Source organism: Corynebacterium sp. LaCa117, from assembly GCF_046717765.1.
Lineage (GTDB): Bacteria > Actinomycetota > Actinomycetes > Mycobacteriales > Mycobacteriaceae > Corynebacterium > Corynebacterium kefirresidentii.
The window spans coordinates 2,185,001-2,415,686 of the sequence record NZ_CP177102.1; the positions used below are offsets into that span (position 1 = coordinate 2,185,001).

The 230,686-nt window shown below is 60.0% G+C and carries 193 protein-coding genes, 6 tRNA genes and 2 rRNA genes (2 of these 201 cut by a window edge); 88 read left to right on the forward strand and 113 right to left on the reverse strand.

Annotation, left to right across the window (positions count from 1 at the left end):
* The 4 genes from ACLI1L_RS10650 to ramA all read right to left on the reverse strand — a co-directional run.
* A 23S ribosomal RNA gene (locus tag ACLI1L_RS10650) occupies window positions 1-2,534 on the reverse strand (it extends 535 nt beyond the left edge of the window).
* A gap of 465 nt (window positions 2,535-2,999) precedes the next feature.
* Window positions 3,000-4,517 (reverse strand): 16S ribosomal RNA (locus ACLI1L_RS10655).
* The 16S and 23S rRNA genes sit together here, the layout of an rRNA operon.
* A gap of 619 nt (window positions 4,518-5,136) precedes the next feature.
* Window positions 5,137-6,405, reverse strand: a complete 1,269-nt coding sequence (gene murA / locus ACLI1L_RS10660) for a UDP-N-acetylglucosamine 1-carboxyvinyltransferase (protein ID WP_049361290.1) — start codon at window positions 6,403-6,405, stop codon at window positions 5,137-5,139.
* A gap of 21 nt (window positions 6,406-6,426) precedes the next feature.
* Window positions 6,427-7,266 (reverse strand): acetate metabolism transcriptional regulator RamA, encoded by an 840-nt coding sequence (gene ramA / locus ACLI1L_RS10665; protein WP_086589214.1) that lies wholly within the window; start codon window positions 7,264-7,266, stop codon window positions 6,427-6,429.
* Window positions 7,267-7,531: 265 nt separating this feature from the next.
* Here ramA and cysK point away from each other — a divergent pair, with 265 nt between their 5' ends.
* On the forward strand, window positions 7,532-8,467 hold the full coding sequence (gene cysK / locus ACLI1L_RS10670) for a cysteine synthase A (RefSeq protein ID WP_086589215.1): 936 nt from the start codon (window positions 7,532-7,534) through the stop codon (window positions 8,465-8,467).
* 70 nt (window positions 8,468-8,537) lie between these two features.
* Window positions 8,538-9,101: a serine O-acetyltransferase EpsC gene (epsC, locus tag ACLI1L_RS10675; protein WP_086589216.1), complete on the forward strand. Its 564-nt coding sequence runs from the start codon at window positions 8,538-8,540 to the stop codon at window positions 9,099-9,101.
* A gap of 40 nt (window positions 9,102-9,141) precedes the next feature.
* Here the strand turns inward: epsC and ACLI1L_RS10680 are convergent, their stop codons facing one another.
* The 6 genes from ACLI1L_RS10680 to ACLI1L_RS10705 all read right to left on the reverse strand — a co-directional run bounded on the left by ACLI1L_RS10680 (window position 9,142) and on the right by ACLI1L_RS10705 (window position 10,315).
* Window positions 9,142-9,432 (reverse strand): GNAT family N-acetyltransferase, encoded by a 291-nt coding sequence (locus ACLI1L_RS10680; protein ID WP_086589217.1) that lies wholly within the window; start codon window positions 9,430-9,432, stop codon window positions 9,142-9,144.
* A gap of 48 nt (window positions 9,433-9,480) precedes the next feature.
* Window positions 9,481-9,553 (reverse strand) — tRNA-Phe (locus tag ACLI1L_RS10685).
* A gap of 19 nt (window positions 9,554-9,572) precedes the next feature.
* A tRNA-Asp gene (locus ACLI1L_RS10690) sits at window positions 9,573-9,646 on the reverse strand.
* 85 nt (window positions 9,647-9,731) lie between these two features.
* Window positions 9,732-10,046 (reverse strand): DUF4288 domain-containing protein, encoded by a 315-nt coding sequence (locus ACLI1L_RS10695; RefSeq protein ID WP_411707520.1) that lies wholly within the window; start codon window positions 10,044-10,046, stop codon window positions 9,732-9,734.
* Between the two features lie 84 nt (window positions 10,047-10,130).
* A tRNA-Asp gene (locus tag ACLI1L_RS10700) sits at window positions 10,131-10,204 on the reverse strand.
* 35 nt (window positions 10,205-10,239) lie between these two features.
* Window positions 10,240-10,315, reverse strand: a tRNA-Glu gene (locus ACLI1L_RS10705).
* An 82-nt stretch (window positions 10,316-10,397) separates the two neighbouring features.
* On the opposite strand from ACLI1L_RS10705, the gene ACLI1L_RS10710 reads away from it, so the two are divergent.
* Window positions 10,398-10,730 carry a metal-sensitive transcriptional regulator gene (locus ACLI1L_RS10710; protein WP_023019853.1) on the forward strand — a complete coding sequence of 111 codons (333 nt, stop codon included), beginning with the start codon at window positions 10,398-10,400 and terminating at the stop codon, window positions 10,728-10,730.
* A gap of 31 nt (window positions 10,731-10,761) precedes the next feature.
* Here the strand turns inward: ACLI1L_RS10710 and ACLI1L_RS10715 are convergent.
* Together ACLI1L_RS10715 and ACLI1L_RS10720 are read right to left on the reverse strand one after the other, a co-directional pair.
* Window positions 10,762-10,834, reverse strand: a tRNA-Lys gene (locus tag ACLI1L_RS10715).
* A 108-nt stretch (window positions 10,835-10,942) separates the two neighbouring features.
* Window positions 10,943-12,445, reverse strand: a complete 1,503-nt coding sequence (locus ACLI1L_RS10720; RefSeq protein ID WP_086588941.1) for an acetyl-CoA hydrolase/transferase family protein — start codon at window positions 12,443-12,445, stop codon at window positions 10,943-10,945.
* 191 nt (window positions 12,446-12,636) lie between these two features.
* On the opposite strand from ACLI1L_RS10720, the gene dusB reads away from it, so the two are divergent.
* Together dusB and phoU are read left to right on the forward strand one after the other, a co-directional pair.
* Window positions 12,637-13,782 (forward strand): tRNA dihydrouridine synthase DusB, encoded by a 1,146-nt coding sequence (dusB, locus tag ACLI1L_RS10725; protein ID WP_411707521.1) that lies wholly within the window; start codon window positions 12,637-12,639, stop codon window positions 13,780-13,782.
* 101 nt (window positions 13,783-13,883) lie between these two features.
* Entirely contained in the window at window positions 13,884-14,612 is a 729-nt protein-coding gene (gene phoU / locus ACLI1L_RS10730) for a phosphate signaling complex protein PhoU (RefSeq protein ID WP_086588943.1), read from the forward strand.
* Between the two features lie 70 nt (window positions 14,613-14,682).
* Here phoU and pstB read toward each other — a convergent pair whose 3' ends face one another.
* The 5 genes from pstB to mshD form a co-directional block, all read right to left on the reverse strand.
* Entirely contained in the window at window positions 14,683-15,456 is a 774-nt protein-coding gene (gene pstB, locus ACLI1L_RS10735) for a phosphate ABC transporter ATP-binding protein PstB (RefSeq protein WP_023019857.1), read from the reverse strand.
* A gap of 52 nt (window positions 15,457-15,508) precedes the next feature.
* Entirely contained in the window at window positions 15,509-16,423 is a 915-nt protein-coding gene (pstA, locus tag ACLI1L_RS10740; protein WP_086588944.1) for a phosphate ABC transporter permease PstA, read from the reverse strand.
* Between the two features lie 14 nt (window positions 16,424-16,437).
* A complete protein-coding gene (pstC, locus tag ACLI1L_RS10745) occupies window positions 16,438-17,484 on the reverse strand; it encodes a phosphate ABC transporter permease subunit PstC (protein WP_086588945.1) in 1,047 nt (348 codons plus the stop codon).
* A 121-nt stretch (window positions 17,485-17,605) separates the two neighbouring features.
* Window positions 17,606-18,709, reverse strand: a complete 1,104-nt coding sequence (gene pstS, locus ACLI1L_RS10750; protein WP_086588946.1) for a phosphate ABC transporter substrate-binding protein PstS — start codon at window positions 18,707-18,709, stop codon at window positions 17,606-17,608.
* 214 nt (window positions 18,710-18,923) lie between these two features.
* A complete protein-coding gene (mshD, locus tag ACLI1L_RS10755) occupies window positions 18,924-19,841 on the reverse strand; it encodes a mycothiol synthase (protein WP_411707522.1) in 918 nt (305 codons plus the stop codon).
* Between the two features lie 33 nt (window positions 19,842-19,874).
* Here mshD and ACLI1L_RS10760 point away from each other — a divergent pair, with 33 nt between their 5' ends.
* Entirely contained in the window at window positions 19,875-20,702 is an 828-nt protein-coding gene (locus ACLI1L_RS10760; RefSeq protein WP_049360042.1) for a DUF2993 domain-containing protein, read from the forward strand.
* On the opposite strand, the gene ACLI1L_RS10765 is transcribed toward ACLI1L_RS10760, so the two are convergent.
* On the reverse strand, window positions 20,686-21,723 hold the full coding sequence (locus ACLI1L_RS10765) for a diacylglycerol/lipid kinase family protein (RefSeq protein WP_411707523.1): 1,038 nt from the start codon (window positions 21,721-21,723) through the stop codon (window positions 20,686-20,688). The two genes, ACLI1L_RS10760 and ACLI1L_RS10765, sit on opposite strands and share 17 nt — an antisense overlap.
* Window positions 21,724-21,776: 53 nt before the next feature.
* Here ACLI1L_RS10765 and ACLI1L_RS10770 point away from each other — a divergent pair, with 53 nt between their 5' ends.
* Entirely contained in the window at window positions 21,777-22,472 is a 696-nt protein-coding gene (locus tag ACLI1L_RS10770; protein WP_411707524.1) for an FABP family protein, read from the forward strand.
* On the opposite strand, the gene ACLI1L_RS10775 is transcribed toward ACLI1L_RS10770, so the two are convergent.
* Window positions 22,469-23,332 (reverse strand): aminodeoxychorismate lyase, encoded by an 864-nt coding sequence (locus tag ACLI1L_RS10775; protein ID WP_411707525.1) that lies wholly within the window; start codon window positions 23,330-23,332, stop codon window positions 22,469-22,471. The genes ACLI1L_RS10770 and ACLI1L_RS10775 overlap by 4 nt on opposite strands.
* Window positions 23,333-23,362: 30 nt before the next feature.
* Between ACLI1L_RS10775 and ACLI1L_RS10780 the strand changes: the two genes are divergently transcribed.
* Window positions 23,363-24,427: a YgfZ/GcvT domain-containing protein gene (locus ACLI1L_RS10780; RefSeq protein ID WP_411707526.1), complete on the forward strand. Its 1,065-nt coding sequence runs from the start codon at window positions 23,363-23,365 to the stop codon at window positions 24,425-24,427.
* 140 nt (window positions 24,428-24,567) lie between these two features.
* Window positions 24,568-24,762: a DUF3073 domain-containing protein gene (locus tag ACLI1L_RS10785; protein ID WP_023019866.1), complete on the forward strand. Its 195-nt coding sequence runs from the start codon at window positions 24,568-24,570 to the stop codon at window positions 24,760-24,762.
* Between the two features lie 86 nt (window positions 24,763-24,848).
* Here the strand turns inward: ACLI1L_RS10785 and purM are convergent, their stop codons facing one another.
* Genes purM through ACLI1L_RS10800 form a run of 3 tightly spaced genes read right to left on the reverse strand, consistent with a single transcriptional unit; the run spans window position 24,849 to window position 27,831 of the window.
* On the reverse strand, window positions 24,849-25,901 hold the full coding sequence (purM, locus tag ACLI1L_RS10790; protein WP_023019867.1) for a phosphoribosylformylglycinamidine cyclo-ligase: 1,053 nt from the start codon (window positions 25,899-25,901) through the stop codon (window positions 24,849-24,851).
* 18 nt (window positions 25,902-25,919) lie between these two features.
* On the reverse strand, window positions 25,920-27,416 hold the full coding sequence (gene purF, locus ACLI1L_RS10795) for an amidophosphoribosyltransferase (RefSeq protein ID WP_411707527.1): 1,497 nt from the start codon (window positions 27,414-27,416) through the stop codon (window positions 25,920-25,922).
* A 10-nt stretch (window positions 27,417-27,426) separates the two neighbouring features.
* Window positions 27,427-27,831 carry a sterol carrier family protein gene (locus tag ACLI1L_RS10800; protein ID WP_411707528.1) on the reverse strand — a complete coding sequence of 135 codons (405 nt, stop codon included), beginning with the start codon at window positions 27,829-27,831 and terminating at the stop codon, window positions 27,427-27,429.
* Between the two features lie 33 nt (window positions 27,832-27,864).
* On the opposite strand from ACLI1L_RS10800, the gene ACLI1L_RS10805 reads away from it, so the two are divergent.
* Entirely contained in the window at window positions 27,865-28,875 is a 1,011-nt protein-coding gene (locus tag ACLI1L_RS10805) for an acyl-CoA thioesterase (protein ID WP_411707529.1), read from the forward strand.
* Window positions 28,876-29,011: 136 nt separating this feature from the next.
* Window positions 29,012-30,175 carry an asparaginase gene (locus ACLI1L_RS10810; RefSeq protein ID WP_411707530.1) on the forward strand — a complete coding sequence of 388 codons (1,164 nt, stop codon included), beginning with the start codon at window positions 29,012-29,014 and terminating at the stop codon, window positions 30,173-30,175.
* Here the strand turns inward: ACLI1L_RS10810 and trhA are convergent.
* Window positions 30,172-30,834: a PAQR family membrane homeostasis protein TrhA gene (trhA, locus tag ACLI1L_RS10815; RefSeq protein ID WP_411708374.1), complete on the reverse strand. Its 663-nt coding sequence runs from the start codon at window positions 30,832-30,834 to the stop codon at window positions 30,172-30,174. The genes ACLI1L_RS10810 and trhA overlap by 4 nt on opposite strands.
* Window positions 30,835-31,003: 169 nt before the next feature.
* The gene (locus ACLI1L_RS10820) at window positions 31,004-35,923 is read right to left on the reverse strand and encodes a DEAD/DEAH box helicase (RefSeq protein ID WP_411707531.1); all 4,920 of its coding nucleotides are present in this window, start codon (window positions 35,921-35,923) and stop codon (window positions 31,004-31,006) included.
* Between the two features lie 147 nt (window positions 35,924-36,070).
* On the opposite strand from ACLI1L_RS10820, the gene ACLI1L_RS10825 reads away from it, so the two are divergent.
* A complete protein-coding gene (locus ACLI1L_RS10825; RefSeq protein ID WP_411707532.1) occupies window positions 36,071-36,871 on the forward strand; it encodes a TIGR02391 family protein in 801 nt (266 codons plus the stop codon).
* A gap of 200 nt (window positions 36,872-37,071) precedes the next feature.
* Here the strand turns inward: ACLI1L_RS10825 and purL are convergent, their stop codons facing one another.
* Genes purL through purS form a run of 3 tightly spaced genes read right to left on the reverse strand, consistent with a single transcriptional unit; the run spans window position 37,072 to window position 40,321 of the window.
* A complete protein-coding gene (gene purL, locus ACLI1L_RS10830; RefSeq protein WP_411707533.1) occupies window positions 37,072-39,381 on the reverse strand; it encodes a phosphoribosylformylglycinamidine synthase subunit PurL in 2,310 nt (769 codons plus the stop codon).
* A 13-nt stretch (window positions 39,382-39,394) separates the two neighbouring features.
* Window positions 39,395-40,078: a phosphoribosylformylglycinamidine synthase subunit PurQ gene (gene purQ, locus ACLI1L_RS10835; protein ID WP_005325791.1), complete on the reverse strand. Its 684-nt coding sequence runs from the start codon at window positions 40,076-40,078 to the stop codon at window positions 39,395-39,397.
* Window positions 40,079-40,321 (reverse strand): phosphoribosylformylglycinamidine synthase subunit PurS, encoded by a 243-nt coding sequence (purS, locus tag ACLI1L_RS10840; protein ID WP_005330015.1) that lies wholly within the window; start codon window positions 40,319-40,321, stop codon window positions 40,079-40,081. It abuts the gene before it with no gap.
* 232 nt (window positions 40,322-40,553) lie between these two features.
* Between purS and ACLI1L_RS10845 the strand changes: the two genes are divergently transcribed.
* Window positions 40,554-43,328: an ExeM/NucH family extracellular endonuclease gene (locus ACLI1L_RS10845; RefSeq protein ID WP_411707534.1), complete on the forward strand. Its 2,775-nt coding sequence runs from the start codon at window positions 40,554-40,556 to the stop codon at window positions 43,326-43,328.
* A gap of 185 nt (window positions 43,329-43,513) precedes the next feature.
* On the opposite strand, the gene ACLI1L_RS10850 is transcribed toward ACLI1L_RS10845, so the two are convergent.
* From ACLI1L_RS10850 to purD, 5 genes are all read right to left on the reverse strand, one after another.
* On the reverse strand, window positions 43,514-44,197 hold the full coding sequence (locus ACLI1L_RS10850) for a DUF2334 domain-containing protein (protein ID WP_411707535.1): 684 nt from the start codon (window positions 44,195-44,197) through the stop codon (window positions 43,514-43,516).
* A 56-nt stretch (window positions 44,198-44,253) separates the two neighbouring features.
* Complete coding sequence (locus ACLI1L_RS10855) at window positions 44,254-46,377, reverse strand: S9 family peptidase (protein ID WP_411707536.1); 2,124 nt, start codon at window positions 46,375-46,377, stop codon at window positions 44,254-44,256.
* 52 nt (window positions 46,378-46,429) lie between these two features.
* Window positions 46,430-47,323 carry a phosphoribosylaminoimidazolesuccinocarboxamide synthase gene (locus tag ACLI1L_RS10860; protein WP_316328514.1) on the reverse strand — a complete coding sequence of 298 codons (894 nt, stop codon included), beginning with the start codon at window positions 47,321-47,323 and terminating at the stop codon, window positions 46,430-46,432.
* A gap of 133 nt (window positions 47,324-47,456) precedes the next feature.
* Entirely contained in the window at window positions 47,457-48,887 is a 1,431-nt protein-coding gene (gene purB / locus ACLI1L_RS10865) for an adenylosuccinate lyase (RefSeq protein WP_316991640.1), read from the reverse strand.
* 41 nt (window positions 48,888-48,928) lie between these two features.
* The gene (purD, locus tag ACLI1L_RS10870) at window positions 48,929-50,203 is read right to left on the reverse strand and encodes a phosphoribosylamine--glycine ligase (protein ID WP_411707537.1); all 1,275 of its coding nucleotides are present in this window, start codon (window positions 50,201-50,203) and stop codon (window positions 48,929-48,931) included.
* Between the two features lie 35 nt (window positions 50,204-50,238).
* On the opposite strand from purD, the gene ACLI1L_RS10875 reads away from it, so the two are divergent.
* Window positions 50,239-50,670: an HIT family protein gene (locus ACLI1L_RS10875; RefSeq protein ID WP_411707538.1), complete on the forward strand. Its 432-nt coding sequence runs from the start codon at window positions 50,239-50,241 to the stop codon at window positions 50,668-50,670.
* Here the strand turns inward: ACLI1L_RS10875 and ACLI1L_RS10880 are convergent.
* The 3 genes from ACLI1L_RS10880 to ACLI1L_RS10890 form a co-directional block, all read right to left on the reverse strand.
* Window positions 50,667-52,172, reverse strand: coding sequence for a sensor histidine kinase (locus tag ACLI1L_RS10880; RefSeq protein WP_411707539.1), 1,506 nt, complete (start codon window positions 52,170-52,172; stop codon window positions 50,667-50,669). The two genes, ACLI1L_RS10875 and ACLI1L_RS10880, sit on opposite strands and share 4 nt — an antisense overlap.
* A gap of 12 nt (window positions 52,173-52,184) precedes the next feature.
* Window positions 52,185-52,889 carry a response regulator transcription factor gene (locus ACLI1L_RS10885; protein WP_023019887.1) on the reverse strand — a complete coding sequence of 235 codons (705 nt, stop codon included), beginning with the start codon at window positions 52,887-52,889 and terminating at the stop codon, window positions 52,185-52,187.
* Window positions 52,890-53,075: 186 nt separating this feature from the next.
* Complete coding sequence (locus ACLI1L_RS10890; RefSeq protein WP_411707540.1) at window positions 53,076-54,821, reverse strand: pyruvate dehydrogenase; 1,746 nt, start codon at window positions 54,819-54,821, stop codon at window positions 53,076-53,078.
* A 172-nt stretch (window positions 54,822-54,993) separates the two neighbouring features.
* Here ACLI1L_RS10890 and ACLI1L_RS10895 point away from each other — a divergent pair, with 172 nt between their 5' ends.
* Window positions 54,994-56,505, forward strand: a complete 1,512-nt coding sequence (locus ACLI1L_RS10895; protein WP_411707541.1) for an MFS transporter — start codon at window positions 54,994-54,996, stop codon at window positions 56,503-56,505.
* The gene (locus ACLI1L_RS10900) at window positions 56,471-57,025 is read left to right on the forward strand and encodes a TetR/AcrR family transcriptional regulator (RefSeq protein ID WP_086588176.1); all 555 of its coding nucleotides are present in this window, start codon (window positions 56,471-56,473) and stop codon (window positions 57,023-57,025) included. Before ACLI1L_RS10895 ends, ACLI1L_RS10900 begins: the two co-directional genes overlap by 35 nt.
* A 27-nt stretch (window positions 57,026-57,052) precedes the next feature.
* Here ACLI1L_RS10900 and ACLI1L_RS10905 read toward each other — a convergent pair.
* A tRNA-Thr gene (locus ACLI1L_RS10905) sits at window positions 57,053-57,125 on the reverse strand.
* A 150-nt stretch (window positions 57,126-57,275) separates the two neighbouring features.
* Between ACLI1L_RS10905 and thrE the strand changes: the two genes are divergently transcribed.
* The 5 genes from thrE (at window position 57,276) to otsB (ending at window position 62,228) form a co-directional block, all read left to right on the forward strand.
* Window positions 57,276-59,012 carry a threonine/serine exporter ThrE gene (gene thrE, locus ACLI1L_RS10910; RefSeq protein ID WP_411707542.1) on the forward strand — a complete coding sequence of 579 codons (1,737 nt, stop codon included), beginning with the start codon at window positions 57,276-57,278 and terminating at the stop codon, window positions 59,010-59,012.
* Window positions 59,013-59,098: 86 nt separating this feature from the next.
* Complete coding sequence (locus tag ACLI1L_RS10915) at window positions 59,099-59,458, forward strand: hypothetical protein (protein WP_023019892.1); 360 nt, start codon at window positions 59,099-59,101, stop codon at window positions 59,456-59,458.
* Window positions 59,459-59,472: 14 nt separating this feature from the next.
* On the forward strand, window positions 59,473-60,915 hold the full coding sequence (locus ACLI1L_RS10920) for a trehalose-6-phosphate synthase (RefSeq protein ID WP_411707543.1): 1,443 nt from the start codon (window positions 59,473-59,475) through the stop codon (window positions 60,913-60,915).
* Window positions 60,912-61,430, forward strand: a complete 519-nt coding sequence (locus ACLI1L_RS10925) for a hypothetical protein (RefSeq protein WP_411707544.1) — start codon at window positions 60,912-60,914, stop codon at window positions 61,428-61,430. The genes ACLI1L_RS10920 and ACLI1L_RS10925 overlap by 4 nt, the downstream gene beginning before the upstream one ends.
* A gap of 18 nt (window positions 61,431-61,448) precedes the next feature.
* Complete coding sequence (gene otsB / locus ACLI1L_RS10930) at window positions 61,449-62,228, forward strand: trehalose-phosphatase (protein ID WP_394285871.1); 780 nt, start codon at window positions 61,449-61,451, stop codon at window positions 62,226-62,228.
* A gap of 25 nt (window positions 62,229-62,253) precedes the next feature.
* Here otsB and ACLI1L_RS10935 read toward each other — a convergent pair whose 3' ends face one another.
* The gene (locus ACLI1L_RS10935; protein WP_394285872.1) at window positions 62,254-63,369 is read right to left on the reverse strand and encodes a LacI family DNA-binding transcriptional regulator; all 1,116 of its coding nucleotides are present in this window, start codon (window positions 63,367-63,369) and stop codon (window positions 62,254-62,256) included.
* Between the two features lie 80 nt (window positions 63,370-63,449).
* Here ACLI1L_RS10935 and ACLI1L_RS10940 point away from each other — a divergent pair, with 80 nt between their 5' ends.
* The 5 genes from ACLI1L_RS10940 to ACLI1L_RS10960 all read left to right on the forward strand — a co-directional run bounded on the left by ACLI1L_RS10940 (window position 63,450) and on the right by ACLI1L_RS10960 (window position 67,931).
* A complete protein-coding gene (locus ACLI1L_RS10940; protein ID WP_086588183.1) occupies window positions 63,450-64,415 on the forward strand; it encodes a metal ABC transporter solute-binding protein, Zn/Mn family in 966 nt (321 codons plus the stop codon).
* Entirely contained in the window at window positions 64,415-65,116 is a 702-nt protein-coding gene (locus ACLI1L_RS10945; protein WP_086588184.1) for a metal ABC transporter ATP-binding protein, read from the forward strand. Before ACLI1L_RS10940 ends, ACLI1L_RS10945 begins: the two co-directional genes overlap by 1 nt.
* Window positions 65,094-66,008, forward strand: coding sequence for a metal ABC transporter permease (locus tag ACLI1L_RS10950; RefSeq protein ID WP_208612459.1), 915 nt, complete (start codon window positions 65,094-65,096; stop codon window positions 66,006-66,008). Before ACLI1L_RS10945 ends, ACLI1L_RS10950 begins: the two co-directional genes overlap by 23 nt.
* An 11-nt stretch (window positions 66,009-66,019) precedes the next feature.
* Window positions 66,020-66,856, forward strand: coding sequence for an alpha/beta hydrolase family esterase (locus ACLI1L_RS10955; RefSeq protein ID WP_411707545.1), 837 nt, complete (start codon window positions 66,020-66,022; stop codon window positions 66,854-66,856).
* 64 nt (window positions 66,857-66,920) lie between these two features.
* Entirely contained in the window at window positions 66,921-67,931 is a 1,011-nt protein-coding gene (locus ACLI1L_RS10960) for an HNH endonuclease signature motif containing protein (protein ID WP_086588187.1), read from the forward strand.
* 3 nt (window positions 67,932-67,934) lie between these two features.
* Here the strand turns inward: ACLI1L_RS10960 and rlmB are convergent, their stop codons facing one another.
* The 5 genes from rlmB to ACLI1L_RS10985 are packed head-to-tail and all read right to left on the reverse strand — an operon-like array spanning window position 67,935 to window position 72,120.
* Window positions 67,935-68,882 carry a 23S rRNA (guanosine(2251)-2'-O)-methyltransferase RlmB gene (gene rlmB, locus ACLI1L_RS10965; protein WP_411707546.1) on the reverse strand — a complete coding sequence of 316 codons (948 nt, stop codon included), beginning with the start codon at window positions 68,880-68,882 and terminating at the stop codon, window positions 67,935-67,937.
* A gap of 24 nt (window positions 68,883-68,906) precedes the next feature.
* Window positions 68,907-70,295, reverse strand: coding sequence for a cysteine--tRNA ligase (cysS, locus tag ACLI1L_RS10970; protein WP_411707547.1), 1,389 nt, complete (start codon window positions 70,293-70,295; stop codon window positions 68,907-68,909).
* Window positions 70,296-70,339: 44 nt separating this feature from the next.
* A complete protein-coding gene (gene ispF / locus ACLI1L_RS10975) occupies window positions 70,340-70,822 on the reverse strand; it encodes a 2-C-methyl-D-erythritol 2,4-cyclodiphosphate synthase (protein ID WP_005329967.1) in 483 nt (160 codons plus the stop codon).
* Window positions 70,815-71,564 carry a 2-C-methyl-D-erythritol 4-phosphate cytidylyltransferase gene (ispD, locus tag ACLI1L_RS10980; RefSeq protein WP_411707548.1) on the reverse strand — a complete coding sequence of 250 codons (750 nt, stop codon included), beginning with the start codon at window positions 71,562-71,564 and terminating at the stop codon, window positions 70,815-70,817. The genes ispF and ispD overlap by 8 nt, the downstream gene beginning before the upstream one ends.
* Window positions 71,536-72,120 carry a CarD family transcriptional regulator gene (locus ACLI1L_RS10985; RefSeq protein WP_411707549.1) on the reverse strand — a complete coding sequence of 195 codons (585 nt, stop codon included), beginning with the start codon at window positions 72,118-72,120 and terminating at the stop codon, window positions 71,536-71,538. The genes ispD and ACLI1L_RS10985 overlap by 29 nt, the downstream gene beginning before the upstream one ends.
* A gap of 191 nt (window positions 72,121-72,311) precedes the next feature.
* Between ACLI1L_RS10985 and ACLI1L_RS10990 the strand changes: the two genes are divergently transcribed.
* Together ACLI1L_RS10990 and radA are read left to right on the forward strand one after the other, a co-directional pair.
* On the forward strand, window positions 72,312-72,899 hold the full coding sequence (locus tag ACLI1L_RS10990; RefSeq protein WP_394286730.1) for a hypothetical protein: 588 nt from the start codon (window positions 72,312-72,314) through the stop codon (window positions 72,897-72,899).
* Between the two features lie 73 nt (window positions 72,900-72,972).
* The gene (radA, locus tag ACLI1L_RS10995; RefSeq protein WP_411707550.1) at window positions 72,973-74,334 is read left to right on the forward strand and encodes a DNA repair protein RadA; all 1,362 of its coding nucleotides are present in this window, start codon (window positions 72,973-72,975) and stop codon (window positions 74,332-74,334) included.
* 3 nt (window positions 74,335-74,337) lie between these two features.
* Here radA and ACLI1L_RS11000 read toward each other — a convergent pair whose 3' ends face one another.
* Window positions 74,338-75,030 carry a hypothetical protein gene (locus tag ACLI1L_RS11000; RefSeq protein WP_394286728.1) on the reverse strand — a complete coding sequence of 231 codons (693 nt, stop codon included), beginning with the start codon at window positions 75,028-75,030 and terminating at the stop codon, window positions 74,338-74,340.
* Between the two features lie 63 nt (window positions 75,031-75,093).
* Window positions 75,094-75,708, reverse strand: a complete 615-nt coding sequence (locus ACLI1L_RS11005; RefSeq protein ID WP_408918571.1) for a carbonic anhydrase — start codon at window positions 75,706-75,708, stop codon at window positions 75,094-75,096.
* A gap of 35 nt (window positions 75,709-75,743) precedes the next feature.
* Here ACLI1L_RS11005 and ACLI1L_RS11010 point away from each other — a divergent pair, with 35 nt between their 5' ends.
* A complete protein-coding gene (locus ACLI1L_RS11010) occupies window positions 75,744-76,604 on the forward strand; it encodes an A/G-specific adenine glycosylase (protein WP_411707551.1) in 861 nt (286 codons plus the stop codon).
* Window positions 76,605-76,660: 56 nt separating this feature from the next.
* Here ACLI1L_RS11010 and ACLI1L_RS11015 read toward each other — a convergent pair whose 3' ends face one another.
* Complete coding sequence (locus ACLI1L_RS11015; RefSeq protein WP_080970400.1) at window positions 76,661-76,831, reverse strand: DUF4236 domain-containing protein; 171 nt, start codon at window positions 76,829-76,831, stop codon at window positions 76,661-76,663.
* A 58-nt stretch (window positions 76,832-76,889) separates the two neighbouring features.
* Here ACLI1L_RS11015 and ACLI1L_RS11020 point away from each other — a divergent pair, with 58 nt between their 5' ends.
* Complete coding sequence (locus tag ACLI1L_RS11020) at window positions 76,890-78,101, forward strand: lipase family protein (protein ID WP_411707552.1); 1,212 nt, start codon at window positions 76,890-76,892, stop codon at window positions 78,099-78,101.
* An 88-nt stretch (window positions 78,102-78,189) separates the two neighbouring features.
* On the opposite strand, the gene ACLI1L_RS11025 is transcribed toward ACLI1L_RS11020, so the two are convergent.
* The gene (locus tag ACLI1L_RS11025; RefSeq protein WP_411707553.1) at window positions 78,190-80,940 is read right to left on the reverse strand and encodes an ATP-dependent Clp protease ATP-binding subunit; all 2,751 of its coding nucleotides are present in this window, start codon (window positions 80,938-80,940) and stop codon (window positions 78,190-78,192) included.
* A 222-nt stretch (window positions 80,941-81,162) separates the two neighbouring features.
* Between ACLI1L_RS11025 and ACLI1L_RS11030 the strand changes: the two genes are divergently transcribed.
* A complete protein-coding gene (locus ACLI1L_RS11030; RefSeq protein WP_411707554.1) occupies window positions 81,163-82,395 on the forward strand; it encodes a serine/threonine protein kinase in 1,233 nt (410 codons plus the stop codon).
* 74 nt (window positions 82,396-82,469) lie between these two features.
* On the opposite strand, the gene ACLI1L_RS11035 is transcribed toward ACLI1L_RS11030, so the two are convergent.
* Window positions 82,470-83,882 (reverse strand): MDR family MFS transporter, encoded by a 1,413-nt coding sequence (locus tag ACLI1L_RS11035; protein ID WP_411707555.1) that lies wholly within the window; start codon window positions 83,880-83,882, stop codon window positions 82,470-82,472.
* A gap of 111 nt (window positions 83,883-83,993) precedes the next feature.
* Here ACLI1L_RS11035 and ACLI1L_RS11040 point away from each other — a divergent pair, with 111 nt between their 5' ends.
* Genes ACLI1L_RS11040 through crtI form a run of 3 tightly spaced genes read left to right on the forward strand, consistent with a single transcriptional unit; the run spans window position 83,994 to window position 87,871 of the window.
* Window positions 83,994-85,430: a GuaB1 family IMP dehydrogenase-related protein gene (locus ACLI1L_RS11040; protein WP_411707556.1), complete on the forward strand. Its 1,437-nt coding sequence runs from the start codon at window positions 83,994-83,996 to the stop codon at window positions 85,428-85,430.
* 25 nt (window positions 85,431-85,455) lie between these two features.
* Window positions 85,456-86,331: a phytoene/squalene synthase family protein gene (locus ACLI1L_RS11045; RefSeq protein ID WP_411707557.1), complete on the forward strand. Its 876-nt coding sequence runs from the start codon at window positions 85,456-85,458 to the stop codon at window positions 86,329-86,331.
* Between the two features lie 10 nt (window positions 86,332-86,341).
* Window positions 86,342-87,871: a phytoene desaturase family protein gene (gene crtI / locus ACLI1L_RS11050; protein WP_411707558.1), complete on the forward strand. Its 1,530-nt coding sequence runs from the start codon at window positions 86,342-86,344 to the stop codon at window positions 87,869-87,871.
* Between the two features lie 62 nt (window positions 87,872-87,933).
* Here crtI and lysS read toward each other — a convergent pair whose 3' ends face one another.
* On the reverse strand, window positions 87,934-89,511 hold the full coding sequence (lysS, locus tag ACLI1L_RS11055) for a lysine--tRNA ligase (RefSeq protein ID WP_086588204.1): 1,578 nt from the start codon (window positions 89,509-89,511) through the stop codon (window positions 87,934-87,936).
* A gap of 190 nt (window positions 89,512-89,701) precedes the next feature.
* Between lysS and ACLI1L_RS11060 the strand changes: the two genes are divergently transcribed.
* From ACLI1L_RS11060 to ACLI1L_RS11085, 6 genes are all read left to right on the forward strand, one after another.
* Window positions 89,702-91,804 carry a PhoX family protein gene (locus ACLI1L_RS11060; protein WP_086588205.1) on the forward strand — a complete coding sequence of 701 codons (2,103 nt, stop codon included), beginning with the start codon at window positions 89,702-89,704 and terminating at the stop codon, window positions 91,802-91,804.
* A gap of 223 nt (window positions 91,805-92,027) precedes the next feature.
* Window positions 92,028-93,740 (forward strand): carbon starvation protein A, encoded by a 1,713-nt coding sequence (locus tag ACLI1L_RS11065; RefSeq protein ID WP_411707559.1) that lies wholly within the window; start codon window positions 92,028-92,030, stop codon window positions 93,738-93,740.
* Window positions 93,724-93,981: a cory-CC-star protein gene (locus ACLI1L_RS11070; protein ID WP_049360422.1), complete on the forward strand. Its 258-nt coding sequence runs from the start codon at window positions 93,724-93,726 to the stop codon at window positions 93,979-93,981. Before ACLI1L_RS11065 ends, ACLI1L_RS11070 begins: the two co-directional genes overlap by 17 nt.
* On the forward strand, window positions 93,972-94,913 hold the full coding sequence (locus ACLI1L_RS11075; protein WP_411707560.1) for an ArsA family ATPase: 942 nt from the start codon (window positions 93,972-93,974) through the stop codon (window positions 94,911-94,913). Before ACLI1L_RS11070 ends, ACLI1L_RS11075 begins: the two co-directional genes overlap by 10 nt.
* Window positions 94,914-94,964: 51 nt before the next feature.
* Window positions 94,965-96,263 carry an aminopeptidase C gene (locus ACLI1L_RS11080; protein ID WP_411707561.1) on the forward strand — a complete coding sequence of 433 codons (1,299 nt, stop codon included), beginning with the start codon at window positions 94,965-94,967 and terminating at the stop codon, window positions 96,261-96,263.
* A gap of 13 nt (window positions 96,264-96,276) precedes the next feature.
* Window positions 96,277-97,578, forward strand: coding sequence for an aminopeptidase C (locus ACLI1L_RS11085; RefSeq protein WP_411707562.1), 1,302 nt, complete (start codon window positions 96,277-96,279; stop codon window positions 97,576-97,578).
* Here the strand turns inward: ACLI1L_RS11085 and ACLI1L_RS11090 are convergent.
* Genes ACLI1L_RS11090 through dacB form a run of 13 tightly spaced genes read right to left on the reverse strand, consistent with a single transcriptional unit; the run spans window position 97,575 to window position 108,940 of the window.
* Entirely contained in the window at window positions 97,575-98,195 is a 621-nt protein-coding gene (locus ACLI1L_RS11090) for a GNAT family N-acetyltransferase (RefSeq protein ID WP_411707563.1), read from the reverse strand. The two genes, ACLI1L_RS11085 and ACLI1L_RS11090, sit on opposite strands and share 4 nt — an antisense overlap.
* A complete protein-coding gene (locus tag ACLI1L_RS11095) occupies window positions 98,195-99,097 on the reverse strand; it encodes a pantoate--beta-alanine ligase (RefSeq protein WP_411707564.1) in 903 nt (300 codons plus the stop codon). The genes ACLI1L_RS11090 and ACLI1L_RS11095 overlap by 1 nt, the downstream gene beginning before the upstream one ends.
* A complete protein-coding gene (locus ACLI1L_RS11100) occupies window positions 99,094-99,768 on the reverse strand; it encodes a hypothetical protein (protein WP_411707565.1) in 675 nt (224 codons plus the stop codon). The genes ACLI1L_RS11095 and ACLI1L_RS11100 overlap by 4 nt, the downstream gene beginning before the upstream one ends.
* The gene (locus ACLI1L_RS11105) at window positions 99,769-100,803 is read right to left on the reverse strand and encodes a DUF6779 domain-containing protein (protein WP_394286542.1); all 1,035 of its coding nucleotides are present in this window, start codon (window positions 100,801-100,803) and stop codon (window positions 99,769-99,771) included.
* A 5-nt stretch (window positions 100,804-100,808) separates the two neighbouring features.
* On the reverse strand, window positions 100,809-101,282 hold the full coding sequence (locus ACLI1L_RS11110; protein ID WP_408910203.1) for a DUF3180 domain-containing protein: 474 nt from the start codon (window positions 101,280-101,282) through the stop codon (window positions 100,809-100,811).
* Window positions 101,279-101,764 carry a 2-amino-4-hydroxy-6-hydroxymethyldihydropteridine diphosphokinase gene (gene folK / locus ACLI1L_RS11115; RefSeq protein WP_411707566.1) on the reverse strand — a complete coding sequence of 162 codons (486 nt, stop codon included), beginning with the start codon at window positions 101,762-101,764 and terminating at the stop codon, window positions 101,279-101,281. The genes ACLI1L_RS11110 and folK overlap by 4 nt, the downstream gene beginning before the upstream one ends.
* A complete protein-coding gene (folB, locus tag ACLI1L_RS11120; RefSeq protein ID WP_411707567.1) occupies window positions 101,764-102,144 on the reverse strand; it encodes a dihydroneopterin aldolase in 381 nt (126 codons plus the stop codon). Before folB ends, folK begins: the two co-directional genes overlap by 1 nt.
* A 3-nt stretch (window positions 102,145-102,147) precedes the next feature.
* The gene (folP, locus tag ACLI1L_RS11125) at window positions 102,148-103,110 is read right to left on the reverse strand and encodes a dihydropteroate synthase (RefSeq protein WP_411707568.1); all 963 of its coding nucleotides are present in this window, start codon (window positions 103,108-103,110) and stop codon (window positions 102,148-102,150) included.
* Window positions 103,111-103,150: 40 nt separating this feature from the next.
* On the reverse strand, window positions 103,151-103,744 hold the full coding sequence (gene folE / locus ACLI1L_RS11130; RefSeq protein WP_411707569.1) for a GTP cyclohydrolase I FolE: 594 nt from the start codon (window positions 103,742-103,744) through the stop codon (window positions 103,151-103,153).
* The gene (gene ftsH, locus ACLI1L_RS11135) at window positions 103,744-106,101 is read right to left on the reverse strand and encodes an ATP-dependent zinc metalloprotease FtsH (RefSeq protein WP_411707570.1); all 2,358 of its coding nucleotides are present in this window, start codon (window positions 106,099-106,101) and stop codon (window positions 103,744-103,746) included. Before ftsH ends, folE begins: the two co-directional genes overlap by 1 nt.
* A 12-nt stretch (window positions 106,102-106,113) precedes the next feature.
* Window positions 106,114-106,701, reverse strand: coding sequence for a hypoxanthine phosphoribosyltransferase (gene hpt, locus ACLI1L_RS11140; RefSeq protein WP_204610938.1), 588 nt, complete (start codon window positions 106,699-106,701; stop codon window positions 106,114-106,116).
* 12 nt (window positions 106,702-106,713) lie between these two features.
* Complete coding sequence (gene tilS, locus ACLI1L_RS11145; RefSeq protein ID WP_411707571.1) at window positions 106,714-107,664, reverse strand: tRNA lysidine(34) synthetase TilS; 951 nt, start codon at window positions 107,662-107,664, stop codon at window positions 106,714-106,716.
* Window positions 107,654-108,940, reverse strand: a complete 1,287-nt coding sequence (gene dacB, locus ACLI1L_RS11150; RefSeq protein ID WP_411707572.1) for a D-alanyl-D-alanine carboxypeptidase/D-alanyl-D-alanine-endopeptidase — start codon at window positions 108,938-108,940, stop codon at window positions 107,654-107,656. The genes tilS and dacB overlap by 11 nt, the downstream gene beginning before the upstream one ends.
* A 67-nt stretch (window positions 108,941-109,007) precedes the next feature.
* Here dacB and ACLI1L_RS11155 point away from each other — a divergent pair, with 67 nt between their 5' ends.
* Window positions 109,008-109,496: an inorganic diphosphatase gene (locus ACLI1L_RS11155; RefSeq protein WP_218840696.1), complete on the forward strand. Its 489-nt coding sequence runs from the start codon at window positions 109,008-109,010 to the stop codon at window positions 109,494-109,496.
* Between the two features lie 210 nt (window positions 109,497-109,706).
* Here the strand turns inward: ACLI1L_RS11155 and ACLI1L_RS11160 are convergent, their stop codons facing one another.
* The 3 genes from ACLI1L_RS11160 to ACLI1L_RS11170 are packed head-to-tail and all read right to left on the reverse strand — an operon-like array spanning window position 109,707 to window position 112,307.
* Window positions 109,707-110,282 (reverse strand): S41 family peptidase, encoded by a 576-nt coding sequence (locus ACLI1L_RS11160; RefSeq protein WP_239659035.1) that lies wholly within the window; start codon window positions 110,280-110,282, stop codon window positions 109,707-109,709.
* Window positions 110,224-111,624 (reverse strand): FtsX-like permease family protein, encoded by a 1,401-nt coding sequence (locus tag ACLI1L_RS11165; protein ID WP_005325648.1) that lies wholly within the window; start codon window positions 111,622-111,624, stop codon window positions 110,224-110,226. Before ACLI1L_RS11165 ends, ACLI1L_RS11160 begins: the two co-directional genes overlap by 59 nt.
* On the reverse strand, window positions 111,621-112,307 hold the full coding sequence (locus ACLI1L_RS11170; RefSeq protein WP_086588220.1) for an ABC transporter ATP-binding protein: 687 nt from the start codon (window positions 112,305-112,307) through the stop codon (window positions 111,621-111,623). The genes ACLI1L_RS11165 and ACLI1L_RS11170 overlap by 4 nt, the downstream gene beginning before the upstream one ends.
* 110 nt (window positions 112,308-112,417) lie before the next feature.
* Here ACLI1L_RS11170 and ACLI1L_RS11175 point away from each other — a divergent pair, with 110 nt between their 5' ends.
* Together ACLI1L_RS11175 and ACLI1L_RS11180 are read left to right on the forward strand one after the other, a co-directional pair.
* Window positions 112,418-113,110: a sensor histidine kinase gene (locus ACLI1L_RS11175; RefSeq protein ID WP_411707573.1), complete on the forward strand. Its 693-nt coding sequence runs from the start codon at window positions 112,418-112,420 to the stop codon at window positions 113,108-113,110.
* A 3-nt stretch (window positions 113,111-113,113) separates the two neighbouring features.
* Entirely contained in the window at window positions 113,114-113,770 is a 657-nt protein-coding gene (locus ACLI1L_RS11180) for a LuxR C-terminal-related transcriptional regulator (protein WP_200435722.1), read from the forward strand.
* A 286-nt stretch (window positions 113,771-114,056) separates the two neighbouring features.
* On the opposite strand, the gene ACLI1L_RS11185 is transcribed toward ACLI1L_RS11180, so the two are convergent.
* Window positions 114,057-114,884 carry a hypothetical protein gene (locus tag ACLI1L_RS11185; protein WP_411707574.1) on the reverse strand — a complete coding sequence of 276 codons (828 nt, stop codon included), beginning with the start codon at window positions 114,882-114,884 and terminating at the stop codon, window positions 114,057-114,059.
* A 434-nt stretch (window positions 114,885-115,318) separates the two neighbouring features.
* Here ACLI1L_RS11185 and ACLI1L_RS11190 point away from each other — a divergent pair, with 434 nt between their 5' ends.
* Genes ACLI1L_RS11190 through ACLI1L_RS11200 form a run of 3 tightly spaced genes read left to right on the forward strand, consistent with a single transcriptional unit; the run spans window position 115,319 to window position 120,035 of the window.
* Window positions 115,319-115,615: a rhodanese-like domain-containing protein gene (locus tag ACLI1L_RS11190; RefSeq protein WP_411707575.1), complete on the forward strand. Its 297-nt coding sequence runs from the start codon at window positions 115,319-115,321 to the stop codon at window positions 115,613-115,615.
* 37 nt (window positions 115,616-115,652) lie between these two features.
* Window positions 115,653-116,111, forward strand: a complete 459-nt coding sequence (locus ACLI1L_RS11195) for a MarR family winged helix-turn-helix transcriptional regulator (RefSeq protein ID WP_023019947.1) — start codon at window positions 115,653-115,655, stop codon at window positions 116,109-116,111.
* Complete coding sequence (locus ACLI1L_RS11200; RefSeq protein ID WP_411707576.1) at window positions 116,112-120,035, forward strand: Pls/PosA family non-ribosomal peptide synthetase; 3,924 nt, start codon at window positions 116,112-116,114, stop codon at window positions 120,033-120,035. It begins immediately after the preceding gene.
* Between the two features lie 49 nt (window positions 120,036-120,084).
* Here the strand turns inward: ACLI1L_RS11200 and ACLI1L_RS11205 are convergent, their stop codons facing one another.
* From ACLI1L_RS11205 to ACLI1L_RS11235, 7 genes are all read right to left on the reverse strand, one after another.
* A complete protein-coding gene (locus tag ACLI1L_RS11205) occupies window positions 120,085-121,743 on the reverse strand; it encodes a metallophosphoesterase family protein (RefSeq protein WP_411707577.1) in 1,659 nt (552 codons plus the stop codon).
* 105 nt (window positions 121,744-121,848) lie between these two features.
* Window positions 121,849-122,997, reverse strand: a complete 1,149-nt coding sequence (locus ACLI1L_RS11210) for a lysophospholipase (RefSeq protein WP_411707578.1) — start codon at window positions 122,995-122,997, stop codon at window positions 121,849-121,851.
* 277 nt (window positions 122,998-123,274) lie between these two features.
* Window positions 123,275-124,174, reverse strand: coding sequence for a polyphosphate kinase 2 (gene ppk2 / locus ACLI1L_RS11215; protein ID WP_086588228.1), 900 nt, complete (start codon window positions 124,172-124,174; stop codon window positions 123,275-123,277).
* Window positions 124,175-124,326: 152 nt separating this feature from the next.
* The gene (locus ACLI1L_RS11220; RefSeq protein ID WP_411707579.1) at window positions 124,327-124,461 is read right to left on the reverse strand and encodes a hypothetical protein; all 135 of its coding nucleotides are present in this window, start codon (window positions 124,459-124,461) and stop codon (window positions 124,327-124,329) included.
* 35 nt (window positions 124,462-124,496) lie between these two features.
* Window positions 124,497-124,670 carry a hypothetical protein gene (locus ACLI1L_RS11225; protein ID WP_005329879.1) on the reverse strand — a complete coding sequence of 58 codons (174 nt, stop codon included), beginning with the start codon at window positions 124,668-124,670 and terminating at the stop codon, window positions 124,497-124,499.
* A gap of 686 nt (window positions 124,671-125,356) precedes the next feature.
* Window positions 125,357-127,003, reverse strand: coding sequence for a chaperonin GroEL (gene groL, locus ACLI1L_RS11230; RefSeq protein ID WP_086588229.1), 1,647 nt, complete (start codon window positions 127,001-127,003; stop codon window positions 125,357-125,359).
* A 233-nt stretch (window positions 127,004-127,236) separates the two neighbouring features.
* Window positions 127,237-129,207, reverse strand: coding sequence for an OPT family oligopeptide transporter (locus ACLI1L_RS11235; RefSeq protein ID WP_411707580.1), 1,971 nt, complete (start codon window positions 129,205-129,207; stop codon window positions 127,237-127,239).
* A 228-nt stretch (window positions 129,208-129,435) separates the two neighbouring features.
* On the opposite strand from ACLI1L_RS11235, the gene ACLI1L_RS11240 reads away from it, so the two are divergent.
* The 8 genes from ACLI1L_RS11240 to ACLI1L_RS11275 all read left to right on the forward strand — a co-directional run bounded on the left by ACLI1L_RS11240 (window position 129,436) and on the right by ACLI1L_RS11275 (window position 139,092).
* Window positions 129,436-130,803: a M20/M25/M40 family metallo-hydrolase gene (locus ACLI1L_RS11240; protein WP_411707581.1), complete on the forward strand. Its 1,368-nt coding sequence runs from the start codon at window positions 129,436-129,438 to the stop codon at window positions 130,801-130,803.
* Window positions 130,804-131,133: 330 nt separating this feature from the next.
* Window positions 131,134-134,115 carry a Na+/H+ antiporter subunit A gene (locus ACLI1L_RS11245; protein WP_411707582.1) on the forward strand — a complete coding sequence of 994 codons (2,982 nt, stop codon included), beginning with the start codon at window positions 131,134-131,136 and terminating at the stop codon, window positions 134,113-134,115.
* Entirely contained in the window at window positions 134,116-134,616 is a 501-nt protein-coding gene (locus ACLI1L_RS11250) for a Na(+)/H(+) antiporter subunit C (RefSeq protein WP_411707583.1), read from the forward strand.
* Entirely contained in the window at window positions 134,609-136,435 is a 1,827-nt protein-coding gene (locus tag ACLI1L_RS11255; RefSeq protein WP_086588234.1) for a Na+/H+ antiporter subunit D, read from the forward strand. Before ACLI1L_RS11250 ends, ACLI1L_RS11255 begins: the two co-directional genes overlap by 8 nt.
* Complete coding sequence (locus tag ACLI1L_RS11260; RefSeq protein ID WP_411707584.1) at window positions 136,428-136,955, forward strand: Na+/H+ antiporter subunit E; 528 nt, start codon at window positions 136,428-136,430, stop codon at window positions 136,953-136,955. The genes ACLI1L_RS11255 and ACLI1L_RS11260 overlap by 8 nt, the downstream gene beginning before the upstream one ends.
* The gene (locus ACLI1L_RS11265) at window positions 136,955-137,230 is read left to right on the forward strand and encodes a monovalent cation/H+ antiporter complex subunit F (protein WP_086588236.1); all 276 of its coding nucleotides are present in this window, start codon (window positions 136,955-136,957) and stop codon (window positions 137,228-137,230) included. Before ACLI1L_RS11260 ends, ACLI1L_RS11265 begins: the two co-directional genes overlap by 1 nt.
* Entirely contained in the window at window positions 137,227-137,607 is a 381-nt protein-coding gene (locus ACLI1L_RS11270) for a monovalent cation/H(+) antiporter subunit G (protein WP_411707585.1), read from the forward strand. Before ACLI1L_RS11265 ends, ACLI1L_RS11270 begins: the two co-directional genes overlap by 4 nt.
* A gap of 15 nt (window positions 137,608-137,622) precedes the next feature.
* Entirely contained in the window at window positions 137,623-139,092 is a 1,470-nt protein-coding gene (locus tag ACLI1L_RS11275) for a glycosyltransferase 87 family protein (RefSeq protein ID WP_394286188.1), read from the forward strand.
* A 38-nt stretch (window positions 139,093-139,130) separates the two neighbouring features.
* Here ACLI1L_RS11275 and ACLI1L_RS11280 read toward each other — a convergent pair whose 3' ends face one another.
* The 3 genes from ACLI1L_RS11280 to ACLI1L_RS11290 form a co-directional block, all read right to left on the reverse strand.
* The gene (locus ACLI1L_RS11280) at window positions 139,131-140,267 is read right to left on the reverse strand and encodes a glutamate--cysteine ligase (protein WP_411707586.1); all 1,137 of its coding nucleotides are present in this window, start codon (window positions 140,265-140,267) and stop codon (window positions 139,131-139,133) included.
* Between the two features lie 180 nt (window positions 140,268-140,447).
* Window positions 140,448-141,251, reverse strand: coding sequence for a LytR C-terminal domain-containing protein (locus tag ACLI1L_RS11285; protein ID WP_411707587.1), 804 nt, complete (start codon window positions 141,249-141,251; stop codon window positions 140,448-140,450).
* 23 nt (window positions 141,252-141,274) lie between these two features.
* Window positions 141,275-141,550: a DUF3263 domain-containing protein gene (locus tag ACLI1L_RS11290; protein ID WP_198492101.1), complete on the reverse strand. Its 276-nt coding sequence runs from the start codon at window positions 141,548-141,550 to the stop codon at window positions 141,275-141,277.
* Between ACLI1L_RS11290 and ACLI1L_RS11295 the strand changes: the two genes are divergently transcribed.
* The 4 genes from ACLI1L_RS11295 to cls all read left to right on the forward strand — a co-directional run bounded on the left by ACLI1L_RS11295 (window position 141,549) and on the right by cls (window position 145,534).
* On the forward strand, window positions 141,549-142,172 hold the full coding sequence (locus ACLI1L_RS11295; protein WP_200435706.1) for a peptide deformylase: 624 nt from the start codon (window positions 141,549-141,551) through the stop codon (window positions 142,170-142,172). The two genes, ACLI1L_RS11290 and ACLI1L_RS11295, sit on opposite strands and share 2 nt — an antisense overlap.
* Window positions 142,172-143,161: a GNAT family N-acetyltransferase gene (locus tag ACLI1L_RS11300; protein ID WP_200435705.1), complete on the forward strand. Its 990-nt coding sequence runs from the start codon at window positions 142,172-142,174 to the stop codon at window positions 143,159-143,161. The genes ACLI1L_RS11295 and ACLI1L_RS11300 overlap by 1 nt, the downstream gene beginning before the upstream one ends.
* 99 nt (window positions 143,162-143,260) lie before the next feature.
* Complete coding sequence (locus tag ACLI1L_RS11305) at window positions 143,261-144,070, forward strand: exodeoxyribonuclease III (RefSeq protein ID WP_200435704.1); 810 nt, start codon at window positions 143,261-143,263, stop codon at window positions 144,068-144,070.
* On the forward strand, window positions 144,071-145,534 hold the full coding sequence (gene cls, locus ACLI1L_RS11310; RefSeq protein ID WP_411707588.1) for a cardiolipin synthase: 1,464 nt from the start codon (window positions 144,071-144,073) through the stop codon (window positions 145,532-145,534).
* A gap of 155 nt (window positions 145,535-145,689) precedes the next feature.
* Here cls and ACLI1L_RS11315 read toward each other — a convergent pair whose 3' ends face one another.
* A complete protein-coding gene (locus tag ACLI1L_RS11315; protein WP_411707589.1) occupies window positions 145,690-146,592 on the reverse strand; it encodes a DUF2262 domain-containing protein in 903 nt (300 codons plus the stop codon).
* 135 nt (window positions 146,593-146,727) lie between these two features.
* On the opposite strand from ACLI1L_RS11315, the gene ACLI1L_RS11320 reads away from it, so the two are divergent.
* Window positions 146,728-147,462 (forward strand): hypothetical protein, encoded by a 735-nt coding sequence (locus tag ACLI1L_RS11320; protein WP_411707590.1) that lies wholly within the window; start codon window positions 146,728-146,730, stop codon window positions 147,460-147,462.
* Window positions 147,463-148,003: 541 nt separating this feature from the next.
* On the opposite strand, the gene ACLI1L_RS11325 is transcribed toward ACLI1L_RS11320, so the two are convergent.
* The 4 genes from ACLI1L_RS11325 to ACLI1L_RS11340 form a co-directional block, all read right to left on the reverse strand.
* Window positions 148,004-149,503: an integrase core domain-containing protein gene (locus ACLI1L_RS11325; protein WP_411707371.1), complete on the reverse strand. Its 1,500-nt coding sequence runs from the start codon at window positions 149,501-149,503 to the stop codon at window positions 148,004-148,006.
* Window positions 149,504-150,280: 777 nt separating this feature from the next.
* Window positions 150,281-151,060, reverse strand: coding sequence for an ABC transporter permease subunit (locus ACLI1L_RS11330; RefSeq protein ID WP_411707591.1), 780 nt, complete (start codon window positions 151,058-151,060; stop codon window positions 150,281-150,283).
* 6 nt (window positions 151,061-151,066) lie between these two features.
* Window positions 151,067-152,050 carry an ABC transporter ATP-binding protein gene (locus ACLI1L_RS11335; RefSeq protein WP_411707592.1) on the reverse strand — a complete coding sequence of 328 codons (984 nt, stop codon included), beginning with the start codon at window positions 152,048-152,050 and terminating at the stop codon, window positions 151,067-151,069.
* A 29-nt stretch (window positions 152,051-152,079) separates the two neighbouring features.
* Window positions 152,080-152,574, reverse strand: a complete 495-nt coding sequence (locus tag ACLI1L_RS11340; protein ID WP_005329848.1) for an NUDIX domain-containing protein — start codon at window positions 152,572-152,574, stop codon at window positions 152,080-152,082.
* 70 nt (window positions 152,575-152,644) lie between these two features.
* Between ACLI1L_RS11340 and ACLI1L_RS11345 the strand changes: the two genes are divergently transcribed.
* Genes ACLI1L_RS11345 through ACLI1L_RS11355 form a run of 3 tightly spaced genes read left to right on the forward strand, consistent with a single transcriptional unit; the run spans window position 152,645 to window position 157,673 of the window.
* A complete protein-coding gene (locus tag ACLI1L_RS11345) occupies window positions 152,645-154,090 on the forward strand; it encodes a hypothetical protein (RefSeq protein WP_411707593.1) in 1,446 nt (481 codons plus the stop codon).
* The gene (locus tag ACLI1L_RS11350; protein WP_394285958.1) at window positions 154,090-155,103 is read left to right on the forward strand and encodes a glutamate ABC transporter substrate-binding protein; all 1,014 of its coding nucleotides are present in this window, start codon (window positions 154,090-154,092) and stop codon (window positions 155,101-155,103) included. The genes ACLI1L_RS11345 and ACLI1L_RS11350 overlap by 1 nt, the downstream gene beginning before the upstream one ends.
* A complete protein-coding gene (locus ACLI1L_RS11355; RefSeq protein ID WP_394285957.1) occupies window positions 155,100-157,673 on the forward strand; it encodes a serine/threonine protein kinase in 2,574 nt (857 codons plus the stop codon). The genes ACLI1L_RS11350 and ACLI1L_RS11355 overlap by 4 nt, the downstream gene beginning before the upstream one ends.
* A gap of 119 nt (window positions 157,674-157,792) precedes the next feature.
* On the opposite strand, the gene ACLI1L_RS11360 is transcribed toward ACLI1L_RS11355, so the two are convergent.
* From ACLI1L_RS11360 to ACLI1L_RS11375, 4 genes are all read right to left on the reverse strand, one after another.
* Window positions 157,793-159,016, reverse strand: coding sequence for an acetate kinase (locus ACLI1L_RS11360; protein WP_005329836.1), 1,224 nt, complete (start codon window positions 159,014-159,016; stop codon window positions 157,793-157,795).
* Window positions 159,017-160,390, reverse strand: coding sequence for a phosphate acetyltransferase (gene pta / locus ACLI1L_RS11365; RefSeq protein ID WP_411707594.1), 1,374 nt, complete (start codon window positions 160,388-160,390; stop codon window positions 159,017-159,019).
* Window positions 160,391-160,539: 149 nt separating this feature from the next.
* Entirely contained in the window at window positions 160,540-161,526 is a 987-nt protein-coding gene (locus ACLI1L_RS11370; protein WP_086588250.1) for a lactate/malate family dehydrogenase, read from the reverse strand.
* An 89-nt stretch (window positions 161,527-161,615) separates the two neighbouring features.
* Window positions 161,616-162,965 (reverse strand): HAAAP family serine/threonine permease, encoded by a 1,350-nt coding sequence (locus tag ACLI1L_RS11375; RefSeq protein ID WP_086588251.1) that lies wholly within the window; start codon window positions 162,963-162,965, stop codon window positions 161,616-161,618.
* A 437-nt stretch (window positions 162,966-163,402) separates the two neighbouring features.
* Here ACLI1L_RS11375 and ilvA point away from each other — a divergent pair, with 437 nt between their 5' ends.
* The 3 genes from ilvA to ACLI1L_RS11390 all read left to right on the forward strand — a co-directional run bounded on the left by ilvA (window position 163,403) and on the right by ACLI1L_RS11390 (window position 166,661).
* Entirely contained in the window at window positions 163,403-164,680 is a 1,278-nt protein-coding gene (gene ilvA, locus ACLI1L_RS11380; protein ID WP_411707595.1) for a threonine ammonia-lyase IlvA, read from the forward strand.
* Window positions 164,681-164,813: 133 nt separating this feature from the next.
* A complete protein-coding gene (locus ACLI1L_RS11385) occupies window positions 164,814-166,175 on the forward strand; it encodes an FAD-dependent oxidoreductase (protein ID WP_411707596.1) in 1,362 nt (453 codons plus the stop codon).
* A gap of 3 nt (window positions 166,176-166,178) precedes the next feature.
* Complete coding sequence (locus ACLI1L_RS11390; RefSeq protein WP_411707597.1) at window positions 166,179-166,661, forward strand: GNAT family N-acetyltransferase; 483 nt, start codon at window positions 166,179-166,181, stop codon at window positions 166,659-166,661.
* Here the strand turns inward: ACLI1L_RS11390 and purT are convergent.
* The 5 genes from purT to ACLI1L_RS11415 all read right to left on the reverse strand — a co-directional run bounded on the left by purT (window position 166,658) and on the right by ACLI1L_RS11415 (window position 177,143).
* Window positions 166,658-168,010 carry a formate-dependent phosphoribosylglycinamide formyltransferase gene (purT, locus tag ACLI1L_RS11395; RefSeq protein ID WP_411707598.1) on the reverse strand — a complete coding sequence of 451 codons (1,353 nt, stop codon included), beginning with the start codon at window positions 168,008-168,010 and terminating at the stop codon, window positions 166,658-166,660. The genes ACLI1L_RS11390 and purT overlap by 4 nt on opposite strands.
* A 151-nt stretch (window positions 168,011-168,161) precedes the next feature.
* Complete coding sequence (locus ACLI1L_RS11400; protein WP_411707599.1) at window positions 168,162-169,019, reverse strand: class F sortase; 858 nt, start codon at window positions 169,017-169,019, stop codon at window positions 168,162-168,164.
* A 155-nt stretch (window positions 169,020-169,174) separates the two neighbouring features.
* A complete protein-coding gene (locus ACLI1L_RS11405; protein ID WP_411707600.1) occupies window positions 169,175-173,707 on the reverse strand; it encodes a VaFE repeat-containing surface-anchored protein in 4,533 nt (1,510 codons plus the stop codon).
* A 735-nt stretch (window positions 173,708-174,442) separates the two neighbouring features.
* Window positions 174,443-174,766 (reverse strand): malonyl-CoA-ACP transacylase, encoded by a 324-nt coding sequence (locus tag ACLI1L_RS11410; RefSeq protein WP_411707601.1) that lies wholly within the window; start codon window positions 174,764-174,766, stop codon window positions 174,443-174,445.
* Between the two features lie 1,084 nt (window positions 174,767-175,850).
* Window positions 175,851-177,143: an adenylosuccinate synthase gene (locus tag ACLI1L_RS11415; protein ID WP_284791201.1), complete on the reverse strand. Its 1,293-nt coding sequence runs from the start codon at window positions 177,141-177,143 to the stop codon at window positions 175,851-175,853.
* A gap of 87 nt (window positions 177,144-177,230) precedes the next feature.
* On the opposite strand from ACLI1L_RS11415, the gene ACLI1L_RS11420 reads away from it, so the two are divergent.
* A complete protein-coding gene (locus tag ACLI1L_RS11420) occupies window positions 177,231-178,055 on the forward strand; it encodes a hypothetical protein (RefSeq protein ID WP_411707602.1) in 825 nt (274 codons plus the stop codon).
* Window positions 178,056-178,090: 35 nt separating this feature from the next.
* On the opposite strand, the gene ACLI1L_RS11425 is transcribed toward ACLI1L_RS11420, so the two are convergent.
* Window positions 178,091-179,290, reverse strand: coding sequence for an FUSC family protein (locus tag ACLI1L_RS11425; RefSeq protein ID WP_049360361.1), 1,200 nt, complete (start codon window positions 179,288-179,290; stop codon window positions 178,091-178,093).
* Window positions 179,291-179,455: 165 nt separating this feature from the next.
* Here ACLI1L_RS11425 and ACLI1L_RS11430 point away from each other — a divergent pair, with 165 nt between their 5' ends.
* Window positions 179,456-180,511: an HNH endonuclease signature motif containing protein gene (locus ACLI1L_RS11430; RefSeq protein WP_411707603.1), complete on the forward strand. Its 1,056-nt coding sequence runs from the start codon at window positions 179,456-179,458 to the stop codon at window positions 180,509-180,511.
* 163 nt (window positions 180,512-180,674) lie between these two features.
* On the opposite strand, the gene fbaA is transcribed toward ACLI1L_RS11430, so the two are convergent.
* The 9 genes from fbaA to ACLI1L_RS11475 all read right to left on the reverse strand — a co-directional run bounded on the left by fbaA (window position 180,675) and on the right by ACLI1L_RS11475 (window position 192,616).
* On the reverse strand, window positions 180,675-181,709 hold the full coding sequence (gene fbaA / locus ACLI1L_RS11435) for a class II fructose-bisphosphate aldolase (protein WP_049377132.1): 1,035 nt from the start codon (window positions 181,707-181,709) through the stop codon (window positions 180,675-180,677).
* Window positions 181,710-181,852: 143 nt separating this feature from the next.
* Complete coding sequence (locus ACLI1L_RS11440; RefSeq protein WP_086588788.1) at window positions 181,853-183,043, reverse strand: glycoside hydrolase family 76 protein; 1,191 nt, start codon at window positions 183,041-183,043, stop codon at window positions 181,853-181,855.
* A gap of 54 nt (window positions 183,044-183,097) precedes the next feature.
* Complete coding sequence (locus ACLI1L_RS11445; RefSeq protein ID WP_086588821.1) at window positions 183,098-183,763, reverse strand: TrmH family RNA methyltransferase; 666 nt, start codon at window positions 183,761-183,763, stop codon at window positions 183,098-183,100.
* On the reverse strand, window positions 183,756-184,346 hold the full coding sequence (gene pyrE, locus ACLI1L_RS11450; RefSeq protein ID WP_411707604.1) for an orotate phosphoribosyltransferase: 591 nt from the start codon (window positions 184,344-184,346) through the stop codon (window positions 183,756-183,758). The genes ACLI1L_RS11445 and pyrE overlap by 8 nt, the downstream gene beginning before the upstream one ends.
* Window positions 184,347-184,415: 69 nt before the next feature.
* Window positions 184,416-185,879, reverse strand: coding sequence for a hypothetical protein (locus ACLI1L_RS11455; RefSeq protein WP_411707605.1), 1,464 nt, complete (start codon window positions 185,877-185,879; stop codon window positions 184,416-184,418).
* Window positions 185,880-185,967: 88 nt separating this feature from the next.
* The gene (locus ACLI1L_RS11460; RefSeq protein WP_411707606.1) at window positions 185,968-186,825 is read right to left on the reverse strand and encodes a sulfurtransferase; all 858 of its coding nucleotides are present in this window, start codon (window positions 186,823-186,825) and stop codon (window positions 185,968-185,970) included.
* 55 nt (window positions 186,826-186,880) lie between these two features.
* A complete protein-coding gene (clpB, locus tag ACLI1L_RS11465) occupies window positions 186,881-189,436 on the reverse strand; it encodes an ATP-dependent chaperone ClpB (RefSeq protein WP_411707607.1) in 2,556 nt (851 codons plus the stop codon).
* Between the two features lie 132 nt (window positions 189,437-189,568).
* Window positions 189,569-190,981 carry a TetR/AcrR family transcriptional regulator gene (locus ACLI1L_RS11470; RefSeq protein WP_411707608.1) on the reverse strand — a complete coding sequence of 471 codons (1,413 nt, stop codon included), beginning with the start codon at window positions 190,979-190,981 and terminating at the stop codon, window positions 189,569-189,571.
* 261 nt (window positions 190,982-191,242) lie between these two features.
* Window positions 191,243-192,616: a sodium/glutamate symporter gene (locus ACLI1L_RS11475; protein WP_086588793.1), complete on the reverse strand. Its 1,374-nt coding sequence runs from the start codon at window positions 192,614-192,616 to the stop codon at window positions 191,243-191,245.
* Between the two features lie 179 nt (window positions 192,617-192,795).
* Between ACLI1L_RS11475 and ACLI1L_RS11480 the strand changes: the two genes are divergently transcribed.
* Complete coding sequence (locus ACLI1L_RS11480) at window positions 192,796-193,968, forward strand: FAD-binding oxidoreductase (RefSeq protein WP_411707609.1); 1,173 nt, start codon at window positions 192,796-192,798, stop codon at window positions 193,966-193,968.
* Here ACLI1L_RS11480 and ACLI1L_RS11485 read toward each other — a convergent pair.
* A complete protein-coding gene (locus tag ACLI1L_RS11485; RefSeq protein ID WP_411707610.1) occupies window positions 193,965-194,780 on the reverse strand; it encodes a carbon-nitrogen hydrolase family protein in 816 nt (271 codons plus the stop codon). The two genes, ACLI1L_RS11480 and ACLI1L_RS11485, sit on opposite strands and share 4 nt — an antisense overlap.
* 91 nt (window positions 194,781-194,871) lie before the next feature.
* Here ACLI1L_RS11485 and ACLI1L_RS11490 point away from each other — a divergent pair, with 91 nt between their 5' ends.
* Entirely contained in the window at window positions 194,872-195,135 is a 264-nt protein-coding gene (locus tag ACLI1L_RS11490) for a hypothetical protein (protein WP_411707611.1), read from the forward strand.
* Window positions 195,132-196,298 carry an alpha/beta hydrolase gene (locus ACLI1L_RS11495; protein ID WP_411707612.1) on the forward strand — a complete coding sequence of 389 codons (1,167 nt, stop codon included), beginning with the start codon at window positions 195,132-195,134 and terminating at the stop codon, window positions 196,296-196,298. Before ACLI1L_RS11490 ends, ACLI1L_RS11495 begins: the two co-directional genes overlap by 4 nt.
* 51 nt (window positions 196,299-196,349) lie before the next feature.
* On the opposite strand, the gene ACLI1L_RS11500 is transcribed toward ACLI1L_RS11495, so the two are convergent.
* The 5 genes from ACLI1L_RS11500 to dnaK form a co-directional block, all read right to left on the reverse strand.
* Window positions 196,350-197,870, reverse strand: a complete 1,521-nt coding sequence (locus ACLI1L_RS11500; RefSeq protein WP_086588798.1) for an aldehyde dehydrogenase family protein — start codon at window positions 197,868-197,870, stop codon at window positions 196,350-196,352.
* 244 nt (window positions 197,871-198,114) lie between these two features.
* Entirely contained in the window at window positions 198,115-198,564 is a 450-nt protein-coding gene (locus ACLI1L_RS11505) for a heat shock protein transcriptional repressor HspR (protein WP_411707613.1), read from the reverse strand.
* Window positions 198,565-198,584: 20 nt separating this feature from the next.
* Window positions 198,585-199,790: a molecular chaperone DnaJ gene (gene dnaJ / locus ACLI1L_RS11510; protein ID WP_411707614.1), complete on the reverse strand. Its 1,206-nt coding sequence runs from the start codon at window positions 199,788-199,790 to the stop codon at window positions 198,585-198,587.
* A gap of 96 nt (window positions 199,791-199,886) precedes the next feature.
* Window positions 199,887-200,594: a nucleotide exchange factor GrpE gene (gene grpE / locus ACLI1L_RS11515; RefSeq protein ID WP_411707615.1), complete on the reverse strand. Its 708-nt coding sequence runs from the start codon at window positions 200,592-200,594 to the stop codon at window positions 199,887-199,889.
* Window positions 200,594-202,444: a molecular chaperone DnaK gene (gene dnaK, locus ACLI1L_RS11520; protein WP_005325523.1), complete on the reverse strand. Its 1,851-nt coding sequence runs from the start codon at window positions 202,442-202,444 to the stop codon at window positions 200,594-200,596. The genes grpE and dnaK overlap by 1 nt, the downstream gene beginning before the upstream one ends.
* A gap of 451 nt (window positions 202,445-202,895) precedes the next feature.
* Here dnaK and ACLI1L_RS11525 point away from each other — a divergent pair, with 451 nt between their 5' ends.
* The 6 genes from ACLI1L_RS11525 (at window position 202,896) to ACLI1L_RS11550 (ending at window position 210,886) form a co-directional block, all read left to right on the forward strand.
* The gene (locus tag ACLI1L_RS11525; RefSeq protein WP_162837062.1) at window positions 202,896-203,072 is read left to right on the forward strand and encodes a hypothetical protein; all 177 of its coding nucleotides are present in this window, start codon (window positions 202,896-202,898) and stop codon (window positions 203,070-203,072) included.
* A gap of 411 nt (window positions 203,073-203,483) precedes the next feature.
* Complete coding sequence (locus ACLI1L_RS11530) at window positions 203,484-204,446, forward strand: sensor histidine kinase (RefSeq protein ID WP_411707616.1); 963 nt, start codon at window positions 203,484-203,486, stop codon at window positions 204,444-204,446.
* A gap of 90 nt (window positions 204,447-204,536) precedes the next feature.
* Entirely contained in the window at window positions 204,537-204,692 is a 156-nt protein-coding gene (locus tag ACLI1L_RS11535) for a hypothetical protein (protein ID WP_239283168.1), read from the forward strand.
* Complete coding sequence (locus tag ACLI1L_RS11540) at window positions 204,677-205,363, forward strand: response regulator (protein ID WP_411707617.1); 687 nt, start codon at window positions 204,677-204,679, stop codon at window positions 205,361-205,363. Before ACLI1L_RS11535 ends, ACLI1L_RS11540 begins: the two co-directional genes overlap by 16 nt.
* A 598-nt stretch (window positions 205,364-205,961) precedes the next feature.
* The gene (locus ACLI1L_RS11545; RefSeq protein WP_411707618.1) at window positions 205,962-209,405 is read left to right on the forward strand and encodes a bifunctional proline dehydrogenase/L-glutamate gamma-semialdehyde dehydrogenase; all 3,444 of its coding nucleotides are present in this window, start codon (window positions 205,962-205,964) and stop codon (window positions 209,403-209,405) included.
* A 107-nt stretch (window positions 209,406-209,512) separates the two neighbouring features.
* Entirely contained in the window at window positions 209,513-210,886 is a 1,374-nt protein-coding gene (locus ACLI1L_RS11550) for an AI-2E family transporter (RefSeq protein WP_411707619.1), read from the forward strand.
* A 52-nt stretch (window positions 210,887-210,938) separates the two neighbouring features.
* On the opposite strand, the gene ACLI1L_RS11555 is transcribed toward ACLI1L_RS11550, so the two are convergent.
* Both ACLI1L_RS11555 and ACLI1L_RS11560 read right to left on the reverse strand, forming a co-directional pair.
* Complete coding sequence (locus tag ACLI1L_RS11555) at window positions 210,939-211,529, reverse strand: nucleosidase (protein ID WP_086588803.1); 591 nt, start codon at window positions 211,527-211,529, stop codon at window positions 210,939-210,941.
* Window positions 211,530-211,552: 23 nt separating this feature from the next.
* Entirely contained in the window at window positions 211,553-212,581 is a 1,029-nt protein-coding gene (locus ACLI1L_RS11560) for a hypothetical protein (protein WP_411707620.1), read from the reverse strand.
* A 400-nt stretch (window positions 212,582-212,981) separates the two neighbouring features.
* Between ACLI1L_RS11560 and ACLI1L_RS11565 the strand changes: the two genes are divergently transcribed.
* The 6 genes from ACLI1L_RS11565 to ACLI1L_RS11590 all read left to right on the forward strand — a co-directional run bounded on the left by ACLI1L_RS11565 (window position 212,982) and on the right by ACLI1L_RS11590 (window position 216,973).
* Window positions 212,982-213,896: a hypothetical protein gene (locus ACLI1L_RS11565; RefSeq protein ID WP_411707621.1), complete on the forward strand. Its 915-nt coding sequence runs from the start codon at window positions 212,982-212,984 to the stop codon at window positions 213,894-213,896.
* A 267-nt stretch (window positions 213,897-214,163) separates the two neighbouring features.
* A complete protein-coding gene (locus ACLI1L_RS11570) occupies window positions 214,164-214,709 on the forward strand; it encodes an LppP/LprE family lipoprotein (protein WP_411707622.1) in 546 nt (181 codons plus the stop codon).
* An 18-nt stretch (window positions 214,710-214,727) separates the two neighbouring features.
* Window positions 214,728-215,882 carry a TRAFAC clade GTPase domain-containing protein gene (locus tag ACLI1L_RS11575; protein ID WP_411707623.1) on the forward strand — a complete coding sequence of 385 codons (1,155 nt, stop codon included), beginning with the start codon at window positions 214,728-214,730 and terminating at the stop codon, window positions 215,880-215,882.
* Complete coding sequence (locus ACLI1L_RS11580; RefSeq protein WP_086588807.1) at window positions 215,873-216,199, forward strand: hypothetical protein; 327 nt, start codon at window positions 215,873-215,875, stop codon at window positions 216,197-216,199. The genes ACLI1L_RS11575 and ACLI1L_RS11580 overlap by 10 nt, the downstream gene beginning before the upstream one ends.
* A gap of 75 nt (window positions 216,200-216,274) precedes the next feature.
* Entirely contained in the window at window positions 216,275-216,673 is a 399-nt protein-coding gene (locus ACLI1L_RS11585) for a hypothetical protein (RefSeq protein WP_411707624.1), read from the forward strand.
* A gap of 111 nt (window positions 216,674-216,784) precedes the next feature.
* Window positions 216,785-216,973, forward strand: a complete 189-nt coding sequence (locus ACLI1L_RS11590; RefSeq protein WP_411707625.1) for a hypothetical protein — start codon at window positions 216,785-216,787, stop codon at window positions 216,971-216,973.
* Here the strand turns inward: ACLI1L_RS11590 and ACLI1L_RS11595 are convergent.
* The 3 genes from ACLI1L_RS11595 to ACLI1L_RS11605 are packed head-to-tail and all read right to left on the reverse strand — an operon-like array spanning window position 216,970 to window position 219,937.
* On the reverse strand, window positions 216,970-218,253 hold the full coding sequence (locus ACLI1L_RS11595; RefSeq protein WP_411707626.1) for a sulfate adenylyltransferase subunit 1: 1,284 nt from the start codon (window positions 218,251-218,253) through the stop codon (window positions 216,970-216,972). The genes ACLI1L_RS11590 and ACLI1L_RS11595 overlap by 4 nt on opposite strands.
* Window positions 218,253-219,152: a sulfate adenylyltransferase subunit CysD gene (gene cysD, locus ACLI1L_RS11600; protein ID WP_411707627.1), complete on the reverse strand. Its 900-nt coding sequence runs from the start codon at window positions 219,150-219,152 to the stop codon at window positions 218,253-218,255. The genes ACLI1L_RS11595 and cysD overlap by 1 nt, the downstream gene beginning before the upstream one ends.
* Window positions 219,152-219,937: a phosphoadenylyl-sulfate reductase gene (locus tag ACLI1L_RS11605; protein ID WP_394286016.1), complete on the reverse strand. Its 786-nt coding sequence runs from the start codon at window positions 219,935-219,937 to the stop codon at window positions 219,152-219,154. The genes cysD and ACLI1L_RS11605 overlap by 1 nt, the downstream gene beginning before the upstream one ends.
* Window positions 219,938-220,110: 173 nt before the next feature.
* Between ACLI1L_RS11605 and ACLI1L_RS11610 the strand changes: the two genes are divergently transcribed.
* From ACLI1L_RS11610 to ACLI1L_RS11620, 3 genes are all read left to right on the forward strand, one after another.
* Window positions 220,111-220,530, forward strand: coding sequence for a methylenetetrahydrofolate--tRNA-(uracil-5-)-methyltransferase (locus ACLI1L_RS11610; RefSeq protein ID WP_411707628.1), 420 nt, complete (start codon window positions 220,111-220,113; stop codon window positions 220,528-220,530).
* 85 nt (window positions 220,531-220,615) lie between these two features.
* A complete protein-coding gene (locus tag ACLI1L_RS11615) occupies window positions 220,616-222,358 on the forward strand; it encodes an ABC transporter ATP-binding protein (RefSeq protein WP_411707629.1) in 1,743 nt (580 codons plus the stop codon).
* Entirely contained in the window at window positions 222,358-224,295 is a 1,938-nt protein-coding gene (locus ACLI1L_RS11620) for an ABC transporter ATP-binding protein (protein ID WP_411707630.1), read from the forward strand. The genes ACLI1L_RS11615 and ACLI1L_RS11620 overlap by 1 nt, the downstream gene beginning before the upstream one ends.
* A 36-nt stretch (window positions 224,296-224,331) precedes the next feature.
* Here the strand turns inward: ACLI1L_RS11620 and ACLI1L_RS11625 are convergent, their stop codons facing one another.
* The 3 genes from ACLI1L_RS11625 to ACLI1L_RS11635 are packed head-to-tail and all read right to left on the reverse strand — an operon-like array spanning window position 224,332 to window position 225,954.
* Window positions 224,332-224,925, reverse strand: a complete 594-nt coding sequence (locus ACLI1L_RS11625) for a hypothetical protein (protein ID WP_411707631.1) — start codon at window positions 224,923-224,925, stop codon at window positions 224,332-224,334.
* Window positions 224,922-225,386, reverse strand: coding sequence for a DUF6114 domain-containing protein (locus ACLI1L_RS11630; protein ID WP_411707632.1), 465 nt, complete (start codon window positions 225,384-225,386; stop codon window positions 224,922-224,924). The genes ACLI1L_RS11625 and ACLI1L_RS11630 overlap by 4 nt, the downstream gene beginning before the upstream one ends.
* Window positions 225,376-225,954 (reverse strand): DUF6230 family protein, encoded by a 579-nt coding sequence (locus ACLI1L_RS11635; protein WP_394286851.1) that lies wholly within the window; start codon window positions 225,952-225,954, stop codon window positions 225,376-225,378. Before ACLI1L_RS11635 ends, ACLI1L_RS11630 begins: the two co-directional genes overlap by 11 nt.
* A 251-nt stretch (window positions 225,955-226,205) precedes the next feature.
* Between ACLI1L_RS11635 and ACLI1L_RS11640 the strand changes: the two genes are divergently transcribed.
* The 3 genes from ACLI1L_RS11640 to ACLI1L_RS11650 all read left to right on the forward strand — a co-directional run.
* Window positions 226,206-228,956, forward strand: coding sequence for a (Fe-S)-binding protein (locus ACLI1L_RS11640; RefSeq protein ID WP_411707633.1), 2,751 nt, complete (start codon window positions 226,206-226,208; stop codon window positions 228,954-228,956).
* A 34-nt stretch (window positions 228,957-228,990) separates the two neighbouring features.
* Window positions 228,991-230,265 (forward strand): cation:proton antiporter, encoded by a 1,275-nt coding sequence (locus tag ACLI1L_RS11645; protein WP_411707634.1) that lies wholly within the window; start codon window positions 228,991-228,993, stop codon window positions 230,263-230,265.
* 96 nt (window positions 230,266-230,361) lie between these two features.
* Window positions 230,362-230,686, forward strand: the 5' portion of a protein-coding gene (locus ACLI1L_RS11650; RefSeq protein WP_411708375.1) for a DUF1707 domain-containing protein. The gene runs 278 nt beyond the window's last position; only the first 325 of its 603 coding nucleotides appear in the window; it begins with the start codon at window positions 230,362-230,364; the stop codon falls past the right edge of the window.

A 230,686-nucleotide genomic window follows, 5' to 3' on the forward strand; every position in this document is an offset into this window, starting at 1 on the left:
AGTCAAGCTCCCTTGTGCACTTACACTCACCACCTGATTGCCAACCAGGCTGAGGGAACCTTTGGGCGCCTCCGTTACATTTTGGGAGGCAACCGCCCCAGTTAAACTACCCACCAGGCACTGTCCCCAACCCAGATCATGGGCCAAGGTTAGATGCTCAATCCGATCAGAGTGGTATTTCAACAACGACTCCACCACCACTAGCGTGATAGCTTCTAAGTCTCCCACCTATCCTACACAAACCGAACCAAACACCAATACCAAGCTATAGTGAAGGTCCCGGGGTCTTTTCGTCCTGCCGCGCGTAACGAGCATCTTTACTCGTAGTGCAATTTCACCGGGCCTGTGGTTGAGACAGCAGAGAAGTCGTTACGCCATTCGTGCAGGTCGGAACTTACCCGACAAGGAATTTCGCTACCTTAGGATGGTTATAGTTACCACCGCCGTTTACTGGGGCTTAAATTCTCAGCTTCGCAGTCAAAGACTACTAACCGGTCCTCTTAACCTTCCAGCACCGGGCAGGCGTCAGTCCATATACATCAACTTAACGTCTTCGCATGGACCTGTGTTTTTGATAAACAGTCGCTTCCCTCTATTCTCTGCGACCCCACAACGCTTCCAGCCGCACGGACCTTCACATCGTAGGGCCCCCCTTCTCCCGAAGTTACGGGGGCATTTTGCCGAATTCCTTAACCACAGTTCACCCGAACGCCTTAGTATTTTCAACCTGACCACCTGTGTCGGTTTAGGGTACGGGCCATACACACACATCGCTAGAGGCTTTTCTCGACAGTACAGGATCACCACCATCAACCCCATCGGGTCTACGCATCACGCCTCAACCATAATGTGCAGCGGATTTACCTACCACACGGTCTGCACGCTTACACCACCAATCCAATAAGTGGCGTGGCTACCTCACTGCGTCACCCCATCACTTGAACCACACATCAGGCCCCACGACATCAACACCACCAGACTTCAAAGAAGACCAGCAATGCATCCGCGGTGGTTAGTATCAGTGCTTTATCATGGGCGCGCATGTACGGGTACCAGAATATCAACTGGTTATCCATCGACTACGCCTGTCGGCCTCGCCTTAGGTCCCGACTCACCCTGGGAAGACGAACTTGACCCAGGAACCCTTAGTCATCCGGCGGATAGGATTCTCACCTATCAATTCGTTACTCATGCCTGCATTCTCACTCGCACACAGTCCACGCCTCCTTACGGTAACGCTTCAACCCATGCACGACGCTCCCCTACCCAACAAAAAATTGTTGCCGCGGCTTCGGCGGTGTACTTGAGCCCCACTACATTGTCGGCGCAGAACCACTCGACCAGTGAGCTATTACGCACTCTTTCAAGGATGGCTGCTTCTAAGCCAACCTCCTGGCTGTCTTCGCGATCCCACATCCTTTTCCACTTAGTACACCCTTAGGGGCCTTAACCGGCGATCTGGGCTGTTTCCCTCTCGACTATGAAGCTTATCCCCCACAGTCTCACTGCCGTACAACACAATTAATGGCATTCGGAGTTTGGCTGACATTGCTAAGATTGTAGTCCCGCTCAACCAACCAGTAGCTCTACCTCCACCAAGCTATAATACGACGCTGCACCTAAATGCATTTCGGGGAGAACCAGCTATCACGGAGTTTGATTGGCCTTTCACCCCTACCCACAGCTCATCCCCGCAGTTTTCAACCTACGTGGGTTCGCGCCTCCACAACCTCTTACAGCTGCTTCACACTGGCCATGGGTAGATCACCCCGCTTCGGGTCCAGGACATGCCACTAAACACCCCATTAGGATTCGGTTTCCCTACGGCTACCCCACACGGGTTAACCTCGCGACATGCCGCTGACTCGCAGGCTCATTCTTCAAAAGGCACGCCATCACACACACAAAGGTGCTCTGACGGATTGTAAGCACATGGTTTCAGGAACTATTTCACTCCCCTCCCGGGGTACTTTTCACCATTCCCTCACGGTACTCATACACTATCGGTCACACTGAGTATTTAGGCTTACCGGGTGGTCCCGGCAGATTCACAGCAGATTCCACGAGCCCGCTGCTACTCGGGCAACCCAACAACCCACACATCATCATCTTCAGCTACAGGACTCTCACCTACTCCGGCAGGCCATTCCAAACCACTTCACCTAACAACAATGCGCAGACGCGGCAATGGTAGTCACCGCACATCAGGGCCCACAACACCGCACACACAACCCCTACCAGGTATCACATGCACACGGTTTAGCCTCATCCACGTTCGTTCGCCACTACTAGCAGAATCATTATTATTTTCTTCTCCTACGGGTACTGAGATGTTTCACTTCCCCGCGTAAACCCCCACAACAGCTATGAATTCACTGAAGGGTAACCCCACATAACCAGGGCCAGGTTTCCCCATTCGGACATCCTCGGATCAACGCTTAATTGACAACTCCCCGAGGCTTAACGCAGCCTTTCACGTCCTTCATCGGCTCAGCATGCCAAGGCATCCACCATGCGCCCTTAATAACGAACACACAAACCACCACACACAAACAAGCGCGAGTGGCCACACAAGTGAACTTGACAAAATAAACACAAAAAAGAAATCACACAAACACACACAACACACCACACAAAAGCGCAGCCTGCCACATGTGTTTAATGCTCGCGTCCACTATACAGTTCTCACACAACACCCCAACCACAAACCAGCACACACAAACCATGCACACCAGCAAAATGGTCAGGCACCAAAAAAAGGGGATAATGCCCCAGACACCCAACAATGCACCAACATACAAACACTTACTTCCCATGTGCACAACACTGCGTGTCACAAAGCGCCATTCAAACACTCGGTCTTTGTCTTAAAGGTGTATCTTCCACCCGGAAATTTTCAAACAAACAACGTTGGCAGCATGACACTCGCACACTCAACCAACACCCACCACAACCGTGGCAGCACGGCACAACTGTGCCCAATAAATAAAGCTCCTTAGAAAGGAGGTGATCCACCCGCACCTTCCGGTACGGGTACCTTGTTACGACTTCGTCCCAATCGCCGATCCCACCTTCGACGGCTCCCTAACAAGTTTGGGCCACCGGCTTCGGGTGTTACCAACTTTCATGACGTGACGGGCGGTGTGTACAAGGCCCGGGAACGTATTCACCGCAGCGTTGCTGATCTGCGATTACTAGCGACTCCGACTTCATGGGGTCGAGTTGCAGACCCCAATCCGAACTAAGGCCGGCTTTCAGCGATTCGCTCCACCTCACAGTGTCGCTGCGCGTTGTACCGACCATTGTAGCATGTGTGAAGCCCTGGACATAAGGGGCATGATGATTTGACGTCATCCCCACCTTCCTCCGAGTTGACCCCGGCAGTCTCTCATGAGTCCCCAACCAAATGCTGGCAACATAAGACAAGGGTTGCGCTCGTTGCGGGACTTAACCCAACATCTCACGACACGAGCTGACGACAACCATGCACCACCTGTACACCAGCCACAAAGGGAAAGACTATCTCTAGCCCGATCCAGTGTATGTCAAGCCCAGGTAAGGTTCTTCGCGTTGCATCGAATTAATCCACATGCTCCGCCGCTTGTGCGGGCCCCCGTCAATTCCTTTGAGTTTTAGCCTTGCGGCCGTACTCCCCAGGCGGGGCGCTTAATGCGTTAGCTACGGCACGAAAGTCGTGAAAAGACCCTCACACCTAGCGCCCACCGTTTACGGCATGGACTACCAGGGTATCTAATCCTGTTCGCTACCCATGCTTTCGCTCCTCAGCGTCAGTAACTGCCCAGTAACCTGCCTTCGCCATCGGTGTTCCTCCTGATATCTGCGCATTTCACCGCTACACCAGGAATTCCAGTTACCCCTACAGTACTCAAGTTATGCCCGTATCGCCTGCACGCCCGGAGTTAAGCCCCGGAATTTCACAGACGACGCGACAAACCACCTACGAGCCCTTTACGCCCAGTAATTCCGGACAACGCTCGCACCCTACGTATTACCGCGGCTGCTGGCACGTAGTTAGCCGGTGCTTCTTATCTAGGTACCGTCACAAAAAGCTTCGTCCCTAGCGAAAGGAGTTTACAACCCGAAGGCCGTCATCCCCCACGCGGCGTCGCTGCATCAGGCTTGCGCCCATTGTGCAATATTCCCCACTGCTGCCTCCCGTAGGAGTCTGGGCCGTATCTCAGTCCCAATGTGGCCGTCCACCCTCTCAGGCCGGCTACCCGTCGCCGCCTTGGTAGGCCATTACCCCACCAACAAGCTGATAGGCCGCGAGCTCATCCTACACCGAAAAAACTTTCCAACCATCACACTAAAAATGGCTCCTATCCGGTATTAGACCCAGTTTCCCAGGCTTATCCCGAAGTGCAGGGCAGATCACCCACGTGTTACTCACCCGTTCGCCACTCGAGTACCCTGCAAGCAGGGCCTTTCCGTTCGACTTGCATGTGTTAAGCACGCCGCCAGCGTTCGTCCTGAGCCAGGATCAAACTCTCCACAAAAAAATTTCAGAACAAATCCGAAACAGGCCGTGAAAAGCCCGAAACCCAACAAAAGAACAAACCACCACAAACCACAAAGCAAAAACACTTCATAAAGCTCATGCTGGCGTCCAAAAAATTACTACAAAGAAAAAAATTACAGTCCCCTCAACCCGACGGGGTCAAAAAGAGGAAACCAAAAAAGGTAAACACAATCACATGCCAACCAATCCATCTCAATGCAGCCGAAACACCAAACAGCATTCAAAAAGGTACGTGTTCCACATACCCAACCGGCACACACCAACCAACAAACCAACCAAAAGGCTTATTGGCAGACAAACCAATCAACACACAACCATGCACACAAAAAATAAAAAGTACATTGGCACACTATTGAGTTCTCAAACATCATCACCAACCAACAAAAAATTAACTTCCCGTTAACCTCTCATCGGCAGCCCGTACAAACTTACTCAACTCAAAGAACAAAGTCAAATCATCAAACCAAGTCCGTACAAAATGTCACCATCAAGTAACCTCCCGGCTACCTCTCGGCGACTTGGATTAATGTAGTCCACCACAACCAAACAACACAAATCCCCAGCACACAACGGAAAACTGTGTACTGGGGACGTCGTTAAAAGAGCTCTTCTTCCTGAGTTCTTTCGATCGTGGCGCCGAGACGCTGCAGGTTTTCTACAAAATTCGGATAACCGCGGTCGATGTGGAAAACATCGTGAACCGTAGTGGTCTCATCCGCACACAACGCAGAAAGCACCAAGCCCGCACCTGCGCGGATATCGGAGCTCCATACGTGAGTAGAAGACAGCCGCTCTTTGCCGCGGACTACTACATGGTGCCCGTCAACCTGAGCGTCGGCACCCAGGCGCAGCATTTCATCTACAAAGCGGAAGCGGGATTCAAAGACATTCTCTGTAATGACCGTCGTTCCGTCCGCAATGGCGGAGATGCCAATGGCCATAGGCTGCAAATCAGTAGGGAACCCCGGAAATGGCAGGGTCTGGTAGTCCACCGCCTGCGGGCGCTGATCCATGCGTACGCGGAAGCCGTTCTCATAGGTTTCCAGTTCGGCACCGGCAGACTTCAGCTTTTCCAATGGCAGGTGCAGGTGACGCGGCGAGATACCGCCCACAGTGATGTCCCCCTGAGTCATGGCGGCGGCATATGCCCATGTACCTGCCACGATGCGGTCACCGATAACCTCGTGCTGGGTGGGCTGCAGCTTATCGACGCCCCGGATAGTCACCACCGAGCTTCCTTCACCTTCGATATTGGCACCCATGGACTTGAGCATGGTGCACAGATCGACGATTTCGGGCTCACGAGCCGCATTATGCAGAACGGTTTCTCCTTCAGCGAGAACCGCGGCGGTGAGGATGTTTTCAGTCGCGCCCACAGACGGGAAATCAAGGCGAATATTCGCACCGCGCAGGTGGGTGGCTTCTGCCACGACGGCACCGTGCTCAATACGGGTGGTCGCGCCCAGCTTTTCCAAGCCCGTCTGGTGCATATCGAGCGGGCGGGAACCGATCGCGTCACCACCAGGCAACGCTACCTTCGCGTGGCCACAGCGGGAAGTCAAAGGCCCGAGCACGCAGACGGATGCGCGGAATTGGCGGACCGCGTCAAAATCCGCGTTGGATTGCGGCTGTGCAGGGGTAGTAATCCGAACCTCAGAGCCCTCGATGACTACCTCGCAGCCGAGCCCTTCGAGAACCTTCTTCATGAGGGGGACGTCCAGAATTTCTGGGCAGTTCGTCAGCGTCGTAGTGCCCTCCGCCAGCAAGGATGCGGCCATGAGCTTCAAGACGCTATTTTTCGCGCCATCTACTTTAACGGTGCCCTCTAGGCGGGCACCGCCGGAAACAATAAACTGATCTTTCACAACTGCCTACGCTACCGGTTCTTAAGGCAATGCGCCGATACGACGGGCGGCATTAACCGCCTCGTAGCGGGTGTGCGCACCGAGTTTGCGCATTACCGAGCGCAAATAAGACTTCACGGTTTCTGCGCCGATTCCCATTTCCTCAGCTGCTTCTACGTTGGTATGGCCTAGGGCCACACAAGAGAGAACATCGAGTTCGCGGGCGGAGAGCTTGGTGGATTGCTTCACGCGCACCGGCGAGACCATCTGGTCACACAACGTCTCTAGCTCCTTGCGCAGTTCTTCGTCTGCTACGCGGTTGGCCAGCATGCGCAGCTTGGAGTGAGTGGAACGGACCTGCTCCCACTCGGCACCGTTCATGACGTGGCCGCGGGCGGCTCCACCCTTGGACCCATCGGCACGTCGCATGGCGGAATTAACGGCCAAGTCTTGCTCGAGGGTGCGCGCGGTCATCGTCACTTCTTCAATGACCTTGTCGCCCAAACGAACTGGGGAGTGAACGCCGACGTAGAGGACACCGCGAATTTCGCGCTGCACAGTAACGGGCACGGCCACAATGGAGTGCAGACCCTCGTCCTGGATTACGCGGTCGTTCTCGTGCGAGATGGTGGTGGCACGCGTGTAGTCGGATACACCTACCGCGCGGCGAGTGCTCACCACTCGCCCACCCACACCAACGCCTGAGTCAATGATCAGATTCTGCAGCGCTGGGGTACGTAGGCCCACCCACTGCGTAATCTGCAAGCGATTGTCTGGCAGCAGCGTGGCATACATCGTCACCGGAATACCTGTAGCGGTTTTCAGGGACGATAACGCCGCGCGTACGGATTCTTCATCATCTTTGAGGCGATGCGACTCCATGAGACTCTTTCCTCGTCGGGGGTAACCAAGCAGGTGTACCCGTCTTCCCCCCGGGAATTTGGGGGCCAGCGGGCAACTGAGTGGAAGTATAGACAGCATGTGGGGGTAATTCGAAATCGCCCCTGGCTTATCCGGTGTTGTAATCCCACATGGAATGCCCGAATGCCCGGTCTAGAATTTATATACTGACTGGTCTACTTGTGTAGTGTACCCTTGCGTTGTACACGATTTGAATCCAAATCCGATTCCCAAAGGAGTCAATACAATGGCTGTCTACAACAACATTATGGAAACCATCGGCGGCACCCCACTGGTCCGCTTGAACCATCTCACCGAGGGCAAGGGCGCCACTGTGCTTGCCAAGGTTGAGTCTTTTAACCCTGCTAACTCCGTAAAGGACCGCATCGGCAAGGCCATCGTGGAGGCCGCTGAGAAGTCTGGTCAGCTCAAGCCGGGCGGCACCATCGTGGAAGCCACGTCCGGCAATACCGGCATTGCCTTGGCTCTGGCCGGCGCCACTTTGGGCTACAAGGTCATCTTGACCATGCCGGAGACCATGTCCAACGAGCGCAAGGTACTGCTGCGCGCCTACGGCGCAGAGATTGTACTGACCCCAGGCGCGGCGGGCATGCAGGGCGCCGTCGACAAGGCGAATGAAATCGTCGCCGAGAACGACAACGCTATCCTGGCTGCACAGTTCGCCAACGAGGCAAACCCGAAGATGCACGAGGAGACCACCGGCCCGGAGATCTGGGAAGACGCCGAGGGCAAGGTTGATGCCTTCGTTGCTGGTGTAGGCACCGGCGGCACCGTTACCGGTGTGGGTCGCTTCCTCAAGTCCAAGAATCCGGACCTGCACTTGGCCGCCGTCGAGCCGTCCGACTCCCCTGTCCTATCTGAAGGCCACGCTGGCCCGCACAAGATCCAGGGCATTGGCGCTAACTTCGTTCCTGAGGTGCTTGACCGCGAGCTTCTCGACGAAGTCTTTACCGCCACCACCGAGGAGTCCATTAAGGCCTCCCGTGACCTGGCCACCCAGGAAGGCCTGCTGGTAGGCATTTCCGCCGGCGCTAACGTCTCTGCAGCTTTGAAGCTGGCAGAGCGCCCAGAGTTTGAGGGCAAGACCATCGTGGTTGTCCTGCCGGACTTCGGTGAGCGCTACGTCTCCACCATCCTCTTCGAGGACATCCGCGAAGCTTAAGTTACTTCGCTTGAATAAAAGCACCCGCCAACCTTGGCGGGTGCCTTTTTTATGCCAGTACTATGTGGACATGAACATTATGAGCTACATCCGTGAAGACTTAGCGAATGCAAGAGATCACGATCCGGCCGCGCGTGGCGACGTCGAAAATGCAGTAGTGTACTCCGGTCTCCACGCGGTGTGGTCTCACCGCATTTCGCACTGGATGTGGAAGCGCGGCCTGCGCGGGCCCGCACGCATCTTGGCGCAGATTAATCGCTTTTTTACCGGCGTGGAGATCCACCCAGGCGCAACTATCGGCCGCCGCTTCTTTATTGACCATGGCATGGGCATTGTCATTGGTGAAACCGCAGAGATTGGCGATGGTGTCATGCTCTACCACGGTGTCACCCTCGGCGGCCAGGTACTTACCCAGACCAAGCGCCACCCCACCGTCGAAGACAATGTGACCATCGGTGCGGGCGCCAAGGTGCTCGGTCCCATTACGATCGGTGAGGGATCGGCCATTGGCGCCAATGCCGTAGTGACGAAGGACGTGCCCGCCGAACATATCGCGGTGGGCATCCCAGCCAAGAACCGCCCACGCAATCCAAATGAGCGCATTAAACTGGTCGACCCCGACTACTACATCTAAATTCTCTCCCAGCGGCTCACAGGCAACTGTGGGCCGCTTTTTATATGCCTTCTGGGCGCAGCAGGTCGCTGTATTCGGGATTCTTTTCGATAAAGTGCGCCACGGCGGAGCAGGAAGCAATGACTTGCTTGCCGACGCCCCGGGCGTCGTCAAGCGCGGCCTTAATCAGCGGCGCTGACAATCCTTGGCCGCGGAACGCATCCTTGATGACGGTGTGGTTGAACTCGCGGGTCGTGCCGGCATCTACGTAGTAACACGCGCCCGCCTCGACTCCGTCCACGGTAAGGACATAGCGGGACTTATCTGTCTGGTGTGCAATAGCATGTTCCATGTGCCCATACTAAGCAAAAATGGCCCCTCTTACGAGGAGCCATTATTGTGGCCAGAGCCAGGATCGAACTGGCGACCCCACACTTTTCAGGCGTGTGCTCTACCGACTGAGCTATCTGGCCAGAAACCCGAAGGTTTCCGCGACCCTGACGGGACTTGAACCCGCGACCTCCGCCGTGACAGGGCGGCGCGCTAACCAACTGCGCCACAGGGCCATTTTTAATTATGCGTGCGCTCTTGGGCACGGATAGTTACTTTACAGAAGACTCCCAATACTCACCAAATCGGCACGTCATAACACTATTTGGGAGCCTGAAGGGGATCGCTTCCTCCCAATTTCATCTCAAAGCGCTCATAGTCTTCCAGTGCGGCAAAGTGCCGCGAGTAAAGGTCACAATCTCGGTCCACATAGCCATACAGGGCCGGAGCAACATCTACAATGTGGCGCAACTTCAGCCCTTCATACTCTTGCTCGTGAGCTCGGTTAGCAACCTTGCGGTGCACCTCCTCCTCAGAATCTGCGTAGACGAGGAAGAAGTCTTCCCGGTAGAAATTCCTAAGCTCCGAATCCTGCGACACCAGCTCAAAGACGACAATCCCTACGTATGGTTCCACAGTGCTGACTCTCCTAATTCCTTAGTTAGCGCAAGCGTACCAAAACATAAAGCAGCAATCGTAGAAACGATTGCTGCTTTTCTGCGACCTTGACGGGACTTGAACCCGCGACCTCCGCCGTGACAGGGCGGCGCGCTAACCAACTGCGCCACAAGGCCAATCGAATATTAAATTCGTACCAACACTTCCGTGTTGGTACCCCCAACGGGATTCGAACCCGTGCCGCTGCCGTGAAAGGGCAGTGTCCTAGGCCGCTAGACGATGGGGGCCCGTCGCGCTATGGCGACTTCTAGAAATATACTGGAGACCTCACCTAGTTACAAAATCGCTCCCCCAGAAAGATTAGGAACCATGTCTGACCAGCATCAAACGTGCTCCTGTCACGAGCCGCACGTGCACGGATATAACGCAGATTCACAAAGTAAAGATCGCTACCTCGCACGGCTCAAACGTATTGAGGGCCAAACACGCGGCATCCATCGCATGATCGAGGAAGACCAGTATTGCATTGACATTATTACCCAGATTTCGGCCGTGAAGTCAGCGCTAGAAAATGTCTCACTCGCGCTCCTAGAAGACCATATCGAGCACTGCGTGGCCGGTGCTGCCGCCGAGGACGGCGAAGTGGCCACGGAGAAGCTAGAAGAGGCGATGCGCGCCATCAAGAAGATGGTGAAAAACTAAAAGGAGCCACCCTACCGGGTGGCTCCAGTTGTGGGCCCTGTGGGGATCGAACCCACGACCTGCGGATTAAAAGTCCGTAGCTCTACCAACTGAGCTAAAGGCCCAACGTCGTTACATCTTAGCTTGCGACATTTGCAAAGTCCTAATTAGGGGGCGTCGGCAAGCGAAAGGCGCCCAGCTCACCGCTGAGCGCCCGCCAGGACACAGCTAGATTAGCCGCGCATATCGCCCTTTTCCATGAAGTTCACCTGGAAGTCGAAGGCGGTCTTCAAATCGTGCGGGGTGTGCTGGAACTTGTTTTCCTTGGCACGCTTGAAGTAGTCCTCCAGCAGCGGACGGTAGTCCGGGTGAGCGACAGAGATAACCTTCTCCACGCGCTCCTTCGGAGCCAGTCCGCGCAGGTCAGCTACTCCATACTCGGTAATGATGACCATGGTGTCGTGCTCGGTGTGGTCCGTGTGAGACACGAAAGGAACCAGCGCGGAAATGGCGCCATCCTTGGCCACGGACGGCGAGACGAAGGTGGAGATATAGGCGTTGCGGGTGAAGTCACCCGAGCCACCGGTGCCGTTCATAATTCGGGAGCCGGAGACGTTGGTGGAGTTGATATTGCCGTAAATATCGGCCTCAATCATGCCATTGGAAGAAATCAAGCCGACGCGGCGAATGACCTCTGGGTGGTTGGAGACCTGCTGTGGGCGAAGAATGATGTGCTTGCGGTAGCGCTCCGCCTCCGCGTTCATCTTCTCGGCATACTCCGGGGAAAGGGCAAAGGAGGTAGCAGAAGCCATGGTCATCTTGCCGGCATCAATAAGATCAAGCATGCCATCCTGGATAACCTCGGTGTAGGCCTGGATATTTTCAAACTTGGAATCCAGGAGGCCAGCCATCACGGCATTTGGCACGTTGCCCACGCCGGACTGCATGATGAACTTGTCATACTCAAGTCGGCCGGCAGCCACCTCACCCTCAAGGAACTCGATGAAGTTTGCGGCGATCTTTTCCGAGATCTCGTCCGGCTCCTTAAATGGCGCGTTGCGGTCTGGGGCATCGGTCTTGACCACTGCGACAACCTTGTCCTCCGGTACTTCCATGTAGGTGGTACCGATGCGGTCGCCCGGCTTGGTGATAGGGATAGGCTGACGGTTCGGCAGCTTTTCGATGCGGTAGATATCGTGCATGCCCTCGAGGTTGATGGACTGCCACTCATTAATCTCGATGATGATCTTATCCGCAGCCTCAATGTATTCGAGGTTATTACCCACGGCGGAGGACGGGACGACGTGGCCTTCCTCGGTGATGCGCACAGCCTCGATGATGGCTACCTGGAAATCACCGTAGAAGCCCTCCTCTACTTGCTGGCCAGAGTGAGACAGGTGAATGTCCTGGTAGAGCGCGGTGCCGTCATTGAACTGCTTACGCAAGGTGGGATCGGAGTTATAAGGAGAGCGGAAGCGAATCGCCTCAGCTTCCGCGAGGACGCCATCGCAATCCGGAGCAGTGGAGGCGCCGGAGAAGACATCGATCTTAAATTCCTCGCCCTTTTCATGCAGGGCCTTGGCCTTTTCTGCAATGGCGGTAGGCAGGCCCTTAGGGTAGCCAGCGCCGGTAAAGCCGGAAATGCCTACGCGATCACCGTGGTTTACGTGCTGTGCAGCCTCTTCTGCCGAAACTACGAGCTTCTGAAACGGGGCATACGCGATTCTTTCGGACAAGGGTAATCCTCCTTCATCGAGAGACTAGCCAAAATAACGGCCGTCCTAATTAGTTACACAGACCACATTAGCGAATCTTTGCAAGATTTCCACCACATTTGTGTGACCCCCACCCCATAAAACGGAAATAAGGAACGCCACCACTGTGGCACTAGTTGCTATTTTGGCCCGTCTACTAGCACAATTGGGGCGTGAATTTGCGCATTGGACACTACGATCTCTCCTCCCCCGTCATCCTCGCCCCGATGGCGGGGGTAACCAACGTTGCCTTCCGCACGTTGTGTCGCGAGCAGGAATTGGCGCGCACTGGCACGGTTTCTGGCCTCTACGTCTGTGAGATGGTCACCGCCCGCGCGCTAGTAGAGCGCAATGAAAAGACGCTGCACATGACAACCTTTGCTCCGCAGGAGGATCCCCGCTCACTGCAGATTTATACGGTGGATCCGGAATATACTTATAAGGCAGCAAAGATGATCGTGGACGAGAACTTGGCGGACCACATCGATATGAACTTTGGCTGCCCAGTTCCCAAGGTGACCCGTCGCGGCGGTGGTTCCGCTTTGCCATATAAGCGACGCCTCTTTGGCAATATTGTCTCCGCCGCCGTCAAGGCCACTGAGGGCACCAACATCCCTGTTACCGTAAAGATGCGCGTAGGCATTGACGATGAACACCATACGCATCTTGATGCGGGGCGCATCGCCGTCGAATCCGGCGCCGCCGCCGTTACCTTGCATGGCCGTACCGCCGCGCAGCGCTATTCCGGTGAAGCACGGTGGGATGAAATCGCCCGGCTTAAAGAGCACCTAGCGGACACTGGAGTCCCGGTTTTGGGCAACGGCGATATCTTCCGCGCCGAGGATGCGCGCCGCATGATGGAGCAAACCGGCTGCGACGGAGTACAGGTAGGGCGCGGCTGCCTCGGCCGCCCGTGGCTCTTTGCGGAGCTCGACGCTGCCCTTCGCGGCGAGTCCATCCCAGCTGAGCCGACCCTGGGGGAGGTTACCCAGGTTATCCTCCGCCACGCGGAGCTCCTCGCAGAGCACGATGGCGAGGACAATGCTTCCCGCGACATTCGCAAACACATTGGCTGGTACCTGCGCGGCTTCCCAGTCGGCGGCCAAGTCCGCGCGGGCTTGGCCAAGGTGGATTCGCTCGACGCACTGCGAGAGCTACTAGCCCCATGGGCAGATTCCGACGCCCTGGCTGCCGACGCCGACGGTGCCCGAGGCCGCCAAGGTTCGCCTTCCAAGGTGGCATTGCCAGATGGCTGGCTCGACGATCCGGAGGACGAATGCGTTCCCGTCGCCGCAGATATTATGAATTCCGGGGGTTAACCTTATTAGGGCATCAGAGCACCCTGGGGTATATAGGTATCGTGCATTTATCTTCCACTTAAGTTGCGCGGGAATGGAAAGTTTTCGCTATTATTTCTGGCATGCGTGCCGCCTACAGGGAACACTTAAACAACTTCTCCCATGACCTCATCGTCATGTGCGATACCGTGCGCACCATCATGGACAAGGCCTCACAGGCACTAATCCAGGGCGTTTTGGAATCAGCCGAAGAAGCTCTCACCATGACTGAGGAGCTCGATGAAATCCGCACTCGATGCTCGGAGCGCGCCGTAAAACTTTTAGCACTAGAAAACCCCATGGCGCAGGATCTCCGCCAAGTTGTCTCTTCCATCTATATCGTGGAAGACCTCTACCGGATGGGTAGGCTTGCCCAACACATCGCGGATTCCGCACGCCGCCGCCACCCCGATCCCGTGGTGCCTGCGAACTACATGGGCTACTTTGAGGAGCTGTACCGTCTCACTGAAGAGATGGGTTCTGTGCTGCACAATATTCTCGTTACTCCCGACGCGGATCTATCCGTGAACCTTCGCGCCGATGACGACGCCGTGGACGATATCAACTCTCATCTTTTGCGCCTCCTGACCCAGCGCGAGTGGGAAGGATCCGTCCGAGAAGCAGTGGAGACCTCGCAGATTACGCGCTATTACGAGCGCTATGCCGACCACTGCGTTTCGGTTGCCGGCCACATCATCTATTTGATCACTGGGCTGCTGCCCCACGACTATGCCAAGAAGCTAGAAGAGAGCAAGAAGGACGCGGAGTTCGAGGCCCGTATGGCCGAACTAGAGCGTCAGTTCCGCCGCTAAGGAATAGAAACTAAGAAAACGGGCCGGTTCGAATGAACCGGCCTGTTTTCTCGGACAATCTCTCTACTCTTTAGCCAAAGCGGCCAGAGATATAATCCTCGGTCTCCTTCTGGGAAGGATTCTCGAAGATCTTGGTGGTGTCATCGAACTCCACCAGGTGGCCCGGCTTGCCGGTTGCTTCCAGGGAGAAGAAGCCGGTCTTATCAGACACACGGGCTGCCTGCTGCATATTGTGAGTCACGATGACGATGGTGAAGTTCTCCTTCAGCTCGTGGATAAGGTCTTCCACGGCGAGGGTGGAAATCGGGTCCAGGGCGGAACAAGGCTCGTCCATGAGCAGCACCTCTGGCTCCACGGCGATGGCACGGGCGATGCACAGACGCTGCTGCTGACCACCGGAGAGGCCGCCGCCCGGCTTGTCCAGGCGGTCCTTGACCTCGTCCCACAGGTTGGCGCCGCGCAAGGACTTCTCCGCGACTTCCTTGAGCTTCTTCTTGTTCTTCTCACCGGAAAGCTTCAAGCCTGCCACCACGTTGTCCTCAATGGACATCGTGGGGAACGGGTTAGCCTTCTGGAAGACCATGCCGATGGTGTTGCGTACGGATACTGGGTCGACCTTTGGCCCGTAGATATTGGTGCCATCGAGCAGGATTTCACCCTTCACCGAGGCGCCGGGAATGACCTCGTGCATACGGTTGATGGTGCGCAGCACGGTGGACTTACCGCAGCCGGAAGGTCCGATGAATGCGGTCACGGCTTGGGCCGGGATCTGCATATTCACGTTCTGCACGGCGTGGAAGTCGCCGTAGAAAATGTTCACGTCATTGAGCGCGAGCTTAGACATTTGGGAGTTTCTCCTCTAGCAAGTGTATGGCGGAATCGAGTGTTACGGCGTTTTACTTCTTAACCGAGAACTTTGCGGACACGATGCGGGCCGCAATATTGAGGACGGCGATGAGGATAACCAGCGTCAAAGCTGCACCCCAGAGCTTGTCCAGCACAGCTGGCTGAGCGCCAGCCTTGTACATATCCAGCATCATCAACGGGAGCGAGGACTGAGATCCCTTGAAAGCGTCCCAGTTGATGACGGAGGAGGAGCCAACCAAGACCAGAACCGGCGAGGACTCACCCATCACACGGGCAATCGCCAGCATGATGCCGGTGACGATGCCGGACAGGGCGGTAGGCAGAACGATACGGGCGATGGTCTTCCACTTTGGTACACCGAGCGCGTAGGACGCCTCACGCAAGTCCATTGGGACCACGCGCAGCATCTCTTCGGTATTGCGCACCACAATCGGAATCATCAGCAGTACCAGGGACAGCGCCACGGCGAAGCCGGAGCGGCCGAAACCGAAGAGGGTGATCCACATGGCGAAGATGAACAGAGCCGCAACAATGGACGGCACACCAGACAGGATGTCCACCATAAAGGTGGTGACGCGGCCAAGCCATCCACCCTTGGAGTACTCCACCAGGTAAATAGCGGTGAAGATACCGATAGGAATGGAGATGACGGAAGCCAAAATGGTTTGCACGAAAGTACCCACGATTGCGTGGGCAGCACCGCCGCCAGCCGAGCTATTCATGATGCCGCGCTGGGAGGCGGTCCACCACTCAGGGTTGAGGATTACGCCACTACCGCGAGCGATGAGTTCCCACAGAACCCACACCAGCGGGACCATAGCCAAAATCATTGCGCCCCAGACCACTGCAGTGGCGATGTTATTGGCCATCTTGCGGGAACCGGAGATGTCCAGGAATGTCGCGCCGCCTTGGGAGGCAGGCTTGGCATTAGTTGTCGTAGTCATTGATCCTCCCCTCCTTACTTCTTCTTCACGATGGCGCGGGCAATTGCATTGACCACGAAGGTCAGCAAGAACAGCATGAGGCCGGCGGCGATGTAGGCACCAGCGCGCATCTCGTTACCGAACTCGGCGGATGCCAGGGCGATGGCCGTGGCGAAGGTCGTGCCGCCATCGAAAAGCGAGAAGCGGAAGTCAATCAGCGGGGAGACGACCATGTACAGTGCCATGGTCTCACCCAGCGCACGGCCCAAGCCGAGCATGGAGCCTGCGATATAGCCGGACATGCCGAATGGCAGCACGGTCATGCGGATAACTTCCCAACGGGTAGCGCCCAGCGCCAGGGCGGATTCCACCTGGCCTGGAGGGGTCTGCACGAAGACCTCGCGGGCGGTAGCCGCGATGATCGGCAGAATCATCACTGCGAGCACGATGCCACCAGTGAACAAGTTGCGGCCAGTTGCAAAAGACGGCGAGTTATCGAAGACATGGAAGAGGAAGAAGCCACCGGCCCAAGACTCCATCCAGGAGTAGAAGCCGGATAGGGCCGGACCGAGGACCTGCCAGCCCCACAGACCATAGACAATGGAGGGGACCGCAGCGAGCATGTCCACCAAGAAGCCGAGTGGCTTGACCAAGCGGGCAGGCGCGTAGTTGGACAGGAAGATGGCAATGGCCAGGGCCACCGGCATAGCCAGCAGGAGGGCGAAGACGGAGATAAGGACGGTGGTGCCGAACATGGTCGGGATACCGAATTTCATCGCGGAAGTATCGGTGGTCTCCCAGCGGCCACCATAGGTAAAGAAGCCCATGATACCGCCGTCATTGACTCCCAGGGCGGGAACTGCACGCCACAGCAGGAAGGCGGCAATAGCCGCAATCATGACGGTAATAAGTGTTGCCGAAGCAGTGGACAGGAACTCAAAGACACGATCGCCTGGGCGCTTTACGCCGCTATTGGAGCTGGTGGTAGCTACCTCTTCGTGTCCGCTGGTGGAGACTCGCTCGGCAGCGGTGATATTCGCGTCCGCCTGCTCTGGAGCCGTGGTGAGATTATTGTCTGCCATGAGACTGTTAATCCTTTTCAGCGTTGAAAATGGAAAATATCGTTACATACCTGCGCCCCCAAAGCGCGAATCGTGTGCGGCAGTGGGGGCGGGAGGTATTAAGCTTTTACAGCTTTAGCGCTTACTGCAAAGCGTCAACAGCAGCCTTCAGCTTGTCCAGGTGAGCACCCTCAACCGGGATGAAGCCCTGCTCAGCCAGCTGGTCATCCTGGTGATCCAGGACGGTGGTGAAGAAGGACTTGACCAGCTTGGAGGTCTCCTCATCGTAGCCCTTGGAGCAGACGATGTTGTAGGTGGTCAGGATGAGCGGGTATGCACCCTCGTTATCGGAGGAGAACAGTGCCTCAGAGTCAACAACCATGTTGTGCTCGGAGTCGGTCTTCTTGAACTCCAGGTTTTCCAGAGCCTTGTTGACGGACTCGGTGGAGAGCTCAACTGGGCCGTGGCCGAAGTCAATCTTGGCCTTCTTAACGCCCTCGCCTTCCTTCTGGTCTGCGAAGCCAGCCTCGACGTAGGTGATAGCACCGTCGATGCTTGCAACCTGGTCAGCAACGCCGGAGGAACCGTTAGCGCCCTCACCAACAGAATCCGGGAACTGCTTGCCCTCGGAGTTCCAGTCGCCCGTAGCGGCCTTCAGGAACTTCTGGAAGTTTGCGGAGGTACCGGACTCGTCGGAACGGAAGATGACGGTGATGTCCTTGTCCGGCAGGTCGGTGCCCTCGTTGTCAGCGGCGATAGCCTTGTCGTTCCACTTCTTGATTTCACCCTTGAAGATCTTGCCCAGGGTCTTGGTGGAAAGGTTGATCTCGGTGTCACCCAGGTTGTAGGCGATTGCAACCGGGCCGATGGTGGTTGGCAGGTGCCATGCCTCGTTGCCGTCGCAACGCTTAGCGGCAGCCTCAACCTCGCCCTCGTCTTCCTTCAGGGCGGAGTCAGAACCAGCGAAGTCAGCCTGGCCGTTGGTGAAGGCCTCAACGCCGGCGCCGGAACCGGAAGCGTTGTAGGACAGGGAAGCGTCTGGGTGATCCTCAGAGAACGCGGTCTGGAAGTAAGACATTGCGTTCTGCTGGGAGGAGGCGCCGTCGCCGACGAGCTCGCCGGAGACGTCTTCGCCGCCAGCGGAATCGGAGGAGGAGCCAGACTCCTCAGAGCAAGCTACGAGAGCGGTAGAGGTTGCGGCTACGATGCCGAAGATTGCGGCAGTGCGCTTGAAGTTGCGAATCACGGGAAAACCCTTTCCGGTGCAGATCAGAGATTGATTGTCCGAGGAAACCGCATCTCCTAGAGAGATATTTCCTGCATCCCGCTCCGCCTTCTGGGGCGGGATGCAGGTGCACAGGTGCGGTTAACTCACATGGTGTAAAGCTATCCGCAGGATCTGACCAAAAGGGTTCTAGGAGGTGAACTCTGAGTGAACAAACACGGCTCACCCCATGACTTTAATCACACGCGCCCCATACAACGTGTTCTTCATCAACTTTAAAGCCTAGGCGCTCATACGCCTTGAGCGCCGGTTCATTATCCGCTTCCACATAAAGAATTACGCGCTGAGCTCCCTTTTCTACCATTCGGCGCAGACCAATCTGCAGTAGCGGTCCGCCCAATTTCTTGCCGCGATAGTCCGAAGCCAAGCCCACCACGTAGACTTCTCCGAACCCTGGGGTTTCCTCCGCATGCCACTTCGTCCAGTGAAAACCGGCTAGGACCGACTCACCCGTGGTATCCCATAGAAAGAGCACGTCAGCGGGGTCAAACCAGTCCGCTTCCATACCGCGATGCAGGCGATCTATATCCCAGCCACCTTGCTCGGGATGCCAAGAAAAGGCCTCATTATTTGCCTTGAGCCACTGCTCCTCCACAAACTCCTGCCTCCATTTTGCTACCGACTCGGAGTAATTGAGCGCCGTCAAAGGCACGTCCTCGGGACGGGCGACAGCAGCGAGCTCTTCTCCCCCAATACCCATAACCACTAGCTTACGGGTGACCTGCAGACTTCGGGAGTGTGCCAGGGCCTGTGCGGCCGGCAGGTTCCCGTGGGCCCAGGCCTGGAGATTGGGGGTTTCCGCGGCGGCGTCGTAAAGCAAAGCCCCATAGCCCTGTCCGCGGAAATCTGGGGCGATAAATAGCTCGGCGGTGGAACCATCCAGCCCAGCCACGCCGCACGGCTTCTTATCTACCCACGCCACCAAGTGGCGATGCTGCAGGCGGGAATCAGTGAGGCCATTAAGGAACTGCTCTGAAAGGGGCGCCATTCCATCCACACGTTCGGCCTGCTCAGCAAGCTCTTCTAGGCGGCTCGCCAGCTCCGGGGAGTCCGGCAGGTTTTCTTCCGTGATACTAAAGGCATTGCTAGTCATAGACCCCAGAATACGTAGGGTAAGAATGAAGGGGTGAGTGTTCTAAGAATTGACCGGCGCATCGTACACATCCTCCTCGTGGTGTGCGTACTCATTGCGGCCTGGGTGGCGGATGCCTGCGTGGCTATGCACACGGAACACAAGGTGGCACAGGCCGTAAAAGCCAATTCACGGCTGGAAAATACGCCAGATGTCTATATCGGTGGCACCCCCTACGTGTGGGCTGCGGCCTCGAAGGAAATTCCCTATTTGGAGGTCAAGGCGCTCGACGTGGAGGTGCCCAAGCTGGGAATGGTCAATGCTTCGACCGTACTGCGCGATATTACAGTCACCCCAGAACAAGTAATGAACGGCGATATTGAGGGCGCGCCCGTTTCTACCTACTCGCGCGGCATTTCCTTAGACGGGGTGGCGTTGGGCCGCCTGCTGGGAATTACCGATCTATCCATTGCCAACCCAGACGATATCTCCCCTTCCGGTGGCACCTCCGCGGAAGCTGAGCTGACAGGCACTCTGCCTGGCGATACTCACAAGTCCACCGCCAAAGTCACCCTCCGCTTAGTCGGGCCGGAGTTTCGCATGCAGGTCTATGACACCGATGACGAGCGCCTGCAAAAGGCCTTTTCCCTCAACTTTGATACTCGCCAGCTTCCGCTTCCGGCCCAGGCTACCGCGGTGAAAATGCAGGGCGGCACCATCTCCTTCGAAATACAGCGCCGCAATATCAAGGTGCAGCTGGCCCAACTCTCTCCTCTGGAGATTGAAGGCTCGGAGCAAAAGGCCGTGGAAGAGGCAGAAAAGAAAGCCGCCGACACCAAGCACCGGGTGGGACCTGCGCCGCAGGCTAGCGCAGGCGGATAAAGTCCCGGAGCACTTCCTTCATCGTGCGCTTATGGACTTCTCTCCTATCCTGCGGGGCGAATACCTCGATGGCTTCCTTCACGGAGGCTAAGGTAACGGCATCGAAGCGCCCCTCAGATTCCCCGTCGGCCTGGAAGCGCTGCGGTTCGCGGCAGACCAGTTCGACGCGCATGGCATCGTCGAAGGCCACGGTCTTTTCTTTGGTGAGCTTATTGAGCCATCCACGTTTATCGGCACCAAAGAGGTGCAGCAGGCCGACGACGCCGCCAAGTCCGCTAAACTCCTCCAGGCCAAAAAGGGCAAGGCCCTCATCAAAAGAATTGCGCGGATTGGTCACAACCGGCAGAGGGCCTAGGAAGGTCCACGGGTTGGTATTGGAGGTAAACATGAGCGGCACATCGTCTTTGCGCAGCTGCTCGCCGGTGCTGGATTCGGCCTTAACCGCAATATGCGGTGGATTCTTCCGCGCGCGGCTCCACGCCCGAATGGCAACATTGAGATAGCGCAGTGGAGTGGCAGAAAAGCCTTGCTCGCGCGCCCGGTCCACGCGTGCCAAAACATCCGCATCCAAGCCGAAACCAGCATTGACGGCAAACCAGCGATCGTTCCACGTGCCCAGGTAAATGGTGCGACGGAGGTTGCGCTCCAGCATGCGCGCCAATACGTGAGTGGCTTCCACCGGAGTGTTGGGAAAACCTAGAGCGCGCACGAAAACATTGGCAGACCCGGTAGGAATTACGGCCAGCGCGGGGATGGAGTGGGGGTCGGGGCGCTGCCCATCGGCCGGGCCGAGGAGCCCGTTGACTACCTCGTTGACGGTCCCATCTCCGCCTACAGCGATAATGACGTCATAGTCATCCCTGGTCATTCCCTTGACCATCTCTTCGGCGTGGCCGGGGTAATGCGTAAATTGCACTTTGAGGCGCAGGCCTTCTACCGCCTGTAGGCAGGGAACGAGTTGGCGGAAAAGGGCGTTGGTTTGTGAGGTCGAGTTGGGATTCGAGATCATCAATGCATGCACGAGGCCCAAGTCTAGTAGTTAAATAGGCGGGTTCACGACTAGGCTGGACGCCCATGAGCGAAAATAATAATGAAACCACTCCCGAAAACATCGAAACCACCGCGACTTCCCACCCGGAAAATGACCCGGGAAAGCTCAACGGCAATGATGCTGTAAACCAAGCCGCCGAGCAGTGGAAAGACGCCGCTAGCCGCAATATCCCCACTCTCGAGCTGGGCGATACCCCGGTACCGGACGATACTGCCAACCTGCGCCAGGGCCCATCGCTGCACGACGGCCTGCTAGGACTGCTCCCCCTCGTGGGCGTCTGGCAAGGCGAGGGCCAGGCACACGATACGCAGGGCCAGGAATATACCTTTGGCCAGCAGCTGGTCATCGCCCACGATGGCGAGAATTACCTCACGTTTAGCTCCCGTACCTGGAAGATTGATACCGAGGGCAAGCCGGAAGGCCCCTCCGTGCGCGAGACCGGCTTCTGGCGCATTTCTGAAAAGGATGAAATCGAGGTCACTTACACCTCTTCAAACGGCATTGTGGAAATCTTCTACGGCGAGCCGTTCAATGACCGCGCATGGCAGCTGGAGTCCGCCTCCACCATGGTCACCGAAACCGGACCGAAAAACCTGGGGCCAGGCAAGCGCATGTACGGCCTGATGCCCAATAACAACCTGGGCTGGGTAGACGAGCGCATGGTGGATGGTGAGATGCGTCCCTACATGTCCGCGGAGCTCACCCGTATCGCTGGCTAGTCCCCCAGCGCTTTATCAATAAGGTCTCGAATGACGTCCACGTTATCCGGGGCCTTTAATTTTTTGCCATTAAGCCGGGTGACCCGGGCGGCAACGCGCACCGAGGACACCAACCATACCGAGTCTGCTTTTTCCAAATACTCCACGGTCAGCGGCTTGGCTTTGCAGCGATAGCCCTCCTTAGTGGCGTGGGCGAAAAGGGCCGCCTGCGTGGTTCCGGGAAGGATGCCGCGGCCGGCGGCGGTGCGCAGTTTCTCTCCCTTGACGGCCACCACGGTCGAGGTTGCGCCCTCGAGGATTTCTCCAGTGTCCGGATCGGTGAGGATGAGATCCTCAAAGCCCTTATCTCGCGCCATGCGCAGCATCGCCATCGTGGCCGCATAGTTGAGCGTCTTGGCGGGTAATTCCTCAGCTACGTGCCACAGGCGCGGGCTGGTCATGACGGCTACGCCGTGCGCGCGCTGTTCTAGGACCCTTTCCTCGATGGGTTGAACCACGACCCAGGCGCTCGGCCTTCCCGTAGAGGCGCGCCCGCGGGTATAGGTCCAGGTGCATTTAGCATCCCCTGTCTCTTCCCCGCAGAAATCCGCAATTGCAAGGCGCGTGGCTTCTTCCCACTTCTCTATAGGTGGTTCCGGCAGATTCATGGTGCGCGCCGAATCGCAGAAGCGTTGCGCGTGCCGCTGCAGGTTAGCGGCTTTTCCTCCACGTACGAGCAAGGACTCAAAGATGCCATCGCCGCGGGTGACCGCGGCATCATCCGCATAGACGAGAGGCAGCGTGGGCATGTGCCTGCGTACCGACCCTCCAAAGGGCTCCACAACGTAGATGACCGGCTCTTTTCGCGGCGAGAACTTCATACCTTTGATTATGCCCTACCATCGGTAGTTGTGAGTTATTCTTCGCCTCTTCTGCAACGCACCGGTGCCGCGGAGCACCAGGACGCAACCGTACTCGATGCCCAAGGCGTGGCCTGGCACTATGGCAATCCACTGGGTGAGCAACGGGCTGCCGATGGCGGCACCATAGTCATCGACCGCTCCCAACGCCGCGTCATCCGTGTCAGCGGCAAGGACGCCGCCGAGTTTCTTAATAATTTGCTTTCGCAAAAGCTGGATACCGCCCCCGTGGGCTTTAGCGCCGGTGCCCTTGACCTAGACATCCAAGGACATATCCTCCACCACATGGATATCGTCCGCACCGAAGACGCCTTTCTTATCGACGTCCCTGCGGCCCAATTCGACTCCCTTTTCAAGTTCCTCACCATGATGGTCTTTTGGTCCGAGGTCACCGTAGAGGAAGCCGATATCGCCATCCTCACTCTCCTGGGTGAGACCGATATTGCGCCCCCACCCATGGTGGAGTTTTCCCGCCAGGTTCAGTGGACCGGAATCAATCGCGTTGACCTGGGAGTTCCGCGCGAATCCTTGGTTGAGGCAACGAAGTTCTTGGAGGAATCCGGCGCGCGACTGGCCGGGCTTATGGCGTTTACCGCCGAGCGTGTGCGGGCCCGTGAGCCGGAGCTGGCAGCGGATCTAGATAATAAATCCATCCCCCACGAGGTACCGCAGTGGATTAGCCGTAGCGCAGATAATCCGGCCCACGTCCACCTCAATAAGGGCTGTTACCGCGGTCAGGAAACGGTAGCGCGCGTGGAAAACCTCGGCCGCTCTCCTCGCCTATTGGTGCAGCTACACCTCGACGGCTCAGCCCCGCAACGGCCGAATGTGGGCGATGACATTACTTTCAATGGACGTAAGGTAGGCCGCATCGGCACGATCGTGGATGACTGCGATTTTGGCCCCATTGCTCTAGGCCTCGTGAAGCGCTCTGCGCTGGACGCCGGCACCCTAGAGGTGGGCGATACGGCGGCTTCAATTGATCCTTCTTCCATCCCCGAAGATGAGGGCCCCAAGGCCGGACGTGAGGCGGTAAACCGGCTGCGCGGACGTTAGATCTCCCACTAGCTAGGGGGCGGTGCGGAATTTTTTCGTCACACAGGCTATTGTGTCTTACAGGAAGATACTCAATAGACAAGTCGATGGGGCGCCCAAGAATCCCTGGCGCGCCCTACTAACCCAAGGGGGTCATGCACATGGGACGCGGACGCGCAAAGGCAAAGCAGACCAAAGTTGCACGCCAGCTCAAGTACAACTCACCCGAGATGGATATCGAGTCCCTACAACGGGAACTCGCCGCACAGCAAGAGGGTGACTCCCGCGATTATGAAGAGGATGACCCATACGCCGACTACGTCGATGAATGGGATGACGACCGCGACGAACGCTAATCTTCCGCTCGCCGCTGGATAGTTCAAGGGCCCTAGGATTTCCTAGGGCCCTTCCTCATGCCCTCCCCTGGCGGGGCAAGGCACTTTTAGAAATTTGGGTGCTCGCCGTGCATGAGCACGCGCGGCTCTTCGCCAGACGCGGAGCGAACGGTGCCCAACTCCCAGGCATCGATGTGGCGCGCGGTAAGCATTGCTAGGGCGCGGTCGCGGTCTTCAGGGTTGACCACGGCAATCATGCCCACGCCCATATTGAAGGTCTTCTCCATCTCAGCCAGCTCCACCTTGCCCACTGAGGAAATGAGCTTGAAAATCTGACCCGGGGTCCACGAAGCGCGGTTAATATCGGCGGCTAGGCCTTCCGGGATGACGCGCTCAAGGTTGCCGGCCAGCCCACCGCCGGTGACGTGGCAGAAGGTGGATACAGAGCACTCACTGGCCAAAGCCAGGCAGTCCTTGGCGTAGATGCGGGTAGGCTCCAGCAGTTCCTCTCCGAGGGGACGGCCGAGTTCCTCCACGTGGCCGTCGAGAGGCATGCCAGCCTGCTCCAAAAGGACGTGGCGGGCCAAAGAGTAGCCATTGGAGTGCAAGCCGGAAGACCCCATGGCGATGAGCACGTCGCCATCACGGACCTTATCGGGGCCGAGCACGCCATCAGCCTCCACGACGCCTACCGCGGTGGCGGAAACATCGTATTCATTTTCTTCCATCATGCCGGGGTGTTCGGCGGTCTCGCCGCCCAATAGCGCGGCACCGGCCTGCACACACCCCTCGGCGATGCCCTTGACTACCTCGGCCACCTTTTCCGGCACGACCTTGCCCACGGCAATATAGTCCTGCAAGAAAAGCGGCTCCGCGCCGCAGACGACGAGATCATCGACGCACATGGCGACCAAGTCGATGCCGATGGTGTCGTGCTTGTCCATGGCCTGGGCCACGGCCAGCTTGGTGCCAACGCCATCGGAACCCGCGGCCAAGATGGGCTCCTTATAATCGCCGAGCTTAAACAGGCCGGCAAAGCCGCCCAAGCCGCCTAGGACCTCCGGGCGGGTGGCCCGCTTGGCGTGCGGGGCGAAAAGCTCAACGGCGCGGTCGCCCTCTTCGATGCTGACGCCGGCTGCGGCGTAGGTATTGTCACTCATGGTTTCAAAAGTCCTTTGTTATTCGGTGCCGAGCAGGGTGCGCACGGCGTCTGCATTGGGGTTTCCGGCGGGCAGGCCGAGCGGGTACTCGCCCGTGAAGCAGGCGGTGCACAGCTCGGACCGGGGCTGCTCGGTGGCGGCCACCATCTCCTCAACGGAGACAAAGCCCAGGGAATCGGCGCCGATGGTGTCACAGATGGTGGCGCAGACGGTTTCCGGATCGTCGGAAGGGCTGGCATTAGCAATCAGCTCACCTGGGGAAGCGAAGTCGATGCCGTAGAAGCACGGCCACTTCACCGGTGGGGAGGCGATGCGCACGTGCACCTCGGCGGCACCGGCCTCGCGCAGCATGCGGATGAGAGCGCGCTGGGTATTTCCGCGCACGATGGAATCATCCACCACGACCAGCTTCTTGCCGTTAATGACCTCGCGCAGCGGGTTGAGCTTCAAGCGGATGCCCAGCTGGCGCAGGGTCTGAGTCGGCTGGATGAAGGTGCGGCCCACGTAGGCGTTTTTAACCAAACCGTGGGCGAAGGTGATTCCCGATTCGCGGGCATAGCCCACGGCGGCTGGATTACCGGATTCGGGAACCGGGATGACGAGGTCCGCGCCCTCGGCCGGGTACTCGCGGGCCAGGCGGCGCCCGATGTCCACACGGGAGGCATTCACGGAGCGCCCCTTGATATCGCTATCCGGACGAGCCAGGTAGACGTATTCGAAGACACAGCCATGCCGCTTGGCCGGCGCGAAGTTTACGGAGCGGATGCCAGCCTCATCGATGGCGACGAGTTCACCAGGCTCAATCTCGCGGATGAACTGGGCGCCGCAGATATCGAGCGCACAGGTTTCGGAGGCCACGACCCAGCCCTTAGCCAAGCGACCAAGGACAAGCGGGCGCACACCGTGCGGGTCGCGGGCGGCATACATAGTGTGGCCATCGGTAAAGGTCAGGCAGAAAGCGCCCTTAACGCGCGGGAGCAGATCGCGGGCGGAGTCAAAGACGGAGGTGTCTTCATCCACGCCATCGGCAAGCAGCATGGACAAGCACATGGAGTCAGAAACGGACTCCTCGTGCGGCTTAATGAGGTCGCGTTGCACGGCCTCCTCGCGCAGCTCCAGGTAGTTGACCAGATTGCCGTTGTGCCCAAGGGCAATGTCTACCCCGGTGGAAGAGGTAGAAAACATGGGCTGCACGTTGGACCATTCCTTGCCGCCGGCGGTGGAATAGCGCGTGTGGCCCACCGCTACGTTTCCTTGGAGGGCAGACAAGGTGGATTCATCAAAGATATTGGCCACCAAGCCCATGTCTTTGAAGACGACGATACGGTCATCATCGCCCACTGCAATGCCAGCGGCCTCCTGGCCGCGGTGTTGCAGGGCGAAGAGCCCAAAGTAGGTTAGCTTGGAGACTTCCTCCCCAGGAGCCCAAACGCCATAGACGCCGCATTCTTCGCGGGGCTCCTGCTCATTGTGATCGTCAAGATTGGTGATACTAGGAGTATGTACTTCTACCACGGCGTTTATATTAGCCTGTCGCGCCGCCGGAAACTAACGGAATGAGCGGCAACCACTGCGCAATTTCGCTCGCGCGAGAGCCGGAAGCATCGACGCGACCAGTACTTACGGCCTCTTCCCAGTCCGCCAATCCGGTGACAAGACGCAGCCAGGTCTCCGGGTCGGTCTCCACCACATTGGGTGGGGTGCCGCGGGTATGGCGGGGCCCTTCAATGCATTGCACCGCAACAAATGGGGGTACGCGCAACTCCACGGAGTGGCCCGGCGCGTCGGCTTCGAGGGTGCGGGCGGTGCGGCGGACGGCGTCGGCAAGCAGGGCTCTACCAGGCTTATCGTGCTCCGCCGGGGCGGCAATCCAGTCTTTGATGGCCATGACGGCCGCGCGGGTGGCAGCGGGATCGACGGGCTTTTTCATAGCTACATCATAGCTACTGTTATGTTGTTGTTTATGTCACCTACGCCTTCCGTTGCGGAAAATCAGAAATCGCCGGCGCTGACGCTGCGCTTTATGGCATCGCCAACCGACGTCACCATGGCCGGCGCCCCCGGCATCAGCGGCGGACGCGTCCTGGAATGGATTGATAAGGCCGCCTATGCCTGCGCCGTCCAGTGGTCCGGCCAGTACTGCGTGACCGCATACGTGGGCCATATTCACTTCACCCGCCCCATCCCTTCCGGGCACATCGTGGAGGTGCGCTCGCGCATCGCCATGACCGGCCGGTCTTCCATGCACATCGTCAATGAGGTGCTCTCTGCCGACCCGCGCGAAGGCATCTTCACCCGCGCCTGCGATTGCCTGGTCATCTTCGTAGCCAAGGACCCTGCCACTGGCAAGTCCACCCCGGTGCCGCCTTTCATCCCGGAGACCGATGAGCATTGCCGCGTAGAAGAAGCAGCCAAGTCCCGCATTGAGCTGCGCAAGGCCATCGAGGCGGAGATGGAAAAGCAAACCTACGACGGGCCTTCCGATGCGCCGCGCATGGTCAACCGCTTCCTGGCCAAGCCCACCGACGTCAACTGGGGCGGCAAGGTCCACGGCGGCACCGCCATGCAGTGGATCGATGAGGCCGGTGCTGCCTGCACCATGGAGTGGTCCGCGGAGCGCACCGTTGCGGTGTACGCCGGCGGCATCCGCTTCTACCGCCCAATTTCCATCGGTGACCTCATTGAGGTCGATGCCCGCATGATGCGCACCGATACCCGCTCGATGCAGATGTCTATCCACGTCCGCTCCGGCAACCCCCGCGGCGGCCGCGAACACTTGCAAACCGCCATTCACGCCACCGTGGCCTATATCGCCCTAGACCACGACGGTCAGCCACAGGTGGCCCGCCCCTTCCACCCGCACACCGAGGAAGACAAGCGCCTGGCCGAGCACGCGACCCTCCTGCGCGAGCTGCGCGCCAAGTACTCGCCAAAGCCACTGGTGGTGGCGCCGTCGAACCAGCACATCGATTAACTGCTCTCCCCTCGTTTCGGTGTTAGCAAGTCCATAGTGGCAGCGGGCTCCCCGCCTTTCTGCTTTAGATGGACGTATATGCGGCCGACGATTCTCGCCGCCCGCTTTCGCCTCCCACACACAGAAACGAGGGAATATGCACACCTCAACAATGCGTCGCTCGGCCCGCGCCGGCCTTGCCTTAGTAACTTCCGCATTCCTCTTGGCGTCCTGCCAAAATCCGGATAGCCGCCCGGAAGAGGAGACTTCGGCCACCGCACCCGAGTCTTCCGCGCCGCAGAGCGCCACCAGTTCCACGTCTGCAACCACGGAAGAAACTACCGAAACCTCTGCAGCGGAACACGAGGGTCCACGCGCCGCCGCCGAGGGCCACGTGGTGGTCCTTTCTACCGGCGGCACCATTGCCAGCACACACGATAAGACAGGCGCGGTGGTGCCCACCGTTACCGGCTCCAAGTTGGTGGAGCCACTTTCCGGCACCTTTGACAAGGACAAGCTCACGTTAGAGGTCAAAGACATTGCCAAGCTGGATTCTTCCGCGATGACCTTGGACGATACCGATACCATCATCGAGGCCGTAAATAAGGAACTACAGCGCGATGATGTCGATGGCGTAGTGGTCACCCACGGCACCGATTCCATGGAAGAGACCGCCATCGCCGTCGATACCTTCCAGGACAGCGATAAGCCGGTAGCCCTTACCGGAGCGATGCGTCCCTTTGATGACCCGGATCCGGATGGTCCGGACAACTTGGCGCTCGCGGTCAAGACCGTCACCGATCCCGCCAATAGGGGCCGCGGTACCTTCATTGCCTTTGCGGATCACGTTATCCCGGCCCGCGGCGCTTTTAAGTCCGATACGGCCAAGGCCGATGGCTTTGCCAATAACAATGGTAAGAAGCAGCCTCAGCGCCCAAAGGCTCTGAAGTTTAAGCCGCTGGGCAATACCCGCGTCGATATCATTGCCGCCTACCCCGGCGCGCCGGCCGACCTTATCCAGCGCTCCTTGGACAGCGGCGCCGAAGGCATCGTGATTGAGGGAATGGGCGCCGGCAACATCGGCGACGAGCTAGCCCAAGCCGCTAAGGCCGCGGCCAAGAAGGTTCCGGTTGTGCTCACCACCCGCGTGGATCACGGCCCAGTGGAGGGCATCTACGGCGGCGCCGGTGGCGGTGCCACGCTTGCCGACGCCGGCGTTATCTCCTCTGGCACCCTGCGCGCTCCCCAAGCACGCATGCTGCTAGCTGCTGCGATCAGCACCGACACCGATCCCGCGAAGCTCTTCCCCGACGCCGACTAAGCAGCCCCCTGAACCACAACCATCCACACCGCCACGAGGTGCACCACCGCCGCCGCAATCGTCGCGGTGTGGAAGTGCTCGTGGTAGCCGTAGTAGCGCGCGTTGCGCCCCGGCCACTTAAAGCCATAGACCAGCGCGCCGAGCGAGTACACCACGCCGCCGGCAAAAAGCAGCCAGACCACAGCGGCCCCCGCCTGCGTCCACAGCGTGGGCAAGAGCGGCAGCACCAACCAGCCCAGCGCTAGGTAGACCACCACGTCCAGCCAGCGCGGGTGGTTGATCCACACCAAGTTGAGCACCACGCCCAAAATGGCCCCACCCCAAGCGACGGCCAGCATCCACGCCGCTTGCACTGGCGACAGCACGATGAGGCACAGCGGCGTATACGTCGCCGCAATAAACACCGAGATGGTCGCGTGGTCCGCTCGCCGCCACCATTGCACGGCACGAGCACTCGCCCACGGGTAGCGGTGATAGAGCGCGGAGACTCCAAAAAGCCCTACCAGCCCTACGCCGTAGACAGTCACACCAAGCCCCTGCCACCAGTGCAGCGTCATCCACGCATAGGTAATGAGCACGGTGGAGGCAATCACCGACAGCAATGCTGCAATCGCATGTCCCCAGCCACGACTGAGCGGCCTAGGGCCACGATCTGCCATCCAGTAAGTGCGCTGGACAAGGCCCGGCCCCGGCGCGCTATTCGCATGGATCTGTGCCACGAGGTACTTCCCTTCTGCTAGCCGCAACGAACCCCAACAAGAAACCTACGATACCGTAAGTCTACGGGTGTAGCCGGAGGGCTTCAAGGAAAATCGCCTCGAAATGCTGCTAACTTTCCACAGCAGAACCTTCCTCTACCAGCCCATCAACAATGCGCACCGTCTCCATCGCCACGCGCGAGACCTTGCCAATTAGGTCCACGATGTAGCGCGGATTGCCCACCTCATCGGCCCAATCATTCGGGTCATTGACAATGCCGGAGGTCTTGTCTTTCCTGACCTGGTAACGGTCAATCAGCCAGGCTAGAGCTGAGCGCGAGCCAAGCATATACTTATCCGCCTCCGCAGGAATACCACCGATGGTCACCTGCTTGTTGTAGATCAGGTTGGTCACGTTATTGACGTTTTCGCCCGTTTCCGGATCCTTACGCTTGGCCCGTTTCATCTTCTTAACGCGCCACGTCTCACGGTCAGACTCATCACCCTTGACCTGAATATCCAGCGGCCACGGTTCCACGGACTCATAGTTCACGTGCAGGTCCATCAATTCTTTACCGGCTGTAACAAACTTATCGAACTCCCCTCGAGAAGACGGCGCCTCAATATGCGGCAGCGTCTTCTTCAAATCCGCGGCGTACTTCGTGCGGTAAACAGGATCATGCAGCTTGCCATAAACAAAGTGGAAAATATCATCCCCGGTCACATCATCACCCAACGTATCGCGATACAACTGCTTAATTTCATCGGTGATGTTATCCACACGCACGTAGCCATCGACGACCTCACCTACTTCACCGTAGATGCTGGTTTCAGCATGCTTTACGACGCCGCCCTCAACGAACAATCCACCGTCTCCACTGTCACTAGGCTTCCAGACAAAGCGTGACAGAAACTGCCCCGAATTCTGAAAATGCAGATTCGGAATGGAATCTGTTGCCAAAACCGAAAACGCAGAATTGGACGATTTACCACTAACGTAGATTCCAATATTAGGGACCACCTGCCCCGGGAAGGTTTCCCTGACGATTTTGGCTCTCTCTAGGTACCCCTCACCTACATACAAATTCTGTTTATAAAATGGCCGATAAAGACTATCCCGGACCGCCCCATTAAGGAATTCAAGCTTTTTCCCTGCGGTCTTTAGCCGAGCAAATCCGTCAGACCATTTAATTTGAGACTTATCAATTTCAGCTTCACCCCCTTCATACGAGTTAAAATAAGAAATCGAATTCTTTATATTTCGCAACAACTTTCCTCGAGATGATGCATAAGCCCAAGCGTCCCTGTTAGTACTAACGCCGGGCTGAGAGGCTGCAAAATAGCCCTTTGATTTTTCACCAGAAAGTGGAATTCCCTCAGAAAAGTCTCCCGTTCGCTGACTAATCCAGTCCCCATACTCATTGGGGTGCAGCTCGATCCAATCAATAGAACCGATTGAAGAGCGAGCAACAATTTCAAGCTTTTCCTCGGCAGATAAAAAATCACCGATATCTTTATATTTGAGAGTAAAATCAGACTTGTTCGGATTCTTGACAGCAATTGTAATGGCAACAGACGCTCGAGAACCCGACCCAAAGACTTTCCCACCTTCTTTAGCTGATTCTTCCCCAGCCGTTCGCTGATTTCCCCTCAAGTTGAATACAAAAACATCAGAGAATTCTTCTTCCATGGAACGCCTCATTCCATCGGTACCTAACGAATCAAGCCAGCCACCGTTGGTTACAAACGCCACGATTCCCTTTTTCCCAACCCGGTCAGAAGCGAGTCGAAATGCCCGAATATAGGAGTCAATCTTTACCTTCTTGGCCTCCGTACCTTTTCGATAGGTTTCACGCACCCTCTTATCCAGACTGTCATAAGCCACCTGACTCCTCTTTTTCGAATCAGACCACGGCGGATTGCCAATCACAACATCAATTGCCTGTCTTTTTTGACGTTCGATAGATTCATTGTTTTCAACAAAAACTCTTAAGTCTGGACGATCGCTTTCTTCGTACACTTGAAACGAGTCAGCCAAAGCCATGTTGGCAAACGGATAATATTTCCTAACCTTCGAGCCGCTGGGAGTATCAGCCGATTCAATTAATGTATTATAAGTTGTTTCAATGTTAGCTATTGATATATAGTAAGCGAGGAGTAGTATTTCAGAAGCAAACAACTCACTTGCATATTTGCGTGCAAGATCATTGGGTTCAATTAACCCTGATTGAAGAAGGCGTACCAGAAACGTCGATGTCCCTGCGAACGGATCTAGAATACAAACACCTTGGTCTGTCAGTCCCTTGGCAAAGTGCATTCTGGAAACTTCATCTGCAGCACGAAGAATAAAATCGACAATTTCTACAGGTGTGTAAACAATTCCCATTTCCTTTGCTTGCTCTTTAAAAGCCTTGCGGAAAAAACGTTCGTAAAGTTCCTTGACGATCTGTTGTTTTCCTGAGGCTGAATTCACTTCAGAGGCACGGACACGGACCGACTCGTAAAACTTCTCCAATGATTCCGTTTCCGTATCTAGATTGGCCTCCAGCAAGGCGTTGACCATTTTTTCCATTACTTGTGCAACAGGGTTATGAGTAATAAAGTCATGGTTTTCGAATAGCGCGTTAAAAACCGGTGCAGTAATCAGGTGTTGCGAAAGCATCGAGATAGCATCATCCTCACTGATACCATCGTTGAGATTATTACGGAGCCCTTCAACAAACTCCTCGAATTCCTTGTGAAGATTTTTGTCAGCGCCATCGAGGAGAGCATTAATGCGAATGATTTGGTTCTCCGCAATGGTGGCTACATCATCAGCCCAATCCTCCCAATAGGTACGGGTTCCCACCTTGTCCACCAATTTGGTATAGATAGCTTCCTGCCACTGTTCAAGGGAAAACAGTGCAATTTGTTGAGTGATGGAAGTAAGATCTTCGAAAGCTTCCGGAGAATTTGCCCGGTCTGCATCGTTTAATTGGTCAGATTTGGGCTTGTTTCTGCCATCCCCTTTGTCGCCCGGGACATAGGCTACTTCTATTGGAAGTTCGTCCTTGTCACCACCACGGTTGAGACCAATCGAGTTCACCTTGGCATTGAATCGATCATCGTGTGCACGCAGAGCGTTTAGAATTTGCCAGACAACCTTGAATCGTTGATTGTCATCCAATACCTGTGAAGGCGATACGTTTGGCGGGACTGCTACTGGCAAAATGATGTAGCCATAGTCCTTTCCCTTAGATTTGCGCATTACACGCCCCACGGATTGAACTACATCCACCATGGAATTTCGCGGATTGAAGAACACAACCGCATCCAAAGCTGGCACGTCCACGCCTTCGGACAGGCACCGTGCATTGGTGAGCATACGGCTTTCGTTCTCATCCGCAGGAGACTCAATCCAAGAAAGCTTGGTTCCACGCTCCATCGCGTTCATTCCGCCGTCAACGTGCTGAGCAGAAACGCGTAAGTCTACGTTGGTCAGGGACACATCACTGAGAACGGCATTGTCTCTGAGCAGCTTTTGATGCGTGCCAATGAGGGACGGATAGCTTTCAGAGATGAGCTTGGACGTTTTAATGTCTTTGGCAAAAGCTACTGCACGCTGCATAGGTTTGGCGTTTTCTTCGAATCCACCTTTCTTACCCTGCAGCTCACCGGAGCGCTTAGCCAGACCATTCCATGCACCAATCATCGCCGTGGCCAACGAGAGGTTAATCTGATTGTCCTCAGTGCGCGCCATAGCTTCTGCCGCCACTGACTCGTCGACGGTCATGACGAGGACCTTGTAGTCCGTGAGCAAGCCCTTGTCTACTGCCTCACCGAAACCTAGCCGGTAGAACTCCGGTCCATAGATTGCTTCATCATCCATAGAGGTCAATACAGCGGAGTGCTCAGCCGCCTTGCCTTTCACAGTATCGTCGTAAAGACGCGGAGTCGCAGTCATGTAGAGGCGCTTGTCCGCTTTGACGTAATCCGCATCGTGGATGCGGACAAAGTTGCTGGCATCTTCACCTGCCAAGGTGATGCCGGTGGTGCGGTGGGCCTCATCGCAGATGACCAAATCAAAATCATCTAGGCCCTGCTGCTGTGCTTCATGGACCGCCGGCAAGGACTGGTACGTAGAAAAGACGATATTGAGGCCCTTAGCACGCTTGCCAGAAGCAAAGCGCTGCGTAATTTCCTCACCGTCCGTAGATACGGGAACTTCGAGGTCATAGACCGCGATGTCTTCCGCCTTCTTTGAGACCTTGGAATCCGAGCACACCGCGAAGGCACGCATGTCTAGGCGGCCTTGAGCGGTCCACTCCTTGAGTGTCTGCGACAACAAGGAAATGGAAGGAACGAGGAACAGAATGCGAGCTTTGCCACCATTCTCTTCGGCGACGCGCTCCGCCAGGCGCAGCGCGGTGAAAGTTTTACCGGTACCGCAAGCCATGATGAGCTTGCCGCGATCATGGGTCTTAAATCCTTCAATGGCTTTATCAATGGCCGTTTGCTGGTGCGGGCGCGGTTCGAAAGTTTCGCGCTGTGAAAGGTTGATTTGAATATTTTTGTCCCGAACCTCAGAGCCCGGGAACGCCACATCCCAGTTGATCGGGGACTCGGCAATGGTAGAAATTCCGATGCGGCTGGTGGGAATCATCTGGTTGGCCAACGCCGCTTCCGCATGTGAAGACCAATGATCCGTGGTGGAGATAATCATGCGGCTGCCAAAGTATTCGCTGCCGTTTTCGGTCTCGAAAGAATGCCCTGAGGCCTCAAAGAAGGAATCGAGATGAGATTTCTGGATACGCGCATTGGAAGCGTAGAACTTGCACTGGATGGCCATCCACGTGCCGTCATCTACGCGGTGGGCGACCAGGTCGATGCCAGTATCAGCGGTGCCACCGTTGTAACGCCAATCAGTCCATCGGTAGACCTCATCGAACTGTGCTTTCAGCGTGGGATCGGTTTTGAAATAGTTGACCATTAGCTTTTCAAAAGCTATGCCATACTTCGCCTTTGGTTGGTTTTCGCGCAGTTGATCCAGTACTTCAGAGAACTTTGACATACCAGTATTGTGCCTGATGCTACCCGTCGCTTTGTCCCAAACACCCTTTTCACCTTCCAAGCACCCTAATTGTTTTCTACTGGAACGCACTGCGCTCCTTAAACTGCTTAGACGCACTTTCCTCAATTCTTCGAGTATCCTGGCACGATGAACTATCAACCATTTTCACGCGAATCAATTACCGCAATCGCGAGAGCCATAGGAGATACTCAACATGGCCTAACTGGCTCAGAGATCGGAGACCTATTAGCAGAACTTGACCTTTATGATCCCGGGCCTATAACCAAATGGAGACGAATAGACGAAGCATTCTCGGACTGGCAGAAGCGCTATGGGACAAGCGACCGGGTAATTACCTTTCTCACTCGCGCTATGCATCTGGCACGCTACACTGATAACCAGGAGCTGTTTGAAAAGCGTCGAAGCCTTTTGAATCCACCGCTCTCAATTGAGGGAATGAGGATTAACGAGAACGGTAGGGTGGCTCGGGCGAAACAAGCAGAATCGCTTACTGAGATTCAGAAGCTTACAAATTCTGTCAAAGCAGAGCTAAAACGACGTAAAACTCACGAACAAGTTCTTATCTACTGTGAGGAAGAGGTCCTACGCCATGGATATTTCCATGCCATCCTTGAAGCATCTAAATCAGTTTTCGACCGACTGAGAGAAGCCACGAGCACTGATCTTGACGGCGCAGCTCTCGTAGATAATGCTCTCTCGGTGAAACATGGTGTACTAGCCATCAATTCTTTGGCTACTAGCACCGAACGGAACGAACAAACGGGCCTTTGCAATCTCGTGAAGTCTATTTCAGGAATGTATCGAAATCCTGTCGCGCATGATCCGCGGCTAAAGCGGGACGTGGCAGAGGAGGAACTTCTTGAAGCCCTAACACTCATCTCGTATGTCCACCGCAGACTAGATGACGCTCACACAAGAAGTTCCTGAGCATTCTCCATCTATTGCGTGTCTCAAACTCGACATATTTCATAGCTAATCTCAGAACGCAGGCCTTAAGGGCACAGGCCTCTGAACCTCAACCCAATCTCCCACCCGGTAAGTTAATTTCAGAGAAAAGAAGGCCCAACCAATAGTGGTTGGGCCTTCCTCCCTTTGAGTAGCTCACGCAGCGCAGCCGCTGCTTAGTATTATTCCACTACAGAGTTAGCACCCACAGCATGGTCAAAGAGGTCCGGCAGGGTGGCGGACCAGGCGGAGACCAGCTGGGAGATGGCGACGGACTCGCCGCCGAGGGTCAGTGCACCGGTTTCGGTGGTCTCACCCACGATGGTAGCTGGGATGCCCAGCTCGCCGGCGCGGGAAAGCACTTGATCGGCGCGGTCGGCGGTGGTGGCCACGAGCACGCGGGAGGCGGACTCGGAGAAGGCGGCGACGAACTCGTCCTCGTGGACCGCGGTGAGGTCCAGGTTGAGGCCGAGGCCGGCGCCGTCGGCAGTAGCACCGGCGCGCTTTGCCATCTCAAAGGCGGTGACGGCAAGGCCGCCCTCGGAGATATCGTGTGCCGCGGTGAGCAGATCATTGCCGTGGAAGAACTCGGCCAGGCGCTTCTCGTTGGCCATGTCTACCTGCGGGGGCAGACCATTGAGGGAGGAAGCGTCGGAGGTATCGGCGCTGACCTGCTGCCAGATGGAGCCACCGAACTCGTCCTTGGTCTCACCTAAGGCGATAAGTACTTCCTTCTCCCCCACGGTGCCCAGCTCGTTGCCGATGACCTTGTGGACGTCATCAATAACGCCCAGCACGCCCACCACCGGCGTAGGCAGGATGGGCTCCTCGCCGGTCTGGTTGTAGAAGGAGACGTTGCCGCCGGAGACAGGGATGGAAAGCTCCACGGCGGCGTCGGCAAGCCCATGCACAGACTCGCGGAACTGCCACATCACGTCGGGGTTCTCCGGGGAGCCATAGTTCAAGCAGTTGGTAATCGCGACGGGCTTGGCGCCGGTGACGGCCACATTGCGGTAGGCCTCCGCCAGCGCGAGGCGGGCGCCCATGTTCGGATCCAGCTTGGTATAGCGGCCGGAAGCATCGGCAGACACGGCCACGCCGCGGCCGGTCTCCTCATCGATGCGCAGCACACCGGCATCCGCATGGTGGGACTGGACGGTGTTGCCGCGTACGTAGCGGTCATACTGGTTCATGATGAAATCGCGCGAGCACAGCGCCGGGGAGGACACGAGCTTCTGCAGGGACTCAACCAGGCCGCGCTTGTCGGTGCCCTGGTACTTCTGCAGCTCATCCTGCCACTCCGGGCGGGCATACGGGCGGTCATACTCTGGAGCCTCATCCGCAATGGTGCCGGCCGGGGCATCCACGACGACCTCGCCCTGGTGGCGGATGACCAGGTGGTTGCCCTCGGTGACCTCGCCAATCTCGGCGCAGGTGACGTCCCAGTGCTCGCAGATTTCGCGGAACTTCGCCACGTTCTCCGGAGCCACAACGGCGCACATGCGCTCCTGGGACTCGGAGGCGAGGATCTCGGCCGCGGTCATATTCTGCGCGCGCAGCGGCACGTTATCCAGGTTGACCTCCATGCCGCCATCGCCGGAGGCAGCCAGCTCGGAGGTGGCGCAGGCCAGGCCCGCGCCGCCCAAGTCCTGGATGCCTACGACCACGCCGGCGTGGTAGAGGTCCAGGCAGCACTCGATGAGGACCTTCTCTGCGAAGGGGTCGCCTACCTGTACGGCCGGCAGCTTGCGCTCGGCGCCGTCCTCGAAGGTATCGGAGGCCAGCACGGATACGCCGCCGATGCCGTCCAAGCCGGTGCGGGAACCGAAGAGCATAACTTTGTTGCCCTTGCCGGACGCAAAGGCAAGCTTCAGATCCTCCACTTTGAGGGTGCCCACGCACAGGGCGTTGACCAGCGGATTACCGGCATAGGTCTCATCAAAGACGGTCTCGCCGCCAATATTGGGCAGACCCAGGGAGTTGCCGTAGCCGCCGATGCCGGAGACCACGCCGGGAAGGACGCGCTTGGTGTCGGGGGCGTCGGCAGGCCCAAAGCGCAGCTGGTCCATCACGGCAATCGGGCGAGCGCCCATGGCCATGATGTCGCGGACGATGCCGCCCACGCCGGTGGCCGCACCCTGGTAAGGCTCCACGTAGGAGGGGTGGTTGTGGGACTCCACGCGGAAGGTCACCGCGTTGCCGTCTCCGATATCCACCACGCCGGCGTTCTCACCGATGCCAGCGAGGATCTTCTCCCCCATCTCCTCGGTCATGGTCTCACCAAAGTAACGCAGGTGCGTCTTGGAAGACTTATAGGAGCAGTGCTCGGACCACATGACGGAGTACATGGTCAGCTCCGCATCGGTGGGGCGACGGCCCAGGATATCGTGGATGCGCTGGTACTCGTCGTCCTTCAGGCCGAGCTCCGCGTAGGGCTGCTGCTCGTCCGGGGTGGACTGCGCCTTTTCTACGGTGTCATTATGAACGGTCATGAAAATGGCCTCCTTAAACCGCCGGCGCCTGCGCGACGGCCTTGATGGCGGATACGAAAAGTCCCAGTCCGTCGGTGGATGGGCCGGTTAGCGTGTCAATGGCGTGCTCGGGGTGCGGCATAAGGCCGACGATGCGGCCGGACTCATCGCTCACACCGGCAATGCCGTTGACGGAACCGTTGTAATTATCGGTATAGCGGAAGACCACGCGGCCCTCGCCCTCGATGCGGGCGATGTCATCATCGCCGGCCTGGAAGCGGCCCTCGCCGTGCTTGGCCGGCACCAGGATCTTCTGACCCTGCTCAAACTCGCTGGTCCATGCGGTGGTGGAATTGGCCACCTCGAGATAGGTATCGGTGCAGTGGAAGTGCAGGCCCTTATTGCGGGTCAGCGCGCCTGGCAGCAGGCCCGCCTCGGTAAGGATCTGGAAGCCATTGCAGATGCCGAGCACCGGCATGCCCTGCTTCGCACGATCGATAACGGACTGCATCACCGGCGCGAGCGCGGAAATCGCGCCCGAGCGCAGGTAGTCACCATAAGAAAAACCGCCCGGCACTACTACCGCATCCACGCCGTGCAGATCGGTATCTGCGTGCCAGAGGCTTTTGACCTCTGCGCCGGCGGTGCGGGCAGCGCGAGCGGCATCCACATCATCCAGGGTTCCGGGGAAAGTGATTACTCCGATTGTGGCGGTCACTTACTTGACCTCCAGCCCAACAACCTCGTAGTCCTCGATGACGGTATTGGCCAGCAGCGTGGCGGCTACCTTCTCCATGTCCTCTGCGGTAACGGAGTCATCGACCTCGAGCTCGAAGCGCTTTCCCTGGCGCACATCGCTGACACCGGATACCCCGATGCGACCCAGCGCGCGGACGACGGCTTGGCCCTGCGGATCCAGAATCTCCGCCTTGGGCATGACATTGACAACTACACGAGCCATGAAATATTTGCCTTACTGTATGGGGCTTTGGTCTGCGCGGCTTAGTTTAGTTGGCACCCCCGCCTTTTACCTAGACTCACCCCCGCAGTGTGGGTTTCACCCCGGTTGGGCAAACTCTACGTGAACCCCAAACGACGCTCTGGCAAACTTCGGCGCGCGCTCCAGCCTGGCCCGGCGCGGCCCTCTACTAATAAATAACGCACACTGTCGCTCTCTTTTTAAGGTTGAATCTATGTCTTCTCGCCGCCTGGGCGCGCTGGCACTTGCCACCGCCTTGTCTTCTGCCGCCCTTGCCGTTCCTACCGCCACGGCCGCCACCGATGGCTCCGCCGCAGTCATCTCCGAGGTCTACGGGGGAGGCGGCAATAAGGGCGCTGCCTTCACCCATGACTTCATCGAGCTCTATAACCCCACCGATGCCCCGATTGACCTGACCGGCTACACCGTGGAGTACTTCTCCGCCTCCGGCAATACCGGTGGCAAGGTGAAGCTTTCCGGCACGATCGCGCCGCACGGCTACTTCCTGGTGCAGGGCGCGGCCGGCAATGGCGCGGGCGAGGCCCTGCCTGCCCCAGACGCCGAGGGCAACCTCAACATGTCCGGTTCCAAGGGCTCCGTGCAGCTTGCCGACGCCACCGGTACCCCCATCGATGCCATCGGCTACGGCGCCGCTTCCCTGAAGGAAGGCACCGCCGCCGCTGGCCTGTCCAACGCCAAGTCCGCCTCCCGCGACGCCGAGGGCACCGATACCGATGACAACGCCGCCGACTTCACCACCGGCGCCCCTACCCCGACCAACTCCGGCAACGAGGCCCCCGCCCCGCAGCCAGAGGAGCCGGCAGAGCCCGAGCAGCCTACTCCCGAGGGCGTCACCGCCATCGCGGATATCCAGGGCACCGGCGCCGAATCCCCGCTCAAGGACCAGACCGTGGCCACCGAGGGCGTCGTCACCGGCGTGTGGTCCGAAGGCGGGCTCAATGGCTTCACTATTCAGACCGGTGGTACTGGCGCCGAGGCCACCGACGCCTCCCAGGCCATCTTTGTCTACATGGGCGATAAGCCGGCCGATCAGTACCCTGCCCTGGAAGATTCCGTCGAGGTAACCGGCAAGGTCTCCGAGTTCTATGGCTCCACCCAGCTCACCGCCTCCACGGTCTCGCAGCTCGATACCCCGCTGGAGAAGGTCACCCCACTCAAGGTGGACCAGCTTCCCGATGGCTCCGAGGCCCGCGAGCCCTTCGAGCACATGCTCATCCAGCCTGGCGAGCACACCGTGACCAATAACTACGCCCTCAACCAGTACGGCGAGGTTGGACTCGCGCCTGGCAAGGAAGCCCTGCGCCAGCCTTCCGATATCTTCTCCCCCTCCACGGATCCCAACTCCGATATTCAGAAGCTAACCAAGGACAACGCCGATAAGCTGGTCACCCTGGACGATGGCCGCACCCGCGACTATCTCAAGACCGACCAGAATACCCCGCTGCCGTACATCGCCCAGGATGATGCCCAGACCATCAAGTCCCTGCGCACCACCGATACCGTGACTTTCCAGCACCCCGTCATCGTGGGCTTCTCTCATGAGCAGTGGCGCTTCCAGCCCACCACCCCGGTCACCGGCAACACCAAGAGCGCAGACCTGCCCATCTCTTGGGAGGACTCCCGCGAGGCCGAGCTCCACGCCATCGATGACGTCAAGGGCGAGTACACCATCGGCGCCTTCAACGTGCTGAACTACTTCACCTCCCTGGGCGAGGAATTCGGCGGCAGCGCCTACACCGACCGCGAGGGCAATAAGGTCACCGTCAATCGCGGTAAGACCCGCGGCGCCTATACCCAATCCGCGCTGGAAGACCAGGAGCGCAAGATTGTCGCCGCCATCAACGGCCTCGATGCCGATGTCATCGGCCTTTCCGAAATCGAAGATGGCTACGCCGTTACCGGTGACTTCACCCAGCGCGATAAGGCCCTCAAGCACCTGACGGAAAAGCTCAACGAGGCCGCCGGCTCCGAAAAGTGGGCCTTCGTCCCCTCCCCTTCCCAGGACGCCGTACCGAGCTCCCCGGACGTCATCCGCACCGCGTTCATCTACCACAAGGATGTGGTCAAGCCCGTCGGCGAATCCCGCATCTTCCAGGATGATCGCTTCACCGGCACCGCCCGCGAGCCGCTCGCCCAGGAATTCCAGCCGCTAAAGGAGGGCGAGGAGTCCTTCGTTGCCGTGGCCAACCATTTCAAGTCCAAGGGCTCGGTGGCCAAGGGCGATGCCGATTCCGGCGATGGCCAGGGCAATAATCCGAACGTGCGCAACGCGCAGGCACAGGCCGTCCTCGATGCTCTGCACAAGCAGGAGGACTGGAAGGATAAGCCGCTTTTCGCCCTCGGTGATTTCAATACCTATACCCACGAGACCGCGCTCGATGTCTTCCGCAACGATGGCTTTACCGTGCCCGCCGAAAAGTATGAGGCCGATCCCTCCTACCAGTTCTCCGGTCTGCTTGGCACCCTCGACCACGTGCTGGCCAATAAGGTTGCCACCGGCACGCTTGACGACGCCCAAGTGTGGAACATCAATGCCGACGAACCCGTCGCCTTCGAGTATTCCCGCCGCAACTACAACATCGTCGACTTCTACGATGACTCCCCGTTCCGCGCCTCCGACCACGACCCGGTCAAGGTCGGTTTCACCCTCGGCGCGGACGACTCCGCCGGCCAGCCAGACGATCCTGCGGATGACCCTTCAGACAAGCCTTCCGATGAGCCAGGTAAACCAGAGGACAAGCCCTCCGATAAGCCTTCTGAAAAGCCGAGTAAACCTGCCACCGGCTCTAGCTCCAGCACCAGCTCCGTCGGCGCAGGCATCGCCGCCGCCATCGCGGCCATCGCCGGCCTTGTCGCCATCCCTGGTTTCCTCGCCGTGACCGGAAACCTCCACAAGGCCATCCCGGCCCCGATCTGGGGCATGCTGCCGCAAGAAGTAAAGAACTTCATCACCAGCCTGCAGCGCTAATCACCCATTAGCCCTAGCCCCGCAACTTCGGAGGAAGACTCCCTAGCGGCGGGGCCTTTGGTCATTTCACGACTTTCGTCCATATAAACCACCACAACCGTCGACGGAAATGGGCGTTTATATGGACGAAAATCGCGAAGCTGGGCTTATTGCTCCGCGGAGCCTCTGACGAGGGAATGCGCGGGCTATTTTGGAAGATAAGCGCCGTAATCGGCAGGGGTCGCGCCGGCGTTGATGGCCCGGTCGGCGGCTTTGACGAAGTCATTGATTACTTTGCGGTCATCCAGGTTGCGGCCGGAAACCGACAGGCGGACCGTATTGCCACGCTGGGCAGAGCGCTCAGCAGCGCGAATAATGTTCTTGCGCCACCACTTGGCGGAACCGAAGCCTTCACCGAAGGACAGGTTGCGGGCTTGGTGGAACTTACCGGAATTAATCTGGAGGATGCCGCGGGTAGAGGCGGCTACCTCGAACTTAAACTGTGGCAGGACCTGCAAGGTGCCGGGAGACATGCGCCAGCGCGGTGGCGCGAAAATTGTGGGCTCGAAGCCGATCTTGGCCATCTGGCGGGTCGCACCCGCGAGTCGCAGCTTTGCCTCGTGGGAGTCGAGATTCGCGAACTCCGCTCGACGGCCCTGTACCGAGCGATCGAAACCGTTCAGGATGAGAATGCGGCCGGCATCGGCTTGGTCTTGAAGCCACTTCTTGGTGTCTTTGTCTTTGGCGAGGTGCCAGTTGCCGTCGATATGCGGGGCAATTAGCAGGGAAACAGGAATCTCCTCCCGATCAAGGATCGAGAGGAGCCGGCTAGCCTGCTTCCGTGTGTCATCAAAGATGCTGGAGATAGATACCAGAAGGTGGCCATTCATAAGGAAAATTATCGCACAGGAATTTAGGATTCGCGCGCTGGCCCCCTATCCGGGTTTTACTTCTCCAGACCGGTGGCCTTGTTGATGGTCCACGCGTACTCGAAGGCATTCTGGCGCCACTTTTCATAGCGACCGGACACGCCGCCATGGCCTGCGGCCATTTCGGTTTTGAGCAAGAACTCGCCGCCGGTGGCCGTCGTTCGCAGCTGGGCGATCCACTTGGCCGGCTCAACATAGAGCACGCGGGTGTCATTGAGCGAGGTAATAGCCAGGATATCCGGATAGTCCTTGGCCTCGATATTCTCGTACGGCGAGTAGGACTTCATATAGTCATAGACCTCAGGATCATGGTACGGGTCGCCCCATTCCTCCCACTCAGGCACGGTAAGCGGCAGTTCCGGCATAAGGATAGAGGTCAGCGGATCCACGAACGGAACAACGGCTTGGATGGCGGTAAAGCGGTCAGGGGCCATATTGGCGATAGCACCCATAAGCATGCCTCCGGCCGAACCGCCCTCGGCCACCATTTGGTCTGCGGTGGTCACGCCTCGGGCGATGAGGTCATCGGCGACGTCGATGAAGTCGGTAAAGGTGTTTTTCTTCTTAAGCATTTTGCCGTCGTCGTACCACGTGCGCCCCATCTCGCCGCCGCCGCGCACATGGGCAACCGCAAAAATCATGCCGCGGTCCATCAGGGACAGTCGGGTCACGGAGAAGGCCGGATCCACGCTGACCTCGTAGGAGCCATAGCCGTAGAGCAGAGTCGGATTCGGCTGGGTGCGGTCAAGATCGGCGCGATGGACAATGGAGACGGGGATGTCAGTGCCGTCGGCAGCCGTGGTCCACAAGCGGTAGGCCACATAATCATCTGGGTTATAGCCACCGGGAACCTCTTGCTCCTTGAGCAGGGTGTATTCGCCAGTGTCAACGCGGTAATCGAAAAGCTGCGCGGGCTGGGTAAAGGACACATAGCTTACGCGAAGCACGGGCGCGTCCCACTCCGGGTTGCCAGATACGGACACGGTGAAGAGTTCTTCGTTGAAGTTGAGCTCCTCGAATTCGCTAAAGCCGTCGTTCACACGCATGATGGCGGCGCGGCCGATGCCGCCGCGGCGGTAGCCCACCACAATCTGATCGCGGTAGGTGTCCACGCCCTCGATGCGGGTGGTCTCCTCGTGAGGCAAGAGCGTCGGCAGGTCACGTAGGGTGGGCAGCTCATCCTTGGCCTTGGTATATCCGACCTCGAAGTTGGGGCCGGTGGCGTTGTGGGTGACGATCCAGTAGTCCTCGCCCTTGACGACGGCGTGATCGACGTCGTAGTCCACGCCAGATTCGCGCTCCCACAGCAGGCGGAAGTCGCCCTCGGGATTGTCCTCTTCGAGCGCCCATACCTCAGAGGTCACCTTGGAGCTTATGCCAAGGAAGAGGTACTTATCAGAGCGGGCGCTGCCGATACCGACGTTAAAGTGCTCATCCTCTTCCTTAAACACCTGCACGTCCTCGGACTGCGCGGTGCCTACCTTGTGGCGCCAAATGGTATCGGGACGCCATGCATCGTCGACGGTCGTGTAAAAGATATAGCCGTCGCCGGCCCAGGTAGCGCCGTAGAAAATGCCTTCTAGGTGGTCGTCGAGAAGCTCGCCGGTCTCCAGGTCCTTGATGTAGAGTTCAAAGCGCTCATCGCCGGCAAAATCCACCGAATAGGCCAGGTAGCGGCCAGAATCAGAGATGGAGGCGGCACCGAGCGCGAAGAAGTCCTTCCCCTCGGCCAACGCGTTGGCGTCGAGGATAATCTCTTCTCCGTCCGGGGTGCCTTCCTCCGGGATAATCGGGGCGGTCCAGGGATCAGACCCCTCCTCAACTGGAAGGCGGCAGGAATAGCCGTAGCTCTTACCCTCCTCTGTGCGGCCGTAGTACCAGTAATCGCCGCGGCGGGAGGGCACGGACATATCAGTCTGTTTGATGCGGGACTTAATCTCCTGGAAGATATTCTCCGTCATCTCCTCCAAGTGCGCGGTCTTCGCCTTGGTGTAATCATTTTCGGCGTTGAGGTAATCCAGGGTTTCCTGGGATTCCTTATCACGCAGCCACTCGTAATTATCCACGAACTCCCGGCCGTGGAAGGAACGGGTTACGGGGTGGACGGCGGCTACGGGGGCGGATAGATTCTCGTTGCTCATGCCGTCCCACTGTACGCGTGGCACCCCGTGCTGCGGGAGCTCCGGCGGGGAGTTAGTCCTCGGGCGAGAGGAAATCAGCGAAATGCTTGCCGGACAGCCGCTCGTAGGCCTCGATGTAGCGCAGGCGGGTGGCGGAAACGACGTCGGCAGGCAGCTGAGGCGGGGTGCCGTCGGCGGCTTGGTCCCACCCGGAGGCGTCGGAAGTCAGCCAATTGCGCACATACTGCTTGTCGAAGGAAGGCTGAACCTCGCCCTCGACATAAGAATCAGCCGGCCAGTAGCGGGAGGAATCTGGGGTGAGGACTTCATCTGCCAACACGAGCGTACCGTCCTGGTCGAGGCCGAACTCGAACTTGGTATCGGCGAGGATGATGCCCTTTTCCTCCGCAAGCGCGGCGGCCGTGGAATAGATGCGCAGGGTGGCCGCGCGTAGCTCCTCGGCGCGCTCGGCGCCTAGCTTGTCCACCACGTAGTCGAAGGACACGTTCTCATCGTGCTCGCCCTGCTCCGCCTTGGTCGCCGGGGTGAAGATGGGCTCGGGCAGGCGGGAAGCCTCAACCAGGCCATCTGGCAGCTCGATACCGCACACGGTGCCGTTGGCCTTGTACTCCTTCAAACCGGAGCCGGTGAGAAAACCGCGGGCCACGCACTCGAAGGGCAGCATGTCCAGCTTCTTAACTACCATCGCACGGCCGAGGCACTCGGCAGGGATGCGCTCATCATCGAGCGGGCCGGCCAGGTGGTTGGGGAAATCGATGGAGTCGAAAAAGAACTTCGAGGTCGCGGTCAGCACGCGGCCCTTGTCCGGGATGGCCGGCTCTAAGGCGTGGTCGTAAGCGGAGATGCGGTCCGAGACCACCATCAGCAGGGTGTTCTCGTCTACATCGTAGATATCGCGGACCTTGCCGGAGGCAAGATGGGTATATGAAGAAAGCTCAGGACGCATGACTTTCATTCTAGCGCCCAGGGGTGGCGAGCACGTTTCGATCAAATAAGCCCCGGAATCCGCGCGGGATCCGGGGACTATTTGATCGAATTGCGAAGGGGGCTGGAATTACGAAGGGAACCGGAAAAGCGAGCTAGAGGATCTCACCCGGGGTATAGGCGGCGGCCTTGGGGTGCTCGCCTACCAAGGCGTTAATGCGGTTGAGCACCTGGTTGACCTGGGACTCGGCAGCGCCGATGAAGGCGTGCTTATCGGCCAGGGCGGCCTCGAGGTCGGACTCATCCATGGGCAGGCGGTCATCGGCAGCAAGGCGCTGGACCAAGTCCTGCTCGCCGCCGTTTTCGCGCATATTAAGCGCAACGGCTACGGCGTTTTCCTTGATGACCTCGTGGGCAGTCTCGCGGCCCACGCCGGCACGCACGGCCGCCATGAGGATGCGGGTGGTAGCCAGGAAGGGCAGGTAGCGCTCCAATTCGCGGTCAATCATGGCGGGGAAGGCGCCGAACTCGTCGAGGACGGTGAGGAAGGTTTCGAATTGGCCGTCGAGGGCAAAGAAGGCGTCGGGAAGCGCGACGCGGCGGACGACGGAGCAGAAGACATCGCCCTCGTTCCACTGCTGTCCAGCGAGGTCCGCGGCCATGGTGAGGTAGCCGCGGAGGATGACCTGCAGGCCGCCGACGCGCTCGCAGGAACGGGCATTCATCTTGTGCGGCATGGCAGAGGAGCCAACCTGGCCTTCCTTAAAGCCTTCGGTGACGGTCTCGTTGCCGGCCATCAAGCGGATGGTGGTGGCCAGCGAAGACGGGGCAGCGCCGAGCTCCACCAGGGCGGAGATGGCATCGAAGTCGAGGGAGCGCGGGTAGACCTGGCCCACGGAATTGAAGATACGGTGGAAGCCCAGGTAATCCGCGATCGCGGTCTCTAGGGAGGCGAGCTTGTCCTCGGAGCCGCCCATGAGATCGAGCATGTCTTGGGAGGTGCCCATCGGGCCCTTGATGCCGCGCAGCGGGTAGCGGCCGAGGAGGTCTTCGACGCGCTCAATGGCCAGCAACATCTCGTCGCCGGCCGTTGCGAAGCGCTTGCCCAGGGTGGTGGCCTGCGCGGCCACGTTGTGGGAGCGGCCCGCCATGACTAGGGACTGGTACTCGGCGGCGTGGCGGCCGATGCGGGAGACCACTGCGATGGCCTTATCGCGGATGATCTCCAGCGAGGTGTGGATCTGCAGCTGCTCCACGTTCTCGGTGAGATCGCGGCTGGTCATGCCCTTGTGAATGTGCTCGTAGCCGGCCAGCGCATTGAATTCTTCGATGCGGGCCTTCACATCGTGGCGGGTGACGCGCTCGCGCTCCGCGATGGACTCGAGGTTCACGTCCTCTACCACGGCCTCGTAGGCATCAATCGCCTTGGCGGGGATGTCTACGCCCAAATCCTTTTGGGCGCGCATAACCGCAATCCAGAGCTTGCGTTCCAGAATGATTTTATGCTCCGGGCTCCAGATATTGGACAGCTCTGCGGAGGCATAGCGGGAGGACAGGACGTTGGAAATCTTCTTCTTTTCAGCCACGTGGCTATTATTCCATGCCTGCCCCACCGCGGGGTGAAGGGTTAGAGAGAAATCTCACCGTCTTCTGCTCGCTTGCCGATGTCCCGGCGGACAAAACCACCCGCAAACTCGATGTCGTCGACGGTGGCGTAGGCGTCTGCTCGCGCTTCAGCCAGCGTGGAACCCTTGCCCAGCACGCTAAGCACGCGGCCGCCCGCGGTGCGGTAGGCCCCGTCGGTGTGAACGGTGCCGGCGTGCAGGACGCGTTGCGGATCATCCAGCGCAGCTCCGGAGATGGCATCGCCCTTGCGCGGGGAGGCCGGGTAGCCTTCGGCCGCCATGACTACGATAACGGCGAAGCCATCCTCCCATTCCAGCGGCGCGAGCTCGGCCAGGGTGCCAGTCGCAGTGGCGTGGAGGGCCTCGGCCAATGGGGACTTGAGAAGGGAAAGCACGGCCTGGGTCTCTGGATCGCCGAAGCGGCAGTTGAACTCGACTACGGCCGGGCCCTCTTCGCCCCACGCCAAGCCGGCATAAAGCAGGCCGGAATATGGGGTGCCGCGGCGCACCATCTCCTTGGTCACTGGGACGCAAACCTCGTCCACGATGCGCTGCACGCCCTCCTCCGGCAGCCACGGCAACGGGGTGTACGCACCCATGCCGCCGGTATTGGGGCCTTCGTCGTTGTCATAGGCGCGCTTGTGGTCTTGAGCTGGCAGCAGCGGGACGACGGTCTCGCCGTCAACCAGGCAGAAAAGCGAAATTTCAGGTCCATCGAGGAAAGACTCCAGCAACACCGGGTTACCAGCGGCAAGGACGGTATCGACGTGGGCGCGAGCGGCGGCGCGGTCCGCGGTGACCACCACGCCCTTGCCACCGGCAAGGCCATCGTCTTTGACCACAAACTGTGGGCCGAAGCGGTCGAGCGCGGCCTCAATGTCTTCCTCGGCCGCACCTGGGCGTAGCTGTTCCGCGCGAGCGGTCTTGACTCCTGCCGCCTCCATAACGTCTTTGGCAAAGGCCTTGGATCCCTCGATCTGGGCTGCTTCCTTGTTAGGTCCGAAGACCGCGATGCCGGCGGCGCGCAGGGCATCTGCCACGCCAGCAACGAGCGGTACCTCGGGGCCGATGACGACAAGATCGGCGGCGATATCCCGGGCCAGTTCTACCATGCGGTCGGCATCATCTACCTGGGAGTATTCCGGGTGGACTGTGGCGAGAGTGGACATGGCCGCGCTGCCCGGCGCGGCATGGATTTCGGTGCTCTGGGGGTCGGCGGACAGGCCCTTAACAAGGGCGTGTTCACGGCCGCCCGAACCAATTACGAGAATGCGCATGCCCACCATCATAACCAGCGGGTAGCCTGGCACACATGGCTTCTGTATTTAGCAAGATCATTAACGGTGAACTACCCGCTCGCTTTGTCTATCGCGATGAGACCTGCGTGGCTTTCCTCTCCATCGAGCCGCTGCGCTACGGCCACACCCTGGTCGTGCCCATCGAGGAAATAGATAAGTGGACCGACCTGGATCCACAGACTTGGGCCCACCTCAACGAGGTCGCCCTGGAGATCGGCGGTGCCATCAAGACCGCGTTCAATACCCCGCGCACTGGCTACATCATCGCCGGATTCGACGTCCCACATACTCACATCCACCTCTTCCCCACCGAGAAGATGGAAGAGTATGACTTTGCCAAGGCCTTCGACGCCGAGAACACCGACGATGCCGCGATGGATGAGGCGGCCGCCCGCATCCGTCAGCACCTCGGCTGCAACGAGGAAGGCTTTCGCGAGGAGGACTAGGACTCAGAGGGGGCGTCGGCAAGCGCGGGCAGGCGCACAGTAAAGGTGGTGCCGCGGCCGAGCTCGGAGTCGACGCTAATGCTGCCATCGTGCTGCTCCACCAGGGAGTGGACGATGGCCAGGCCCAGGCCGGAGCCGCCGGTATCGCGGGTGCGCGAGGTATCCGCACGGTAGAAGCGCTCGAAGATATGCGCCGCATCTTCTTTGGACATGCCTTTGCCATCATCGATGACATCGATCAGCACGTCATTGGCTTCACGGCGCAGGCGCAGCGTCACCGTGGCACCCTCGCCGCCGTGGCGGATGCCATTGGTCACTAGATTAAGCAGCACCTGGTGCAGGCGGCTGGCATCACCATTGACCACGGGAATGGACTTGGCCTCATTGGCCACCGAAATCTCGCGGCCGGGGAAGGCCGCACGCGCGGACGAGCCTACGGACAGGGCCAGCTCCAATAGATCCACCGGACGCAGGTCGAGGCGTGTGCCCTCGGCGCGGGTAAGCGCCAGCAAATCCTCCACCAGCAGGGACATGCGCTTCGATTCATCATCGATCTTAGAAAAGACCATGTCCACGTCCTTGGTGGCACCGGAGCGATAAAGCTCGGTATAGCCGCGCAGGCTAGTAAGCGGCGTGCGCAGCTCGTGTGAAGCATCACCTACGAAGCGGCGCATTTGTTCCTCTTTGTCCTGCGCACGCACGACGGAGCGTTGCAGCTGCCCCAGCATAATATTGAGCGCGGCGGCCAGCTGGCCCACCTCGGTATGCAGCGGCCACTTGGGAACGCGCTTGTCCAGGTCGCCCGCCGCGATTTCCGACGCCGTCTTTTCCACCACCCGCAGCGGCCGCAACGCCCTGCGAATAAACCAGAAACCCACGGCCGCAATGGCAGCCAAGGCGATGGCGGCGATGGTCACCTGCACCATCGCCAGGCCGTGCAGGATTTCCTTTTCATGGGTCATATCCTTGGCGATGACCGTGATGACGCCATTAGAATCCGCAAAAGCCAGCGCGCGCCACTTAGTATTGTTCTCGATGGACCCAACGGTGGTGGGATAACCGCCAAGCGGGATATTCTCTGCATTCGGTGTGGTCGAAGACGGCCCCGAATAGCGGATGGTGCCATTGGGCAGGTAGTTCAGCACCACGTATTCGGTAGGCGGGCGCTTGGTGTGATCACCGATAAAGAAGTCATTGCTGATATCGCGTGCCCACGTAGTCGATGCGGAGCGCAGCTCATCATCGACGTTATTAAAGAGCACATTGCGCATAATGGAGTTCACCGCAAAGGACGAGCCTGTAATACCCAGCCCAGAGACTACGACAAGGAGGATGACCAACCACGTTCGCAGCGGCATCGCCTGCGGAATCTGGGAAAACATCCGCCGCTTGGAGGACTTGTCCTCCCCCTCGTCTTGCCCTAGGCCTTCATGCCACATGGATTGCGGGCGCGCTGCCGCCGGCGCAGGCGCCTGGCCCTGAGTCTCCTGTGAATCTTCCATTACTACAGCACTTTAGGAGCGCGGGGTGCGCAGTACATAACCCACGCCGCGCACGGTGTGGATCAACTGGGTATCGCCCGTATCAATCTTGCGGCGCAGGTAGGAGATATAGGACTCGACCACGTTGCCATCGCCGCCGAAATCGTAGTGCCACACGTTATCCAAAATCTTGGACTTAGACAGCACCACTTCCTTGTTCTGCATGAGGTAGCGCAACAGATTGAACTCGGTGGGGGAAAGCTCGATGAGCTCACCGGCCTTGGTGACCTCATGGGTGTCATCATTAAGCGTCAAATCTGCGTAGCTCATGGTGGCGTCGTTGGTGGATTCTTCCGCCGCACCACCGCGGCGCATGATGACGCGCAGGCGGGTGATGACCTCTTCCAAGCTAAATGGCTTGGTCACATAATCATCCGCACCGATGGTCAGGCCGTGGATGCGCTGGTCCACCCCATCCTTTGCCGTGAGGTACAGCACCGGGCCGTCCAGCCCCTCCTGACGCAGCTTTCCTAGCAGCTCGAAGCCGTCCATGCCCGGCATCATCACGTCCAGGATGTAGGCATCAGGGTTTACCTCACGGGCTACGCGCAGTGCCTCGTGGCCGGAATTAGCGCTGAAGACCTCGAAGTTCTGGAACTTCAACGATACGGTGAGCAGCTCCACAATATTGGGCTCGTCATCGACCACAAGAACCTTGGCGAGTTTTTTGTCTTCCATGTTCTCCTCAGACTCCCTTAAAGGTTGCGATTTTCTATCACGCAATCATGACACGCTTGCTTCCCAGCCTACTGAAGAGTTTCTGCCTGAATCCTGTGAACATAGATGCTCGCCCTGGTCACTGCAAAAGAAAACCACGCCCCTCCTCTGTTAAGGAAGAGCGTGGTAACTAACGCGGCGCGCTACTTAGAAGTCCTGCGGGCGTGGGATGTTGCGCAGGTTGGACTTTGCCATGGTGATCATCTGGCCCACACCACCGTCCAGAACGGTGCGGGTTGCAGCCTTGGAGAAGCCCATGAGCTGCTCGATGGTCAGCGTTGGTGGCAGGGACAGGGCGTTGGGGTCAGTAACGACGTCGATAAGAGCCGGGCCGTTGTAGGCCAACGCCTTCTTGATCTGCTCCGGAGCTTCCTTCGGATCCTCGATGCGGAAGTGCTTGATACCGGAAGCCTCTGCAATCTTGGCAAAGTTGACAGACTCGTGGTCGGTCTCGTGCTCTGGCAGGCCCTGCACCAGCATCTCCAGCTTGACCATGCCCAGGGAAGAGTTATTGAACACGAACATCTTGATAGGCAGGTTGTGGAGCTTTACGGTCAGCAGCTCACCCATCAGCATGGATAGTCCGCCGTCACCAGAGAAGGTGATGACCTGGCGGCCAGGGTTAGCGGCCTGTGCACCCAGCGCCTGTGGCAGGGCGTTGGCCATGGTGCCGTGGCGGAAGGAGCCAATCTGCTCGCGCTTGCCGTTGGCAGTGATGTAGCGAGCGCCCCACACGTTGCACATGCCGGTATCGACGGTGAAGATGGCATCTTCATCCGCGTTCCTATCAATGAGGTCTGCAACGTACTCCGGGTGGATCGGGGTGTGCTTATCCACGTTGGAGGTGTAGGCCTCTACAACGTGCTCCAGCTTGCCGTAGTGCTTCTTGAGCATCTTGTCCAAGAAGGAGCGGTCCTTCTTCTCATCCACGTGCGGCAGGATGTTCTCGATGGTAGCGGCTACATCGCCGGTAACCGGATAAGAAATCTTGGTGCGGCGGCCGATGTGGGAGCCGTTGATGTCCACCTGTGCCACATTGGCATCCGGCAGGAAGTCGTTGTACGGGAAGTCGGTGCCCAACAGGATGAGCAGGTCAGCCTCGTGGGTGGCCTCGTGTGCTGCGCCGTAGCCCAGCAGGCCATTCATACCCACATCGAATGGATTCTCGTACTGGATGTACATCTTGCCACCCAAGGCGTGGCCGATAGGAGCCTTAATCTTCTCCGCCAGCTTCAGCACCTGTTCGCGGGCATCCTTGACACCAGCACCAACGAAGAGGGTGACAGTCTTAGCCTCGTTGATGGCCTGGGTCAGGGCCGCAGCCTCGGCTGGGTCTGGGAAGACAACCGGGCGACCGGTAGAGATCTTAGACTCCACAAAGGAGTCATCGTCGGCGTCCTGCATGGAGACGTCGCCCGGGATGACCAGCACGGAAACACCGTTGCCCGCCATGGTGGACTGAATGGCGTGGTGCAGGACAACACCGCCCTGCTCTGCGGAATTGACCATCTCGCAATAACCAGAGCACTCCTGGAAGATTGCCTCTGGGTGGGTCTCCTGGAAGAACTTGGAGCCGATCTGGCGGGATGGAATGTGGGAAGCCAGCGCCAGAACCTTGGCGCCGTTGCGGTGGGCGTCATACAGGCCCTGGATGAGGTGAGTGTTGCCCGGACCGCAGGATGCAGCACATACTGCCAGCTTGCCGGTGGTCAGGGAATCTGCCTCAGCGGCGAAGGCTGCAGCCTCCTCATTGCGGACGTGAATCCACTCGATGGAGGAGCGACGAACTGCATCCACAATCGGATTCAGAGAGTCACCGACCAGGCCATAAATGCGCTCGACACGCTGCTTTTCTAGGGTGTCAACTAGCTGTTCTGCATAGTTACGTGCCATTAATTATCATCCTTAACTCTTAATTGGTGCTAATACCACTGTGCTACTTACACCGCAGGAAAGTCCACTATTCTCCTATACACTCACACACTGCGTCCAGCTGTGAGGAAGGTAATACTAACCTATCTTTGACTGTAAACTATAACGACCGTTCGGTACTGTTTACTCTGCTATGAGTATCCACCCGCCCCGCGCACGAAGCCTTACCGCTCCGGCCTCCACGGCCGCACAACGGTGGTCTTTCTGCGCCGTCATCTCTCTGGGGTTACTCATGGTTGGGCTGGATAATTCCATCCTCTACACCGCATTGCCGCAGCTATCGCAGCAATTGCATACCACCGATACCCAGCAACTATGGATTATCAACGCCTACGCGTTGGTACTCTCCGGTCTCCTTCTCGGTACCGGCACGCTAGGTGATCGCACCGGCCACCGGCGAATGTTCCTCATCGGTCTGGCCATTTTCGGCGGCGCCTCCCTACTCGCCGCCTATTCCCCCAGCGCCTGGGCGCTGGTCCTAAGCCGGGCCTTCCTTGGCTGCGGCGCCGCCATCATGATGCCATCGAGCCTTGCCCTTATCCGCCTTACCTTTCCCGATGAGGTGGAGCGCAACACGGCCATTGGCATCTGGGGTTCTGTCGCCGTCATCGGCGCGGCGGCCGGCCCCACCGTGGGCGGCTTCTTTTTGGAGCACTTCTGGTGGGGCTCAGTATTCCTACTCAATGTCCCGGTCGTGGCCCTTGCCCTCGCGTTGACCTTGCTCCTAGCTCCGCCAAACGCCCCAAATCCCCTTAAACACTGGGACTTTCCTTCGTCCCTGTATTCCCTTATCACTCTTACCAGCCTGGTATTGGCCATAAAATCCCTGCCACACGCGTGGCCGGTGAGCGTCGCTGCGGCTGCCGTCTTCGTCTGCGGCGCGCTCGCCTTTGCCCACCGCCAGACCCGCTTGTCAGATCCCCTTCTGACCTTCGACATCTTTGACTCCCGCGTCTTCAGCGGCGGGGCCTTAGCGGCCGGCGGTGCCATGTTCGGTATGTCCGGCCTGGAGCTGCTCAGCACCCAAAAGCTGCAGCTTGTCGACGCCCTCTCACCCCTCCACGCCGGCCTTATCATCTCTGCCATGGCGCTATCTGCCATCCCTACCTCCATCCTGGGCGGCGCCACATTGCATCGCCTGGGATTCCTCCCGCTCATAAGCGGCGGATTCCTCCTTATGGCCACCGGCATGACCCTGCTGCTCGCAACCCGAGGCGAGACGCTTGCCCTACTCGTTGTCGCCCTCGTCCTCACCGGCCTAGGCGCGGGCCTTGCCATGTCCGTATCCTCAACCGCCATCATCAATGCCGCGCCCCTCCACCGCACCGGCATGGCCGCTGGCGTAGAGGCGGTCTCTTATGAATTTGGCACCCTGATTTCCATTGCCCTGACCGGAACCCTCGTGCCTTTACTCATGGCCCGCGAACTCCCACCTCACCTCGCAGAACTAGGAACCGACGCGCTGCATCACCCCGCTTCCCACGCGACCGCCGCCAGCGCCTACAATGCCGGGTATCTTTCCACCATCGGCGGCCTGGCTTGCTTCGCCTTACTCCTAGCCGCGATAACCGCCAGGTGCTTCCGCGATAACCCCAAATCAGGAGATCCCCATGCCGCGAATCAACAAAAAGACCGCAGCCCTTGAAGCTGCGCTCGACATCATCGCCGCCGAGGATGTCTCCGGCCTTACCTATGACTCCCTGGCGCAGGCGACCGGCATGTCCAAGTCCGGTCTCATCTACCACTTTCCTACCCGCCACAACCTGCTGGTAGATTGTCACCGTTTTTGCGCTGAGCGCTGGGAAGAAGAGCTCGAGCAACTAGCCGGCGGCCACCCTGCCAGCGAGCTCAGCTTGGCCGAGCGCTCCCGCGCCTTGGTGCTCTCCATGGGCAAAAAGGATCCGCTCGTCAAGCTGCTGATGTGTGTGCACTCCCAGACTCACCCAGATTTTTCTGCCCAATGGGCAGATGTGGATGCACGGTGGATGGTGGATCCCTCCGCCGCCGAGACGGACGAGGATGACTTGCTCATCATGTTGCTTAGTACGGGGCTATGGGTGCACGATCACCTCAACCAGCGCAAGCTCTCCCCCGCTAACCGCCAACGCATGGTTGACCGGCTTTTTGGGCTTATTGATGCCCCCACAAAACACCACGAAGGCTAGGCCCCTCTAGGACCCAGCCTCCTTTTGAGCTGGAGACGAGACTTGAACTCGCAACCTACGCATTACAAGTGCGTTGCGCTACCAATTGCGCCACTCCAGCACCGCGGGAGATATCCCGCTCGTTGCATAGTACCCGAGCACCAACACTAAAGGGAAAGCCGGTCCCCCATCTATGCATTGACAGGGTACAGGGGCTAAAGTTCAGGCAGAATCTATCCCACTTTCTCAGCGCTTTTCGAGGGTTATTTCCGTGTCATTTTTGTCCGCTATGCGGGAGCGCCTGCGCGCTTCCTCGGGCCAAGTAGCCATCATCGACGCGGCTAAAGCCGCACCGCCGCCATCGCCACTCGCCCCGGTCGATCTCCATGATGCCGCTCAAGTCACCGGCGTCATGGAGATCGCCGCCCGCATTGGTGAAATCCTCATCGGCGCCGGTACGGCTAACTCGGATGCCCGCGCCCAGGTACACCTGGCGGCATCCTCCTATGGCTTGCACTACTGCCACGTGGATATCTTGATGAATACCATCACCATCCACACCACCATCGGCACCGGCGAGCAGCGCCAAAACCTGCACGTCTTCCGTGTGGTGCCGAGCATTGGCGTGGATTTTTCCAAGCTCTCGGCCGTCGATAAGCTCATTCGCTCTATCCACTCCGGCCAGATGCCACCGGCCATGGCGGAGCAGCGCCTCGACGAGATTGACCGCATGCCCGCGCCTTATAAGCCGGCCACGGTCATGCTCGGCTGGGGCGCGATGGGTGGCCTGATTTCCATGATGCTCGGCGGAGACCTGCTCGTCGGCGTGGTGGCCTTTGTGGTTTCCGCCTTCATCATGGGATTGAACGCTTGGTTGGCCAACTATCGCTTGCCGCCCTTCTATCAGAATGTGGTCGGCGGCTTCTTCGCTGTCTTCCCGGCCGCCATCTTGTACAACGTGGCGGCCTCGTTCGGCATTAATTTCTCGCCGGCACAGATCATCGCCTCCGGCATCATCGTGCTGGTAGCGGGTCTAACCTTGGTGCAATCGCTGGTCGACGGCATCACGCGCGCCCCCGTAACCTCCTCCGCCCGCTTCTTTGAGGCGCTGCTATCTACCGGCGCCATCATCGCTGGCGTGGGCGTGGGCATCCAGCTGGCTGATTCGCTGGGCTTTAACCTGCCGCCGCTGGCCACGCTGGCCCCGCCGGTCTACCACGAGATTCCGCTGCTGGTGGTGCTCGGTGGCACCGGCTCCGCCGCCTTTGCGCTAGCCTGCGGGGCTGCCTGGATCGAGATCACCATGTCGGGGCTTACCGCCGCGGCCGGCATGATCTTCTATTACTTCGTGGTGGTGCCGTTTGGCATCGGCCCGGTGATTGCCTCGGGCCTGTCCGCTGTGGTCGTCGGCCTGGCCGGCGGCTTGATGTCGCGCCGTTGGGGCATCCCGCCGCTTATCACCATGATCGTGGGCTATACGCCGATGCTCCCCGGCCTCATGCTCTACCGCGGCATGTACGCCTCGCTCAATGAGCAGATGATTACCGGCTTTACCAACATAGCAATGGCGCTAGCCATTTCCGGCGCGCTGGCCGCCGGAGTGGTGTTAGGCGAGCGCGTGGCCCGCCGCCTGCGCCGCCCGCAGTACTTCCGCCCCTACTCCGCTTTCAAGCGCATCGGCCGCTTCTCCTTCCACAAGGCCACGCACTTGGCCCGCAAGGCCCCGCGAATCCCGCGTGTGCCGATGTCCCCATTTGCCCCGCGCGTCAATCGCCCGGAGTTACCACCCAAGCTCGGGCCGAAGCCGCCGCAGCAGCACCCGCGCCACGAGGCCCAAAACCACGGGCCGCATACCCGCTCCGCCGCGGACCTGTGGCCGGAGGATTCTCAGTGGCCGGCGCAGCCGCAGCAGCACGAGAAGACCACCTATACCGTGCCGGGCACCGAAACGTTTCGTGCCCAGAAACCGGAGCAGCCGGGCACCGAATCCGGACCCGAGCGGCCCTAAACGCCGCCGGTAGCGTACAATATTTGCTCTGATAGCTTTTCTTGCAAGCGCTTAAGTAGTTTCCACAACGTTCAGGAGGACACGTCGTGCCACCCAAGGTCCAAGACACCCACCCACAGGCTGACCAGAATCACGCCCTTGAGGAGGAGACCTCCCGCGCAGCCCGCCGCATCGTGGCCACCTACGCCCAGGACTTCCTCGACGGCGTGACCCTGATGTCCATGCTGGGCGTGGAGCCCAAGGGCTTGGTACACAAGAAGGTTCTGGCGGAGCAGGCCGATGCCGCCCCGAAGAAGTCGACCAAGAAATCCAGCAAGAAGTCCACGAAGAAGTCGACCAAAAAGTCCACCAAGAAATCGACAAAGAAGTCGACCAAGAAGGCCACGAAGAAAGCGACGAAGAAGGCCTCTAAGAAGGCAACAAAGAAGTCTGCTAAGAAGTCTTAAGTTATTCTTGCACCATGAGTGAGCATGGCAATGACTTCGTGGTGGTGGCCAACCGCCTGCCGGTTGATCTAGAAACCCGGCCCGATGGCAGCCATACGTGGACACCCTCGCCAGGCGGACTGGTCACCGCCTTGTCCCCGGTCCTGGAGTCCCATCAGGGCTGCTGGGTAGGGTGGCCCGGCGTGACTGACACCGCACCTGAGCCCTTCCGCACCGATGCCGGCGTGCTGCTGCATCCGGTCAAGCTCACCGAGTCCGATTTCGAGGGTTTTTATGAGGGCTTTTCCAATGCCACCCTGTGGCCGCTCTACCACGATCTCATCGTCACCCCTACCTACGACCGCGATTGGTGGCACGCCTATCGCGAGGTCAACCTGCGCTTTGCAGATGAGGTAGCCGAGGTCGCCGCCGAAGGCGCCACCGTGTGGGTCCAGGACTACCAGCTGCAGCTTTTGCCCGGCATCCTGCGCCAAAAGCGCCCCGATCTCACCATCGGGTTCTTCTTACATATCCCCTTCCCCTCTGCCGATCTCTTCCGTCAACTGCCGTGGCGCGAGGAGCTCGTGCGCGGGCTGCTCGGCGCGGATCTCATCGGCTTCCACTTAGAAGCTAATGCCCGCAACTTCCTCGAGCTCGCCCGCCGCCACGGCCTCGACGTAGCAGGCGAGGCCAGTACCCGCGAGGTCACCGCACATATTCACCTACCGCAGGGACGCACCATCGGCGTGGGGGCTTTTCCCATCTCTATCGCAGCGAAGGACTTTGCCAGGTTCACTGCGGAGGATGAGCGGGACGTCGCCAAGCTGCGCGAAGAGCTGGGCTCGCCCCAGCGCATTATCCTGGGAGTGGATCGCCTCGATTACACCAAAGGCATCCTGCAGCGGCTGACTGCTTTTGAGGAGCTGCTGGAGTCCGGAGCGCTCGACCCGGAAGAAGTAGCAATGGTGCAGCTGGCCACGCCGTCGCGCGAGCGACTTGATCATTACAAGGCCACCCGCTCCAAAGTCGAAGAAGCCGTAGGCCGCATCAACGGGCGCTTTGCCCGCGTGGGCCACCCAGTGGTGCACTATCAGCACCGGGGCGTAGCCAAAAGCTTGCTGCGCAGCTACTACCGCATGGCCGATGTCATGCTGGTCACCCCCTTCAAGGACGGCATGAATCTGGTGGCCAAGGAATACGTGGCCTGCCACGACGATGGTTCGGGCGCGCTAGTGCTCTCTGAGTTTGCCGGCGCTGCCGATGAGCTCAGCCAGGCCTACCTGTGCAACCCCTTCGATATCGAGTCCGTCAAGGCCGCCTTGCTCAATGCGCTCAGCGCGCTTGACGATGCCCCCTCTGCCATGTCCCAGCGCATGCTTGCCATGCACCAGCAGGTCACTGAGCACGACGTACAGCTATGGTCCCAGTCCTTCCTGAGCTGCCTGCGCCATGCCGACGCCGAGGAGGCTGGCGCATGATGCCTCGCTGTGCCCGCCTCATTACTCCGCTCGCCGCTGCGTGCGCCGCCACGCTGCTCGTTGCCTGCGGCTCCGGCGAAGAAGAGCCCCAGGCCCCTGGTGATGGGCAGATCCTGGATAAGCAGTGGCAGGTAGTCTCCATCAACACCACCCCGGATGCTGCCTCCACCATCCCGGAATCCATCCCGCAGGCACCCACGTTGAGCTTTGGTGAATCTACGCTGGTAGGCACCACCGGCTGCACCCAAATGGTGGGAAAGGTGACCTATTCCGCCGATGAGGAGCGCCAAAATATCCAGGATGGCAACCGCCTGCACTTTGATGAGGTGGATTATGACGAGACCGCCCAGGATTGCCATGGCGCGTCCGTGTGGGCCGATAACCTGCTGCGCAACTTGATTTCCACTGGCCGCGATTTCCACTACACCGTCAATAGCAATAACCAGCTGGTCTTAGAGCTGGTTACAGATGAGGTGGACTCGCCGTCTATCAAGTTGGTTTCCCTCGGCAATTAAATACGTAGGCTGGAAGCCATGACGCTTTCCACCACCATCAAGGCCCTTGCCGCCGCTGAGCACCTCGCGGTGGTCTCGGATTTTGACGGCACGCTCTCCCCCTTTGCCACGGCCATCTATGACGTCGAGATGAACCAAGACTCCCTGCGCGCCTTGGATAAGCTAGCCCACCTGCCGCATACCACCGCGGCCGTGCTGTCCGGCCGGCACCTCGCTGGCCTGCAGCGGGTGTGCCCGCTGCGCGAGCCCGTGCTTTTAGGCGGCTCCCACGGTGCCGAATCCTCCTGGCAGGATACGGAACTCACCCCCGCCATGCGCGAGCACCTGGCCACGAAGGAGGCCGAGATCCGCGCAATTATGGAGCGCTTCCCAGGCGCGGATATCGAGGTCAAGCCCTTCCAGCGCGTACTGCACCTGCGGGCGCTCGAGGATACCGACCCAGAAGCTGCCGCCCAGGCTTATGAAGCCGGTCTCGCACTCGACCCGGGCGGCTTCCCACGCACGGCCGGTAAGTCCGTCGTGGAGTTTTCTGCCACTCAGGCCACCAAGGGCACGTGGTTAGACGAGCTACGCGAGCGTACCGGCGCCACCGCCATGGTCTTTTTGGGCGATGATGTCACCGACGAGGACGGTTTCCGCGCCCTCCATCAGCCGCCGGACGTCGGTGTCAAGGTAGGCGAGGGCGATACGGCGGCCGTAGTGCAGCTTGCCGACGTCGACGCCGTCGCCCACTTCCTCACTGAGCTTGCCACCGCCCGCGCGGCCCATATAGGTCACTCCGGCGGCGACGACGCCTAGCCGGTAAACCCCGGCCTGCCCCGACTTAACGCGGTGGTGCCACGGTCCGCCCCGCCGCGAAATTCGTTCGCAGCACCCGCCGAGACACCGCCGGCACGGCCGCGGCCGCCGTTTCGCCCGCCGCCGCATTATCCGCGGCGGCGATGAGGTTAGAGAGCATGTGGCCAGCGGCGGCGCCTTTGGCCTTATTGGGCTGGATGATCGTCGTCAAGCCAAGGCGCTGCGCCGCATCGATGCCATCGAAGCCGGTGACGGAAAGCTCGCCGGGGATATCGATGCCCCGTTCGCGCGCATAGGTCATCACGCCCAGCGCCATGGAGTCGGTGGTACACAGGACTGCGGTGAGGTCAGGGTGGGCGTCGAGAAGCAACTGCGCGGCCGCCCGCGTGGTTTGCGCATCATTGATGTGCTGGGTGACCACGGGCACGGTTTCCGGCGCAATCCCCGCCTGCGCAAAGACATCCATGGCGCCCATGACGCGGGCGTGCTGCACGTGCATATCGGCCTCTTGCAACTCCTCCCAGGAAATGGGGCCATCGTGGCGCTCGCGTTTAAGGCGAATGGCCAGCACGCCAATCTTGCGGTGGCCGGCCTCCACCAGCGCGCGGGCGGCCGGAGCAATCGCGGCTCGGTCATCGATCCCCACAAAAGGCAGGCCCGAATCCGTCGGTTGATCGCAGACCACCACCGGCAGCCCGCGCCCGCGCGCCGCCTCCAGGTAGGCATCCCCGGCCGCCACGGAATAAACCACAAAACCATCCACGGCGGCCGAGCCGACCAAGCTGGTCGCTTCCGCTTCCCCCTCCGGGCCGGCCGGGATGAGGGTAAGCATGGTTTGCGCACCGGCCGAGGCCTCCGCCATGCCGGCCAAGAAATCCACCGAGGCCATGTCTTCGAAGGCATAGGACAAGTGCTCAGTCAGCAGCACGCCCACCGCGCCCGCACGGCGGGTGCGCAGGCTACGAGCCGTGGGGTCCGGCCCGGGGTATCCTCGCGCTTTCGCCGCTGCCAGAATGCGCTCGCGCGTCGCGGCCGAGAGCTGGTCCGGCCGGCTATAGGCATTGGACACCGTCGTGCGCGAAACACCCAGTTCTGCGGCCAGCGAGGCCAGCGTCTTGCGGGTGGGGCTGCGTTTCACCATGGCCGTAAGCTTACCCCGCGGCCGCGTTTTCAATACATATTCAATTGACAACAATTACCATCAAACGCACACTGGAGACTATGCATACCTCACTTCGCGCATCCGCAACCCTTCTCGCGGCCGGTGGCCTCCTGCTGACCGCCACCGCCTGCTCCTCCGACACCGAGGACTCGGCCGCCGAGCCGGGCGCCCAGAAGAAGATCTCCATCGTCGCTTCCACTTCTATCTGGGCCGATGTTGCCCAAGCCGTGGCCGATACCGCCTCCGGCGTGGACATCGAGGTCAAGCCCATCGTGGAGGGCAATGGCGTCGACCCCCACCACTTCGAGCCTTCCGCGGCCGATATCGCCAAGGCCGAAGACGCGGACCTGCTCGTAGTCAACGGCGGCGGCTACGATTCTTGGATTTACCAGGCTGTCTCCGAGCAAGACAACATCATCTCCGCCCTGCCGCTGACCGACCACGGCAAGCTGGCCGATGACCCCAATGTCATGACCATCGACGCCGCCAAGGCCACCGCCAAGAAGGACCCAAAGAAGGTCACCAATATCGAAGGCAACGAGCACATCTGGTACGACCCAGCTGCGCTCGACGAGGTCGCCGGTAATATCGCGGACCAGATCAATGAGCTCAATACCGATGCGCACGCCAGCACCGAGCGCGTGGACTCCCACGTCAACCGCCTGCGCGACAAGCTCAAGGAGCTACCGGGCGATCTCTCCTACGCCCAGACCGAGCCGATTGCGGACTACATCATGAAGTACACCTCCGGCAAGGACGTCACCCCAGAGGGCTACCGCAAGGCCACCATTTCTGAGGGCGAGCCCACCGCGGCCGACCTTGCCGCCTTCACCAAGGCCATCAAGGACCACAAGGTGGACCTTCTCATCTTTAACCCGCAGACCGAAACCGATACCGCCGGCCGTATCAAGTCCGCCGCGGAGGATGCGGATGTCAATATCGTCGAAATCGGCGAGACCCCGCCGGATGGCAAGGAGTTCTGGACCTACTATGACGAGGTCACCGACTCCCTGGGGAAGCTCTAGTGCTCATCCAATTTCATGACGCAGCGGTTGCCCCGCTGTGGTCCAGCCTTAACCTCGCCGTAGACCGCGGCGAGTTTATCGCCGTTTTGGGCCCCAATGGCGTGGGCAAATCCACCCTGCTCGGCACCATCTTGGGCACCCGCAAACTCACGGCCGGCAGCGTCGACGTAGACTGCCGCGTCGGATTCATCCCGCAGCAGCGCATGTTCCCGGCCGACCTGCCCCTGCGCGCCCGCGACTTAGTATCGCTCTCCCTTGCGCACGGCGCTTTCCGACGCCGCCGCCCTCCCCGCCACCGCGTCGACGAGCTCCTCGCCGAGGTAGGTGCCACCGGCCTGCGCGACCGCCGCGTAGGACAGCTATCCGGCGGCCAGCAGCAACTTATCCGCCAGGCCCAAGCGCTGGCCAATGACCCGGAGCTCATCCTTGCCGATGAGCCGCTGCTCTCGCTCGACCCGGCGCGCCAGCAAGACACCGTGGACAAGTTGGATGCGCTACGCCGCGAGCGCGGCACCTCCATTATCTTTGTCACCCATGGCATCAACCCGGTACTCGGAGTGACCGATAAGGTGCTCTACCTTGCCCCCGGCGGCCATACCTTCGGCGCGGTGGATGAGGTTATGCGCTCCGATGTCCTTTCCGAGCTCTACGGTTCCAAGGTCAACGTCTTAAACGTCGATGGGAGGCTTATCGTTGTCTAGCTTCATAGAAGACACCCAGTACCTGCTGAGCGTTGATTTTGTACAGTCCTCGCTCATCGCCTCCGCGCTGCTGGGCATCCTGTCCGGCGTGATGACCTCGCTCATCGTGCTGCGCCAGATGTCTTTTTCCGTGCACGCCACCTCCGAGCTCGCGCTCATGGGTGCCTCGGCCGCACTGCTCTTCGGCCTCAACCTAGGTTTTGGCGCGGTGGCCGGTGCCATCGTCGCCGCCATCATCCTCGCCGTGCTGGGCTTCAAAGGCCAACAAGACAGCGCCATCGGCGTGGTCATGAGCTTTGGCTTGGGCCTCTCGGTGCTGTTTTTGCACCTCTATCCTGGCAACGCGAATACCGCGATGACGCTTTTGACCGGCCAGATCGTCGGCGTATCTTCCGCCTCGGTCTGGCTTTTGGCCGCAACCACCGTAGTGATCCTCGCCGCCGTCGCCATCCTATGGCGGCCCATGCTCTTCGCCTCGGCCGACCCGGTCATGGCCCAGGCGGCCGGCGTGCCGACCCGCTTCATTTCGGTCGCCTTCGCCGTACTCGTGGGCTTGGCAGCCGCGCAGTCGGTACAAATCGTTGGTTCACTGCTCGTCATGGCGCTACTTATCACCCCCGGCGCAGCGGCCGTGCAGATTACTTCCTCACCCCTGCGCGCGGTCATGTGGGCCACCATTTTCGCCGAGGTGTCGGCCGTGGGCGGCTTCATCTTATCGCTCGCGCCCGGTCTTCCGGTTTCGGTATTTGTCACCACCATTTCCTTTGTCATCTATCTGGTATGCCGGCTCATTGGCTGGCGGCGCAATAAAAGCGCAGTGCGCGACGAGGTCGCCGCTAGGCGCTTCCACGCCGACTGCCACACCACGGCCGAGGAGCACCACGCCGACTAGACTGGACGGCTATGCACGTACACCGCCGCACCGCGGATGTGGATGGCCGCACCCGCCGTTTCCTCGTCATCACGCCGGATAATCCCGGCCCGCACCCGGATCTCCTGCTCTTCTTCCACGGCTCGCTGCAATCCGGCAACGTGATGCGCCGCTTTACCAATGGCACCTTCGACGAGCTTGCCGATGCCACCAACACCATCCTCGTCTATCCCGATGGCGTGGATCGCCATTTCAATGATTGCCGCAGCATCCTACCGGTCACCGCCCGCGCGGAGAACGTTGATGACGTCGCCTTCGCCACGTATCTCGTTGAAACGCTCCAGCGCGAGTTCGGCACTGCGCGCACCTTTGCTTGCGGCTATTCCAACGGCGGCCAGATGGTGCTCCGCCTGCTTTTCGACGCCCCCTTTACCCTCACCCGCGCCTGCATCTTCGCCTCCACCTTGGGCGAGGGCGATAACCACGCGCCCAGCAACCCGGATGGCTACCGGCCCACGCCGCTGCTGTTTTTCCACGGCACCGCGGACCCATATGCGCCTTATGGAGGCGGTGTGGCCGGGCTGGACGCCGAGCGCACCCGCGGCCGCGTGCTTTCCGCGCCGGCTACCGCGGAGTACTTCGCGTTGGCCAATGGCTGCCAGCCACCGCGCGACTACCACCCCACCCCGGATGTGACCGCCACCGAATACGCCGGCGATTTTCCCGTCGAACTATGGACCATGGAGGGCCTTGGCCACGTGATTCCCTCTAGCATGGCAACCGACCCGCGCATAGGCCCCACTACAGATTCCTTCCGCGCTGTGGATAAGGTCCGCGACTTTTTCGGTCTCGGCACCGCGCAGTCCTAGTTATCCACAGCGGCGCGCCTTATCCCTCGCCCCAGCTCGCGTCCCGCACCTAATGTGTGGAGCCATGAACGCGCTACAAACATTCTTGGCAGGCCTGGCCGCCGGCATGGACATCATCGCCGACTGCCACGGCCTAACTCAGCGCGCGCTTATCGAGGCCGGCTGTCCCGATACCACCGCCACCCGCCTGCTCGCCCTCGCCGATACCTACTTCGGCCCAACCGCGTTTAGCCGCCTCCAACGCGAATCCATCGCCGCAGCCCGCGCCAACGGGCATAGTCTCACCGCGCTGCTGGCCATCGAGCGCTACGCCACCCGGCTGAAAAATAAGCGTCAGGCCTGGGCGCTGCGGCGGGAACTGTGCGGGATGAAGGGGGATGCCTCGGACGTCGAAAAGCGGGGGCGTAAACGCGTGCGCGAGATTAAAGGCCCGCCGCAGCGCACACCCGGTGTCAAGCTCTACCGCCGCGCCGATGGCCCCTGGACCATGACGATTACCGGCAAATCCGCCGATATCGCGGATATGCATGCCGCGCTAGATAAAGATGCCCCGCTCGATTCGGTGCGCAAGATTTTCCAGGGCAAGGCCGCCGCCTCCGGTGCGTCCGTGACCACCAATGTGGTGCTGCGCTTGGACGAGCTCGACCGCATTGTCGACACCGCAGGCGATGACATCACCTTGCAACTAACCAACGGCGCCCGGATGACCGGCGCAGACCTCGTGCGCCGCGCATTTACCGAGCATGGCTATGTCACCCTCATCCATCCCGTTAAAGGCCCGGTAAACCTATATCGCACCGAGCGGCTCGCCTCGCCGAAGCAGCGCACGATGGCCGCCGCGGAAAACCCCACCTGCCCGTGGCCGCAGTGCAACTACCCCGCCGATGAGTGCCAAGTCCACCACCTCACCGCGTGGCGCCACGGCGGCGAAACGAACCCTGAAAATCTCACCATCGCCTGCCCGTATCACAACGGCGTCAACGACGATGACCCCAACGCCCCGCCGCTACGCGGCCGCCTAGCCCGGGTAAATGGCACCATTAAGTGGCTGCCGCCCTGGGCGGAAAACGGCTAGAGACTACTGGGCCGCGCGGCGCTGGCGTGCGAATTCGGAAAGCACAGAACCGGCCGCGACAGAAGCATTGAGGGACTCGACCCACTCCGTCATCGGGATGGACATGATAACGTCGCAGTTCTCGCGTACCAGGCGGGAGATACCCTTGCCTTCGGAACCGATGACGATGACCACGGGATCCGTTGCACCGTTATAGGTGTCCAGCGTGTGCTCGCCGCCGGCGTCTAGGCCGACGACCTGGTAGCCGCTCTTTTGGAATTGCTGCACGGTGCGGGTGATATTCGTCGCGCGGGCAACCGGCAGGCGCGCCGCCGTGCCGGCCGAGGTACGCCACGCCACGGCAGTCACGGATGCGGAGCGGCGCTCCGGGATGATGACGCCGTCGCCACCAAAAGCTGCCACAGAGCGAATCACCGCGCCGAGGTTGCGCGGGTCGGTGATGTTATCCAAGATTACGAACATACCCGGACGCGCACTTTCGGCCGCACGGGAAATGAGCTCGTCGACATCGGCGTATTTATACGGCGGGATCTGCAGCCCGATGCCCTGGTGCATGCCGTTGCCGGTCATGCGGTCCATCTCGTGGCGCTGCACCTCGATGATGGGGATATTGCGGGTATTGCACATGGCCACGGCCTCAGACAGGCGCTTATCGTTGCGGGTACCGGCCACGATATAGAGCGTGGTGGCCGGAACCTTGGCATGCAAGCACTCGATGACCGGGTTGCGGCCCACGACCATCTCGGCGGTCTCCTTTTGGTGACGGCCGGAGTTGCGGCGATCGCGCTCCAGCTTGGCCTTGTGCTTGGCGTGGTAAATGCGGTCCTCTGCCTTGGGCGTCGGGCCCTTGCCGGCCAATCCCTTGCGGCGCTGGCCGCCGGAGCCCTTGGTTGCGCCCTTCTTAGTGGTCTTACGGATTCCCGCGCCACCGCGGCCGTGGGTACGTGCCATAAGTTTATTGTCCTTTCGGAGTGCTTAACGCTGCGCCAGCGACCAGGTCGGGCCGTCTGGGGTATCGGTGATGGTGATGCCGGCGGCCGCGAGGCGGTCACGGACGGCGTCGGCAGTAGCGAAGTCCTTGTCCGCACGCGCCTGGGTGCGCCGCTCCAGTTCAGCCTGCACCAGCGCATCCAACGCGGCATCCGCCCCGCTAGCTTGCGCTCCATCTTCCCACTCCAGCGGGTCAAAGCCAAGTACGTGCGCCATCGCGCGTACCTGGCCGGCCAGCGTGCGCGCCCCGGCCTCATCGCCGGCGGCAAGGGCCTTATTGCCAGCGCGGACGGTGGTGTGGATTTCCGCCAAAGCCTTAGGCACCGCGATGTCATCATTCATCGCGTCTTCAAAGCCCTGCGTCCACTCGCCCAGCTCTAGGTCATCGAAGTGAGCGAGGAAGTCCTCGATGCGGCGGTAGCCTGCGGCGGCCTCGGTCAGCGCGGCTTCGGAATACTCCAGCACGGAGCGGTAGTGCGCCGAGCCCAGGTAGTAGCGCAGCTCCACCGGACGCACCAGCTCGAGCATATTCGGAATAGAGAGCACGTTGCCCAGCGATTTCGACATCTTCTCGCCCGACATCGTCACCCAGTGGTTGTGCATCCAGTAGTTGGCAAACTTATCGCCGGCCGCGTGCGACTGGGCAATCTCGTTCTCGTGGTGCGGGAACTGCAGGTCCAGCCCGCCGCAGTGGATATCGAAGTTAGAACCCAGGTAATAGGTAGACATGGCCGAGCACTCCAGGTGCCAGCCCGGTCGGCCGTCGCCCCAGGGGGTGGGCCAGCTGGGCTCGCCCGGTTTCGCGGCCTTCCACAGGGCAAAGTCTTGGGCGCCGCGCTTGGCGGAATCTTCGCCCTCGCCCTGTTCCATTTCTTCTACCTTGTTGCCGGACAGCGAACCATAATCCGAGCCTTCGGCCCTGGTCCATGCGGCAACGTCAAAGTAGACGGAGCCTTCGGCGGGGTAGGCAAAGCCGGCGTCGATAAGCCGCTGCATATAGTCGACCATCTGGGTGACAAAGCCGGTCGCGCGCGGCTCTACCGAAGGCGGAAGCACGCCCAGGGTGTTATAGGCCTTGGTGAACTCGCGCTCATACGTGGATACCCACTCCCACCAGGGGCGATTATTCTCGGCCGCCTTGGTGAGGATCTTGTCATCGATATCGGTGACGTTGCGCACCAAGGCTACGTCATAGCCCTGGGCGAGCAGCCAGCGGCGCAGGATGTCGAAAGCGACGCCGGAGCGCAGGTGCCCGATGTGCGGCTGGGCCTGCGGGGTGGCGCCGCACAGGTAAATCGAGGCATGGCCGGGGCGGATCGGCTCGAAATCGCGTTGGCTGCGGGTGGCTGTGTCATAAATGCGCAAAGTACTCACGCCACCCAGTCTAATTGACGCGTGCGCGGGGTTAGTGTGGTGGGCTAGGCGCGCCAGACGACGGCCGTGGCAACCGCCGCGCGGCCCTCCTTACGGCCGGTAAAGCCCATATGGTCCGTCGTGGTGGCGGAGACGGACACGGGGGCACCAAGGATTTCGCTCAGTACCGCTTCGGCCTCTTCGCGGCGCGGGCCCATCTTGGGGGTCTGGCCGATGAGCTGCGCTGCGGCGTTGCCGATGATAAAGCCTTCGGATTCGAGGAGTTCGCGGCATTCGCGCAGCAGTTTCGCTCCGGATACGCCGTCGTATTCGGGCCTGCCGACACCCACGAAGGAGCCGAGGTCGCCGAGGTGGGAGGCGGATAAGAGGGCGTCGACAAGCGCGTGCGCTACCACGTCGCCATCGGAGTGGCCCTCGCAGCCAGCATCGCCCTCGAAGAGCAGGCCGGCGATCCAGCAGTCCTTGCCGGCCTCGATCTGGTGGGCGTCGGTGGCGATGCCAACACGCGGGATAATCGGGTTAGTCATGGGTCTCCTCAGTCAGGGCGTGGGCCAGGGTGAGATCGATGGGCGTGGTGATTTTGAACGCCAGGGTATCGCCCGGCACGGTTGCCACGCGCTCACCGTGCCATTCCATGAGGCTGGCGTCATCCGTAGCGGTGAATTCGGGCTGCTCGGCCCAATAATCGAGGTTGGCTTGGCGCAGCGCAGGCAGGCGGAAGGCCTGCGGGGTTTGCACGGCGCGCAGGCGGGAGCGGTCGGGAGTGCTCACCACGGCGTCGGCCGCGACTTCCTTGATGGTATCGGCCACGGGAACCACGGGCACGGCCGCGGGGGCGCCTTCCAGCACCCGCTTGGCGACGCCCCGCACCATCGCCGGCGGGGTCAGCGCACGGGCCGCATCGTGGATGAGCACCACGGCGTCCTCGTCCGGGATTGCTTGCAGGCCGGCCCACACGGAATCGGCGCGCTCGCTGCCACCGTGCACGAGGCGAATGGGGGCGGCGCTTGCAGCGCCAGTAGCGCCAACGGCGTCGATGCGGCCGATAATGCGCGCGGCCTCAGCCTCCATGTCCGGGCTGACCAGGACGATGACTTCATCGACTACCCCGGAGGCCAGCAATGCTCGCAGGGAGCGTTCTAGGAGGGTGCGGCCGCGCAGCTCGACATAAGCTTTGGGCACCTCGGCGCCGAGGCGGGTTCCCTGGCCTGCGGCCGCGATGAGCGCGATGACGCGCTGTTTAGTCTTCGTCGTCGAAGGAGAGGTCATCGAGATCGATGTCGTTGTCGATATCGGTGGTGATGGACTTATCATCTACCAATCCGGCGGCGCGGTGGCGCTCGATGGTGGCATCGATTTCTTCCATCATGGTGTCGGCCTTCTTCTCATCGACCGGCTTGGCCAGTGCGAGCTCACCTACCAGGATGGTGCGGGCCTTGCCGAGCATGCGCTTCTCGCCGGCCGAAAGGCCGCGATCCTGGTCGCGGCGCCACAAGTCACGCACAACCTCGGCGACCTTATTGATATCGCCGGAAGCCAGGCGCTCCTGGTTAGCCTTATAACGGCGGGACCAGTTGCCGGCCTCTTCGACGTCCTCGTCACGCAGCACGGAAAAGACCTTTTCTAGGCCTTCCCTGCCCACGACGTCGCGTACGCCGACGTTATCGGCGTTCTTGATGGGCACGCGGACGACCAGGTCGGACTGGTTGATGTGCAGCACCAGGTATTCGAGCGTCTCGCCGCCCATTTCGCGGGTCTCGATATCCTCGATGACGGCCGCACCGTGGTGCGGGTAGACGACGACCTCGCCGACCTTATACTCCATTGCCACTCCTTATGTTCCCGATTTATCCCGGTTGACTAAGGCCGCTATTTTATCACGCACGGCCGCCCCGACTGCGGATACCCCCGTATACCCCCACGGTCTACCCGCCCGATTTGGGACAACTGTGTACTTTATTGCGAAAGGGACTAGGCTAAAGCGTTGACAAGCCCTGTGATCGCAATTGATGGAGGATGCTCAACGTGCAGTCCCTGAAGTCCGCCGCCCGCCGCGGTGCCATTATTTCCGTTACCGCCGTCTCCGCTCTGGCGTTGGCTTCTTGCTCGGCGGGTCATGTCACCCAGACCGCTCAAAAAGTGGCTGCGGTCGATGGCGCTTCTGCAAGCACGGAAGATAATAAGGCTGCAGTTCGCGATGTCACCATCCTGGTAGAGCCGGACGGCACTGCTGCGCTGAAGTTCAGCGCCATTAACCAGGGCTACGACACCGATGTCATCTCCTTGGAGTCCGTGAAGGTCGATGGCCAGCGCGTTGAGATGAAGCAGCCACAGCCGCTGCACCGCGATGAATCCATCATCGCTGATTCTCAGAAGAACCTGGAGGCTACCCCTCAGCAGGATTCCGAAACCGTCCAGTACATCGCCACCAAGTTGAAGAATGATGACTACGGCTACGCCGGTGACCGCCCGGTTACCTTCGAGTTCTCCAATGGCTCCATCGACGTAAACGCCACCATCGCTGCCACCCAGATGCAGTCCGGCGAGTTCGACCGCGACGTCGAGTCCTCCGAGGGCTACACCTCCGAGGCCCCGAAGAACTAAGCCACACTACTTTCCAGCCCCGCTCCCAGCCCGTTTCGGGCTGGGAGCGTCTGTGTGTTTTAGGCTAGAAGCCATGGCCAAGAAAACCCGCCCCATCCATACCTGTTCCGAATGCGGCTACGTCTCGCCCAAATGGCTCGGGCGATGCCCGGACTGCGGTGCGTGGGGCACGCTGGAGGAAAAGGCACCGGTGGTGGCGGTGCCTGGGGCGCCGGCAAGCAAGGGCGTAGCCCCGTCGAGTCCCGCACAGCCGATTACCAAGATTGGGGCGCAGGCAACAAAGACGGTGCGCACCGGCATCGGCGAGTTGGATCGCGTGCTGGGAAGCGGCATCGTGCCGGGTTCAGTGGTGCTTATGGCCGGCGAGCCCGGCGTGGGCAAATCCACACTACTGCTGGAAGTAGCCTCGCGGTGGGCACAGCTCGGCCGCACCGTGCTCTACGCGACGGCCGAGGAATCCGCCGGCCAGGTCCGCTCCCGCGCCGAGCGCACCGGCGCCCTGCAGGAAACTTTGTATTTGGCGGCCGAGTCCAACTTGGATGGGGTCTTCGGGCACGTCGATAAGCTGCAGCCTAGCCTCATCATCGTCGATTCGGTACAGACCATGCATGCCGTAGGTGTGGAGGGCGTATCCGGTGGCGTGGCACAATCGCGCGCGGTGACGGCCGCGCTGACGTCATTGGCGAAATCCACGGGCATTCCGGTGCTGCTGGTCGGCCACGTCACGAAGGACGGCAACGTGGCCGGGCCGCGCGTGCTGGAGCACCTTGTCGACGTCGTCTTAAACTTCGAGGGCGACCGCCAATCCAGCCTCCGCATGCTGCGCGGCATTAAAAATCGCTTTGGTGCCACCGACGAGGTGGGCTGCTTCGAGCAGACCTCCGGCGGTATTCGGGAGGTAGCGGATCCCTCCGGGCTCTTCCTCTCGCACCGCGGTTCTACGCCGGATGGCTCGGCCGTGACGGTCGCGATGGACGGTGTGCGGCCGATCTTGGCGGAGGTACAGGCGCTGACGGTGGACCCGGTGGCGAAAAACCCGCGGCGGGTGGTTACCGGGCTAGATTCCAACCGCGTGCCGATGGTGCTCGCGGTGCTCCAGGCCCGCGCCGGCCAGCGCACCAATGATAAAGATGCCTACGTCGCCACGGTCGGCGGCATGCGCATTACGGAAACCGCGACGGATTTGGCGGTGGCGCTGGCGACGTGGTCCTCGTTGCACGAGCAACCGCTGCCGGCCAAGACGGTTGTCATTGGCGAGGTGGGCCTGGCCGGCGAGTTGCGTCCAGTGCCCAATGTGGAGCGGCGCTTAATGGAGGCCGCGCGGCTGGGTTATAAGAACGCGATTGTCCCGCGCGGGGAAATCGAGCCGGTAGAGGGCATTCGCGTCCACCAAGCTGGGACGCTAGGGCAGGCCATCGTTGCGGTGGCGCGGTAGCGCCTAGCGCAGCGTGAAGTCCTGCGGCGGGGAGGAGTTATCGCCAATGATGGTGTGGGCGAAGTAGGCTCCTGGTTCAGCCGCGGGACGATTGGTGCATTCACCCGGCTTGGAGGCTTGGCGAGACCATTCGGCCTCGAATTTTACGTCCTTGCCGGCCGGGAAGGTCTGCGAGCCGGTCTGCACGGAAGCATAGCAATCCGTATCGGACCACACGCGCTCGTTATCGGCCATCTTGTAGACCTCGAAGCGCAACAGGTTCTTGTCTAGGTCGATCTTGCAGTCTGCGGCCGTGGGGTTGGTAACCGTCATGAAGAACTTCGGCAGTTCGCCCTCCGGCACGGAGTAGTTCAACATGGAGGTGCGCACCTGGAGGTCTGCCAGGTCGCAGGTCTTCTTTGCTGCCTCGGAGCTCGCGGCCGCGGAGCTGGAGGGCTCGCTTTCGGCAGACTCGCTTTCCGACGCCCCCTCGGCCGACGCCTCCGCGGAGGTCGCGGAGGTTTCTGGGGCGGCAGAAGATGAGGTCTGCTCCGGCGTAGGCGCGGGTGCGGCGGTATCGGCCGGCTCATCGCTGCTGCCCCCGAAGGCAGCCACAGCCGCCCAGATCAGCACCACGACCAGCACGAGTACGATGATGAGCGCCGCTACTCGTCGGCGCTTGTAAATCTCTTCTGGTAGGGGCTTTTTCTGCGTCACGCTGTCAATTTTAAGCGGTGGGCACGGGCCGGTGCGCTAAGCCCGCGCCGCGTGTCAGGCGGGCTAGTCCACCCCGAAGGTCTGCAGGGTTTCCACGCTGGAATCTTCCAGCAGGTAGCGCGCGCCGATAACGCCCAGGGCACCCTCGTCGAGCAGACGGCAGACGTTGGGCACGCTGGCAACCAGCTGGGCGACGGTCTGGCGGGTGTGCTCCCGCTCGACGTCGTCAGTCGTGGCATGTGGACCCGCCACCAGTGCGGAGGCGGCAACCTTCTCGATAATGGGGCGCTGCAGGCCAGTGGGCAGCTCGCCGCCGGATACGAAACCGGTAGCCGCGCCCACCGCACCGCAGGATTGATGGCCGAGGACTACCAAAAGGTTGGGTTTGAGGGCGGCGAGGGCGTAGTCGAGGGAGGCTAGGACGGCGTCGTCAAGAATGTGGCCCGCGGTGCGGATGACAAAGGCATCGCCGAAGCCGATATTGAAGACGTGCTCGATAGGGGCGCGGGAATCGGAACAGGAAATGACCACCACGCGGGGATCCTGGCCGTGAGTTAGGCCCTCGCGGTTATAAATCTCGCGCACGTCGACGGTCTCGCCGTCCAGTACGCGCTGATTTCCCGCCTTAAGGGCCTCCCATACGGCCTGCGGTTCGTGGGCAACATTACGTAAAGGCATAGGCCACATTCTAATGCCCTAGACTATCTCCCACGATGGATTCGCAAGCTCTTCTTTCCTGGTTCGATGCCAATGAACGAGACCTGCCCTGGCGCCGGCCTGGCACGAGCGCGTGGGGCGTGCTGCTCAGCGAGGTCATGAGCCAGCAGACCCCGGTCGCGCGCGTGGCTCCGGTGTGGGAGGAATGGATGCGGCGCTGGCCCACCCCTGCAGACTTTGCCCAGGCCACCCGGGCGGAGGTCCTGCGCGCCTGGGGCAAGCTGGGCTACCCGCGGCGCGCGCTGCGCCTGTGGGAGTGCGCGGCGGCCATTGGCGAAGGCGAGGTACCGGCGGACGTCGATGAATTGCTGCGCCTGCCGGGCATAGGTGACTACACCGCGCGCGCCGTGGCCTGTTTTCATTTCGGGGTCAACGTGCCGGTGGTCGATACCAATGTGCGGCGGGTTTATACCCGCGCAGAAGAGGGCCGATTCCTTGCGCCGCAGCCATCGAAGCGGGAGTTGGCGGCCGTAGCAGAGCTTTTGCCGGCCGAAAATGGGCCGCGCTTTTCAGCCGCGCTTATGGAGCTAGGCGCGCTGGTGTGCACGGCGAAGAATCCCGCCTGCGAGCAGTGCCCGCTGCGCGCGAGCTGTGCGTGGCAGCTCGCTGGCCGGCCGCAGCCCAGTGCGGAGGAGCAGGCGCGGGCGAAAAAGCGGGTGCAGAAGTTTGTAGGCACAGACCGGCAGGTGCGCGGCAAGATTTTGGATGTGTTACGCGCAGCGGACGGGCCGGTTCCCCAGTCCGAAATTGATGTGGTCTGGCCCGATGCGGCGCAGCGCTCCCGCGCGTTGGCTTCGCTGCTTGCCGACGGCCTCGCCGAACAAAACGACGCCGGCCTATTCCACCTACCCATTTAGGCTCCTAATAATGACCGGCTATATCCGCAGGTCGCGATCCTGTGGGTGTGATCTGCTTAACGCCAGCGGCCGCGGAAATTGAAACCTCCGGGCAGATTCACCCACATGCCACCGCGAGAATTGAATGTGACCGGTCCTACCTTGGTAGACATCGACGCGCCGGAGCCGGAAACGTTGATCCAGCTATTCTTGCCGGTCTTTTTCCTTGAACGATACTGAAGTCCCATAGGCATATATTTTAGCAATTTCGCCTCCACCCTTCCTACGGCGCAGTAGGTTTTGGATATGGAAAAGATTTGCATCAGACTTCTAACCGTTTGTTCGCTCATTCTCGGTTCCCTGCTAGTTCCACCCGCAGCGCAGGCTGCGGTAACCTCAGCGCGGCCATCGCCGCACGCACTCGACGGGGTCGGCCGCGGACAGGTATTCACCTATGACACCACCACGGATGGCGGTCAGCCGATTCAGGCCTCGGCAACCTTGTATGAGCCAAATGCGCCGTGGCGCGGTAAAGGCGAACGCCCCACCATCATCTTTGCGCCCGGCACCCGCGGCGCCGGCGACCAATGCGCACCATCGCGCGCCGGCATGGGCCTAGGCTCGGTGGGGCTCAGCAAGGTCGGCTCCCCTACCATCAATGCCAACTACGAGTACGGCTTCTACATGGGCGCGCTCCACCATGGCGCCCGGGTGATCGTCGCGGATCTCATCGGCTTGGGCATGCCAGGCCACCACACCTATGTCAATCACATTGAGGAAGCGCACGCCATGCTCGATGCCGCCCGCTCCGGATTGGAGCTAGCCCACGCTCCAGAGGACGCCCCTATCGGCTTTGCGGGCTACTCGCAAGGCGGCGGCGCCTCGCTAGCCGCAGCGGAGTTCGCCGATTCTTATGCACCTGAGCTCAACGTGGTCGGCACCTACTCCGGTGCCCCGCCGGCTGACCTGCCCAAGGTAATGAAAGCTATCGACGGTTCTTCCATCGTCCACGTGCTGGGCTACGCCATCAATGGCTTTGCCGAGCGCAACCCCCAGTTCCGCGACGCAGTACTAGAAGAGCTCAATCCTCGCGGCATCGACTTCTTGCGCTCGGCGGCCACCAGTTGTACGGGTGACTCCATCCTCATGTGGGGTTTTAGCAGCACGCGCCAACTCACCCGCACCGGGGAATCGCTTTCTGAGCTAGTAGAGCGCAAGCCCATCATCAAAGAAACCTTGCTGCGGCAGAACCAGGGCAAGCACCCGCTGAAGGGCCCGGCGATGATCGCTAGCTCGCCGCACGATGACCTCATTCCACACCAGCAGGTCCGCGCAGTCGCCGGGGCATATTGCCAGATGGGTGGAACCGTGGACTTCATAGCCGCGCCCGGCACCGCCACGATTCCAGGCGCAGGCGCCGACCACGCTTTACCGCTCTACATCAACGTCCCGGTGGGCTTGAAGTACCTCTTTGACCGCTTCGACGGGAAACCGGCGCCGTCCAATTGTGCTGGCTAGAGATCCCGAGCATAAGAAAACTGCACGCAACGAAAAACCACCCAGCCTCGCAGAAAAGCGAGAAGCTGGGTGGTCTTATTTTTCCGGCTTACATCGGCTGGCCGGCGCCTGCTGGCGGCGGGTTATGGCCGTCGTCATCGGAGTCAGAACCAGACTCTAGGTCGGTACCAGCGGCGGTGGAACCGCCGTCACCTGGGACATCTGGGGTGATGGTGTCAGGCTCGCTAGAGTCGGTGGACTCGGCGTCGTTGTCGCGCACCTCGGCGTCGTCAAGCTGAGGCTCCTCGGAGTCGTCCGGCAGAGGCTTCGGGCGCGGGCTGAAGGTGAACTTCGCGCCCGTATTGTCCTTAGATTCGCCGTCCCAGCCCTCGACGTCGACGGTGATGATTTCACCGGCACCGATTTCGCCGAAGAGGATCTTTTCCGAGAGCTGATCCTCAATCTCGCGCTGAATGGTGCGACGCAGCGGGCGAGCGCCCAAGACCGGGTCGAAGCCACGCTTGGCCAGGAGGTTCTTGGCCTTGTCCGTAAGCTCGATGCCCATATCGCGCTCCTCCAGCTGCTTGGCCACGCGGCCGATGAGCAGCTCGACCATCTCCACAATCTGCTCCTGGGTGAGCTGGTGGAAGACAACGATGTCATCGATACGGTTCAAGAACTCCGGGCGGAAGTGCTTCTTCAGCTCGTCGTTGACCTTCTGCTTCATCCGATCGTACTGGGCATCCGCATCATTTTCGGAAGATCCAGTAAAGCCCAAGCCCACCGGCTTCGAGATGTCCTGGGTACCCAAGTTCGACGTGAAGATGAGAACGGTGTTCTTGAAGTCAACAACGCGACCCTGGCCGTCGGTAAGCCGGCCATCTTCCAGCACCTGCAGGAGGGTGTTGTAGATCTCCTTGTGGGCCTTCTCAATCTCATCAAAAAGCACAACGGAGAACGGCTTGCGGCGAACCTTCTCGGTCAGCTGGCCACCCTCTTCGTAGCCGACGTATCCCGGAGGGGCACCGAAGAGACGAGAAGCGGTGAAGCGGTCGTGGAATTCACCCATATCGATCTGGATGAGGTCATCATCCGAACCGAAGAGGAAGTTAGCCAGGGACTTCGATAGCTCGGTCTTACCCACACCGGACGGGCCGGCGAAGATGAAGGAGCCGGATGGACGGCGCGGATCCTTGAGGCCTGCACGGGTGCGGCGGATGGCGCGGGAGACGGACTTGACCGCCTCGTCCTGGCCAATGATGCGCTTGTGCAGCTCTTCTTCCATGTTGAGCAGACGGTTGGATTCCTTCTCCGTTAGCTTCAGCACAGGGATACCGGTCCAGTGCGCCAGCACCTCTGCGATCTGGTCTTCGCCAACCTCGGCGATTTCCTCGAGGTCACCGGAACGCCACTGCTTTTCCTTCTCAGCGCGCTCCTCACCCAGCTTGCGCTCCTTATCGCGCAGGCCAGCTGCCTTTTCGAAGTCTTGGGCATCGATGGCCGCTTCCTTTTCCTTGCGGACCTCAGCGATGCGGTCATCGACCTCGCGCAGGCCCTTTGGTGCGGTCATGCGCTTGATGCGCATGCGCGCGCCAGCCTCATCGAGAAGGTCAACGGCCTTATCCGGCAAGAAGCGGTCATTGATGTAGCGATCCGACAGGGAAGCTGCAGCGTGCAGCGCCTCATCGGTATAAGACACGCGGTGGTGAGCCTCGTACTTATCGCGCAGGCCCTTCAAAATCAAGAAGGTGTCATCCAGGGACGGCTCGTCTACCTTAACCGGCTGGAAACGACGCTCGAGGGCGGCATCCTTTTCGATGTGTTTGCGATACTCATCCAAAGTGGTAGCACCGATGGTCTGCAGCTCGCCACGGGCCAACTTTGGTTTGAGCAAGGAAGCTGCATCGATAGCACCTTCAGCAGCACCAGCACCGACCAAGGTGTGGATCTCATCGATGAACAAGATGATATCGCCGCGCTGGTTAATCTCCTTGAGCACCTTCTTCAGGCGTTCCTCGAAGTCACCGCGGTAACGAGAGCCGGCCACCAGGGAGCCTAGGTCAAGCGAGTAGAGCTGCTTGTCCTTGAGGGTTTCTGGGACCTTGCCGTTGACGATGTCGAGCGCCAAGCCCTCAACCACGGCGGTCTTACCAACGCCCGGCTCACCGATGAGGACCGGATTATTCTTCGTGCGGCGAGAGAGCACTTGCATGATGCGCTCTACCTCGGACTCGCGGCCAACGACAGGATCCAGCTTGCCGTCCTTGGCAGCCTGGGTGAGGTTGCGGCCGAATTGATCAAGCACCAGGGAATTGGAACGCTCACCGGAACCACCGGAGCCGCCACGAGCGCCGGCGCCAGCACCTGCACCGACTGGACCGGAGCCTTGGCCAGTGGAGGAGCCACCCTCCTGCTGTCCACCTTCGTAGCCGGACAGCAATTGGATAACCTGCTGGCGCACGCGTGGCAGGTCGGCGCCGAGCTTGGTCAGCACCTGCGCGGCGACGCCATCGCCCTCACGAATGAGCCCCAGCAGCAAGAACTCAGTACCGATGTACTTGTGTCCCATCTGCAGGCCCTCACGCAGGGAGAGCTCAAGAACCTTTTTGGCACGTGGAGTAAAGGGGATGTGGCCGGTGTGTGGCTGGCTACCCTGGCCGATGATTTCCTCAACCTCACGGCGGACATCCTCCAGGGAAATACCCATGGATTCCAGTGCCTTGGCAGCGACGCCTTCGCCTTCATGGATAAGGCCGAGCAAGATGTGCTCGGTGCCGATGTAATTATGGTTAAGCATGCGTGCTTCTTCCTGCGCCAAAACGATGACGCGGCGAGCACGATCGGTAAACCTCTCGAACATGATTCCCCTATACTTTCGCTTCTAATGTGTCACCCACTCTAACGCGGCAATCCGCCGATCATTTCCGGTTTTGCTCCCAGATGCCCGCAATACCGCGAGAATTCCCCATCTTCGCAGCTCACACGGGTGTACGCCGGTAGCGAACAGGGGCACGGGCATGTAATCTGGAATCGTTTTATTGTTCCCTGCTCCTCTTTCGCACTGTTTAAGGAAATCTCCACCGTGCCGCAACTTCCTGAGTTCTTCGCCACCCAACACAACCTGCACGAATTGGCAGTAGTGGATGAAGCTCCTTCCTCCACGCTCTTCGCCGTGGAAGACGGGGCCACGCATCAGCCGTTGAGCGTGGAGATTTTCGCCCCAGGAATCACCGGCATGGTGGAAAAGTCCACCGCGCTACATGGATTACACCACCCGGCTATCGCACCGCTGGTAGGCACGGGCACGACCGCAGACGGGCAAGAGTTCATTGTCCGCGAGGGATTTGTCGGCACCCAGCTTTCGCAAGTTCCCAATAATCTCAGCCGTGCGGACGCAGCGGAGATCTTTGGCCCCCTGGCCGGTGCGGTGGACTTTTTGATCTCTCGCAAACAGGCAGGCTTTGCGGTCCATGGGCTGAGGGAGGCCCGGGTGGGCGTCGACAAGCAGCGGCAGATTTCGGTTCTGGCCGCGGTCGGCCCGTCGGGTGAGGAGCACGGCGACGCGGTAGAAGCATTCGAGCAACTCGTCGCGCGCAAGTGCCCGGACTATAAGGCCACCGGCACGGCGGATAGCGCCAAGGATGTGGTGGCGCATCTGCGACCGCAGCGCGAGTTCGATACCGCGCAGATCCCGCGCGTGCAAGCCCCCGAACCGCGCCCCCAGCAGCAATTCGCCCCGCCGCAGCCACAGCCGCAGCAGCAGGCGATGGCCCAGCCCATGGGGCAACAGCCCATGGGGCAGCAACCCATGGGGCAACAGCCCATGGCGCCAGCGCCGCAGAAGAAGGGCAAGGGCGGTCTCATTGCGTTGATTAGCGTGCTGGCGGTGGCCGCGATTGCCGCCGCGGCGGCGCTGTGGTTCTTTTTGTCCTACCCCAGCTGGAATGACAAAGAACAAAACCTGGCGGATGCGTACCCGAACCTGGTGAGCTCCCGTAGTGGCCAGGAGGGCTTCGATGGGGCAAAGTGTTCCTCGCGTGAGCCGGAGTCTGGCCAGGAGGCCAAGATTTCCTGCGTGGGCGATGGGTTTAGCTATATCGTGACCTACTACCCCAGCATAGAAGAGCGCGATGCCATGCTTCCCGACGCCGAGCCGGTGGAGCTTTCCAATGACCAGTGCACCATCCAAAGCTATGAGACCACCGCGGATGTTCCTACTTACGTCATGGCCGTTGAAGGCACCCAATCCGCGTTCCTCGTGTGGGGCGATAAGGCTGAAAACGAGCGGCTGAACCTGCCGCTGTGCGCCTCTTAAATCGCACCTCAGAGTTTCCGGCCCGCCGCGCATAGCGTGTGCGGGCCTTATGCCTGTCCTAGTAGCTACTCCGTCTACGGCACGCGCTTGAGGAAGGGGGCCAGCACAATAACCACCAACGAGAGCACGGCTGCAAAAAGGAATGCCCAGTGTGCACCGTGAGCGGTGGCAGCAGCATCATTCATGCCTTGTGCCAGGCCAGACTTGGTGCCACGGCTAAGGAACGTCATCAAAAAGGCGGTGCCGGCCGCGCCCGCCAGCTGCTGCAAAGTATTAAGGATGGCGGAGCCGTGCGAGTAGAGCTCATCCGGCAGGGAGGCCAGGGACGTTGTCATCAATGGCGTCATCATGAGCGCAATGCCAAGGGCGAATAGGACGTGCATAGCAATGACCATCCACACAGCGCTGTCCTCAGTGAGCAGGGTCATCAGCCACGTGCCCGCGGCAAGGAGAAGGGCACCGGGAATCATCAGCGGACGGGGCCCGTGGATATCATAGAGACGGCCTACCATCGGGGAGATGCCGCCTTGCAGCAAGCCGCCGGGCATGACCACGAGCCCGGTGACCAGGGAGCTTACCGCCAAAGAGGTCTGCAGGTAGATGGGCAGGACATTGACAACGCCAAGCAATAGACCGAACATCAAAAGCATTCCGAGTACCGCCACGGTGAAGTTCGGAACCTTAAATGGTCGCATATCCAGCAGGGCGCGATTGTCTTTAGCGAGGCGCACTTGCCGGAGGGTAAAAAGCGCCAAGGCCACAAGTCCTATGGCGAGGACGAGGATGTCTATGAGGCCTTCGCCCTCCAGAATATTTTCTAGGGACGATACGGCATATACCAACCCGCCAAAGGCAAGGACGGACAAAATAACTGAGGGGAAATCCAGCGGGGTATCGCGTTTATCGCCCACGTTGACTAGGCGGAGGTAGCCGGCGACGCCGATGAGGCCGAGCAGCGGAACCATAGTCCAGAAGATGACGTGCCAGGTGAACATGCTAAGAACCAGACCACCCACCGTAGGTCCGAGCGCTGGGGCCACGGAAATGACCACGGAGATAATGCCCATGACGCTGCCGCGACGTTGCGGCGGGACGAGGGTCATCGCCACCGTCATCAAGGTGGGGATCATCAACGCAGTACCCGCCGCTTGGAAAACGCGCCCCACCAGCAAGATGCCGAAGGCTGGGGCGAGTGCCGCAAAGACTGTACCGGCAAGGAATACACCCGCAGAGGCGAGAAAGATCTGGCGGGTGGTGAATTTATCCATGAGAAAGCCGGTGGTCGGGATGACCACGCCCATGGTGAGCAGGAAACCGGTAAGCAACCACTGGGCGGAGGTAGCCAGGATGTCAAAGTCCGCCATGATGGCAGGCAATGCCACCGAAAGGGCGGTCTCGTTCAAGATCATCACCATCGCACCAAGGACGAGGATGGTGAGGTTGATTTTTACCTCTGCGGAAATGTGCGGATCTGGTTTCTGAGACACTCAGATAGGATACTGAGGCCGCCGATATGGGGAAAGTCGGGGAGTATAATTTTAGTGTCTTCCTCCGCGCGGTCAGACCGCGCCACCCGAATATATAGAGAGGCCATCCCAGTGCGTTTTCTCCAGGATTCCCGCCCGCCGTACGAATTGACCTACTCCGATGTGTTCATGGTGCCCAGCCACTCCGAGGTGGGCTCGCGCCAGTCGGTGGATCTCACCACTGAGGACGGCACTGGCAATACCATCCCGCTCATCGTGGCCAATATGACCGCCGTGGCCGGTCGCCGCATGGCCGAGACCATCGCGCGCCGCGGCGGGCTCACTATCCTGCCACAGGACCTATCCCTGGATGCGGCCGCAGAGACCATTGCTTCCGTGAAAGCGGCTGACTTGGTCTATGACACCCCGATTACCGTGAAGCCGCACCACACCGTGGGCTATACCAGCAACCTTTTGCACAAGCGCGCTCATGGCGCCGCCATCGTGGTCGAAGGGGACATGCCCATCGGCATTATCACGCCGAAGGATCTGCGCGGGCAGGATAATTTCACCGCCGTCGGCCAATTGATGACCACGGATCTGGTGACGCTGCCGGTGGGCATTAACCCACAGGAGGCTTTCACCAAGTTGCGCAAGACTTCCCGCAAGCTGGCGCCGGTGGTCAACCCGGATGGCACCCTGGCCGGAATCCTCACCAGGAAGGGGGCGGTGAGGGCGAAGATGTATAAGCCGGGCGTCGACAAGCAGGGCCGGTTACACATTGGTGCGGCCGTGGGCATCAACGGCGATGTGGAAGGCCGCGCCCGTGCCCTAGCGCAGGCGGGAGCCGACGTCCTAGTCATTGATACCGCACACGGGCACCAAGACAGCATGCTCACCGCTTTGCGCAAGGTAAAAGCGCTGGACTTGGGGCTTCCCATTGCTGCCGGCAATATCGTCACAGCGGAGGGCGTGCGCGAACTGGCGGCCGCCGGCGCAGACATCATCAAGGTCGGCGTGGGCCCGGGCGCGATGTGCACCACCCGCATGCAAACGGGTGTGGGCCGCCCGCAATTCTCGGCCGTCCTGGAGTGCGCTGCGGCAGCCCGCGAGGTTGGCGCCCATGTCTGGGCCGATGGCGGCGTGCGCGACCCGCGCGATGTCGCTCTTGCCCTGGCCGCCGGTGCCTCCAATGTCATGATCGGATCCTGGTTCGCCGGAACCTTTGAATCCCCAGGTGACCTGCACAAGGACGCCGATGGCGCCTTCTACAAGGAATCCTTTGGCATGGCTTCGCGCCGGGCAGTGCGCGGCCGCAACTCCGATACGGAGGCCTTCGAGCGCGCCCGCCGCGAGATGTTTGAAGAGGGGATTTCTACCTCTCGTATCTACCTCGACCCCGAGCACGGCGGCGTGGAGCATCTAGTGGACCGAATCATTTCTGGCGTCCGTTCCTCGTGCACTTACGCCGGCGCCAATTCCTTGGCTAGCTTCCGCGAACGCGCCACTGTGGGCGTGCAGTCCGCCGCCGGGTTCGCGGAGGGGCAGCCGCGCGCCACGAACCGTTAATGGGCTGCATGCTACGTTGACAGATATGCTTTCTCGCTATGACCAAGCGGCCTCCCGCGCGGCCGCACAGGTTATGGGGCGCTACTCCACCAGCTTCTCGCTGGCCACGCGGCTCTTGCGCGGGCGGGTGCGCGCCGATATCCGCCACTTATACGCGGTGGTGCGCATTGCCGATGAGCTTGTCGACGGCGCCGCTGCCCAAGCCCACACCGACCCCGCCGCCGCACTGGATGCCTACGAGAAAACCATCCTGGCCGCACCGCAGCAGCGACTGCACACGGATCTCGTGGTCCACGCTTATGCCTTAACCGCGCGTCGCTGTGGTTTCCCCCGCGAGTACCTTGTTGCCTTCTTTCACTCCATGCGTGCGGATCTCACCCAGCGAGAGTATTCCCCATCGGAACTGCAGGACTATATCTACGGCTCAGCGGAAGTCATTGGGTTATTGTGCCTGCAAATTTTCTTGGCCGAAGAGGACGTCTCCCCCGCTGACCGGGCCGCCATGGAGCGCGGCGCGCGCGCTCTAGGGTCAGCCTTTCAGAAGATTAATTTCCTGCGTGACCTGGGTGAGGATAGCTCCACTTTGGGCCGAACCTATTTTCAGCAGGCCCCATCGGGACGGATTGATGAGGCAACCAAGTCCGCGCTCATCGCAGAGATCCGCCAGGAGCTCGCGACCGCCGCGCTCACCATCGACGTGCTCCCGGCTTCCGCGCGGGTCGGTGTGAGCGCGGCGGCGGATATCTTTGCCGAGCTCACCAATCGCCTCGCCGCCACTCCGGCTACTGCACTTCCCACCACGCGCGTATCCGTGCCGAACCACACCAAGGCTTGGCTTGCGGCCCGCGCGGTGCGCCGTCGCGGCCACAGCAACCAGACCCCGCCCCTAGCCGGAGATTAAGGAGAACAACATGCACGCCGTCGTCATCGGAGCCGGCATCGCCGGCCTCGCCACCGCCGCTTTGCTCGGCCGCGAGGGCTACGAGGTCACCGTCGTGGACTCGCTGGATGAGGTAGGCGGGCGCGCCGGCAGCTTTGCGGAGGCCGGCTTTCGCTGGGATACCGGCCCCTCGTGGTACCTCATGCCCGAGGCTTTCGATCACTTCTTTGCGCTGTGTGGCACCTCCACCGAGGCGGAGCTGGACATGGTGGACCTCTCCCCCGCCTACCGCGTCTTTCATGGCGATGCGCCGATGGACGTGCACTCCGGGATCGAGGAAGTCACCGCGCTTTTCGAGTCACTGGAGCCCGGCGCGGGGGAGAAAGTACGCACGTACTTAGCGCAGGCCAGCGATACCTATGAGATGGCGCTTAAGCACTTCCTTTACACCACCTTCTCCGCGCCGCTGAACCTGGTGCACCGCGATATTCGCACCCGGATTTCGCGCCTCATGGCTCTGCTGACGGTAAACCTAAAGCAGTACGTGGGCCGAACGTTTTCTGATGTCCGCCTGCGCCAAATCTTAAGCTACCCGGCGGTCTTTTTGTCCTCCGAGCCGGCCGCCGCACCGGCACTGTATTCCCTGATGAGCCACACCGACCTGGTGGAGGGCGTGCGCTACCCGCAGGGTGGATTCGCCGCCGTGGTCCAGGCCATCTACCGGCAGGCACGGAAGTTTGGCGCCACCTTCCGCTTGGGCGAGGAGGTGACCTCCATTAAGGTTGCCAACCGGCAGGTCACGGGCGTGCGCACGAATAAGGGCGCCATCCACGCCGATATCGTGGTCTCCGCGGGGGACTTGCACCACACCGAGACTCAGCTTTTGCCGCCGCAGCTGCGGACGTACCCGGAGCGCTACTGGGGCCGGCGCAATCCGGGCCTGGGTACTGTGCTCATCTTGGCCGGGGTGAAGGGCGAGCTGCCCGAGCTGGCACACCATACCTTGCTCTTTAGTAAGGACTGGGATCCGGATTTCCGCGCCGTCTATTCCGGTCCGGAGCCTTCCCGGCCGTTGGGTGCCTCAGAGTCCATCTACGTGTCCAAGACCTCAGCCACCGACCCGCACGTAGCGCCCGCGGGCCACGAAAACCTCTTCATTCTGGTGCCGGTGCCGGCCGCGGAGGCGCCCGGGTTCGGCAATGCCTACCACGCAGAAGAATCCGAGCGCGTTGCCGCGATTGCCGACGCCGCCCTTAACCACATCGCAGCCACGGCCGGGGTGCCGGATTTGGTAGAGAGGGTCGTCGTCAAGCGCACGCTCGGCCCTGCCGATTTTGCCGAGCGCTACCATGCCTGGTCGGCCGGTTCTATTGGGCCCGCGCACACGCTGCGGCAATCGGCGTTTTTGCGCGGACGCAATGCCTCGCGCAAGGTAGACGGCCTCTACTATGCAGGGGCTACCACCGTACCGGGCGTCGGTGTGCCAATGTGCCTGATTTCGGCCGAGAACATTATTAAGCGCCTGCGGGGCGATACCTCCGCCAGGCCGCTTTCGCACTAGCCCAGGCATGGCAAAAGCCGCCAGCCACGCGGACTGACGGCTAGCGATTGGCCGCTGGGCGGCTACTTCTGCTCTGGCTTAACCAGTGGGAAGAGCACGGTTTCGCGGATGCCCAGACCAGTCAAGGCCATCAGCAGGCGGTCCATGCCCATGCCCGTACCGGCTGTAGGCGGCATGCCCTGCTCCATAGCGGCGAGGAAGTCCTCATCCAGCACCATGGCCTCATCATCGCCACCGGCGGCCAGGCGGGCCTGATCCTCGAAGCGCTCGCGCTGGATAACCGGGTCCACGAGCTCGGAGTAGCCGGTTGCCAGCTCGAAACCGCGCACGTAGAGGTCCCACTTTTCGGTCACGCCCGGCTCGGAACGGTGCTGGCGGGTCAATGGGGAGGTCTCAACCGGGAAATTCTTGACAAAGATAGGGCCTTCGAGCTGGTCCTCGCACAGGACCTCCCAGATCTCCTCGACCAGCTTGCCGTGGCCCCAGCCGCCGTCCTTAGGGACGTCGAGACCAATGACGTCTGCAATGCCCTTGAGCGTCTCGACGTCAGTATCGATGGTGACCTCCGGCTGGCCCGGGAACTTGCGCTGCAGGGCCTCGTTCAGGGACGGGTACATCTCGATTTCCGGCCATTCTTCGCCACCGAAATCGAACTCGGTGCCATCGGCAAGGGTGACGGTGGTCGAGCCGAAGACATCGCGGGCAACAGCTTGGATGGACTCGCGCGTCATGCGGGCACAATCGTTGTAATCGCCCCACGCAGCGTAGGTCTCCAGCATGGCGAACTCTGGCGAGTGGGAGCGGTCAACGCCCTCATTGCGGAAGTTGCGGTTGATTTCGAAGACGCGGTCAATGCCGCCGACGACGGCACGCTTCAAGTACAGCTCTGGAGCGATGCGCAGGTAGAGGTCAATATCCAGCGCATTGGAGTGGGTGATAAACGGGCGAGCGGCTGCGCCACCGTGCAGGGTCTGCAGCATCGGGGTCTCGATTTCTACAAAGTCCTGGCTTTCCAGGTAGTTGCGCAGCGCGCGCATGACCTTGACGCGAATCATGGCGTTCTTGCGGGCATCTTCGCGGATAATGAGGTCGTTATAGCGCTGGCGCACGCGGGTATCTTCAGCCATATCGGCGAAGGACACCGGCAACGGACGCAAGGACTTAGCGGCCATGGTCCATTCGGAGACCATGATGGACAGCTCGCCACGGCGCGAAGAAATCACGCGGCCGCGCACGGAGATGAAATCGCCCAAGTCGACGTCGGACTTCCAGGCGTCGAGGCGCTCCTTGCCTACCTCAGCCAAAGAAAGCATGGCCTGCACCTGGGTGCCATCGCCATCCTGCAAGGTGGCGAAGCACAGCTTGCCGGTATTGCGCATAAAAATAAGGCGACCGGCAATGGCATGGGTAACCTCGGTTTCCTCACCAGGGGCCAGGTAGGTTACGCCCTCTTCGTTGCCAGGCTCTTCGCCTTCAGCCACGACGCGGAAATCATGGCGCAAATCCTTTAAAGAGATGGTGCGCTCAACGGTTACCGGGTAGGCCTCTACGCCGGATTCCAGCAGGCGATCGCGCTTTTCGCGGCGGATGCGCAGCTGCTCAGGGACATCGTTTACTTCATTATTCTTCTGCTCGCTCACGTTAGCCAAGGGTAGTCGATCCCCACCGCAGCACGCGATTTAGCCCACGCCACCCTCTCCCGGGAAAGGATTTACGCATAATTCACTTCACTGTCACCTCGGGGTCAACACACAGTTACGAAGATGACCTTTTATATATGGCTGTCCCCATATGTAATCAATATTTTTCGACATTTTTGGAGCAATACCCATGGCGCTTAAGGGCCGCAATCTTCTCTCTAGTCTCTTTGCATCCTCTCGTTCCAGCCTGACCTGCACTTACAAGTGTGGCAATGCGTGCTTCGGAGAGTGCGAGAACAAGTCCGATAACCCGTACTTCGGCGACCAGTTCTCCCGTCGTACCGCCCTGCGCGCGGGCAGCCTGTCCGTTGTAACCGTCGGCGGCGGCGCCGCGCTGGCTGCCTGCTCCAACCCGGATGATGCCTCCAACGAGGCGTCTTCTTCCGAGGGCAAGGGCGGCAAAACCTCTGAGGCGAACGTCGAGCTCACCTCCGCCGAGGGCATGAAGTTCGACCCAGTACAGCCGAATGAAAAGGACGAAGTAGTCATCCCGAATGGCTACGAGCAGTCCGTCCTCATTGCCTGGGGCGATCCGCTGTTTAAGGACGCACCGGAATTCGATGACAAGAATCAGACCGCCGAGGCAGCTGAGAAGCAGTTCGGCTTCAACAATGACTTTGCCGGTCTTATCGAGCACCCAGACGATGACAACCGCCTTATCTACGTCTGCTCCCACGAGTACACCACCGAGCCGCAGATGTTCCCCAACTACGATGCGGATAACCCGACCGAGGAGCAGGCCAAGATTGGCTGGGCTGGTCACGGTCACTCCATCGTGGAAGTATCCAAGGTTGGCAACACCGGTGAGCTCAAGCGCGAGTTTGGCCCACTCAACCGCCGCATTACCGCCACCACCGAATTCACCTTGGTCGGCCCAGCTGCCGGTTCCGAGTTTGTAAAGACCTCTGCCGATAAGACGGGCAAGAAGGTCAAGGGCACTTTGAATAACTGTTCCGGTGGCATCACCCCGTGGAACACCATGCTCTCCGGCGAAGAGAACTTTGACCAGTACTTTGCACACGCCAAGCTGGATGACAAGAAGGCGCAGGAGTCGCTGGAGCGCTTCGGCATGGAAGATGGCGAGTCCCAGCGCAAGTGGGAGCGCTTTGATAAGCGCTTCGACGTCTCCAAAGAGCCGAACGAGCCGAACCGCTTCGGCTGGATCGTAGAGATTAACCCACTAGATCCTAAGTCCACGCCGGTCAAGCACACCGCTCTGGGCCGATTCAAGCACGAGGCCGGCAACATCCACATCGCCTCCGATGGCACCGTGGTGTGCTACGCCGGCGATGACTCCCGCTTCGAGTACATCTACAAGTTCATCTCCACCAAGAAGTACAAAGAGGGCGATATCGAGCACAACCTCACCATCTTGGACCACGGCACCTTGTACGTAGCCAAGGTAGAGGGCAACTCCCCAGCCGACGAGATTGACGGCTCCGGCGTGCTGCCCGAAGACGGTGCCTTCGACGGCGAGGGCAAGTGGATTAAGCTGCTGACCTCCGATACGGAAAACAATAAGTTCGAGTCCCACGTTGACGGCATGTCCGCCGAAGAGGTTGCGGTTTATACCCGCGAGGCAGCCGATAAGGTGGGCGCCACCAAGATGGATCGCCCTGAGGATATGCAGGTCCACCCAGACTCGGAGAAGGTCTACGTGGCCCTGACCAACAATAAGTACCGCGGTGCTACCGGCGAGGACGCCAAGAAGAACAAGGAAGAGCCGATGGAATGGGCTCCCGTCAAGGAGAACAAGAACGGCCTGGTCATGGAGATTGAAGATGACCACGCTGGTGAGAAGTTCACCTGGAACCTCTTCCTGGTCTGTGGTGATCCGAAGGAGGCTAATACCTACTTCGGTGGCTTTGACAAGGAGAAGGTGTCCCCGATTTCCTGCCCGGATAACCTGGCCTTTGATAGCCACGGCAATCTGTGGATCTCCACCGACGGTAACGCGCTGGAGTCCAACGATGGCCTCTACGCGGTGACCACCGAGGGCGATACCCGCGGTGAGCTGAAGTGCTTCCTTACCGTTCCGGCAGGTGCCGAGACCTGCGGGCCCATCGTCACCGATGAGCGCGTGATGGTCAACGTCCAGCACCCAGGTGAAACCGATGACGCCACCTTTGAAAAGCAGACCTCTCACTGGCCTGACGGTGGCAAGTCCACCCCACGCCCGGCAGTGGTTGTGGTGTGGAAGAAGGACGGCAACATCGGCGTCGATAAGAAGTAACCACTACCTGGTTTAAGTACCCACCGCGCGGCCCTTGTTCCTGCTCGAGCAAGGGCCGCGCTTTTTGTCTATCCACGGCGACTGAACCAAAAGTCTCCGGGCGCACTTCAAATATAAATCCACCCATCGGTCCCCCCCCACAGGCAAATGCATATGTGAGTTATGGCATACTACTCGCACGTGTGATGCACGCCACCTGCCCGTCTATGAGGAGACACACACTATGAACTCTCTTGTCCTCGCCATCATCGGTATCGCGATGATGGTCGCCGGCTATCTGCTCTACTCCAAATTCCTAGGGCAAAGAATTTTCCGGCTATCCCCGAATTACTCCACCCCGGCCCACACCATGGAAGACGGCGTGGATTATGTCCCGACCAATAAATACGTCCTGTGGGGACACCACTTCACTTCCGTAGCGGGTGCAGCACCGATCATCGGTCCTGCCGTAGCGGTCATTTGGGGCTGGGTACCGGCATTTCTCTGGGTCACCATCGGCACCATCTTCTTCGCAGGTTTGCACGATCTCGGCGCTCTGTGGGCCTCCCAACGCCACAAGGGCCAATCCATTGGTACCTTGTCTGGGCGCTATATTGGCAAGCGCGGGCGCAACCTCTTCCTCATCGTCATTTTCCTGTTGCTTTTGATGGTGAATACTGCCTTCGCAGTGGTCATCTCCAACCTGTTGGTATCCACTCCCACGGCCGTCATTCCCACGTGGGGCGCCATCGCCGTCGCGCTGCTTATCGGCCAGGCCATCTACCGCCTGAAGTGGAACCTACCGCTGGTATCTATCGTGGGTGTGGTCGCGCTCTACGCGCTGATGATTATCGGCGACCGCGTGCCCGTGGTCTTGCCAGATACCGTCCTGGGGATTCCCGCCAATGGCGTGTGGATCATCTTGTTATTCATCTACGCCTTCATCGCTTCGATGCTGCCAGTATGGGTGTTGCTGCAGCCACGTGATTACATCAACGGCCTGCAGCTTTTCGTAGGTTTGGCCATCTTGTACGGGTCTTTCCTTATCACTCGGCCCTCGATTATGGCGCCAGCGTTGCGCGATAACGTACCAGACGGCACCCCGAGCATCTTCCCGCTACTCTTTGTCACCATCGCCTGCGGCGCCGTCTCCGGATTCCACGGCGTGGTGGCCTCCGGTACCTCTTCCAAGCAGGTGGATAAAGAAACCGACGTGCGCTTTGTGGGCTATTTCGGCGCCGTGGGCGAGGGCCTGCTCGCACTGGGTACCATCATCGCTACCACCGCCGGCTTCAAGACCGCCACGCAGTGGGAAGAAATCTACTCCGAGTGGAACGCCGGCGGCGTGGACGCCTTTGTGCAAGGCGGCGGCGCGCTCATGAATGAGGGCTTGGGTATTCCTACCTCCCTTTCCGGCACCATCTTGGCCACCATGGCCGTGCTTTTTGCGGCCACCACTATGGACTCGGGCGTGCGCCTGCAGCGTTTGGTGGTCCAAGAAATCGGCGACATCATAGGCGTACGCATCAAGGCTTTGGCCGCCACCGTCATTGCGGTGGGCTTGGCCTTTGGGCTGACCTTCTCCGCCGGCGTAGACGGCTCGGGCGGCATGACCATCTGGCCGCTATTCGGCACCACCAACCAGCTCATGGCAGGACTCTCCTTGGCCATCGTGGTAGTCATCCTCACCCACCTACGTCGGCCGACGTGGCCAGTGGTCATCCCGCTCATCTTCGTTACCGCCATGTCCCTGTGGGCCGCGCTCCTGCAGCTAAAGTCGCTATTTACTAGCCAGAACTGGCTGCTGTTCTGCATGGACGCCATCATCGTGGTGGCCACCATCTGGGTCATTGTGGAGGCCGTCGGTGCCATCTCTCGTGCCCGCAAGGAGGCCCCACTGGAGTGGTCCGATGCTGATCTTAACGCCCCACTGCCCGAGCATGCTCGACAAGCTTAGAGCGTTCGGGGCTGGTCTCAATGAGTTCTACCAGGCCCCGTACCGCGCCAGCTTTGCCAAAGCCCAGCAGCAGGAAGACGATCTCTTCATGATGCTGGTGGCCTCGGAGGCCTTGGGCATTCCCAACCCGGCCAGTTACTACACCCTGGAGCTTTTGCCGTTGGTCTACGAGGATTTCCACGCCTGGCATACGCGCATGGGAATGGAAAGATCCCCGCTGGAGAATATTCAATGTTGTTAGAGACCGCCCCCATCATGTTCTTTGGCGGCAAGGGCGGGGTGGGCAAGACCACCTTGGCCACCGCCACCGCGCTGCGCCTGTCCCGCGATCACCGCGTCTGCTTGGTCTCTACGGACCCAGCGCACAACCTGGGACACATCTTTGGCACCGCGCTTGGCGATGCCCCCGTGGCCCTCACCCCTTCCCTCTCCGCCATCGAGATCGACCCGGCGCGCGCCACAGAACAACATCTTGCGCAGGTGGGTTCTGCGATGCGCCGTTTCATGCCCGAGCATCTGCACGGCGAGGTCACAAAGCACCTGGACTTGGCCCAGCAATCGCCCGGCACGCAGGAGGCAGCACTATTGGAGCGTATCGCGGCGCTCGTCGGCCAAGAGTCCGACGTCGATTACCTCATCTTCGATACCGCTCCATCCGGGCATACCTCGCGGCTGATGGCCTTGCCAGAAATCATGGCCGCCTATACCGATGGCTTACTTTCCCGGCGCGAAAAATCCGATAAATTCGGCTCGCTAGTACGCGGAATGTCGCCCGGAAACAGCGCGGATAATGACCCCGTGGACCGGCGCAATCAGGAAATTCGCGCCACTCTTTTCCAGCGGCGCGAGCGCTTTTCCCAGTTACGCGCGGCGCTGACTTCACCGCGCACGGTCTTCCATATTGTCCTTAACGCCGAGCGCCTGCCCGTACTCGAGTCAGCCGAGTTCCACGCGGACCTCACCGGAAATGGTGTGCACGTGGGGTCCATGCTGGTTAACCGCCGTACCCCTGCCAATCAGGGAGAATTCCTCGCCGCCCGCCGCGCGGCCGAAGATGAGGCACTCGCACTTCTGCGCGCCGAGCTCCCACAGACCCCAGTGCGCGAGGTTCCGTGGCTGCCAGAGGAAGTGGGGACTCCGGGGGCCGTCGAAAAGCTGGCGGAATTTCTCTAGCTCTTCCCCCAACCAGCCCCATCAGGATTTCTAGTCTGCTAAAACCGAAATATGACTTTGCTCACCAACGAATACCTATCCCACTTGCGCGAGGAGGCCGCGGCCGATTCTGGGCTGCGCATCGCCCGCAACGCCATCACCAATGTCGGGGCGGCGAAAGCGGCCCTAGACCGCGACCTTATTACGGCCCTCTACCCCACCACCGAGGTCAAGCTGGATAGCTTGGAGGTAACGGATCAAAAGCGCTCCGGCCGCTGCTGGATGTTCGCCGCGTTAAACGTCTTCCGCCACCGCGCTGCTCAGGAACTCAACGTAGATAATTTCGAGTTTTCCTTCACCTACCTGCAGTATTTTGACAAGCTGGAGCGGGCCAACCTGGTTCTCAACCAGCTGCTGGATAAAAAGGACGCTGGTTGGGATGAGCGCACCGTGGCCGCAGTGCTCGACCACGCCGGGGCCGATGGCGGCTGGTGGTGCTTCTTTAGCAACCTGGTGGCCAAGTACGGCGTGGTACCTGCCGAGGTCATGCCGGAGGTCCGCTCGTCTGGACATACCGCGGAAATGAACCGCGATCTCGCCACGGTGGTGCGCCGCGCCGCCGCACAAGACGGTCCGCGCGAAGAGGTCCTCGCCCAAGCGCACAAGGATATCCACCGCATCCTGGCCATCCACCTGGGCACCCCGCCCGAGGAATTTACCTGGGCGTATCGCACGAAGGACGAGCAATTCGTGCGCCTGCACTCCACCCCGCGCGAGTTTGCCAAGAAATACCTGCCCCACCTCAACGAGTTCGTGGTGCTGGCCGATGACCCCCGTTCCACAAACCCCAGGCATCGCGTATTTAGCAGCGCCGATGAAAGCAATGTGCTGGGTGGTGCACCGCAAGAGTACTTAAACGTCACCGTGGAAGAGCTCAAGGAGACCGCCAAGCGCAGCCTAGCCGCCGGCGAGCCGGTGTGGTTTAGCTGCGATGTCAACCGCCAATTCTCTTTCCTCAACGGCGTGTGGGACGAAGGGCTAGTGGATACCGATGGCCTCTACGGCATCGATTCCACCATGACTAAGGAGGAGCGTTTTACCTCCGGCGAGACCGCACCTACCCACGCGATGGCGCTCACCGGTGTGGATGGAGACCGAGCTTGGCGCGTGGAGAACTCTTGGGGCTCCAAGCCACCACGCAAGGAAGACGGCGAGGAGGTGCCGGGCAAGGGTTTTGCCACCATGTCCGATGCCTGGTTTGACCACAACGTCTTCCACATCGCCGTGCGCAAGGAGCACCTGAGCGATGAGCTTTCTCAGGCGCTAGATACCGAACCGATTGAGCTTCCCCTCTGGGACCGGATGAACTAAGGAGAATCGAGAAATGACCGAGATTAACCCGAACGAGGTTCATGCCGCCAATGCTGAGCTCGCCAGCGATGCCGCGCTGCGCTTGGTACGCAATGGGGTGGCTCAGGAAGGCGTCGATAAGCTCAGCCTCGACCGCGAGGTACTGCGCACCCTTAACCGGGTGACCAGCCATAAGCTAGATTCCTGGGGCGTGGCCGACCAGAAGGCTTCGGGCCGCTGCTGGATTTTCGCCGGCCTGAATTCCCTTCGCGGTGGGCTGATGGAAAAGGCCAAACTCAAAGATTTTGAGCTTTCCCAGACCTATATTTACTTCTTTGACAAGCTCGAGAAGGCCAACTGGTTCCTCACTGCGATGGCTGAGCTGAAGGACCGCGATCTTACGGACCGCACCGTAACCAAGCTCATGGATGATCCGATCGATGACGGCGGCCAGTGGTCCATGTTTGTCGCACTGGTGGAAAAATACGGTGTAGTGCCGCAGTACGCCATGCCGGAAACAGCGTCCTCCGAGGCCACGGCGATGCTCAACCGTAACCTACAGACCGTGCTGCGCCGCGCCGCGCACCGGATCCGCAGCGGCGAAGAGGGCGCGCACAAGCAGGCGCTTGCCGACGTCTACCGTATCCTCACCGCCAACCTAGGCCTGCCTCCCGAGGACTTTGTCTGGCAGTATCGCGATAAGGACGATGAATTCCACCGCGCAGGGACCTTTACCCCGCAGGAGTTTGCCAAGGAATACCTGCCCGCAGACCTCAGCGAATACGTGTGTGTGGTCAATGATCCCCGCAATTCCTACGGCAAGCTCTACACCGTGGACTACCTGGGAAACGTGGTGGGCAAGCGCGTGACCTACCTCAACGCCCCAATCGAGGTGCTGCGCGATGCCGCACGAGCCTCCATCGAAAATGGTCAGCCGGTATGGTTCGGCTGCGATACCGACCAGCAATCCGATGATGAGCACGGCGTGTGGGCCAAGCACCTGCACGATTATGCGGCTTTCTACGGCGTCGAGATGGGCCTGGATAAGGCACAGCGCCTGCGCCTACACGAATCCCTGATGACTCACGCGATGGTCTTTACCGGCGCCGATATCGCCGAAGGCGGCGCTGTACAAAGCTGGCGCGTGGAGAATTCCTGGGGCCCAAAGAAGGCCGATAAGGGCTTTTGGACCATGGCGGATGACTGGTTCGATGAGTTTGTCTTCGAAATTGCCGTGCACCCCTCCCGCCTGCCGGAGCAATACCAAGCGGCGCTACAGTCTGAGTCCGTGACCACCCTGCCGGCCTGGGACCCGATGGGAGCGCTGGCGCGCTAGGCCTGCGGTGCGCCCAAGCGGCGCACATAGAGCATGCATACCAAGTCGCGGTCCTCGTTGACCGCGATGGTGCGCTCACCTACCTGGCTAAAGCCGCGGGCGTCATAGAACTGATAAGTGCAGCCGTCATCGGTAAACAGGTAGACATTCTTTCCCTCGTGGCGGGATTCGAAGGCCTCAAGCAGTGCCGTTCCCACGCCGCTCACGCCGGAGTTAGGGTCGGCGACGAGGAAACCGATCTCGCCATCAATGGGATGCTCGCCTAGGTACTTGAGCAGCATGTCCTTATTGGCGGCATCATAGTCATCGCGGTGCCCGCCGGGGCGTAGGTTATTGAATATCTCCACCGCGTGGACATAAGCCTTGCGCCACCATGGATACGGCAACGCAGGCTTGCCCTTCATGGAGGCCAAAAGCACACCCAGGAAGCGGTCACCATCATAAGCGGCCAGGATATCGGTGGCCTTGGCGCGCTCTAAATCCCAAAAATAGCGACCGTAGGCGCGCTCGAAGCGGGGATTTTTCACAAACCAGTGCAGATGCATGCCTTCAATGGCAAAGGAAATGGCCTGGGGTTCATCGCGCGGGTCTAAGTCGCGGATCTGGATATCGGTCATTAGTCCTCCGATAGCTGTTGGGAAGCGGCATCTTGTACGCGCTGGTGCTCACGTTGCTGCTCGCGCTCAAGCTCGGCCTTGGCTTCGTGTTCTTCGATGTTATTAAAGCCTATGCCCAGCGGCAGGCCCACATTATCGATGAGCCGGACACCGCCGATTGTCGCGGCAACGAGCAAGCGGGCATCACCCTCCTCGGGAGGGGTTCCTAAATCTCGGCCGCGGACTTCGAGATACTCGGGCTCAACACCCGCTGCGTGCAGCACCTCCGCGGCGACCTCACGGACCTTCTGCGCACCGGCCTCGGCGGCGTGCGCGCCAGCGGTGAGCGCGGCGGATAGTGCCGCAGCCTGCTCACGGGATTCGGCCGGCACGTGGGTATTGCGCAGGCTCATCACCACGCCGTCGGGCATGCGCACAGCGGGTACGCCTTGCACACGGACTCCTAGGTGGAAGTCTTGGACCGCGTGGTGGATGGCAAGAAGAAGCTCGTAGTCCTTCTCGCCTAAAAGGACGGCGGTTGGCGCAAGCGCCAAAATGAGCGCAAGGTATAGCGAGAGCTCCTCGCTAAGGTCCGGCTCGAGAGCAGTCGCGGCGTCGGCCGGTGCTACGGCAATGCGGCGCCCGTGTGGCCACAAGGACTCGGGCGAGTACTCCCACACGATGTCCACTCCTTCGGCCCGCAGAAGCTCAAGGTCCTCCTTCTGCGGGGACTGCAGGGCCACGACGGTAACGGCGCCCCGGATGCGCTTCGCCGCGCGCACCAGCGCGATATGACCGGCGTGCACACCGGTAGTCAGCGGCACGAAGGCGACCGGCCGGCCAGTCTTGTGAAAAGCACTACCGACCATGCGGATGCGCTCAATATCGTTGATGACGGTAGCGTTTCCCAGCTCCAGGCTCATCGGCTCTCCTCTTGTAGGGCCCACATTTCTAGCTCTTCGCGGCCGTCCACCTCGCCTAAGCGGCGGGCAACTTCCACGTAGCTGCGTCGCAGTCCGGGGTCGGTGGCGCCGCGGTAGGCGGCAATAATTTCTTCGGTGTCCATGTCCTCACCCACCAGGGGTGGCTCTTCTGAGGGCGAGAGGAAATGGGCATCAACCGCCGCAGAGATATGCAAGCGCCGCAGCATTTCGGCGTAGTAGGCGCGGGCAGCGAAGGGGGCACGCTCGGCGTCGGAAAGCGCTACGGTCTCTGCGTAAAACTCGGCGATATTAAGTTCCACCACGGTCTCGCCCAACTCATCCAGGGTGGTCACCGCCCAGCGCTTCAGCGTAAATGGGGCGAGCGCCGCGACAACGCAGCCGCGAGTTTCCAGCGGATCCAATACCTGCACCCCACGTGAAAGGCAGGTGTGGAAGACAATTAGTCCGCGATGGACGTGTGGCTCTAGCAACTCCACGGTAGCTTCCAGACGGGCATCGCCTACAGCGATAATCAGTGCCTCAAAAGAGGAAAGCTCGGCTGGATCCGAGAGCATCTGCACCTCATGGCCGGCGCGTTCCATAGCATTGGCCAAGGTAAAACCGGCCAAGCTACGGCCAAAGAGGGCTACCCGCATGCGTGGCGGGCGCATTTATTTGTCCTTCTTTTTCGCTTGGGCTAAAAGCTCGGCCACAGACACTGCGCCTTCGCGCTTATCGTCGCTGCGGCGGCGGCCACGCGAATCCGGCTCCTCAGCAGCCGCGCGATGATGCGAGCGGGCCGCCTTCTGGCGTACTGGCTCGGACTTTTCTGGGGCCACGTGCTGGCCGGAGCCCGGGTACTCCGCGCGCTCATCGCGCTGCGATGCCGGCTGCTGCGGGATGTCCTGGGTCTCGTCATTGGCCGTGGTCGCAACCTCCGGCTTACGGTGGCTGCCGTGGTGCTCGCTGGAGGCGGAAGCGTGGGTGGTCTTCAGGGAGTCATCGCCACCGGTATCCCAGCGCACGGCCTGGAAACCGCCGGTATTAAAGGTAGAGGCGCCAGAAGACTTGCCGGAGGTACGCTGCGCGCGGGTCTTTTCGCTAATGATGTCATTGAGTGGGTTGGACTCGGCATGCGCCGCGGAAGGCTGGTTCCCCAGGCGGCCGGCGATAGCATCGGCGGACGGGGCGCCGGAAGAAGACTGGGTGAAGTCCACGTTGCCTTCCTCCGCATCCGGGCGCGCGGCGGCTGCGGTCTGGGCCTCCAGCTGCATGATGCGGCGGGCTTCTGCGTGCAGGGCGGCCGGCTCATAGGTGAAGTCGTGGCCAGAGAGATCCTCAATCTGCTTGCGGATAGAGGCTAGCTCGGTGCGGATCTCATCGAGCAGCTCCTGGTCCGGTAGGGGCTGGCCATCGGTGGCGCGCGCTTGCTTGAGCTCAGCGCGGTGGGCGCGCTCCTGCAGTTCTAGCTTGGTCACGGATTCTTCGGCCTGGCGGCGGTAGCGCATCACCAGGAAGAAGCCGAGCACAGCGGCCCACAAGGCGGCGATGAGCGCAATCTTCAGCGCCGCGGCAGAGCCGGAAATCAGCATGACGATGCTAGCTAGGACGGCCAGCACCACGAGGACGATGAGTCCGATCTGGCCCAGATCCGGCTTGGACGTCTTGGTGGAAGTACTGTGAGAAGAAGAGCGCGGCTCAGTCATGCTCACTAATGTACCGTTTGTACCCCATCTGGTGGGGGCGGGGTCTCACAGTGTCGCTCCAGCCGCAGGCCAGCAGCGGACATGGCAAGGCCACCGAGCGCCGAAGCAATGACCCCCACCAGGTCATCGGAGGCGGCCGCAAGCGTGCCGGCGTTGGGGATAACGTAGACGGCCACGCCTGCATAGATTCCCCCCACGATGGCTCCGGTCCACGCCGAGGCCTTTCCCACCAGCATGAACTGCGTGATGGTCATGGGGTTGAGCTGCGAATTATCTAGGCCGATGCCATGCTCGTCCTCGGTTGCTTGATCGACCTTCCAGGTCAGCGCCACGCAGATGACCGCCATGAGCCACAGCGTGGCCGAAACCGTCACTGGGATGTGCAGCATGGAGCCATAAAAGCGCGTAGTGAGGATGGCCGCGGCGGCGGCAAAGAAGACCCCGGTGCCAATGAGGGCACCCAACGAGGTCCGTTTCATAGCTCCTCCATCATGCCCAGCCGGCGAATATCGGCGCGCTCCTGCGGGTCCAGTGCTGCTACCCGCTTGGCGACGCCCTCCCCACTCAACCTAGCACCACCATCGGCCGCCAACCACGGAATCAGTACAAAGGCGCGCTCGTGGGCATAAGGATGCGGGACGGTGAGCTCCGGGTCATCGGAGGTGTATCCCTCGATGTCCACGATGTCTACGTCTAACGTGCGCGGGCCCCAGTGGCGCACCCGCACCCGCTCCGCGGCCTCTTCGAGCCTCTGCCCGCGGCGCAGCAGTTCCTTGGGTGACTCGTCCACATCCACAATGAGCACGGCATTAAGGAATTCATCCTGGTCCTTTACTCCCCACGGCGGGGTGGCATAGACCGGCGAGGCGGCGACAATGTCGCCGGCGAATTCGTCGAATACCGTGCGCAATAGCTCCACGCGGTCATCCATATTGGATCCGATGGACAGCACCGCGCGCATTAGAGCGTCCTCGCGTGCTTGCGGGAGCGGCGGGCGACTACCGCAACGTCAGCAAAAGTGCGCGGAATCGGGGCCTTCGGCTTATGGAGCGTGACCTCGACGGCGTGCAGGCCCTCGAAGGTAGCCATGATGGTATCGGCCACCTCGCTAGCGACGGTCTCGATGAGGTCGCGGGCGGGGCCTTCGATGATATTTGCGGCGACGTCGGCAAGCTCGGCGTAATTGATGGTCTTGGTCAGATCATCGGTGGCGGCGGCCTCGGCGAACTCGGACCAGCAGGTGATATCCACGATGAAAGGCTGGCCCGTACGCTTTTCTTCTTCGAAGACGCCGTGGTAGCCAAAGCATTCTAGGCCGGTGAGCTCGATGCGGTCTGCCATGTTTTACTCCTCAGGGTTGCGCGGTAGGGCGGTGGATTTCATGGTTCCATTGCCATCAGCGCCATTGCTATAGCTGCCGCTGGCATTGGCCCCGCCCTTGTAGCCATCGCCGGCGTTCCAAGCCGCGGCCACATCGACGGCGTCGCGGGAGACGGCGACCTCGTGCACGCGCACGCCCCACGCGCCCATCTGGGCGGAAATGGCGGTCACGGCCGCAGTCGCGGGATCGGCCAGCAGCGGGCTGGATTCCACGCCACGGTCCTCACGGATGGCGGCGAGGAAGCGCTTGCGCGAGGCTCCCACCAGCATGGGGAATTCGGCGTCGAGGAACTCCGGCAGGGCCTTGAGCAGCGCCCAGTTATCCTGCGGGGTCTTAGCAAAGCCCAGGCCCGGATCGAGCACGATATTATCGCGGTGCACGCCGGCCGCCAGCGCGTTATTCGCCAGGCGCTCGAGGGTCTCATGCACATCGCGCACCACATCGCCGCCGTGGTCGGCGCTACCGGCCGCGGAGCCAAAAGCGCCTTCCTGCAGCGTGCGCCAGTGCATCAGGCACACGGGTACGCCGGCCTCTGCCATCGCGCGATACATCTCCGGATCAGCCAGGCCACCGGAGACGTCATTAATCATGTCCACCCCGGCCGCTGCCGCGGCGCGGGCCACCGAAGCGCGCATGGTATCCACGGAGGTGCGGATGCCCAGCTCGCTCAGCGCCTTGATGACGGGAACCACGCGGCGCTTTTCGACGTCCGCCTCTACCCGCACCGCACCCGGCCGGGTGGACTCACCACCGACGTCAATCATGTCAGCGCCCTGCGCCACGAGTTCGCGGGCGTGATTGATGGCAGCATCGACGTCCAACCACTTACCGCCATCGGAGAAGGAATCCTCCGTGACGTTGACGATGCCCATCACCAGCGTGCGGTTGGCGATGCTCAGATCTGAGACCGAGGTTGCCTGCTGCATGGCGTGCTCCTTCTCGCTTTCGTGGTGAACCGGGGTGTACTTAGCTGCGAATCAGGCTGAGCACCTCGGCGCGGGAGGCGGCATTGTTCTTGAAGCCGCCGCGCACCGCGGAGGTGGTCGTCGTCGCACCCGGCTTGCGGATGCCGCGCATGGCCATGCACAAGTGCTCGCACTCAATGACCACAATGACGGACTGCGCACCGAGGACCTCCACCAAGGCGTCCGCTACCTGCTGGGTGAGGCGCTCTTGGACCTGGGGACGCTTGGCGTACATATCCGCCAGGCGAGCAAGCTTGCTCAAACCGGTAACGTGGCCGTCCTTGCCCGGGATGTAGCCAATATGCGCCACGCCGTAGAACGGCACTAGGTGGTGCTCGCAGGTGGAATAAATGGGGATATCGCGCACCAGAACCAGTTCTTGGTGGTCCTCAGCGAAGGTCTTGTGCAGGACCTCGGTCGGGTCCTCGTGCAGTCCGGCGAAGACCTCGCGGTAGGCGCGGGCCACGCGGGCCGGGGTTTCGCGCAAGCCCTCGCGCTCAGGGTCCTCCCCTACCGCAAGGAGCAGCTCACGCACCGCTGCCTCCGCCCGGTCTTGGTCAAAGGCGGCGCGAGCGGGAATGTGATTATCAGGCATTAGTTATCTTCTTGCTTGTCGTCCTCGCGCGCATAGGGATTCTTGCGGCGATCCTTTTCGTCCCAGCCGGGGGTAAACCACTGGCTGGTCTCGGCATCGGCATCCGCGCCGGCATCCGGCTTGTGGTGCTTTCCGCCACCGGCAGCGGGGCGTGCGGCCGGACGGGCGGTTGGCTCGGAAGCCGGGGCAGACTGGGCGTCGCGGGACTGCCGGGTCGGCTGGGCCGACTGGGCCGACGAGGAGTTCGCGGATTTCTTCGCGGGACCGCTGCCCAGCTCGCGGGCGGTGTCCGAGTCGACGTAGTCGCCGGCGTGCTGGCCAAAGTTGAAGCCCACCTCACCCTTCGGCTCTTCGCCGGCGAGGCGGCGCTCGCGGGCGGCACGGGAGGCGTCGAGAAGCGTCATGCGCTTTGGCAGCTCCTCGCCGCGCTCCTTCGCCAGCTCGACCGGGGTCTTCACTGGGGCGTAGCCAATCTGACGCGGGAAGCGATCGTCCTCGCCTGGGAAGACGTCGAAGGCCTCGCGCGGCTCGATACCGTCGAAGATGCGCTCCAGGTCGGGGCGACGCAGGGTTTCCTTCTCCAGCAGGGCCTCGGCCAGCTTGTCCAGGTAGTAACGGTTATTGCGCAAGATGTCATAGGCCTGCTCGTGCGCGCGCTCGAGCAGGTAGCGCATCTGCTCATCAATCTTGGAAGCAACCTCATCGGAGTAATCGATGGAGCCGCCGCCACCCATCTGGCTGAAGGGATCGCCCTGCTCCTTGCCGTACTTTACGGTGCCGAGATCTGGGGAGAATCCGTACTCGGTGAGCATAGAACGAGCGATCTTGGTGGCGTTTTCAATATCGGAAGACGCACCGGTGGTCGGTGCACCGAAGACCAGTTCCTCGGCCGCGCGGCCGCCCATGGCAAAGACCAAGCGGGAGAAGAGCTCGTCGCGGGTGTACATGCCCTTGTCGTCTTCCTGGGAGGTCATGGCGTGGCCGCCGGTGCGGCCGCGGGCCAGGATGGTGACCTTGTACACGCGCTCAATATCCTTGAGTGCCCACGCGGAAAGCGTGTGTCCACCCTCGTGGTAAGCGGTGACCTTCTTCTCGTGCTCGGAGATGATCTTGCCCTGGCGGCGCGGGCCGCCCACGACGCGGTCGGTCGCCTCTTCCAAAGCGTCATAGGTAATGACGTTGCCGCCGATACGGGCGGTCAGCAATGCGGCCTCGTTGAGCACATTGGCCAGGTCCGCACCGGACATGCCGGCGGTGCGCTTGGCCAGCTGCGCTACGTCAACCTCTTCTGCCAGCGGCTTATTCTTCGCGTGCACGCGCAGGATCTGCTCGCGTCCGGCCAAGTCCGGGTTGGTGACCGGAATCTGGCGGTCGAAGCGGCCCGGGCGCAGCAGCGCCGGATCCAGGATGTCCGGGCGGTTGGTGGCGGCGATGAGGATTACGCCCTCGCGGTCACCAAAGCCGTCCATTTCTACCAGGAGCTGGTTGAGGGTCTGCTCGCGCTCATCGTGGCCGCCGCCGGTACCGGAACCGCGCTGGCGGCCCACGGCGTCAATCTCGTCCACGAAGATGATGCAGGGGCTATTTTCCTTCGCCTGCTTGAACAGGTCGCGCACGCGGGAGGCACCCACGCCGACGAACATCTCCACAAAGTCAGAACCGGAGATGGAATAGAACGGCACGCCGGCCTCGCCGGCCACGGCGCGGGCAAGCAAGGTCTTACCGGTACCCGGAGGGCCATAAAGCAGCACGCCGCGCGGGATCTTGGCGCCTAGGTCGTGGTAGCGGGTGGGGTCATCCAGGAAGTCCTTGATCTCTTGCAGCTCGTCCACGGCCTCGTCCGCGCCGGCCACGTCCTCGAAGGTATTGGTCGGCATATCCTTGGTCAGTTCCTTGGCCTTGGAACCACCGATGCCAAACATGCCACCAGCGCCCTGCTGCATGCGGGACATGAGCCAGAAGAGCACGCCGAAGAGGATGAGCATCGGCAGCAGCATGCTGAGCATGGAGCCCAAGAAGGATTCCTGCGTGACGTTGGTCTGGTACTTTTCGGCGCCGGAATCCTTGACTGCGTTAAAGACCTGCTCGGAGGCGCGGGCCGGGTACTTGGCCACGATCTCCTGCACGCCGTCGCGCTCGTCTACCGTGATTTCGTCCTTGAGCTTGATGCGCAGGCGCTGCTCGCGGTCATCGATTTCCACCTCATCGACGTTTTTGTCTTTGAGCTGGGTCAGCGCAACGGAGGTATCCGCTTGCACGTAGCCGCGGGCGTCGTTGCTAAAGAAGGTAAAAGCGTACAGCGCGATAAGGATGAGGGCCGCAATCCCGCCGTAGCGAAGAATCTTGTTGTTTTTCATTACTGCGCGATTTTAGTTGGTGGTATAGACATCAGGGTGGAGGGTGCCCACGTAAGGCAGATCGCGGTAGCGTTCCGCAAAGTCCAGCCCGTAGCCGATGACGAACTCATTCGGGATATCAAATCCCACATCCAGCAGGTCAATATCGGCCTTGACTACCTCCGGCTTGCGCAGCAGGGTGACCACGTTCAGCGAGGCAGGGTTGCGGCCTTCCAGGTTGCGGATAAGCCACGACAGGGTGAGGCCGGAATCGATGATGTCTTCCACGATGAGCACGTTGCGCCCGGCAATGTCGCGGTCCAAATCCTTCAAAATGCGCACCACGCCGGACGAGGAAGTGGAGGCACCGTAGGAGGATACGGCCATAAACTCCAGCTCGGAGGGGATGGATAGCTTGCGCGCAAAGTCCGTGAGGAAGAATGCGGCGCCCTTGAGCACACAGACCAACAGGAGGTCTTGCTCAGAGTCGGCATACTTTTCCGAGACCATATCCGCGAGTTCTTGGACGCGGCTTTGCAGTTCCTCTTCTCCAATGAGGATTGCTTCTACATCGTCACCGTAGCGGTTTGCGGGAACGGCGAAGTCTTTCTTGTCGTGCACGTGTGCGCTCCTTTAATGACCGGACAATAGTGCCAGTTTGCCACCTATACGGGCTACTTCCAACCTCTGCCCCACCTGCCGCGCCGATCGCACGGCCACCGGGCCTTGCCCGTGCCAGTGGGTGCACAGCTTGCCGACGTCCCCCACTCCCCTCCTTGTTACCTCTACCCCCTCGCTGACCAGCCACGCAGCGATCGCCCGCCGGCGCTGCGGTTCCGCCATCGCCGCCAGCTCGGCGCAGTCGGTTGTGGGTGGGGTGCGCAGGGCGGCGTCGTCAAGCGCGGCGTCGCCTGCGGCTTGTGCCAGCGCTGGCACCGCGTCCCCGCCGATGATGCGGCTCAACTGCGGAATGACCTCGCGGCGCAGCGCCACGCGGCGGAAATTCGTGTCCGCGTTCTGCGGATCCTGCCACGCCGAGAGGCCCAGCTCCGCGCAGGCGCCCTCGGTATCGGCGCGGCGCACGTTCAGCAGCGGCCGCACCACTCGGGCGCCTTCGACCTCGCTGCGCTCGCTCATGCCGGTCACCCGCCCGCGCAGCGCGCCGAGCAGCAGTGTTTCCGCCTGGTCATCGGCCGTATGCGCCACGGCAACCTCTAAGCCTTCGTTTGCGCTCGCGGTGGCCAGTGCCCGATACCGCGCCGCCCGCGCGGCCGCCTCCATCGACTCCGCCCCCGCTGCAGCGCTCGCCTCAACGCTAAGCACCTGCGCCCGCGCCCCCAGCGTTCGCGCCTGTTCGGCCGCGCGCTCGGCCTGCGCCCGCGATCCGTCCTGCAACCCGTGGTCCACGCACAGCGCGAGCACGTCGTGCCCCTCCGCCACCAGCGCCGCCATCAGAGCCAGCGAATCCGCGCCCCCGGAGAGCCCCACCGCCACTGCGTGGTCAAGGTCAGCGGCGCGCACGCCGCGCCGACACGCTAGAAAGTGCGGCGAAACCCGCGGCCAGAAGGGCTTATTAGAACTCATGCAGTGCGGAAGCCAACGCGTCTTGAGCCTTGCGGGCGGCCAAGATATCGCCGTCATTTACAAGGAAGGCAAAGGCATATACGCGCCCGGAATTGCCCTGCACGGTGCCGGCTAGGGCCGAGACCCCAGTCAGCGTGCCCGTCTTGGCGCGCACATAGCCCTTGGCCGCGGAATCGCCGTAGCGCTCGTACAGCGTGCCATCGCCGCCGGCCACCGGCAGGTAGGACACCAGCGGGCGCAGGCGCTCATCCTTAACCGCGCCATTAATGAGCTGCGTCAACAGCCCGGCGGTGAGCCGATTGTCCACCGAGAGCCCGGAATTGTCCTTAATATCCACGCCCTCGACGTCGAATCCTTGCTCCCGCAGCACCTCGAGCGTGGCCTGCGTATCGCCCTCAAAGCTGGCTTCCTTGCCTCGGGACATCGCCAGCTCACGCGCAATGGCCTCGGCCATGACATTATCGGAATGGCGCACCATTTCTCGGGCGCGGTCCGCTAGCGGCGGCGAATCCACGCTCGCCACCTCCTGCGCATTCTCTGCCACAGAGCCCATGCCTACCTTGCCCGCGCCGAGGCGATCGCCTAGCTGCTTAGCCACATCCAAAGCCGGCTCATGACTCCTCGGCACATCCCCCGTCGTCGCGCCCAGGCGACCACCGTAGAGCATGGCCGGTTCCATTGGCGCGACGAAGCCGCCGTCCACGTTTTCCGGATCCCAGCCCGGGGCCTGCGCCTCGCCGGACCATACGGAGGTATCGATGTAGACGCCATCGACCTGCTCGACGTTTTCCGAAATCTGCTCGGCCAAATCATCGAGCTGCTCATGCGTCATCCACACATCGCCCGCGGCCTTAATAACCACGTTCTTTTCGTTCGACCCACGGTAGACCTTGGTGGTGATTTTCTCATTCTCATCCAGCGCCAACGTCGCCGCCGCTGTGGTGAGGACCTTCGTGGACGAGGCCGGGGTAAGCCGCTTATCTGCGTCGCGCTGCCACACCACGTCACCGGTTTCGGTATCGATCACCTCGCCGCCGAAAGTGGCAAGGTCTTTATTCTTAGCGAGCTCATCCAGCTTCGCGCTCAGCGCATCCAGGTCTGCCTCGCCCGGCTGTGCTGCGCTCAACGGCTCCTCAGGAGCCTCGACCGCTTGCGCCTCCCCGTGCGAGAGATCGCCGTATTCGCGCTGGAGGGTAACGCCCAGCGCAGCCGTACCTCCGACCGCTGCTGCTACCACGAGCGCGGTCGCTGACCACCAAACATGCTTTGCTTTCATTGCCTTTAACCCTAGCGCGAATCCGCAACGCGCTAGACTATGGGCAGTAATTGATACCCAATCCCCCATGGAGGACATCGCTGTGAGCGTTGAAGTAACCATTGAAATCCCGAAGGGCTCCCGCAACAAGTACGAGGTTGACCACGAGTCCGGCAAGGTCTACCTCGACCGTTACCTGTTCACCCCGATGGCTTATCCGGCTGACTACGGCTTCATCGACCACACCCTGGGCGAGGACGGCGACCCGCTCGACGCCCTGGTCATCCTGCCGGAGCCGGTCTTCCCGGGCGTTGTAGTTGAGGCCCGCATCGTCGGCGTCTTCAAGATGACCGACGAGGCCGGCGGCGACGATAAGCTGCTCGCCGTCATCGATGACCCGCGCTGGGAGCGCTACCAGGACATCAACGATGTGGAGCAGCACATCAAGGACGAAATCGAGCACTTCTTCGTCCACTACAAGGACCTGGAGCCGAACAAGGAAGTCACCGGCTCCGGCTGGGGCGACAAGGCCGAGGCAGAGAAGATCCTCGACGAGGCAAAGGCTCGCTTCAAGTAAGCGCTTCTGCCGCACGCTAACGGCGGCACTGTGAAGGTACGTTTCCGCAGACGGTGGAGACCGAAGAGGTTTCCCACCGCGCGCCGAAGCGTACCTTTCGCGTTTTCCGACTAATCACTGTCGTTCACGGTAAATAGTGGCGAAAAATTGCGTGTTTCGGGGCGTTATTTGCCGTGAACGCCAAAGGCACCCGTGGACGAAAACCGCGCCTTAGGAGCCACAATGGGAGGCAAGCGAGCCGTCGAGCTCAGATTCCGGGGTATCAGGAGCGATGGGGTCCTCGGCGAACTCCTCGCCCGTGCACGCCTTGTCCTTGGCAGTAGTGAGCATGAGCGAGCGGCTGTCCGGGTAATCCAGCACCACGTTGGCGGAGGCGTAGCCGGCGGTCGGCTCGCCGAAGGTGCGCACGTTGTCCAGGCCGCGGAAGGTCAGGAGGGTGACTTCGGCGGAGGAGGCGGCGTCGATGGCGGCAACGAGGAGCTCCGCGTTGGTCGGGTCCTCTTTGAAGGCCTCGCGGGCGCGCTGAAATTCTTCGCTCTCGCCATAGATTCCGGTATACGCTGCGGTATCCACCATCGCGGTGTTTATACGTTTTTCGCTGGTGTTGAAAGGAATATAGGGCTTGCCCAGCAGCGCCCCGCCATAGGAGGGGCCGAGGAAGTACACGGCGGCGAGCACCGCGATAAAGGCAACGCCGAAGAGTCCGCCAAAATTTTCAGCACAGTTTTCATTCTTTTCGACCTCCTGTGCGCAGCACGTAGCCGCGCAACGGTTCAACAAGGACAATGGCAAGAAGCGTGACCACCCAGCCCACCGCCAGGAAGCCGAAGGCCATAAGCAGGCGAGCGCTCACGTCGACGTCGCTTGAATCGAGGCCGGAGAAGAACATCAGCGAGGCGATGCCACCGCCGAAGAGGAAGCCGAAGGAGCTCAAGGCCACGACCGGCCCCATGACGGTCAGCGCCCCGGAGCGGAACTGGAAGCCGCGCGGCACGCCCATGAGATCCAGGGAGCGGATGAGCTCCTTGTCTTCGAAGATGCCGGAGACCTGGCCCAGGATGATGGACATGGTGGTCAGCGTGAAGCCGAAGATGAGGGTTAACAAGACACCGGTGGAGATGTCCTTGAACACCACGTTCGTCCCCGGGTCTTCCTTCAGAGATAGGGCCAAAGCGTCTGCGCCCAGGGGCGCGGCAACGAGGAATCCCGCCAAGTAACCGAAGAAACCGATGGCAGCACTCCGCCGCCAGGCGGGGCGCGCATTGCCCGCCACGCGCTGGCAGGCCACGAAGTGCGCGGTGCCTGGGAAGAGGGACAAGATGTGCGCGCCGAGCTGCAGGATGAAGGGAGCGATGAGGTTGATGCTCATCAGCATGCCGAACATGACCACGATGACCATGGCGGTCGGCGGGCCCGCCTTGCCGAAGAGGAAAACCCCACCGGCCGCCACGATGATGAGGAAGACGATGGCGCGCCACCAGCGGTAAGCCGCGGGCATCTGACGCTTGGCCACGCCCAGCGGGCTCACGCGCACGCGCTGCATGCCGACGAATGCGGCGCCGATGGCCAGCAGGAAAAGCACACCCGCCACGGCGAGGTAGCCCCACCACGGGAGGAGAAGCTCGGACAGAGCGATGGGGCGCATCTGGAAATCCAGCTGGGTGAAGACCGGCGCGACGAGCAGGCTGATCAGCCCACCGAGCACGATGCCGATCACCGCCTGGAGGCCGGTCTCCACAATGGCCATGCGCTCCACCTGCCGGGAGCTCAGCCCCAACAGGCGCAGGGTGGCCAGGCGCTGCTCCCTGCCGGACGCACCGAGGACGGCTGCTTGGGCTGTGAGGTTAAACAGCGCCGGAAGAATGAACGCGCAGGCAAAAAGGGCTAGGGCGAACCAGATATAAAAACAGGCCGTAATATCGTTGCCGAAGGCCTCCTTGAGTGCCGGGGCGGCATCCTCGACGTGCTGGGCGCGCTGCCAGAACATCCAGGTACCACCCGCAACGAGGAAGGCGATGGCGGAGCCAATGGTCAAGCTCACAATCGCCAGCATCGAGACGATTCCCGTGCCTGAGCGCGCGCGAATAGATTCGCGCTGCAGGTCCATAACTAGGGTCGCGGTGTTCATCGAATCACCCCAAGGCGGCGGTCGTCGTGAATGATGCCATCGCGAATCTCCACGCGGCGCTGCATCCAATCGGCCACCTTCGGGTCGTGCGTGACCATGACCAGGCTCGCCCCGGCCTGGCGCACGATGGTGGTGAGCATCTGCATGACCTCGTGGCCGGTGGACTGATCCAGCGCACCGGTCGGCTCGTCGGCGAAGACAACGCCTGGGTTCGCCACCAGCGCACGCGCAATGGTCACGCGCTGGGCCTGGCCACCGGAGACCTGCGCCGGGCGGCGGTCCGCCAGGCCACCCAGGCCCAGCTGATCGAGAAGCTCCATCGCGCGCCTGCGGGCCGCACCCCGCCCCATACCGTTAAGCATGGCCGGCAGCGCCACGTTATCCACGTTGCTGAGCTCCGGCAGCAGCTGACCATCCTGGAAGACGAAGCCGAAGTTGCGCAGGCGGGTGCGGGAGCGGGGGGCGTCGGAAAGCGCGGAGAGCTCCTCGTCCCCGTAACGCACGCTACCGTGCGTGGGGGTGAGCACGCCGGACATGCAGTGCAGCAGCGTGGACTTGCCGGAGCCAGACGGCCCCATGACGGCCACGAGCTCGCCCGGTTCAATGTCGAGGGAAATTCCGGCGAGCACCGGGCCGCCGCCGAAGTCCTTGGTGATGTCTGTCAGGGAAAGTGTCTGTGCCATGTCTCTCATTCCACCGTGCTGGGCCCGCGGAAAGAACAGCCCTAGCGTTGCTCTTTAAGGTAGTGCCAGCACTACCCCTGTAGTTCGGGGCGCCCGATATGCTGTGAACCGTGTTCCGAAAAAAGCCCCAACCTACCACGCACGAGCAGCAGCAGGCGCAGCAGATTGCGCAGCTCACGGCCTCGCGCCGCGCCATCGCGGACGCTTACGAGGTCGAGCGCGCCCGCATCGAGCGCGACCTGCACGACGGCGCGCAGCAATACCTCGTGGCCGCGAGCATGAAGTTGGGCGAGGCTCTTCTCGACGCCCCCGCTAGCCTCACCGAGCTTCTCACCGCTGCAAAGCAGGACGTGGACCGCGGCCTGAATTCCCTGCGCGCCACGGTGCACGGCATTCACCCACAGGTGCTGCAGGATCACGGCCTGGTCGCCGCGCTTGCCGACGCCGCCTCCTCCCACGGCCCCCACGTCAGCGTCTTCGCCCCGCATCCTCTGCCTGAGCTCTCCGCCTCCGTGCTGGCCTGCGGCTATTTCTTCGGCACGGAAGCTTTGACGAATGCGGCCAAGCATGCGCCGGGCGCACCGGTTTCGGTGCTGGTGACCTCGGACCATTCGCTGCGCATCACCGTGGTGGATGAGGGCCCCGGCGGCGCACAGGTCGTCCCCGGGCACGGCCTGGCGGGGATGGCCGAGCGTCTTGCTGCCTTCGGCGGAGAAATGTCTTTGTCCTCACCGCCTGGCGGCCCGACCCGGGTGGCCGGGTCCATTCCCCTTCTTCTCGATCGCGGACAGCCAGGAGTGTAAGAGATGAGCTTAAGGATTGTGGTAGCGGATGACTCCGCCATTCTGCGCGAGGGCCTGGCCGGCCTGTTGGAGCGCCGCGGGCACTCTGTAGTGGGCCAGGCTTCCTCTGCTCCTTCGCTCGAGGCTGTGGTGGATAAACTGCGCGACGACCTGCCGGACATCGTCATCACGGACGTGCGCATGCCGCCGGGCATGGGCGACGATGGTTTGAAAGCCTCCGTGAATTTGAGAAACGCCTACCCGGGCCTGCCCGTCATGGTGCTCTCCCAGTACGTAGCCCCTGCATATGCGGTGGAGCTCTTCGACTCCCCCGAGGCCGGCACCGGCTACCTTTTGAAGGACCGTGTCTCCGAGGTGCGCGACTTCCTGGCCAGCCTGGACGTGGTGGCCCAGGGCGGCACCGTCATCGACCCCACCGTGGCTCAAGCTCTCATGAGCTCCGGACGCAGCGGCTTGGGCGAGCTCAGCCCGCGCGAGCGCGAGGTTCTCGAATTAATGTCCCGCGGCAAGTCCAACAAGGACATCGCCGCCGAGCTCGTTTTATCCGCCGCCGCGGTGGCCAAGCATGTCTCCAACATCTTCACCAAGCTTCGCTTAGACCCCAGCGAGGACAACCGCCGCGTCAAGGCGATTCTGGAGTACCTCTCCGCGCACCGTTAAAACGCGCACGCAGGCCTGCGCGGGGCCAGCGCCGTGTACGTCACTTTGACCCCATGCGCCACCAAGTATCGTCGCGGACCGCCCGCACGACGCTCACGGTAAATAGCGCGCGACCCCCATTTTCCGGCGCTATTTACCATGAACAACATCGACTCCTCACACGAACCGACGATTTAAGTGCCACAGCCAGATCCGCGGCTTGCACCTGCGTGCTCTCCGCCAAAATTCGTTCTTCAACACGACGAATCACACGGTCCCTCGCATCCAAATTCTGAGCAGTCGTGGCCTAACTTTCTGGCCGGTTTGTGCTCTGATTCAGCAAGGTGCGAGTTTTAACCTTCACAAGGTTGAGATTCCAAAGTCGGGCCTCATCGACCATAGCGAATTGGGTGGTGTCCTCATCCGAGATGTCGACTTCGATGGTTACGGCATTGTCTGCGGAAGAAATGATGGTGTAGTTAAGCCCTTCAAGCCTGTCAATTAAGGTAGTGACCGCTTCACTTCTTGGGGAGATCGTGCCCGAAAGCGAGGTAGCAATATCAACGAGCTCCTTTTCCTCGGGTACCTCATCGCCGCTGTCGATGAAGCAATATTGCTGAATCGGCGATCCATCCCCTGCAGGGGCAATGAAATGATTTTCCGCTGAACCCACTTTCGTAACCGTAAGCACCCCCGTGACGTCCTCAAAAGCTAGCTGCTCCCGTGGACTGCGGTTGTTGCAGGCAAAGTGAATGGTGTCGCCGTCCCTCTTGGTGATAACAATCCCTGAATCACCAGTCATGTATTCGTAGGTGGGTTCGACATCTTTCTTGTAACTATGCAGGTACTCGTTGAAAACGAGTAGCGTGCCATTTTCCTGTCCGGTGCGAAGGCGGAAGCTTGAGCTATTGCTAACGCCATCGGTAAGTCGAATGCTGTTTTCTGTCTCATTATCAAAGAGTACGAACTCAGCGCTAAAGGTCCTAAGCCTCATTGCAGTGGGAGCCGTATCTTGGCGAACTTCAAATTCGAGGTTGACAATATATTCGGTGTGAGGCTCCAAGCTCACCTCGACACCGCATTCAATGGTCATGCCTTCGATTTCAAGCGTGCCTTGTCGAAGCTCTGTCCGCATGCATGTAAGACTTTTCATCAAAAAATTTCCCTTTCAATTCAGATGAATGCTGAAAACGTGGTGGAAAAGACCCACTCTCGCCATAAACAGAAAGCCGTACCTTGGGCTGTACGCAACTCTAATCACGCCCAAGACAGGTTCGCCTGAATTCAGCTCAGTTGCCGCTGGAAATTGATGCCCCGCGCACATCCGCCGCGGATGCCAAGGACTTGGACCAAGGCATACTTTAAGCCTCGAATACAAGGGGTTTAATGCCGAAGCAGATAACCATTTGGGCTACAAGTCTGGCGAGACAAGAGCTAAAGCTGCTGGAACAGGCAGTTGCCGCAACGGGCCGAGCTCACAGTTTTTCGCCCCGCCTGGTTCCTCACGGCTCTTCTCGGACGCGGCACGCGGAGCAGCATAAGGACCTCTGCGTGACTAGGGTATGAGGCATGGAAAACGTTCAACCAACTGAAGTACCAGAAGGCGCTCAGCTCATTGATGTCCGCGAGAATGACGAGTGGGCAGTGGAGCGCGCAAAGGGCGCGACCCACATCCCGATGAGTGAGATTACGGGTCGCATCCAGGAAATCGACCCGGACAAGGATATTTACGTCATCTGCCACGCGGGCGGCCGCAGCATGCAGGTCTGCCAGTATCTGGAGCATGCGCTGGGCTGGGACACCATTAACGTCGATGGCGGTACGGATAAGTGGAAGGCTTCTGGGCTTCCCATCGAAACGGATTAATTGGCCTTAACCAATCTTTTGGGATTATGATGATGGTATGGCTTCCACGAATAATTCTGTAATCCCAACGACCCTACTCGAGTCCCCGTCGTTCCAATTGGAGCGCCTCCGCCGCCGCACCCGCGATGGCGTAGAGGCTGCTTTGCAGACCAAGCAGACAACGCTGCGCGAGTACTGGGTCCTTACCTGTCTGGTCGACGCGGATGCCGCGTCGCAGTCTTATCTGTCCGAAACCCTGGCCATTGACGCCTCTGACATGGTGCGTCTTATCGACGCCCTCGAAGACCGCGGCTGGGCAAAGCGCGAACGCGACCCAAAGGATCGCCGCCGCCAAATCGTCGCTTCCACCAAAAAGGGCACAAAGGCCCACAAGGACCTGGCGGTGCTGGTCGCTACCGCCGAGGACGAGGCATTGGATGAGTCCACCAATAAGCAGCTCAAGCATCTGCGAAAGTTGGCCAAGTCCATCATTGCCGCGGACGAAGAAGAGGCATAAATGGCGGGTCCCGAATCGCTCGTCCCACAGCAGTATCTTCTAGGAAGCGCGGCACCGCGGCCGCGCACGCTGTGGGACATCATTACCACCACCGCGGAAATGAACCCCGATGCCGCCGCGCTTGACGACGGCGAGATCATCACCTACTCCGAGCTCATCCACGAGGTCGAGGCATGGGCTGCCGAGCTGCACGCCAATGGCGTGCGCCGCGGCGATCGCATCGGCATTAGGATGACCTCCGGCAAGCGGGAGCTCTACCTCGCCATTTTGGCGACCTTAGCGGCAGGCGCGGCCTATGTGCCTGTCGACGCCGATGACCCCGATGAACGCGCCGAGATGGTTTTCGGCGAAGCCGATATCGATGGCGTTTTCACGGACGAGGGCTTCCGCTTCCTGCGGGACTCCGCGCGCCCGGACGCCCCCGACAGGTCCGCCGAAGAGCCGGCCGAGAAACGCAATGCCCCGCGCCCAGAAGACACCGCGTGGATCATCTTCACCTCCGGTTCTACCGGCAAGCCGAAGGGCGTGGCCGTGAGCCACCGTTCCGCGGCTGCCTTCGTGGATGCGGAAGCGAGCCTCTTTTTGGTCAACCACCCGCACGGGCCCTTAGGTCCTGAGGATCGCGTGCTCGCCGGCTTGTCCGTCGCCTTCGATGCCTCCTGCGAGGAGATGTGGCTGGCCTGGGGCCACGGCGGCTGCCTGGTCCCAGCACCGCGGTCTCTGGTGCGTTCCGGCATGGATTTGGGCCCGTGGCTCATTCGCCGCGACATCACCGTCGTGTCGACCGTGCCCACCCTGGCGGGCCTCTGGCCGGCCGAGGCACTGGATAATATCCGCCTACTCATCGTCGGCGGCGAGGCCTGCTCGCAAGAATTGGTGGACCGTTTGGCCACCGAGGACCGCGAGATGTGGAATACCTACGGCCCCACCGAGGCCACCGTCGTCGCCTGTGCGCAGCAGATGCTGCCGGGCCGGCCGGTGTCCATTGGATTGCCGCTAAACGGTTGGGATCTGGTGGTCGTCGATAAGCAGGGCATGCCTGTGGAAATGGGCGGCGTCGGCGAGCTGGTAATCGGCGGCGTGGGACTGGCGTCCTATCTGGATCCGGTCAAGGACGCGGAAAAATACGCACCGCTGGAGTCCATGGGCTGGCAGCGCGCCTATCGCACCGGTGACCACGTCCGCTTGGAAGAAGACGGACTGTATTTTGTCGGCCGCGTGGATGACCAAGTAAAGATTGGCGGGCGCCGCATCGAGCTCGGCGAGGTCGAAGCTAATGTTGCGGCGCTAGATAACGTCTATAACTCGGCCGTGGCCGTGCAAAAGACTCCCGGCGGCGAGTCCGTCCTGGTGGGCTATGTTTCCCTCGAGGATGAGTCCAAGGGCTTCGATCATGAGGCCGCGCATGCGCGCCTGGCCGATACCATGCCGGCCGCACTCGTCCCGCGCATCTGCGTGATGGAGGAGCTACCGGTGCGCACCTCCGGCAAGGTGGATAAGAAGGCCCTGCCGTGGCCACTGCCTGGAGTGGGCGTGGAATCGACCACCCTTACCGAGACCGAGAAATGGCTCGCGGAGCTATGGGTGGAAACACTCGGTGTATCTGTGGAGGACGAGAACGCCGACTTCTTCTCGCTCGGCGGTACCTCCCTGGCGGCCGCGACCCTGGTGGGACATATCAGGGAGCGCTACCCCACCGTGGCCGTGCGCGACCTCTACGATCACCCGCGCTTGGGCTCGCTGGCGGAGCTCATCGGCGGCGCCGAGCCGCGCCCTGCGGCTGCCGACGTCCCCATGCGCGAGGTCTCCAAGGTCGGCTTTGGCACCCGTCTCGCCCAGACCGTGATTCAGATTCCGGTCATGACCCTGACCGCATCCAGCTGGCTGGCTTGGCTTATGTTGGGCTCCACCGTGGCGGCATCACTGGGCTTCGAGTGGGCCACTGCTTTCCCGTGGTGGCTGGTCATCGCCATGCTCATTGTCTTTGTCACCCCGGTGGGGCGCATCCCCCTCGGCGGCTACGGTGCGCGGCTCATTACGGCGGGCATTAAACCCGGAGACTACCCGCGCGGCGGTTCTACGCACCTACGCATCTGGGCGGCTGAACGCTGGGCTAATGCCTCCGGCGCAAGCTCCCTGGCCGGTGCCACGCGAGTGAATAACTACGCCCGTGCGCTCGGCGTCAAGGTCAAGCGCGGCGTGGACCTGCACTCCCTGCCGCCGGTTACCGGCCTACTCACCCTGGGCAAGCACGCCGCCATCGAGCCCGAGGTGGATCTTTCCGGCTACTGGCTAGACGGCGATATCTTGCACGTAGGCGCCATCGATGTGAAGGAAGGCGCCCGCGTGGGCGCGCGCTCCACGCTGCTGCCTGGCACCGTGGTGGGCAAGTACGCCCACGTGGAGGCCGGTTCCACCGTCACTGGCCGAAAGAAGATCAAGGACGGCCAGCGCTGGTCCGGCTCGCCTGCCCAAAAGGTGGGCCGCTCCAAGCACCGCTTCCCGTCCCATACGCCAAAGCGTCGGCCGTGGTGGGTGGCCATCTATGACGCCACTTCCGTCCTGCTGGCCATCCAGCCTGTCGTGGCGCTAGCGGTAGGCGCGGCCGTCGTCCTGGCCCTCGTACATTCCACCGGCGGCGATAGCTTCGTCGGTGCGATCTTCTTCGCGCCCGTCGGTGCGCTGGCAGCCTTTGCCACCTATATGCTGCAGACTTGGTTGGGCGTGCGCATTCTCTCCCTCGGCATTAGCCCGGGCGTAACGCCTGTGCGTTCGGTCAAGGGCTGGCGCCTGTGGGCCATCGAACGCCTCATGGACGAGGCGCGCACCAAGCTCTTCCCGCTCTATGCCTCGCAGCTCACCCCGACGTGGCTGCGCGCGCTCGGCGCGCAGATCGGCACCAACGTGGAAATTTCCACCGCGGTGATGATCCCCAAGCTCACCGAGGTCAAAGAGGGCGCCTTCCTGGCCGATGACACCATGATTGGCGGCTACGAACTCGGCGGCGGCTGGATGCGCACCGGCGAAACCAAGGTAGGCAAGCGCTCCTTCGTGGGTAACTCCGGCATCACCGCGCCCGGCCGCAAGCTATCGAAGAACTCGCTCGTTGCCGTGCTTTCTTCTACTCCGAAGAAAACCAAGGCCGGCGCCAACTGGTGGGGTGCTCCTCCAGAGCGCATGCGCCGCGTGACGGTGGAGGTAGACTCCCCTGCCAACTCGGGTGAGGCGCTGACCTATAACCCGGGCTTTGCGGTGAAGGCCGCCCGCGGCGTGGTGGAAACCATGCGCCTTCTGGCGCCCATGTTTTCTGCCATGCTGCTTGCCGCGACGCTTGGCGTGTACTACTCGCTTCTCGACGCCCTCGGTTTCCCCCTCACCTGGCTCCTCTCCGGCCTCGTGCTCATGGGCATGGGTGCCGTGGCCATGGCCGTCACCGTCGCCGTCAAGTGGATCTGCGTGGGCAAGCACCGCGCGGCCGACCACCCACTGTGGTCCGCTTTTGTCTGGCTCAATGAGCTACAGGATACCTTCGTGGAGGTCGTCGCCGCGCCGTGGTTCTTCCAGCACACCTATGGCTCCGGCGAGATCAACTTGGGCCTGCGCGCCCTCGGCGTGGAGATCGGACGCGGCGCATGGATCGATTCCTATTGGTTCCCGGAAACGGACCTCATCCGCATAGGTGAGGCCGCTACCGTGGGCCCCGGCACTGTGGTGCAAACCCACCTTTTCCAGGACCGCGTGATGAGCTTGGATACCGTTACCATCCAGGACGGCTCCACGCTGGCCGCCCACTCGGTGGCTTTGCCGGCCTCGCTCATCGGCACCGCCTCCACCGTGGGGCCCGGATCGCTGGTTATGCGCGGTGACCGCGTGCCCACCAACGCCGTGTGGCAGGGCAACCCCATCGAGCCATGGCGGCGGTAGGGCTACAGGAGCCACATTCTCCTATGTCACGGTAGGCCGCAGCTGCTGCCTACCGCGCAAAATCTTGATATTTAATCATGTCGCCGGACTTGAAGTCCCAGGCCTCCACTCGGACGCGATCAGCATAAACCTTGACCCGCAGACCAGTGGAGGCCTCTTCCTTTTCCTTAACAATTTTTTCGTCGTTATCGCCATCCGGCAGGTACTCATTGAGAATGGCGCCGGTATTGACCACAGGGAAGCCGGTGCGCCCAGCTTCGCCGGTACCGTCGTAGCGGCGGGTTCCCCACCAATTATTTTGGCGCAGCGAAGAGTGGCTGTGGCTACTAAACCACACAATATTGTTGTACTTATTGACCACATTGGATAGCGCCTCGAGGTCCTCAAAGTCATTCTGGTACCACGCCGAATGGGACATCGATACCGTCTGCGGCAATAGAGGATGGCTAAAGACCAGCGCCGGCGTCCCCTTGGCATCCCAGTACGCTAGGCGCTCATCTAGCCAATCGAGCTGTTCCTTACTGATGCGCTGGAATGGCTCTTTTCCGTGGCGCAGGATATCGGAATAGAACTCGGTATTGACAGAAATCAGCGGCACCCCGTTTACCACTTCTTCCTTCCACGGCTTTTCTTGTCCGGAGTACTTGAGGAAGCGGCCCAGGTAAGTCTCGGAGCCCTCTTCGCCATACATTTCGTGGTTGCCGATGGTCCACAATTCCTTGCCAGAATCGTGCGGCACCTCGCTATGCGCAGCGAGGAAATCATCCCATTGCTGCTGCGATCCGTCATCTACTAGATCGCCATTGAGTACAAGCGCCCCTGCCTTATCTTCCATGGCGTTGAGCTGGCGCACCGCGTCTTTGTAGTCTTCGGGGTCGCCCTGGACGTCGGAAAGCACGTCTACTGTGGCTTGCGGTGAGCCTTTAAGCTCGCCCAGCGGCTTGACGACGCCCACATTATCCACCGCCCACCACCAGTCATCATTGCCGTTGTTGTAGCGGAAGTTGACCTGCATCTTCCTTGCGCCAGCCGGCACATCGATGCCGATGGACTCGTGCTTGGAAAAGACATCCTTATCAAAAGCGGCGATCTCCTGTGCCTTGCCGCCATCGAAAGAAACCTCGACGGTAGCGGTTTGTCCCGCTTTTCCTTGGCGGTAATGGTGATCGAATTCCACATTTACCCGGTCCTGCCCCGCCACCGGGATAGCCGGGCTGGTCAGCTCGGCGGTCATGGAATCGCCCTCAGCCAGGCGCTGTTGTTTATTGTCAATGATGGCGAAGGTGTCATGGGCCTGGGTGAAGTAGTGGCGCATATCGGTTCCGGCAGCCCAAGTCCAGTGGCGCATATCGCCAAAGGTCCAGCCCTTCCAGCGGGCCTCGCCCGAATCTACGCCTTGTACGCTCGAGCTCCACCCTTCCGGTGCTTGGTGCGTGAACCACGCTGGGGTGTCTACCTCATCGAAGCTTTCCTGCCACAGCACCCGAGAGTCGGTGGTTTTCTCCGGCTGCGCATCGTCTCCTGTGGAGGAGCCGTGGGAGGAGCCATGGGAGGAATCCGGTGAAGAACTCAGCGAAGAGCCGAATGACGACCCCAATGAAGAACCAAAGGACGAACCCGGAAGCGAGGACTGGGCCGCAGCTCCGGGCGCGCCTACTATTGCGGTAAGCGCCAGGGCAGAAGAGAAAGCACAGAGTTTATTTTTCATAACTCAATTTCTATCTGAGCTGGGCAACGCGGCGGTTACATATACGTAAACTCTTGGCAAGCACTCCATGCCTGCCAAGAGTCCTAGTCTTATGTCCTTTGCCTTCTAGGCGTGACGGTCCAGCCAATCCACGACGGTATCGAGGGCTTGGTCGGCTGCCGGCTCATTAAAGACCTCATGCTTTTGGCCCTCCCAGGTCACGTATTCCACATCCTCGGAGGAAATGGAGTTGTACCAATCCTGGGAGAAGTACGGCGGAACGATGCCGTCCTTGGTGCCATGCATGATAAGAGTAGGTGCGGTGAAGAGATCCGCATTAACAGCGTCATAATTCGCGATTGCCGCCAGCTGCAGGGCGGTACCGGCACTGGTCTTCTGCGCGATAAGCGGACTCGAGGCATATTCGTCCTTCACCGCCTGGTTAGTGGAAGTACCATCTGTAAACGGATTAGACATCGTGATGCCCTTGCTCCACTCCGGCGAGTCCACACCAATTTCGGTGCGGTGCGGGATTAGGTTCTGCGCGTAGTGGGCATTGAAACTGGTGAGCTGGGCCAGCGGTAGGCGCTCAAAAATGGTGGGGTCCAGTTTCTTTTGGGTCTCAGAAATATCATCCGGCGTGATGTTCTTTCCCGCAACATTCTTGCCCGAAAGGTTCAGCGGCGCGCCACCACCATTGGTGATGATGCCATCTACCTTGCCCGGGTTGCGGATGCCATAGGCCTCTACGGTCAGCGAGCCCATCGAGTGGCCAAGCAGAAAAGTCTTAGCGCCCTGATTTTCTTTCTTCGCCATGTCCACCACATGGTCGAAATCATCCAAGATGTACTGGAAATTATCGATGTGCCCCAGTGGCACGCTGCCGCCAGCGGACTTGCCGTGCCCGCGGTGGTCTACGCGGTAGACGTTGTAGCCCGCATCCAGCAGCCGCTTAGCGACGTAATCGTAACGCCCCGAATGCTCGGACACACCATGTGCCAGAACCACCGCTCCCCGCGGGTTGGCCACCTTTTGTGTGCGGTAGTAAATCTTGACGCCGTGGCCGTGCGCGCTGTCGAAATAGCCATCCTCATCAGATACCTGCTTCTCCGAGACGGTCGGGCGTCCCAACACATCTGGCTTTTGGTCCGCCGCTGGCGCAGGCGCTGGGACCTCCTGGGCGATTGCCCCTGCCGCAAGCGTGCCAGATACCGTCACTGGTGCCGCCACTACTGCCGCTGCCGTTAGGCAAGCGGTGAGGTGCTTCTTCATCATCACTGTCTCCTTGAGGTGTCGTAGCTCATATCGGTTCGCCAGATGAGATTGAGATAACAGTGATGCTAAATATTCCGAGACGGAGACCACAAATAGTTTTCGACAATGTTACCTACGGTTCCGTAACATAACCGCACGGAAATAGCCCTTTAAAATGCCCAGATTTCCGCGAAACTATTCCTCCCTATTTACCCCCCTTTTGGTACCTCTAAAACAAAAAGCGGGAAACCCGGACTTACCGAGTTTCCCGCCTAATGTGCGGCTAATTTAGCTCAACCTAGTCACCAATCTGGTCGCGACCACGCTTAACGATGTTCTCGTCGACCTCGCCCACCAGCTCATGATCCTTATTGGTGTACTCAAACTTGGACAGCACGTAGCGCATGGCGTTGATACGGGCACGCTTCTTGTCATTGGACTTAATGGTGATCCACGGCGATTCTTCCGTATCCGTGTAGCGGAACTGCTCCTCTTTCGCACGGGTATAGTCATCCCACTTATCCAGCGAAGCCAAGTCCATGGGCGAAAGCTTCCACTGGCGCACCGGGTCAATCTGGCGAATGGCGAAGCGGGTGCGCTGCTCCTTACGCGTAACCGAGAACCACAGCTTAGTCAGGGAGATACCCGAGCCGAGGATCATATTCTCCAGCATCGGAACCTCACGAAGGAACTCCGCATGCTGGCTTTCGGTACAAAAGCCCATAACGCGCTCCACACCAGAGCGGTTGTACCAAGAGCGGTCAAAGAAGACAATCTCGCCACCAGCCGGGAAATGCTCAATATAGCGCTGGAAATACCACGAGGTAGATTCACGCGGCGACGGCTTTTCCAAGGCCACAGTACGGGCACCACGCGGGTTCAGGTGCTCATTAAAGCGCTTGATAGTACCGCCCTTGCCGGCCGCGTCGCGACCTTCAAAGATGATGATGTGGCGCTGGCCAGTCTCTTTAGTCCAGTTCTGCCACTTCAGCAGTTCAATCTGTAGCGCACGCTTCACAGACTCGTACTCATCGCGAGTCATGCGCTCATCGTAGGGGTAATTTTCCCGCCAAGTCTGAACCGGGGAACCGTCCGGCATGATCAGCGAAGGATCATCCTCGTCGGTTCCATCGACGACGTAGCCGTCAGTTTTTGCCAGGTCGATCTCGGGAAGGTCGTCGTCTTTAATATCAGTCATGCATTCAGTGTAACCCGAATATAGACAGCAGGCGCGCCAAATGTTCGCAGTTACCCCTTCCCCAAGCAGCCAACAAAACTAGAAGAAGGCCTACCGAAACGGTAGGCCTTCTTGCTTCAGTGAGCTTTAAAGCTCAGAGCTGAAGTATGTTCTTATGCGAACATACCGATCAGCTGGGAAACACCCTTAGCAACCTCGGTCAGCGGCTCAATGAGGGTGTAAGCAGCGTTGAACAGGCCACCGAAGATGTCGAAAGCAAAGTTCAGGGTAGAGGAAAGGTTCTCCATTTTAGTGTCTCCTTAGAAAATTAGAGCTGGTTGAATTAGTTGGAGCTGAGAGCCGGAAGAGCTGCGTCAGCTACCTCGAGGGAGGTCTTGAAAGAGTCGAAAGCATTAGCAATGCCAACCCAGTTGGACAGACCCTCGACAACCTTGTGCCAGCCTTCCCAGGTGTTAACGAAGTTGTCCAGGTGCATCTGGATGGTGGAGAGATCCATATTTGAACTCCTAAAATAGATCCGAAGCTATTTGCCGCGGAGGGGTTTGCAGTTTGCAGACACCCTCAGTGGGCGTCACAAGAAATATTTTGGCACAAGTTCAATCTAAAGCAAGTCAAGTTTGCATAGGTGTCTTCATATCTTGGCAATTTGATAAGAAAAGAGCTATATCTTATAGGGGGTATTGGAATATTTTTACCTCACGACACAATCGCTCTGAACTGCGATTTTCTTTTGCCATATAGTTGATTGCGTTAAATAAAATTTAACACTGTAACGCTTCGAGGTGTAACGAACGATAGCTATGCCCGTAAACTAGCCCTCCCAAGCGAGAAAATTTTTCTAATCCAGTCCGTTAAAATTACCCCTATACGGGGTCAGTGGGGTGCATGGTTCGCGTGTTAAGTCCCGTGGCGCTGAATTGTAAGCCTGCTTGGCCAATGAATGGGGCATTGTGAGTTGAACATGCGCACCGATTAGAAAGCTACAGTGACAAGCAGATTCAGCGATTGGCCCGAAAAATCGCGGTGCGCTTATATCGTATCTGCGCAGCAAACTGGTGCAGACACGCCGAAGCGCCCCGTCTCATGCGCTCTAAAGCACAGAAGCGGGGCGCTCAAAAGGTGCTAGGAGGGCCGCTAAGGGCCTTGTCTAAGCCCGTCTCCTAGACCTATCTGGGATTGGACTTAGAAGCCCATGCCGCCCATAGCGTCAGCGTCCGGCATGCCGTTATTGGCGCCGGCCGGCTCAGGCTTGTCGGCGACGACAGCCTCGGTGGTCAGGAACAGAGCTGCAATGGATGCAGCATTCTGCAGCGCAGAGCGGGTGACCTTAACCGGGTCATTGATGCCAGCCTCCATGAGGTTGACGTACTCGCCGGTAGCCGCGTTCAGGCCTTCGCCTGCTGGCAGGGAGGCAACCTTGTCAGCCACAACGCCCGGCTCCAGGCCAGCATTGTGTGCAATCTGCTTCAGCGGTGCGGACAGAGCCTCGCGGACGATCTTGACGCCGGTAGCTTCGTCACCCTTGAGGTCATCCAGGGAATCCAGAACGGAAGCAGCCTGCAGCAGTGCTACGCCGCCGCCGGCAACGATGCCCTCTTCCACGGCAGCCTTTGCGTTGCGAACTGCGTCCTCGATGCGGTGCTTGCGCTCCTTGAGCTCAACCTCGGTAGCGGCACCGACCTTAAGGACGGCAACGCCGCCGGAGAGCTTAGCCAGGCGCTCCTGCAGCTTCTCGCGGTCATAGTCGGAATCGGAGCTTTCGATCTCGGCACGGATCTGCTTGATGCGGCCGTCGATCTGCTCCTGGGAGCCAGCGCCCTGAACGATGGTGGTTTCGTCCTTGGTGACAACAACCTTGCGTGCCTGGCCCAGGTACTCCAGCTCGGCGGTCTCGAGGGAGAGTCCGACCTCCTCGGAAATAACCTGGCCGCCGGTAAGGATGGCCATATCCTGCAGGGTGGCCTTGCGGCGGTCACCGAAGCCCGGCGCCTTCACAGCAACGGACTTGAAGGTGCCGCGGATCTTGTTCACCACGAGGGTGGACAGGGCCTCACCCTCAACGTCCTCGGCGATGATAAGCAGCGGCTTGCCGGACTGCATGACCTTCTCCAGCAGCGGGACAAGATCCTTGATATTGGAGATCTTGGAAGAAACGAGAAGGATATAAGGATCCTCGAGGACTGCCTCCTGGCGCTCCATATCGGTAGCGAAGTAGCCGGAGATGTAGCCCTTATCAAAGCGCATGCCCTCGGTTACTTCGAGGTCAACGCCGAAGGTATTGGACTCTTCCACGGTGATAACGGAGTCCTTGTTTACGGAGCCGTTGCCCACGGTGTACATAGCCTCAGCGATCTTCTCGCCGATAGCCGGGTCAGCAGCGGAGATGCCTGCGGTGGTAGCGATCTGCTCCTGGGTTTCTACTTCCTTAGCGGAAGACAGCAGGGAGTCTACAACCTTCTTGGTTGCGGTCTCGATGCCACGCTTGATGCCCATAGGGTTGGAACCTGCGGCTACGTTGCGCAGACCCTCGCGTACCAGAGCCTGTGCCAGCACGGTTGCGGTGGTGGTGCCGTCGCCAGCGACGTCATCGGTCTTCTTAGCTACTTCCTTGACCAGCTCGGCGCCAATCTTCTCATAAGCATCCTCGAGCTCGATTTCGCGAGCGATAGAAACACCGTCGTTGGTAATGGTCGGGGCGCCCCAGGACTTTTCCAGGACGACGTTGCGGCCCTTAGGGCCGAGGGTGACCTTGACGGCGTCGGCCAGCGTGTTCAGGCCGCGCTCAAGGCCGCGGCGGGCCTCTTCATCAAAAGCGATAATCTTTGCCATTGTGTTTGTGCTCCTTGGTTTATTGAGGACGACACTCACGTCTTTCTCGCTGCGGACGCCCGCGACGGCATGGCTGGTGAGTGTGAACCAACCTCAACCACAACGATGTAGATTTATCTAGCACTCATACTGTGCGAGTGCTAACGACCATTCTGGCACTCTCCCATCGCGACTGCAAGAAAAAATGGCGCCCCCATGCAGGGACGCCATTATATTAAGGAATGGATCAGAAACTAGGAGCTCTTCACCGTGCGCTTGGTCCAGCGGTAGATGAACGTCAGCGCAAGAATAAAGAGGATCACGCCAACCACGGTGGCGGAGGTACCGCCTGCAAAGATCTCCAGCGGGCTATCACCGCCAGCAGCGGCGATAATGCCGGCATTGACCACGCCAAAGAGGGACTCACCTACGATCAAGCCGGTAGCCAGGAGGGTTCCCATGCGCTTGGCAAACTCGGGGCGGGATTGCTTCGCGGCCCACTTATCGTAGAAAGTGCCCAGGATCGCGCCGATGGGGATGACGATGGTCAGCGCGGCCGGCAGGTACATACCCATGCCAGCTGCCAGCGGGGACAATGAGTACTTATCGGTGAACTTGCGCAGGAGTTCGTCGATAATAATGAGGACGGAGCCGATGGCCATGCCGATAAAGATGAGGTCCCAATCCAGCGAGCTATCGAAGATGCCGGAGGCAACCGAAGACATCAAGGCGGCCTGTGGGGCGGCCAAGGCGTCTTCGCCCGCACCCTCCATGCCTTGGAACCCGAAACCGTTGAGCATGACCTGCAAAATCGGCGGGATGACTAGGGAGCCGAAGACCACGCCGATAATGAGCGCTACCTGCTGCTTCCACGGGGTAGCGCCAACGAGTGCGCCGGTCTTCAGGTCCTGCAGGTTGTCATTGGAAATGGTGGCGATACCGAAGACAATGGCCGCGGTAAAGAGCGTGTAGGCCACCAAGGACAAAGGATCAGCGCTAGTACCGCGGGTAACGGCGGCGATGAGCAGGGAGGCAGCAAGCACGGCGATGATGCCGATGGAGGAAATCGGCGAGTTAGACGCACCAATCAGGCCCGCCATGTAGCCGCACACGGAGGCGATAATGAGGCCTACCAACAACGTAAAGAGCACGGAGACGGTAATGAGCACGGCCATATGGTCGTGGATATCGGTACCCCGTACGAAGTCCCACAGCAGCAGCGCGATGGGCACCATCAACGCCACGATGGTGGTGGCAACATAAGGGAAGGGAATATCTCGCTCGGTCACATCCACGGCGGAACCGGACTTACGGGCGCGCGAGGAGGCTAGCGACTGGCGGATACCCAGCGCAATGGGCCCGGCAATCTTCAGCAGGGTCCAGATAGCGGCAATGGCCATGGTGCCCACGCCGATGAAGCGGATGTCATCGGAGAAGGTGGTATCGACGACGTCGGCAAGCGCGGTGGCGCCCGAAATATCGCCGGTGGTGAAAATGGGCAGCAAGATGAAATAGGAAATCACTACGCCAACCAGCATGGCGATGCCCACCGGCAGGCCCACCAAGTGGCCCACGCCGATAAGGGCGGTAGAAAGGCTTGTGCCCAGGGTGGTCGCGCCGGCGCCGAGTTTGAAATAGGCGGTGACCTCAGAGGCGGCCGCCTTCATTGCGGTCAGCAGCGTCATGACGGCCGAGGTAATACCGCCGGCGACGATGATGCGCAGGCCCTTGGCATTTTCTTCCTGGCTGGCGCCGGAAGCATTTTCATCGCCTACCTTGAGGACCTCGGCCGCGGCCACGCCCTCCGGGTAGGGCAGATCGGAGCCCGTTACCAAAGCGCGGCGCAACGGAATGGAATACATCACGCCCAGCACGCCGCCGATGATGCACACGCCGGCCGTCTGCAGGAAGCCGAAGCCCTGCCAGTACCCCACCATCACTAGGCCCGGGAGGACGAAGATGATGGCGGACAAGGTGCCCGCAGCAGAGGCGATGGTCTGGACAATATTATTTTCTTTAATGTTATGACCTTTGAAATGGCGCAAGACTGCCATGGAAATCACGGCAGCGGGGATGGAGGTAGCAAAGGTCAAGCCCACCTTCAGGCCTAGGTACACGTTGGCAGCGGTGAAGATGAGGGTAATCAGGCCGCCGATGATAATGCCGCGCAGAGTCAGCTCGGGCAGGGTGGCCTTGGAACCTGCGGCGGATGATGCGTTCGCCATGCCAGGTCCTTTCTATTCTCGGCTATGAAAGTTTCTCGTTTCACCCCGCGTAACAAACCGCAGCCTGCCACGTCCGTTCCTGTCTGTTTGTCCCCGATTCCTCGCCGGAATGAGGTCCGAACGGACAAAATCCGCACAGGGTGGAATGAATAAATTTTAGTTCACCACCCCAGCGTTTTCCTATTCCGGTTGCTCTATAGCTTGGGCAGGGCGGGTACGGTAGTACACATGACTGCACTTAATGAAAGCATCCGCAACGACCGCGAGACCATTTTCCGCCAGCTCAGCGAGCTCGTAGCCTTCAACTCCGTCCACAATGAGGAGGGCTTGGAGGACCAGACCAAGGGCGCGAGCCAGTGGGTTAAGTCCGCACTCGAAGAAGCCGGAGTGAGCGTGGAAACCATCACCACGGCCGATGGCTCCACCGCCATTTTGGGCGAGCGCAAGGGCGACGAGGGGGCCAAAACCGTCCTGCTTTACTCCCACTATGACGTAGTACCGGCGGGCAACCGCGAAGCGTGGGATTCTGATCCTTTTACCCTGACTGAGCGCCAGGCCGCCGATGGCTCTACTCGCTGGTACGGCCGCGGCGCCGCCGATTGCAAGGGCAATGTGGCCATGCACCTTGCGGCCCTGCGCGCGGTGGACAATAACGGCGGCACCAAGGTCAACCTGAAGTACCTCATCGAGGGTTCTGAGGAACGCGGTGGCGAGGGCCTGTCCCAGCTCATCAAGGACTGCCCGGAGCTTTTTGCGGCCGATGCCATCCTCATCGCCGATGCCGGCAACTCCGCCGTAGGCCAGCCCACCTTGACCACTTCCCTACGCGGCGGCGCGCAGATTGGTGTGCAGGTCAATACGCTGGCCGCCGGCGTTCACTCCGGCCAATTTGGTGGCGCGGCCCCGGACGCCGCCAAAGCCCTGATGCGCGCCATCGACTCCCTTTCCGATGAGTACGGCCGCACCGTTATCGATGGCGTAGATACCACCGCCGAGTGGTCCGGCCAGGAGTACCCAGCCGAGGCCTTCCGTGCCGATGCACAGCTGCTGGAGGGCACCAAGATCATGGGCGAAGATGACCCGGCCGGCGCCACGCCAGTGGCCTCTATGGTCTGGTCCCGCCCAGCCATTACCGTCACTGGCTTTACCTCCACCCCAGTATCCGAGGCTGTAAACGCCGTGCCCGCTACCGCTTCCGCCCAGCTCAACCTGCGCGTTCCGGCTGGCGCCGATGCCGCCGCGATTGCCGACGCCGTCTGTGCGCACCTCCGCAGCCACACCCCTTGGGGCGCCCACGTCAAGGCCGAGGTGCTCGAGTCCAATGCCGGCTTTGCCACCGATCCGGAAAAGCCAGCCGCTGCCCTCCTAGGCGAATGCCTTTCCGAGGCCTATAACGCAGAAACCGCCGCACAGGGCATGGGCGGTTCCATTCCGCTGACCACCGAGCTGCAAGAGGCGCACCCGAACGCGGAGATCGCCTTCTACGGTGTGGAGGAGCCCAAGTGCACCATTCACTCCGCCAATGAGTCGGTGGATCCCACCGAGATCGAAAATATTGCCGCAGCCGAGGCACTCTTCCTGCAGCGCTACTCCTAAGGTTTGCGGCCCTAGTCCAGCCTGGGTCCTGGCTATTGCCGCGGCACTGCGGCGTACCCCGCTCCCCACGGAGCGGGGTTTCTTTATGCCGCAAAATAGCAGCATATAATACAGAGCCAAAAATAGTTCTTTCAAAGCCATAGAAAAGCCGGTAAAGTGGCAAAAAGTTGGCCCCGCGCTCGGCCATGTTGCTTGCACTATGCCACCGCAGCGTACTCAGCGGCGTGCGGCTCGTGAATGTTCTCGTCTCTCAGTAGTTGTGATGCTCGTGGTATTCGCGGCAGCGGGGCAAGAACACGCGATACAACCAAAAGGAGCGCAGTAACCAACGTGCTAATACTCCTGGGTACTCTCATCGCCGCCACCGTGGTGGCACCGCTGCTCATCATGCGAATGGGTCGCCCGGCATTTGGAATTTTGGCCTTAGTCCCCGGCGCAGGCTTTGTGTGGACGCTCATGCACTTTCTGCGCGGCACCTTCGCAGACGGTGGCGCGGTTGAGCACACCGTGGAATGGATGCCCTCCGCGAACCTAAGTTTTGACCTCCGCTTAGACGGACTAGGCGCGCTGTTTAGCCTCATCATCTTGGGCATGGGCGCGCTGGTATTGATCTACTGCTGGGGCTATTTCGACGGCACGCGACGCCGTTTGGCCATGTTCGCGGCGCAAATGGTGGGCTTCGCCACCGCCATGTTTGGTCTAGTGGCCGCGGATAATTTCCTGCTGATGTACGTGTTCTGGGAAATTACCTCCCTGCTGTCTTATCTCTTGGTTAGCTACTATGCGGAACGAGCCTCCTCCCGCCGCGCGGCCCAGCAGGCGCTGATGGTCACCGCGCTGGGCGGGCTAACCATGCTCATGGGCATTATCTTGCTCGGGCGGCAAACTGGGGCGTGGACCTTTAGTGATATCTCCGCCTATGAGAACTTTGCGCAAACACCCTATGTCACGGTGGCCATCGTGCTCATCTTGGCGGGCGCGCTGACAAAGTCCGCAATCGTACCGGCGCACTTTTGGCTCCCCGGCGCGATGGCCGCGCCGACTCCGGTCTCCGCTTATCTCCACTCCGCCGCGATGGTTAAGGCCGGCATCTACCTCGTCGGGCGCTTGGCACCCTCGATGTATGAGGTGGCCACCTGGCACGTGGTGGTTATCTCCCTCGGCGTATTTACCATGCTGCTCGGCGGCTGGATGGCGCTCAAACAGCGCGACCTGAAGCTGATTTTGGCTTATGGCACCGTCTCCCAGTTGGGTTTTATCACCTCCATCATGGCCGTAGGCTCGCGGGAAGCCATGCAGGCCGGCCTCGCGCTGACCTTTGCGCACTCGCTATTTAAGGCGGCGCTTTTTATGGTCGTCGGAGCTATCGATCACTGCTCGGGCACGAGGGATATCACCAAGCTATCCGGCTTGGGGCGCAAGGAGCCCTTCCTTTTCGGTATTGCGATCATTTCCGGGTTCTCCATGGCCGGCGTCCCACCACTGTTTGGCTCCGTGGCTAAAGAGGCCGTGCTGGAAGCCACCATGCACGAAGAGCTCTTGGTCGGCATGCCGCGCAATATGATGCTTGTGGCCTATGTCCTCGGTTCTATCCTCACGATGGCCTATACGCTGCGCTTTTTGTGGGGTGCCTTTGCCACCAAGAAGGAGGTCAATGGAACGGAGCTGGCAGAGGCCGTCGCCAAGATGCATCCGGTCAACCTAGGGCTATGGCTCTCCCCTGTCTTACTTACCGTCCTGACAGTGGTACTTGGCGTATTCCCCAAGCCGCTTTCGGCGGCCTTTGACCAACACCTCAATTCCACCTTCGGCCCGAAGGAGCATAGCGAGCTAGCCCTGTGGCATGGCTTGACGGTGGCGCTGGGCCTCTCCGCACTCATTATTGTGGCCGGTATTATTATGCACTGGCAACGCCAGGTCCTGGTCAAGTGGCAATTCTCCTACCCCGCGCTGGGCAATGCGGATGACGCCTATGATTCAGTCATCGCTCTTTTGCGGCAGCTCTCGCTGCGCACGACGGCAACCACGCAGCGCGGCTCCCTGCAGCTGAACTTGACGGTTATCTTTGCCACGTTGATGCTGCTGCCACTGGCTATGATCATCAAAGGCGATCTCACCGATATCCGCATGATCGTGGCAGAGAATCCATGGCAGATCGTCGCCGCCTTCATCATCATGGTGGCCGCCGTGGCCGCGACGGTCACGGATAATCGTTTATCAGCCGTCATCATCGTCGGGGTAACTGGCTATACTCTCGCCTTCATCTTCGCTCTGCACGGTGCGCCGGACTTGGCACTGACGCAGCTGCTGACTGAGACCATCGTGATGGTTCTTTTCATGCTGGTTCTGCGCCGCATGCCGGCCTCTACTGAATGGAAGCAGGGCCCCAAGATGGGCCGCCTGCGCGCCTGGCTTTCCGTGGGAACGGGTCTTACCGTCACCGTGGTAGCGATGTTTGCTATTAACGCGCGTCAGTCCAAGCCCATCTCCGAGTTCATGCCGGATCTGGCCAAAGAGATTGGACACGGTGCCAATACTGTCAATGTCTTGCTGGTGGACCTGCGCGCCTGGGATACCTTTGGCGAAATCACGGTGATTATCATTGCCGCACTGGGCGTGGTCTCGCTGATTTATCGCACCCAATCTTTCGGCCGTGAAAGCCGCCGCCCCACCCTGCGGGTTACCGGCCGGCGGTGGCTGGCCGCCGGGGTGGAATCTGAGCAAGCACTCAACCGCTCGCTGATGATCGATGTCTCCACACGCGTGCTCTTCCCGTCCATGGTCGCACTGTCCTTCTACTTCTTCTTCTCCGGCCACAATGCCCCTGGCGGCGGCTTTGCCGGCGGCCTCGTCGCAGCGCTAGCGCTCATCCTGCGTTACCTGGCTGGTGGGCGCGCGGAGCTGGAAGAAACCCTGCCTATTGATGCCGGCCGCACCATGGGCACCGGTCTCTTGCTGTCCGCACTGGCCACGGTGACCCCGATGTTCTTTGGACACCCGCCGCTTACCAGCGGATACACCTCGCCGGAGATTCCGCTCATCGGCAAGGTTTCGCTGCCTTCAGCGTTGGTCTTTGACGCAGGTGTCTACCTCATCGTCGTGGGACTCACGCTCTACATCCTAAATTCCTTGGGCGCCAAGCTGGATGAAGAAGAAGATATGCGTAAGCAACGTGCCCGCGATCGCGCCCGCTCGCTGGCCCGGCAGCAGCGCCAACGCACCGCCAAGCAAAAAGCGCAACGGGCCCAACGCAAGGAAAAGAAACAAGCCGCTACAGCAAACACAGCCGCCACCACAGGGAAGGAGAAATAAATGGAAGCCAACCTCTTCCTCCTTTTGGCCGCCGGTGTGCTCGTAGCCGCGGGCGTCTACCTGCTCCTGGACCGCGCCATGACCAAAATGCTGCTTGGACTGCTGCTTTTGGGCAATGGCGCAAACCTCTTCCTGCTGCAGTCCGGCGGTTCGGCCGGTTCCCCGCCTATCGATGGCCGCGACTCAGAACCATTCGGCGCCGAGATTGCAGATCCGCTGGCACAAGCAATGATTCTGACTGCCATCGTCATTTCCATGGCGCTGACGGCCTTCATCCTTACCCTGGCCTACCGGCAGTACCGCTACCGCACGGATGACGTCATTGAAGATGACGCGGAAGATACCGCTATTGCCGCCAAGGCTGCGCGCCCCGGCAATGCGGCCGCCAGCCCGGACCACGATGCGTCCAATGATCCGGCTACCGGCCGCGCCACCAAGCAAGGCGATAACTTCGGCCCTGCATCCTTCGAGGAACCAGTAAAGGGGGCCCGCGATGAGTGAGACCGTCCAGCCGCTTGTCGACGCCCTCTTCCCCTACATCGGCTACCTCATTCCGCTGCCCATTATCATCCCGGCAGTGGCCGCGGCCCTCGCCTTGATTTTTTGCCGCATTCCCAATGCGCAGCGCCAGATCGTATTTTTCTCACTGCTTATTACCGCCGTGGTCAATGCCGTACTCATCCTCATCGCGGATTTTGAAGGCATCCAAACCCTGCAGGTAGGAGGCTGGGACGCCCCGGTGGGCATCACGCTCGTGGCGGATCGCCTCTCTGCGGTCATGCTCTTTACGTCCTCCGTGGTGCTGTTTTCTGTCATTTGGTACGCCATTTCCCAGGGCGTGCGCGATGGCACCAAGGACGAGCCGGTGGCCGTCTTCTTGCCCACCTACATGCTGCTGACCATGGGCGTTAATATCTCCTTTTTGGCCGGCGATCTCTTCAACCTTTACGTGGGCTTCGAGGTCTTCCTCGTGGCGTCCTATGTGCTGTTGACCTTAGGTGCCTCGGCTGGTCGAGTTCGCGCCGGCGTGGGCTACGTGATGGTGTCGATGGCCTCATCCATGATCTTCTTGCTCGCGTTGGGGTATGTGTATTCCTCCGTGGGCACGATGAACATGGCACAGATTGGCCAGCGCATGCAGGACATTCCGGAAGGAACTCGCACCGCTATCTTTGCCACGCTGCTCGTCGCCTTTGGTATTAAGGCCGCCGTGGTCCCGCTGGATGCCTGGCTGCCGGACTCCTATCCCACGGCACCTTCGCTAGTCACGGCCGTCTTTGCCGGCCTGCTGACCAAGGTGGGTGTCTACGCCATCATCCGCGCCCGCACTTCCATTTTCACTGCCGGTGGGCTCGATACCGTGCTCATGTGGGTAGCCCTCGCCACGATGCTGGTGGGTATTTTGGGTGCCATCGCGCAATCCGATATTAAGCGCCTTTTGTCTTTTACCCTGGTCAGCCACATTGGTTATATGATCTTCGGCGTCTCTTTGGGTACCGCGCAGGGGCTTTCTGGCGCCATCTTCTACGCCGTACACCACATTCTGGTCCAGACTGCGCTCTTCCTAGTGGTCGGACTGGTTGAGCGCCAGGCCGGAACATCTTCGCTGCGCCGTTTGGGCTCGCTGATGTATTCCGCCCCGCTCATCGGAATCTTGTATTTCATCCCCGCCATTAATCTGGGCGGCATCCCGCCGTTCTCCGGTTTCCTCGGCAAGGTCATTTTGCTGCAAGCCGGTGCGAATGAAGGATCCTGGATGGCCTGGGTACTTATCGTTGGAGCCGTGGCTACCTCCCTGCTTACCCTCTACGTGATGATGCTGGTGTGGGCCAAGGGCTTTCAACGCGACCGTGCCGATGCCCCCGAAGGCAACGTGGCGCTCGCCCGCCCGGCCCCGCTGTCCGATATCACCGATGAGGTGGAATTTTCCTCTCGCCAGGATGTGGGCAGGGTGCCCTTCGGCATGATCGCCTCTACGACCCTGCTGGTGGCCGCGTCTACGTCCATTACTTTCCTGGCCGGACCGATTTCCGGTGTAACCTCGCGCGCGGCCGAATCCGCGCAGGATACGTCCATCTACCAGTACGCGGTACTGGGCGACCGCGCGGATGACCCCACCCGCCACCTCAACCAGAAGGAGCGCTACACCGGCGGCGCTGATTCCTATGAAAATAGGCGCAGCCCCTCTCCTGAGGCGGAGCCTCCGGCCTCAGCGGGCTTGGATGCCCGCACCGACCCGGAAGCCGGTGGACGCGATGCGCATTCCACCGACGTAAAGTCCCCGGATGCCGCCAAGAGGAAGGATATTAGCGATGACTAATACGCGCTTTTCCGGTATACGCCACCGCTTCCGCCCGTGGTTTATCGTCTGGCTAGTTGTCATGTGGTGCATGCTGATGGGCGAGGTTACCGTGGGAAACTTGGTGGCGGGACTTATCATCGGCGTCGTTATTGTCTTTGCCCTACCGCTGCCGGCCATGCCGATTACCGGCATCGACGTCTCCTGGGGCAAGCTCATTGCTTTTATGCTCCGCTGGTTCTGGGAGTTGTTTTACGCCTCGCTCAAGGTGGGATGGCTGGCCGTGCGCCCGCAGCCGGTGCCCAAGACCGCCATCTTAGAGCTGCCCATGCGCTTGGATAATGAGTTTGCCATCTCTTTGGCGGTGACGCTGTACAACCTGCAACCGGGTGGCACGGTAACCGATATTGATATTGCTAACCGCATGCTCACCGTCCACATCTTGGATGCCCACGATGAGGAGCAAATCCAGCGCGAGATCAATGCCGTGGCCCGTATGGAGTCCTCATTCATCGAAATCTTTGAAAGGAGCCACCCCTAATGGATCCTCAGATCTACAATGCGATTTTGCTGGTGGCCGCCGCGCTGCTGGTCGTCTCCTTCCTCATTACCGTCTGGCGCATTATCACCGGGCCGAATTCGCTGGACCGTTTGGTGGGTATGGATGGCTTTACCGCCATGTTCCAGTGCGCGCTCGCTACCTACATGTGCTGGTCGCTCAACACCACGGTGGTTTCGGCCATGCTGGTCATTGCACTCTTGGGCTTTATCTCTACCGTGTCGGTTACAAGGTTTAGGAAGAGGGATAACCAATGAGCTGGTCCTTTATCGCTGATGTGCTCTCGCTCATCCTCATTATTAGCGGCAGCTTCCTCACCTTGGCCGCGGCCATCGGCATCGCTCGATTCAAGGACACAATGTCGCGCGTACACGCGGTGAGCAAGCCGCAGACCACCGGTCTTATCCTCACCATCCTGGGCGCGATCATCCGCCTCACGGGCGCGGAATCCTTCAGCGTGGCCGAGCGGGGGGATTTAGGAATGCTCATTTTGCTGGTACTGTTTGCCATGTTCACTAGCCCGGTAACCGCGCAGCGCACCTCACGTATTGCACGCCGTGAGGGACTGTACGGCACCGAGGAAACCATGTCCCGCAACGACCGCCCCGCCGCGAAGTCGCTGCGCCGCAAGTAGGAGACGCTTTTCACCGTGAAAAAGCTTTATGGGCTTCCCACTGTGGTGACTTTGCTCGCCGCCCTCATCGGCGTCATTGTCTATCGCTTCAGCATCTACGATGGCAATAGCGCCTTTGTGTGGCGCGTTCCGCTAGATCTGAAGATTTATTGGCTCGCCGGTGGTGAGGTAGCGCAGGGCGCGAACTTGTACGATAACGCCTATATTGGTGACCTGCCTTTTACCTATCCGCCCTTTTCCGGCACTCTTTTCACGTGGCTTTCCTCGCTTGCCGACGACCCTTTGATCCTCCTTTGGCAAGGCGGCACCGCCCTTGCCCTGTTTACGGTCATCATGCTGGTTCTGCGCGAGCGCGGGCTCAAGCTCTCCCCGGCAATGTGGTTATTGGGCATCTTGCTTTTGTGCTGCACCCCGGCAAATGAACCGGTACACGGCACCCTATTCTTTGGCCAGATCAACATCTTCTTAATGTTGCTGGTTGCCTTGGACCTCCTCCCGCGCAAGCGGGCCCTGCCGGGCATCGGCATCGGTTTGGCTGCGGGTATGAAACTTACCCCCGCTTATATGGGACTGGTTCTGCTCTTCCAGAAGCGCTGGTGGCAAGCGATTATCGCCATCTTGACGTTCGCGGTAACCGTTGCCATTGGCTTTGTAACCATCCCGGATGCCGCCGAATTCTGGACCGACGCAATCTTTAAATCCTCCCGCGTGGGCGAGCACACTAATCCAGGTGCCCAGTCCATTCGCTCCGTGATGGTCCGCGCGTGGGGCATCGACGGCGGCTGGGTCTGGCTCGCCGCCGTGGTCGTGGTCTTCATTCTGACCTGCCTGGCGCTGCGTACCGCGATGAAGCACCGTAATAACTCGGCGGCGCTCGCGCTCGCCGGTATCAGTTCCTGCTTGGTCTCTCCCTTCTCCTGGTATCACCACTGGGTATGGACGGTGCCTTTGGCCGTCGTCGTACTAGTTTCCGTTAACCAGGCGCTGGGCAGGCGCTTGCACGGCTTCCTCGGCGCACAGTTCGCTGGTTTCGTATCGGTGCTGGCCATGTGTGCGGTAACCATGCCGTTCATTTCCGCCCCCGTGTGGCTATCTGCTGCGAGCCGCTCCCTCAACCACTGGGATCTGCAGCCCTGGGGCATGTTGGCCTTTACCGGCGCCGGCGTCATCTATATCGCCTTCTACGCGGTGTGGGGATTTATCCCTGGCACCCAACCGGCCAAGGAAACGACCACCCCTGGTAGCCCCCAGCAGCCAGCTGCCGCGCAATCTGCTGCCACCACGACCACGGGCCGTCCGGCGCATTCAGTGAACACCGAGTCTACGACCCGTGGTGGTCATTCACGAGCAGCGCGCACTATCAGCGATGAAACGGCAGAAATGCCCGCGGTGGGTCCCGAAACGCGCGCTTTCCCCGCGTCCCAGGACATCACCGATATCCCCGATACCCCGGCCTATGGGCGCCACTCGCGCTCCGAGGACTAAGCCCGAGGCGGCTACCGGCCACCCCCTGCCCTCCCGCTTTAGAGCGGGCGGAAGGTGCGCAGCTCGCGGCAGGTCTCCTCAACCACCTCGCGCCAGCTGCCAGTTTCTTTGAACAGGCGGCGCTGCCGCTCATAGCCGGCGCCGCCATCAATGATTTCGTGGATAAGCTGCAGCTCATTGAAGCATCCCAGCTCGCGGGCGATGGGGGCGAGCTCTTCTACCATCTGTGCTAGCTCGTCTTTGACCCAGGCCTCATCGGTCTCGCGGGAGGTAATCACCAGCGCATCCATGCCGTAGCGGGCGCCGCGCCACTTATTTTCTGCCACGTGCCAGGGCTGCAGGGTGGGAAGGGGTTCCGCGGCGTCGATAAGCCGGTCATAGTAGACCACCAAGCAGTGGGTGAGCGCAACGATGACGGAAAGCTCGCGCAGGTTCGACGTCGCATCGCTCACGCGCACCTCCACCGTGCCCCACTTGGCGGCCGGCCGAATATCAAAGTGCATGGAGCCGGTGTGGTTGATAACGCCGGAAATCGCTTGGTCGCGCATATAGGACTGCCACTCGGCCCAATCGCGGAATTGATATGGCATGCCTGCGGTGGGCAGCTGCTGGTAGAGCATGGTGCGGTTGGAAGCATAGCCGGTATCCAGGCCCTCCCACCCCGGCGAGCACGCAGATAAGGCCAGCAAGTGGGGGTACTTGGTCATTAGCGCATTGATGATGGGCCACACGCGGTCCTCGTGGCTAATGCCCACGTGTACGTGCGTGCCCCATAGCAACATCTGCTTGCCCCAGTACTGGGTGCGCGCGATGATTTCTTGGTAGCTGGGCTTATCCGAAAGCGGATTCTCGCGGAAATCCGTAAATGGGTGCCCACCGGATGCCCAGACATCTACGCCCAGCTTATCGGCGGCTTCTTCCACCGCGTTCAGGGACTTTTGCAGGTCAGCGATTGCTTCCGGCACGGTGTGACAAATGCCTGTAACTAGCTCCACCGTATTTTGGAGAAATTCCTTTTCCAGATGGATATCGGGATAGGTCGCATTGGCCAGATCGATAAGTTCCGCACCGCGCGGGACGAGGTCGCGCGTTTCGCGGTCCACGAGCGCTACCTCCCATTCCACGCCTAGCGTTGGTTCGGGAGAGCGGGCGAATTGTTCTGCCGGGATCTTCACCCATTCAGCTTAACGGCTGACAGGTATTAAGACGTGAATTTTATTTAACCCATTCTCAGCGGCGGCCGTGCGGATAGGCAATAGCTCAGATCATAAAAGTCCAAGGGCATCCGGCCACAGAACAATGGAGGTTCTGTCGGGCCGGATGGCCTTGGACTTTCGGTCAGGTACGCAGTTAGCTTAGGCCTGCGGCACCGCTAGGGCGACGACGACGGCGCCGTCATCGGTTGCTTCCTTAGGCAGGTCGCGATTCATGGGCGCGATATCGGCCTGGTAGCGAGCGGCTACCTCTTTGGCCAGTGCTTCAGCGGAGGTATCGCCTTCCGGGTAGAAGACGGTGGTCTTCGGGACGGTAAGGACATCGCCAGGCAGGTTTCCCACGTAGCCCACCTTGAAGCCGCCGCCCTTGAGGGAATCGGCTTCCTTCTTGGCCTTGTCTACCTCACCGGAGTTATTGAGGACGCTGACCTTAATATCATTGCGGTCGCGCGCGGCGGAGTGGGCGTTTTCCTCTCCTGCAGCGCCATTGCCCTGAGGCGCAGCAGCCTCGTCGGCAGCACCGGAAGAAGCTGGGTCACGCGGGGCATCGCCCTCACCTGGCGCCGGTGCAGGGGAAGGAGCGCTTGCGCCCTCGGAAGCGCCTGGGGCACCGGGGGCACGGGAACCTGCGGCAGCGGAACCAGCGGAGCCTTCGGGTGCGGCACCAATGGTGGAACCGGTGGAGTTTTCTTGCTTGCTTTCGGAGGCCACGGTGGAATCATCGTCGCCCGAGGTTATGGAGTACAAAGCCCAGAGGCCGAGCATGACGGCCACCGCGATGAGGACCATCGCTAGGCCGCGCAGCGGGAGTCCGCCCTTTTTAGCGTGCGCGCCGCCACCAGCGGGGCGCTTAGCGGCACGGGAAGCGGACGCACCGGCAGCAGAGCCGGCGCGGGTTTCGTCGGATACCTTGTCGGTCGAATTTTCCGGATTCACATTAGTCACATACGCAACACTAGTACTCAGAATTAACTATCTGGGGTATTTCCCTGCGCGGCGCGCCGCGTGTCTTCTCGCTCTTCGCGCAGGCGACGCAGCCGTGCAACCAGGAGGGGATGGGATTGGGCGGCCGCGGGGGCATCGAGAAGCAGGTTAAGGCGCTGGTGGTAGCGCACCGGGGAGATATCCAGCTGCGCACGAATAGCCTCTTCCTTGCGGCCAATGCTGCGCGGCGCGGTTTCCTCGAAGTCCAAAATGGCGGCGTCTAGGTCAGACAAGGGGTTCATGCCTAAACTGTAAGGCATGACTATTCGCCCCATCGTTATCCACGGCGAGACCGTGCTTCACGAACCCACCCAACCGGTGGAAGAATCCGAGATTTCCACCCCGGAAATGCAGCAGCTCATCGCGGACATGTATGAAACCATGGACGCCGCCAATGGCGTGGGCCTGGCCGCTAACCAGGTAGGAATTGGCAAGCGCCTCTTTGTCTACCACTGCCCCGATACGGATGGCCCCAATGGCACCGAGCTGCCATCCGAGGAGGCAGGCATGCGCAAGGGCTGCGTCATCAACCCCGTGCTGGAAACCTCCGAGATTCCAGAGACCATGCCTGCCGACGACGGCTCCGATGACGAGGGCTGCCTCTCCGTGCCGGGCGAGGGCTTTCCCACCGGCCGCGCCGACTGGGCGCGCGTGACCGGCAAGGACGAAAACGGCAATGACATTTCCGTCGAGGGTTATGGCTTTTTCGCCCGCTGCCTGCAGCACGAGACCGGCCACCTCGATGGCTTCCTCTACACCGATACCCTCATCGGCCGCTATAAGCGCCAGGCCAAGAAGGCCATTAAGCGCCACGGCTGGACCGAGCCGGGTTACTCCTGGTTACCGGGCGAGGACGCCGATCCCTTCGGCCACGACGACTAATGTCACGCATTTTCCGCTCCGATGCCGTCCAGGTAGGCGAGCGCGTGGTGGCCCGGCGCGATTTCGGCGGCGTCCATAGCGATGTCATCGGTCACGTACTCAGCCTCGACCCGCTGGTCATTCGCCCACAAGAGGTCGGCGGCTACCCTTCCGACCTGGAGGCGGTGGAGATCCCGCCGGAGCAGCTAAAGATCATCAAGCGCCTCTCTCCACGCATGGTCCGCAATTCCGATATCCGCGCCGTGGAGGTTGCCGCGGCCGCGGCTTTCCCTGGCACGGACCACGCCTGGACCAGCGACGGTTCCTGGCTGTTGCGCGCGAGCGACGGGGTTTCCGGCCGCTCCAACTCTGCCGTGCCGGTGGGCCCTTCGGCCGGCTTTACCCCGGTGCCACTGGAGGAGATTAAGGCCTTCTATGCTCGCCACAACCTCCCGGTGCGCCTAGTGGTTCCGGAGCGCATTGGCAAGCCGGCCGAGCGCCTGCTCGCCGACCCCGCCTGGGAGACCGAGCCAGAGATCCTCGCCATGGTCCTGAGGGATCTGCCCGCGCTTGCCGACGCCCCCTCTTCCTCCCCCACCTTCCACCTCACCGCCCAGCCCGATGACGAGTGGCTGGCGATGTATCAATCCCGCACCGATGCCCTTTCTGCCGAGGCGTTGCAGAGCCTTGGCGCTCACGTCGAGGGAACGCTCGGCTTTGGCCGCCTAGTCCTCGATGGCGAGACCATAGCCATCGCCCGCGGCACCCTGAGCGAATCCGGCGATGGCACCACGTGGCTGGGCCTTTCTTCCATCGAGGTGGCCAAGGACTTCCGCCGCCGCGGATACGGCACGCTGATGCTCCAACACCTGCTGCACTGGGGTCGCAATAACGGCGCCGAGCACGCCTACCTCACCGTGCCGGCTTCCAATACCGCAGGAGTGCGGCTGGCGGAGAAGCTCGGCTTCATCGAGCAGCACCGACGCATCTACGCCCGCCTGCGCGACTAAGCTCCGCGCTGCGAACTTCCGGTCTGGGCGGTGAACGTTATGGGACTCCTTGTGGGCTGGGTAGTGAGCTTGACTCACTACCCAGGTAACCTATGTGGCATGCGCATCGCCACGTGGAATATTAACTCCGTCCGTACCCGCACACAGCGGGCGCTGAACCTTATCTCCAAGCACGACATCGACGTTTTGTGCCTGCAAGAAACTAAGGTGAAAGACGATAAGTTTCCACGCGAGGTCTTCGAGGATGCGGGCCTCCATGTCACCTGCCACGGGCTCAACCAGTGGAACGGCGTGGCCATTGTGTCCAAGGAAGAGCCCGAGGAGGTCTTGGTCGGCTTTCCGGCCCAGCCGGGCTTTGCCAAGGATCCGGAAAAGCCGCAGGACCGTGAGGCCCGAGCACTAGGGGCTCGCCTCCGTGGCGTAGAAATCTGGTCTCTCTACGTGCCCAACGGCCGCGAGATCACGGATCGCCATTATGACTACAAGCTGGACTTTCTCTATCACTTGGCGCGCTATGCGGAAAATCATGCGCAGTCCAAATTGCTTATGAGCGGTGATTTCAATATTGCCCCGCGCGATGAAGACGTGTGGGATATAGAGGCCTTCCGTGGCAAGACGCATGTCACCGAACCAGAGCGCGCCGCATTCCAGATGCTGGAAGAAGCAGGCCTCGAGGAGGTTACTCGCCGGTTCACGGAGGACCAGCGCTATACCTACTTCGATTACAAGGGCATGCGCTTCCAAAAGAACGAGGGCATGCGCATCGACTTCCAGTTGGCTTCAGCCCCGCTTGCCCAGCACGTGACCGGCGCGCAAGTAGACATGGTCGAGCGCGCCGGCGATAAAACCTCCGATCACTGTCCGCTTCTCGCAGATTACAATCTGCCCGATTTCAATTCCGTGCGTTAAATGTCTTGGTCTCTTGATCTCAGCTTCTGGCAGCTCGTATTCCTGATCCTTGATTACGGCATCAAGATCATTGCCGTTGGCTTCGTGCCCGAAGGCCGCCGACCTTCCAGTTCGACCGCGTGGCTGCTGGCAATTCTGGTGCTGCCGTTTATCGGCCTGCCGCTGTTTTTGCTCATGGGCTCGCCGTATATCAACCGGCGTCGCCACCGCATCCAGCAAGAAGCCAATGAGAAGATTGAAAACGTCACAGCCCGCACCCCGGATCATCCGCAGGGCCTCCTTTCGGCGGAAGTAGAGTCGGTTATTCGGCTTAACCGCGAGCTGACTGGGTTCCCAGCATTGGTGGGCCACAACCTGGGCCTGCACGCGGATTATGACGAGTCCATTCGCGCCATTGCCGCCGCTATTGACCGCGCCGAGAAGTACGTATCCATCGAGATCTACATCCAGTCCTGGGATGAGACCACAGACGTCTTCTTTGAGTCGCTGCGCAGGGCTACCGCCCGAGGTGTAAAGGTGCGCTTGCTCTTGGATCAGATCGGCAGCTTCAAGTACAAGGGCTACTTAAAGCTGGGCAAGCGGCTAACGGAGATAGGCGTCGACTGGCATCTCATGCTACCCATCCAGCTGCACAAGGGCCGCTTCCGCCGCCCTGACCTGCGCAATCACCGCAAGCTGGTCATCATCGATGGCAAGGTGGGCTTTATTGGCTCGCTGAATATGATTAAGCGCCAGTACAAGACCAAGGACCGCTACTGGATTGACTACATGGTGGAGCTTTCCGGCCCGATTGTGACCTCCATGTCCGCAATCTTCGCCGTGGATTGGTACCTCGAGGCAGAAGAGAACCTGCCACTGGATGAGCTGCCATATGACGACGCCCAGACTGCCGACGCCAACCACCTCCAGATAATCCCCTCCGGGCCGGGTTACACCACTGAGCCCAACCTGCGCATGTTCAACTCCCTGGTACACCACGCCAAGGACCGGCTGGTACTGTGCTCGCCCTACTTCGTCCCGGATGAATCCCTACTGGAGGCCGTGACCACCGCCTGCTACCGCGGCGTGGACGTGGAGCTTTATGTATCGGCAAAGGCGGACCAGTTTATGGTCAACCATGCTCAATCCTCCTACTACCAGGCGCTGCTGGAGGCGGGCGTGCACATCTACCAATTCCCCTACCCCTTTGTGCTGCACTCCAAGTTCATCATCACCGACCCGGATGACCCCGGCCGCGATCCACTGTGCATGTTTGGCTCCTCCAATATGGACCCCCGCTCGTTCGGCCTGAACTATGAATCCACCATGTTGGTGGCCAAGGGTGACCTCATTGACCAATTCAACCAGCTCGTGGCCAATTACCGCGCCGTATGCCACGAACTGACCCTTGAGGAATGGAATGAGCGCGGCTTCATCCGCCGCTACGTGGATAATGTCATGCGCCTTACCTCCGCGCTGCAGTAAAGCGGGTACTGGCTGCAACGGCTTCAGCGAAGACTGCGCATATTTACCCATCCGAAGGCACTTCAACCTGCGGGTTTATCGATTTTCCCAGGTGGCTTATAACTATATCCCTGTAGATCTATATCCCGAGCCGATCAACCAACAAAACCGTCATCTTAGACGTCCATCTCGATCGAGGTGGGAGTTCCGTCCCTCTTCGTCTTCACCGTCACAGGGTGCCCACCGAACATGTACCCGTCGTCGAACTCGACACCAACGTTTCCCCTGTGGGGAATGCTCACCTCAGTCGGAGTCAGCTTGGCGTAGACGTCCTCCACCCCGAGTTTCGGGGCGGGTGTCGGCCTCCCTTCCGCCTCGGCCACATCGTGGCGCCACCGGTTCGCGGCCGGAAGCGCTTTTTCGGCCCCCAGCATGCGCGCGTTATCGAGGTACTCCTGGGAGAGGACGTTGTTGATGAAGTTCAGCGCCGACTTGAACTTCTTTGCCATGTTCCCCTGGCCCGCGAGGAGCAGTTCCGGCCCCTCGTACCACACACTGACCTTGACGCCGAGGTCGTCCGCTTTACCCTCGAAAGTCGAGAACTTCCGGTCAAGGACCAGTTGTCCGATATTGGCCTCCAGGATCACCGGTTCGGCGGTCTTGGCCGAGAGTTCTTCCATCTCTGGGTCGGGCAGCGGGTCAAGCATTTCCCAAATGGTGACGTAGGGTTCCTTCCTGATATCGGAAAAGAAGTAGCTACCCCGCGCGCGATACACCTTGAACGGCTCCAGATCGGCGATTTCCCGCGGATCCCAGAGCGTCTTTCCCTGCCGGGTGTGAAACAGGTGCGGGTAACACACATTGATCTCCCCGGTGATTACTTCCCCGTCGGGAAGTAGCCGGAGAGCTACACCAGGCATAAGCATAAGTTGGAGTTTGAGATTATCTTTGGCGTAGTCGTCACCCACGACCTCCTTTTCCGGCACCGAGGAGACGATGAAGTGGAACTCGACTTCCTCTTCCTTAGCGCTCCTTTGCGTAACAGGGTCGTCGGGAAATTCCTCGTAAAGCGACAGCATGCGGCAATGGTAACTCACCCCACGTGTCCCCGCACCGGAATTCATGGCGGCGGGACCCGACACATGTTCGCCCCGCACACCTCCGATCCCCAGCCAGCCAGGGGGCATGACCGGGGTGTTTGTTACTGTGTGTGCATGAACCGACGCATAGTGCCCGCCCTCGCCCTCGCCGCCGCCTGCACCACCGTCGGCGCCTGCTCCACCAACCAGGACACCGGGGACAACCCCGCCACCGGGGTCTCTGCCTCCCCGACAGTCGACAAGGGCCCCGTCGACCCCCACACCACCGTCGTCGACGACACCGCCGCCCCGCAGGGCTACACCATGGACAGCATCAACCAGATGATCCAGGACCAGGAAGCCGAAAGCCCCGGCATCAACCAGGACATGGTCTCTATGGCCCAGGAAGTCACCGCCGACCCGGCCGAATGCGCCGCCTTAATCCCCACCGGCGTGACCTACATCTCCAAAATCGTTCAGAACCCCGACGCTATCGCGGCCCGCGACTTCACCAACGAGTCCACTGACGCGACACTCAGCGTCGCCGTCTCATCCGACCCGCAGCTGTTGAACCACCCCCGTGACGTGTCGGTATGCGAGTCGATCACTAGGGCCCTCGCCGGCGGATCCACGTCCTATACTGCGGCACCCATGGAGCTTCGCGTCGACGGCGCCGACTCCGTCACCGCCGCTGAGGTGACCCTGACGCAGTCCTCCTCCCCCCTTTCCGGTGACAACGGCTCCGTCAGCCGCATCGCCTACGTCGAGATCGACGGGGCCACCTACACCGTCTCCGGCTCCCCCGAAGTCGCATCTGAAGATTTCACCGGCATGGTCCAGGCGCAGGCCGAGAAAATCCGCCAGCGATAACACACCGCGGGTCATGCCCGCCCCACTCCCCGGGCACCGGTGGCCGGCAGGAGACGTCGCCTACCGCCAGGCAAGGCTGACAGGGTCCCACACCCCAGCCGCGGTGGCAGGATCCCCGCCCAGGATGGGGTCCAAAAGGAGACCGGCGATACGCAACGCCTCACCGACATCCCTCAGGTTGTGGCGCACCCCGGTAAATGCCCGCGCCTTCAACGGGTACTCGCTTTCCCCTGCTGGCAGAGTTTAAACCAATATGGCAAAAGTCACACGACAAGGAAGCCGCTCTCTTCTCAACACAAAGAAAATGAGTCGCGTGCCGCTAGCAGTCTCCGGTTCTCGGCTAAAGCCACTAGACACTCTCCACTAATCTAAGAGCTATTGCCGCACTAGAAAAAGAATGTTATGTCCATGGACTTTTTGGACACGGAGTCCAGTAACTTTTTGGGCTAGGAGTCCAATGACTTTTTGGACGTGGAGTCTCCCTGCTTTTTGGGCAGGGAGTCTTTGGTGTTTTTGGACAGTCTCTAGCTCGTCTTACCGGTTATGGTTTCTTTCGTCTCGACGGGCGCGGACGCGACAGGATTGGTTTGATCTCTGGTGGTCGGCGGTGCCACATTCCTTCGACATGCCCGATGTTGATCTGTCCGCCGGCTGGACGCTCAAGTAGCTTGATGGGCAGTGGGAATGAAAACAGTGCTTCACCATCATGATCAGTGAAGAACTCAGCGGTGTCATCGGTAACGTGGCTGTATATGAGCCGGTTTTTAAACCGGAGTCCTACATAGAATCCATAGCCCAGGATGCGCACCACTCCGCTTTTGTTGATCCACAGTGTGTCGGGGATACCCCAGGCGTTGCTTGACTGGGCGGATAGACCGTCTACGGTGGGACTGACGGTAGGAGATGATTCTTGCTGGATTGGTTCGTTATCGTCATCGATGGTTGTGGGAGAAGCTGCAACTTCTCCCACAACCGGCGCCATCGCCTCTTTAACCCCATTCTCGATACGATGCTCGTGGTGTATCGCGCTTTCTGAGTGTGTATCCCGGTATGACTTCACAATCTTGGCCCACAGCATATCCGGGTCAATGGGTTGTGTTGGGGATTGAGCGTGGGCGAAGTGCTCACGGGCTTGGGCTGGAGTGATGTGCATTTTGCCGACTAACAGGCCTTGATGGCGGCGCCTGGTGTTGTAAAACTCGCGGTAGTCGTCCAACAGCTGTTGGACGTGCTGAAGTGTCGTAGGTTGGCGTGCATCGAGAAACTTGGTCATGGTTTGATGCGAGCGTTCATCTTTGCCTTGGGTTTGCGGGCCAAAACCTGCAATGGACCAGATACCTTGGGCGGCGAGCCAGCGCTCGGTATCGGACAATCGGCCCCGGTGATAGGTGGCAAAAGCTTCACCGTTATCGGTCAAAAGTTCCTGCGGGCGACCATACGTTTCTATTGCTGCGGCCAAGGTAGTGCGAGCATCGAATCCGTTTTCTTTGGCGGCGAAGGCTTGTGAGCCCAGATCAAACCGGCTGGCATCATCAACCAGCTGGTAGATAGTGATCTGGGTATGTGGAGTGTCAAAGAGTCGGTAGACAAACCCGTCGAGTTGCCACAGCTCATCGACCTTATCGCGTGCCCAGAGTTTATAGCTTTTACGAGGACGTTTACGGGCATTGGCCTCAGCAACACCAGCTTCGTGGAGCCAAAGCGCAATCGTAGACCGTGCCGGTGGGTGCTCTAAACCAAGGTCATCAATGAGGTAGTAATAGATTGACCACGGGCCATAGTCACGTCCCTGGGCCTTGAGCACTGATCGAGCTGTGATGACTTTCTGACGAAGGTGATCATCGTAGATTCTGGCTGGGGAATGCGGGGCGGTGGAGTCAGGCAGGATGCCTGCACGGCCGCGTTGTTCAACGCGGCGTTTGATGTTGGCATAGGTTTGGCGAGATACGCCAATATCCTTGCAGAATTGGGTGACGGTTCGTCCGTCTCTTACTGGGTCGAAGTCCGCTATTTTCTTGCGGAGATGGGTTGAAATAGCCATCTTGGTATTCCAACCCACCGACTGTCCAAAAAGTCTTGAGACATCACGACAAGGAAGTCTTTGGACTCCGTGACCAAAAACTATCTGGACTCCCCGTCCAAAAATCCATTAGACTCCGTGTCCAAAAACTCCATAGACATCACAGCACTAGAAAAAGAATCCCTAGCCGGTCACCACCGCACCTAGGGACTCTTACGCTGCTTACGGAGTATATCTTGTGCTTTGTGTAGTGCAGTCTCGTCCGATTTCGTTGACTTGGAGGAAGACTTCAGTGCGCCAAAGAACTCTCTTGATTCAGCCCATCGTGCCAATTCTTCATACGAAAATTCGGATGCTTCGTCTTTTCTATTTATAGTCACTTCACCTGTAATTTCGTCGACACATGCACAATGTGTTCAAACATGCTTCTTGGGTTAAGGGATAAAAGAACCCTCCTATCCATACTCTAACGAGCGGCATAGGAGGGTGGGGTATCCCCACTGATGCGGGGCGCGCCCAAAATCGGTCAGGATTCGCTGTCATCGACAGGTACCCTATTCATCAACGCCCATGGGGAAGATGGAGACTACGAGTACGCGCTAGACGCCGCCACGCTCGCCCGCCTCGTGCGCGCAGCACAGAGGGCACTTTCTTAACAGCGTCCCGCAGATAACCCAGACGAACTTCTAGGCTTAGCCACCAGCCTCAAAAGAAAACCGTTTTGGAGACAAGCAACCGCCCCGGTAGGCAGCGAATGAACTGCCGGCCGGAGCGGTGAGGCGTTATATGGGTGGGTGTTTAGGCGTCGCGCTTTTGTAGCAAGATGACACCGAGGCCCCACAGGATAACGGCCCAGGCAATAAATACCAGGCAGAATCCCCAGTTTTCCTTCCACGGAGCATCAACCGGTTCCATTTCCAGCAGCCACGACTGGAAAGACTTAAACGGCATGTAGTTCACCAGCTTGCTGCCGACTTTGGGGATGGTGGCTACGAGATTGTCCACGCCAAGGAAGAGGATGAGGCCGATAGCCACGGCACCAGCCGTCGAGCGCAGCAGCAGTCCTAGGCCTTGTGCGAAGAGGACAAGGAGCGCGGCGGCTAGGGGATACTTCCACAGCTGCTTTTTGCCCATCTCATCGTCCCAAGGGTGGAATTGCGCGGCTACCTCATCGTGGGCAAAAAGCTCGGTGAGCAGGTAGGCGCCCGCCACAGCGATAAAGGTCAGCGCGGCTGCGATAACCGCGTACATGAGCAGCTTGACCAAAGCCACCGACCAACGGCGCGGGGTAGCCATAAACGTGATGGTTTGCGTGCCATAGCGGTACTCGGTGGTCACGATCATGATGGCCTGGATCATGAGCACGGGCAGGCCGAGGAACAACAGGAAGGACACCGCGCCATCCGAGGTGATAACCCCCATGCCCATCGCTGCCTCTTCAGGGGTTTCTGCCGGCTTAGTCAAACGAGCATTGAGGATGGCCCAACCCCAGGCAAAGAAGAGGAAGATGAAGGTGGTCCACCAGAAGGAGCGGGTGGTGTGCAGCTTGGTCCATTCGGACTTCAAGGTATTCAGCATGGCGAATTAAACCTCCTGCTGGGTGGGTCGAGCGAACGGAGTGGCGGCGCCAGCGGTTCCGGGGTTGGGGGCGCCGGTGGAGCCGTGGTACTGGACGGCGTCGCCAGTAAGCTCCATAAAAGCGTCCTCCAAGGAGGCGCGCTTGAGGCTGAGCTCATTAAGCGGCACCCCGGTGGAGTAGGCCAGCTGGCCCACGAAGTCCGTGGTCTGGTTGGAAATCACCAGGCGGGGGCGGCCTTCCTCGTCGGTGGACTCGGTAAAGGCGATGCCCTCAGAGCGCAGCGCGGAGCTAAAGGCATCGAGATGGTCGGAGCGCACCAGCACAGAGGACTGCGAGTGGTCCTTCACAAAGTCATAGGTGGGCTGGTCAGCCACCAAGCGGCCCTTACCAATGACCACCAGGTGATCGGCGGTCTGAGACATCTCCGAGAGCAGGTGGGAGGAAATCAAAATGGTGCGGCCCTCATCGGCCAGGGCGCGCACGAGCTGGCGGACCCAGCGAATGCCCTCTGGGTCGAGGCCGTTGACCGGCTCATCCAGGATGAGGATGCCGGGGTCACCGAGCAGCGCGCCGGCTAGGCCCAAGCGCTGACCCATGCCGAGGGAGAAGCCGCCGACCTTCTTACCGGCGACGTCGGAAAGCCCTACCAGCCCCAAGACCTCATCAACGCGAGAAGTAGAAATGCCGTTGGACTGCGCAATCCATTTCAGATGGTTGGCGGCGCTGCGGTTGCGGTGCACCGCTTTGGCATCGAGCAAGGCGCCTACCTCACGCAGGGGTTCCTTCAGCTCGTGGTAGCGCTTGCCGTTGATGCGCGTCCTGCCGGCCGTCGGCGTGTCCAAGCCCAGGATCATGCGCATGGTGGTGGATTTGCCCGCGCCATTGGGACCCAGGAACCCGGTGACCATGCCGGGTTTTACCTGAAAGGTGAGATCATCAACGGCGCGGACAGACTTATATTGTTTAGTCAGTCCTTCTACTTCGATCATGGCACTAGCGTGCCATAAATCCGGCAACTTTACCTGTTTAATGCCTCCACGCTCTCCCGCAGGGTGGGAAAGGCGTGGCGGAAGGCGGCCAGAAGGGGGAGACTTTCTACCTCTTCAAAAGGCACCCAGCGCAGCTCATAGGACTCTTCATTAGCTGTAGTAGGAAGCGGGGCGCCGGTGCGCGTGCGTGCTAGGACGGTGGTGTAGGTCCACTCCCCCGGCAGATCCCCCGCCGCGGGATAAGGCCCGGCCGTTACTCGCGCATCGAGCACCTCTACGTCCTGGGGTGCAATCGCACATTCTTCATGGGTTTCACGCAGCGCGGCCTGGGTGGGCGTCTCCGTAAAATCGCGAGCGCCACCCGGAATCCCCCAGGTATCGCCGTGATTGGTCCACGCGGCGCGGTGCTGGAGGAGCACCTTGCGCCCGGCGACGAGGAACAGGCCGGCGGCACCAAATTTTCCCCAGACGCGAATGCCGCCGGGGCCTGCCGCCCAGCCGTCTCCACTGTGAGGGTTATGCATGCTGCCTATCCTAGCCACACACGCGGGAATATGGTGGCGCCCAGCACACTGCGGGCGCTATTCTAAGTGAATGACCGAGCAGGCAGTCCGGGCAGAAAGCGTGCACGACGAGCACGCTCACCCGAGCGATCACTGGCTCGATGAGGTCACCGCGCCCACCGGCCCGGCCTTCAGCGGGCTCAGCACCCGCGCCATGGAATGGTTCGCGGGCCCGGCGCGCCTGCTGCGCCGCTTCTACTACTTCGCCTCCACCACCCCGGGCAAGCTTTTTACGGTCACGCTCATTCTCACCGTTGCCCTAGGCGCCGCCGGCTTATCGATGTCCCAGTCTTCCGCCGCCCGCCACTCCGACCTAGACGAGCTGCTGACCACCACCGAGCCGATGTCGAACGCGGCACACCACCTTTATAGTTCGCTCTCAGTGGCCGATACCGTGGCCACCACCGGCTTTGTGCAGGCCGGCGTGGAATCGGAGCGCAACCGCGATAGCTATAACGAGGCCATCGATGCCGCCTCAGTGGCGGCTACCGAATCCGTGCTGGGCACCACCAAAGAGGATGGCCGGGTGCGCGAGCTGGTGACCTTTATCCAACGCGAGCTGCCCGTTTATACCGCGATGGTGGAAAAGGCCCGCGCCAATCACCGGGCGGGCAATGCGGTGGCCAATTCCTATATGTCCAATGCCTCGGCGCTCATGCGCGAGCGTATTCTGCCGGCTGCCTCCGAGCTATTCCAGCTGACCACCGCCAAGGTGAATCAGCAACAACAAAAGCTCACCTCGCCGCAATGGGTGCCGCTCTCCGGCCTCTTTGCCGCGCTCTTTTTCCTCGTTGTGGCCCAGTGGTGGCTGTGGCGCCAGACCCGCCGGCGTTTTAATCGTGGCTTTTTGACGGCCAGCGTGCTGCTCTTCCTGGCCATTTCTTGGGTAGCACTATCCAACCTCGCTACCTGGTCCACCGGCCACCAGGGCTTTGAGACAGCCTCGCGCCCATGGGATTCGCTGACGGCCTCGCGTATTGAGGCGCAGCAGGCGCGCACCTCTGAAACCCTGGCGCTGGTCCTGCGCTCCTCCGAGGAGGATACGATGGTGCGCTTTTCCAGCTCGATTAACTCCATCGAAATGGCCTTGCAGGATTATGAGGATGCCCTCAATGATGAGGACGTGGAGGTCACCGACCCCGAACTCATCCACAGCGCCCGGGCGGCCGCCGAGCAGTGGCGTGGCACCCACGATAAGCTCATGGGCGCGCTGAAAGACGGCGACTATGATGAAGCCATCTACCAGGCCACGGCCACCGAGCCCAAGGACGGTGAGATGACCACGGCGCGTTCCTATGACGAGCTCGACGCGGAGCTCTCCGATCTCATCAGTCAGGCGCGCGTCGCTATGCGCAGCTACCTGGAACGCGGCCTGACCGCCATGACCGCGGTGTCCTCGGCCGTATTCTTGCTGACCTTATGCGCCATTATCGCCGTGTGGCTGGGTATCCGTCCCCGATTGCAGGAGTACCTCTAATGCGCCGCCCACGCCTCGTCCTCGCTTCGCTTGCCTGCGTCTGCGCCGCGCTGCCTCTGGCTTCCTGCGATGTCCGCTCTACCCCGCCACTAGAGGCGCCGGCCGAGCAGGCCCTTGAGGCAAAGCCGGGCCCGCCGCTGCCAGATGGGGCAAAGATTGAAAAGGCAGGAACCACCCCCGCGCACCGCGCCTCTGGTGAAGACATTAAAGGCAGCTACCGCCCAGATGACAAGAAAGCGAAAGAACGGGTGCCGGACATCGTCAAGCGCGGCCGGCTCATCGTGGGTGTGGACCGTTCCAATAACTTGATGAGTTACCGCGATGCCGCCTCGGGTGAAGTACGCGGCTTCGAGGTAGATATCGCCCGCGAGGTTGCCCGCGATATTTTTGGTGATCCCAATAAGGTGGACTTCCGCTTCGTGGAATCCTCCAACCGCGTCGATGCCCTCAATTCCGGCGCGGTGGACATGATTGTGCGCACCATGACCATTAGCCCGGAACGAGAGCGTGAAGTAGCCTTTTCCATCCCCTATATGCGTACCCAAACCCGCATGCTGGTGCTCAGCAAATCTGGCATCAAGTCCATCAAGGACACCGCTGGGAAGACGCTGTGCGGTGTGGGCGAATCCACCGCGCTCGATACCATCCGCGAGCACGCCCCTAAAGCCGATATCTTGGTCACCCGTTCCTGGGGCGATTGCCTCATGGCACTGCAGCTCAACCAAGCCGATGGCATCGTCGTCGATGATGCCCTGCTCTCCGGCATGGCCGCCCAGGATTCCTATACCTCCATCGTGGGCGAACCGCTGGAAACCGAAAACTACGGCGTGGCCGTGCGCCTTCCCAGCAAGCAGAATGACACCCGCCCACTGCTGCGCCAGATAAATTCCACGCTAGAGCGCATACGCCGCGATGGCACGTGGTCTTCCCTTTTTGAAGAGTGGCTCGGTGCCTACTTGGAAGAGCCCTCGCTGCCGGCCGGAAAGTATATCGAGGAGGAGGCTAAACCATGAGCCATAACCCGAACTTTAGCGATGATGAGCTCGAATACATCGAGCCGGAAAACCTTGATACCCAGCGTGCCTTCCGCCAGCCCACCAATGCCACCAATTCCGCGCAGGAGCCGGATGCGCTAGGCGATGCCCCCTCTGACGACGGCCCTGCCACCGCAGCCGTAGCTTTTGACCCATTTGCGGACGAAGACGAGGAAGCAACCGCGGCGGTGGCCTTTGATCCCTTCGCTGACGAGGATGAAGCAGACGGTGAGACCGGCACCTCCGCGGTAGCCTTCGATCCCTTCGCAGACGATGACGAGGATGGCGATGGTTCCATCGACCCAGACCATATTTCCAGCCTCTTGGCGGACCTGGACAATATCCGGGCTAAGCGCGAACAGCAGCGCGCCCAGCAGGCCCAAGAGGACTCCTCGCAGCGCTCGCGCCGCCGCGCACTCGATACCTTCCGCGAGCGCCGCGGTACCCACCGCACCGAGCGCCGCGTGGCCGATGGCATGGTGCGGCTGCCGTTTATCACCCCCTCCGAGCCGACCGACGCCCTGATCGACCCACACGAGGAATCCTCCGGTAAAAAGATCCCGCCACCACAGTTGCAGCCCGGTGACATGGTGGCCGGCCAATATGAAATCTTGGGCGTCATCGCCCATGGCGGCATGGGCTGGATTTACCTGGCCAATGACCACTTTGTTTCTGGAAGAGTGGTGGTTCTCAAAGGTATGCAGGCCCAAAAATCGGCCGATGAAACCGCCGCTGCGGTGGCAGAACGCGAGTTCCTCGCGGATATTACCCACCCGGGCATCGTCAAGATTTTCAACTTCATCGATGACCCCCGGGTACCCGGCGGCTTTATCGTCATGGAGTACGTCGGCGGGCCGTCGCTTAAAAACAGGCGGAAAAAGCAGGCGGACAAGCTACTGCCGGTCGATATCGCCATCGCCTATATCCTGGAAGTCCTGCCCGCGCTGGAGTACCTGCATTCGCGCGGGGTGGTCTATAACGACTTAAAGCCCGATAACATCATCGTCACCGAGGACCAGGTCAAGCTCATTGACTTGGGCGCGGTCTCCGGCATCGGCGCCTTTGGCTATATCTACGGCACCAAGGGCTATCAGGCCCCGGAAGTCGCCACCGAGGGGCCTTCCATCGCCAGCGATATCTACACCATCGGCCGTACCTTAGCCTCGCTGTGCCTCAAGCTGCCTACTGAAGACGGGGTTTACCTGCCAGGCATCCCCACCCCCACCGAGGAGCCGGAACTGCGCCGTTTCTTGTCCTTATACCGCCTGCTACAGCGCGCCACGGACCCGGATCCGGAGCGCCGTTTTACCTCCATCAAGGAGCTGCGCACCCAGCTCTACGGCGTGCTGCGCGAGGTCATTGCCATCCGCGACGGCCTGCAATATCCTTCCCAGCATTCGCTCTTTTCGCCGCAACGTACCACCTTTGGCACCAAACACCTGGTCTTTCGCACCGACCAGCTCATTGACGGCATCGATCGCACCGTCCAGATCACCGCCCCCGAGGTTGTCTCCGCCCTGCCCACCCCGCTGCTGGACCGCGACGATGTGGGCGCCGGCCTGCTGCAGGGTGCTTCCTACGCAGAGCCACAAGAAGCCCTCGAAACCCTCCGCCAGGCCATGCAGACCCCCGAGTACGAGCACTCGGCCGAAATCCCACTCGGCGTGGTGCGCTCCATGATCGACCTGGGCTATACCGGCCAGGCGCGGCAGTGGCTCAGCTCCATCGAGGACCGCCTCGGCCGGGACTGGCGCTTCCAGTGGTATGCCGGCATCACGGAACTGCTCCTCGATGACTACCGCGACGCGCAGAAATACTTCTCCGCCGTCCTCGATCTCCTTCCGGGCGAGGCGGCACCCAAGCTCGCCATCGCCGCCATCAACGAGCTCATCCTGCAGCAACTGGACTACAGCGAAATCTCGCTCATTGATCCCAGGGTGGCCCGGGCCTGTTCCAATATGCATTCCACCTTGGCCGATCTCCCTAATTCCGCCTTTGAGGGCCAGCCGGAAATCTGGAACCACGTCACGCAAGACCCAGCTGCCCTGCGCTTTAACTCCATGCGCCTCTACGGCATCGTGTGGTCCACCAACCCCACGACCGTGTCCTCCTCCTTTGGCCTCGCCCGCCAGCTGCGCTCCGAGGGAGAGGTGGAGGTCGCCGTCACCGTGCTAGACAAGGTTCCTAATGCCTCGCGGCATTACCGCATGGCCCGCTTGACGACGATCCTTCAGCTCATCGTCCACGATCTCTCCGAGTCCCGCATCCGCCGCGCTGCCCGACGCCTCGAAGAGGTCCCCACCAACGAGCCGCGCTTCCTCCAGATTAAGATCGCCGTCATCTCCGCCGGCCTTAACTTCCTGCGCAACGCCGATCTTTCCCACGCTGCCTCCCCCAACGATCTTTTCGAATACGCCTTCACCCAACGCGGCCTGCGCACCGGCCTGTCCGAGACCCTCCGCGCCCTCGCCCGCCAGGCACCGTTTAGCCGCCACCGCTACGCCCTCGTGGACCTTGCCAACCAGGTCCGCCCCGTGACCACCTTTTAGTCTGCCTTCCTGCTACCAGCCAACAGGGTGCAGAAAACTAGAGAAGGGGCGCGCGGTCTTTTAAACCACACGCCCCTGTGTTCAAAGTCCGGTCACTGCCTCCGGACGGAGAAACTGTTTTACTTGTAGAGGCCAGCCTCACGCGCCATTGCGGCGATTTCGGCGGACTTCTGGGCGATAGCCAGCTCCTCATTGGTCGGAACGACAAAAACCTTGACCGGGGAATCCTCGGTGGAGATCATGCGCGGCTGGTCCGAACGGACCAGGTTGCGCTCCTTATCAAAGTGGATGCCATACATATCCAGGTTGTACAGGGAGTCCTGACGAACCTCGGTATCGTTCTCGCCCACACCGGCGGTAAAGGTGATGGCGTCCACGCGGCCTAGGGCAATCATGTAGGAACCGATGAAGCGGCGCAGCTGGTGGATGTAGATGTTATAAGCCAGCCAAGCGTCCTGGTCTTCGTTGTCGATGCGCTCGCGCAGCGTACGGAAGTCGTTAACGCCAGAAATGCCCTTCACACCGGACTGCTTGTTGAGCAGGTTGTCAATCTCATCCACGCTCATGCCCGCCTGGCGAACGAGGTGGAAGATGATGCCCGGGTCAATGTCACCGGAACGGGTACCCATAGCCAGACCGGCCAACGGGGTCAGGCCCATCGAGGTATCGATGGCGCGGCCATTGCGGATGGCCGCAGCAGAAGCACCGTTGCCCAGGTGAAGAGTGATCTGGTGGGTGTGCATTGGGTCGCGGCCCAAAAGGGCCGGTACCTGCTGGGAGACGAACTCGTGAGAGGTGCCGTGGAAGCCGTAGCGACGGATATCGTACTTGGATGCCACCTCATTGTTGATGGCATATAGCGCAGCTGCCGGCGGCAGGGTGTTGAAGAACGCGGTATCGAAGACGGCAACGTGCGGGATATCCGGCAGCATCTTGCGGGCCACGCGGATGCCGTCCAGGTTGGCCGGGTTGTGCAGCGGAGCCAGCGGGATGAGGTCTTCAATCATGGACTCAATCTGGTCCACGATGAGCTGTGGCTCGGAGAAGAGGCGGCCGCCGTGAACAACACGGTGACCAACGGCGATAACATCCACGTCGGTCGGACCAACGTTGTGCTCGCTCATGATGGCAAAAGCGCGCTCAAGGCCGAAGGAGTGAGTAGGGATTTCCAGCTCTTCCTTGTACTTCTCGCCACCGGTCTTAACGGTGACGGCGCCGAGGGGCTCGCCAACCTGCTCGACCAAACCAGAGACCAGCGGGGTATCCGTGGCGCTGGACTCGGGATCGACCAGCTGGAATTTAACGGAGGAAGAACCTGAGTTAAGGACCAGAACGTATGACATTTATTTCTCTCCAGCCTGAATAGCGGTGATTGCAACGGTGTTGATGATGTCCGGAACAGTCGCGCCACGGGACAGATCGTTGACCGGCTTGTTCAACCCCTGCAGGATCGGGCCCACGGCCAGGGCGCCGCCAGTGCGCTGCGCGGTCTTGTAGCCGATGTTGCCGGCTTCCAGGTCTGGGAAGATGAAGACGTTGGCCTGGCCGGCGACCTCGGAGTCGGGCATCTTCTTCTTGGCCACGCCCGGGTCGCAGGCGGCGTCGAACTGCAGCGGGCCGTCGACCTTGAGGTCGCCGTTGATCTGGCGGGCGGCCTCCACGGCGGCCACGGCGCGGTCCACGTCCGGGCCGGAGCCGGAGGTGCCGGTGGAGTAGGACAGCACGGCCACGCGCGGGTCTATGCCGAACTGGGCCGCGGTCTTCGCGGAGACGGCGGCGATCTCACCGAGCTGCTCGGCGGTCGGGTTCGGGTTGACCGCGCAGTCGCCGAAGGCCCACAGGCGGCCGCGCATGACCATCAAGAAGATGGAGGAGACCACAGAAGCGTTCGGCTTGGTCTTGATGATCTGGAAGGAAGGCTTAATGGTGTGGGCGGTGGTGTGGGCAGCGCCGGAGACCATGCCATCGGCCAAGCCCTTGTGCACCATCATGGTGGCGAAGTAGGAGATGTCCTTCATCGTTTCGCGAGCCTGCTCGAGGGTGACACCCTTCTTCTTGCGCAGCTCGGCGAAGTCGGCAGCGAATTCCTCGGCCAGCGGGGACTCGAGGTGGTTGATGATCTCGGCACCAGCCAAGTCGAGCTTGAGCTCTTCGGCGCGGGCCTTGATATCGGCCTCGTTGCCCAGGATGGTCAGCTTGGCAACCTTATCGCGCAGCACCACGTGTGCGGCCTCGAGGATACGGTCATCGTCCCCCTCAGGCAGAACGATGTGAGAACCGGCGGCGCGGGCCTGGTCAATGAGCTGCTTCTGGAAGAGGTCTGCGGACATGACCGGCTCGACGTTGAGGTTAATCTGGCGGGCCAGCGCCTCGCCGTCCTGGAGATGGTCTGGGGTGACAACGCCGGCGACGGTCGCCTGCACGTCCTTGGCGTGGCGGACCGCGAGTTCGGCCGCGCCCTTTTCTTGCTCGGCTACGAACAGCAGCGGCACGCCGACGGCGGCGGCAACTACGGAGTCGAAGTGGGTGTCGCCGGTGCCCTGAATAACTACGGGGCCATCGGCGGTAAGTTCCGCAGCGACGACGTCGGCGAGCTTCGGGTTGAGCTCATCCAGAGCGCGCAGCTGCGCGTCTAGCTGGTGGGCAGTTTCCGCAAGGTTGAGGTCGGCAAAATCACGACCTACGACACTGACAAGGACAGAACGAGCATTAGACATGCGACGAACCTTTCATTCGCTGTCACGGGGCAATATTCACAGCAAAAGTGCTGTATATCGCTCAGTAATTTGTTTAGTGACCTCCTCTACCCTACTTCAGAATGCCCATTTTTTCCGATTCGCGTAGATGTAAAACAGGTCACTCATGACTATAAGTTTTGGGCAGAATCCTCGATCGCGCGCTTAACCGCAGCTACGGACTTTTCCAGGGCCTTGGTTTCCCAGTCGTCCAGGTCCACCGGGACGCGCCGGAGGACCCCCGAACGCCCGATCAAACATGGCAGGGAGACCGCGACGTCACCGTCGTAACCGTATTCGCCGTGCAGGGTGGTCGAGACCGGGAAGATGGCGCGCTCATCGAGCAGGACCGCCCGCGCCAGGCGCATGGCCGAGGCGGCGACGCCGGCGTTGGTCCAGCCCTTGGAGTGGAAGACCTGATAGGCGGCTTCGACGACGCGCTCGGCCAGGTCCTCCGAGTCGAGCTGGGCGCCGGGGAAGTAGTCGCCGAGCCGGGCAGCGGGAATCCCCGCCACGGACAAGTGGGACAGGACTGGGAAGGCGGCCATGCCGTGCTCGCCCATCATGTAGCCGTCGACGGAGTCGGGGCTAATCCCCAGATCGTCGGCGACCAGGCGGCGCAGGCGGGACGAGTCCAGCATGGTGCCGGTGGCGAAGATCTTGTGCTCCGGGTAGTCGAATTCGTTCTGGGCAATCCAGACGATGGTATCGGCCGGGTTGGTGATGAAGATGAGCACGGGGCCGGCCTCTTTGTCGGCCACGTTCGCGCACACCTCGCGCATGATCCCGCGGGTGATATCGCCGTTGACGGGAGCGAGCGCCGCCCGGTCCGGGTTGGCATCGGGGTTGTCGGGGTCCACGATCATCGACGGGCCGGCGGCCGAAATGACGACGTCGGCGTCCGTGCACTCGGAGTAGTCGCCGCGGCGCACGCGCGGGACGAAGCTACCGGGCACACCGGTCAGGTGGTGTTGGTCGAGGGCCTCGCCGTAGGCAATGTCGGGGTCGCTATCGATGACCACAATGTCGGCAAACAAGCCGGAATGTACCGCCTCTGCCAGCACGTAGGAACCTACGTGGCCCGCTCCGGTGATAACAAGCTTGGCTGGTCGGTTCATGATTTTCCTTTCGACGAGTAGTGAAACAAGAAGGTCTCTCGGCAAGCGAAAAACCGCCGACCTCGAGTGTAGGCCGGCGGCAGCAGCGCTTACAGGGAGTGGAAGATGGAGAAGAAGATGGTTGCCACGGCCACCAGACCAATGAAGGTGGTGAACCAGTTGGACGGCTTGCCGCGGAAGCGCTTAAGCGCGTCCACCTTGTGGATGGCCCACATCGGAATCAGGAAGAGCAGGACGGCAATGGCCGGGCCACACAGGGTCTCAATCATGCCCAGGATGGACGGGTCGGCCCAGGCGACCAGGATGCAGGTCACCAGGATGAAGATAAGCGAGCCGGTCTCCAGCGCGCGGCTGTGGGTGAACTTGGTGTTGCCAGCGACGTGGTTGCCGGTCACCACCAAGCCCTCGACGGAATCCGCCGCGCCCAGGTAGTGGCCCAGGAAGGACTTGCAGATGGCCACCAACGCCACGATGGGGGCTACCCATTGCAGGAAGGGGGCATCGAAGTGGTTGGCCAGGTAGGACAGGATGGTGATGTTTTGCTCCTTGGCCTCGGCCAGGTTTTCCGGCGACAGGGACAGGGCGCAGGAGAAGACGAAGAACATCACGACGATGACCATGAGGCCTTCGGCCGCCGCCAGGACCTGGCCGGTCTTCTTATCCGCCCACTTGTCGCCGTACTCCTGGCGCTTCTCGGAGGCGAAGGAGGAGATGATCGGCGAGTGATTGAAGGAGAAGACCATCACCGGCACCAGCAGCATCAGCGTGGTGGCCAGGCCGTTGCCGGAGGCCTCCCGCGCGACGTCCAAGTCGAAGGTCGAGAATAACGTGGTGTTCCAGCGTGGGATGAGGTAGAGCGTCAGGAAAATCAACACGGCGATGAAGGGGAAGGCCAGCGCGGACATCACCTTGACCACGATTTCCTGGCCCATCTTCACCACGAAGATGAGGCCGCCGACCAGCAGGGTGGCCAGTACCCAGCGCGGCCAGGGATCGACGTGCAGCTGGTGGATAAGGAAGGACTCCAGGGTGTTGGTCAGCGTGACCGCGTAGACCAACACCAGAGGGTAGACCGCCACGAAGTAGAGGACGGACATCACGACGCCGGCGTTGGCTCCGAAGTGCTCCTCCATGACGTCGGTCAGGTGGGACTTCGGATCGGAGCCGGACAGGACCAGTCGGGTCATCGCGCGGTGGGCCCAGAATGTCATCGGGAAGGCGATGATGGTCATGATGATCAGCGGGATAATTCCGCCGATGCCCGCGTTGATGGGCAGGAACATGACGCCGGCGCCGATGGCGGTGCCAAACAGGCTCAGCGTCCAGATGGTATCGGTTTTGCCCCAGCCGGGGGCCTTGTCAGCGCTGTCGGCGCTACCCAGCGCCGTGGTGGTTGGTGCCCGCCGGGAGTCGGCGACCTCAGGAGGGATGACGGACATGGTGTGTTCGACCCTTTCGACGTGTTCCCCGCAGCCCTACGCGAAAGAACGGGCCGATAGAGAACTATTTATCACTTCAGAGTCCATCCTCCGGAAAATGCCGCGGTATTGCTATGCGCAAACTCACATTTGATGATTAATTATTATCACATCCCTGAAATGAGAACTTTTCCGCAGGGATCCGTTACAGTAATTAGCCACACTCGGTTCTGACATAGTTTTTACCTAATAGCCAACAGGAACCACGCGAAAGCCCACCCAGGCTGCACCGACCCCAATCGCCCCCTAAAAATCCCCTGGGAAACGGTGTTTCGCTCTAAGGCCGCACCTCCCCCGCCGGCTGCCCCCGACTATTGGGCATGTCACGGAAAAACCGGGCACTATGACCAAAATCAAAGCCCTTTTACCCAGGTCAGATACCTTATACCATCGGAGGTATGAGCACTACAGTCCAGACCCCGCTCGTCACCGCCGCCGAAATCGAGGCCGCCCACGAGCGAATCCAAGATGAAATCAACCGCACCCCGCTGCGCTACAGCGAACGACTGTCCCAACTGACCAACTGCAACGTCTACCTCAAGTGCGAGGAACTGCAGGACGTGCGCTCCTACAAGATCCGCGGCGCACTCAACAGCATCAAGAACCTGAGCGACGAGGAGCTGGCCGCCGGCATCGTCACCGCCTCGGCCGGCAACCACGCCCAGGGCGTGGCCTATGCCTGCAAGACCATGGGTGTTCAGGGCAAGATCTTCGTGCCGGTGCCCACCCCGGCCCAGAAACGCGACCGCATCCTGGCCCACGGCGGCCGCTTCGTGGACTTGGTCGTGACCGGCGAGTCCTTCGACGAGGCCTCCGCCGCCGCCCACGAGGACGCCGCCGAGCGCGGGGCCACCTTCATCGAGCCCTTCGATGCCCACGACACCGTCGTCGGCCAGGGCACCATGGCCAAGGAGATCCTCGAGCAGCTGGCCGAGGAGGGCAAGGAGCTGCACGCGCTCATCGCCCCCGTCGGCGGCGGTGGCCTGCTGTCCGGCCTGACCAGCTACGTCGCGGAGAAGGCCCCGGAGGCCCAGATTTACGGCGTGGAACCGGCCGGCGCGGCATCGCTAGCCGCGGCCTTCCGCAACAACGGTCCGATGACGCTGCCGACCGTGGACCCGTTCGTGGACGGCGCGGCTGTCAAGCGCATCGGCGCGCTGCCCTACGAGATCCTCTCGGCTAACAAGGACCGGCTGGAGCACTTCGCGGTCAGCGAAGACGACGTCTGCATCGAGATGCTCAACCTCTACCAGAACGAGGGCATCGTCTCCGAGCCGGCCGGCGCGCTATCCGTGACCGGCCTGACCAAGCTGGACCTAGCGCCGGGCTCGACCGTGGTCTGCGTCATCTCCGGCGGCAACAACGACGTCATCCGCTACACGGAGATCATGGAGCGCTCCCTGGTGCACCGCGGCCTGAAGCACTATTTCCTCATCAGCTTCCCGCAGGTCCCTGGCCAACTGCGCATCTTCCTCGACGAAATCCTCAACCCGGGCGACGACATCACCCGGTTCAAGTACCAGAAGCGCAACAACTGCGTGCTGGGCACCGCGCTGGTGGGCCTGGTGCTGGAGAAACCCGAGGAAATCAACCAGATCATCGAACGTTTGGACAACTCCAAGTTCGAGTACGAGTACCTCAAGCCGGGTACTCCTGAATATAAGGTAGTCGGGTAAGCCCTTCCGAGGCTGATTTGGGGAGCAGGCTTGTTACCCTATCTAGTGCGTTGCTCGAACCCGAACGTATGATGAGCTCAGATTAGACAAGTAACAGCCACTCCCCAAGAATCAGTGAGGACTCCGACACATTATGACTTCCCCTCTGCGCGTTGCAGTCGTTGGTTCCGGCCCAGCCGGCATTTACGCATCCGATCTTCTGGTTAAGTCCGAGGTCGACGTCAAGGTCGATCTTTTTGAGAAAATGCCCGCCCCCTTCGGCCTGATCCGCTACGGCGTGGCCCCGGACCACCCGCGCATTAAGGGCATTGTGCAGTCCCTGCACAACGTTATGGAAAAAGAAGAGATCCGCTTCCTGGGCAATATCGAGGTGGGCAAGGACATCACCGTCGAGGAGATGCGCGAGTATTACGACGCCATCATCTTCGCCACCGGCGCCACCGCCGATAAGCGCATGGGCATCCCCGGTGAGGATCTTAAGGGTAATCACGGCGCGGGCGAGTTCGTAGGTTTTTATGACGGCAACCCCAACTTCGAGCGCGATTGGGATCTCTCTGCAGAATCCGTCGCCGTCGTGGGCGTGGGCAATGTCTCCCTCGACGTCTCTCGTATCTTGGCCAAGACCGCCGACGAGCTGCTCGTTACCGAGATCCCGGATAATGTCTACGCAGCGCTGAAGAAAAACCGCGCCAAGGAGGTCCACGTCTTCGGCCGCCGCGGCCCAGCACAGGCCAAGTACACGCCGAAGGAGCTCAAGGAGCTAGACGAGTCCCCGACCATTGAGGTCATTGTCAACCCCGAGGACATCGAGTATGACGCCGCCTCCGAGGAGGCACGCCGCGCCGCCAAGTCCACCGACCTGGTGTGCCAGACCTTGGAGTCCTACGCTATGCGCGAGCCGGGCGATGCCCCGCACAAGCTCTACATCCACTTCTTCGAATCCCCGGTAGAGGTACTGGGTGAAGACGGCCATGTCACCGCCATCAAGACCGAGCGCACTGAGCTCAACGGCGATGGCACCGTAACCGGTACCGGCAAGTACACCGAGTGGCCGGTCCAGGCCGTCTACCGCGCGGTGGGCTACCACCCACAGTCCGTCGACGGCGTGCCCTTCGATGAGACCATGGCCACCATGCCAAACGACGGCGGCCATGTGCTGGCCAATGTCGACGGCGAAAAGCTGCCTGGCCTCTACACCACCGGCTGGATTAAGCGCGGCCCAGTGGGCCTGATTGGCAATACCAAGTCCGATGCCAAGGACACCACCACCATGCTCATCGCCGATTACAAGGCCGGTGACTTGGAACCTGCCACCAAGCGCGATCCGCAGGACATTCTGGACTTCCTGGCTTCCCGCGATATCGCCGTGACCACCTGGGAAGGCTGGCACCGCCTGGATGCCGCCGAGCGCGCCGCCGGCGAGCCGCACGGCCGCGAGCGCATCAAGATCGTCGAGTGGGACGAAATGGTCAAGCACGCCGGCCCGCAGGCCTAATCCATGCCGCATATCATTACCGCCGCGCCCCTGGGGCAGCTGGCAGCCTTGGACGTCCACCAGCTCTACAAGCTGCGGGTGGCCGTCTTTGTGCACGAGCAGCGCTGCCCGTACGCCGAGATTGACGCCACCGACGCCGACCCCCAGACCGTGCACGTGCTGGCCTGGGACGCGGACTCCCACGAGCTGCTTGGCACGGCCCGCGTCTTTCCGGCCGCGCCTACTGACGCCGCGCTTGCCGACGCCACCGGCGCCCAAATCGGCCGCTTCGCGCTCGCACCCACCGCGCGCGGAACGGGCCTCGGCCGCGAACTTCTCCAAGCGGCCATAGACCTAGGCGAACGTATGCACCCAGGCAAGCCGCTCTACCTGGAGGCGCAGGCCGGCCTCGTGGACTATTACGCCGGCTTTGGCTTTACTCCGGTAGGCGAGCTATTCGACGACGAAGGAGTTCCCCACCAGCCGATGCTGCGCCCCGCTTCTTAGTCGGCGTCGTCCACGCCAGAGGCGAGCTTCGGGTCCAGTTCCACGCCGCCCTCGTACTCCACGACCTCGATATCGGGGACGTTATCGGCGTGCGGATCGATCTCGCGGGTACCGCCTTGGGCCAGCAAACCCGGCGTCGAGGTGACCTCGATTTTATGTGCCGCCAACGCCGCTCGGTCGCGCGCTTCTTCCACATTTTCTGCAGTAGAAGAGACCAAACCCATGCGGCGGCCCTTGTAGGCCCCCGGCTTGCCAAAGAGCTTCACGTCCGTCTCCGCATAGCTGAGGGCTGCGGCGATACCGGTATAGGCAACCTCCCCCAGCTCCTCGTCCGCGTGAATTACGACGCTAGCGCCCGGGGTGACCAAGGTAGCATCGATGGGGTAGCCCAAAATCGCCCGCGCATGCAGGTCAAAGGCGGAGAAGCGCTGCGTATAAGAGGTAAGCATCGCCGTATCCGAGGGTCGCGGGGATACGGAGGAAAAGTACACGTCATCCCCGGCGACAAAAAGCTCCACGCAGTACACGCCGCGCCCACCCAGCTCATTGGAGATGCGCGCGGCCACAGAGCGTGCGTTTTCCAGCGCGATCTCGCTCATACCGGTAGGTTGCCACTCCTCTACGAGGTCGCCGCGCTCATGGCGGTGACCGATGGGCTCGCTAAACCACGTGGCCAGTTTGCCCGTGGCAGGGTCGATGGAGCGGATGGCAAGCAGGGTGACCTCGAGGTCAAAGTCCACGAAGCGCTCGGCCACCACGCGCTGCGAATCCGAGGACACGCGCCGCACGGTCTCCCAGGCCTCACGCACATCGTCCTCATCTCGGGCAATCATGTGGCCCTTGCCGGAGGTGGAGACATCCGGCTTAATGATGCACGGAAAGCCCAGCTCCCCGACTGCTTCTTCCAGCTCCTCCACGGAGCTTGCAAAGCGGTAGGCGGAGACCGGCAAGCCGATATTCTCTGCCGCCTCGCGCACACACTGGCGATCCTGCGTCATGGCGCAGGCGCGAGCCGAGGGGACCACGATGGCGTCACTTTGCGCTTCCATCTCTTCCAGCGCTTCTACCGCTACGGTCTCTACCTCTGGGACCACAAAGTGCGGTTGAATCTCTTGTGCTAGCTGCAGGATGCGCCCGGCGTCCTTGATATCGGCGACGTAGCTATACTGCGCCACTTGGTGTGCCGGCGCGCCCGCATACGAGTCCACCGCGTGGACCTCAAGGCCCAAGTTCTGGAAGGACATGGCCAGCTGCTTGCCCAGCTCGCCCGAGCCCAGCAGCAATACCTTGGTGGCATTGCTGGTAAGCGGCGTGCCAATATGACCGGCGATCTCGCCTGGATTATCCATGAAAATGCTCCTTCTAAGCCGCAGGCAGCGGCGGTTACTGCCTTAAATTATTTCATATTTAGGCACCAACCCCACTACCCACATGCCAGGTGCCACGGATAAGAAAAGGCGCCCTGTGGGCAATTCCACAGGGCGCCTGAAAGGCTTCCGCCTAGGCGGCAGGGACCTCAGCCGGGGCCTCGGCTGGGGCTTCAGCCGGGGCCTCCCCCGCCGGTTGCTCGGCGGGCTGCTCTGGCTCACCTACCGGCTCCGCCACGGTAATGATGTTGTCCTCATAACCCAGCGCGCCGCCAACGAACTGGCCGCCGCAGGTAATAAGAACCAGGCGGTTCTTGCCTTCCTTATCGTTGACCACGTCCGGGAAGCCGGAACCCTTAGGCAGGCGGTACGGTGCTTCGGTCACGCGGAACGTGCGCTCCTGGCCGTCGATGACCACGGTAAATTCCTGGTCCTTCTTCAGCTTGGTGAACTTCTCCGCATAGCCGGTGCCCTGGCCCTGGTAGTTAATGTGGCCGGTAATCACACTCGAGCCCACATTGCCCGGCTCACCAGGCACTGCGGAGGCGGAGTACCAGCCCACGCGGGTGACGTCGTGTGGCGGCAGCAGCACACCCTGGTCCGTGACCTGTACGGGGTCCACGGCCGCGTACTCGCCATCGATGCCCACGGACATGCCTTCAAAGCCCTTGAATTCACCAGGCGCGGCCTCATACTCGTGCTCCTGCTGGCCCGAATCATCCACGAAGGCATCGGACTTCGGCCCAGATTCTTCCGACGCACTCTCGCTGGCCACCGTCTCTGGTGCCGAGCCGGCCTCATCCTCATCATCGCTCGCCAAATACAGCACTACCTGCAACAAGACCAGCGCGACGACGACTATGGCCGCGATAATGGCGATCAGCTTGCCACGACCCATGCCCTGCTTGCCGACGCCCCCTTCTTCCCCACTCGCCGGATAGTGAGAAACTCCATTTTCCTCCGGCTGCTCAGGTTCCCTGTGCTTTCCCATAGCTAGCTTCCTCTACTTCCTCAATTTGTCTACCCTGTGCAGGGTATATGCAAATCCCCTCCAGCGTGTGTAATCACACCCTGGAGGGGATTTTTGGTGTTTAAGTCTCAGCCTCGGTGGAGGGGCCGGGAGGCCACCTCACCGAAGCTTAGGGATTACTTGATGTAATCCTGCATACCCGGCTCAAGCTCGGTTGCGCCGGACGGTACGGACTTAATCTCAACGCGGTCAGCGTTGGATGGCAGTGCGTTACCAGTCTCTTCAGGTTGCTGACCCTGGACCTCGACACCGCGGCCGTTTCCATTGTCAGAGTTGCCGCCCTTAGGAGCGTCCTGACCCTTGTCCTCGTGACCATTGCCACCATTGTGGTTGCCGGTGTTGTCACCGTGGCCGCCATTGTGGCTGCTGGTGTTGTCACCGTGGCCACCGTTGTGGTTGCCATGATCCTTGTGGTCGAAGTGATCCTTGATGATCTTGCCCAGGCCGATGCCCGGAATCAGGATGAGCCACCACTTATTGTCCTTGGAGGAACCGTTGGAGGAACCATCCGAGGAACCGTTGGAAGAACCATTAGAGGAACCATCCGAGGAGCCGCCTGGCTTGTCCTGATCGTGGACCTCGTGGGAGGTCACGGTCTGGTCCTCATCATTGATGTCCTTGTGCTCAGCAATGTGGTTCGGCTTCTCCGGAGTAGTACCCGGAGTCTCCTCGCCCTTGTCATTGACCTCGGTGGAGGTGAGCTCCTCGAAGGCAACCGCAGCCTGGACAGGCTCCTTCACATCATCGTTCACGGTAATGGTGACAGCCTCAGTGCCATTAGCACTCTTCGGGGTGAAGGTATGACCCTTAGTCTCACCCAGAACGGTCTTGCCGTCCTTCTTGGAAATCAGCTGGGCATCCAGGGTGTATTCCTTACCCGGAACCAGACCCTCATAGGTCACATCATCAACAATCTTGGCACCAGCAATAACCTCGTGGGAACCCTTCTCGAAGTCAGCGTTAGTGGTGATCTTCGGGGTCTTCTCAGAGCCCTCGGAGGTTACGGTCTGGTCCTCGTCATCGATGTCCTTGTGCTCACCGATTTCGTTCGGCTTGTCATTGTCAGGGGTGTCCTCACCCTTGTCATTGACAACCTTGGAAGTCAGAGTCTCGAAGGCAACCGCAGCCTCAACCGGCTCAGTCACATCATCGTTCACGGTAATGGTGACAGCCTCAGTGCCATTAGCACTCTTCGGGGTGAAGGTATGACCCTTAGTCTCACCCAGAACGGTCTTGCCGTCCTTCTTGGAAATCAGCTGGGCATCCAGGGAGTATTCCTTACCCGGAACCAGACCCTCATAGGAAACCTGGTCCACAATCTTGGCACCAGCAACAACTTCCTTCGAACCATTCTCAAAGTCCGCGTTCGTAGAAACAATCGCATTCTTCTTCTTGGTCACCGTCTGGTCATCATCATTGATGTCCTTGTGCTCACCGATTTCGTTCGGCTTGTCATTGTCAGGGGTGTCCTCACCCTTGTCATTGACAACCTTGGAAGTCAGAGTCTCGAAGGCAACCGCAGCCTCAACCGGCTCAGTCACATCATCGTTCACGGTAATGGTGACAGCCTCAGTGCCATTAGCACTCTTCGGGGTGAAGGTATGACCCTTAGTCTCACCCAGAACGGTCTTGCCGTCCTTCTTGGAAATCAGCTGGGCATCCAGGGAGTATTCCTTACCCGGAACCAGACCCTCATAGGAAACCTGGTCCACAATCTTGGCACCAGCAACAACTTCCTTCGAACCATTCTCAAAGTCCGCGTTCGTAGAAACAATCGCATTCTTCTTCTTGGTCACCGTCTGGTCATCATCATTGATGTCCTTGTGCTCACCGATTTCGTTCGGCTTGTCATTGTCAGGGGTGTCCTCACCCTTGTCATTGACAACCTTGGAAGTCAGAGTCTCGAAGGCAACCGCAGCCTCAACCGGCTCAGTCACATCATCGTTCACGGTAATGGTGACAGCCTCAGTGCCATTAGCACTCTTCGGGGTGAAGGTATGACCCTTAGTCTCACCCAGAACGGTCTTGCCGTCCTTCTTGGAAATCAGCTGGGCATCCAGGGAGTATTCCTTACCCGGAACCAGACCCTCATAGGAAACCTGGTCCACAATCTTGGCACCAGCAACAACTTCCTTCGAACCATTCTCAAAGTCCGCGTTCGTAGAAACAATCGCATTCTTCTTCTTGGTCACCGTCTGGTCATCATCATTGATGTCCTTGTGCTCACCGATTTCGTTCGGCTTGTCATTGTCAGGGGTGTCCTCACCCTTGTCATTGACAACCTTGGAAGTCAGAGTCTCGAAGGCAACCGCAGCCTCAACCGGCTCAGTCACATCATCGTTCACGGTAATGGTGACAGCCTCAGTGCCATTAGCACTCTTCGGGGTGAAGGTATGACCCTTAGTCTCACCCAGAACGGTCTTGCCGTCCTTCTTGGAAATCAGCTGGGCATCCAGGGAGTATTCCTTACCCGGAACCAGACCCTCATAGGAAACCTGGTCCACAATCTTGGCACCAGCAACAACTTCCTTCGAACCATTCTCAAAGTCCGCGTTCGTAGAAACAATCGCATTCTTGTGAGAAGTTACGGTCTGCGCCTGATCATTGATGTCACGGTGTTCGGTAATCTTCTTCTCTTCATCAGAGTTCGGAGTTTCCTTACCGTTCTCATCGACCTGCTTGGAGTAGAGATCCTCGAATGCGACGGCTGCCTTGATGACGCCCTCAACATCGTCGTTGACCTTGATGTCAACAACCTGCTCACCGGCAGACTTCTCCGGGGTAAAGGTTACATCGCCCTTGCCGACGACCTCATGATCACCCTTGGCATTTACTGCCTTGTTACGCAGCTCAGCCTTCAGGGTGTATTCCTTACCTGGCACCAGGTCGGTGTAGGTAACGGTGTCCTTGACGGTGACGCCAGCCTTTACCTGCTTAGCGTTGGCAAAGTCAGCGTTGGTCTTAATGGACGGGGTCCACTTGGTGTTAACGGTCTGCTTCTCATCGTTAATGTTTTCGTGAGTAGCAATCACGTTTTCATCGGTGGAGCCAGAGGTCTCGTTGCCATCCTTGTCTACCTCGGTAGATACAAGCTTCTCGAAGGCAACCGCAGCGTCAACAGCAGGATCTGCCTTGTCATTGACGGTGATCTCAACGTCCTGTTCACCGGCGGACTCTTCCGGAACCAGTACCGCAGAGCCTTCACCCAGTACGGTCTCACCATCTTTCTTGGAGATCAGCTTTGCCTTCAGGGTGTACTTCTTACCCGGAACAAGGTCCTTATACGTCACAGTGTCAATAACCGTGGCGCCCTTCTCTACACGGTCACCATCCTTGATCTTGGCCTCCGTCTTAATCTCCGGATTAAGGTCCTTCTCCTGCTCCTCCGTAGTCGGTGTCGGATCAGGGTTGGGCACTACATCAGTAGTCTTACCCGGAGTCGGCTCGCCAGTATCCTCCGTAGTGGTTTCCTCAGGAGAGGTCGGTTCAGTAGTGGAATCCTTAGGAGTGGTCTCCTCAGTATTGGACGGCTCAGACTCGGTAGTCGTCTCGCTAGAAGAAGTCTCCTCCCCCGGATTCTCAGAGGTAGTCTCTTCCGTCGTGTTCTCCTCGGTATCTGGGTTCTCTGGAGAAGTAGTCGGCTCGCCAGTATCCTCCGTAGTGGTTTCCTCAGGAGAGGTCGGTTCAGTAGTGGAATCCTTAGGAGTGGTCTCCTCAGTATTGGACGGCTCAGACTCGGTAGTCGTCTCGCTAGAAGAAGTCTCCTCCCCCGGATTCCCAGAGGTAGTCTCTTCCGTCGTGTTCTCCTCGGTATCTGGGTTCTCTGGAGAAGTAGTCGGCTCCTCAGTCTTTCCCTGACCATCGTTCGGTAGACCGGGCTGATCTACAGGCATCACGGTTTGCGGGAAACCAGAAACGTCACCGCGAGTCCAATTGGTTGGCTTCACAACAGTAATGAACGCATTAGGATCTTGGGCTTCGACCTCGATGCTTGGATCCCTTTCGATTTTACCGTCAAGGAAATTCACAATCTTGTAGCCGGTCAACTGCCTGAATTCTTCAGTGCTTCCGGCAAAATTCGGATAAAGGGCAACGTTATTTGCATCACCGTAGTCACTGTTTCCAGCGATAGTGTTAGTCGCCATAATCCGGTTCGGAGTGTCACTAATGAGGGCAATCAGGTAAACCATGTACTTTTGAGCGGCAAGTTTGTCGCCCTTTTCCGTAGCTTCTCGCGCCTTTAGAGCAAGCCCAATCGCAGCGTCATGATATTCCGCCGGAAAATCTGCCTTTTCAGCATTCCCCTTGTCATACAACGGCTTTTTAACGTCCGCCGGATTGACGTAGACAGGATCAATGCACCAAACCCAGCCAACATTGTTATTTGGGTTACCCCTATAATCCTTGGGCTTGACACCTTCGGGCACGCCACCACCCCAGACTAGGCCACCCCAAGAATCATCAGCGCCACCGGGGGTAGCCTTTGCCTCCTCGGAGCCCATATTTCCTTCCGGAACAAAGTCGGTAGGCTCAGCAGCCTCCGCCTTACCCCCCGGAACGGTGACCATGGCCGCGATTACCGCAATTGCAGCGAGCACTGCGGTAAAGACCATCCACCCCTCTCGGGATATGTTTCTTAATTTACTCATTCTTTCCTCTTCGAGCGGTACAAATACTTACATTCGTTTTCCTGTACAGCGAGTGTTTTCGCTGAGCAGAACCTGAAATTGAGACTTGAACACACTGCAGTTAATCAAGGTTTTTAACCCGAATCTGGATTAACTCTTATTGTGCTCTCAGGATAATATCACGGGAAAATTTAAGGCGCCAACCAGAAAACATTAGGAAACTGCACGTTATGCAGGATTTCTAATCTCATACCCACAGGTAGATGCTTTTATTTATACGGACAACCTAGTATTAAATACATATGTTCGACGCCCGCTAGGCACTTTATAAGGTTAAAGACTCGAACCAATAGCTTAACCAATACTGAGATTGGATTTAACCAGACCCATGTAAACACTTCCATACACTGCGTGTTATCTAACTTCGCGCAAGTTCAAGGGGTGATTTGCATACAATTTTCATCGCATTACTCCGGAATTATCCATAGAAAGTTGGCGTTACAGGTGTGACTGGAGTTCATTCGATAGGGGTGCACGCACGTTCGATATACTCGACATGCAGTAGCCTTAACCTTATTGCCATTCATCTTCAAGAAGGAATATGTGAGCAAAAACTCTGCCTAGGGTCGTCACAATCACACTTAGGGGTCCCACACAAGGGTGAGGGAGAATTGGGCAAAGAAAATCCGCACGGGCCTCGGCGAGCAAATGCTTTACCTAGACCGCAGTGCGGATCCTGAAGGAATATACCAGGTCTTAAAGAACGGCAGTGACCTGGTAACCCTTCTCCCGTAGGAGCTGGGAGACTGCCTTGAAAGTAACGTCGTCCTTGTCCGGGTTGTAGGTCTCCGGATTCAGGACAATATTGGCGGTGTCGCCTTCATAGCGGACACTGATGAAGTCGTAGCCGGCTTCGGCATGCGCGGCGTCGATAAGAGCCTGCACGTCGTCGGTGTTGCCCTGCTCAGCAACAGCAACCTGCTTCTGCTCAGGTGCCGGCGCAGCCTCCTGCGCTGGGGTGCCCAGGCCAAAGAAGCTCATAATCGTGGCGAGTAGGCCACTCAAAAGCTTGATAATCATTGAAGTAACTCCCTGTGTATTAGTGCGCGGAAATAGGGTCCGCGAAAGCTGAAAATTCTCTGCACTTAAAGCCTGCTTAATTTTAACTTAGTGTTTAGGTATGTACAACAGAGAAAGACTTAATTCAGTGCGTTATGGCCGTGAGGGCAGCTAAAAAGCACCAATATATCCCAGCACCTGTGCTTCGCCCCCAAGGGTGAGGCTTGCCACCGCTAGGGAAACGGGGAAATACCCAGGCAATAGGAAGACCTTGGGTTGTCTATCTGAGGGCTGGCGAGATCCGCACTTTATGGACAAATGTTAGCTACTGGGGCCAAAGCCTAAACAGCGGAATGCCACGCGATTCATAAAGGAGCGCTTCAGCATCACATCAAACTGGTTAGGCTAGTGAGCCGGCGACCCGCTGTAGATATCCAGCCGGTTCGTCAACGGGAAAATCTGGGCAGCAAACTGGCAGACGATGCCACTAGTCAGTGCAGGTACCTGCGCTACTCGTGGGGAAGCCCGAGATATTCACGGTCAATCTATAAAGCTGAACGTAGCCAGGAACAGCAGTAAGGCCCCCGCCGATTGCGTCCGAAATACAGTGGCATCGCTCGATGTCCGAAAATCCAATGGATAGGCTTAGCAGAAGGAAGCACCCAGCGTAGTCGATGCAGCTTGGACAACAACCGTTGCGACACCTTCATTCCTGCCCTAGCTCCTCAACAAAGAGGACCCGGCGCGGCCCAGTAGTTCACTGCAAGCAAAGGTAGATCAGTTACCACCCCTACAATGGCGGCGGTCTTAGAAGTGATAGATACCTTCACCTTTATTAGTCACTGTGTCGAATATGCCGATGCTTAGTGGGACCGAAGGTATCGTGGTTTCCTTGGTATTTTCAATAAACTTTTTAAAGTGAATTGATGGTGTTATCTACTACTGTCGCTTGGGAAAGAAGTCTTACCGAGCGCGTTAGGAGAGGTGCCACTCCTCCCCTCCTGTAGCTACGCAAGCAGCTTCCGAAGAAATACCGAGAGCCCCGCCACGCAGTGGAAACACTACGCGGCAGGGCTCATTCGACGATTGAAAGCGGAATTGAGCCTTACTGGTCCTCCATCACATCGTGGCGAATAATAGTCTGGTCGCGGCCAGGGCCGACGCCAATGTAGGAAATGCGGCAGCCGGATAGCTCCTCTAGGCGCAGGACGTAGTCTTGGGCCTTTTGCGGCAGCTCCTCAAAGGTGGAGCACTCCGTGATGTCCTCGTCCCAGGCGGGCATGGTCTCAAAAATGGGCTCGGCGTGGTGGAACTCGGACTGGGTAAGCGGCAGCTCATCGTAGCGCTTGCCGTCGACGTCGTAGGCCACGCAGATAGGGATCTCGCCAATACCGGTGAGAACGTCCAGCTTGGTCAGGAAGTAATCCGTAAAGCCGTTCACGCGGGTGGCGTAGCGCGCAATGACGGAGTCGTACCAGCCACAACGGCGCTTGCGGCCGGTGTTGACGCCAATCTCGCCGCCGGTAGTCTGCAGGTACTCGCCCCACTTATCAAAGAGCTCGGTCGGGAACGGGCCAGCACCCACGCGGGTGGTGTAGGCCTTGATGATGCCCAGGGAGGTCTTGATGCGGGTCGGACCGATACCGGAGCCCACGGAAGCACCACCGGCGGTCGGGTTAGACGAGGTCACGAACGGGTAGGTGCCATGGTCCACATCCAGCATGGTGGCCTGGCCGCCCTCCATGAGCACGTGCTTACCGGACTCGAGGGCCTTGTTGAGCTCGAGCTCAGCATCGATAACCATCGGGCGTAGGCGATCGCGGTAGCTCAAGAAGTACTCCACAATCTGGTCTGCCTCGATGGCCTTGCGGTTGTACATCTTCACCAGCATCTGGTTTTTAATGTCCAGCGCAGATTCCACCTTCTGGCGCAGGATGGACTCATCAAAGATGTCCTGCACACGGATACCGATGCGCGCGACCTTATCGGCATAGGTCGGACCGATGCCGCGGCCGGTGGTACCAATCGCGCGCTTGCCCAGGAAACGCTCCTGCACGCGGTCGAGCGTCTGATGGTAAGGGGCTACTAGGTGCGCATTGGCGGAAATCTTCAGGCGCGAGGCATTCGCACCGCGGGCTTCGAGGCCATCAATCTCATCAAAAAGCGCCTCGAGGTTAATTACCACGCCATTGCCCAGCACCGGGGTAGCGTTCTCAGACAAGATGCCGGCTGGCAGGAGCTTCAGTTCATATTTATCGCCGCCTACCACGACGGTGTGGCCGGCGTTATTGCCGCCGTTCGGCTTGACCACGTAGTCAACCTTGCCGCCGAGGATGTCGGTCGCTTTGCCCTTGCCTTCGTCGCCCCATTGGGCGCCGACAATGACGATCGCTGCCATTGTTTAGTCACTTCCTCATTATTGAAGCCAAAATACTCTCCAACTTTACACTTTCCCGGCCCAAAAAGCGCGCGTAGCATGGTGCGCATGCGTTTTTTGTTCCTCCGCTGCGGCGCCCCGGACATCCCCATGCCCGCTGAGGCCCACGATCTCTCGGCCGTTCCTACCCGCAAAGAGCTCGCGCTTATCGACGCCTTCTTATCCCCCCTCCTTCCCACCGACCCCACCCCCTCCCTCGACGACATCGCCGCCCAACCCGACGTCCGCCACCTCGGCGCGCCGGAGCCAGCCCCTCAGGCGCCCCACCTCACAGAGCCCGCCCGCATCGTCGTCGCCGGCTCCGATGCCGCCCTCTCGGCCGTGCTCACCCGCCTCATGCGCTCCGATCGCCTCTGGGCCGAAGTCGCCTTCATTCCCATGCCCTCGGCCGCTCCTTCCGCCGCCGCACAGAACTGGGGGCTTGCCACCGACCCCGCCGAAGCCCTCGACTTCGCCCGCACCGCGCCGGTTCGCCCAGCCCCTCTCATCCGCAACGATTCCGGCCTCGCAGTCGCCGGCTCTGCCACCATCTCGGATGCCGCAAACGGCGCTTTCACCGGTGAAATCATCATCGATGACCACACGCTCGCCGCCTCCTCCCCCAAGACCTTCGGCGCACGCCTAGTCCCCATGACCGACGCCCCCGGCATCCTCGCCGCCCGCGCTACCTCCCCCGTCGAGCCCCAGGGCCGCCTGCGCTCGCTCCTGCGCAAGCCCGGCCAGCTCGACCCCAAATCCGTGCGCACCGGCCGCGCCGTCCAGGCCGGCGGCCCACAGCTGCGCGTCATCGTCGATTCGGTCCCCCACAAGCGGCCGGTGACCCGCGTGACCTTCTACCGCCACCTGCGCGATCTCCAGATCGTCCGCCCTTAGCCCCCGCGCGACGTCCTTGCCTCCGCGCGAGGACGCTAGTCCTCGCGCCCCCACACCTCGGGCGGATAGGCTGGATGCTGCGACGTCGGCACCAGGTGCGCTACGGCCGACTCACGCGAGAGCCCGCACACCATGAGCATATCGACCACAATGGAACGCGTCTGGCCCAAAATCATATAGGCCGATAACGTGCCGTCCTTATCAATGATGTCTAGCCCGGCGCGCCCGCCCACGATGCGCAGACGCTGCACGAGGTCCGGAATCTCAATCGCTTCGTCGTGCCCGTGCTGTTTGCCTTGGCCGTAGAGCTCGCTGATGGCGAGCATGATTTCAGAAAGCTCATCGAGCAATTCCACCTGCTCGTCCGAAACCTTATCGCGGTCCTCCGTCAGGCCCAATGCCTGGCGGGAGAGCACGCGCACACCGCGCACCGCGTTATCTACCGGCATGAGGATGCGCTCCAGCGAGCGAATGCTGCGCCGCGATGCCCACAACAGGGGCGAGACCTCCGAGGCCTCCCTACCTGACTGTGCCGCGCTCAGCAGGGTATTCACGCTGTCTTGCGTACCGCGGACCGCCTCGCGCGCATCGCGGATGACGGCGGGGTCTTGCTGGCGGATGCCATACGTGACGTCGGCAAGAATGCTTGAGGCAATTTTAAGCACCTTCGATACCTCGCGCCGCGCCTCCACCAACGGCGAATTGGGAATCAACGCGATGGTTATCAGGCCAATGCCCGAGCCAATCATCGCGTCGATCGCGCGGTGCAGGCCACCCGGGCCCTCCGTGGGTGGAAAAATCGTCGCAATCAAAATCGCGCCAAAGACAATCTGGTTAGTAATCAGCGGCGACTTGGTCAAAAACGAGCCCACCACCAGGCCCGCGCCCACAATGAAGAAAATCTGGAACGGCCCCTGCCCCACAATCTGAAAGAGCAGGTCGCCCACGGCCACGCCGATGATGCCGCCAATCGACATCTCCAGCGCCTTCTTCATCCTGTCCCCACCAGACATTCCCAGAATGATGACCGCGGAAATCGGCGCAAAGAACGGCTGCGGGTGCCCCACCACATCGCCGGCCACCCAGTACGCGAGCGCCGCACCAATGGTCGCCTGCACAATATAAACAAACCGCGAACGGATGCGGTTTACCCGCGAGAGTACCGAGCGGTCAATCACCCGCAGCTTTTGCCGCGTTGAGACTCTTTCCTTCGCTTCCGACATGACTTCCAGCATAGAAGACCGCCCCTACCATCGCCGCCGCCCCCGCGCATCTCGGCCGCCGGCTAGCTTGTGGACAGCTCTTGCCGACGCCCCCTTTTCCCCCACCCATCCACAATTTCTCCTTCCCCGGCCGCGCACCGCTTGTTCGCCCTTCGCGTACCTCTTAGCTTCGGTCGCGTGAACACCGAATTTCTCTTGCTATGCCGCCGCGGCGTCGACCTCGTCGCCGAATTTCAGGGCTGCTCCGAAAACTCGCTTCTCGAAGCCGGAGCCAGTCCCCTTCTGGCTGCCCAGCTCGCCCGCCTGCAGCACGTCTACTTCGGCCGCACGTCGAATACCCGCAAGCAGCGCCACGCCCGCGAGGCCGCCCGCAGCCGCGGCCATGACCTCACCACGCTCGATAGCATCGAGTCTTATACCCGCCGCGTGCGCGATACCAACCGCGCCTGGGATGTGCGCCTAAAACTCTGCCGCACCGAGGCCCGCCTGATTCCCTCCGTGGCCAAGAAGCTGCTCAAGCAGATCAATCCGCCCCGCCGCCCGGAGCCCGGCGTGCGCTATACCCGCCGCCCCGACGGCCCACACACCATCTCCATTACGGCCGATCCCACCGATATCGCCGATATCAAGGGCGTGCTCTCCTCCGTGAATAAAGACGATCCCCTCGCCGCCGCCAAGAAGGTCCTCCTCGAGGGCAATCCCGGCGCGCTGCCGGCCGTGCATACCAATGTCATCCTCACCCTAGACCAGCTCGACCGCATCGTCGCCGCGCCTTCCGACGCCTCCGATATCACCCTCCAGCTCACCAACGGCGCCCGCATGACCGGCGCACAGCTGGTTGCCCGCGCTCTCGCCCAGCGCGGCTACGTCAGCCTCGTTCACCCCGAGCACGGCCCGGTAAACCTGTATCGCACCGAACGCATGGCCACATGGAAACAACGCATGCTCGCCGCGGCCGAGCACCCCGTGTGCGCGTGGCCGGGCTGCACTACGCCTGCCGACGACGCCCAAGTCCACCACCTCACCGCCTGGTCCACCGGCGGACCCACAAACCAAGAAAATCTGGTCACCTTGTGCGCGCACCACAACGCCGTCAACCAAGATGACCCCTCCCGGCCCACAGAACGCGGCCGCATGGTGCGTGTAAATGGCCTCATCGCCTGGGTGCCGCCGTGGAGCAATACCCCACGCTTCGTCCCCAGCCCCGCCCGTCCACCGAATCCCCACACATAGCCACCCAGCCCTCAGCCCTCGGTCCCACCACCAGCCAGCATCTCCCCGCCAGCGCCGCCCGCGATATCCCGACCCTGGCCGAAGACATGAAAAGGCCGCCTCCCACGCGGGGAAGCGGCCAGTTCGGCGTGCCTACTTAAGAGGCTGTCGCAGCTTGGAGACGCTACTTGGAGAGGGACTTGCCCACAGAGTGCAGGTCCTGGCAAGACTCAATGACACGCTCGGACATGCCCTGCTCTGCCTTCTTCAGGTAGGAGCGTGGGTCATAAACCTTCTTGTTGCCAACCTCGCCGTCAATCTTGAAGACGCCGTCGTAGTTCTCCATCATGTGGCGGGCAATCGGGTTGGTAAAGGCATACTGGGTATCGGTGTCCACGTTCATCTTGATGACGCCGTAGCGAAGTGCCTCTTCAATCTTTTCCTTCTCGGAGCCGGAGCCACCGTGGAAGACAAAGTCGAAGGCGTACTCGTCCTCACCCAGGCCGAGCTTCTTCTGTGCAACCTTCTGACCCTCAAGCAGGACCTCTGGGCGCAGCTTCACGTTCCCTGGCTTGTAGACGCCGTGAACGTTGCCGAAGGTAGCGGCCAGCATGTAGCGGCCCTTCTCGCCAGTGCCCAGGGCATCGATGGTCTTCTCAAAGTCCTCTGGGGAGGTGTACAGGTTAGCGCCTGCCTTAGCCTGAACGCCGTCCTCTTCGCCGCCGACGACGCCGATCTCAGCCTCGAGGATGACGTGCGCGTTCTTAGCCTTTTCCAGCAGCTCCTGGGCGATGACCAGGTTCTCGTCGATTGGAATAGCGGAGCCGTCCCACATGTGGGACTGGAATAGCGGGTTCTCGCCGCGGTCGACGCGCTCCTGGGAGATAGCCAGCAACGGGCGGACGTACTCATCGAGTACCTCCTTCTGGCAGTGGTCGGTGTGCAGCGCGATATTGACGCCGTAGTGCTTCGCGGCCTCATGAGCGAATGCGGCCAATGCCTGAGCACCCTTGACCTTGTCCTTCAGTGCCAGGCCGGAACCGAAGGCTGCGCCGCCGGTAGAGAACTGGATGATGCCGTCGGACTCGGCCTCCGCAAAGCCCTTCAGAGCTGCGTTAATGGTCTCAGAAGAGGTGCAGTTGATAGCTGGGAACGCGAAGCCATTCTTCTTCGCGGTATCCAGCATCTCGTTATAGACCTCAGGGGTTGCAATTGGCATGAATTTCCATCCTTAAAAGTGGGTTTGTGGTCAAACACGTTCCAGCACCCAAGTATGCCCGTTTCACGGAATTTCTGCCGCAAAAACTCTGTGACATTTTCAACCCGTCTATGCGCGCCGCACAACTGGCCCGCGGCTGCGGACTATTTAGATAGATGTCGCGTCACGCGAGCGCAGGCCTCCATCAGCATCCACCCGGAAAGTTGCACGGACAAATCGCGCTCATCCACGCGGATGATGCCTACCTTCTCACTCATGGTGCGCCGGCCGAAGCCGTAGTTATGCGGCAGGCGCGCATCGGACAACCAGTCAGAGCCGAAGATCGGCAGACCATCAACCTCTAAGCGGTGCTCCCACACCGACTCGGCCGAGGCCATCACCATGCGCGCGGCCAGCTTCTTCGTCGCACGGTTGGCGGGAGAATCGCCGGGCAGGCGCACGGCGACGTCGGCAAGGTAGCGCATCAAAATGCCCTTAAACAGGCCACCGTCACCATCGCCGGTCTCCCAGTCCACCACGCCCGAGGGGGTGGCCATACCCGAAGCCACGGTCTGCACCAGGCCGCGGATGCGAATAATGTAGTCCATCATCTCGGAAGCCAGCTCGGCCTCGTGCACGCTGTCGATTTGCTCCAAATCACCGATACCAGCCTTTTCCCGCAGCGCCAGCACAATTTCCAAGCACGCACCTAGAACCACGCCTTGGCAGTAGGGGTGGATGTTTTTTACCACCTCAGGGCCGTCCATGCGCATGCGGACGCCGTCCATGATGTAGCCGTCGTCGTCAAGCAGGTGATCGTAGATCCAGTCGATGATGTGGCGCGCTTCCTCAATGCGCCCCATCCGCGCCAACATGATGGCGCCTGGGCCATTGGAGGGCACGTTCATGAAATTCTCGCCGAGGCGCCACGGCAGCACGCCGAGCGATTCATCGAGTCCTTCGTGGATATTGCGCTGCAGCTCCGCCAAACGCTTCGGCGTCTTCGCCTTCTTTAGCTCCTCCACGCGGCCGAAGGCCAAAGCGAGCCACGCCTTGTCATCGTAGTATTTATTCTTCGTCAGCTGCGTCAGGTTGCGGATACGAATACCCCGCATGGTGTCGAAGATGCGCTGCCGGCGCACCTTGGTGTTATTGCGCAGCGCCGCATCAACGAGGCAATCCAAATAATGGGCCTGCCACCAGTAGTGCCAATGGATGAAGAGTTTTTCTTTCGTGGTAGGCGGCCAGCTCACCACCGCAAGATTGGTGCGCGGCAGGCCCCACACAGGGTGCGCGTGGCGCTCATTGATGGCCGCTTCTGCAAGTTCGGCGCGGTGGGCCCATTTTTCTTCCACGATTCCTCTATCACTCCAGTTACGCGGGTAGATATAGCTAGTGTAACGATCTTCCTACCAAGAATCGGCTAGATTAGCGTGCTGGCGAATCCAGGCGTGCATGGCGATTCCGGCCGCGACGCCTGCATTGATGGAACGAGTAGAGCCGAACTGGGCGATGGAGCAGGTCATCACAGCGGCGTCCTGGGCTGCTTGTGACACGCCGGGGCCTTCCTGGCCGAAAAGTAGAAGGCTGCGCTCGGGTAGCTCGGCCGTTTCCAGGGGCACGCAACCGGGGGTGTTATCGATGGCGACGACGGTTAGCCCCTCCTCGGCCGCCCACGCAATAAGCTTCTCGACGCTCTCATGGTGCATCAAGTGCTGGTACCTATCCGTCACCATTGCCCCACGCCGATTCCACCGCCGGCGGCCGACGATGTGCACGGTATCGACGGCGAAGGCGTTGGCGGTACGCACGACGGTGCCAATATTGGCATCGTTTTCAAAGTTCTCGATAGCGATGTGCAGGCTATGCCGGCGCTTATCGATGTCCTTTTTGATCGCTTCCCTGCTCCAGTAGCGGTAGGCATCGACGACGTTGCGACGGTCGCCTTCAGCCAGCAGCTCTGGGTCGTATTTCTCGGCCTCTGGCCCTTGCGGCAGCGGACCTTCCCACGGGCCTACGCCATGGCGTCCCTCGTTCCACTCGGTCGGGCCCTTGGCCTCGTCTGCGTTAGGCAAGGTCAAGGTCGCCCAGGCCCAACAGGGAGCGGTATTCGAGGCCTTCTGCAGCGATGACGTCGCCGGCGCCAGTCTCGCGGTCCACGACGGTCGCCACGCCAACAACCTCGGCGCCGGCCTCGCGCAGCGCAGCCACGGCGGTCAACGGGGAGGTACCGGTGGTCGTGGTGTCTTCTACGACAAGGACCTTCTTTCCTTCCACGTCCGTGCCCTCGATGCGGCGCTGCATACCGTGCTTCTTGGCTTCTTTGCGCACGACGAAAGCGTCGATATCGCGGCCGTCGGCATGCATGATGGAGGTAGCAACTGGGTCGGCGCCGAGCGTTAGGCCACCGACGGCCGCGAAATCCCAATCGGCGGTCAACTCGCGAAGCAGCGCCCCGATGAGGCGGGAGGCCTCGTGGTGCAAGGTAGCGCGGCGCAGATCCACGTAGTAGTCAGCTTCCTTGCCCGAGGACAGAGTCACCTTGCCGTGGACGACGGCCAGTTCCTTGACTAGCTCGGCAAGGCGGGCCTTCTTCTCGGCATCCAGGTTCTGGGCGTTCGCGGTGTGCGCATTGGTGTTGTGAGAATCCACAGTCATCTGCTCCTTGTCGTGGTTCGTGCGCGGCGGCTCGTGCACGGCGGCAGGCCGCCAGTATTGGTCTCTAGGCTACTCTTCCCGGTGCGGGTCCGATTCCTCGGCCGCACGGGAATCGGCCCTGCGGGCATCGGCCGCGCCGGGGGCGGGCCCACTAGTGGAATCTTCGGAGGGACCGTCGAAGATGGAGGCAGCGCGGAACTGCTGGCGCGGCAGGCGGGCGGTATGAGAATCGGGGGTGGGGCGTTCGCGGCCGTCGGCAATAGCGTCTACTTCGTCGCCGCCTAGCGCGCTGTGTTCGACCGGGCCGCGGGTTTCGGAGTACGCCCGGGACGGCATGTGCAAAGGCTCTTCCGGCCGCTGGATGACGGGACGCTCAAACACGGGCGCACCGGCAGCCGGCGCACCGCCGACAGCTTCCGCGATGGGCTGGGCGGGAATCTCGCGGGCTGGATCCAATTCCTCTAGTCGCACCACATGAGTGGCGGAGGAGCGCGGTGGCAAGACACGGGCGGCGTCTGCTAATAGCGCGAGCGGCGGTAGCATCGCTTCCCATTCCGCGGAGCGCGCTTGCTTCGTAGTCTGTGCTAACACCCACTCAGTTTCCATCCACAGTGCGGTGACGGCTTCGGGCATTTGCTGCAGGGCGACGTGAACACGCTCGTCTACCATGCGCTCGGTAACAGCGCTATCCGAGGAATACACATCAAACCCCTCAAGAGTCATGGCTAAAAGCAGGTCCTCGGAGGCCTTCGTGTCTTCGCGGTCGAAGCGACGGAAATCCACCACCATGTCTGAGGCCGCTCCGGTGCGCATCACCATGACGTTGACGCCATCGATATCCATCAACAGCATCTCGTGGCCGTACACGTTTCCCGCGACAATGTCTTTTGGCGCCGCACCGGTAGAGGCCACTCCCCTCGTCCATTCGTCTACGAGGTAAGGATCGGACTTCATAAATTCAAAGCCTTTTGCTTCTGCCCAATTGCGGCGCTCGCGACGCAATGTTCCCGGCAGAATCGGCCGATGGCGGGTGTGCGGCTTGGAGGGCGCGCGGTTCTCGCTCGCGGTCTCCTGGCTCGGATCATGGCTTCGCTCGTGATTCGGCTCGTTGCTCGGCTCCTGGTCTGGTTCGTGCTCAGGGGTTGGCTCAGCATCTTGCTCGGCTGCGGGTTCCGGTGCGGACTCTGATGCGGCTTCGGCATGGGACTCGGGAGCTGGGGCAGCTGGCGTAGAAGCCAGGTTGGCCGAGTCGACAGCGGGGGCATCGCTAGAGGTCGAGTCAACGGGAGCGGCATCGGAGGAAGCAGACTCGGCGGACTCGGTGGTCTCGGTGCCGGGCGCGGGTTCGGGGGAAGCGGCGTCGACAGGTGCAGCGTCAGCAGAGACGGTGTCTGCAGGCGTGGCGTCAGCGGGCGTCGGGTCCGTGTCGGCGGAGAGTGTAGGGGTGGAGGTGCGCTGCTTGCCGTCGTAAAGCAGCAGGGCACCGCCGACAATGCCGAGAAGTAGCGCCAAAGCAAGAATTAGAAAAGCCATCACCCCACGATAGTAGTAGGAACAATCAAGCCCTCAGCGCTCGGCGCGCGGAGGCGGGAGGCTGAGGGCGAGGGGTGAGCGTGGGCGATTAGCCGTTGACGGTGAGGCGGTCGCCGCGTTCGACGGGGTTCTTGGGGTTGGCGGACCACTGGGACCAGCCGCCGACATAGTGGCGCAGGCCGGTGAAGCCGGCGTCGTGCATGGCGGCGAGGGCGAGGGCGGAGTGGTTGCCGGAGCCGGAGTAGATGATGGCGCCTTGGACGTTGTCGGGGGTGAGGCCGGCGTCGAAAAGCACTTCGCGGATTTCGCCCGCAGACTTCCAGGTGCGCAGGCCGTCGTTGTGGAAGAGGCGCTCTGGCACGTTGACGGCGCCGGGGATATGACCGGCCTTAAGGTCGAGGTTTTCGCGGCGGCCGGCAAAGCGGTTGCGGGTGCGGGTATCGATGAGCAGACCATCGTGATTGCGCACATCATCAATGGTGGCCACCGGCATCTGGCCGGGGTTTACCGTGGCGCTGGCGCCCACGGCGAAGTTGCCAGGGCCGGTCAGCGTGGTATAGCCCAGGTGACGCCAATTGGCCAAGCCGCCGTCGAGGATGCGGACGTTGTCCAAGCCGGCCCAGCGCAAGGTCCACCACGCGCGGCCGGCGAATAGGCCGCGTCCCTCGTCATAGACCACGACGGGGCGGTCCTCACGGATTCCCCACTGGCGGAAGTGCTCCTGCAGCTTATCCGGATCCGGCAGCGGGTTACGGCCTACCTGTGAACCGGGGAGGCCGGCGAAGGAATTAGCGGTATCGCTAAACAGTGCCGTAGGAATATGCAGGGAAGTGAACTGGTTATAGCTCTGACGCAGCTGCGGCTGCCAGTGGGTGGCCAAGAGGGTAAAACGTTCGCCGTGATAAATGGATTCGCGGAGTTCTTGTGGGGAGACCAAAATGCTCATGCCCCGAGTCTAGGGGCATGAGCAGGATTTGGCGCGGCGGGCGGTACGCGGCCGACTAGCGGGCGGCGATGTCTAGCTCGGCACCGCCATCTGCGACGTCCACGTGGACAGTGTCGCCATCGACGATATCGCCGGCCAATAGCTTCTTGGCGAGCTTGTCACCAATGGCCTGCTGGATGGTACGGCGCAGCGGGCGGGCACCATAGGCCGGGTCATAGCCGCGCTCGGCCAGCCAGGACTTGGCAGAATCCGAGACTTGCAAGGTCAGGCGGCGGGCGTCAAGGCGCTCGGCCAAGCCACGCAGCTGGATATCGACAATGCCGCGTAGGAGCTCCTCAGAAAGGGGCTCAAACATGACCACGTCATCGAGGCGGTTGATGAATTCAGGCTTGAAGGCTTTCTTCACCGCATCCATGGTTTCCTCCCGGGTGCCGCCGGCGCCCAAGTTGGAGGTCAAGATGATGACGGTATTGCGGAAGTCGACGGTGCGTCCCTGGCCGTCGGTAAGCCGTCCCTCATCTAAGACCTGCAGAAGAACGTCGAAGACATCGGGGTGGGCCTTTTCTACCTCGTCGAAAAGCACGAGCGTGTAGGGGCGACGGCGCACGGCCTCGGTGAGCTGTCCGCCGGCCTCATGGCCGACGTATCCCGGAGGAGCACCAACGAGGCGGGAAACGGAGTGCTTCTCCCCGTACTCGGACATATCGATGCGAACCATCGCGGATTCATCGTCGAAGAGGAAGTCCGCCAGGGCCTTCGCAAGCTCGGTCTTGCCCACGCCAGTGGGGCCTAAGAAGAGGAAAGAACCGGTCGGGCGGTTCGGATCGGCCACGCCCGCGCGGGAGCGGCGCACAGCATCCGATACCGCGGTAACGGCTTCCTTCTGTCCCACCACGCGCTTGCCCAGCACGGATTCCATATTGAGCAGCTTTTCGGTCTCACCCTGCAGCATCTTGCCGGCCGGAATGCCGGTCCAGGCGGAGACGACCTCAGCGATGGTGTCTGGGCTTACCTCCTCATCGAGCATCGTATTGCGCTGCTTGGTGGCCTTAACTTCGGCGGCCGCAAGATCCTTTTCTAGCGGCGGAATCTTGCCGTAGTTAATCTCAGAGGCGAGTGCAAGGTCGCCATCACGCTCGGCGATTTCGGCCTGGCGGCGCAGGTCATCGAGTTCTTCCTTGATGTTTTGTACATCATCGATGGCCTTCTTCTCATTAGCCCAGCGGGCCTTAAGCTCGCCCAGCTTCTCGCGCTGGTCCGCAAGCTCACCTTGCAGGGTGGCCAAGCGGTCCTGAGAAGCGGCGTCAGATTCCTTCTTCAGCGCCAGCTCTTCAATCTCCATACGGCGGACGATGCGCTCGAGCTCATCGATTTCCTGCGGGGAGGAATCAATCTCCATGCGCAAACGGGAACCGGCCTCATCGACCAAGTCAATGGCCTTATCCGGCAGGAAGCGGTTGGTGATGTAGCGATTGGACAGCTCGGCGGCCGACACCAACGCGGAGTCCATAATGCGCACGCCGTGATGCACCTCGTAGCGCTCCTTCAGGCCACGCAGGATACCGATGGTGTCCTCCACGGAGGGCTCGGCAGCGTAGACCTGCTGGAAGCGGCGCTCCAGGGCGGCGTCCTTTTCGATGTACTTGCGGTACTCGTCCAAGGTAGTGGCGCCTACGAGGCGCAGCTCGCCACGGGCCAGCATGGGTTTGATCATATTGCCGGCGTCCATAGAGCCGTCACCGGTAGCACCGGCGCCGACGATGGTGTGCAGCTCGTCGATGAAGGTGATGATCTCGCCCTCGGAGGACTTAATCTCATCGAGCACGGCCTTTAGGCGCTCCTCGAATTCACCGCGGTACTTAGCGCCGGCGACCATGGAGCCCAAATCCAGGCTGATGAGGGTTTTGCCCTTGAGGGACTCGGGGACATCGCCAGCCACGATGCGGCGGGCCAAGCCTTCCACGATGGCAGTCTTGCCCACGCCGGGCTCGCCAATGAGTACCGGGTTATTCTTCGTGCGCCGGCTGAGCACCTGGACCACGCGGCGAATTTCCTGGTCGCGGCCGATGACCGGGTCGATCTTGCCTTCGCGGGCGCGCGCGGTGAGGTCCGTGGCGTACTTTTCCAAGGCCTGGAATTGGTCCTCCGGATTCTCGGAGGTTACCTTGGCAGCACCGCGCACGGAAGGGAAAGCGCCCTTGATGGCGTCATAAGTAGCACCGCGGCCGGTAAGCAGCTCGGCGGCATCGGTCTTGGAGCCGGCGATGGCGGCTAGCAGGACTTCGGTGGAAACGAATTCATCACCAAGCTCGCCGGCCAGTTCCTGCGACTTCGTTAGGACGTTGAGGCCGTCGCGGTTAAATTGCGGGTTGGCCATATTGGCGCCCTCCGCCTTGGGATAAGAATCAACAAGCTCGCGGGCTTCCTTGAGCACAGTATCCGGATCTACGCCGGTGGCCTTAAGAACCGGAGCGGCGATTCCGCCGTCCTGGCTGAGGATTGCCGCCAGCAGGTGAGCCGGGCGGATATCCGGGTTTCCATTAGAAGAGGCGGTTTGCAGGGCGTCCTGCAGGGCCTCTTGTGTCTTAGTGGTGGGGTTAAATGAGTTCATGTGTGCGTTGCTCCTTCTAAGATTTATTCACCCACTGTAGGGCTTCACTTAGCACAACGCACCCAAAGTTGAGCCTATTCCACTCAACCTAAATATTTTTGAGCGTAGGTCGCTCAACTTTGCACAGGGTGATTAAACCTGCTTGAACTCCTCGTTTTCATGGCTAAGAATCTGCAAGCCATGGGCGATGGCAAAGAAGGACACGGTTACCGCCTGGATAAAAAGCGCCCACTTGAGATCTTCATTAAAGCTCTTGAAATCGCCGATGCTGCACAGATGGGCAATGCCATTGGCCCCTGCCCACACGGCCAAAGTGCTGATATAAACCAGCTGGTCGGTGGGAGTAATTCCCATCTCGATGACAAACTTGCGGAACAGATCCATCATGATGGCGAAGTTCTTGGTCATGCCCTCATGCGAGCTACCATCACCATTGTGCGGAACGATGGAACCGCTGGCCAGCGCAATAATGGAGCTGAAACGCTCTGGGTACATCATCGCGTAGTTAAAGTAGGCGGCCGCAACAATCTGCAGGCGGTCTACCGTGGGGGTGTCATCCGGAAGCTCGGCGAGGCAGGCCTCAAAGATCTTCGCCATCTCTGTGGTGGTGAGAGTTTCTGCCACCTCACGCAGCGCGAAATCATTGTCCACGATGGTGGTCAGGAAGTCTTTGGAGGTACCAAGCTTGTCGGCCACGTGGTTAAAGAAGCGGCGGTCGACACCACGGCGACCCGCAACGCGCAGCGAGGCCTCAATAATGACTTTCTTGGCTTCCTCCGGGTCCATTTGCTCGAGGTTATCCGGGACCACGAAGGGCTTTTCACGTTCGCTGCCCATGACTTTTTCTACAATGCCGCGGGCATCGTTCATAATGGGGCGGCGCTGGGGGATCTGCTTATTTTTAAACCAATATTGCAGGGCATCAACCACGAGGCGATCCACCTGCTTCAGGTTAGCGGCGCGAATAACGGCATGCTGCAGGCGCAAGATGCCCACCACGCTCAGGTGGCCCATGCCATGGATGAGCGACCAGAGGGCCAAAGTAATGCGACCGATTTCCAGGGGCGAGATATCCCCGTCTGCCGCTACGACGGCACCCTGCTCTTCGGCAAAGCGCTTGACGACGTTCAGTGCCATGTCCGCACCCGGCGTGCCCGACTTTTCCCCCTTAGCAAATTGGCAGACCTGCTCCTCGTCCATGGCATCGTGCCGCTCGAAGAGGTAGTGGTAGATGGCTGGCTCGTCTTGCGCGTAGGCGAAATAAGCTTCCGCCAACTGCATGAGGACATCGCCGCCAGAGTTACCCTCTGGCAGGTGGCGCGCCGCCTCCACCATGTACTCAGACATGCGGCAATCCAAAAAATCTGGAATTTCCGCAAGCATGTCAGCACCGCTGGCGAATTCCTCAGAAACCGCTTGCGACGAGAGTCCAGCCTGGTCTGCCACAGATTCCACCGTAACGGCCTGCTCGCCTTCGCAACCCGCTACATAAACAGCAGCTTCCAGGATAATCACCCGCCTGGAAGCCCCATCCAACTGGTACATCTATTTCCTCATCACGCCAGAGATTGATACCAGCTGATTCTAACAAATTTTAAGGTTTAGGGATAGTCCCAATCGATTGCACTTTTCAAGTATTTTTACCCTCACCGATGTTGACGGTGGTAGCGGGGCCGATAGGCCATGGTCACGACCGCAGCCGCGTCCACCCGACTCGCACTGGGAACCATTTTCTAAGTTTTGGTGCGCCCAATCTCATAGTTTTTTAAGGTAGCGATGTGGGAGGGGGGACGTCGGCAAGCGCGGCTATTCCTGCCTTTGCCCTACATGGCCAATACCCTCTTGGAAGATGGTGCCGCGCGGTGGCATAAGACGCATGGATTTAAAGGCAATATAGACACCGATGGAAATCGCCAAGGAAATGGCACCGAAAATGCCGGTAAATCCGTACATGACGGCCATTGGCGCGATGATGGTCCACGAGATTTCAAAGGGTCCGAAGCCGATATAGGCCATGCCATATTCAGACAGAGTGCCGGACTTGAGCTTGGGATCCACGATCTTCAGGATGGCAATGCCGGTCGCCACGGTGGCGGTGGCCCAGCCCCAGCCAAAGATGCCGCGCTCAATCCAGCGCTCACCAAAGAACTCGGCTGGGAACCACAGCAAGAAGAACACACAGAAGATGGTGCCGAGGATAAAGAGGAGAAGAAGCGCCTGCCAGTAGGAAGCAATGGCGGCCGGAACGATGGCGGCCACGCCGAAGGCAATGAGGTAGTCCGTGGCTGCTCCGGAGATGGAGGAAATGGAGTCCTTATCCAGGTAGTCCTCGGCGCCAACGAAGTTCATAAGCGCGCGGAAGATTAGGCCCACCACCATGGACATGGCAAAGAGCGGCACGGAGACATTCTCCCAGATGCTGCTCAAACCCTGGTTGATGCCGTAGGCAGTCATTACTGTCAGGATGATGAAGCCGAAATGCAGTGCGAGAGGTTCGATGGACGAGGGATTGGTGGTAGCGCGGCCAAGCGACGGACGATCATCAATGTTTTTGATGTAGCCGCGGCGCAGCTCTTCCGGCAGTTCCTTGGGCACGTGGGAAACCTTGCCCTTGCGGATACCCCAGTTGCCGGCGATAACGCCGCCAATGATTGCGGCCAGCGTGCCGACGGTCGCCGAGGTAAAGCCCAGCGAGGATGCCGCATCAGCGCCTACACCTTCGAGCGCGCCACCCACGGCCGCGGCGGTACCGAAGCCGCCGGTAAAGCCAACGGGCAGCATCATGCCGAACCAATTTGGGGTATCAAATAGCGGCGCAAAGAGGAAAAGACCCAGCACGATGAACAAACCCCACTGGCCGGTAAACATCATGGTGGAGTAACCCCACATATTGCGCGCGCCCTTGCCCATATTTCCGCCCACTTCCATGGAGTAGGCCATAGATGCAAAGACCACCGCGATGAGGATGGAGGTGTAGTCGCCCAAGTTATCGGAAAAGTTAATCCACCCCAGCACGTTTGGACCAACCAGCAGGCCGATGAGGCCGGCGGTGATCGGGGCAGGTAGCAACAGGTCCTGGAAGATGAACTTCACTTGGTGACGCAGGACGTTACCGATGACCATGAGCAAAGAAATCCAGCCCACATCTAGCATGAGCGTATAAGCGGAAAAATCTTCCATGGAGACCCTTTCTAGCTGTGCAATTATGGCGGCTTGCCCCCGTTAGAGGGCAGACGGATAGGGAATACAATACCTTCCGCTAAGTGATCCACAACATAGGCTCCCGTTTTCACCCCCACTACAGCTTTCAGTATGTAGCTCAACCTCCGGTGCGGCACCGACTATTAGGATGATGAGACATGTGGGAATTGGGCGAACATTTTCGAAATTACGCGAACGAGTACCGCGATGCGGTGCACGAGCATTTCTTTAACGCGGTGCCCGAATCCCGGCAGATATTCGCCCTGTCTATGCGCGATACCCATACCTCTATGGTCCCCGCGCTGGCGTGGGTGATTGAACATACGGAGCCGGGACAGCCCCTGCTTTCCGAAGTCTCTACAAAACTCACCCAACTCGCCCGCGATCACCGCCGGCATGGGTTTCCGGCCGAGATTTATTCTCGTTTTGAAGAAGCCCTAGTAGCGGGCCTGCGAGTCCTGGCACTGACGCAGTATCAGTACGATTTCGCCCGCGATGTCATCCACCGCATATGCACGACGATGGCCGAGGGTGCCGGGGAATCTGATGCCGCCGGCGAAGCACCGGCGCACTCTGCGCAAGTGGTGGCGGTAGACCACCCCACCCGTGATACTTCTATTATTCGCGTGGAAGCCGGCTTAGCCGTGCCCTATCAACCGGGACAGCACTTTCCCGTGACCACGCAGTACTTGCCCGGTCAATGGCGCATGCTTACTCCCGCGCAGCCTAGCGACGGAACCGGCCAGTTAGTCTTCCATGTCTCCACCGCGGGTGAGGCCTCTCGGTCCCTCGCGCACGCGCAGCCCGGTGATTGGTGGACCCTTGGCCAGCCCGCTGGTGGAATAAGCCTCCACAACGCGGGCGCAGAAGAGCTAATCATCATTGCCTACGGCACCGGATGGGCCACGGCCCGCTGCGCGGCGCTCGCCGCGCTGGACGACGGCGACCACAATCACGTACCGCGCATCTTTGCCGTAGCGGGCAGCCCCGGTGCCCACTATGACACCTACTTCCAGCAAAATCTGGCAGCGCTGGGAGTCCGAGTGCGCCGCATCGTGCGGGAAGAAAGGGACCCGTGGTTGCTCAACGCCCGCGATTTGGCCCCCGGTGCCGATTATATGGTCTCCGGAGAGCCGACCGATGTAGTAGTCAACGAGGTGGAGTTATCCACAGGCACTCCCCCGCGCTTTCTGCTCGTCGGCCCCGCCGAAGAGGTTGCGGAAGGTAAACAAGAGTTGGTTAAGAAGGGCTTGGACAAGCAGCAGATCGATGTCCTTAGCTGGGGCCGCGACGGGCGCTGGCAGCCGGAGGATTACGCAGCACTCACCTAGTCCGCAGGGGTCACGACCGGCAAGGTGCGGCGGGTTTTCGCTACCTCATTCGGATCGATCTCGGCATAGAGGATGTCATCTTCGTAGCCAGCCTCGGCCACGCGCACCCCGTTCGGATCGACGATGGTGGAATGACCAATGCCCGTCGGGCCGGAGGGATTGCCCGCCTCTGCGTCACCGCCCGGGCGCGATTGGCCGGCCGCCACAATGTAGCTGGTGGAATCCAAGGCACGCGCGGCCGTAAGCAGGCGCCACTGCTCCAGCTTGCCGGGGCCGTCTGCCCAGCTGGTAGGCACCACGATAAGCTGCGCGCCCTGGCTAGCTAGCTCCTTGAACTGCTCCGGGAAGCGAATGTCATAGCAGGTAGCCACACCCACTACAAGGTCATCAACATCAAAAGCAACCAGCGATTCCCCGGCCAAGACAGTATCCGATTCGCGGTAATCGAAGGCGTCATAGGTATGAATCTTGTCGTACCCGCCTAGCACGCCAGGCCCTGCAATAAGCGCTGTATTGCTAACTCGATTGATGGTCTTGCCATCGCGCTCAACGGTATCGGCTGGGCAAAACATGCCGGCTACGACGGTAACCTCGAGTTCTTCTGCCAGAGCTTGGATCGCCGTGGCAAACGCACCTTCGAGTGATTGTGCCTGCTCATCTAGGCGCCCGGAGCGGAAATTTTGCGATGCGGCCTCTGGCAACACGATAAGTCGCGCCCCATTTCCAGCGGCTTCACGGATCTTAGTTAGGGCTATCTCTTGGTTTTCGATGATATTTCCGGTGGATGTTAACTGCACTGCTGCTACCTTCATGCCTCCCAAAGTAATGAAGCGGAACCGAGTTATCCACAGGCTGCCTCTGTGCCCATAGCGCTGAACTGCGACGTCCATCAGGCTAAAGGGCATGAACTATGTAGAAATTCCCACGCACTTACCCGATTATGTCCGTTCCCTGCTCTCACGGCCTCCGCTGCCACCGCCGACGGCCGCGCTCGATACCGCCTGCCGAACCGCGGACGCGCTGGAGCGAGCCCGGTCAGCTTGGACCAGCACCGTGGCCGCAACTGAGGATGCCACGGCCGATCAATTGCGCTCCGTCGCGGACTTCCTCAGCACCGCCGCCGGGGTGGATTCCCGGCTAGGCCAAACCCTAGGAGCTGCTCGATGACCCTTTCTGCGGCTTTAAGAAATGGAGCCAGCCAACTGCGCACAGAGCGCTCTGAACTGCACGTTCGTTTTATAGATTCGCACCATGATTGGCGTGGTCTATCGCTGGGAGGGCCTGCTGGCGACGCCGCTCGGACCAGCTTGGCAGGCTATACCGACTGGCTGGCACCGTCGTTGCACCAGATGGAGCATGTTGCCGCCACCCTTGACCGCCACGCCAACCTGCAGGCCCGCCGTGAGGAACTGGAAGACCGCATCATCGCATTCCTAGGTGAGATAGACGAGCACAATGTCGCGGCGGCCCGCGCCGCTGGGCTCCTATTAAATCAGGTACGAGCATTGGGCGATTCCCTCGATTGGCTCTGCTCCCAAGAAATTGATGCCCTGTGTACGCCTGCTGGTGTTTCTCCTCCCGTGCGGTTTGAAGAATTTTCCGATCTACCTGTGGACACCGTTCACGAGATTAACCTAGCCCAAGCCAACGAGCACGTAGCTCAGCTGGCCGCGAAAAACCCAGATATGAAGGTATTAGAAGCAGGCGACGGACGGCTGGTTGCCATGGTGGATCCAGGCGAATTCCGGACCACGCCGGCATCGCTCACCACATTTGTCGAAGGAGTTCACTCCTCCGATCCAGAAACCTGGCAGCGCGCGGTGGACCGGGGCCGCAACTTAGCTAAAGCCAGCGGTGGGCCGGCCGTGGTGTGGTTAGGCTACCAGGCGCCATCTTCCCTGCCTCGGGCGATTCATGCTGATCCCGCGCGCACCGCCGGCTCGGAGCTCGTCCGGTTTCAGCGCGCGCTTGGTGCACGTTATCCGCTGGCCAAGCGGACCGTCGTAGGATATTCCTATGGTTCAGTAGTCACCGGGCACGCCGCTAAGGAGGACAAGATTGCTGATGACGTGGTGCTCGTCGGCAGCCCCGGAGCCGGCGCCAGCCACTCCTCAGAACTCCATGGCCGCATCTGGGCAGCTACCAACGCGCACGACCCCATCGCCATTGCGACGGGGCCTCACGGTGGCATCCATGGCCCCGATCCCACCACGGATGCCTTTGGTGCCACTCCCCTTCCCGGCGCAGATGGTCTTCCTGGTGACCACGGCACCTATTGGGAGGACCCACGGTTCCTGCGCGGCCTAGGCCAAGTGGCACGGGCGCACTAGGCCGCACGACATTGTGGAACCGCCTGCACAGATTTACCCGCGGGAGGTGTTTTAGAACAGGCCGGCCGGCTGATCCGAGTAGGAGACCAACATATTCTTCGTCTCCTGATAGTGGCCCAGCATCATCAAGTGGTTCTCACGGCCAAGACCGGATTCCTTGTAGCCGCCAAAGGCGCTGTGCGCCGGGTAGTCATGGTAGTGGTTTACCCATACGCGGCCTGCCTGAATATCGCGGCCGGCGCGGTAGCAAATGTTTTGGCTACGCGACCATACGCCTGCACCGAGGCCAAAGTTAGTAGCGTTAGCGATGGCAATCGCCTCGTCATAATCTTTGAACGTGGCTACAGAGAGTACTGGGCCGAAGATCTCCTCCTGGAAGATGCGCATGTCATTATTACCCTTAAACACGGTGGGCTCAATGTAGTAGCCCTTTTCCAAGCCTTCTACCTTGTTCACGTGGCCACCGATGAGGGTCGCCGCGCCTTCCTGCGGGCCAATCTCCAGGTATTGCTTAATCTTGTCCATCTGCTCCTCAGAAGCCTGCGCGCCCATCATGGTTTCCGTATCAAGTGGGTGACCGATCTTGATCTTCTTCACGCGCTCAATGGCCAGCTCCAAGAATTTATCTGCGATGTCCTCGTGTACCAGGGCGCGGGATGGACAGGTGCAGACCTCGCCTTGGTTGAGGGCGAACATAACGAAGCCTTCAACGCACTTTTCCAGGTAGGAATCATCTTCATCCATGATGTCTTTAAAGAAGATAGATGGGGATTTACCGCCTAGTTCCAGGGTGACGGGGATGACCTTGTCTGCGGCGGCTTTGTTGATGATCTTGCCCACTGGAGTAGAGCCGGTGAAGGCAATCTTGGCAATGCGGTCCGAGCCGGAGAGTGCCGCGCCTGCCTCCTCACCTAGTCCGTTGACGATATTGAGCACGCCAGCAGGGAGGAGGTCACCGATAATATCCATGAGAAGAAGGATTGAGGCAGGGGTTTGCTCCGCTGGCTTCATAACAATGCAGTTACCTGCAGCTAGTGCGGGCGCGATCTTCCAAGCGGCCATGAGCAGCGGGAAGTTCCACGGGATTATCTGGCCCACTACTCCGAGCGGCTCATGGTAGTGGTAGGCCACGGTGTCCTGGTTGAGCTGGGATAGGCGGCCTTCTTGGGCGCGGATGGCGCCGGCGAAATAGCGGAAGTGATCTACGGCGAGCGGAATATCGGCGGCAAGGGTTTCGCGCACGGCCTTTCCGTTCTCCCAAGTTTCAGCGACCGCGATCTTTTCCAGATTTTCCTCGATGCGGTCCGCTATGCGGTGCAGGAGCAATGCGCGTTCGGCCGGGGTGGTTTTGCCGAAGGTCTCGAAGGCCTTTTCCGCGGCGTCGATAGCCAGGTTGATATCGGCTTCTTTGCCGCGAGCTACCTGGCAGAATACCTCGCCGTTGACCGGACTGATGTTGTCCATATATTCGCCGTCGACGGGTGCTACCCACTGGCCGCCAATGTAGTTGTCATAGCGTTCGCGGTAATCGACGATGGAGCCTTCGGTTCCCGGAGCTGCGTACAGGGTCATGGTGCGTGTCCTTTCCTGGAGAATACGAGGATCATCGGTGGTACATGACACTCGTTATTGTTTATGTGCCATAGGTCACCTTTGTGTTGAATATACTAACCCCAAACTTTGCAACGCGCACTGATTGCAGCTATCTCCTTTGCAAGCCTTAACATCGCACCGCCACTGTGCAGGCAGAAGAAAACCCCACAGCCAGCGGCGACGCTGGTTGCAGGGCGGGATGTACTCGTCTGCAGAGTAAGAATTAGTCCTGACCGTTACCACGGCCGCGGGCGCGTTTACGCTCGCGCGCGGTACGCGGACTCCACATCACCACGGAGGTAGACCGAGGGACATGGACAAGCTCACCGCTGCGCTGCGGGCGGCGCCCGGCGGCCTGTTCGCGCAGGGTCCGAACCTCTTCAGCTAGGGCGTCGCGCTCGGCTTCAAGGCGATCGCGTTCCTCGGTCAACTCGATGATGGACTTGATTCCGGCAAGATTGACGCCATCGTCTTGGGATAGCGCTTGAATCTTGCGCAGCAGCTCGATATCGAGGTCGGAGTAGCGGCGGCCACCGCCACGGGTGCGAGCCGGGGAAACCAAGCCCATGCGGTCATAGGTTCGCAGGGTCTGGGCGTGCATTCCGGATAGTTCCGCGGCCACGGAAATCACATATACCGCGGTGCCGGAATCTTCTGCCTTTCCAGTGCTCATTCCTTAACACACCTCCTACCCTAAGCCTTCTCGGCGCCGGCCCAACCCGCACGCGGGTTGAAACCGAAGTCCTTTTCCGCTTGAGCATAGGTGCGCAGGGCGCTGGAGGCGGCGGCATCGAGCTTGGTGGGCACGGTAACCTGCACGGTAACCAGCAGATCACCGGAGTTGCCACCGCGCTTGGCGATGCCCCTTCCGCGCACCCGCAGCGTGCGTCCATCCGGCGTACCAGCGGGGATCTTCACGCGCACCGGATTATCCAAGGTGGGAACCGCGATGGTATCGCCCAAGGCCAGCTCCGTGAAGGAGACCGGAACGGTAACGTGCAGGTCATCGCCTTCTCGAGTGAAGACCTTGTCCGGTTTGACGGTTACCGCCACGAAGAGATCACCGGCTGGAGTGCCGTTCGGGCCGGCTTCGCCCTGACCAGCAAGGCGAACCTTTTGGCCGTCAATGACGCCGGCGGGGATACGCACGGTGATATTGCGGGTCCGATGAACTGTGCCGGTACCGTGGCAGTCCTTGCAGGGGTCCGTGATGCGGCGGCCGGTGCCATCGCAATCCTTGCAGGGGGCGGAAAAGCCGAAGGCGCCGCGGTTTTCAGAGGTAAAACCGGTGCCGCTGCAGGTGCCACAGGTAGAGGTCTTGCCAGAGGCGGAACCAGAGCCATGGCACGTGGTACACGGCGCATTGCCGCTCAATGCCAGAGGGATGGTGGTTCCCTTGGCGGCCTCGCGGAAGTCGAGGGTTATTTCCGTTTCGACGTCGGCCCCCCGCGACGGTTTAGCTGAGTGGCCAGCACTACCGCCGCGGTTGAAAACGCTACCGAAGATATCCCCAACACCGCCGCTTTGAGCCGCTCCTCCAGCGGATCCTCCGAAGAGGTCCGAGAGGTCGAATTCTTGCGCACCTTGTCCACCCATGTGCGTGGATCGAAACCCGCCGGGAAATCCGGCGCCTCCCATCCGTCCAAAGCCCCCACCGTTACGGAGCATGGCCTTGAACTGGTCGTATTCCTTGCGCTCAGAGGCGTCGGAAAGCACGTCGTAGGCTTCCGCCACCTTTTTGAACCTTTCCGCTGCTGCGGGGTCGTCGGGGTGGGTATCGGGGTGGTTTTCGCGTGCTAGCTTGCGGTAGGCACGCTTAATTTCATTCTGTTCTGCGGACGAGGAGACCCCCAGATCCGCATAATAATCTTTGTCTGCCCATTCGGGTTTAGCGCTCACTGGGCATCTCCTCCTTTCAAAGAGAATCGATTAAGTTAAGTAAAAGGGCGCCGCGGGAAGGTCACTAGTCAATTCCCAGGGCGCCCTTTTCGTTATTTACTCGGAATCTTCCGAGCTGCCGGTCTCATCGCTGGGGTCCGCGATGATGACCAGGGCATTGCGCACGAGCCTGTCGCCCACACGGTAGCCCTTGCGCAGCACGGTGCCCAGCACCTGCTCATCGCCTGAAGACAAGTCCTGCACGGCCTCGTGAACCTCCGGGTCGAAGGCGTCGCCTTCTTCGCCAAAGGCGGCAAGCTCGTGCTTTTCCAGCGTGCTGTGGAGCTTATCCGCAAAAGCCTTGAGCGGGCCTTCCAAGTCACCGTGTTCATCGGCCAGTTCCAGGTCGTCAAGGACAGGCAGGAAATCTGCGATGACCTTGGCCTTGGCGGTCTCGATTACGGCTTGGCGGTCACGCTCGGTGCGGCGGCGGTAGTTGGTGTATTCCGCATTCAGACGCTGCAGGTCTTCCGTGCGTTCTGCCAACTGTGCTTCCACATCGCTGACGCCGGTGCCAGCGGGCTCTTCACTCGCGGCCTCGGCCTCTACCTCATCGGCGTTGACGTCTGCCAGCGCTTCTTCAAGGTCAGCATCGAGAGTGGGATCCAGCTCGGCTTCTTCGGTGGCATCAGCCTGCGCTTCCTGCGCGGCCTGCGCCTCCTCAGCCTGCTCGGCAGCAGCCTCAGCGCGGTCAGCCGAGGTAGCCTCCGGATCCGTGTTTTCCGGGTCGCCTGGGTTGTGCGGCATTCCGCTGTCCTGAGTCATTACTTATTGCCATCCTTGTTCTCATCCTCGTCAACTACCTCAGCGTCGACGACGTTCGGGTCACCCTGCGCAGCGCCAGCATCAGCCGCGCCCTCAGCACCAGCCTCAGCAGCCTGTGCTTCGTAGATCTGCTTGCCCATCTCCTGGGATTCGGTGGACAGCTTCTCCACTGCGGACTTGATGGCCTCGAGGTCATCGCCCTTCAGCGCCTCATCGACGGCGTCAGCAGCCTCGGTGACCTTGGTCTTAACGTCCTCGGATACCTTGTCAGCGTTGTCGTCCAAGAACTTGCGGGTCTGGTAGGAGGTGGACTCTGCGTTATTACGCAGCTCCTGCTCCTCGCGGCGCTTCTTGTCCTCTTCGGCGTGCTGCTCGGCGTCCTTGACCATGCGATCAATTTCTTCCTGGGACAGGCCGGAACCATCCTGAATCTTGATGGTGTTTTCCTTGCCGGTGCCCTTGTCCTTTGCGGTTACGTGGACGATGCCGTTGGCATCGATATCGAAGGTGACCTCAATCTGTGGAACACCGCGCGGTGCCGGAGCAATGCCGCCGAGCTCGAAGGAGCCGAGGAGCTTATTGGCAGTAGCCATCTCGCGCTCACCCTGGAAGACCTGAATCTGTACGGAAGGCTGGTTGTCTTCTGCGGTGGTAAAGGTCTCGGACTTCTTGGTCGGAATGGTGGTGTTGCGCTCGATGAGCTTGGTCATCACGCCGCCCTTGGTCTCAATGCCGAGGGACAACGGGGTGACGTCAAGAAGCAGCACGTCCTTGACCTCGCCGCGCAGAACGCCTGCCTGCAGGGCAGCGCCTACGGCAACAACCTCGTCCGGGTTAACGCCCTTGTTGGCATCCTTGCCGGTGAGTTCCTTAACCAGGTCAGATACGGCCGGCATACGGGTGGAGCCACCAACGAGAACAACGTGGTCAATATCGCCGACGGAGAGGTCGGCATCCTTGATGACCTGGTTGAACGGAGCCTTGGTGCGATCCAGCAGATCCTGGGTAATCTTCTGGAACTCGGTGCGGGTCAGGGTCTCGTCCAAGAACAGTGGGTTCTTATCGGAGTCAACCGTGATGTACGGCAGATTGATATTGGCCTGCTGGGAGGAGGACAGCTCAATCTTTGCCTTCTCTGCAGCCTCGCGCAGACGCTGCACGGCGCGCTTATCCTTGGTCAGGTCAACGCCCTGGGAGGTCTTGAAGCGGTCTACCAGCCAGTCAACGATGCGCTGATCCCAGTCATCGCCGCCCAGCTCGTTATCGCCGGCGGTTGCCATAACCTCAACCACGCCATCGCCGATTTCCAGCAAGGAGACGTCGAAGGTGCCGCCACCCAGGTCAAATACCAGGATGGTCTGCTCCTGCTCGCCCTTTTCCAGGCCATAAGCCAAAGCGGCTGCGGTTGGCTCGTTGACAATACGGAGCACGTTCAGGCCTGCAATCTGGCCAGCTTCCTTAGTGGCTTGGCGCTGTGCGTCCTCGAAGTATGCAGGAACGGTAATAACGGCGTCAGTAACATCCTCGCCAAGGTAAGCCTCTGCATCGCGCTTCAGCTTCATCAGCGTGCGAGCAGAAATCTCCTGGGAGGTGTAGTCCTTGTCATCAATGTTGATCTTCCAGTCAGTGCCGATGTGGCGCTTGACGGAGCGAATGGTGCGGTCAACGTTGGTTACCGCCTGGTTCTTAGCGGACTGGCCAACCAGAATTTCGCCGTTCTTTGCAAAGGCAACGACGGAAGGCGTGGTGCGAGAGCCCTCGGAGTTAGCGATAACGGTGGACTCGCCACCTTCCAGTACGGAAACGACGGAGTTCGTCGTACCAAGGTCAATACCTACTGCGCGTCCCATGATTTCTTCTCCTTTTATCTTGGGGTAATTAATAAAGTTGATTGTCGGTGACTCAACTTCTCGTTGTGTCCGAGCGCTACTGTAACAGAACTTCCACACCCAGTCACACAACCTTGAGCCTGTGTCACTCAATCTCTACAACGGACAGCCTACAAAAGTTATTCCCCAAGACTCAACTTTTTCTCAAATATCCCACTTTTCCCAGCTCACCGCCGCTCTTTCCGACGCCCACTTTCCCACCCCTGCCCATCAACCCCCTCCCCCACACAGCCCCATACCCAAACGGAGATCCTTAAATATCTCTAAGAGGATCCAAAAGTTACCTCAGAAAGGATCCAAAAGAGGATTGGCGACGCGCCCCCACTACCGCATACTAGGAATCACAGCAGTTAAGAGCTGCTACCCCAGAGAGAGATTGTAGTTTTACTCCGCCGATCCGAAAGGAATGTATATGTTCGATTCCCTCGCAGACCTCAGCTCCGCCATCGACTTCGAGGCACTCGTAAAGGGCATCAAGGGCCTCATCGAGACCTCTTCCGAGTCCAACACCGACTCCGAGGGCCTGTCCTCCGTATTCGAGGGCCTGTCCTCCAAGGATGACGCAGAGGCTGCTGCAGAAGCTAAGTAATTAGCACTCTGCACTCCTTCATGAAGACCAGCTAAACCCCCTCACCTTCTACCTCCGCACGGAATCCACCACAAGGAACCGCGCACGAAGGTGCGGGGGTTTCGCTGTTTTTGTTCACTGTTTCACGCTCGCGGTATTTACACTGAGAAGGTAATAGCCATTGAGTCTTAGCCTCTAGGAAGCGTGTACCTCACAGTGTTAAAACCTTCCCAGCCACCCGTCATCCAACGCATCCGCGCGGCCATGACCCTCCAACGAACGGCCGCTTTGACTGCGGTAATTTGCGTGGCACTGACATTGCTCGGCGCATTCCTAACTCCCACGGAGTATCAATTGTCCGCCGCAGTATTGGGGCTAATCCTCACAGCCATTACCACTTCTGCGTACCGCTGGCCGCTGAGCATGAGCACCATGTTCATCATCACCTGGGCAATCGCCGCATTTTTAACCAGAACCCCTCTGATTAGCTCAGTATTTTTGGCTCCTGTTTTTCTTGCGGTCACTGCGTATCACGGAAAACATGGACGCACAATCACAATGGGCCTGATCTTGTGGCTTTGCGGGCTTATCGATCCTGTAACCCTCACATTAAGTCTGCATCTAGCACCTGCCCTTACGTGGGGAATGCTTATTGGAGTCGGCGGAATTATTGGAGCAATATTCGCGCACTCAGCCGACCGCTACAGATCCGCCATGATGGAGTGGAACGACGACGTGAAGCGTCGTCAATCCGATCTCGCTGAAACCTTGCACAACTCGGTTGTTTCTAACCTGACTGTAAATACGATGCAGTTAGAGGCTCTCAGCCTGGAATACTCCAAGCAGCCAGAGCTAGTCCAAAAGCTCGATGCACTCAGTGATTCCATGCGCTCATCAATGTCCGAAGTTCGCGCCCTAACAAAGGTCCTGCGCACCAACATTGAAGGGGTAAACGATGGCATGAGTTTTGGCACCACAACAAAGCCCACGAGTTTTGCTCAACTCATTTCAGAGGAAGAAGAACGCCTTCAGCGTCTCAACCGCTCGCCCATAGTGGAAGTAAGCGGTGAGGAGTTTGCACCGGAATTCCCACAGGAGATCCTCGACCCCATCGCGGCTATCACTACGGAAGCATGCCTTAACGCCGTGAAGTATTCACCCCCGGGCGCAGAAATTACAATTTCTGTTCGCCCCCACTTGGGCTGGACTGTCGTAACCATTACAAATCCCATTGCAAAACCCACGAGCAAGAACACCGCTATGTCCTCCGGTATTGGAATGTCCTCCATGACTCGGATCGCTGCAACGATCGACTCACACTTAGAGACAAACTTGGATTCGGGAAGATGGGAATTGACCCTCTCCCTGCCGCCCAGCCTCCATAAACGGCGTTAGTTCCAACACGTTGCATAGCAAGCGGTTAATTCTTGCACTAAGCTGACGCTTGTTTCTGCCAAATACAAGTCATTAAAAAGGAGCGCCCTCATGCAGGCCGCACTCGCTAGCTTTCTCGCCCCACTGATGTTGTCTTCTTCCTTCTTCGGTGCTGACCTCACACCTGGCGAGCTACCACAAATCACGGAATACGCATCTCCCGTAGATATCGCTTTCGGCTGCCCGGCACCATGGTGCGGGAAGTAAAGACTTCCCTTTTGGTCGTCGATGACGACCCACTTGTCCTCGAAGCTTTGGGGCGTTACTTCGCCTCGGCCGAGGACATGGAGGTGCGCGCCACCGCAGAAAATGGCAAGGTCGCCCTCGATATATTGCAAGAGCAAGACTTTGACGTCATTGTCGCGGACATCCATATGCCCGAGATGGATGGCACTACCCTCTTGCGCGAGGTCAACAAGATGGAAGACCCGCCGGTCTTTGTTGCGATGACCGCGATGGACAATGATGAGACCCTCAAAGAGGTCATGTCCAATAAGGCTGCAGCCTATATTTTGAAAAGCTCCAAGCCGGTCTACATCTTGGATACCGTACGCGAGGCTGTACGCGGCGGCACGGTTGTCACCCCGCAATCCCTCACCCGCTTATTTGAGCAACTTCCCGATTGGAACACTGAGGGAAGCGATGCTGATGTGGCCGCCGCAACCGCAAGAATTAAGGACAACCACCATATCTCGCCTGCTTTAGAGCAGGTTCTGGACCTGGTCTGCCAAGGCAAGTCCAATGAAGAAATTGCCAAGAGCACACACTACGCACCGGGCACGGTGAAGAAATATGTATCTACCCTGCTCAGTGAATTCCATGCCAAGTCCCGCCTCGAACTGGCGGTGAAGGCGCTCAAGGCTGGCTACGGTTCTTAGACCCCGATTGTTGGACAATCCGGGGGTGGAATACCCCCGGATGTGTCAATACCCCCTCTAAACCCCACATGCTGGGGTTTATTTTTTGTTTTTCTACCCCCGTCCGTCATTTCCCAAAGGAGACTAGCATCACGTTTGTCGCTTCCCTATAATTACGGCAACAACAAACTTCATAGTATTTCCTAGGCAACAATAGGAACCTGAACCTGCAGGGTTGCCGCACGTCAGAGCGCTATACCGCTCACGTTTCTTCCTCTGCCCCTATAGTCACGTCATAGAAAGCAGGTGAGTGTTGAACACCAACCTGGCGCGCGTTCGTCGCAGCAGCGATAGGCCCCCCGTCCGCATTCGGCCCGCATAAAGGCCCGCTGAACATCGCATTTCACCACGAATCTCTGCGACCCTCACATTGCGTCGCGCGCACCCGCGTGTTCGCTCCTCACCCAGCTGCACCCTGCAGCACCACATAGCTCACCGCTCACCATCCAGACGCCGTATCGCCCAGCAATTCCAGACCGGCGCAGATACATCTACCTTCACTCCCGAGTGAAAAGTGGTGTCTAGGATGTGACCCGTTTGAAATAGAGGTAGAACCCATATGACTTCTCCTGCAAATACCCGCTTGCCCATCTCTGATGATGTGGAAGCAGTCCTGCCCGCAGCGATTAGCCGCGCCCACGACTGGTTGATGTCCACTGCGGACGAAGAAGATAAGGCCACCGAACAGCTCGCGGACCTACTGCGCGATGAGGACGGAGTGAAGTTCACCATGGACTTCGTCGACCGCGTCATGCGCCCAGAAGATGACAAGGTTGCCGCACACGCGCTGAAGGATATTTCCTCCCACTATGACCCGTCGTTCCTGGGCAGCATCAATGGTGCGCTCGTTGGTGCCGGTGGCTTCTTCGGCCCAATCCTGCCCAACCTGGTCATGCCGGTGGCCCGCCTGTACATGCGCAAGATGGTTGGCCACCTCGTTCTGGACGCCGAGTCTGATGCACTCAACAAGATTCTGGACAAGGCCGCCGAATCCGGCGAACAGCTCAACCTCAACCTGCTGGGTGAGGCCGTGCTCGGTGAGGAAGAGGCTAAGTCCCGCGCGCAGCGCACCCTCAAGCTCATCCAGAACCCACGCGTGACCTACGTTTCGGTCAAAGCTTCCTCCATGGTGGCCCAGCTCAATCACTGGGATATTGATGGCTCGGTAGAGCGCCTCAAGGAGCGCCTGCGCCCGCTGTATCAGGCTGCGGCCGACCGCACCGACAAGGTCTTTATCAACATGGACATGGAGGAGTACCACGATCTCCACCTGACCATCCGCCTGTTCAAGGAGCTGCTCAGCGAGCCGGAGTTCCTCACCCTGGATGCCGGCATCGTGCTGCAGGCTTACCTGCCAGATACCTTCGATGCGCTCAAGGATGTCGCTGACTTTGCCAAGGAGCGCGTGGCCAAGGGCGGCGGCAAGGTCAAGGTGCGCATTGTAAAGGGCGCGAACCTATCCATGGAAACCGTGCAGGGCGAGGTCCACGATTGGCCGCTGGCTACCTACACCAACAAGCTCGACGTAGACGCCAACTACTACCGCCTACTGGATTTCATCCTGCGCGAAGAGTACGCCGATAGCGTCCGCATCGGTGTAGCAACCCACAACCTCTACACCGCAGCTATGGCCTATGAGCTGGGCAAGAAGCGCGGCGTGCTGCACATGATGGATTCGGAGATGCTGCAGGGCATGTCCCCAGCACAGCAGGCAGCGGTGCGCAAGGTCTTTGACGGCCGCCAGATCCTCTATACCCCGGTGGTTCATGCAGACGACTTCGACGTCGCCGTGTCCTACCTGGTGCGCCGACTAGAGGAGAACTCCGCGCCGCAGAACTTCCTCTACGCTCTCTTCGCCCCAGGCGAGGAGCCGCTTGCGGATCAGGAAGAGACGTTCCGTCGGGCCGTCGCCAAGCGCTGGGACACCTTCGCTGGCGCCCGCCGCACCCAGAACCGCCTCGAGGAGGATGGTCGCCAGGCACCGCGCACCGGCCGCTTTACCAACGAGGCTGATACTGACCCGGCTCTCGCCCCGAACCGCCAGTGGGCACAGGAAGCGCTCAAGCGCAACCCGGGTGAGCACGGCATCGCGGAGGTCACCGACCCAGCCGCGGTAGAAAGCCACATCGCCCGTGCCAAGGAGCTCGGCACCGAGTGGGGTAAGCGTCCTGCCGCCGAGCGCGCCGCGGCCCTCGAGGCAGTCGCGGACGAGATTGCTTCCCAGCGAGGAAAATTCATCTCCGTAGCCGCATATGAGGCCAATAAGACCGTTACTCAGACCGACCCTGAAGTCTCTGAGGCGATTGATTTCTGCACCTACTACGGCCAGTCCGCGCGCCTGCTGGAGGAGTCTTACTCCCAGTTCACCCCGCACACCGTCACCGTAGTGACCCCGCCATGGAACTTCCCCATCGCCATTCCCACCGGCGGCATTGCGGCATCCTTGGCGGCCGGCTCGGCGGTCATCGTCAAGCCAGCCCCGCAGGTGGTTCACTGTGGCAAGCTCGTGGTGGAAGCCTTCCGCACCGCTCTCGAGGCGCAGGGCCTGGATCCGGACCTGGTACAGCTGGTGCTTACTGATGAAGCCGAGGCCGGCAAGGCGCTGCTCTCCCACGATGATGTAGACAATGTCATCCTCACCGGTGCGTCCGATACCGGTGCGCTCTTCCGTTCCTGGAAGCCCAAGATGAACATCATGGCAGAGACTTCCGGCAAGAACGCGCTCATCATCACCCCAGCGGCAGACCCCGACTTGGCCATCGATGACCTCTATAACTCCGCTTTCGGCCACTCCGGCCAGAAATGCTCGGCGGCCTCCCTGGTTATCTTCGTCGGCGCGGCAGGCAAGTCCGAGCGTCTGCGCACCCAGCTTTTGGACGCCGTCAAAACCCTTAAGCCGGGCCCGGGCTTTGATATCACCACGACCATGAACGGCTTGGCCGAGGAGCCGAGCGAGAAGCTCCTGCGCGGCCTAACCCAGCTCGAGCCGGGTGAGAAGTGGCTGCTCAAGCCGGAAAAGCTCAACCAGGAAGGCACCCTGTGGTCCCCGGGCATTCGCGATAATGTGCAGCCGGGCTCCTGGTACCACAAGAACGAGTGCTTCGGCCCCATCCTCGGCATCATGTACGCCGATACCTTGGAAGAGGCCATTGCCTGGCAGAACGACACCGGCTATGGCCTGACCGGCGGCATCCACTCGCTTGACGACGCCGAGATTGAGTACTGGATCGACAACGTTGAGGTGGGCAACGCCTACGTCAACCGCGGCATTACCGGCGCGATTGTGCAGCGCCAGTCCTTCGGCGGTTGGAAGAAGTCCGTCATGGGACCAGGCGCTAAGGCCGGCGGCCCGAACTACGTGGCGCAAATGGGTGAGTGGGCCGATGGCGAGCTCAAGCCACGCAACGTGGACATCGCCCCAGCCAGCCTTGCTGTTCTTCACCGCCTGCGCGATAACCTCTCCGGCAAGCTCACCGAAGACGACATCACTTGGCTGTGGCGCGCCGCGGAGCTGGACCAGCTGGCTTGGCAGGAAGAGTTCGGCCGCAACCACGACCGCACCGGCCTGGTCTCTGAGGCCAATATCTTCCGCTACCGTCCGCTGCTGACCAAACTGCGCGTGCGTGTGGGCGAGGGCTATGCGCTGCGCGAGGTTGCTCGCCAGGTGCTGGCCGCCGCCATCACCGGTACCGCAACGGAAATCTCCGCCACCCCGGAGGTTGCCACCCAGATGCAGGACCTCGGTTTCGATGTTAAGGCCATTACCGACGAGGCTTTTGCCACCGACGTGGCCAATGACTCCTCTTCCCGCGTGCGCGCCTTGGGCACCGTGCCGGATTCCATCTACGAGGCCGCAGTGCGCTCCAACTCCGTGGTGCTGGACCAGCCCGTGCTTGCCGACGGCCGCCGTGAGCTCATTCCTTACCTCCTTGAGCAGGCAGTCTCGGTAACCATGCACCGCTTCGGCATCATCCGCAACGTAGGCAACCTGCGCGAGGAGTAATCTCCCGCCGCATTAAAGGCACTCCCTGGAGGTAGCGTCCCACCCGTGGGCTGCTACCTCCTTTTTCATATATGCGCTGCGGATTTTGTGTGGCATAGTAGTAAGCAATGTCTACGTCACATAATTCATCTTCCCGCGACGAGGCCCAGCGCCCGTCTGCACAGGAACAAGGCACCGCAACGCAGATCCAGAAGCCAGGCGAGGAAGATTCGCATACCCTCGTCGCTTATGATGATGCGCACCTCGGTGCAGAAGCCGCCAGCGAGCACCCCGCCGAGCGCGATGATAAGTCTGCCATCCTGGCCAAGGACTTCCGCACCATGGCCAAGGTCTCGGTAATCTTTATCCTCATCGTCGCCGGCCTGGCCCTGGCGGGCTATTTGCTCAAGTTTATTTGGGTAGGCCTGCTCCCTGTCCTGCTCGCCATCCTCGTCTCCACGGTGCTTTATCCAGTCAGCGCCTGGCTGCGTAACAAAGGATTCCCGCGCTCGCTCGCGGCGGTGAGCACTTTGCTCGGCCTCATCATCATCTTCTGCGGCGTCTTTGCCGCCATGGCCCCAGTAGTCACCAGCCAGAGCCAAACGCTCATTGACCAAGCCGAGGATGGCATTAACCAGCTGACGGAGATGGTGGAAAAATCCCCCATCGATATCCAAAGTGACCAGCTGCAATCCGTGCTCCAAGACGTGGTCAAGTTTGCCACGGGCCAAGCATCCACCATCGCCACCGGCGTTATCTCCGGCTTTTCCATGGCCAGCTCCATCGTCGTAGCCGCACTGATTATGCTCTTTGTCACCTTCTTCATTATCAAAGACGGTGACAAATTCCTGCCTTGGCTGCGCAAGTACACCGGCAACTCCACCGGCTGGCACGTTACTGAGCTGGGCGCGCGCATCTGGAAGACCTTGTCCGGCTTCATTCAAGCGCAGGCCGCCGTAGCCATGGTGGACGCTATCCTCATCGGCCTTGGCCTATGGGCCCTGCAAGTTCCGCTTGCGCTCGTCATCGCCGTAGTGACGTTCTTCGCTAGCTTCATCCCCATCATCGGTGCCGTAACCGCTGGTGCCCTCGCCATCATCATTGCGCTGGTGTCCAACGGCCTTACCAACGCACTTCTTGCTTTGGCGCTTATCATCATCGTCCAGCAGGTAGAGGGCAACGTCCTCCAGCCCATGCTGCAGTCCAAGGCCATGGGCCTGCACGCCGCCGTCGTCCTGCTTTCCGTGACCGTTGGCTCCACCCTGGCCGGCATCGTCGGCGCCTTTCTCGCCGTCCCCGTGGCCGCAACCATCGCCGTTGTCGTGCGCTACCACGCCGAAATGGCTGCACTGCGCTCCGGGGAAGTCGAGCCTTCAGATATAGACATCATCACCGGCTCCAAGGATGATCCTGAAGACTTCAGCGACGTCACCTACGAGCATGACGAGACTCCACGCGATAAGGTAGAGCAGCTCTACCAGTCCATGAGCCCGCTGAGCTAAGACTCAGCGACCACAAGCAGCGCGCCGGCCCTCCGCCGGCGCGCTTTAGTATTTAGCGCAGAAAGCCTAGATCCGTAGCGGCCGAGGCGAGCTGGCGTGCGCCTCGGTCGAGGACGTTGGCCCACGTGCCCTTGGACTCCTCATTCGCGGAATCGGAAACCTGCTTGAGCAGGGTGCAGGGCACGTCGAAGCGCTGGCATACTGCGGCAATGGAATAGCCTTCCATGTCGCAGAGCTGGGATTTTTTGGCCAGCTCAGTGCGCAGGGCGGTATCGGAAACAAACATATCGCCCGTGGCCAAACCGCGTACCGGCAAGCGGCCGGAGGTTTCCAGCTCGATGACCTCTGGCAGCAAGTAGCGGTTGATATCGGTAAGCACTTCGAGCTTAAAGTCGTGTTTGGTGACCTTATCTACTTCAAAGACGCCAGCCATGCCGTCGACAAGCGCGCCGGCCGTGCCGATATTGACCACGCGCTCGGGAAGGGCGCCGTTAGCGCGGGCGTCGGCAAGAGCCTCCGTTAAGGCAATGGCCGCTGGAACCGTGCCGATTCCAGTAATGAGCAAGGGCTCGCCCTCCGGAATGTGCGCGGCCTCCGCATCGACAGCGGCGACAAAAAGGGTACGTCCGTTGAGATTCTCCATGCCTGTGAGAATACCTGCCCGTCCTAGTCGAAGTTCAACGTGCGGTTCTTCTGGCGCAGGCGAATCGTAATGTTCTTCTGGCCAGCGCCAAGGGCAATGATTTTCCCGCTGAGCACGCGCGCGACCGCGAGGTCGACCTCCGTGGGGGCTTCGGTCGCCACCTGTGCCGTGGGTAGCCAGGCATCGTGTGGATCAGGTGCGCCAAGGTGAATGAGCCGCTCGCGCTCCACGTCAATCCAATAGCCTTCAGTGGCCATAAAGCGATCGTGGCTCCCATCGAAGGAATCGCGGCGCCACCCGCCCTCGGCCACCCGAAAGACATACGGGCAATAGCCAAAGCGCGAGGGCACGATATAGCGCGTCTGCGGGCTAACGCGCCAATGGCCGCGCGCGGAGCTCCAGACTTGGCGGTAGGTATCAGCCAGGCTCATACCCAGCCGCAGGCGCTGTTGCCGGTCCTCGTCTAGCCCCGCATCTTCTACCTGCGTATTTAGCTCACCCAGGCGCGTAGCATCTGCCACGTACATGCCCAGCCATGCCTCCTCCGGCGTCGTATACGGCCCGGTGATATCGCGGTGAAAGGACCCCGGAATTGCCTTGTGCGCGTCCTGGGGCAGGCGCTGGCGCGCAGCAAAAGCCCACAGCCGCGGATGCCCCATGCGGTAGAGCATCACCGTCGCCCGCGGCAGGCGGTCATGCACCTGTTGGCGCGTCATGTAATCACCTGCACTGATGCGCCGCAGCAGCTGCTTGGCGACGTCCCCCTCCACCTTCTGCTCCACTCCCGGCGCGACCTCCATATCAGGCAGTTGACTAAGCAGCATCAGATCGATGATGTCCCCCAAATCAAAGACCTTATTCAATTCCGTCGGTGCTTCGGAGCCAAAGGCCTCGATCGCGTCATAGCCTAGGGCCCCACCCAAGCGGCGGATGAGATCCGGGGACACGCTCACCCGGTTGCGAGTTGCATGTAATTCCGCGGCGTTGAGATTGCGGTCCAGCCCCACGAGGGCTCCTTTCTCCCCCGCATCGGGGAAATAATTTGTGGTCATGCTTGGGATTAAGCCGGACATTGGTCTTTATGGAAGCCTTTCATCGCGCTCCTCTCGCGGAGCAAGAGCATTGTTTAGAGGCCTTCCTAGGCGATTTTGGGGCTCCTCCGCTTCGCCACCGTTGATTCTTGGCCGTCCAACAGTTGCCAATCCTAATCCTTAGGGGTTACATCATGGAAGATGCATTACGGTGCAAATACCCCTTTCGTAGTCTAATTCGAGAGAATTCTTGCAACCCGTATGGCTATAGTATGACACGGAATGATTCTTAGTCATTCCCTTTCTTTCGCATTTCTCTCTCTGGACAGCGCACAAAGGAGCATTACCTTTGAACGACAAGAATTCTTGAGGTCCACCAGACTCAACCCCACTTTCAGATTCGAACGGGCCTGCCTCCCCTATGCAGGACCCCGGCACAGGAACAAGCACTGAATCTTCAGGCAAAGGCACGCGCACCGCCATTATTGTCGTTGCCGCTCTCGCCATCATTGCGCTTATTGGCGGTGGCGCCTGGGCGCTAACGGGAAACAAGGATTCTGATGGTTCGAGCAGCGCTGAACCGAATTTTCATTCTCAAGAAAACAGCAGCGAGGAAACTACCGAAGGAGCGGCTTCTGAAGAAGAATCCACTCCTGAAAAGAAAGCTGCGTCTACACAAGCTAAGAGCGCTAGCACTGGACCTTCCACAGAGGAGAAGTGTGGAACGCTAGCCGATGACCTAATGGACGTTCCAATTGGCACGCTTCAGCTGTTTTGCGATGGCACCTGGCTTTACATGGCCCAAAAGCAATCCTCAAATTATGGACTGTTCTACTGGACCGATAATGAGTGGAAGTTGTACCGGTCTGACAATACGACTGGAGACTCCGTCAATCAGTGCTACGACAAGGGCAAGTTGGACACGGCTGGCGCCCCGAAGGAGCTGACCAACCAGCTCCAACTCTGCGATGCACAGCAAACGCAAACTCCGAAGGTTCGCGACAGGCCCATTACCGCCGAGGAGGAGTTTCCGCCCGAAGATTATTGGTACGGCGAATGCGATGGCAGCTACGTACTCATCGCAGAATCGGTCATCATCCCGCCGGCAACTGATCCGATTTCCGAGCCCTACCGAGTGCACAAAAAGTACCCAGGTTCCAAGATAATCCGGGGCGGCGCATGTAGTTCCCTGCGCAGCCGTACTGAGAGCGGCTCTGTCTATGCCATCATCTACGAAGCCGGCCACAGCGTGGAAAAGGTTTGCGAGCTCAAGGCCAAGTATGGCGGTAATGCCCGTTCCCTCAATAATGACGCAGATTTCTCTGACCCCTGCTAACCCGATTCCGCGTTCGATTCCCTGTCACTCCCCTTCTGCTGCGTTGTCTCCCTACACCCGCTACAACGCAGCGTGCACCCCTTTGACTTTTCATCTACCGCCTCAATTTGAAAGCAATATCTTATGCCTAAATCATCTGCCCACCTAGGCCGAATAAGCCGTATAAGCATTGCAGCGAGCGCCGCCCTTATTAGTTTCTCCTTGGCTTCCTGCGATGACGAAACGTCGGATACAACCGCACAGGAGTTTTCGGTTGAGTCGGCGTCAATGTCCGTTACGGAAGAAAGTAGCGATGCCAAGCCGGAAGAATCGCCCACTGACTCTGCTGCGACGGAAGAAGAACCTACTCGGCCGGTGCCACCGAACGTGATGATGGATGACGAGCAGCCGAGCCCGGAAGCCGACACCACTTCGTCGTGTGGCGCGGCAGATGCCCAAGCTGCTTTCTCCGAGGGCGTATCCCAAGTAGCTCCGTGGGGCACCATCGGATGGGAGCTTTTCGATTCCTCAGGCTACGATCCCTGTGCATCTCTATCGTGGGAAACGCTGATGATTGAGGGAGGAACTAGTTCTTCGCCCTTCCACATTATGTTGTTTAACCATGGCGAATATTTAGGCACCGCAACGGCAAAGCCCTATGGATTCGCCCCCACTATTGAGCGCGTGAGTGACTCCGAGATCGCGGTAACCTACCACTGGCCGCGCGAAGGCGAAGGCAACGCGAACCGCTCCGGTACGACTGACGCTGGCTTCCGCTGGGATGAAACCCAGCAAAAGGTCATTATGTCTGGAGATGTCCCACCAACTGCGTGACCCATGTATTTTCAAACTATGGGCAAACAAAAACTTCACCAGCACATCGCCGTCTTCGGGCAAGCCGGAAGCGGGAAAACGGTGCTTCTTTCCTCGCTGTTCGGACGTTTAAACGAACCAGCGGCAATCAAGAAAAATGGCTATCGCTTTCTCGCAAAAGACACTGCTCGTGGAAATGACTTGTGGCAAAAATATCTAGGCATGAAGAAACAGGCCCAGGCCCCAATGCAGGACAAGTTTGTCTCTTCTCCCTTTGAATTTAGGCTCGATCCTGAATCACAGCCTCTAACCCCAAAGACGAAGCCGTCACGTATCGGCATCACTTGGCACGATTACCCAGGAGAATGGTTCGAATCCGAGATCAGCTCTGAGAGCGAAAGGAAGGATCGCGCCGCTACCTTCCGTCAACTTGTGCAATCGGACGTTGCTCTTGTTTTGGTGGATGCACAGAAGCTACTAGAACACCAGGACGACGAAGAGCGTTACCTAAAATCCCTGTTTGGCACGTTCCGTAATACCCTGCTCGGAATTAAATCCGATATTCTTGCAAAAGACGAACGGTTAAAACAGTTCCCTCGTATCTGGGTAATCGCCCTTTCCAAAGCTGACCTGATGCCGGAAATGGACGCACACCGACTCCATGAGCTCGTCGTTCTTCATGCCGCTGATGAACTGAACGCGCTGCGCAAAGTTCTGGCAGATTTCGTCAACGGCGACGAGGCTCTATCCGTCGGAGAGGACTACATCGTCATCTCTTCAGCTGAGTTCAAGAACGGCACAATTGATTTAGAAAAGCACAAAGGCGTCGACGCCTTGCTTCCGTTATCTACGATTTTGCCTATCCAGCGCTACCAGCGGTGGAATGTATTGCGCCTTCTCCCGGCTGGCCTAGCGGACGAAAAGATGGTGAAAAGGGGACTTGGTATAGCACAATCGGCTTTTGCGATGCTTGGCAAAGTAAACAAGATGCCATTTAATTTCCTGGCCAAGGCTCAAGGTATCGCTGGTCTGGTTGACCCGCTCATGTCTGCAGCCATTCCGGTGATTGCCGAGGCTCGAAATAATGCGGTGGAAAAGCATGCATTTAAGGAATTGTTGCTTACAGATTTCGTCATGAAATTGCGCGAGAGCATCGACAACGACATTCTCGAAAGGTCGCCGCGATGGAAATAATCTGGGCTACGCGAGGCAAACACTGGGGCCATAAGTTCTTACTCGATGGCGGCTATAAGGACCCATTGCCGCCATATCTTGAGGCATTTTCGGGCTTTGAAAACTCCCGCCACGTGTTTGAGCGCTGCAATGGACACTTGGCATTAAGGTTTCCAGATCCAGAGGAACGCCATGATGAATCAGGTCGCTTGATTTACCACGACCTAGTTATCAGCGGCCATGCCATTACCGATGTACGCTCCTACGACGAAGCATGCTCTTTTATGTGGCCCTTGATTGCGGACGAATACAGCAAGCTCTGGAATGCAGAAAACTAGAAAAGAATCTGGGCTCTTTAAACAGTTAATCGCCGCCGTGAATATCAAGACCTCATCCCCAGAAGAATGATGAAGATGACTGATGGCTGGAATTCAACAGAGTTCGCGGAGAAGATGAACTGCCTGCTAAAGCGATACTACGCAGGAGACAATGGGCTTTCTCCGGCTGCAGTAGAGCTTCGGGCGGTGTGGAGAACTGCAGGACTCGCATACGCCATTTTCACAGTCTCAAATCCGAGAGGGATTGCGTACGTGGGAGTGGAAATGACAGTTCTTCCGGGACCTGGTTCTGCCATGTCGGAAGAAGAAACCGCTATAGAAGGCTGGTTAGACCGATTAGCCGGAGATACGCTGGCCAGCGCATTGGACTACAACGAAGATGACAAAATCCAATGGCAGGGAAAGGTCGCCGGCAACACTCCAGAATTTTTCTCAGAGCTAGGCCCCGCTGTGGGAGAAATATTCTTCCCATAAGTACCAAAAGCCTAGAGGGGCGCGGCAGCCAAAAGTGGCCGCGTTCTAGGCTTTCGCGGGGAACTAGGAGCAGGTTATCGTGGCCAAAGCGTAGCCGAAGGAGAGATAGGAATGAGCGAGGAGACGTTTCAGCAGAAGCTCGGGGCTTTTGCTCTGGTGGCGGCGGTTGTCCTGCTGAGCGTGAACTTAACCGTAGTAGGGCCTACGGTGTTCGGTATCTCCACGCCGCTGTTGCTCGGAATCACGGGCATCATAATGATGCGCTGTGAGAGAAGCAGCAGCGGCGCGAAGAACGACTAGCGCAGGCGATGGCCCACGAAGCCGGCGGCGAGGGTGTTGCCGGAAGACTGGTCGATGAGCAGGAAGTTGCCCACCGCGCCGCGGGCGGCGTAGTCCTCCACGGGGAGCTCGGCTTGGGTCTGGATGGTGATGTGGGCGATGTCGTTCATAGCGACAGACTCGGGGTCTTCCACATCGGAGACGCCATCGAGGTCTAGGGTGCGGGTGATGGCGGCGATGCGGGCCTTGACCAGGGAGGAACCATAGCGCAGCTTGAGCATCTGGCCGGGCTTGATGTCCTTTTCGGTCAGGCCGACGACTGTGGCATCGAATTCGCGGGTGGACGCGGGGCGCTGGGGACCGGCGATGAGATCGCCGCGGGCGAGATCGATGTCGTCGGCAAGCAAGAGCGTCACGGAGTCGCCGGTGGCGGCGGAGTTGGCGGGGCCGTCGGCAGTGTCGATCTGGGTGATGGTGCTGGTGCGGCCCTCGGGCAGGTGGACCTCATCGCCCACGGAGATGGAGCCTGCCTTCACGCGGCCGGCGTAGCCGCGGTAATCGAAGGCGTGCTCGCGGATGACGTACTGGATGGGGAAACGGAAATCCAGCTCATCGGCGCGGCCAGTGGCCACGGGGACGGTCTCGAGCACCTCGAGGACAGTCGGTCCGGTATACCAGGGCATATTAGAGGAACGCACGACCACGTTATCGCCCTTGAGCGCGGAAATCGGCACCACGGTGGTATCAGTGATGTCCAAGCGCGCGGCGATCTGGTTGAACTCGGACTCAATATCGCGAAAGACCTGCTCGTCGTAGTCCACGAGGTCAATCTTGTTCACCGCGAGGACCACGTGGCGCACGCCGAGGAGGGCGGCGACGTTGAGGTGGCGGCGGGTTTGTTCGACGACGCCATGGCGGGCGTCGATAAGAAGCACCACTACCTGCGAGGTAGACATGCCGGTGACCGTATTGCGGGTGTACTGCACGTGCCCCGGGGTATCGGCGAGGATGAAGGTGCGCTTATCCGTGGCGAAGTAGCGGTAGGCCACGTCGATAGTGATGCCCTGCTCGCGCTCGGCACGCAGGCCGTCGACAAGCAAGGAAAGGTCCATGCCATCGAAGCCGCGATCGGTGGAGGTGCGCTCCATGGACTCGACCTGGTCCGCGAGCACGGACTTGGTGTCATAGAGCAGGCGGCCGACGAAGGTGGACTTGCCGTCATCGACAGAGCCGGCGGTGCACAGGCGCAGGGTATCGCGCTGCTTGAGGGCGCCGACATTCGGCGCGAGGGTGGTCGTCATCAGAAGTAGCCTTCCTTCTTGCGGTCCTCCATAGCGGACTCGGAGAGTTTGTCATCGGCGCGGGTGGCGCCGCGCTCAGAAAGGGTGGAAATGGAAATCTCCGCGAGCACCTCATCCGGCGTCGATGCCGTGGATTCCACGGCGCCGGTGCAGGACATATCGCCCACGGTGCGGTAGCGCACGGTGCGGGTTTCCAGCTCCTCGCCCTCGGCCGGGCCACCCCATTCACCAGGGGCTAGCCACATGCCGTTGCGCTTGAATACCTCACGCTCGTGGGAGTAGTAGATGGAGGGCAGCTCCAGTTCGCGGGCGCCGATGTATTCCCAAATATCGGACTCGGTCCAGTTGGAAATGGGGAATACGCGAACGTTTTCACCGGCCATCTTTCCGCCGTTGTACAGATCCCAGAGCTCGGGGCGCTGGCGGCGAGGATCCCAGCCGCCGAAAGAATCGCGGATGGAGAAGATGCGCTCCTTGGCGCGGGCGCGCTCCTCATCGCGGCGGGCGCCGCCGCATACGGCGTCATACTCGCGCTCGGCGATGGTCTCTACCAGCGGCACCGACTGCAGCGGGTTGCGGGTACCATCGGGGCGCTCCTGCAGGTCGCCGCGGTCAATCCACTCTTGGACGCGGGCGACGTGCAGGTGGGCACCAGATTCTTCCACGAGGCGGTCGCGGAAGTCGATGACCTCAGGGAAGTTATGCCCGGTATCGACGTGGAGGAGCTCGAACGGCACCGTGGCCGGCGCGAAGGCGCGGCGGGCCAGCTCAAAAACAACAACGGAGTCCTTGCCGCCAGAAAAGAGGATGCCAACCTTATCGAATTGGCCAGCCACCTCGCGCAGGATGTGGATGGACTCATTTTCTAGATCTTTTAAGTGTGGAGAAAGTGTGCTCATTATTCGTGTAACCCGCATTCTGTCTTGCCGTCTGCAAATACGCGCCCGGATCGGGCATCCTCGCCTTCGCCAACCGGGAAGGTCAGCGGGGCGCAGCCGATGGAGCGGTATCCCTGCAGGGTAAGTGGGTGGATGATGAGGTCGTTGTCCTCGATATAGCGGTCCGTATCGTCTAAATCCCAGGTGATGATGGGCGATATCTTCAACCGACCAGTGCGATCCAAGCTCAGCGCCGGGGCGCTAGCGCGGTGCTCGGAATCGGCGCGGCGCAGGCCGGTAACCCAGCCGGCATACGGGTCCATCGCCATATTCAGCGGCTCGACTTTGCGCATGCGGTTATAGGCCGCGGTATCGCGGGCATAAAGGCGCGGGCCGTAGACCTCGTCTTGTTCCTCTGGGCTCAATAGCGGCAGCACCCGCACTAGGGGCAGGTCCGAGTAATGCTTTTCTACCTCATCGGCCACCTGGAGGGTTTCCGGGAAGTGCCAGCCGGTATCGATAAACAGCAGATCCGCATCGAGCCCGGCGCGGTGGGCGAGCTCGGCCAAGACCGTATTTTCCATGGACATGGTCACCGCAAGGCGGCCGGGAGCATGCTCGGCGGCCCATTCGGTGATGGTTTCGGCAGGGGCATCGTGCAGCTTATCCGCCCACTGGTCTACCAATTGCTGGTTGCGCGCGGCTACCTCGGCGTCCAGCGGCGCGGTATCCCGCGTGCCTTCCGGGGAGATGCTGGGGTCACGGTAGTTCTTGCCACCGTCCAGCAGGTTCGTTGTTGGGTTCATGCCGTCACACATTAGGCAAAACCCCAAGGCGGTGCAGGAGATTATGCGCGAAAAGCCGCTGAGCTTGGCGGGAGCTGCGAATAAAAAGTTTCCAATCCGTACCAAGCGGACTAGATTTACAGACAAGACAGTCTATTGCGGGGTGTCCACGCCCCACCCAAGGAGGCACTTCCATGCAGCGTATAGCCATCATCGGGGAGGGGCCGTCCGCCCTATCCACCGCCGAGAAACTTATCAGCGCTGGCATGTGTGTGGACCTCATTACTCAACGTACCGCACCATTCGGTCTACTTCGACGCTTTGCCGGCCTCGCAGGCGTGCTTGCCGACGCCGTCTCAAGATCCCACTGCGGCCCCGGCACCACTCCCCGGCTCCGTCTCATCGGCAACGTGCGCGTAGGGCCCGACGGCGATATCACCCATAACGAAATCCACCGCCTTTCTGCCGCCGGCGACCGCGATCTGCTCATTCTCGAGCTCAAGGCCCGAGGCGTCGCCGTAACTACCTGGGAAGGGCTGTGCGCTCCCCTCGAAGACTTCGAGGATTGGCACCGCGTCATCACCCGCGCGCAGCTGGCGCATGTGGGGATTTAAAGGAAGACTCAGACTAGCGCCCCGCTCACCCTAGATATAAACTTGCACGGCTACCCAGCCACGGCAAGGAAAGGGGCGCGAGTCCATGGATCTGGTTCGCATTCTCATACGACGGTCGGCACCATATACGCCGTATTTCATAGCAGTGCTCGTGCTTCAGGCCCTCTCCACGGCCGCCACACTCTATCTCCCATCGCTCAATGCCAAGATCATTGATGAAGGCGTGGCCCAAGGCGATGTAGATTTCATTTGGCACACCGGTGGGATCATGCTTGCCGTTGCTTTTGCCCAAGTCATCACCGCCATTGGCGCCGTATGGTGCGGCAGCCGCACCGCCATGGGCGTAGGCCGAGACGTGCGCAGCCAGGTGTTTCGCCACGTCAATTCCTTGTCGACTGAGGATATGAGCCGCTTTGGCACGCCTACGCTTATCACCCGTGGCACCAATGACGTCCAGCAGGTGCAAATGGTCTATATGATGATGCTCAACTTCATGGTGACCGCGCCGATTATGTCCATCGGCGGCATCATCATGGCCATGCGCGAAGACGCCGGGCTGTCCTGGCTGGTGTGGGTGTCCGTGGCAGTATTGCTTGGCACAATTTCCGTCATCATTGCCCGTCTCATGCCACTCTTTCGCATCATGCAGGACAAGCTGGATGCCATCAATGGCACCCTGCGCGAGCAAATTACCGGCATTCGCGTGGTGCGCGCCTTCGTGCGTGAGGCGTACGAAACCGAGCGTTTTACCCAGGCTAATAAGGAAATTACCCAGCTGTCTTTGAACATCGGCCGCCTTTTCGTGGTGATGTTTCCGCTCATTACGGTGATCCTCAACGTGGCCACGGGCGCGGTGCTGTGGTTTGGTGGCCATCGCGTAGACGAGGGATTGGTCAATGTCGGATCCCTCACCGCATTCTTGCAATATCTGCTCCAAATTCTCGCTGCGGTAATGATGGGAACATTCATGGCGATGATGCTTCCGCGCGCCATCATTTGCGCCCGCCGCATCACTGAAGTTCTCAACCATGAGCCGTCCATTACCCCGCCGGAGTCCACCACAACCCCGGAGACGTCCACCGGTACGGTGGAATTTCGCAATGTCAGCTTTTCCTATAGCGGCGCAGAGGCACCGGTGCTAGAGGATATTTCCTTTACCGCGCAGCCCGGAACTACCACGGCCATCATCGGCTCGACCGGCTCGGGCAAAACCACCCTAATTTCCCTTATCCCGCGCCTATATGTTCCGACGGAAGGCCAGGTGCTTATCGACGCCACCCCGACGACCTCCCTGGCCCGCCAGGACATCGTCCAGCGCGTGTCCCTCGTTCCGCAAAAGGCTTACCTTTTCAGTGGAACGGTCGCTTCCAACCTGCGCCTTGGCCGCCCCGAAGCCACCGATGAGGAGCTCTGGGAGGCACTGCGCGTAGCCCAGGCTGATTTCGTGGAGGACCTAGACATGCCTATCGCTCAAGGCGGCACCAATGTCTCCGGCGGCCAGCGCCAACGCCTATCCATCGCGCGCATGCTGGTCGCCCGCCCGCTGGTTTACCTCTTTGATGATTCCTTTTCCGCGCTGGACGTGGCTACCGACGCCAAGGTGCGCGCCGCAATGCAGGCTTCCTTCGCACAACGTGAGCAACCGGTGACCAGCATAATCGTCGCCCAGCGCGTGGCATCCATTCGCGATGCCGACCAAATCCTGGTACTCGATGCCGGCCGCATTGTTGACCGCGGCACGCACGAGGAGCTCCTTGGGCGTTGCGCTGTGTACCAAGAAATTGTTGATTCCCAAGAAACCGCCGCTGCTGCAGGAGGCGCGAACTAATGGCTGAAAATACCGCCTCCACCGCCGAGTCCACGGAGCACTCCACCGGCCCCATGGGCGAATCTGCTCCGCGCCAAGCCAAAAACTTTTGGCCCTCCATCAAGCGCCTCTTTTCCTTGCTTGCCCCATTTAAGCGCAGACTATGGGCCGTAGCAGCGATGAATATTGTCTGTATCTTTTTGGCAGTTGTGGCACCCAAGGTCATGGGCAAGGCCATGGACGTCATCTTCGCCGGAGTTATCTCCCGTAACCTTCCTGCCGATATAACCGCCCAACAAGCCATCGATGGCATGCGTGCGCAAGGACAGGACCGCTTCGCAGACATGGCTTCCGCTATGGACTTCATCCCTGGCCACGGTATTGACTTTCAGCGCTTGGGTACGCTCATCATTACCGTTATCGCAATGTATATCGTCTCTTCCGGCTTCCAATGGTGGCAGGGGGCCATCCTCAATAAGATCAGCATGGATACCGTGTTTGACCTGCGTGAGCAGGTAGAGGCCAAGATTAATGCGCTGCCGCTGAACTACTTTGATTCCCAGCAGCGCGGCGATATCCTCTCGCGCACCACCAATGACATCGACAACGTGCAGCAGGCCCTGCAGCAAGCACTTTCGCAGCTGTTTTATGACGCGCTTTTGGTCATTGGCATCACCATCATGATGTTTAGCGTTTCCTGGCAGCTCGCGCTGGTTGCTCTCCTGGCCCTGCCGCTTACCGCTCTAGTCATCGGAGTCATCGGTGGACGCTCACAGCGCCAATTCAAAACGCAATGGCGCTCTACCGGACAACTCAATGGCCAGGTAGAAGAATCCTTCTCCGGCCATGACCTCGCCATCATCTTCGGGCGCACGGAAGCTATGACGGAGGAATTTGATAAGCGCAACGAAGAGCTCTACCACTCCGCAGCTAAGGCTCAGTTCCTGTCCGGCATCATGATGCCAATCATGCAGTTCCTGTCCTATCTGTCCTACGTTGCCATCGCGGTCTTGGGCGGCCTGCGCGTGGCTAATGGCCACATGACTTTGGGCGCAGCCACTGCGTTTATCCAGTATTCTCGCGAGTTCAACCAGCCGTTGGGCCAGCTTGGCGGCATGATGCAGCAGGTGCAGTCCGGCGTGGCCTCGGCCGAACGCGTCTTTGAGCTTCTCGACGCCGAGGAACAAACCCCCGACACCACCGACGAGGACCTCCCCGGCCGCGCCCGCGGACTCGTTGAATTCCAAGACGTTGATTTCTCCTACTCGGAGGATAAGGAACTTATCACCGGCCTCAACCTGCGTGTGGAGCCCGGCCAGACCGCAGCAATTGTCGGCCCTACCGGCGCCGGCAAGACCACCTTGGTCAACCTGCTCATGCGCTTTTATGACTTAAACGACGGTCAGATTCTCATTGACGGGCACGATATCGCCCGCATGCCTCGCCAGACGCTACGCTCCCAGGTGGGAATGGTGCTTCAGGACGCCGTGCTCTTCAAGGGGTCGATCATGGAAAACATCCGCTACGGACGCTTGGACGCAACGGACGAGGAGGTCATCGCCGCTGCAAAGGCAACTTATGTGGACCGCTTCGTACACGCCCTGCCCGATGGTTATAACACCATTATCGACCAGGACGGCGGTGCTATCTCGGCCGGCGAGCGTCAGCTCATCACCATCGCTCGCGCTTTCTTGGCCCAGCCCGCGCTGCTCATCCTCGATGAAGCTACTTCTTCGGTCGATACCCGCACCGAAGTACTCGTCCAAGAAGCGATGAACGCGCTGCGCGCGGATCGCACTTCCTTTGTCATTGCCCACCGCTTGTCCACCATTCGCGATGCTGACCTCATCCTCGTCATGGAAAAGGGCACCATCGTCGAACAGGGCTCGCACGATGATCTCCTTGCGGCCCAGGGCGCATATTGGCGCCTACATCAGTCCCAGTTCGCGCAGGGATAGGCCACCTGAGCGTTCTTTTCCGGCCCCGGCGAAGAGCTATCCCAGCCCCACAGTCACCGTCGGCGCGTTGAAATGAGCGCCCTTGAGGTTAACCAGCTCAAGGGTGACATCGCGCAGCTCGATATGGTCCATGACTACGTCTGGCACCTGTGCATCGGGGACGGGGTGCGGCTCTGGGACACCGAGCTTATCCAGCACGGCCTTGATATCGTCCCGGCTCAAATCGATTTCTGCGGAAGGCGCAGAAACATCCCCCACCGCCGGGGTGGCTTTGAGCCCGGTAGCCATGATGGTCACCGGTCCCCCGCGCACCTCGGTAGTATCTCCACCTGTGGTTAGCATGCCATCGCCATAGCGCCCGGGTAGCGTAATCCCCAGATTATCGATGTCGAGGTTCTCGCCCTTGAGCTCCAACACCCGCACATCGCCACTGGCGGTGGGGAAAGTACCCAAAGAAACGGTGACATTTTTCGTCAGCGTCACCTTATCCGCGAAGACGGTACTGAAGTATGGAGCCGCTGGGGCGTCTTGCGCCTTGACCCGCTCGGAACCGCTCACACCAGCGACCACCAAAGCACAGGTCAACACGGCTAGGCAGCTGCGTGCTGCCCGCGGCATCGCCCTCGTCATTGTTCAGCTGCTTCCTTGGCGCGGCGCTCCTTCTCCCCTGGTTGCCAGGCAAAGGTAAAAGCCCCACCAATAATGCCGAGCAGGGAGCCGATAATGAAGCCACCCAAATTGGACGTCGGCAAGGCGATAATGGCCACGATGATGCCTAGCACTCCGACATAATTCGAGGTTGCCGGCTGGAACCACGCACCAAGCCCAAACATAGCCAGCAACACGCCAATAAGCAGCGTAGATACGCCAGAAATAGTGGAGATCATGACCAAAAGGTCAGAAATATGGATGGTGATATAGGCCGGCGCGGCAATGATGATGCCGGATAGGATGAGCAATAGGCCGGGGATAAACGGCCGGCCGGTGCGCCAGCGGCGAAAGCGCTGCCAAGCACTAGGCTTGGATTCCGCGCCCGATGCCTCGACTGTCGGGAGGGTCTGTGTTTCTTCCGTGGCGGGCTCAGCAGCCATTATCGGATCCCCTCCTCACCGTCACTCCCACATTCTTGGCAGAAAGGCGCTGCGCGCCCACGGAGGTAGCCTTCACATCATCGGCTTTGAGGGAGACCTGCTTGGAATAGAGGCCCCAAGTGCCGGGATCTGCGGTATCGCTGAGCTGATTGGCATCGATGCCCACGTTGACATCCTGCATCACCAAGGAACCATCCACGTCGGTCGCACCGACCAGCAGGCTATCGGACTCCACGCTGCCCTCACCCTCAGCCTTCAGCGCGAGGGTAGCTTCTCCACCAACGCCGGGCACCTTCGGAACCGTCACGGAAAGGCACAGGTCAGAGACCTTGGCATGGTCCAGCTTGATGCGCGCGACGGGAAGGTGTTCTTCGGCCTTTTGGTCATCATCAACAAAAAGCGAAAAGCCTTCTCCGTCCAAGTGCCCCATGGTGATCTTGAAAAAGCTACCGGAAAGGGCCAGGTTTGCGGTCAAACCACCCTGCGCCACGGCAAAGCCGGTAACACCAAAGGCGGCAAGGCCTGCGGTCAAGGCCACCGCGGCCTTGGTGATATTCGTTTTGCCCATGGCGATTTGCCCTTTCTGCGGCGGTCTAGGTCCACTTCTTGCCAGCTTGGGCCCTGCTGCGGCCACCGGCACTGGCTATACCCCGCCGCCGTGTACAGCACGTTTAAAAAGAATATGACGGCCGAGTTTCTCAAATTGATAGTGTACCGCCCATCCTGCCGAAATACCGCACTGAATGCAGACTCTGGGATTTTCACCCTAAGGCTTTAAGGTAGAGAGAAACGTGGAGCATCAGTATTAAAGGAGCACGCATGACCACCGTGTTCGGTTGGATCGCTATAGCCGCATCGATTCCGGTGTGGTTGTACTTTTTCACCCGCGTATGGGCCCTCTTCAAGTTCATCCGCTCGGGCGGGCCTCCCCAGCTCAAGCGCACCGATAACCCGGGCAAACGCCTATGGCGCGTGATTGCGGAGGTCTTTGGCCATTCCCACTTCAAGGGCAAGCCTCTGGTCAATGCCGCCCACTGGCTGGTGATGGTGGGATTCCTTTTCGGCATCCTGGTGTGGTTCGAAGCCTATATCCAAACCTTCGCACCGAATAAGGGCTGGCCGTGGCTCAGCCACTGGCCGGTCTACCACTTTGTGGAAGAAGTCTTGGGCATCGCGACGGTGCTCGGCATTGGCTTCCTCATCGGTGTGCGCCTCAAGCTCGGCGATACCGAGCGTGGCAGCCGCTTTTTCAACTCCCAGACCGCCTCCGCACGCTGGGTAGAGTTCATCGTCTTTTCTGAGGGCCTCGGCATGCTCTTGGTGAAGTCCACCAAGATCGCCACCTACGGCGGCGGTTCCGCCTGGGCGGATTTCTTAAGCATCCACTTGGCCAAGCTCTTCCCCGAGTCACCGGCCCTGGTAAGCTTCTTCGCCCTGTTCAAGCTGCTGTCCGGCATGCTGTTTATCGTCTTCATTTCCCGCAATTTCCAGTGGGGCGTGATGTGGCACCGCTTCACCAGCTTTTTCAATATCTTCTTCCAGCGCAATGCCACCGGTGAGAAGGCACTGCAGTCCCTGCCCACCCCGGACTTGGAAGAGGACATCACACCAGGCAGCTGGAAGATGCTGCTGGATTCCACTTCATGTACCGAGTGCGGCCGCTGCCAGGAGCTATGCCCTGCCTGGAATACCGAGAAGCCACTGAGCCCCAAAAAGCTCATGATGGACCTGCGCCAGGGCGCACTGGATAATTACAACCCGCACGAGGGCCTGGATGTACTGTCCATGGCCGGCGTTATCGATGACGACGTGCTGTGGTCTTGTACCAACTGTGGTGCGTGCGTGGATCAGTGCCCTACCGATATTGAGCACATCGATCACATCGCGGACCTGCGCCGCTTTAAGGTGCTAGCGGAATCGGACTTCCCCTCCGAGCTCACCGGCCTATTCAAAAACATGGAAAACAAGGGCAACCCGTGGGGCCGGAATAATTCTGAGCGCCGCGCCTGGATCGATGAGGCCCGCGCCGATGGCATCGACGTGCCCATCATCGGTGAGGACGAGGCCGATTTCTCCGATATGGAATACCTGCTCTGGGTGGGCTGCGCCGGTGCTTATGATGATGACGGCCGCCGCACCACCCGTGCGGTTGTAGACCTGCTGCACACCGCAGGTGTGAAGTTTGGTGTGCTCTCCACAGGCGAGACCTGTACGGGCGATCCCGCACGCCGCGCTGGCAACGAGTTCCTTTTCCAGATGATGGCGCAGCAAAACGTAGAAACCCTCAACAATGCCTTTGACGGCGTACCGGAGGGCCAGCGCAAGATCATCACCACTTGCCCACACTGCTTTAATACCATCCGCAACGAGTACCCGGACTTTGACGGACATTTCGACGTCTTCCACCACACTCAGCTGCTCAACCGCCTGGTACGCGAAGGCCTGCTCAAACCAGTGCCGCGCACGCCGGAGAACCGCAAGCCGATTACCTACCACGACCCTTGCTTCCTCGGTCGCCACAATAAGGTCTTCGATCCCCCACGCGAGCTACTCGAGGCCACCGGCGTGGAACTGCGCGAGATGGACAAGAACCGCGACGAAGCCTTCTGCTGTGGCGCCGGCGGTGCCCGCATGTTCATGGAAGAAAAGCTCGGCACCCGCATCAATGACTTCCGCACCGAGCAGGCTTTGGAGACCGGCGCGGAAGAAATTGCCACCGGTTGCCCCTTCTGTAATGTCATGATGACCGGCGGCGTGAAGTCCTTGGCGCAGGATTCCACCCCCGCCGCCAAGGTCAATGACGTGGCTGTAATGCTGCGCAATTCTATTTCCCTCGATGAGGCCGGTACCCTGCCTGAGCCCCACCCCAAGGCCTTCCTTGCCACCCCGGTGCGCCACCAGAAGGCTGCGGAGTCCACCGAGCCTGCCCCGCTTGCCGACGCCCCCACTTCCGATGCTCCCAGCGCCCCCGCCCCGTCCGCCTCGGCACCGGCAGCCCCAAGCGCACCCGCGGCGCCCTCGGCACCAAGCGCGCCCGCCGCCCCTGCGGCACCGGCTGCGCCTGCGCCAAGTGCACCTTCTACTCCATCAGCGCCAACGCCTCCAGCTGCACCGCAAGCTCCCCAAGCACCGGCAACTCCCGCAGCACCAAGCGCACCTACCCCACCGAGTGCCCCGGCAGCACCTGCACCGAAAGCACCAGCCGCTCCAACACCACCAAGCGCTCCAACGCCGCCGAACGCACCCGCAGCGCCCGCAGCACCCGCGCCAAGCGCACCTTCTGCTCCATCGGCACCGACGCCTCCAGCTGCACCGCAAGCTCCCCAAGCGCCGGCAGCTCCCGCAGCACCAAGCGCACCTACCCCACCGAGTGCCCCAGCAGCACCTACACCAAAGGCACCCGCAGCACCGGCCGCACCCGCTGCGCCCGCGGCACCTGCTGCGCCTGCACCAAGTGCACCTTCTGCTCCGTCGGCACCGACGCCGCCAGCTGCACCGAAGCCCCCACAGGCTGCGCCGCCAGCACCGCCGGCGTCGGAAAGCGCGCCACAGCCGCCTGAATCTGAGTAGGCGCGCAGGGGCATGGGTGCGTACGCTGTAGTCCATGCATTTTAATGCGGGACTCCCCACCGATGCCCTGCTGCTGGCGGCAGGCGCGACCGAAAATACACACTCCCTCGTCTCCTTCGCTTGGATCATGGCCGCGGCTCTGCTGGCGCCGCTGGTCTCCTATATGTTGGGCCACCGTCTTCCATCGGTAGCCCTCTTGCTGATTTTCGGCATGATTATTGGCCCTTCGGTACTCGATTTAGCCGCCGAGGACGAAGGCATCGAAATGCTCAAGGAGCTCGGCGTGGGAGCGTTATTTCTCCTCGCGGGCTTTGAAATTCAAATCTCCACCCTCAAAACCAAGGAAGCCGGAACGGCGTTATCCACTTGGGCAATCTGTGCCCTCGCCTGTGGAGTGGGCGCCTACTTCCTCGTAGATAACGTGCCCGGTGCCATCGTGGTTGCCTTGGCACTGACTTCAACGGCGCTGGGCACGCTCACGCCGATGCTGAAACAAGACCGCATTCTGGGCACCAAGGTGGGCAACTCTGTGATGATTCACGGTGCCATTGGTGAGGTCGCCCCTATTACCGCAATGGCACTATTGCTGGGTACCCGTTCCACGCTGACGACGATGATCATTTTGTTGTTCTTCATCATCATCGCCGTTGCTGTCGCCATCATGCCAGCGGCTATCGCATCAACGATCCCTTGGGTAAAGACCGCCTTTATCTCTGGTGCGGGCTCAACCAACCAAACGATTCTGCGTCTTATCATCCTTATTCTGGCCATTCTTATGGCCGTTACCGCAGTCTTTGAACTCGATATTGTGCTCGGTGCTTTTGCCGCCGGCATCATCTTGAACCGCATTATCCCGGATGAATTCCACCGCCGCCTAGAGCACCGCCTCGATGTGGTGTTTTATTCGATGCTTATTCCAGTCTTCTTTGTGGTCTCTGGCATGAGCATTAGCTGGGATACCATCGCTCATAATCCGTGGAAGGTACTGGGCATTCCAGCTCTCATCTTGGTGACGCGTGGCCTGCCCGTCTTCTTGCGTGAAAATGTTGGGCATACCGGATCTGATATTGAAACCTTCCGCGAGCGCCTCCAAGTAAGTTTGTATTCCGCCACCGGTCTGCCAATCATCGTGGCGGTAACGTCCCTGGCGGTCAATTCCGGAATCATGGAGGCCGAGAATGCCTCGATCTTCGTCTCCGGTGGAGCGCTTACCGTCGCCATCTTCCCATTCTTGGCCAGCCTGGTGGGCGGAAACCAGCAAGAAAAGAAGGACGAGAAGATCCCTGACGCTGAATCCAAGGACCTATAGGCTGCGTTCGCTGAGAGCACGTCCCTGGAAGGGCAGAATTTTCCTAGACTGGAAATTGTGAGTAATAACTTTGGTTCTTCCCCTGTCAATCGGACTCTGCGTCTGTCCGATTCCGAGCGCAACGATGCCATCAATGACCTCGCCCGCGCCGTGGGTGAAGGCCGGTTAACCATGGAGGAGTTCGAGGACCGCTCGGACGACGTCATGCGCGCCAGCACCCACCAAGACCTCGTGCCCGTCTTCCAAGATATTCCGGCGCGTGGTTCCCACGAGGTCAAGATTTATTCTCGAGGAGACGTCACCCGTGCCCATAATGCAGGCAAGAAACCGAAGTTTGCGACTGCCCTTTCCGGCTCTGTGGTGCTTGCAGTAGCAAGCCCCACGCTAATCTTCTTGAGCGCTACCATGAGCAGCCCATGGC

Coding starts and splice junctions, on each gene's coding strand:
- ramA (WP_086589214.1), bottom strand. CDS start 7,266: ATGGAGTCGCATCGCCTCAAAGATGATGAAGAATCCGTACGCGCGGCG.
- cysK (WP_086589215.1), top strand. CDS start 7,532: ATGGCTGTCTACAACAACATTATGGAAACCATCGGCGGCACCCCACTG.
- epsC (WP_086589216.1), top strand. CDS start 8,538: ATGAACATTATGAGCTACATCCGTGAAGACTTAGCGAATGCAAGAGAT.
- ACLI1L_RS10680 (WP_086589217.1), bottom strand. CDS start 9,432: ATGGAACATGCTATTGCACACCAGACAGATAAGTCCCGCTATGTCCTT.
- ACLI1L_RS10710 (WP_023019853.1), top strand. CDS start 10,398: ATGTCTGACCAGCATCAAACGTGCTCCTGTCACGAGCCGCACGTGCAC.
- phoU (WP_086588943.1), top strand. CDS start 13,884: ATGCGTGCCGCCTACAGGGAACACTTAAACAACTTCTCCCATGACCTC.
- pstB (WP_023019857.1), bottom strand. CDS start 15,456: ATGTCTAAGCTCGCGCTCAATGACGTGAACATTTTCTACGGCGACTTC.
- pstA (WP_086588944.1), bottom strand. CDS start 16,423: ATGACTACGACAACTAATGCCAAGCCTGCCTCCCAAGGCGGCGCGACA.
- pstC (WP_086588945.1), bottom strand. CDS start 17,484: ATGGCAGACAATAATCTCACCACGGCTCCAGAGCAGGCGGACGCGAAT.
- mshD (WP_411707522.1), bottom strand. CDS start 19,841: ATGACTAGCAATGCCTTTAGTATCACGGAAGAAAACCTGCCGGACTCC.
- ACLI1L_RS10770 (WP_411707524.1), top strand. CDS start 21,777: ATGAGCGAAAATAATAATGAAACCACTCCCGAAAACATCGAAACCACC.
- ACLI1L_RS10775 (WP_411707525.1), bottom strand. CDS start 23,332: ATGAAGTTCTCGCCGCGAAAAGAGCCGGTCATCTACGTTGTGGAGCCC.
- ACLI1L_RS10785 (WP_023019866.1), top strand. CDS start 24,568: ATGGGACGCGGACGCGCAAAGGCAAAGCAGACCAAAGTTGCACGCCAG.
- purM (WP_023019867.1), bottom strand. CDS start 25,901: ATGAGTGACAATACCTACGCCGCAGCCGGCGTCAGCATCGAAGAGGGC.
- ACLI1L_RS10800 (WP_411707528.1), bottom strand. CDS start 27,831: ATGAAAAAGCCCGTCGATCCCGCTGCCACCCGCGCGGCCGTCATGGCC.
- ACLI1L_RS10805 (WP_411707529.1), top strand. CDS start 27,865: ATGTCACCTACGCCTTCCGTTGCGGAAAATCAGAAATCGCCGGCGCTG.
- ACLI1L_RS10810 (WP_411707530.1), top strand. CDS start 29,012: ATGCACACCTCAACAATGCGTCGCTCGGCCCGCGCCGGCCTTGCCTTA.
- trhA (WP_411708374.1), bottom strand. CDS start 30,834: ATGGCAGATCGTGGCCCTAGGCCGCTCAGTCGTGGCTGGGGACATGCG.
- ACLI1L_RS10820 (WP_411707531.1), bottom strand. CDS start 35,923: ATGTCAAAGTTCTCTGAAGTACTGGATCAACTGCGCGAAAACCAACCA.
- ACLI1L_RS10825 (WP_411707532.1), top strand. CDS start 36,071: ATGAACTATCAACCATTTTCACGCGAATCAATTACCGCAATCGCGAGA.
- purL (WP_411707533.1), bottom strand. CDS start 39,381: ATGACCGTTCATAATGACACCGTAGAAAAGGCGCAGTCCACCCCGGAC.
- purS (WP_005330015.1), bottom strand. CDS start 40,321: ATGGCTCGTGTAGTTGTCAATGTCATGCCCAAGGCGGAGATTCTGGAT.
- ACLI1L_RS10845 (WP_411707534.1), top strand. CDS start 40,554: ATGTCTTCTCGCCGCCTGGGCGCGCTGGCACTTGCCACCGCCTTGTCT.
- ACLI1L_RS10850 (WP_411707535.1), bottom strand. CDS start 44,197: ATGAATGGCCACCTTCTGGTATCTATCTCCAGCATCTTTGATGACACA.
- ACLI1L_RS10855 (WP_411707536.1), bottom strand. CDS start 46,377: ATGAGCAACGAGAATCTATCCGCCCCCGTAGCCGCCGTCCACCCCGTA.
- ACLI1L_RS10860 (WP_316328514.1), bottom strand. CDS start 47,323: ATGCGTCCTGAGCTTTCTTCATATACCCATCTTGCCTCCGGCAAGGTC.
- purD (WP_411707537.1), bottom strand. CDS start 50,203: ATGCGCATTCTCGTAATTGGTTCGGGCGGCCGTGAACACGCCCTTGTT.
- ACLI1L_RS10875 (WP_411707538.1), top strand. CDS start 50,239: ATGGCTTCTGTATTTAGCAAGATCATTAACGGTGAACTACCCGCTCGC.
- ACLI1L_RS10880 (WP_411707539.1), bottom strand. CDS start 52,172: ATGGAAGATTCACAGGAGACTCAGGGCCAGGCGCCTGCGCCGGCGGCA.
- ACLI1L_RS10885 (WP_023019887.1), bottom strand. CDS start 52,889: ATGGAAGACAAAAAACTCGCCAAGGTTCTTGTGGTCGATGACGAGCCC.
- ACLI1L_RS10890 (WP_411707540.1), bottom strand. CDS start 54,821: ATGGCACGTAACTATGCAGAACAGCTAGTTGACACCCTAGAAAAGCAG.
- ACLI1L_RS10895 (WP_411707541.1), top strand. CDS start 54,994: ATGAGTATCCACCCGCCCCGCGCACGAAGCCTTACCGCTCCGGCCTCC.
- ACLI1L_RS10900 (WP_086588176.1), top strand. CDS start 56,471: ATGCCGCGAATCAACAAAAAGACCGCAGCCCTTGAAGCTGCGCTCGAC.
- ACLI1L_RS10920 (WP_411707543.1), top strand. CDS start 59,473: ATGAGTGAGCATGGCAATGACTTCGTGGTGGTGGCCAACCGCCTGCCG.
- ACLI1L_RS10925 (WP_411707544.1), top strand. CDS start 60,912: ATGATGCCTCGCTGTGCCCGCCTCATTACTCCGCTCGCCGCTGCGTGC.
- otsB (WP_394285871.1), top strand. CDS start 61,449: ATGACGCTTTCCACCACCATCAAGGCCCTTGCCGCCGCTGAGCACCTC.
- ACLI1L_RS10935 (WP_394285872.1), bottom strand. CDS start 63,369: ATGGTGAAACGCAGCCCCACCCGCAAGACGCTGGCCTCGCTGGCCGCA.
- ACLI1L_RS10940 (WP_086588183.1), top strand. CDS start 63,450: ATGCATACCTCACTTCGCGCATCCGCAACCCTTCTCGCGGCCGGTGGC.
- ACLI1L_RS10950 (WP_208612459.1), top strand. CDS start 65,094: ATGGGAGGCTTATCGTTGTCTAGCTTCATAGAAGACACCCAGTACCTG.
- ACLI1L_RS10955 (WP_411707545.1), top strand. CDS start 66,020: ATGCACGTACACCGCCGCACCGCGGATGTGGATGGCCGCACCCGCCGT.
- ACLI1L_RS10960 (WP_086588187.1), top strand. CDS start 66,921: ATGAACGCGCTACAAACATTCTTGGCAGGCCTGGCCGCCGGCATGGAC.
- rlmB (WP_411707546.1), bottom strand. CDS start 68,882: ATGGCACGTACCCACGGCCGCGGTGGCGCGGGAATCCGTAAGACCACT.
- ispF (WP_005329967.1), bottom strand. CDS start 70,822: ATGACTAACCCGATTATCCCGCGTGTTGGCATCGCCACCGACGCCCAC.
- ispD (WP_411707548.1), bottom strand. CDS start 71,564: ATGACCTCTCCTTCGACGACGAAGACTAAACAGCGCGTCATCGCGCTC.
- ACLI1L_RS10985 (WP_411707549.1), bottom strand. CDS start 72,120: ATGGAGTATAAGGTCGGCGAGGTCGTCGTCTACCCGCACCACGGTGCG.
- ACLI1L_RS10990 (WP_394286730.1), top strand. CDS start 72,312: ATGCTCAACGTGCAGTCCCTGAAGTCCGCCGCCCGCCGCGGTGCCATT.
- radA (WP_411707550.1), top strand. CDS start 72,973: ATGGCCAAGAAAACCCGCCCCATCCATACCTGTTCCGAATGCGGCTAC.
- ACLI1L_RS11005 (WP_408918571.1), bottom strand. CDS start 75,708: ATGCCTTTACGTAATGTTGCCCACGAACCGCAGGCCGTATGGGAGGCC.
- ACLI1L_RS11010 (WP_411707551.1), top strand. CDS start 75,744: ATGGATTCGCAAGCTCTTCTTTCCTGGTTCGATGCCAATGAACGAGAC.
- ACLI1L_RS11015 (WP_080970400.1), bottom strand. CDS start 76,831: ATGGGACTTCAGTATCGTTCAAGGAAAAAGACCGGCAAGAATAGCTGG.
- ACLI1L_RS11020 (WP_411707552.1), top strand. CDS start 76,890: ATGGAAAAGATTTGCATCAGACTTCTAACCGTTTGTTCGCTCATTCTC.
- ACLI1L_RS11025 (WP_411707553.1), bottom strand. CDS start 80,940: ATGTTCGAGAGGTTTACCGATCGTGCTCGCCGCGTCATCGTTTTGGCG.
- ACLI1L_RS11045 (WP_411707557.1), top strand. CDS start 85,456: ATGCTTTCTCGCTATGACCAAGCGGCCTCCCGCGCGGCCGCACAGGTT.
- crtI (WP_411707558.1), top strand. CDS start 86,342: ATGCACGCCGTCGTCATCGGAGCCGGCATCGCCGGCCTCGCCACCGCC.
- ACLI1L_RS11060 (WP_086588205.1), top strand. CDS start 89,702: ATGGCGCTTAAGGGCCGCAATCTTCTCTCTAGTCTCTTTGCATCCTCT.
- ACLI1L_RS11065 (WP_411707559.1), top strand. CDS start 92,028: ATGAACTCTCTTGTCCTCGCCATCATCGGTATCGCGATGATGGTCGCC.
- ACLI1L_RS11070 (WP_049360422.1), top strand. CDS start 93,724: ATGCTCGACAAGCTTAGAGCGTTCGGGGCTGGTCTCAATGAGTTCTAC.
- ACLI1L_RS11075 (WP_411707560.1), top strand. CDS start 93,972: ATGTTGTTAGAGACCGCCCCCATCATGTTCTTTGGCGGCAAGGGCGGG.
- ACLI1L_RS11080 (WP_411707561.1), top strand. CDS start 94,965: ATGACTTTGCTCACCAACGAATACCTATCCCACTTGCGCGAGGAGGCC.
- ACLI1L_RS11085 (WP_411707562.1), top strand. CDS start 96,277: ATGACCGAGATTAACCCGAACGAGGTTCATGCCGCCAATGCTGAGCTC.
- ACLI1L_RS11090 (WP_411707563.1), bottom strand. CDS start 98,195: ATGACCGATATCCAGATCCGCGACTTAGACCCGCGCGATGAACCCCAG.
- ACLI1L_RS11095 (WP_411707564.1), bottom strand. CDS start 99,097: ATGAGCCTGGAGCTGGGAAACGCTACCGTCATCAACGATATTGAGCGC.
- ACLI1L_RS11100 (WP_411707565.1), bottom strand. CDS start 99,768: ATGCGCCCGCCACGCATGCGGGTAGCCCTCTTTGGCCGTAGCTTGGCC.
- ACLI1L_RS11105 (WP_394286542.1), bottom strand. CDS start 100,803: ATGACTGAGCCGCGCTCTTCTTCTCACAGTACTTCCACCAAGACGTCC.
- ACLI1L_RS11110 (WP_408910203.1), bottom strand. CDS start 101,282: ATGAAACGGACCTCGTTGGGTGCCCTCATTGGCACCGGGGTCTTCTTT.
- folK (WP_411707566.1), bottom strand. CDS start 101,764: ATGCGCGCGGTGCTGTCCATCGGATCCAATATGGATGACCGCGTGGAG.
- folB (WP_411707567.1), bottom strand. CDS start 102,144: ATGGCAGACCGCATCGAGCTCACCGGCCTAGAATGCTTTGGCTACCAC.
- folP (WP_411707568.1), bottom strand. CDS start 103,110: ATGCAGCAGGCAACCTCGGTCTCAGATCTGAGCATCGCCAACCGCACG.
- folE (WP_411707569.1), bottom strand. CDS start 103,744: ATGCCTGATAATCACATTCCCGCTCGCGCCGCCTTTGACCAAGACCGG.
- ftsH (WP_411707570.1), bottom strand. CDS start 106,101: ATGAAAAACAACAAGATTCTTCGCTACGGCGGGATTGCGGCCCTCATC.
- tilS (WP_411707571.1), bottom strand. CDS start 107,664: ATGAGTTCTAATAAGCCCTTCTGGCCGCGGGTTTCGCCGCACTTTCTA.
- dacB (WP_411707572.1), bottom strand. CDS start 108,940: ATGAAAGCAAAGCATGTTTGGTGGTCAGCGACCGCGCTCGTGGTAGCA.
- ACLI1L_RS11155 (WP_218840696.1), top strand. CDS start 109,008: ATGGAGGACATCGCTGTGAGCGTTGAAGTAACCATTGAAATCCCGAAG.
- ACLI1L_RS11165 (WP_005325648.1), bottom strand. CDS start 111,624: ATGAACACCGCGACCCTAGTTATGGACCTGCAGCGCGAATCTATTCGC.
- ACLI1L_RS11170 (WP_086588220.1), bottom strand. CDS start 112,307: ATGGCACAGACACTTTCCCTGACAGACATCACCAAGGACTTCGGCGGC.
- ACLI1L_RS11180 (WP_200435722.1), top strand. CDS start 113,114: ATGAGCTTAAGGATTGTGGTAGCGGATGACTCCGCCATTCTGCGCGAG.
- ACLI1L_RS11185 (WP_411707574.1), bottom strand. CDS start 114,884: ATGCGGACAGAGCTTCGACAAGGCACGCTTGAAATCGAAGGCATGACC.
- ACLI1L_RS11190 (WP_411707575.1), top strand. CDS start 115,319: ATGGAAAACGTTCAACCAACTGAAGTACCAGAAGGCGCTCAGCTCATT.
- ACLI1L_RS11195 (WP_023019947.1), top strand. CDS start 115,653: ATGGCTTCCACGAATAATTCTGTAATCCCAACGACCCTACTCGAGTCC.
- ACLI1L_RS11200 (WP_411707576.1), top strand. CDS start 116,112: ATGGCGGGTCCCGAATCGCTCGTCCCACAGCAGTATCTTCTAGGAAGC.
- ACLI1L_RS11205 (WP_411707577.1), bottom strand. CDS start 121,743: ATGAAAAATAAACTCTGTGCTTTCTCTTCTGCCCTGGCGCTTACCGCA.
- ACLI1L_RS11210 (WP_411707578.1), bottom strand. CDS start 122,997: ATGATGAAGAAGCACCTCACCGCTTGCCTAACGGCAGCGGCAGTAGTG.
- ppk2 (WP_086588228.1), bottom strand. CDS start 124,174: ATGACTGATATTAAAGACGACGACCTTCCCGAGATCGACCTGGCAAAA.
- ACLI1L_RS11220 (WP_411707579.1), bottom strand. CDS start 124,461: ATGGAGAACCTTTCCTCTACCCTGAACTTTGCTTTCGACATCTTCGGT.
- ACLI1L_RS11225 (WP_005329879.1), bottom strand. CDS start 124,670: ATGGATCTCTCCACCATCCAGATGCACCTGGACAACTTCGTTAACACC.
- groL (WP_086588229.1), bottom strand. CDS start 127,003: ATGGCAAAGATTATCGCTTTTGATGAAGAGGCCCGCCGCGGCCTTGAG.
- ACLI1L_RS11235 (WP_411707580.1), bottom strand. CDS start 129,207: ATGGCGAACGCATCATCCGCCGCAGGTTCCAAGGCCACCCTGCCCGAG.
- ACLI1L_RS11240 (WP_411707581.1), top strand. CDS start 129,436: ATGACTGCACTTAATGAAAGCATCCGCAACGACCGCGAGACCATTTTC.
- ACLI1L_RS11250 (WP_411707583.1), top strand. CDS start 134,116: ATGGAAGCCAACCTCTTCCTCCTTTTGGCCGCCGGTGTGCTCGTAGCC.
- ACLI1L_RS11255 (WP_086588234.1), top strand. CDS start 134,609: ATGAGTGAGACCGTCCAGCCGCTTGTCGACGCCCTCTTCCCCTACATC.
- ACLI1L_RS11260 (WP_411707584.1), top strand. CDS start 136,428: ATGACTAATACGCGCTTTTCCGGTATACGCCACCGCTTCCGCCCGTGG.
- ACLI1L_RS11265 (WP_086588236.1), top strand. CDS start 136,955: ATGGATCCTCAGATCTACAATGCGATTTTGCTGGTGGCCGCCGCGCTG.
- ACLI1L_RS11270 (WP_411707585.1), top strand. CDS start 137,227: ATGAGCTGGTCCTTTATCGCTGATGTGCTCTCGCTCATCCTCATTATT.
- ACLI1L_RS11295 (WP_200435706.1), top strand. CDS start 141,549: ATGACTATTCGCCCCATCGTTATCCACGGCGAGACCGTGCTTCACGAA.
- ACLI1L_RS11290 (WP_198492101.1), bottom strand. CDS start 141,550: ATGCCTTACAGTTTAGGCATGAACCCCTTGTCTGACCTAGACGCCGCC.
- ACLI1L_RS11300 (WP_200435705.1), top strand. CDS start 142,172: ATGTCACGCATTTTCCGCTCCGATGCCGTCCAGGTAGGCGAGCGCGTG.
- ACLI1L_RS11305 (WP_200435704.1), top strand. CDS start 143,261: ATGCGCATCGCCACGTGGAATATTAACTCCGTCCGTACCCGCACACAG.
- cls (WP_411707588.1), top strand. CDS start 144,071: ATGTCTTGGTCTCTTGATCTCAGCTTCTGGCAGCTCGTATTCCTGATC.
- ACLI1L_RS11315 (WP_411707589.1), bottom strand. CDS start 146,592: ATGCTGTCGCTTTACGAGGAATTTCCCGACGACCCTGTTACGCAAAGG.
- ACLI1L_RS11320 (WP_411707590.1), top strand. CDS start 146,728: ATGAACCGACGCATAGTGCCCGCCCTCGCCCTCGCCGCCGCCTGCACC.
- ACLI1L_RS11325 (WP_411707371.1), bottom strand. CDS start 149,503: ATGGCTATTTCAACCCATCTCCGCAAGAAAATAGCGGACTTCGACCCA.
- ACLI1L_RS11330 (WP_411707591.1), bottom strand. CDS start 151,060: ATGCTGAATACCTTGAAGTCCGAATGGACCAAGCTGCACACCACCCGC.
- ACLI1L_RS11335 (WP_411707592.1), bottom strand. CDS start 152,050: ATGATCGAAGTAGAAGGACTGACTAAACAATATAAGTCTGTCCGCGCC.
- ACLI1L_RS11340 (WP_005329848.1), bottom strand. CDS start 152,574: ATGCATAACCCTCACAGTGGAGACGGCTGGGCGGCAGGCCCCGGCGGC.
- ACLI1L_RS11345 (WP_411707593.1), top strand. CDS start 152,645: ATGACCGAGCAGGCAGTCCGGGCAGAAAGCGTGCACGACGAGCACGCT.
- ACLI1L_RS11350 (WP_394285958.1), top strand. CDS start 154,090: ATGCGCCGCCCACGCCTCGTCCTCGCTTCGCTTGCCTGCGTCTGCGCC.
- ACLI1L_RS11355 (WP_394285957.1), top strand. CDS start 155,100: ATGAGCCATAACCCGAACTTTAGCGATGATGAGCTCGAATACATCGAG.
- ACLI1L_RS11360 (WP_005329836.1), bottom strand. CDS start 159,016: ATGTCATACGTTCTGGTCCTTAACTCAGGTTCTTCCTCCGTTAAATTC.
- pta (WP_411707594.1), bottom strand. CDS start 160,390: ATGTCTAATGCTCGTTCTGTCCTTGTCAGTGTCGTAGGTCGTGATTTT.
- ACLI1L_RS11370 (WP_086588250.1), bottom strand. CDS start 161,526: ATGAACCGACCAGCCAAGCTTGTTATCACCGGAGCGGGCCACGTAGGT.
- ACLI1L_RS11375 (WP_086588251.1), bottom strand. CDS start 162,965: ATGTCCGTCATCCCTCCTGAGGTCGCCGACTCCCGGCGGGCACCAACC.
- ilvA (WP_411707595.1), top strand. CDS start 163,403: ATGAGCACTACAGTCCAGACCCCGCTCGTCACCGCCGCCGAAATCGAG.
- ACLI1L_RS11385 (WP_411707596.1), top strand. CDS start 164,814: ATGACTTCCCCTCTGCGCGTTGCAGTCGTTGGTTCCGGCCCAGCCGGC.
- ACLI1L_RS11390 (WP_411707597.1), top strand. CDS start 166,179: ATGCCGCATATCATTACCGCCGCGCCCCTGGGGCAGCTGGCAGCCTTG.
- purT (WP_411707598.1), bottom strand. CDS start 168,010: ATGGATAATCCAGGCGAGATCGCCGGTCATATTGGCACGCCGCTTACC.
- ACLI1L_RS11400 (WP_411707599.1), bottom strand. CDS start 169,019: ATGGGAAAGCACAGGGAACCTGAGCAGCCGGAGGAAAATGGAGTTTCT.
- ACLI1L_RS11405 (WP_411707600.1), bottom strand. CDS start 173,707: ATGAGTAAATTAAGAAACATATCCCGAGAGGGGTGGATGGTCTTTACC.
- ACLI1L_RS11410 (WP_411707601.1), bottom strand. CDS start 174,766: ATGATTATCAAGCTTTTGAGTGGCCTACTCGCCACGATTATGAGCTTC.
- ACLI1L_RS11415 (WP_284791201.1), bottom strand. CDS start 177,143: ATGGCAGCGATCGTCATTGTCGGCGCCCAATGGGGCGACGAAGGCAAG.
- ACLI1L_RS11420 (WP_411707602.1), top strand. CDS start 177,231: ATGCGTTTTTTGTTCCTCCGCTGCGGCGCCCCGGACATCCCCATGCCC.
- ACLI1L_RS11425 (WP_049360361.1), bottom strand. CDS start 179,290: ATGCTGGAAGTCATGTCGGAAGCGAAGGAAAGAGTCTCAACGCGGCAA.
- fbaA (WP_049377132.1), bottom strand. CDS start 181,709: ATGCCAATTGCAACCCCTGAGGTCTATAACGAGATGCTGGATACCGCG.
- pyrE (WP_411707604.1), bottom strand. CDS start 184,346: ATGACTGTGGATTCTCACAACACCAATGCGCACACCGCGAACGCCCAG.
- ACLI1L_RS11455 (WP_411707605.1), bottom strand. CDS start 185,879: ATGGCTTTTCTAATTCTTGCTTTGGCGCTACTTCTCGGCATTGTCGGC.
- ACLI1L_RS11460 (WP_411707606.1), bottom strand. CDS start 186,825: ATGAGCATTTTGGTCTCCCCACAAGAACTCCGCGAATCCATTTATCAC.
- clpB (WP_411707607.1), bottom strand. CDS start 189,436: ATGAACTCATTTAACCCCACCACTAAGACACAAGAGGCCCTGCAGGAC.
- ACLI1L_RS11470 (WP_411707608.1), bottom strand. CDS start 190,981: ATGTACCAGTTGGATGGGGCTTCCAGGCGGGTGATTATCCTGGAAGCT.
- ACLI1L_RS11475 (WP_086588793.1), bottom strand. CDS start 192,616: ATGGAAGATTTTTCCGCTTATACGCTCATGCTAGATGTGGGCTGGATT.
- ACLI1L_RS11480 (WP_411707609.1), top strand. CDS start 192,796: ATGTGGGAATTGGGCGAACATTTTCGAAATTACGCGAACGAGTACCGC.
- ACLI1L_RS11485 (WP_411707610.1), bottom strand. CDS start 194,780: ATGAAGGTAGCAGCAGTGCAGTTAACATCCACCGGAAATATCATCGAA.
- ACLI1L_RS11490 (WP_411707611.1), top strand. CDS start 194,872: ATGAACTATGTAGAAATTCCCACGCACTTACCCGATTATGTCCGTTCC.
- ACLI1L_RS11495 (WP_411707612.1), top strand. CDS start 195,132: ATGACCCTTTCTGCGGCTTTAAGAAATGGAGCCAGCCAACTGCGCACA.
- ACLI1L_RS11500 (WP_086588798.1), bottom strand. CDS start 197,870: ATGACCCTGTACGCAGCTCCGGGAACCGAAGGCTCCATCGTCGATTAC.
- ACLI1L_RS11505 (WP_411707613.1), bottom strand. CDS start 198,564: ATGAGCACTGGAAAGGCAGAAGATTCCGGCACCGCGGTATATGTGATT.
- grpE (WP_411707615.1), bottom strand. CDS start 200,594: ATGACTCAGGACAGCGGAATGCCGCACAACCCAGGCGACCCGGAAAAC.
- dnaK (WP_005325523.1), bottom strand. CDS start 202,444: ATGGGACGCGCAGTAGGTATTGACCTTGGTACGACGAACTCCGTCGTT.
- ACLI1L_RS11525 (WP_162837062.1), top strand. CDS start 202,896: ATGTTCGATTCCCTCGCAGACCTCAGCTCCGCCATCGACTTCGAGGCA.
- ACLI1L_RS11530 (WP_411707616.1), top strand. CDS start 203,484: ATGTTCATCATCACCTGGGCAATCGCCGCATTTTTAACCAGAACCCCT.
- ACLI1L_RS11535 (WP_239283168.1), top strand. CDS start 204,537: ATGCAGGCCGCACTCGCTAGCTTTCTCGCCCCACTGATGTTGTCTTCT.
- ACLI1L_RS11540 (WP_411707617.1), top strand. CDS start 204,677: ATGGTGCGGGAAGTAAAGACTTCCCTTTTGGTCGTCGATGACGACCCA.
- ACLI1L_RS11545 (WP_411707618.1), top strand. CDS start 205,962: ATGACTTCTCCTGCAAATACCCGCTTGCCCATCTCTGATGATGTGGAA.
- ACLI1L_RS11550 (WP_411707619.1), top strand. CDS start 209,513: ATGTCTACGTCACATAATTCATCTTCCCGCGACGAGGCCCAGCGCCCG.
- ACLI1L_RS11555 (WP_086588803.1), bottom strand. CDS start 211,529: ATGGAGAATCTCAACGGACGTACCCTTTTTGTCGCCGCTGTCGATGCG.
- ACLI1L_RS11560 (WP_411707620.1), bottom strand. CDS start 212,581: ATGACCACAAATTATTTCCCCGATGCGGGGGAGAAAGGAGCCCTCGTG.
- ACLI1L_RS11565 (WP_411707621.1), top strand. CDS start 212,982: ATGCAGGACCCCGGCACAGGAACAAGCACTGAATCTTCAGGCAAAGGC.
- ACLI1L_RS11570 (WP_411707622.1), top strand. CDS start 214,164: ATGTCCGTTACGGAAGAAAGTAGCGATGCCAAGCCGGAAGAATCGCCC.
- ACLI1L_RS11575 (WP_411707623.1), top strand. CDS start 214,728: ATGGGCAAACAAAAACTTCACCAGCACATCGCCGTCTTCGGGCAAGCC.
- ACLI1L_RS11580 (WP_086588807.1), top strand. CDS start 215,873: ATGGAAATAATCTGGGCTACGCGAGGCAAACACTGGGGCCATAAGTTC.
- ACLI1L_RS11585 (WP_411707624.1), top strand. CDS start 216,275: ATGACTGATGGCTGGAATTCAACAGAGTTCGCGGAGAAGATGAACTGC.
- ACLI1L_RS11590 (WP_411707625.1), top strand. CDS start 216,785: ATGAGCGAGGAGACGTTTCAGCAGAAGCTCGGGGCTTTTGCTCTGGTG.
- ACLI1L_RS11595 (WP_411707626.1), bottom strand. CDS start 218,253: ATGACGACCACCCTCGCGCCGAATGTCGGCGCCCTCAAGCAGCGCGAT.
- cysD (WP_411707627.1), bottom strand. CDS start 219,152: ATGAGCACACTTTCTCCACACTTAAAAGATCTAGAAAATGAGTCCATC.
- ACLI1L_RS11605 (WP_394286016.1), bottom strand. CDS start 219,937: ATGAACCCAACAACGAACCTGCTGGACGGTGGCAAGAACTACCGTGAC.
- ACLI1L_RS11610 (WP_411707628.1), top strand. CDS start 220,111: ATGCAGCGTATAGCCATCATCGGGGAGGGGCCGTCCGCCCTATCCACC.
- ACLI1L_RS11615 (WP_411707629.1), top strand. CDS start 220,616: ATGGATCTGGTTCGCATTCTCATACGACGGTCGGCACCATATACGCCG.
- ACLI1L_RS11620 (WP_411707630.1), top strand. CDS start 222,358: ATGGCTGAAAATACCGCCTCCACCGCCGAGTCCACGGAGCACTCCACC.
- ACLI1L_RS11625 (WP_411707631.1), bottom strand. CDS start 224,925: ATGACGAGGGCGATGCCGCGGGCAGCACGCAGCTGCCTAGCCGTGTTG.
- ACLI1L_RS11630 (WP_411707632.1), bottom strand. CDS start 225,386: ATGGCTGCTGAGCCCGCCACGGAAGAAACACAGACCCTCCCGACAGTC.
- ACLI1L_RS11635 (WP_394286851.1), bottom strand. CDS start 225,954: ATGGGCAAAACGAATATCACCAAGGCCGCGGTGGCCTTGACCGCAGGC.
- ACLI1L_RS11640 (WP_411707633.1), top strand. CDS start 226,206: ATGACCACCGTGTTCGGTTGGATCGCTATAGCCGCATCGATTCCGGTG.
- ACLI1L_RS11645 (WP_411707634.1), top strand. CDS start 228,991: ATGCATTTTAATGCGGGACTCCCCACCGATGCCCTGCTGCTGGCGGCA.